General features: G+C 51.2%; 155 protein-coding genes, 1 tRNA gene, 3 pseudogenes and 1 riboswitch. Of the genes and pseudogenes, 86 read left to right on the top strand and 73 right to left on the bottom strand.

Annotated elements, in window-relative coordinates:
* Together ACJHX3_RS13145 and ubiG are read right to left on the bottom strand one after the other, a co-directional pair.
* Positions 1-156 (bottom strand): helix-turn-helix domain-containing protein (locus ACJHX3_RS13145; RefSeq protein ID WP_001521991.1); only part of this gene is annotated, 156 nt, incomplete at its 3' end.
* Between the two features lie 74 nt (positions 157-230).
* The gene (gene ubiG / locus ACJHX3_RS13140; RefSeq protein ID WP_000990765.1) at positions 231-953 is read right to left on the bottom strand and encodes a bifunctional 2-polyprenyl-6-hydroxyphenol methylase/3-demethylubiquinol 3-O-methyltransferase UbiG; all 723 of its coding nucleotides are present in this window, start codon (positions 951-953) and stop codon (positions 231-233) included.
* Positions 954-1,099: 146 nt separating this feature from the next.
* On the opposite strand from ubiG, the gene gyrA reads away from it, so the two are divergent.
* From gyrA to rcsC, 7 genes are all read left to right on the top strand, one after another.
* Positions 1,100-3,727: a DNA topoisomerase (ATP-hydrolyzing) subunit A gene (gyrA, locus tag ACJHX3_RS13135; RefSeq protein ID WP_001281242.1), complete on the top strand. Its 2,628-nt coding sequence runs from the start codon at positions 1,100-1,102 to the stop codon at positions 3,725-3,727.
* Positions 3,728-3,875: 148 nt separating this feature from the next.
* The gene (locus ACJHX3_RS13130) at positions 3,876-5,564 is read left to right on the top strand and encodes a DUF2138 domain-containing protein (RefSeq protein WP_042097474.1); all 1,689 of its coding nucleotides are present in this window, start codon (positions 3,876-3,878) and stop codon (positions 5,562-5,564) included.
* Complete coding sequence (locus ACJHX3_RS13125; RefSeq protein ID WP_001322734.1) at positions 5,561-6,184, top strand: DUF1175 domain-containing protein; 624 nt, start codon at positions 5,561-5,563, stop codon at positions 6,182-6,184. Before ACJHX3_RS13130 ends, ACJHX3_RS13125 begins: the two co-directional genes overlap by 4 nt.
* Positions 6,185-6,207: 23 nt before the next feature.
* Positions 6,208-10,722: an alpha-2-macroglobulin family protein gene (locus ACJHX3_RS13120; RefSeq protein WP_171766472.1), complete on the top strand. Its 4,515-nt coding sequence runs from the start codon at positions 6,208-6,210 to the stop codon at positions 10,720-10,722.
* Complete coding sequence (locus ACJHX3_RS13115) at positions 10,723-12,372, top strand: YfaQ family protein (RefSeq protein ID WP_094308655.1); 1,650 nt, start codon at positions 10,723-10,725, stop codon at positions 12,370-12,372.
* 4 nt (positions 12,373-12,376) lie between these two features.
* The gene (locus ACJHX3_RS13110) at positions 12,377-13,153 is read left to right on the top strand and encodes a YfaP family protein (protein ID WP_087890680.1); all 777 of its coding nucleotides are present in this window, start codon (positions 12,377-12,379) and stop codon (positions 13,151-13,153) included.
* Positions 13,154-13,427: 274 nt separating this feature from the next.
* A complete protein-coding gene (gene rcsC / locus ACJHX3_RS13105; RefSeq protein ID WP_000876013.1) occupies positions 13,428-16,277 on the top strand; it encodes a two-component system sensor histidine kinase RcsC in 2,850 nt (949 codons plus the stop codon).
* 85 nt (positions 16,278-16,362) lie between these two features.
* On the opposite strand, the gene rcsB is transcribed toward rcsC, so the two are convergent.
* Positions 16,363-17,013 carry a response regulator transcription factor RcsB gene (rcsB, locus tag ACJHX3_RS13100; RefSeq protein ID WP_001061917.1) on the bottom strand — a complete coding sequence of 217 codons (651 nt, stop codon included), beginning with the start codon at positions 17,011-17,013 and terminating at the stop codon, positions 16,363-16,365.
* A 16-nt stretch (positions 17,014-17,029) separates the two neighbouring features.
* Entirely contained in the window at positions 17,030-19,702 is a 2,673-nt protein-coding gene (gene rcsD, locus ACJHX3_RS13095; protein ID WP_087890681.1) for a phosphotransferase RcsD, read from the bottom strand.
* Between the two features lie 738 nt (positions 19,703-20,440).
* Here rcsD and ompC point away from each other — a divergent pair.
* The 6 genes from ompC (at position 20,441) to mqo (ending at position 28,085) form a co-directional block, all read left to right on the top strand.
* Positions 20,441-21,547, top strand: coding sequence for a porin OmpC (gene ompC / locus ACJHX3_RS13090; protein WP_000865595.1), 1,107 nt, complete (start codon positions 20,441-20,443; stop codon positions 21,545-21,547).
* A 111-nt stretch (positions 21,548-21,658) separates the two neighbouring features.
* On the top strand, positions 21,659-22,714 hold the full coding sequence (gene apbE, locus ACJHX3_RS13085) for an FAD:protein FMN transferase ApbE (RefSeq protein WP_042097460.1): 1,056 nt from the start codon (positions 21,659-21,661) through the stop codon (positions 22,712-22,714).
* A 73-nt stretch (positions 22,715-22,787) separates the two neighbouring features.
* Positions 22,788-23,852, top strand: coding sequence for a bifunctional DNA-binding transcriptional regulator/O6-methylguanine-DNA methyltransferase Ada (ada, locus tag ACJHX3_RS13080; RefSeq protein ID WP_094308657.1), 1,065 nt, complete (start codon positions 22,788-22,790; stop codon positions 23,850-23,852).
* On the top strand, positions 23,852-24,502 hold the full coding sequence (gene alkB, locus ACJHX3_RS13075) for a DNA oxidative demethylase AlkB (RefSeq protein ID WP_094322022.1): 651 nt from the start codon (positions 23,852-23,854) through the stop codon (positions 24,500-24,502). Before ada ends, alkB begins: the two co-directional genes overlap by 1 nt.
* Positions 24,503-24,577: 75 nt before the next feature.
* A complete protein-coding gene (yojI, locus tag ACJHX3_RS13070) occupies positions 24,578-26,221 on the top strand; it encodes a microcin J25 efflux ABC transporter YojI (RefSeq protein WP_094322023.1) in 1,644 nt (547 codons plus the stop codon).
* 217 nt (positions 26,222-26,438) lie between these two features.
* The gene (gene mqo / locus ACJHX3_RS13065) at positions 26,439-28,085 is read left to right on the top strand and encodes a malate dehydrogenase (quinone) (RefSeq protein ID WP_000758076.1); all 1,647 of its coding nucleotides are present in this window, start codon (positions 26,439-26,441) and stop codon (positions 28,083-28,085) included.
* A gap of 149 nt (positions 28,086-28,234) precedes the next feature.
* On the opposite strand, the gene eco is transcribed toward mqo, so the two are convergent.
* Positions 28,235-28,723, bottom strand: coding sequence for a serine protease inhibitor ecotin (gene eco / locus ACJHX3_RS13060; protein ID WP_000849212.1), 489 nt, complete (start codon positions 28,721-28,723; stop codon positions 28,235-28,237).
* Between the two features lie 132 nt (positions 28,724-28,855).
* A complete protein-coding gene (gene yojO / locus ACJHX3_RS13055; protein ID WP_001296837.1) occupies positions 28,856-29,020 on the bottom strand; it encodes a protein YojO in 165 nt (54 codons plus the stop codon).
* A 108-nt stretch (positions 29,021-29,128) separates the two neighbouring features.
* Here yojO and napF point away from each other — a divergent pair, with 108 nt between their 5' ends.
* From napF to ccmH, 15 genes are read left to right on the top strand one after another with little or no spacing between them, the layout of a single operon-like run.
* A complete protein-coding gene (napF, locus tag ACJHX3_RS13050; RefSeq protein ID WP_000686723.1) occupies positions 29,129-29,623 on the top strand; it encodes a ferredoxin-type protein NapF in 495 nt (164 codons plus the stop codon).
* A complete protein-coding gene (gene napD, locus ACJHX3_RS13045) occupies positions 29,613-29,876 on the top strand; it encodes a chaperone NapD (RefSeq protein WP_000557378.1) in 264 nt (87 codons plus the stop codon). Before napF ends, napD begins: the two co-directional genes overlap by 11 nt.
* Positions 29,873-32,359: a periplasmic nitrate reductase subunit alpha gene (napA, locus tag ACJHX3_RS13040; RefSeq protein ID WP_000778064.1), complete on the top strand. Its 2,487-nt coding sequence runs from the start codon at positions 29,873-29,875 to the stop codon at positions 32,357-32,359. Before napD ends, napA begins: the two co-directional genes overlap by 4 nt.
* 6 nt (positions 32,360-32,365) lie before the next feature.
* Positions 32,366-33,061 carry a ferredoxin-type protein NapG gene (gene napG / locus ACJHX3_RS13035; protein WP_000091291.1) on the top strand — a complete coding sequence of 232 codons (696 nt, stop codon included), beginning with the start codon at positions 32,366-32,368 and terminating at the stop codon, positions 33,059-33,061.
* Positions 33,048-33,911: a quinol dehydrogenase ferredoxin subunit NapH gene (gene napH, locus ACJHX3_RS13030; RefSeq protein ID WP_024044130.1), complete on the top strand. Its 864-nt coding sequence runs from the start codon at positions 33,048-33,050 to the stop codon at positions 33,909-33,911. Before napG ends, napH begins: the two co-directional genes overlap by 14 nt.
* Positions 33,908-34,357 carry a nitrate reductase cytochrome c-type subunit gene (gene napB / locus ACJHX3_RS13025; protein WP_000835177.1) on the top strand — a complete coding sequence of 150 codons (450 nt, stop codon included), beginning with the start codon at positions 33,908-33,910 and terminating at the stop codon, positions 34,355-34,357. Before napH ends, napB begins: the two co-directional genes overlap by 4 nt.
* Positions 34,358-34,366: 9 nt before the next feature.
* Positions 34,367-34,969 (top strand): cytochrome c-type protein NapC, encoded by a 603-nt coding sequence (napC, locus tag ACJHX3_RS13020; protein ID WP_000528376.1) that lies wholly within the window; start codon positions 34,367-34,369, stop codon positions 34,967-34,969.
* 12 nt (positions 34,970-34,981) lie between these two features.
* Positions 34,982-35,605 carry a cytochrome c biogenesis heme-transporting ATPase CcmA gene (gene ccmA, locus ACJHX3_RS13015; RefSeq protein WP_000525568.1) on the top strand — a complete coding sequence of 208 codons (624 nt, stop codon included), beginning with the start codon at positions 34,982-34,984 and terminating at the stop codon, positions 35,603-35,605.
* Positions 35,602-36,264: a heme exporter protein CcmB gene (gene ccmB, locus ACJHX3_RS13010; RefSeq protein ID WP_000971741.1), complete on the top strand. Its 663-nt coding sequence runs from the start codon at positions 35,602-35,604 to the stop codon at positions 36,262-36,264. The genes ccmA and ccmB overlap by 4 nt, the downstream gene beginning before the upstream one ends.
* A 41-nt stretch (positions 36,265-36,305) precedes the next feature.
* Complete coding sequence (ccmC, locus tag ACJHX3_RS13005) at positions 36,306-37,043, top strand: heme exporter protein CcmC (RefSeq protein ID WP_094322024.1); 738 nt, start codon at positions 36,306-36,308, stop codon at positions 37,041-37,043.
* Positions 37,040-37,249: a heme exporter protein CcmD gene (gene ccmD / locus ACJHX3_RS13000; protein ID WP_000186540.1), complete on the top strand. Its 210-nt coding sequence runs from the start codon at positions 37,040-37,042 to the stop codon at positions 37,247-37,249. Before ccmC ends, ccmD begins: the two co-directional genes overlap by 4 nt.
* Positions 37,246-37,725 (top strand): cytochrome c maturation protein CcmE, encoded by a 480-nt coding sequence (ccmE, locus tag ACJHX3_RS12995; protein WP_001026418.1) that lies wholly within the window; start codon positions 37,246-37,248, stop codon positions 37,723-37,725. Before ccmD ends, ccmE begins: the two co-directional genes overlap by 4 nt.
* The gene (gene ccmF / locus ACJHX3_RS12990) at positions 37,722-39,665 is read left to right on the top strand and encodes a cytochrome c-type biogenesis heme lyase CcmF (RefSeq protein WP_410236150.1); all 1,944 of its coding nucleotides are present in this window, start codon (positions 37,722-37,724) and stop codon (positions 39,663-39,665) included. The genes ccmE and ccmF overlap by 4 nt, the downstream gene beginning before the upstream one ends.
* Positions 39,662-40,219 carry a thiol:disulfide interchange protein DsbE gene (gene dsbE / locus ACJHX3_RS12985; protein ID WP_000824447.1) on the top strand — a complete coding sequence of 186 codons (558 nt, stop codon included), beginning with the start codon at positions 39,662-39,664 and terminating at the stop codon, positions 40,217-40,219. Before ccmF ends, dsbE begins: the two co-directional genes overlap by 4 nt.
* Entirely contained in the window at positions 40,216-41,268 is a 1,053-nt protein-coding gene (gene ccmH, locus ACJHX3_RS12980; protein ID WP_001211558.1) for a cytochrome c-type biogenesis thiol:disulfide oxidoreductase CcmH, read from the top strand. Before dsbE ends, ccmH begins: the two co-directional genes overlap by 4 nt.
* A 34-nt stretch (positions 41,269-41,302) precedes the next feature.
* Here the strand turns inward: ccmH and narP are convergent, their stop codons facing one another.
* Positions 41,303-41,950, bottom strand: a complete 648-nt coding sequence (narP, locus tag ACJHX3_RS12975) for a nitrate/nitrite response regulator protein NarP (protein WP_001113637.1) — start codon at positions 41,948-41,950, stop codon at positions 41,303-41,305.
* A 319-nt stretch (positions 41,951-42,269) separates the two neighbouring features.
* On the opposite strand from narP, the gene yejO reads away from it, so the two are divergent.
* Positions 42,270-44,861 carry an autotransporter YejO gene (yejO, locus tag ACJHX3_RS12970; protein ID WP_123058347.1) on the top strand — a complete coding sequence of 864 codons (2,592 nt, stop codon included), beginning with the start codon at positions 42,270-42,272 and terminating at the stop codon, positions 44,859-44,861.
* A gap of 1,387 nt (positions 44,862-46,248) precedes the next feature.
* Here the strand turns inward: yejO and ACJHX3_RS12965 are convergent.
* From ACJHX3_RS12965 to ACJHX3_RS12905, 13 genes and pseudogenes are all read right to left on the bottom strand, one after another.
* Entirely contained in the window at positions 46,249-46,527 is a 279-nt protein-coding gene (locus ACJHX3_RS12965) for a PerC family transcriptional regulator (RefSeq protein ID WP_024164758.1), read from the bottom strand.
* A 2-nt stretch (positions 46,528-46,529) separates the two neighbouring features.
* The gene (locus tag ACJHX3_RS12960) at positions 46,530-47,066 is read right to left on the bottom strand and encodes a ProQ/FINO family protein (protein ID WP_000209995.1); all 537 of its coding nucleotides are present in this window, start codon (positions 47,064-47,066) and stop codon (positions 46,530-46,532) included.
* Positions 47,067-47,101: 35 nt separating this feature from the next.
* On the bottom strand, positions 47,102-47,527 hold the full coding sequence (locus ACJHX3_RS12955) for a single-stranded DNA-binding protein (protein WP_000126711.1): 426 nt from the start codon (positions 47,525-47,527) through the stop codon (positions 47,102-47,104).
* A 236-nt stretch (positions 47,528-47,763) separates the two neighbouring features.
* The gene (locus ACJHX3_RS12950) at positions 47,764-49,899 is read right to left on the bottom strand and encodes a DUF927 domain-containing protein (RefSeq protein WP_000817020.1); all 2,136 of its coding nucleotides are present in this window, start codon (positions 49,897-49,899) and stop codon (positions 47,764-47,766) included.
* Positions 49,896-50,183: a DUF4222 domain-containing protein gene (locus tag ACJHX3_RS12945; protein WP_000644969.1), complete on the bottom strand. Its 288-nt coding sequence runs from the start codon at positions 50,181-50,183 to the stop codon at positions 49,896-49,898. Before ACJHX3_RS12945 ends, ACJHX3_RS12950 begins: the two co-directional genes overlap by 4 nt.
* 39 nt (positions 50,184-50,222) lie before the next feature.
* On the bottom strand, positions 50,223-50,408 hold the full coding sequence (locus ACJHX3_RS12940) for a hypothetical protein (RefSeq protein ID WP_000919328.1): 186 nt from the start codon (positions 50,406-50,408) through the stop codon (positions 50,223-50,225).
* Complete coding sequence (locus tag ACJHX3_RS12935) at positions 50,401-50,589, bottom strand: host cell division inhibitor Icd-like protein (protein ID WP_001384686.1); 189 nt, start codon at positions 50,587-50,589, stop codon at positions 50,401-50,403. The genes ACJHX3_RS12940 and ACJHX3_RS12935 overlap by 8 nt, the downstream gene beginning before the upstream one ends.
* Before the next feature lie 50 nt (positions 50,590-50,639).
* Positions 50,640-50,861 (bottom strand): annotated as a pseudogene (locus tag ACJHX3_RS12930) (hypothetical protein); the annotation flags it as partial.
* A 373-nt stretch (positions 50,862-51,234) separates the two neighbouring features.
* Entirely contained in the window at positions 51,235-51,426 is a 192-nt protein-coding gene (locus ACJHX3_RS12925) for a helix-turn-helix transcriptional regulator (RefSeq protein WP_001201666.1), read from the bottom strand.
* A gap of 338 nt (positions 51,427-51,764) precedes the next feature.
* On the bottom strand, positions 51,765-53,009 hold the full coding sequence (locus ACJHX3_RS12920) for an integrase domain-containing protein (RefSeq protein ID WP_000101297.1): 1,245 nt from the start codon (positions 53,007-53,009) through the stop codon (positions 51,765-51,767).
* Positions 53,010-53,215: 206 nt separating this feature from the next.
* A tRNA-Pro gene (locus ACJHX3_RS12915) sits at positions 53,216-53,292 on the bottom strand.
* Positions 53,293-53,366: 74 nt separating this feature from the next.
* Positions 53,367-55,127, bottom strand: a complete 1,761-nt coding sequence (gene yejM / locus ACJHX3_RS12910; RefSeq protein WP_000256203.1) for an LPS biosynthesis-modulating metalloenzyme YejM — start codon at positions 55,125-55,127, stop codon at positions 53,367-53,369.
* A gap of 19 nt (positions 55,128-55,146) precedes the next feature.
* Positions 55,147-55,374 (bottom strand): YejL family protein, encoded by a 228-nt coding sequence (locus ACJHX3_RS12905; RefSeq protein ID WP_001135667.1) that lies wholly within the window; start codon positions 55,372-55,374, stop codon positions 55,147-55,149.
* 181 nt (positions 55,375-55,555) lie between these two features.
* Between ACJHX3_RS12905 and yejK the strand changes: the two genes are divergently transcribed.
* Positions 55,556-56,563, top strand: a complete 1,008-nt coding sequence (gene yejK / locus ACJHX3_RS12900; RefSeq protein WP_000050790.1) for a nucleoid-associated protein YejK — start codon at positions 55,556-55,558, stop codon at positions 56,561-56,563.
* A gap of 138 nt (positions 56,564-56,701) precedes the next feature.
* On the opposite strand, the gene rplY is transcribed toward yejK, so the two are convergent.
* A complete protein-coding gene (rplY, locus tag ACJHX3_RS12895) occupies positions 56,702-56,986 on the bottom strand; it encodes a 50S ribosomal protein L25 (RefSeq protein ID WP_000494186.1) in 285 nt (94 codons plus the stop codon).
* A gap of 124 nt (positions 56,987-57,110) precedes the next feature.
* Positions 57,111-58,871, bottom strand: coding sequence for a DEAD/DEAH box helicase (locus ACJHX3_RS12890; RefSeq protein WP_000578056.1), 1,761 nt, complete (start codon positions 58,869-58,871; stop codon positions 57,111-57,113).
* A 149-nt stretch (positions 58,872-59,020) separates the two neighbouring features.
* Between ACJHX3_RS12890 and rsuA the strand changes: the two genes are divergently transcribed.
* From rsuA to ACJHX3_RS12875, 3 genes are all read left to right on the top strand, one after another.
* Positions 59,021-59,716, top strand: a complete 696-nt coding sequence (gene rsuA / locus ACJHX3_RS12885; RefSeq protein WP_001234850.1) for a 16S rRNA pseudouridine(516) synthase RsuA — start codon at positions 59,021-59,023, stop codon at positions 59,714-59,716.
* A 27-nt stretch (positions 59,717-59,743) separates the two neighbouring features.
* Complete coding sequence (gene bcr / locus ACJHX3_RS12880) at positions 59,744-60,934, top strand: multidrug efflux MFS transporter Bcr (protein ID WP_000213369.1); 1,191 nt, start codon at positions 59,744-59,746, stop codon at positions 60,932-60,934.
* A gap of 332 nt (positions 60,935-61,266) precedes the next feature.
* Positions 61,267-61,611 (top strand): YejG family protein, encoded by a 345-nt coding sequence (locus tag ACJHX3_RS12875; RefSeq protein WP_000202798.1) that lies wholly within the window; start codon positions 61,267-61,269, stop codon positions 61,609-61,611.
* A 3-nt stretch (positions 61,612-61,614) separates the two neighbouring features.
* Here ACJHX3_RS12875 and yejF read toward each other — a convergent pair whose 3' ends face one another.
* The 10 genes from yejF to yeiP all read right to left on the bottom strand — a co-directional run bounded on the left by yejF (position 61,615) and on the right by yeiP (position 74,054).
* Complete coding sequence (yejF, locus tag ACJHX3_RS12870) at positions 61,615-63,204, bottom strand: microcin C ABC transporter ATP-binding protein YejF (RefSeq protein WP_024216342.1); 1,590 nt, start codon at positions 63,202-63,204, stop codon at positions 61,615-61,617.
* A 1-nt stretch (position 63,205) separates the two neighbouring features.
* Entirely contained in the window at positions 63,206-64,231 is a 1,026-nt protein-coding gene (locus ACJHX3_RS12865) for an ABC transporter permease (protein WP_000088916.1), read from the bottom strand.
* A complete protein-coding gene (locus ACJHX3_RS12860) occupies positions 64,231-65,325 on the bottom strand; it encodes a microcin C ABC transporter permease YejB (RefSeq protein ID WP_000501604.1) in 1,095 nt (364 codons plus the stop codon). The genes ACJHX3_RS12865 and ACJHX3_RS12860 overlap by 1 nt, the downstream gene beginning before the upstream one ends.
* Positions 65,326-67,140 (bottom strand): extracellular solute-binding protein, encoded by a 1,815-nt coding sequence (locus tag ACJHX3_RS12855; RefSeq protein ID WP_001316494.1) that lies wholly within the window; start codon positions 67,138-67,140, stop codon positions 65,326-65,328. It lies immediately after the preceding gene.
* Between the two features lie 81 nt (positions 67,141-67,221).
* Positions 67,222-68,778 (bottom strand): cyclic di-GMP phosphodiesterase, encoded by a 1,557-nt coding sequence (locus tag ACJHX3_RS12850; protein ID WP_000470594.1) that lies wholly within the window; start codon positions 68,776-68,778, stop codon positions 67,222-67,224.
* Between the two features lie 180 nt (positions 68,779-68,958).
* A complete protein-coding gene (gene mepS, locus ACJHX3_RS12845; RefSeq protein WP_065898477.1) occupies positions 68,959-69,525 on the bottom strand; it encodes a bifunctional murein DD-endopeptidase/murein LD-carboxypeptidase in 567 nt (188 codons plus the stop codon).
* Positions 69,526-69,936: 411 nt separating this feature from the next.
* The gene (lpxT, locus tag ACJHX3_RS12840) at positions 69,937-70,650 is read right to left on the bottom strand and encodes a Kdo(2)-lipid A phosphotransferase (RefSeq protein ID WP_001468970.1); all 714 of its coding nucleotides are present in this window, start codon (positions 70,648-70,650) and stop codon (positions 69,937-69,939) included.
* A gap of 38 nt (positions 70,651-70,688) precedes the next feature.
* A complete protein-coding gene (yeiR, locus tag ACJHX3_RS12835) occupies positions 70,689-71,675 on the bottom strand; it encodes a zinc-binding GTPase YeiR (RefSeq protein ID WP_000198813.1) in 987 nt (328 codons plus the stop codon).
* 117 nt (positions 71,676-71,792) lie between these two features.
* Positions 71,793-73,259, bottom strand: coding sequence for a mannitol dehydrogenase family protein (locus ACJHX3_RS12830; RefSeq protein ID WP_001091924.1), 1,467 nt, complete (start codon positions 73,257-73,259; stop codon positions 71,793-71,795).
* Positions 73,260-73,481: 222 nt separating this feature from the next.
* Complete coding sequence (gene yeiP / locus ACJHX3_RS12825) at positions 73,482-74,054, bottom strand: elongation factor P-like protein YeiP (protein WP_001136827.1); 573 nt, start codon at positions 74,052-74,054, stop codon at positions 73,482-73,484.
* A gap of 154 nt (positions 74,055-74,208) precedes the next feature.
* On the opposite strand from yeiP, the gene ACJHX3_RS12820 reads away from it, so the two are divergent.
* Complete coding sequence (locus ACJHX3_RS12820; protein WP_000389030.1) at positions 74,209-74,463, top strand: YkgJ family cysteine cluster protein; 255 nt, start codon at positions 74,209-74,211, stop codon at positions 74,461-74,463.
* Here ACJHX3_RS12820 and setB read toward each other — a convergent pair.
* On the bottom strand, positions 74,460-75,641 hold the full coding sequence (setB, locus tag ACJHX3_RS12815; protein WP_000551950.1) for a sugar efflux transporter SetB: 1,182 nt from the start codon (positions 75,639-75,641) through the stop codon (positions 74,460-74,462). The genes ACJHX3_RS12820 and setB overlap by 4 nt on opposite strands.
* A 367-nt stretch (positions 75,642-76,008) precedes the next feature.
* Here setB and fruB point away from each other — a divergent pair, with 367 nt between their 5' ends.
* The 6 genes and pseudogenes from fruB (at position 76,009) to ACJHX3_RS12785 (ending at position 83,420) form a co-directional block, all read left to right on the top strand.
* Entirely contained in the window at positions 76,009-77,139 is a 1,131-nt protein-coding gene (fruB, locus tag ACJHX3_RS12810) for a fused PTS fructose transporter subunit IIA/HPr protein (protein ID WP_000487245.1), read from the top strand.
* Positions 77,139-78,077: a 1-phosphofructokinase gene (fruK, locus tag ACJHX3_RS12805; RefSeq protein WP_000091263.1), complete on the top strand. Its 939-nt coding sequence runs from the start codon at positions 77,139-77,141 to the stop codon at positions 78,075-78,077. The genes fruB and fruK overlap by 1 nt, the downstream gene beginning before the upstream one ends.
* Before the next feature lie 16 nt (positions 78,078-78,093).
* Entirely contained in the window at positions 78,094-79,785 is a 1,692-nt protein-coding gene (gene fruA, locus ACJHX3_RS12800; protein ID WP_000854446.1) for a PTS fructose transporter subunit IIBC, read from the top strand.
* A gap of 423 nt (positions 79,786-80,208) precedes the next feature.
* Positions 80,209-81,150, top strand: a complete 942-nt coding sequence (locus tag ACJHX3_RS12795; protein WP_042064090.1) for a pseudouridine kinase — start codon at positions 80,209-80,211, stop codon at positions 81,148-81,150.
* On the top strand, positions 81,138-82,076 hold the full coding sequence (gene psuG / locus ACJHX3_RS12790) for a pseudouridine-5'-phosphate glycosidase (RefSeq protein ID WP_024216347.1): 939 nt from the start codon (positions 81,138-81,140) through the stop codon (positions 82,074-82,076). Before ACJHX3_RS12795 ends, psuG begins: the two co-directional genes overlap by 13 nt.
* Positions 82,077-82,169: 93 nt before the next feature.
* Positions 82,170-83,420: pseudogene (locus ACJHX3_RS12785) on the top strand (NupC/NupG family nucleoside CNT transporter).
* A 67-nt stretch (positions 83,421-83,487) separates the two neighbouring features.
* Here the strand turns inward: ACJHX3_RS12785 and ACJHX3_RS12780 are convergent.
* Positions 83,488-84,186, bottom strand: a complete 699-nt coding sequence (locus ACJHX3_RS12780; RefSeq protein ID WP_000658598.1) for a transcriptional regulator YeiL — start codon at positions 84,184-84,186, stop codon at positions 83,488-83,490.
* 129 nt (positions 84,187-84,315) lie between these two features.
* On the opposite strand from ACJHX3_RS12780, the gene rihB reads away from it, so the two are divergent.
* Together rihB and ACJHX3_RS12770 are read left to right on the top strand one after the other, a co-directional pair.
* Positions 84,316-85,257, top strand: coding sequence for a ribosylpyrimidine nucleosidase (rihB, locus tag ACJHX3_RS12775; RefSeq protein ID WP_087890695.1), 942 nt, complete (start codon positions 84,316-84,318; stop codon positions 85,255-85,257).
* A gap of 99 nt (positions 85,258-85,356) precedes the next feature.
* Positions 85,357-86,607, top strand: a complete 1,251-nt coding sequence (locus ACJHX3_RS12770) for a NupC/NupG family nucleoside CNT transporter (protein WP_087890696.1) — start codon at positions 85,357-85,359, stop codon at positions 86,605-86,607.
* 55 nt (positions 86,608-86,662) lie between these two features.
* Here ACJHX3_RS12770 and ACJHX3_RS12765 read toward each other — a convergent pair whose 3' ends face one another.
* From ACJHX3_RS12765 to ACJHX3_RS12755, 3 genes are all read right to left on the bottom strand, one after another.
* The gene (locus tag ACJHX3_RS12765) at positions 86,663-87,751 is read right to left on the bottom strand and encodes a sugar kinase (RefSeq protein ID WP_072648116.1); all 1,089 of its coding nucleotides are present in this window, start codon (positions 87,749-87,751) and stop codon (positions 86,663-86,665) included.
* A 2-nt stretch (positions 87,752-87,753) separates the two neighbouring features.
* Entirely contained in the window at positions 87,754-88,611 is an 858-nt protein-coding gene (nfo, locus tag ACJHX3_RS12760) for a deoxyribonuclease IV (RefSeq protein ID WP_087890697.1), read from the bottom strand.
* A 73-nt stretch (positions 88,612-88,684) separates the two neighbouring features.
* Positions 88,685-89,734 carry a YeiH family protein gene (locus tag ACJHX3_RS12755; RefSeq protein WP_000182053.1) on the bottom strand — a complete coding sequence of 350 codons (1,050 nt, stop codon included), beginning with the start codon at positions 89,732-89,734 and terminating at the stop codon, positions 88,685-88,687.
* A 98-nt stretch (positions 89,735-89,832) separates the two neighbouring features.
* On the opposite strand from ACJHX3_RS12755, the gene yieE reads away from it, so the two are divergent.
* From yieE to cirA, 3 genes are all read left to right on the top strand, one after another.
* Positions 89,833-90,714 carry a DNA-binding transcriptional regulator YeiE gene (yieE, locus tag ACJHX3_RS12750; RefSeq protein ID WP_000548295.1) on the top strand — a complete coding sequence of 294 codons (882 nt, stop codon included), beginning with the start codon at positions 89,833-89,835 and terminating at the stop codon, positions 90,712-90,714.
* A 204-nt stretch (positions 90,715-90,918) separates the two neighbouring features.
* Positions 90,919-92,388, top strand: a complete 1,470-nt coding sequence (gene lysP, locus ACJHX3_RS12745; RefSeq protein ID WP_000253273.1) for a lysine-specific permease — start codon at positions 90,919-90,921, stop codon at positions 92,386-92,388.
* Between the two features lie 292 nt (positions 92,389-92,680).
* A complete protein-coding gene (gene cirA / locus ACJHX3_RS12740) occupies positions 92,681-94,660 on the top strand; it encodes a catecholate siderophore receptor CirA (RefSeq protein ID WP_094322026.1) in 1,980 nt (659 codons plus the stop codon).
* Between the two features lie 31 nt (positions 94,661-94,691).
* On the opposite strand, the gene yeiG is transcribed toward cirA, so the two are convergent.
* Positions 94,692-95,528 (bottom strand): S-formylglutathione hydrolase, encoded by an 837-nt coding sequence (gene yeiG, locus ACJHX3_RS12735; RefSeq protein ID WP_000425470.1) that lies wholly within the window; start codon positions 95,526-95,528, stop codon positions 94,692-94,694.
* Between the two features lie 257 nt (positions 95,529-95,785).
* Between yeiG and folE the strand changes: the two genes are divergently transcribed.
* The 6 genes from folE (at position 95,786) to mglC (ending at position 102,695) form a co-directional block, all read left to right on the top strand.
* The gene (gene folE, locus ACJHX3_RS12730) at positions 95,786-96,454 is read left to right on the top strand and encodes a GTP cyclohydrolase I FolE (RefSeq protein ID WP_001139615.1); all 669 of its coding nucleotides are present in this window, start codon (positions 95,786-95,788) and stop codon (positions 96,452-96,454) included.
* Between the two features lie 16 nt (positions 96,455-96,470).
* Positions 96,471-97,628 carry a DUF418 domain-containing protein YeiB gene (yeiB, locus tag ACJHX3_RS12725; RefSeq protein WP_094322027.1) on the top strand — a complete coding sequence of 386 codons (1,158 nt, stop codon included), beginning with the start codon at positions 96,471-96,473 and terminating at the stop codon, positions 97,626-97,628.
* Between the two features lie 141 nt (positions 97,629-97,769).
* Positions 97,770-98,810, top strand: a complete 1,041-nt coding sequence (gene galS, locus ACJHX3_RS12720) for an HTH-type transcriptional regulator GalS (RefSeq protein WP_000628658.1) — start codon at positions 97,770-97,772, stop codon at positions 98,808-98,810.
* A 279-nt stretch (positions 98,811-99,089) separates the two neighbouring features.
* Positions 99,090-100,088, top strand: a complete 999-nt coding sequence (gene mglB, locus ACJHX3_RS12715; protein ID WP_001036964.1) for a galactose/glucose ABC transporter substrate-binding protein MglB — start codon at positions 99,090-99,092, stop codon at positions 100,086-100,088.
* Positions 100,089-100,148: 60 nt separating this feature from the next.
* Complete coding sequence (gene mglA / locus ACJHX3_RS12710; RefSeq protein WP_094322028.1) at positions 100,149-101,669, top strand: galactose/methyl galactoside ABC transporter ATP-binding protein MglA; 1,521 nt, start codon at positions 100,149-100,151, stop codon at positions 101,667-101,669.
* Positions 101,670-101,684: 15 nt separating this feature from the next.
* Positions 101,685-102,695: a galactose/methyl galactoside ABC transporter permease MglC gene (gene mglC / locus ACJHX3_RS12705; RefSeq protein WP_001275118.1), complete on the top strand. Its 1,011-nt coding sequence runs from the start codon at positions 101,685-101,687 to the stop codon at positions 102,693-102,695.
* A gap of 70 nt (positions 102,696-102,765) precedes the next feature.
* Here the strand turns inward: mglC and preA are convergent, their stop codons facing one another.
* The 7 genes from preA to ACJHX3_RS12670 all read right to left on the bottom strand — a co-directional run bounded on the left by preA (position 102,766) and on the right by ACJHX3_RS12670 (position 108,767).
* A complete protein-coding gene (gene preA, locus ACJHX3_RS12700; RefSeq protein WP_000956077.1) occupies positions 102,766-104,001 on the bottom strand; it encodes an NAD-dependent dihydropyrimidine dehydrogenase subunit PreA in 1,236 nt (411 codons plus the stop codon).
* A complete protein-coding gene (gene preT, locus ACJHX3_RS12695) occupies positions 103,995-105,233 on the bottom strand; it encodes an NAD-dependent dihydropyrimidine dehydrogenase subunit PreT (protein WP_001136380.1) in 1,239 nt (412 codons plus the stop codon). Before preT ends, preA begins: the two co-directional genes overlap by 7 nt.
* Before the next feature lie 318 nt (positions 105,234-105,551).
* Positions 105,552-105,791 (bottom strand): DUF2542 family protein, encoded by a 240-nt coding sequence (locus tag ACJHX3_RS12690; RefSeq protein ID WP_000383096.1) that lies wholly within the window; start codon positions 105,789-105,791, stop codon positions 105,552-105,554.
* 2 nt (positions 105,792-105,793) lie between these two features.
* Positions 105,794-106,513: an outer membrane permeability protein SanA gene (sanA, locus tag ACJHX3_RS12685; RefSeq protein WP_000920064.1), complete on the bottom strand. Its 720-nt coding sequence runs from the start codon at positions 106,511-106,513 to the stop codon at positions 105,794-105,796.
* A 149-nt stretch (positions 106,514-106,662) separates the two neighbouring features.
* Positions 106,663-107,547 (bottom strand): cytidine deaminase, encoded by an 885-nt coding sequence (gene cdd / locus ACJHX3_RS12680; protein ID WP_000553556.1) that lies wholly within the window; start codon positions 107,545-107,547, stop codon positions 106,663-106,665.
* Between the two features lie 129 nt (positions 107,548-107,676).
* Positions 107,677-108,372: a CidB/LrgB family autolysis modulator gene (locus tag ACJHX3_RS12675; RefSeq protein WP_000968208.1), complete on the bottom strand. Its 696-nt coding sequence runs from the start codon at positions 108,370-108,372 to the stop codon at positions 107,677-107,679.
* A complete protein-coding gene (locus tag ACJHX3_RS12670; RefSeq protein WP_001295452.1) occupies positions 108,369-108,767 on the bottom strand; it encodes a CidA/LrgA family protein in 399 nt (132 codons plus the stop codon). The genes ACJHX3_RS12675 and ACJHX3_RS12670 overlap by 4 nt, the downstream gene beginning before the upstream one ends.
* Positions 108,768-109,005: 238 nt before the next feature.
* Here ACJHX3_RS12670 and dusC point away from each other — a divergent pair, with 238 nt between their 5' ends.
* Positions 109,006-109,953 carry a tRNA dihydrouridine(16) synthase DusC gene (gene dusC, locus ACJHX3_RS12665; RefSeq protein WP_021576266.1) on the top strand — a complete coding sequence of 316 codons (948 nt, stop codon included), beginning with the start codon at positions 109,006-109,008 and terminating at the stop codon, positions 109,951-109,953.
* A 372-nt stretch (positions 109,954-110,325) separates the two neighbouring features.
* Here the strand turns inward: dusC and yohP are convergent, their stop codons facing one another.
* Positions 110,326-110,409: a small membrane protein YohP gene (gene yohP / locus ACJHX3_RS12660; RefSeq protein WP_000691708.1), complete on the bottom strand. Its 84-nt coding sequence runs from the start codon at positions 110,407-110,409 to the stop codon at positions 110,326-110,328.
* Positions 110,410-110,632: 223 nt separating this feature from the next.
* On the opposite strand from yohP, the gene mdtQ reads away from it, so the two are divergent.
* Entirely contained in the window at positions 110,633-112,069 is a 1,437-nt protein-coding gene (gene mdtQ, locus ACJHX3_RS12655) for a multidrug resistance outer membrane protein MdtQ (RefSeq protein ID WP_024216629.1), read from the top strand.
* A gap of 52 nt (positions 112,070-112,121) precedes the next feature.
* The gene (locus ACJHX3_RS12650) at positions 112,122-112,883 is read left to right on the top strand and encodes an SDR family oxidoreductase (protein WP_024044617.1); all 762 of its coding nucleotides are present in this window, start codon (positions 112,122-112,124) and stop codon (positions 112,881-112,883) included.
* A gap of 118 nt (positions 112,884-113,001) precedes the next feature.
* Here ACJHX3_RS12650 and ACJHX3_RS12645 read toward each other — a convergent pair whose 3' ends face one another.
* Positions 113,002-113,580: a DedA family protein gene (locus ACJHX3_RS12645; RefSeq protein ID WP_024044618.1), complete on the bottom strand. Its 579-nt coding sequence runs from the start codon at positions 113,578-113,580 to the stop codon at positions 113,002-113,004.
* A 169-nt stretch (positions 113,581-113,749) separates the two neighbouring features.
* Here ACJHX3_RS12645 and ACJHX3_RS12640 point away from each other — a divergent pair, with 169 nt between their 5' ends.
* On the top strand, positions 113,750-114,337 hold the full coding sequence (locus ACJHX3_RS12640; RefSeq protein WP_001295454.1) for a Yip1 family protein: 588 nt from the start codon (positions 113,750-113,752) through the stop codon (positions 114,335-114,337).
* 173 nt (positions 114,338-114,510) lie between these two features.
* The gene (gene pbpG / locus ACJHX3_RS12635) at positions 114,511-115,443 is read left to right on the top strand and encodes a D-alanyl-D-alanine endopeptidase (protein WP_024044619.1); all 933 of its coding nucleotides are present in this window, start codon (positions 114,511-114,513) and stop codon (positions 115,441-115,443) included.
* Between the two features lie 38 nt (positions 115,444-115,481).
* On the opposite strand, the gene dld is transcribed toward pbpG, so the two are convergent.
* On the bottom strand, positions 115,482-117,197 hold the full coding sequence (gene dld / locus ACJHX3_RS12630; protein ID WP_000097369.1) for a D-lactate dehydrogenase: 1,716 nt from the start codon (positions 117,195-117,197) through the stop codon (positions 115,482-115,484).
* Positions 117,198-117,392: 195 nt separating this feature from the next.
* Here dld and bglX point away from each other — a divergent pair, with 195 nt between their 5' ends.
* The 5 genes and pseudogenes from bglX to yehW all read left to right on the top strand — a co-directional run bounded on the left by bglX (position 117,393) and on the right by yehW (position 123,574).
* Positions 117,393-119,690, top strand: coding sequence for a beta-glucosidase BglX (gene bglX, locus ACJHX3_RS12625; protein ID WP_000871488.1), 2,298 nt, complete (start codon positions 117,393-117,395; stop codon positions 119,688-119,690).
* Positions 119,691-119,838: 148 nt separating this feature from the next.
* Positions 119,839-120,755: pseudogene (osmF, locus tag ACJHX3_RS12620) on the top strand (glycine betaine ABC transporter substrate-binding protein OsmF).
* 6 nt (positions 120,756-120,761) lie between these two features.
* Entirely contained in the window at positions 120,762-121,919 is a 1,158-nt protein-coding gene (yehY, locus tag ACJHX3_RS12615) for a glycine betaine ABC transporter permease YehY (protein WP_024044621.1), read from the top strand.
* Entirely contained in the window at positions 121,912-122,838 is a 927-nt protein-coding gene (gene yehX / locus ACJHX3_RS12610; RefSeq protein WP_024044622.1) for a glycine betaine ABC transporter ATP binding protein YehX, read from the top strand. The genes yehY and yehX overlap by 8 nt, the downstream gene beginning before the upstream one ends.
* A gap of 4 nt (positions 122,839-122,842) precedes the next feature.
* Entirely contained in the window at positions 122,843-123,574 is a 732-nt protein-coding gene (yehW, locus tag ACJHX3_RS12605) for a glycine betaine ABC transporter permease YehW (protein ID WP_000783134.1), read from the top strand.
* Here the strand turns inward: yehW and ACJHX3_RS12600 are convergent.
* Together ACJHX3_RS12600 and mlrA are read right to left on the bottom strand one after the other, a co-directional pair.
* Positions 123,555-123,662 (bottom strand): protein YohO, encoded by a 108-nt coding sequence (locus ACJHX3_RS12600; protein WP_001216963.1) that lies wholly within the window; start codon positions 123,660-123,662, stop codon positions 123,555-123,557. The genes yehW and ACJHX3_RS12600 overlap by 20 nt on opposite strands.
* A gap of 59 nt (positions 123,663-123,721) precedes the next feature.
* The gene (mlrA, locus tag ACJHX3_RS12595) at positions 123,722-124,453 is read right to left on the bottom strand and encodes an HTH-type transcriptional regulator MlrA (protein WP_001240398.1); all 732 of its coding nucleotides are present in this window, start codon (positions 124,451-124,453) and stop codon (positions 123,722-123,724) included.
* Positions 124,454-124,674: 221 nt separating this feature from the next.
* Between mlrA and btsS the strand changes: the two genes are divergently transcribed.
* Genes btsS through ACJHX3_RS12580 form a run of 3 tightly spaced genes read left to right on the top strand, consistent with a single transcriptional unit; the run spans position 124,675 to position 127,593 of the window.
* Positions 124,675-126,360 carry a two-component regulatory system sensor histidine kinase BtsS gene (gene btsS, locus ACJHX3_RS12590; RefSeq protein WP_001295431.1) on the top strand — a complete coding sequence of 562 codons (1,686 nt, stop codon included), beginning with the start codon at positions 124,675-124,677 and terminating at the stop codon, positions 126,358-126,360.
* Complete coding sequence (gene btsR, locus ACJHX3_RS12585; protein ID WP_000598641.1) at positions 126,357-127,076, top strand: two-component system response regulator BtsR; 720 nt, start codon at positions 126,357-126,359, stop codon at positions 127,074-127,076. Before btsS ends, btsR begins: the two co-directional genes overlap by 4 nt.
* Before the next feature lie 46 nt (positions 127,077-127,122).
* The gene (locus ACJHX3_RS12580) at positions 127,123-127,593 is read left to right on the top strand and encodes a DUF1456 family protein (RefSeq protein WP_001295430.1); all 471 of its coding nucleotides are present in this window, start codon (positions 127,123-127,125) and stop codon (positions 127,591-127,593) included.
* Positions 127,594-127,633: 40 nt separating this feature from the next.
* Here the strand turns inward: ACJHX3_RS12580 and ACJHX3_RS12575 are convergent, their stop codons facing one another.
* From ACJHX3_RS12575 to metG, 9 genes are all read right to left on the bottom strand, one after another.
* A complete protein-coding gene (locus ACJHX3_RS12575; RefSeq protein ID WP_001295429.1) occupies positions 127,634-128,095 on the bottom strand; it encodes a YehR family lipoprotein in 462 nt (153 codons plus the stop codon).
* Positions 128,096-128,219: 124 nt separating this feature from the next.
* On the bottom strand, positions 128,220-130,220 hold the full coding sequence (locus tag ACJHX3_RS12570; protein WP_024044045.1) for an SWIM zinc finger family protein: 2,001 nt from the start codon (positions 130,218-130,220) through the stop codon (positions 128,220-128,222).
* Positions 130,217-131,353 (bottom strand): VWA domain-containing protein, encoded by a 1,137-nt coding sequence (locus ACJHX3_RS12565; protein WP_024044044.1) that lies wholly within the window; start codon positions 131,351-131,353, stop codon positions 130,217-130,219. Before ACJHX3_RS12565 ends, ACJHX3_RS12570 begins: the two co-directional genes overlap by 4 nt.
* Positions 131,346-133,625: a DUF5682 family protein gene (locus tag ACJHX3_RS12560; protein ID WP_094308669.1), complete on the bottom strand. Its 2,280-nt coding sequence runs from the start codon at positions 133,623-133,625 to the stop codon at positions 131,346-131,348. The genes ACJHX3_RS12565 and ACJHX3_RS12560 overlap by 8 nt, the downstream gene beginning before the upstream one ends.
* 10 nt (positions 133,626-133,635) lie before the next feature.
* Entirely contained in the window at positions 133,636-134,724 is a 1,089-nt protein-coding gene (locus ACJHX3_RS12555) for an ATP-binding protein (RefSeq protein WP_024044468.1), read from the bottom strand.
* Between the two features lie 578 nt (positions 134,725-135,302).
* Entirely contained in the window at positions 135,303-135,620 is a 318-nt protein-coding gene (gene yehK / locus ACJHX3_RS12550; RefSeq protein WP_024044469.1) for a protein YehK, read from the bottom strand.
* A gap of 60 nt (positions 135,621-135,680) precedes the next feature.
* Positions 135,681-139,313, bottom strand: a complete 3,633-nt coding sequence (gene yehI, locus ACJHX3_RS12545; RefSeq protein WP_094322029.1) for a DUF4132 domain-containing protein YehI — start codon at positions 139,311-139,313, stop codon at positions 135,681-135,683.
* A gap of 9 nt (positions 139,314-139,322) precedes the next feature.
* On the bottom strand, positions 139,323-143,072 hold the full coding sequence (locus ACJHX3_RS12540; RefSeq protein WP_094322030.1) for a DUF4132 domain-containing protein: 3,750 nt from the start codon (positions 143,070-143,072) through the stop codon (positions 139,323-139,325).
* A 140-nt stretch (positions 143,073-143,212) separates the two neighbouring features.
* Positions 143,213-145,246, bottom strand: a complete 2,034-nt coding sequence (metG, locus tag ACJHX3_RS12535) for a methionine--tRNA ligase (protein WP_001306372.1) — start codon at positions 145,244-145,246, stop codon at positions 143,213-143,215.
* A gap of 131 nt (positions 145,247-145,377) precedes the next feature.
* Between metG and apbC the strand changes: the two genes are divergently transcribed.
* The 6 genes from apbC (at position 145,378) to ACJHX3_RS12505 (ending at position 152,170) form a co-directional block, all read left to right on the top strand.
* Positions 145,378-146,487 (top strand): iron-sulfur cluster carrier protein ApbC, encoded by a 1,110-nt coding sequence (apbC, locus tag ACJHX3_RS12530; protein WP_001005448.1) that lies wholly within the window; start codon positions 145,378-145,380, stop codon positions 146,485-146,487.
* A 262-nt stretch (positions 146,488-146,749) separates the two neighbouring features.
* The gene (locus ACJHX3_RS12525; protein ID WP_001046488.1) at positions 146,750-147,031 is read left to right on the top strand and encodes a YehE family protein; all 282 of its coding nucleotides are present in this window, start codon (positions 146,750-146,752) and stop codon (positions 147,029-147,031) included.
* Positions 147,032-147,326: 295 nt separating this feature from the next.
* Positions 147,327-147,869 carry a fimbrial protein gene (locus tag ACJHX3_RS12520; protein ID WP_000830475.1) on the top strand — a complete coding sequence of 181 codons (543 nt, stop codon included), beginning with the start codon at positions 147,327-147,329 and terminating at the stop codon, positions 147,867-147,869.
* An 80-nt stretch (positions 147,870-147,949) separates the two neighbouring features.
* A complete protein-coding gene (locus ACJHX3_RS12515) occupies positions 147,950-148,624 on the top strand; it encodes a fimbria/pilus periplasmic chaperone (RefSeq protein WP_024043920.1) in 675 nt (224 codons plus the stop codon).
* Positions 148,625-148,639: 15 nt separating this feature from the next.
* The gene (locus tag ACJHX3_RS12510) at positions 148,640-151,120 is read left to right on the top strand and encodes a fimbrial biogenesis outer membrane usher protein (protein WP_024043921.1); all 2,481 of its coding nucleotides are present in this window, start codon (positions 148,640-148,642) and stop codon (positions 151,118-151,120) included.
* Positions 151,121-151,135: 15 nt separating this feature from the next.
* On the top strand, positions 151,136-152,170 hold the full coding sequence (locus ACJHX3_RS12505) for a putative fimbrial-like adhesin protein (protein ID WP_094308673.1): 1,035 nt from the start codon (positions 151,136-151,138) through the stop codon (positions 152,168-152,170).
* Between the two features lie 81 nt (positions 152,171-152,251).
* On the opposite strand, the gene rcnB is transcribed toward ACJHX3_RS12505, so the two are convergent.
* Together rcnB and rcnA are read right to left on the bottom strand one after the other, a co-directional pair.
* On the bottom strand, positions 152,252-152,590 hold the full coding sequence (rcnB, locus tag ACJHX3_RS12500) for a Ni(II)/Co(II) efflux transporter accessory subunit RcnB (protein ID WP_000153067.1): 339 nt from the start codon (positions 152,588-152,590) through the stop codon (positions 152,252-152,254).
* Between the two features lie 218 nt (positions 152,591-152,808).
* The gene (gene rcnA / locus ACJHX3_RS12495) at positions 152,809-153,633 is read right to left on the bottom strand and encodes a nickel/cobalt efflux protein RcnA (RefSeq protein WP_000134572.1); all 825 of its coding nucleotides are present in this window, start codon (positions 153,631-153,633) and stop codon (positions 152,809-152,811) included.
* Between the two features lie 120 nt (positions 153,634-153,753).
* Between rcnA and rcnR the strand changes: the two genes are divergently transcribed.
* The 5 genes from rcnR to ACJHX3_RS12470 all read left to right on the top strand — a co-directional run bounded on the left by rcnR (position 153,754) and on the right by ACJHX3_RS12470 (position 157,515).
* Positions 153,754-154,026 (top strand): Ni(II)/Co(II)-binding transcriptional repressor RcnR, encoded by a 273-nt coding sequence (rcnR, locus tag ACJHX3_RS12490; RefSeq protein ID WP_000019944.1) that lies wholly within the window; start codon positions 153,754-153,756, stop codon positions 154,024-154,026.
* A 91-nt stretch (positions 154,027-154,117) separates the two neighbouring features.
* A riboswitch (TPP riboswitch) is annotated at positions 154,118-154,214 on the top strand.
* Between the two features lie 34 nt (positions 154,215-154,248).
* Complete coding sequence (thiM, locus tag ACJHX3_RS12485) at positions 154,249-155,037, top strand: hydroxyethylthiazole kinase (protein ID WP_024216632.1); 789 nt, start codon at positions 154,249-154,251, stop codon at positions 155,035-155,037.
* The gene (gene thiD / locus ACJHX3_RS12480; protein ID WP_000822277.1) at positions 155,034-155,834 is read left to right on the top strand and encodes a bifunctional hydroxymethylpyrimidine kinase/phosphomethylpyrimidine kinase; all 801 of its coding nucleotides are present in this window, start codon (positions 155,034-155,036) and stop codon (positions 155,832-155,834) included. The genes thiM and thiD overlap by 4 nt, the downstream gene beginning before the upstream one ends.
* Positions 155,835-155,898: 64 nt before the next feature.
* Positions 155,899-156,717: a glycoside hydrolase family 25 protein gene (locus ACJHX3_RS12475; protein WP_001604655.1), complete on the top strand. Its 819-nt coding sequence runs from the start codon at positions 155,899-155,901 to the stop codon at positions 156,715-156,717.
* A 51-nt stretch (positions 156,718-156,768) separates the two neighbouring features.
* Positions 156,769-157,515 (top strand): GntR family transcriptional regulator, encoded by a 747-nt coding sequence (locus ACJHX3_RS12470; protein ID WP_000434052.1) that lies wholly within the window; start codon positions 156,769-156,771, stop codon positions 157,513-157,515.
* Here the strand turns inward: ACJHX3_RS12470 and ACJHX3_RS12465 are convergent.
* Genes ACJHX3_RS12465 through ACJHX3_RS12455 form a run of 3 tightly spaced genes read right to left on the bottom strand, consistent with a single transcriptional unit; the run spans position 157,489 to position 160,729 of the window.
* Complete coding sequence (locus tag ACJHX3_RS12465; protein ID WP_094322002.1) at positions 157,489-158,454, bottom strand: carbohydrate kinase family protein; 966 nt, start codon at positions 158,452-158,454, stop codon at positions 157,489-157,491. The two genes, ACJHX3_RS12470 and ACJHX3_RS12465, sit on opposite strands and share 27 nt — an antisense overlap.
* Positions 158,451-159,455 (bottom strand): ADP-ribosylglycohydrolase family protein, encoded by a 1,005-nt coding sequence (locus tag ACJHX3_RS12460; protein WP_000846210.1) that lies wholly within the window; start codon positions 159,453-159,455, stop codon positions 158,451-158,453. The genes ACJHX3_RS12465 and ACJHX3_RS12460 overlap by 4 nt, the downstream gene beginning before the upstream one ends.
* Entirely contained in the window at positions 159,452-160,729 is a 1,278-nt protein-coding gene (locus tag ACJHX3_RS12455) for a nucleoside permease (protein WP_000858471.1), read from the bottom strand. Before ACJHX3_RS12455 ends, ACJHX3_RS12460 begins: the two co-directional genes overlap by 4 nt.
* A 256-nt stretch (positions 160,730-160,985) precedes the next feature.
* Here ACJHX3_RS12455 and fbaB point away from each other — a divergent pair, with 256 nt between their 5' ends.
* From fbaB to ACJHX3_RS12415, 8 genes are all read left to right on the top strand, one after another.
* The gene (fbaB, locus tag ACJHX3_RS12450) at positions 160,986-162,038 is read left to right on the top strand and encodes a class I fructose-bisphosphate aldolase (protein WP_000129551.1); all 1,053 of its coding nucleotides are present in this window, start codon (positions 160,986-160,988) and stop codon (positions 162,036-162,038) included.
* Between the two features lie 230 nt (positions 162,039-162,268).
* Entirely contained in the window at positions 162,269-163,123 is an 855-nt protein-coding gene (gene gatY, locus ACJHX3_RS12445) for a tagatose-bisphosphate aldolase subunit GatY (protein WP_001308759.1), read from the top strand.
* A gap of 28 nt (positions 163,124-163,151) precedes the next feature.
* On the top strand, positions 163,152-164,414 hold the full coding sequence (gatZ, locus tag ACJHX3_RS12440) for a tagatose-bisphosphate aldolase subunit GatZ (protein ID WP_094308676.1): 1,263 nt from the start codon (positions 163,152-163,154) through the stop codon (positions 164,412-164,414).
* A gap of 9 nt (positions 164,415-164,423) precedes the next feature.
* Positions 164,424-164,876, top strand: a complete 453-nt coding sequence (gatA, locus tag ACJHX3_RS12435) for a PTS galactitol transporter subunit IIA (protein ID WP_094308677.1) — start codon at positions 164,424-164,426, stop codon at positions 164,874-164,876.
* Positions 164,877-164,906: 30 nt separating this feature from the next.
* The gene (gene gatB / locus ACJHX3_RS12430; RefSeq protein WP_000823282.1) at positions 164,907-165,191 is read left to right on the top strand and encodes a PTS galactitol transporter subunit IIB; all 285 of its coding nucleotides are present in this window, start codon (positions 164,907-164,909) and stop codon (positions 165,189-165,191) included.
* Between the two features lie 3 nt (positions 165,192-165,194).
* Positions 165,195-166,550 (top strand): PTS galactitol transporter subunit IIC, encoded by a 1,356-nt coding sequence (locus ACJHX3_RS12425; RefSeq protein WP_094308678.1) that lies wholly within the window; start codon positions 165,195-165,197, stop codon positions 166,548-166,550.
* A 47-nt stretch (positions 166,551-166,597) separates the two neighbouring features.
* On the top strand, positions 166,598-167,638 hold the full coding sequence (gene gatD, locus ACJHX3_RS12420) for a galactitol-1-phosphate 5-dehydrogenase (protein WP_094322003.1): 1,041 nt from the start codon (positions 166,598-166,600) through the stop codon (positions 167,636-167,638).
* Between the two features lie 105 nt (positions 167,639-167,743).
* Positions 167,744-168,517, top strand: coding sequence for a DeoR/GlpR family DNA-binding transcription regulator (locus ACJHX3_RS12415; RefSeq protein WP_001295426.1), 774 nt, complete (start codon positions 167,744-167,746; stop codon positions 168,515-168,517).
* Positions 168,518-168,598: 81 nt separating this feature from the next.
* Here the strand turns inward: ACJHX3_RS12415 and yegS are convergent, their stop codons facing one another.
* The gene (gene yegS / locus ACJHX3_RS12410; protein ID WP_000807371.1) at positions 168,599-169,498 is read right to left on the bottom strand and encodes a lipid kinase YegS; all 900 of its coding nucleotides are present in this window, start codon (positions 169,496-169,498) and stop codon (positions 168,599-168,601) included.
* Positions 169,499-169,912: 414 nt separating this feature from the next.
* Here yegS and yegR point away from each other — a divergent pair, with 414 nt between their 5' ends.
* A complete protein-coding gene (gene yegR / locus ACJHX3_RS12405; RefSeq protein ID WP_001308758.1) occupies positions 169,913-170,230 on the top strand; it encodes a protein YegR in 318 nt (105 codons plus the stop codon).
* 341 nt (positions 170,231-170,571) lie between these two features.
* Here the strand turns inward: yegR and yegQ are convergent, their stop codons facing one another.
* From yegQ to mdtA, 8 genes are all read right to left on the bottom strand, one after another.
* Complete coding sequence (gene yegQ, locus ACJHX3_RS12400; protein ID WP_001520824.1) at positions 170,572-171,933, bottom strand: tRNA 5-hydroxyuridine modification protein YegQ; 1,362 nt, start codon at positions 171,931-171,933, stop codon at positions 170,572-170,574.
* 147 nt (positions 171,934-172,080) lie between these two features.
* Positions 172,081-172,413 (bottom strand): YegP family protein, encoded by a 333-nt coding sequence (locus ACJHX3_RS12395; RefSeq protein ID WP_000929408.1) that lies wholly within the window; start codon positions 172,411-172,413, stop codon positions 172,081-172,083.
* A 179-nt stretch (positions 172,414-172,592) separates the two neighbouring features.
* Positions 172,593-173,315 carry a two-component system response regulator BaeR gene (gene baeR / locus ACJHX3_RS12390; RefSeq protein ID WP_000137880.1) on the bottom strand — a complete coding sequence of 241 codons (723 nt, stop codon included), beginning with the start codon at positions 173,313-173,315 and terminating at the stop codon, positions 172,593-172,595.
* On the bottom strand, positions 173,312-174,715 hold the full coding sequence (gene baeS / locus ACJHX3_RS12385; protein WP_042064043.1) for a two-component system sensor histidine kinase BaeS: 1,404 nt from the start codon (positions 174,713-174,715) through the stop codon (positions 173,312-173,314). The genes baeR and baeS overlap by 4 nt, the downstream gene beginning before the upstream one ends.
* Positions 174,712-176,127, bottom strand: a complete 1,416-nt coding sequence (locus ACJHX3_RS12380; protein WP_094308680.1) for an MFS transporter — start codon at positions 176,125-176,127, stop codon at positions 174,712-174,714. The genes baeS and ACJHX3_RS12380 overlap by 4 nt, the downstream gene beginning before the upstream one ends.
* Positions 176,128-179,205: a multidrug efflux RND transporter permease subunit MdtC gene (mdtC, locus tag ACJHX3_RS12375; RefSeq protein WP_042064045.1), complete on the bottom strand. Its 3,078-nt coding sequence runs from the start codon at positions 179,203-179,205 to the stop codon at positions 176,128-176,130. It lies immediately after the preceding gene.
* Positions 179,206-182,328 carry a multidrug efflux RND transporter permease subunit MdtB gene (mdtB, locus tag ACJHX3_RS12370; protein WP_061092864.1) on the bottom strand — a complete coding sequence of 1,041 codons (3,123 nt, stop codon included), beginning with the start codon at positions 182,326-182,328 and terminating at the stop codon, positions 179,206-179,208. It abuts the gene before it with no gap.
* Positions 182,328-183,575, bottom strand: coding sequence for a multidrug efflux RND transporter subunit MdtA (gene mdtA / locus ACJHX3_RS12365; RefSeq protein WP_000679017.1), 1,248 nt, complete (start codon positions 183,573-183,575; stop codon positions 182,328-182,330). Before mdtA ends, mdtB begins: the two co-directional genes overlap by 1 nt.
* 278 nt (positions 183,576-183,853) lie before the next feature.
* Here mdtA and ACJHX3_RS12360 point away from each other — a divergent pair, with 278 nt between their 5' ends.
* Both ACJHX3_RS12360 and ACJHX3_RS12355 read left to right on the top strand, forming a co-directional pair.
* A complete protein-coding gene (locus ACJHX3_RS12360; RefSeq protein ID WP_001386901.1) occupies positions 183,854-183,910 on the top strand; it encodes a type I toxin-antitoxin system Ibs family toxin in 57 nt (18 codons plus the stop codon).
* A gap of 271 nt (positions 183,911-184,181) precedes the next feature.
* Positions 184,182-184,238 (top strand): type I toxin-antitoxin system Ibs family toxin, encoded by a 57-nt coding sequence (locus tag ACJHX3_RS12355; protein ID WP_012767741.1) that lies wholly within the window; start codon positions 184,182-184,184, stop codon positions 184,236-184,238.
* The last annotated feature ends 252 nt before the right edge of the window (positions 184,239-184,490 follow it).

The raw sequence follows: 184,490 nt of genomic DNA, 5'->3' as shown, positions 1-184,490 counted from the left end.
ATCCAGTGCCCGAGGACCGTGAAGAAGAAAAAGATTAATCCAGTGTGAGAGGCTGGTGTGAGAAAGTTGAAAGAGTTTTGCCGTAGAAATGATGCCTGCATGACCGGCCAGGTAATGATTTACAGCGGCAAGTTTTACTTCAAATGAATGTTTCATAAACTGCACCTTCAGATGTCAGATTATGTCCAACATTTGGGGTGCAGTTCAAGCACCTTATCCGGCTAACAATTTTATTTATTCTGCGTGTGCAGCATATAGTTCACATCCACGCCGGGGCCGAGTTTAAAAGTATTAGTGATCGGGTTGTAATGCAGCCCAGTGATATGCCGCTCTTTAAGGCTTGTCTGATCTACCCAGCCAAGCAGCTCTGCCGGTTTAATAAACTTCTTCACATCATGCGTGCCTTTGGGCACCATGCGCAAAATATATTCCGCGCCAACCACCGCCATCAGCCATGACTTGCCGTTGCGGTTAAGCGTCGAGAAAAAGACATCGCCGCCCGGTTTCACCAGTTGCGCACAGGCTCTGACCACTGACTGCGGATCGGGGACGTGCTCCAGCATCTCCATGCAGGTCACCACATCATACTGCCCGGCATGTTTTGCCGCGTGCTCTTCCACGGTTTCCTGCACGTAATCCACCTGAATGCCGCTTTCCAGTGCGTGCAGCTTTGCCACCTGCAATGGCTCAAAGCCCATATCCAGACCGGTCACCGTCGCGCCTTCGCGCGCCATACTCTCGGCCAGAATGCCGCCGCCGCAACCGACATCGAGCACCTTTTTGCCAAATAAACCGCCAGCACGCTCGGCAATATAGCCCAGACGCAGCGGGTTAATGCGGTGCAGCGGTTTGAACTCACCTTCAAGATCCCACCAGCGGGAGGCGACGGCTTCAAATTTAGCGATCTCTTCGTGGTCTACGTTATGGTTTACCGGCGATTTTTCGGCATTCATTGGCACTTCTACTCCGTAATTGGCAAGACAAACGAGTATATCAGGCATTGGAGGTGAATAAAGCGTATAGGTTTACCTCAATCTGCGCGGCTGTGTTATAATTTGCGACCTTTGAATCCGGGATACAGTAGAGGGATAGCGGTTAGATGAGCGACCTTGCGAGAGAAATTACACCGGTCAACATTGAGGAAGAGCTGAAGAGCTCCTATCTGGATTATGCGATGTCGGTCATTGTTGGCCGTGCGCTGCCAGATGTCCGAGATGGCCTGAAGCCGGTACACCGTCGCGTACTTTACGCCATGAACGTACTAGGCAATGACTGGAACAAAGCCTATAAAAAATCTGCCCGTGTCGTTGGTGACGTAATCGGTAAATACCATCCCCATGGTGACTCGGCGGTTTATGACACGATCGTCCGTATGGCGCAGCCATTCTCGCTGCGTTACATGCTGGTAGACGGTCAGGGTAACTTCGGTTCCATCGACGGCGACTCTGCGGCGGCAATGCGTTATACGGAAATCCGTCTGGCGAAAATTGCCCATGAACTGATGGCCGATCTCGAAAAAGAGACGGTCGATTTCGTTGATAACTATGACGGCACGGAAAAAATTCCCGACGTCATGCCAACCAAAATTCCTAACCTGCTGGTGAACGGTTCTTCCGGTATCGCCGTAGGTATGGCAACCAACATCCCGCCGCACAACCTGACGGAAGTCATCAACGGTTGTCTGGCGTATATCGATGATGAAGACATCAGCATTGAAGGGCTGATGGAACACATCCCGGGGCCGGACTTCCCGACGGCGGCAATCATTAATGGTCGTCGCGGTATTGAAGAAGCTTACCGTACCGGTCGCGGCAAGGTATATATCCGCGCCCGTGCTGAAGTGGAAGTTGACGCCAAAACCGGACGTGAAACCATTATCGTCCATGAAATTCCGTATCAGGTGAACAAAGCGCGCCTGATCGAGAAGATTGCGGAACTGGTAAAAGAAAAACGCGTGGAAGGCATCAGCGCGCTGCGTGACGAGTCTGACAAAGACGGTATGCGCATCGTGATTGAAGTGAAACGCGATGCGGTTGGTGAAGTTGTGCTTAACAACCTCTACTCCCAGACCCAGTTGCAGGTTTCTTTCGGTATCAACATGGTGGCATTGCACCATGGTCAGCCGAAGATCATGAACCTGAAAGACATCATCGCGGCGTTTGTTCGTCACCGCCGTGAAGTGGTGACCCGTCGTACTATTTTCGAACTGCGTAAAGCTCGCGATCGTGCTCATATCCTTGAAGCATTAGCCGTGGCGCTGGCGAACATCGACCCGATCATCGAACTGATCCGTCATGCGCCGACGCCTGCAGAAGCGAAAACTGCGCTGGTTGCTAATCCGTGGCAGCTGGGCAACGTTGCCGCCATGCTCGAACGTGCGGGCGATGATGCTGCGCGTCCGGAATGGCTGGAGCCAGAGTTCGGCGTGCGTGATGGTCTGTACTACCTGACCGAACAGCAAGCTCAGGCGATTCTGGATCTGCGTTTGCAGAAACTGACCGGCCTTGAGCACGAAAAACTGCTCGACGAATACAAAGAGCTACTGGATCAGATCGCAGAACTGCTGCGTATTCTTGGCAGTGCCGATCGTCTGATGGAAGTGATCCGCGAAGAGCTGGAGCTGGTTCGTGAACAGTTCGGCGACAAACGTCGTACTGAAATCACTGCCAACAGCGCCGACATCAACCTGGAAGATCTGATCACCCAGGAAGATGTGGTCGTGACGCTCTCTCACCAGGGCTACGTTAAATATCAGCCGCTTTCTGAATACGAAGCGCAGCGTCGTGGCGGGAAAGGTAAATCTGCCGCACGTATTAAAGAAGAAGACTTTATTGACCGACTGCTGGTGGCGAACACCCACGACCATATTCTGTGCTTCTCCAGCCGTGGTCGCGTCTATTCGATGAAAGTCTATCAGTTGCCGGAAGCCACTCGTGGCGCGCGTGGCCGTCCGATCGTCAACCTGCTGCCGCTGGAGCAGGACGAACGTATCACTGCGATCCTGCCGGTGACCGAGTTTGAAGAAGGCGTGAAAGTCTTCATGGCGACCGCTAACGGTACTGTGAAGAAAACCGTCCTCACCGAATTCAACCGTCTGCGTACCGCCGGTAAAGTGGCGATCAAACTGGTTGACGGCGATGAGCTGATCGGCGTTGACCTGACCAGCGGCGAAGATGAAGTAATGCTGTTCTCCGCCGAAGGTAAAGTGGTGCGCTTTAAAGAGTCTTCTGTCCGTGCGATGGGCTGCAACACCACCGGTGTTCGCGGTATTCGTTTAGGCGAAGGCGATAAAGTCGTCTCTCTGATCGTGCCTCGTGGCGATGGCGCAATCCTTACCGCAACGCAAAACGGTTACGGTAAACGTACCGCGGTGGCGGAATACCCAACCAAGTCGCGTGCGACGAAAGGGGTTATCTCCATTAAGGTTACTGAACGTAACGGTTTAGTGGTTGGCGCGGTACAGGTAGATGATTGCGATCAGATCATGATGATCACCGATGCCGGTACGCTGGTACGTACTCGCGTTTCGGAAATCAGCATCGTAGGCCGTAACACCCAGGGCGTGATCCTCATCCGTACTGCGGAAGATGAAAACGTAGTGGGTCTGCAACGTGTTGCTGAACCGGTTGACGAGGAAGATCTGGATACCATCGACGGCAGTGCCGCGGAAGGGGACGATGAAATCGCTCCGGAAGTGGACGTTGACGACGAGCCAGAAGAAGAATAATTTTACTTCTTCATGCCAAAAGGGAGCTATCTCCCTTGTTTGAATTGAAAAGTCCAGGCTGCAAAGTCTGGGCTTTTGTCGTATTAGGGCGCGGTAAAGTTTTGCTGTGCTCGTAAAAAATGGCTGGCTTTACACAAGGAATGTGGCAATGAGTGGTGAAAAAAAGGCGAAAGGCTGGCGGTTCTATGGTCTTGTAGGTTTAGGCGCAATAGCACTGCTTTCCGCTGGCGTCTGGGCGTTGCAATATGCTGGCAGTGGGCCAGAAAAAACGTTGTCGCCGCTGGTGGTGCACAACAATCTGCAAATCGATCTCAATGAGCCGGACCTCTTTCTCGACAGCGACTCTCTGAGCCAGCTTCCCAAAGACCTCCTTACCATTCCGTTTCTCCACGATGTTCTGAGTGAAGATTTCGTTTTCTATTATCAGAATCATGCCGATCGTCTGGGCATTGAAGGCAGCATTCGCCGCATTGTCTATGAACACGATCTCACGCTGAAAGATAAGCTCTTTTCGTCACTCTTAGATCAGCCCGCGCAGGCGGCGCTATGGCACGATAAACAAGGCCATCTTTCACATTACATGGTGCTGATCCAGCGCAGTGGTTTAAGCAAACTGTTGGAGCCATTGTTGTTTGCCGCTACCAGCGACAGCCAGTTAAGCAAAACGGAAATCAGTAGCATCAAGATAAATAGTGAAACTATTCCTGTTTATCAGTTGCGCTATAACGGCAATAACGCCCTGATGTTCGCGACATATCAGGACAAGATGCTGGTGTTTTCCAGCACGGATATGCTGTTTAAAGATGATCAGCAGGATACCGAAGCCACGGCGATCGCAAGTGATTTGTTGAGCGGCAAAAAACGCTGGCAAGCCAGCTTTGGCCTGGAAGAGCGTACTGCCGAAAAAACGCCAGTACGCCAGCGCATCGTGGCCAGCGCCAGGTTGCTGGGTTTTGGCTACCAGCGGTTAATGCCTTCTTTTGCTGGCGTACGCTTCGAAATGGGTAACGACGGCTGGCACAGTTTTGTGGCGTTAAATGATGAATCCGCAAGCGTAGATGCCAGTTTCGATTTTACGCCGGTATGGAACAGTATGCCTGCCGGGGCCAGCTTCTGTGTGGCGGTGCCGTATTCGCATGGTATTGCCGAAGAGATGCTTTCGCACATCAGCCAGGAAAACGACAAGCTGAACGGGGCGTTAGATGGTGCCGCCGGGCTGTGCTGGTATGAAGACTCAAAATTACAAACCCCGCTATTTGTTGGTCAATTTGATGGCTCAGCCGAACAGGCACAACTGCCTGGGAAACTGTTTACGCAAAATATTGGTGCGCACGAAAGCAAAGCGCCAGAAGGTGTTTTGCCGGTAAGCCAGACTCAGCAGGGCGAAGCGCAAATCTGGCGTCGCGAAGTGAGTTCCCGATACGGCCAGTATCCGAAAACACAGGCGGCGCCACCAGATCAATTAATGTCGGATTATTTTTTCCGCGTGTCGCTGGCGATGCAAAACAAAACGCTGCTTTTCTCCCTCGATGACACGCTGGTTAATAACGCGCTGCAAACACTGAATAAAACCCGCCCGGCAATGGTGGATGTAATACCCACTGATGGCATCGTTCCACTCTATATCAATCCACAAGGCGTGGCGAAACTGCTGCGTAACGAAACGCTGACCAGTCTGCCGAAGAATCTCGAACCGGTTTTTTATAACGCTGCACAAACTTTATTAATGCCGAAGCTGGACGCTTTATCTCAACAACCTCGTTATGTCATGAAGCTGGCCCAGATGGAACCCGATGCCGCCTGGCAGTGGCTACCCATAACCTGGCAGCCGCTATGAGGCACGGGCTGCTGGCGCTGATTTGCTGGCTGTGTTGTGTTGTTGCCCATAGCGAAATGCTGAATGTCGAACAATCCGGGCTGTTTCGCGCGTGGTTTGTACGCATTGCACAGGAACAGCTCCGCCAGGGGCCAAGTCCGCGCTGGTATCAGCAGGATTGTGCGGGCCTGGTGCGATTTTCGGCGAACGAGGCGCTGAAAATTCACGACAGCAAATGGCTAAAAAGTAACGGCATAGCAAGTCAGTATTTGCCGCCTGAAATGACGCTAACACCTGAACAGCGTCAACTGGCGCAAAACTGGAATCAGGGGAACGGAAAAACCGGCCCCTATGTGACCGCGATTAATTTGATTCAATATAACAGCCAGTTCATTGGCCAGGACATAAACCAGGCGCTGCCTGGCGATATGATTTTTTTCGATCAGGGCGATGCCCAGCACTTAATGGTCTGGATGGGGCGTTACGTCATCTACCACACCGGAAGCGCCACGAAAACTGACAACGGAATGCGCGCAGTCAGTCTGCAACAACTTATGACATGGAAGGACACCCGATGGATACCCAACGATTCCAATCCCAATTTCATTGGCATTTATCGTTTAAATTTTCTGGCGCGATAGCAGCGTGCTTGTCCCTGTCTCTTGTGGGAACAAGGCTTGCCAATGCTGATGATTCGCTTCCTTCCAGCAACTATGCGCCGCCCGCCGGGGGAACATTCTTTTTGCTCGCTGACAGCAGTTTTAGCAGCAGTGAAGAGGCGAAAGTGCGACTGGAAGCGCCGGGGCGTGATTATCGACGCTATCAGATGGAAGAGTACGGCGGCGTGGACGTTCGCCTGTATCGTATTCCTGACCCGATGGCATTTTTGCGCCAGCAGAAAAACCTGCATCGCATTGTGGTGCAACCGCAATATTTGGGCGACGGGCTGAACAATACGCTGACCTGGCTGTGGGATAACTGGTACGGCAAATCTCGCCGCGTGATGCAGCGTACTTTTTCTTCTCAGTCTCGGCAGAATGTGACTCAGGCGTTACCCGAATTACAGCTCGGCAATGCCATTATTAAACCTTCCCGTTATGTACAGAACAGCCAGTTTTCACCGCTGAAAAAATATCCACTGGTGGAACAGTTCCGTTACCCACTATGGCAGGCTAAACCGGTCGAGCCGCAGCAAGGGGTAAAACTGGAAGGCGCATCCAGCAATTTCATCTCGCCGCAGCCGGGTAACATCTATATTCCTCTCGGCAAACAAGAGCCGGGACTGTACCTCGTCGAGGCGATGGTCGGTGGATATCGGGCGACGACGGTGGTATTTGTCTCTGATACCGTGGCGCTTAGCAAAGTGTCGGGTAACGAGCTCCTGGTGTGGACCGCGGGTAAAAAACAGGGTGAAGCGAAGCCGGGATCAGAGATCTTGTGGACTGACGGTCTTGGCGTGATGACCCGCGGTGTGACCGATGACAGCGGTACCTTGCAGTTACAACATATATCGCCGGAACGTTCATACATTCTGGGTAAAGATGCTGAAGGCGGCGTTTTTGTCTCCGAGAATTTTTTCTACGAAAGCGAAATTTACAACACCCGCTTGTATATCTTCACCGACCGCCCTCTGTATCGCGCAGGCGATCGTGTTGATGTCAAAGTGATGGGCCGCGAGTTCCACGACCCGTTGCATTCATCCCCCATCGTTAGCGCCCCGGCGAAGCTTTCAGTGCTGGACGCCAACGGCAGTCTGTTGCAAACCATCAATGTCACGCTGGATGCGCGTAATGGCGGGCAGGGGAGTTTCCGCCTGCCAGAAAATGCCGTCGCCGGAGGTTATGAGTTACGCCTGGCTTACCGCAAACAGGTCTATAGCAGCAGTTTTCGCGTAGCCAACTACATCAAACCACATTTTGAGATTGGCTTAGCCCTCGACAAAAAAGATTTCAAAACTGGCGAAGCGGTCAGCGGCAAACTGCAACTACTCTATCCGGATGGCGAACCGGTAAAAGATGCCAGCGTGCAGTTGAGTTTGCGCGCTCAGCAATTATCAATGGTTGGTAACGATTTGCGTTATGCCGGACGTTTCCCGGTGTCGCTGGAAGGTAGCGACGCTGTTTCTGACGATAAAGGCAATGTAGCGTTAAACCTTCCCGCCGCCGATAAACCGAGCCGCTATTTGTTAACCGTCTCCGTCAGTGACGGCGCAGCGTATCGCGTCACCACCACCAAAGAGATCCTCATTGAACGCGGCCTGGCGCATTACTCTTTAAGTACCGCCGCACAATACAGTAATAGTGGCGAGTCGGTTGTGTTCCGTTATGCCGCGCTGGAATCTTCAAAACAGGTTCCTGTTACGTATGAATGGTTGCGTCTCGAAGACCGCACGAGCCATAGCGGAGAGCTACCGTCAGGCGGCAAATCCTTTACCGTCAATTTCGATAAACCGGGTAACTACAATCTGACGTTACGCGATAAAGACGGCTTAATTCTCGCCGGGTTAAGCCATGCAGTCAGCGGTAAGGGCAGCACGTCGCATACTGGTACGGTAGATATCGTGGCAGATAAAACGTTGTACCAGCCTGGCGAAACCGCGAAGATGCTGATTACCTTCCCGGAGCCAATTGATGAAGCATTATTGACGCTGGAACGCGATCGCGTTGAACAGCAGTCGCTGCTATCGCATCAGGCAAACTGGCTGACGTTACAACGTTTAAACGATACCCAGTATGAAGCCCGCGTACCGGTGAGCAATTCCTTTGCGCCTAACATCACTTTTTCGGTGCTGTATACCCGTAACGGTCAGTACAGTTTTCAGAACGCCGGGATCAAAGTTGCCGTTCCCCAGCTGGATATCCGGGTGAAAACGGACAAAACCCATTACCAGCCTGGTGAACTGGTCAATGTCGAATTAACCTCGTCGCTAAAAGGTAAACCTGTTTCTGCGCAGCTAACGGTTGGTGTGGTCGATGAAATGATCTACGCGCTGCAACCGGAAATCGCGCCGAATATCGGCAAATTTTTCTATCCGCTGGGGCGTAACAATGTGCGTACCAGCTCCAGTCTGTCGTTTATCAGCTACGACCAGTCGCTCTCCAGCGAGCCGGTTGCGCCTGGCGCGACTAACCGCAGCGAGCGGCGAGTAAAAATGCTTGAACGTCCACGGCGTGAAGAGGTGGATACCGCGGCATGGATGCCGTCACTCACAACCGATAAACAAGGCAAAGCGTATTTCACGTTCCTGATGCCTGATTCGTTAACCCGCTGGCGCATTACCGCGCGTGGGATGAGCGGCGACGGGTTGGTCGGGCAGGGGAGTGCTTATCTGCGTTCGGAAAAAAATCTCTACATGAAGTGGAGTATGCCAACGGTGTATCGCATGGGCGACAAACCGGCAGCAGGACTGTTTATCTTCAGTCAGCAGGATAACGAACCGGTGGCGCTGGTGACTAAATTTGCAGGCGCTGAGATGCGCCAGACGCTGACGCTGCACAAAGGGGCGAATTATATTTCGCTGACGCAGAACATTCAGCAATCTGGCTTGTTAAGCGCAGAACTGCAACAAAATGGGCAAGTGCAGGACAGCATTAGCACAAAACTGTCTTTTGTGGATAACAGCTGGCCCGTTGAACAGCAGAAAAATGTCATGCTCGGCGGTGGCGATAACGCGCTGATGTTGCCCGAGCAGGCGAGCAATATCCGGCTACAAAGTAGTGAAACGCCGCAGGAGATTTTCCGTAACAATCTTGATGCGTTAGTCGATGAACCGTGGGGTGGCGTGATCAACACCGGTAGCCGTCTGATCCCGCTCAGTCTCGCCTGGCGTTCGCTTGCCGATCATCAAAGTGCCGCCGCTAACGACATTCGTCAGATGATTCAGGATAACCGTCTGCGGCTGATGCAACTGGCGGGGCCCGGAGCGCGCTTTACCTGGTGGGGTGAAGATGGCAATGGTGACGCCTTCCTTACGGCATGGGCATGGTACGCCGACTGGCAGGCCAGCCAGGCGCTCGGCGTAACGCAGCAACCGGAATACTGGCAACATATGCTCGACAGTTATGCCGAGCAGGCGGACAACATGCCGTTATTGCATCGGGCGCTGGTGCTGGCGTGGGCACAGGAGATGAATCTGCCGTGCAAAACGTTGTTGAAAGGGTTGGATGAAGCTATCGCCCGGCGCGGAACTAAAACTGAAGATTTCTCTGAGGAAGACACCCGCGATATCAATGACAGCCTGATCCTCGATACACCGGAATCTCCACTAGCAGATGCGGTGGCAAACGTCTTAACCATGACGTTGCTGAAAAAAGCGCAGTTGAAGTCCACTGTGATGCCACAGATTCAGCAATACGCGTGGGATAAAGCGGCAAACAGCAATCAGCCGCTGGCGCACACAGTTGCGCTGCTCAATAGCGGGGGCGACGCTACCCAGGCGGCTGCTATTTTAAGTGGTTTGACCGCTGAGCAATCCACTATTGAACGCGCGCTGGCCATGAACTGGCTGGCGAAATATATGGCGACAATGCCTCCAGTTGTTTTGCCTGCGCCTGCGGGCGCATGGGCCAAACATAAGTTAACTGGAGGGGGCGAATACTGGCGTTGGGTTGGTCAGGGCGTGCCGGACATTCTCTCTTTTGGTGACGAATTATCGCCGCAAAATGTGCAGGTCCGCTGGCGTGAACCGGCAAAAACGGCTCAACAAAGTAACATTCCGGTGACCGTTGAACGCCAGTTGTATCGGCTTATCCCCGGTGAAGAAGAGATGAGCTTTACTCTGCAGCCGGTGACCAGCAATGAGATTGACAGCGATGCGCTGTATCTCGATGAAATTACGCTTACCAGCGAGCAGGATGCAGTTCTGCGCTATGGTCAGGTGGAAGTACCGCTCCCGCCGGGAGCCGACGTTGAGCGCACAACATGGGGCATTTCAGTCAATAAACCCAACGCCGCGAAACAGCAGGGGCAGTTGCTGGAAAAAGCGCGAAATGAAATGGGCGAACTGGCCTATATGGTGCCGGTGAAAGAACTGACGGGAACGGTCACTTTCCGCCATTTGCTGCGCTTCTCGCAAAAAGGGCAATTCGTTCTGCCTCCTGCTCGTTATGTGCGTTCCTATGCACCTGCACAGCAAAGTGTTGCGGCAGGGAGCGAATGGACCGGGATGCAGGTGAAATAAGTGAACTGGCGCAGAATCGTCTGGCTATTAGCGTTGGTTACTCTGCCAACGCTTGCGGAGGAGACGCCGTTACAACTGGCGCTGCGGGGCGCGCAGCATGACCAACTGTATCAGTTATCGTCGTCAGGCGTGACCAAAGTCTCGGCATTACCTGACACGCTCACCACGCCGTTAGGGAGTTTGTGGAAACTGTATGTTTACGCCTGGCTGGAGGATACCCATCAACCGGAGCAGCCCTACCAGTGTCGCGGAAACTCCCCGGAAGAGGTTTATTGTTGTCAGGCTGGGGAGAGTATAACGCGCGATACCGCGCTGGTACGTTCCTGTGGGCTCTATTTTGCGCCGCAGCGGTTGCATATTGGCGCAGATGTGTGGGGGCAATACTGGCAACAGCGTCAGGCACCTGCGTGGTTAGCGTCTCTTACTACGCTGAAGCCAGAAACCTCGGTAACGGTTAAATCGCTGCTTGATTCATTAGCGACGTTACCTGCGCAAAACAAAGCTCAGGAAGTCTTACTGGATGTGGTGCTGGACGAGGCGAAAATCGGTGTCGCATCCATGCTCGGTAGTCGGGTACGGGTGAAAACCTGGAGCTGGTTTGCTGATGATAAGCAGGAAATCCGTCAGGGTGGTTTTGCTGGCTGGTTAACCGATGGTACACCGCTGTGGGTTACTGGCAGCGGCACCAGCAAAACGGTACTGATCCGTTATGCGACGGTGCTTAATCGGGTTTTGCCAGTGCCGACGCAAGTTGCCAGCGGGCAATGTGTCCTGGTGGAGCTGTTTGCCCGCTATCCGCTGAAGAAAATCACGGCGGAAAAGAGTACGACGGCAGTAAAACCCGGCGTACTTAATGGGCACTATCGTGTGACGTTTGCCAATGGTAACCACATTACATTTGTCAGCCACGGTGAGACGACCTTACTGAGCGAAAAGGGCAAACTGAAATTGCAGTCGCATCTCGATCGTGAAGAGTATGTTGCCAGAGTTCTGGATCGCGAGGCGAAAAGTACGCCACCTGAGGCAGCGAAAGCCATGACCGTGGCGATACGCACTTTTTTACAGCAAAACGCCAATCGGGAAGGCGATTGCCTGACCATCCCTGACAGCAGCGCCACGCAGCGTGTTTCTGCTTCGCCAGCGACCACGGGGGCGCGAACGATGACCGCCTGGACGCAGGATCTTATCTATGCGGGCGATTCGGTTCATTATCACGGCAGTCGCGCTACCGAAGGGACGCTTTCCTGGCGGCAAGCCACGGCCCAGGCGGGGCAGGGAGAGCGTTACGACCAGATACTCGCGTTTGCTTATCCCGACAACAGCCTTAGCCGCTGGGGAGCGCCACGCTCAACCTGCCAGTTATTACCCAAAGCGAAAGCCTGGCTGGCGAAAAAAATGCCGCAGTGGCGGCGTATGTTACAAGGCGAGACAGGGTACAACGAACCAGACGTGTTTGCGGTCTGTCGTTTAGTCTCAGGTTTCCCCTATACCGATCGGCAGCAGAAACGGCTGTTTATTCGTAACTTCTTTACGCTTCAGGATCGGCTGGATTTAACCCATGAGTATCTGCACCTGGCCTTTGATGGTTATCCCACCGGGCTTGATGAGAACTATATCGAAATGCTGACCCGACAATTATTAATGGACTAATGCTATGCGAAAGATTTTTCTTCCGTTGTTACTGGTGGCGCTTTCGCATGTTGCCCATGGCGAAGGTGTGCAGGAAGTCGAGATTGATGCACCGCTATCTGGCTGGCATCCGGCAGAGGGTGAAGATGCCAGTTTTTCACAATCGATCAATTACCCGGCGTCGTCCGTCAACATGGCAGATGATCAAAATATCTCAGCGCAGATCCGCGGCAAAATAAAGAATTATGCTGCGGCGGGTAAAGTTCAGCAGGGCCGGCTGGTGGTCAACGGTGCCAGTATGCCGCAGAGAATTGAATCCGATGGTTCATTTGCACGCCCTTATATTTTCACTGAAGGCAGCAACAGCGTGCAGGTCATCAGCCCAGATGGGCAAAGCCGACAAAAAATGCAGTTTTACTCAACGCCGGGCGCTGGAGTGATCCGCGCGCGTTTACGGCTGGTTCTCTCCTGGGATACGGACAATACCGACCTCGATCTTCACGTTGTCACACCTGATGGCGAACACGCCTGGTACGGTAACACCGTGCTGAAAAACAGTGGTGCACTGGATATGGATGTCACGACGGGGTACGGACCCGAGATTTTCGCCATGCCAGCGCCAGTTCACGGACGCTATCAGGTGTATATCAACTACTATGGCGGACGCAGCGAAACGGAATTGACGACCGCCCAACTGACGCTGATCACCGATGAAGGATCGGTCAATGAGAAACAGGAAACATTTATTGTACCGATGCGTAATGCTGGCGAGTTGACGCTGGTGAAAAGTTTTGACTGGTGATCCATCCTTTCACACAACCTGGCTCTCTCTTTTTTCAGATAAGACTGCTGGGCGATCTGCCGACGCCAGGATATAACCATTAACAAGCGTCGGCAGATTGGTCATTTCTTGTTGTTCGTACGGAAAACTGTCCATTTACTCCGGCTTTCCTGATTAAGGCAATGGTTTCTAAGCGATACGCATTATTGCAATGGTGACAGAACATTGCGGTAACACGCTTTTACCGCTACCTTAACCACACTCCATCGGTCACCTGAGGCGGAGCTTCGCCCCTTTGAAATACCTTGCTTCTTTTCGTACAACCCTGAAAGCCTCGCGCTACATGTTCAGAGCATTGGCGTTAGTGCTCTGGCTGTTGATTGCTTTTTCATCCGTTTTTTACATCGTGAATGCGTTACATCAGCGAGAATCGGAAATTCGTCAGGAATTTAATCTGAGTTCCGATCAGGCTCAGCGCTTTATTCAACGTACCTCTGATGTGATGAAAGAGCTGAAGTACATCGCTGAAAATCGCTTATCGGCAGAAAACGGTGTGCTTTCCCCGCGTGGACGAGAAACGCAGGCGGATGTGCCTGCGTTTGAACCGCTGTTTGCCGACTCCGATTGTTCCGCAATGAGTAACACCTGGCGAGGCTCTCTGGAGTCATTGGCGTGGTTTATGCGCTACTGGCGCGATAATTTCTCTGCGGCTTACGATCTCAACCGGGTATTTTTAATCGGCAGCGATAACCTTTGCATGGCCAATTTCGGTCTGCGTGATATGCCAGTGGAACGCGATACCGCGTTGAAAGCTTTGCATGAACGCATCAATAAATATCGAAATGCACCACAAGATGATAGCGGCAGTAACCTCTACTGGATCAGCGAAGGTCCGCGCCCTGGCGTCGGGTATTTTTACGCGTTGACGCCAGTTTATCTGGCGAACCGGTTGCAGGCGCTTTTGGGTGTCGAGCAGACCATCCGGATGGAGAACTTTTTCTTACCAGGTACGTTGCCGATGGGGGTTACCATTCTTGATGAAAATGGTCATACCCTCATTTCGCTTACCGGACCAGAAAGTAAAATTAAGGGCGATCCTCGCTGGATGCAGGAACGCTCCTGGTTTGGCTATACGGAAGGGTTCCGGGAGCTGGTGCTGAAGAAAAATCTGCCACCCTCATCGCTAAGCATCGTTTATTCGGTGCCGGTTGATAAGGTGCTGGAACGCATTCGCATGTTGATCCTTAACGCAATTTTGCTGAATGTGCTTGCCGGAGCTGCATTGTTTACTCTCGCGCGGATGTACGAGCGACGTATTTTCATTCCGGCGGAAAGCGACGCCCTGCGACTGGAAGAACATGAGCAGTTTAATCGCAAGATTGTCGCCTCCGCGCCAGTGGGTATCTGCATTTTGCGTACCGCTGATGGCGTCAATATTTTAAGTAACGAACTGGCGCATACCTATCTCAATATGCTTACGCATGAGGATCGCCAACGGCTGACACAAATTATCTGTGGGCAGCAGGTCAATTTTGTTGATGTCCTGACCAGCAACAATACCAATCTGCAAATCAGCTTCGTCCATTCGCGCTATCGTAATGAAAACGTGGCCATTTGTGTGCTGGTGGATGTTTCTTCGCGCGTGAAGATGGAAGAGTCGTTGCAGGAGATGGCACAAGCAGCGGAACAGGCGAGCCAGTCAAAATCGATGTTCCTTGCCACCGTCAGTCATGAGCTGCGAACGCCGCTGTATGGCATTATCGGTAACCTGGATCTGTTGCAAACCAAAGAGTTACCGAAAGGCGTCGATCGTCTGGTGACGGCAATGAACAACTCTTCCAGCCTGTTATTGAAAATTATCAGCGATATTCTCGATTTCTCGAAAATTGAATCAGAACAGTTGAAGATCGAACCGCGTGAGTTTTCACCGCGTGAAGTGATGAACCACATCACCGCCAACTATTTACCGCTGGTGGTACGCAAGCAGTTAGGCTTGTACTGCTTTATTGAACCGGATGTGCCAGTGGCCTTAAATGGCGACCCGATGCGTTTACAGCAGGTCATCTCCAACCTGTTGAGTAACGCCATAAAATTCACCGATACCGGCTGTATAGTTTTGCATGTTCGCGCTGATGGCGATTATCTCTCTATCCGTGTTCGCGATACCGGCGTGGGGATTCCGGCGAAAGAAGTCGTGCGCTTGTTTGATCCCTTCTTCCAGGTCGGAACGGGCGTACAGCGAAACTTCCAGGGGACCGGTCTGGGTCTGGCGATTTGTGAAAAACTGATCAGCATGATGGACGGCGATATCTCGGTAGATTCAGAACCGGGAATGGGCAGCCAGTTTACCGTGCGTATTCCGTTGTACGGCGCTCAGTACCCGCAGAAAAAAGGCGTGGAAGGGTTGAGTGGTAAACGCTGCTGGCTGGCGGTCCGCAATGCGTCGCTCTGTCAGTTCCTGGAAACCAGTTTGCAGCGCAGCGGCATCGTCGTTACAACATACGAAGGGCAGGAACCGACTCCCGAAGATGTGTTAATCACTGACGAGGTAGTGAGCAAAAAATGGCAGGGTAGAGCGGTAGTGACCTTCTGTCGTCGCCATATTGGTATTCCGCTGGAGAAAGCGCCAGGGGAGTGGGTACACAGTGTGGCTGCCCCGCATGAGCTACCGGCATTGTTGGCGCGTATTTATTTGATCGAGATGGAGAGCGATGATCCTGCTAACGCTCTGCCGTCGACGGACAAAGCGGTCAGCGATAACGACGATATGATGATTCTGGTTGTGGATGATCATCCGATTAACCGGCGTCTTCTGGCAGATCAGTTGGGATCGTTGGGCTATCAATGTAAAACCGCGAATGATGGCGTCGATGCGCTTAATGTACTTAGCAAGAATCATATTGATATCGTGCTTAGCGACGTCAACATGCCAAATATGGATGGTTACCGCTTGACGCAACGCATTCGTCAGTTGGGACTGACGTTGCCGGTAATCGGAGTAACTGCTAATGCGTTGGCTGAAGAGAAGCAGCGGTGTCTGGAGTCTGGTATGGACAGCTGCCTGTCGAAGCCGGTAACGCTGGATGTGATAAAACAGACGCTAACGGTATATGCCGAGAGGGTCAGGAAATCGCGGGATTCGTAGGACGGATAAGGCGTTTACGCCGCATCTGGCATTCAGTGCAAATGCCAGATGCGACGCTGACGCGTCTTATCTGGCCTACAGATGATTAGTCTTTATCTGCCGGACTTAAGGTCACAGAAGAGAGATAATTCAGCAGAGCAATATCGTTCTCGACACCCAGCTTCATCATCGCAGATTTCTTCTGGCTACTGATGGTTTTGATACTGCGGTTCAGCTTTTTAGCGATCTCGGTCACCAGGAAGCCTTCAGCAAACAGGCGCAGAACTTCACTCTCTTTTGGCGAGAGACGCTTGTCACCGTAACCACCAGCACTGATTTTTTCCAACAGGCGAGAAACGCTTTCCGGGGTAAATTTCTTCCCTTTCTGCAGCGCGGCGAGAGCTTTCGGCAGATCGGTCGGTGCACCTTGTTTCAGCACGATCCCTTCGATATCCAGATCCAATACCGCACTAAGAATCGCCGGGTTGTTGTTCATAGTCAGAACAATGATCGACAGGCTTGGGAAATGGCGCTTGATGTACTTGATTAAGGTAATGCCATCGCCGTACTTATCGCCAGGCATGGAGAGATCGGTAATCAACACATGCGCATCCAGTTTCGGCAGGTTGTTGATCAGTGCTGTAGAGTCTTCAAATTCGCCGACAACATTCACCCACTCAATTTGCTCAAGTGATTTGCGAATACCGAACAAGACTATCGGATGGTCATCGGCAATAATTACGTTCATATTGTTCATGTAATAGGCTACCTTGCTACAGCAAGCTCTTGACATAACTGTCAATGTCGCTGATGTATTTTTCTATTCCTGGAACATCCTTCTCACGAATCAGATGTTCCAGCGTTTCACATAACTGCTTGCCGGGTACCAGATTTAGCATGGCAAATACGCCTTTAAGACGATGAGCCGTTTGGGCTAACGCAGCAAAGTCACTGGTTGCTGCTTCAGTATACAGCCTCTTAACATCATCCGGTACTGTGTCTACAAAGAGCGCATAATAGCCGCTGGCATGGAGTTGCGCATTTTCATCTCCGCCCAGAGGCGATTCTGTCACCTCTTCCTGCGCCAGTTGCACTTCAATTAATTGTAAGACCGCTTCCTGCATAGCGTTGCTCATATTGAAGTTGACGCACAATTGACCAGGCCCAATTTCCCGTACGCCAGACTCATCATCGCTTAAAAGCAAGCCAGAGGCAGTAAGATTAGACGGATTATCCGTTAAAAAGATATCATAATCTTGACTAATTAATCTTTCATCGGGTGTGATACAGGTTGCACCCCAATTTTCTAACTGGCGAGTGACAATATTCCGAATTTCTGCCGAAGTAACATCCACCATTACGCAGACATCATCCAGTAATCGCTCTTCTTCCTCTTCAACTTCCGGGTCAGCTGCGAGCATTTTGATATGCACAGAGTAGCGTGTACCAAGCCCATCCCGCGTTTTGATGTTTAAATGACCGCCCAGTTTACGCGCCAGTTGATCGCTCAGCCAGAATGCCAGCGGGTCCGCCTTGCCATAGCGATCGTTTTGGGTCTGGTTGATAAACGGGAAGTGCAAATTATCCATTTCATGAATGCTTACGCCTTCTCCAGTGTCCAGAATGCGGAACGTCAGGCGGTCTTCGGAGGACTCATCCTGATCAACCTCAAGGGTGATTTTTCCCAATTGCGTTGAGGTCACGGCATATTGTATCAGTAACAGCAAAATACGTCGTAAGGCATCGCGATCGCCGCGGCGCATATCGTGTGCTTTCAGATGATTGTTAATCAGCAGTTGCAGACCTTTACGCTTGATGGCAGGCAACACTGAAGGCACAACTTCATCAATCAAATCCTGCACGTAGAACAGCACCGTCTCACTTTTCCAGCTATCGTCCGCAAGCATGTTCGCTAACTGTATTTCATCGACCAGCCGCACCAGCACATCAGCCTGATTCGCCAGTTGTTTGCTTTCCGGGGCGTTGAGTTTAGCCGCGCTTTCCGCCAGGGACTGTGCGGGTTCTTTCAGCGCATCGCCAATGTTTTTCATAAAGGTCATCCGCCCCTGCTGGTTTTTCTCATACAGACGCTGCGCCTGCTTGAGTTTCTTGTTTACCAGCACTTCGCGATCCTGATCGCGAATAATGAAAATTTGTGTGCGCGGCGCGACCTGGCTGCGGAACATGCGGATCTCATACAGCTCGTTATTAATCGTCGCCTGAATAATCCCCTGATGCTGTTCCGCCATGGTGGTGATGTTTTGCAGATTCAAATGCGGCAGCAAATGATCGGCAATTTTGTTACTTATGACAGTGCGGTTCGATTCCTGATCGTGAACCAGCAGGCCGAGCGGCAGCAGTGAGACTATCTCTTCATTGATTGCCCGTAAAATGCGCAATTCGTTATTGACCGCCGTGTTGGGTAGACTTTCTGTACTGCGACTGGAGAAATGGCGAAATGTGGTATAGCCAAATAACGCCAGCGCCAGCAAACCGATGTTCAGCAGCAGTGGCAGCAGAATGTTTTGCAACGTATCCAGCAATAAGGTGCCATAAGGAACCTGCCAGACCAGTCGCATATCGGTAGAGTTGAGTGCCGAGGAGATTTCAATCTTCGTACTGTTAAAGTGGATACTGACGCTATCCGTCCCTTCTTTCTCATTCTCATTGTTTCCCGTTGCCGTCGCGTCTGGCTCAAGGCGGAAACTGTCCAGCGGCATACCCGGCGGGATCAAATCATTAATCGGCAGATCAAAAGCCACGACCGTTGCCAGATGTCCTGGCTGGTTGAACGTGGTACGCAAGGTAAAGTAATGACCGTTCTGCCAGGCCAGGCGGCGCATGTTAGAAAAACTTTCGCGTTCATCGAGGGCGTTGGCCTGTTGCAACATCTCTGCACGACGTGAATCAACAATGTCGCTGACGGTCGATTCTTTAAATCCGGAGGTGAGATCTTTGAGGGGCAGGGTTGAGATCAGCACCAGACTGTTATCCTGACCATTCAGGTAATACATCGACCACGGTACATTTTCTGCGCCCCACAATGTGTCCAGATAGGTGGACATCCGTTGAGTCATCTCAAGCGTTGAGTTGTCGTGAGAGCCAAAGATTAACGCTTCCGTTTTGCGGCGTGGTTTTTCCAGATAGTAGACATCCTGTTTCAGGCGCGTCTCTTGTAAACCTTCTCCGGAGGAGGGGGAGGTCGTCGCGGCAATGTTGTCGTAGATCTGCCAGGTCACGTAACGCCAGGTATCGACGCGCTTTTGGATTGCGTGGGTAATGTCGACAATCTGGTAACTTTTATCTTTCAGCCAGGCGTTAACGGCGCTTTGTACCATTACCCCCATCGTCACCAGTAACACAATGATCAACAGTAAAAAGAAGCGGGTAATGCTCCCCGGTAGGAGTGAAAAGCGGGTCGTGGCCGTTGTCTCTTTCTGACGCATTCGTGTTTATGACCTGTTAAAACTTCGCGAAGTGATAGGGCAGTATAAAGGGTACAGTGTGAAATTCCAGACTCTTACCTGATTGATGATTCTCTATTCTCCCGTGATATTTATCATCCTGCATTGGGTGAAATAGATGTACAAGCGCCATTTTGCTGTACAAATAACCTACAAAAAGCCCAACGAAATTAATTGCAAATAAACGAAGATTGCTGGAAATTATGCCGATGTTAATTATTTGTGAAATAGTTAACAAGCGTTATAGTTTTTCTGTGGTAGCACAGAATAATGAAAAGTGTGTAAAGAAGGGTAAAAAAAACCGGATGCGAGGCATCCGGTTGAAATAGGGGTAAACAGACATTCAGAAATGAATGACGGTAATAAATAAAGTTAATGATGATAGCGGGAGTTATTCTAGTTGCGAGTGAAGGTTTTGTTTTGACATTCAGTGCTGTCAAATACTTAAGAATAAGTTATTGATTTTAACCTTGAATTATTATTGCTTGATGTTAGGTGCTTATTTCGCCATTCCGCAATAATCTTAAAAAGTTCCCTTCTATTTACATTTTGAAACATCTATAGCGATAAATGAAACATCTTAAAAGTTTTAGTATCATATTCGTGTTGGATTATTCTGCATTTTTGGGGAGAATGGACTTGCCGACTGATTAATGAGGGTTAATCAGTATGCAGTGGCATAAAAAAGCAAATAAAGGCATATAACAGAGGGTTAATAACATGAAAGTTAAAGTACTGTCCCTCCTGGTCCCAGCTCTGCTGGTAGCAGGCGCAGCAAACGCTGCTGAAGTTTACAACAAAGACGGCAACAAATTAGATCTGTACGGTAAAGTAGACGGCCTGCACTATTTCTCTGACAACAAGTCAGAAGACGGCGACCAGACCTATGTACGTCTTGGTTTCAAAGGCGAAACTCAGGTTACTGACCAGCTGACCGGTTACGGCCAGTGGGAATATCAGATCCAGGGCAATACCTCTGAAGACAACAAAGAAAACTCCTGGACCCGTGTGGCATTCGCAGGTCTGAAATTCCAGGATGTTGGTTCTTTCGACTACGGTCGTAACTACGGCGTTGTTTACGACGTAACTTCCTGGACCGACGTACTGCCAGAATTCGGTGGCGACACTTACGGTTCTGACAACTTCATGCAGCAGCGTGGTAACGGCTTCGCGACCTACCGTAACACTGACTTCTTCGGTCTGGTTGACGGCCTGAACTTTGCTGTTCAGTACCAGGGCAAAAACGGTAGCGTAAGCGGCGAGGGCATGACCAACAACGGTCGTGATGCTCTGCGTCAGAACGGCGACGGCGTTGGCGGTTCTATCACTTATGATTACGAAGGCTTCGGTATCGGTGCTGCAGTTTCCAGCTCCAAACGTACTGATGCTCAGAACACCGCTGCTTACATCGGTAACGGCGACCGTGCTGAAACCTACACTGGTGGTCTGAAATACGACGCTAACAACATCTACCTGGCTGCTCAGTACACCCAGACCTACAACGCAACTCGCGTAGGTTCCTTGGGTTGGGCAAACAAAGCACAGAACTTCGAAGCTGTTGCTCAGTACCAGTTCGACTTCGGTCTGCGTCCGTCTGTAGCCTACCTGCAGTCTAAAGGTAAAAACCTGGGTGTCATCAATGGTCGTAACTACGACGACGAAGATATCCTGAAATATGTTGATGTTGGTGCGACCTACTACTTCAACAAAAACATGTCCACCTACGTTGACTACAAAATCAACCTGCTGGACGACAACCGCTTCACCCGTGACGCTGGCATCAACACTGATGACATCGTAGCTCTGGGTCTGGTTTACCAGTTCTAATTTCGATTTATATCGAACAAAGGGCCTGCGGGCCCTTTTTTCATTGTTTTCAGCGTACAAACGCGTTTTTTTGGTGTACTCTTGCGACCGTTCGCATGAGGATAATCACGTATGGAAATAAGCTTTACCCGCGTGGCACTGCTGGCTGCCGCGCTCTTCTTTGTTGGTTGCGATCAAAAACCACAACCCGCCAAAACCCACGCTACCGAAGTTACCGTTCTTGAAGGCAAAACCATGGGAACCTTCTGGCGTGCCAGCATCCCTGGCATTGACGCCAAACGCAGTGCTGAACTTAAAGAGAAGATTCAGACCCAGCTGGACGCTGACGATCAGCTGCTTTCGACCTATAAAAAAGACTCTGCGCTGATGCGCTTTAACGACTCGCAAAGTCTGACACCGTGGCCGGTAAGTGAAGCGATGGCCGATATCGTCACCACCTCGCTACGTATTGGCGCAAAGACCGATGGCGCGATGGATATTACTGTTGGGCCGCTGGTGAATCTGTGGGGCTTTGGCCCGGAACAACAACCAGTACAAATTCCGAGCCAGGAACAAATTGATGCAATGAAAGCCAAAACCGGCTTACAGCACCTGACTGTCATCAATCAGTATCATCAGCAGTACCTGCAAAAAGATCTTCCGGATTTATATGTCGATCTCTCTACCGTCGGTGAAGGTTATGCGGCGGATCACCTGGCACGCTTGATGGAGCAGGAAGGGATTTCCCGCTATCTGGTGTCGGTGGGCGGCGCGCTGAACAGCCGTGGTATGAACGGTGCAGGCCAGCCGTGGCGGGTAGCGATTCAAAAACCAACCGATAAAGAAAACGCGGTTCAGGCCGTGGTGGATATCAACGGTCATGGGATTAGCACCTCTGGCAGCTACCGTAACTATTACGAACTGGACGGTAAACGTCTTTCTCATGTTATCGATCCGCAAACCGGGCGTCCCATCGAACACAATCTGGTATCCGTGACGGTGATTGCCCCGACGGCGCTGGAAGCCGATGCCTGGGATACTGGCTTGATGGTACTGGGGCCGGAGAAAGCCAAAGAGGTTGTTCGCCGGGAAGGGCTGGCGGTTTATATGATCACCAAAGAGGGCGATAATTTTAAAACCTGGATGTCGCCGCAGTTTAAAAGCTTCCTTATCAGCGAAAAAAATTAAAGCGCAAGATTGTTGGTTTTTGCGTGATGGTGACCGGGCAGACTAAAGGCTATCCTTAACCAGGGAGCTGATTATGAAAAACGCCACATGCTTAACTGACGATCAACGCTGGCAATCTGTCTTAGCCCGTGACCCGAATGCCGACGGCGAATTCGTTTTCGCCGTGCGCACCACAGGCATCTTTTGCCGTCCGTCTTGCCGCGCCAGACATGCCTTGCGGGAAAATGTCTCCTTCTACGCAAATGCCAGCGAGGCACTCACCGCCGGATTTCGCCCCTGCAAACGCTGCCAACCCGATAAAGCCAATGCCCAGCAACATCGGTTGGATAAAATCACCCACGCGTGTCGACTGCTGGAACAGGAAACGCCTGTAACGCTGGAAGCCTTAGCCGACCAGGTGGCGATGAGTCCATTTCATTTGCATCGGTTGTTTAAAGCGACTACCGGAATGACGCCTAAAGCCTGGCAACAGGCCTGGCGCGCTCGCCGTTTGCGCGAATCGCTGGCGAAAGGGGAGAGCGTGACGACGTCTATTCTTAACGCCGGATTCCCCGACAGCAGCAGTTACTACCGCAAAGCCGATGAAACGCTGGGCATGACGGCTAAACAATTCCGTCATGGTGGCGAAAATCTGGCGGTGCGTTACGCGCTGGCTGATTGTGAGCTGGGCCGTTGCCTGGTGGCAGAAAGCGAGCGGGGGATTTGCGCGATATTGTTGGGCGATGATGATGCGACACTAATCAGCGAGTTGCAGCAGATGTTTCCCGCTGCCGACAACGCGCCTGCCGATCTGACGTTTCAGCAACATGTGCGTGAAGTGATCGCCAGCCTCAATCAACGCGATATGCCGCTGACGTTACCGCTGGACATTCGCGGTACTGCTTTTCAGCAACAAGTCTGGCAGGCACTGCGCACGATACCTTGTGGTGAAACCGTCAGTTATCAGCAACTGGCGAACGCCATCGGCAAACCGAAAGCGGTACGGGCCGTTGCCAGCGCCTGTGCCGCCAACAAGCTCGCTATCGTTATACCTTGTCATCGGGTGGTCCGTGGTGATGGCTCACTTTCCGGTTACCGCTGGGGCGTGTTGCGTAAAGCACAACTGCTGCGCCGCGAAGCTGAGAATGAGGAGAGGTAATGTTGGATCTGTTTGCCGATGCTGAACCGTGGCAAGAACTACTGGCGGCTGGAGCGGTGATTTTGCACCGTTTTGCTTTTAACGCTGCGGAGCAACTGATCCGCGATATTAATGACGTTGCCAGCCAGTCGCCGTTTCGCCAGATGGTCACTCCAGGCGGATATACCATGTCGGTGGCGATGACCAACTGTGGGCATCTGGGCTGGACGACCCATCGGCAAGGTTATCTCTATTCGCCCATTGATCCGCAAACAAATAAACCGTGGCCCGCCATGCCACAAAGCTTTCATGATTTATGTCAACGTGCGGCTACGGCGGCGGGCTATCCAGATTTCCAGCCAGATGCTTGTCTTATCAACCGCTACGCTCCTGGCGCGAAACTGTCGCTGCATCAGGATAAAGACGAACCGGATCTGCGCGCGCCAATTGTTTCTGTTTCTCTGGGCTTACCCGCGATTTTTCAATTTGGCGGCCTGAAACGAAATGATCCGCTAAAAAGATTGTTGTTGGAACATGGCGATGTGGTGGTATGGGGCGGTGAATCGCGGCTGTTTTATCATGGGATTCAACCGTTGAAAGCGGGGTTTCATCCACTCACCGCCGACTGCCGCTACAACCTGACATTCCGTCAGGCAGGTAAAAAAGAATAAAAATAAGAATTATTATTGCTGTGTGCGCGAAGATGTTTAAACTGCGGGCTGTAATTCATTGTCCGGGTTTTCTGCATGGAACTTCTTGTACTTGTCTGGCGGCAGTATCGCTGGCCATTTATCAGTGTGATGGCGCTAAGCCTCGCCAGTGCGGCATTAGGCATTGGCTTAATTGCTTTTATCAATCAGCGCCTTATCGAAACGGCGGATACCAGTCTGCTGGTGTTGCCGGAGTTTCTGGGATTATTGCTGCTGTTGATGGCAGTCACTCTCGGATCGCAACTGGCGCTCACCACTTTGGGGCATCACTTCGTTTACCGACTGCGTAGTGAATTTATCAAGCGGATTCTGGATACCCACGTCGAGCGCATTGAACAACTCGGTAGCGCCTCGTTGCTGGCGGGGTTAACCAGCGATGTGCGCAATATCACCATTGCTTTTGTGCGTCTGCCGGAGCTGGTGCAGGGGATCATTCTCACTATCGGTTCCGCGGCGTATCTGTGGATGCTGTCGGGCAAAATGTTGCTGGTAACGGCTATCTGGATGGCGATCACCATCTGGGGCGGTTTTGTGCTGGTGGCGCGGGTGTACAAACATATGGCGACCCTGCGTGAAACCGAAGACAAGCTGTACACGGATTTTCAAACCGTACTCGAAGGGCGCAAAGAGCTGACTCTGAACCGGGAACGCGCCGAGTATGTGTTTAACAACCTCTACATTCCTGATGCGCAAGAGTATCGCCATCATATTATCCGCGCAGATACCTTCCATCTTAGTGCCGTGAACTGGTCAAACATCATGATGCTGGGCGCAATCGGTCTGGTGTTCTGGATGGCGAACAGTCTCGGTTGGGCTGATACCAACGTTGCCGCGACCTATTCGTTGACGCTGTTATTCCTGCGTACGCCGCTGCTTTCGGCGGTTGGCGCATTACCGACGCTGCTGACGGCGCAGGTGGCGTTTAACAAGCTGAACAAATTCGCACTCGCGCCTTTCAAAGCAGAGTTTCCGCGCCCACAGGCGTTTCCCAACTGGCAAACGCTGGAGCTTCGTAACGTGACGTTTGCTTATCAGGATAACGAGTTTTCCGTTGGGCCGATTAATCTCACCATCAAACGTGGCGAGCTGCTGTTTCTGATTGGTGGCAACGGTAGTGGAAAATCGACGCTGGCGATGTTGCTGACGGGCTTGTATCAGCCACAAAGCGGCGAAATCTTGCTGGATGGCAACCCTGTCAGCGGCGAACAACCGGAAGATTATCGCAAACTGTTTTCGGCAGTGTTTACCGATGTCTGGCTGTTTGATCAACTGCTGGGGCCGGAGGGGCAACCCGCTAACCCGCAACTGGTTGAGAAGTGGCTGGCGCAGCTGAAAATGGCTCATAAGCTTGAGTTAAGCAACGGGCGTATTGTTAACCTGAAGTTATCAAAAGGGCAGAAAAAACGCGTGGCGCTGTTGCTGGCGCTGGCAGAAGAACGCGATATTATCCTGCTGGATGAATGGGCGGCGGATCAGGATCCACACTTCCGTCGTGAGTTTTATCAGGTGTTGCTGCCGCTGATGCAGGAGATGGGTAAAACTATTTTCGCCATCAGTCATGATGATCATTACTTTATCCACGCCGACCGCCTGCTGGAAATGCGCAACGGGGAACTTAGCGAGCTGACAGGCGAAGAGCGCGATGCTGCTTCGCGTGATGCCGTTGCCCGGACGGCATAATATTACGACGCTGACCTGGCGGACTGCTGCCGCCAGGTCAATATGCTAAAAATCCCTTCATTTCTAATAACCCTATAATTAATCAACGAAATTATAATGTTTCTAAAATTAGAATATAATTTATAAACATTATTTAAATGTTGTTACTTAAGTGTTACCGTTGATGCCGCGCAAATCTCAACTGCAATAAAGCGACTAAAAGTAAGGCATTAACAAGATGAAAAAAGTGACTGCCATGCTCTTCTCGATGGCCGTGGGGCTTAATGCCGTTTCGATGGCGGCAAAAGCGAAAGCGTCCGAGGAGCAGGAAACTGATGTACTGTTGATTGGCGGCGGCATTATGAGCGCCACGTTGGGGACCTATTTACGCGAGCTGGAGCCTGAATGGTCGATGACCATGGTGGAGCGCCTGGAGGGTGTCGCGCAGGAGAGTTCGAACGGCTGGAACAACGCCGGAACCGGGCATTCTGCACTGATGGAACTCAATTACACTCCGCAAAACGCCGATGGCAGCATCAGTATTGAAAAAGCAGTCGCCATTAACGAAGCATTCCAGATTTCCCGCCAGTTTTGGGCACACCAGGTCGAACGTGGTGTGCTGCGAACCCCACGTTCATTTATTAATACCGTTCCACATATGAGCTTTGTCTGGGGCGAGGATAACGTCAATTTCCTGCGCGCCCGTTACGCCGCGTTGCAACAAAGCTCGCTGTTTCGCGGTATGCGTTACTCTGAAGATCACGCGCAGATCAAAGAGTGGGCACCGTTAGTGATGGAAGGGCGCGATCCGCAACAGAAAGTTGCAGCCACGCGTACGGAAATTGGTACTGATGTGAACTATGGCGAGATCACCCGCCAGTTAATTGCTTCCTTGCAGAAGAAATCTAATTTTTCGCTGCAACTCAGCAGCGAAGTCCGCGCCCTAAAGCGTAATGACGATAACACCTGGACCGTCACTGTTGCCGATCTGAAAAACGGCACTGCACAGAACATCCGCGCCAAATTTGTCTTTATCGGCGCGGGCGGTGCGGCGCTGAAGTTGTTACAGGAATCGGGTATTCCGGAAGCGAAAGACTACGCCGGTTTCCCGGTGGGCGGACAGTTCCTTGTTTCGGAAAACCCGGACGTGGTTAATCACCATCTGGCGAAGGTTTACGGTAAAGCATCCGTTGGCGCACCACCGATGTCGGTTCCGCATATCGATACCCGTGTTCTGGACGGTAAACGCGTCGTGCTGTTTGGGCCATTTGCCACCTTCTCAACCAAATTCCTCAAAAACGGTTCATTGTGGGATCTGATGAGTTCCACCACCACCTCTAACGTGATGCCGATGATGCACGTCGGGCTGGATAATTTCGATCTGGTGAAATATCTGGTGAGTCAGGTGATGTTGAGTGAAGAGGATCGTTTTGAAGCGTTGAAAGAGTACTATCCGCAGGCGAAAAAAGAGGACTGGCGTTTGTGGCAAGCGGGACAGCGCGTACAGATTATCAAGCGTGATGCCGAGAAAGGTGGCGTACTGCGTCTGGGTACCGAAGTGGTCAGCGACCAGCAAGGGACTATTGCCGCGCTGCTGGGGGCATCGCCAGGTGCGTCAACCGCCGCGCCGATTATGTTGAATCTGCTGGAAAAAGTATTTGGCGATCGCGTTTCCAGCCCGCAATGGCAGGCAACGTTGAAGGCGATCGTTCCGTCTTATGGACGCAAGCTGAACGGTGATGTAGCGGCAACGGAGCGCGAGTTGCAGTACACCAGCGAAGTGCTGGGGCTGAAATACGACAAACCGCAAGCAGCAGATAGTACGCCGAAACCGCAGTTGAAACCGCAACCCGTTCAAAAAGAAGTGGCGGATATTGCGTTGTAATGATGTGCCACATCCGGCATGGTATGCCGGATGTGGCGTATGCTGATAAGACGCGCCAGCGTCGCATCAGGCAACCGGCTTGGGCGTTAGATGTCGGATGCGGCGTGACCGCCTTATCCGACCTACGGGGTGGAGCACTTCACGGCAGTTTAGCGGACTACCGCGTTGTCAATTTTCTCTTCCGCCTTCCAGATGCGGTACTTCACATCCACATTGTCTGGCGTATACACCACGATCGGCAGCTTGCTGTTATAACGCAGCATTCCGGCATCGCCCAGATACGCGGTGACAAATTTCTTCTCTTTCTTGCCATCCGGGCAGGCCATCATCGTCGAAACCGGGGAACTGACTTTATCAAAGACATAATAATCATAGCCCCAGCCTTCCAGCGTTTTGCTTTCCAGCTTCCCGCCGAGACGATGCAAATTGCAATCGACTTCCAGCGTCTGACCGATTAACAGTTCTACTTTCAGGGTAGATTCATCTTCTTGCGGGGTTAACTGAATCACCTGACGCTTCATGCCTTTTTCAGCTTGCGGATAAGGCGCGATTTTTTCCAGTGGCTGGACGCTCTCTGCCGCCCAGGCGGAGGTGGTGGCGAAAGCGGCAAACAATACTGCAGGTAGAATGGTCTTCATTTTTGCTTTCCTTCTTCATTTATAGGTTTTCACCGATGATGTCGCTGAAGGTTAACATATTCATCAGATTTATTAATTTGCTTTATGAATAACTTAAAGAACATTCAGATAATTTTACCTGCTCTTTTAGTGTTAAATTCTGATGAGAGAGCAAACCAACAGAAATATTTCTGGTGAATTAATCGCTATATAAATATGTTTATAACCATTTGAAATGTGAGCAAAAGCCCGTTTTTGCCACGCTTCCCGCCACTCTTTTGATCCTGCTACAGGTTTTACCCCGATCGGGGTATGCATCTTTGACACATCCTTTAATATCTTAGCGGCTATAAAAATGGCTTATTAATTATGCGGTTTATTTGGTCGCTCTCAATTTTCAGAGCGCGTTAATGATGGAAGGTCAATGTGAAGATTGATGCATCCCGTCGGGGCATACTCACTGGTCGCTGGCGCAAAGCCAGTAACGGTATCCGTCCGCCCTGGTCCGGTGATGAATCTCATTTTCTGACCCATTGCACCCGCTGCGACGCCTGTATTAATGCTTGTGAAAACAACATTCTGCAACGCGGCGCGGGCGGCTATCCGAGCGTTAACTTCAAAAATAACGAGTGCAGCTTCTGTTACGCCTGCGCGCAGGCTTGCCCCGAATCGCTATTTTCTCCGCGCCACACCAGGGCCTGGGATTTGCAGTTCACCATTGGGGACGCGTGCCTGGCGTATCAGTCAGTTGAATGCCGCCGCTGTCAGGATAGCTGTGAGCCAATGGCAATTATCTTTCGCCCGACGCTCTCCGGGATCTACCAGCCGCAACTTAATAGCCAACTTTGCAACGGATGTGGAGCATGTGCAGCCAGCTGTCCGGTATCAGCCATAACTGCGGAGTATCTCCATGCACACTAACTGGCAAGTTTGCAGCCTGGTCGTGCAGGCCAAAAGCGAACGAATTTCAGACATCAGCACCCAACTGAACGCCTTTCCCGGCTGTGAAGTTGCTGTCAGCGACGCGCCGAGCGGTCAGTTGATTGTGGTGGTGGAAGCAGAAGACAGCGAAACGCTGATCCAAACCATTGAGTCAGTACGCAACGTAGAGGGCGTGCTGGCGGTGTCGCTGGTTTATCACCAGCAGGAAGAGCAAGGTGAGGAAACACCATGAAACTCAGTCGTCGTAGCTTTATGAAAGCTAACGCCGTTGCGGCCGCTGCGGCGGCTGCCGGTCTCAGCGTGCCGGGCGTTGCCCGCGCCGTTGTTGGTCAGCAGGAAGCCATTAAATGGGATAAAGCGCCGTGCCGTTTCTGCGGTACTGGTTGCGGCGTTCTGGTCGGAACGCAGCAGGGGCGTGTGGTGGCCTGTCAGGGCGACCCGGACGCACCGGTTAACCGTGGTCTGAACTGCATTAAGGGCTATTTCCTGCCCAAAATCATGTACGGTAAAGACCGTTTGACGCAGCCGCTTCTGCGTATGAAAAACGGTAAATATGACAAAGAAGGCGAATTTACCCCAATCACCTGGGATCAGGCCTTCGATGTGATGGAAGAGAAATTCAAAACCGCCCTGAAAGAAAAAGGGCCGGAGTCGATCGGTATGTTCGGTTCTGGTCAGTGGACTATCTGGGAAGGTTATGCCGCGTCCAAGCTGTTTAAAGCGGGCTTCCGTTCGAACAACATCGACCCGAACGCGCGTCACTGTATGGCGTCGGCAGTAGTTGGCTTTATGCGTACCTTTGGTATGGATGAGCCGATGGGCTGCTATGACGACATCGAGCAGGCTGACGCGTTTGTGCTGTGGGGCGCTAACATGGCGGAGATGCACCCGATCCTCTGGTCACGCATCACTAACCGTCGTCTCTCTAACCAGAACGTCACCGTGGCGGTGCTTTCTACCTACCAGCATCGTAGCTTCGAGCTGGCGGATAACGGCATCATCTTTACGCCGCAATCTGACCTGGTGATCCTGAACTACATCGCCAACTATATCATTCAAAACAATGCGATAAATCAGGACTTCTTCAGCAAGCACGTTAACCTGCGCAAAGGGGCGACGGACATCGGCTACGGTTTACGTCCGACCCATCCGCTGGAAAAAGCAGCGAAGAATCCGGGTTCTGACGCCTCCGAACCGATGAGCTTTGAAGATTACAAAGCCTTCGTTGCCGAGTATACGCTGGAAAAAACCGCCGAAATGACTGGCGTACCAAAAGATCAGCTGGAACAACTGGCGCAGCTGTATGCCGATCCGAACAAGAAAGTCATCTCCTACTGGACGATGGGCTTCAACCAGCATACTCGTGGCGTGTGGGCCAACAACCTGGTCTACAACCTGCACCTGCTGACCGGCAAAATTTCCCAGCCGGGTTGCGGTCCGTTCTCCCTGACCGGGCAGCCTTCCGCGTGTGGTACTGCGCGTGAAGTGGGCACCTTTGCTCACCGTCTGCCTGCGGACATGGTGGTGACTAACGAGAAACACCGTGATATCTGCGAGAAGAAGTGGAATATCCCGAGCGGCACCATTCCGGCGAAAATCGGTCTGCACGCGGTGGCACAAGACCGTGCGCTGAAAGACGGCAAGCTGAATGTTTACTGGACCATGTGTACCAACAACATGCAGGCCGGGCCGAACATTAATGAAGAGCGTATGCCGGGCTGGCGCGATCCGCGCAACTTCATCATCGTCTCCGATCCGTATCCGACAGTCAGTGCGCTGGCCGCCGACTTGATCCTGCCGACCGCAATGTGGGTAGAGAAAGAGGGCGCTTACGGTAATGCCGAACGCCGTACTCAGTTCTGGCGTCAGCAGGTACAGGCACCGGGCGAAGCGAAATCGGATCTCTGGCAGTTAGTCCAGTTCTCCCGCCGCTTCAAAACAGAAGAAGTATGGCCGGAAGAGCTGCTGGCGAAGAAACCGGAACTGCGTGGCAAAACGCTGTACGAGGTTCTGTATGCCACCCCGGAAGTGAGCAAATTCCCGCTATCCGAACTGGCGGAAGATCAGCTGAACGATGAATCCCGCGAGCTGGGCTTCTATCTGCAAAAAGGGCTGTTCGAAGAGTACGCATGGTTTGGTCGCGGTCACGGTCACGATCTGGCACCGTTCGATGACTACCACAAAGCGCGCGGTCTGCGCTGGCCGGTAGTGAACGGTAAAGAAACGCAGTGGCGTTACAGCGAAGGTAACGACCCGTACGTGAAAGCGGGCGAAGGCTACAAGTTCTACGGTAAACCGGATGGCAAAGCGGTGATCTTCGCGCTGCCGTTCGAACCGGCGGCGGAGGCACCGGATGAAGAGTACGACCTGTGGCTCTCTACCGGACGCGTTCTGGAGCACTGGCATACCGGCAGTATGACTCGCCGTGTACCGGAACTGCACCGCGCCTTCCCGGAAGCGGTCCTGTTTATTCACCCGCTGGATGCGAAAGCGCGCGATCTGCGCCGTGGCGACAAAGTGAAAGTGGTTTCTCGCCGTGGCGAAGTCATCTCGATTGTTGAAACGCGCGGTCGTAACCGTCCGCCGCAGGGCCTGGTGTACATGCCGTTCTTCGACGCCGCACAGCTGGTTAACAAACTGACGCTGGATGCGACCGATCCGCTCTCGAAAGAGACGGACTTCAAGAAGTGCGCGGTCAAACTGGAGAAGGTGTAAGCCATTATGTCCCGGTCAGCGAAACCTCAAAATGGTCGCCGCCGCTTTCTGCGCGATGTCGTTCGCACAGCTGGCGGGCTGGCTGCCGTGGGTGTGGCGCTGGGGTTACAACAGCAAACCGCACGCGCATCTGGCGTGCGGTTGCGCCCGCCCGGAGCCATAAACGAGAACGCCTTTGCCAGTGCCTGTGTGCGTTGCGGTCAGTGTGTTCAGGCTTGCCCTTACGACACCTTAAAACTGGCGACGCTGGCCTCTGGCCTGTCGGCGGGCACGCCATATTTTGTCGCACGGGATATTCCTTGCGAAATGTGTGAGGACATTCCGTGCGCCAAAGTGTGCCCGAGCGGTGCGCTGGATCGTGAGATTGAATCGATCGACGACGCGCGGATGGGGCTGGCGGTGCTGGTGGACCAGGAAAACTGTCTCAACTTTCAGGGGCTGCGCTGCGATGTTTGTTATCGCGAATGCCCGAAAATTGATGAGGCCATCACCCTGGAGCTGGAGCGCAACACGCGTACCGGTAAGCACGCCCGCTTTCTGCCGACGGTTCACAGCGACGCCTGTACCGGCTGCGGTAAGTGCGAAAAAGTGTGCGTGCTGGAACAACCGGCAATCAAGGTGTTACCGCTGTCACTGGCGAAAGGGGAGTTAGGTCACCATTACCGCTTCGGCTGGCTGGAGGGGAACAATGGCAAATCGTAAACGTGACGCCGGGCGCGAGGCGCTGGAGAAAAAAGGCTGGTGGTGCAGTCACCGTTGGCTGGTATTGCGTCGCCTTTGTCAGTTCTTCGTGCTGGGGATGTTTTTGAGCGGCCCGTGGTTTGGTGTGTGGATCTTGCACGGCAACTACAGCAGTAGCCTGTTATTCGACACCGTTCCACTGACCGATCCGCTGATGACGCTGCAAAGTCTTGCCAGCGGTCATCTGCCTGCCACGGTGGCGTTGACCGGTGCGGTGATTATCACCGTGCTCTACGCGCTGGCAGGAAAGCGATTATTTTGCAGCTGGGTCTGCCCGCTGAATCCGATTACCGACTTAGCGAACTGGTTACGCAGACGATTTGACCTCAATCAGTCTGCGACGATCCCTCGCCACATTCGCTACGTGCTGTTGGTGGTCATTCTGCTGGGATCGGCCTTAACCGGCACGCTCATCTGGGAATGGATCAACCCCGTTTCCCTGATGGGGCGCAGTCTGGTAATGGGATTCGGCAGCGGCGCGCTGCTTATTCTCGCGCTGTTTTTATTTGATCTACTGGTCGTTGAACACGGCTGGTGCGGGCACATTTGTCCGGTTGGCGCGCTGTATGGCGTGCTGGGTAGCAAAGGTGTCATTACCGTTGCGGCCACCGATCGGCAGAAATGTAACCGCTGTATGGATTGTTTTCATGTTTGCCCGGAACCGCATGTGCTACGTGCCCCGGTGCTGGATGAACAAAGCCCGGTGCAGGTCACCAGCCGCGATTGCATGACGTGCGGTCGCTGCGTGGATGTCTGTTCTGAGGATGTATTTACAATAACTACACGATGGAGTTCGGGAGCGAAATCATGAAAAGCCATGACCTGAAGAAAGCGCTGTGTCAATGGACGGCGATGCTGGCCCTGGTGGTGAGCGGCGCGGTTTGGGCGGCTAATGGCGTCGATTTTAGCCAGTCGCCGGAAGTATCCGGGACGCAGGAAGGGGCCATTCGGATGCCAAAAGAGCAGGAACGGATGCCGCTGAACTATGTGAATCAGCCGCCAATGATCCCGCATAGCGTTGAAGGTTATCAGGTAACGACCAATACCAACCGCTGCTTGCAGTGCCACGGTGTCGAAAGCTATCGCACCACTGGCGCACCGCGCATCAGTCCTACTCACTTTATGGACAGCGACGGCAAAGTGGGCGCGGAAGTGGCTCCGCGTCGTTATTTCTGTCTGCAATGTCACGTACCGCAGGCTGATACCGCGCCAATCGTGGGGAATACCTTTACCCCGTCAAAAGGTTACGGGAAATAAGAGGTTATTATGGGAAATTCTGACCGTAAGCCTGGTCTGATTAAGCGCCTGTGGAAATGGTGGCGTACCCCCAGCCGTCTGGCGCTGGGGACGCTGCTGTTGATCGGCTTTGTTGGCGGCATCGTCTTCTGGGGCGGCTTTAACACCGGGATGGAAAAAGCCAATACCGAAGAGTTCTGCATTAGCTGCCACGAAATGCGTAACACGGTGTATCAGGAATACATGGATTCCGTGCACTACAACAACCGTAGCGGCGTTCGTGCGACCTGTCCGGATTGTCACGTTCCGCACGAGTTTGTGCCGAAGATGATACGCAAGCTCAAAGCAAGTAAAGAGCTGTATGGTAAAATTTTTGGCGTTATTGACACGCCGCAGAAATTTGAAGCTCATCGCCTGACGATGGCACAGAATGAGTGGCGGCGCATGAAGGACAATAACTCGCAGGAGTGCCGTAACTGTCACAACTTCGAGTATATGGATACAACCGCCCAGAAATCGGTTGCCGCGAAGATGCATGACCAGGCGGTGAAAGATGGGCAAACCTGTATTGATTGCCATAAAGGGATAGCGCACAAGCTGCCCGATATGCGCGAAGTCGAGCCAGGTTTTTAACAGGGTTATTGCGTGGGTATGCTTGAAGCCAGAGAGTTACTTTGCGAGCGGGATGAACGAACCTTATTTAGTGGCTTGTCATTTACGCTGAACGCAGGAGAGTGGGTACAAATCACCGGTAGCAACGGCGCGGGGAAGACAACGCTTCTCCGTTTGCTGACGGGGTTGTCTCGCCCTGATGCGGGTGACGTTCTCTGGCAAGGGCAGCCCTTGCATCAGGTTCGCGACAGCTACCATCAAAACCTGTTATGGATAGGCCATCAGCCGGGGATCAAAACCCGGCTGACGGCGTTAGAAAATCTGCACTTTTATCATCGCGATGGCGATACCGCACAATGTCTGGAAGCTCTGGCGCAGGCCGGGCTTGCCGGATTCGAAGATATTCCGGTAAATCAACTTTCTGCCGGGCAACAACGCCGCGTCGCTTTAGCGCGTCTGTGGCTGACCCGTGCCACGTTATGGATCCTCGACGAGCCTTTTACCGCGATTGACGTTAACGGCGTCGATCGTCTGACCCAGCGTATGGCGCAGCATACGGAGCAGGGGGGGATTGTGATTCTGACTACCCACCAGCCGCTCAACGTTGCTGAAAGTAAAATTCGCCGCATTTCACTGACGCAAACGAGGGCCGCATGATGTTCTGGCGCATTTTCCGTCTTGAGCTGCGCGTAGCGTTTCGCCACAGCGCCGAAATCGCCAACCCGCTGTGGTTCTTCCTGATTGTCATTACCCTTTTTCCGCTCAGTATCGGTCCGGAGCCGCAACTGCTGGCGCGTATTGCACCGGGCGTTATCTGGGTTGCCGCACTGCTTTCATCCTTGCTGGCACTGGAGCGTCTGTTCCGTGACGATTTGCAGGACGGCAGTCTTGAACAATTGATGTTGTTGCCGTTACCCTTGCCCGCCGTTGTGCTGGCGAAGGTGATGGCGCACTGGATGGTAACCGGTCTGCCGTTACTTATCCTTTCGCCCCTGGTAGCAATGCTACTGGGAATGGATGTTTATGGCTGGCAAGTGATGGCGCTGACGCTACTGCTGGGAACCCCTACGCTTGGCTTTCTCGGAGCACCGGGCGTGGCGCTGACAGTGGGACTTAAGCGCGGTGGTGTGCTGCTCAGCATTCTCGTATTACCGCTGACTATCCCATTACTCATCTTTGCCACCGCCGCGATGGACGCGGCTTCTATGCATTTGCCCGTTGATGGGTATCTGGCAATTTTAGGCGCGTTGCTGGCAGGCACCGCGACATTAAGTCCTTTTGCGACGGCGGCAGCGTTACGAATCAGCATTCAATAACGCTGGATTACTGATTTTTGTTCGAGTCTGGTATCGAAACTATGTGGAAAACACTGCATCAACTGGCGATCCCACCACGGCTGTATCAAATCTGTGGCTGGTTTATACCGTGGCTGGCAATTGCCAGTGTGGTCGTGCTTACCGTCGGCTGGATCTGGGGATTCGGCTTTGCTCCGGCTGATTATCAACAGGGAAATAGCTACCGCATTATCTACCTGCATGTGCCTGCGGCGATCTGGTCGATGGGCATTTATGCATCAATGGCGGTGGCGGCGTTTATTGGCCTTGTCTGGCAGATGAAAATGGCCAACCTGGCGGTGGCGGCGATGGCCCCCATTGGTGCCGTGTTTACCTTTATTGCCCTGGTTACCGGCTCTGCATGGGGAAAACCGATGTGGGGCACCTGGTGGGTATGGGACGCACGCCTGACTTCTGAACTGGTGCTGCTGTTTCTGTATGTTGGTGTAATTGCCCTGTGGCACGCCTTCGACGACCGGCGTCTGGCGGGCCGTGCGGCAGGTATTCTGGTGCTGATTGGCGTGGTGAATCTGCCGATTATTCATTACTCCGTGGAGTGGTGGAACACCCTGCATCAGGGATCAACGCGGATGCAGCAAAGTATCGATCCGGCGATGCGTTCGCCGCTGCGCTGGTCGATTTTTGGCTTCCTGCTGCTGTCTACCACGCTGACGCTGATGCGGATGCGTAATTTGATTTTGCTGATGGAAAAACGCCGTCCGTGGGTGAGTGAACTGATACTGAAAAGAGGCCGTAAATGACCCCTGCATTTGCTTCCTGGAATGAATTTTTCGCAATGGGCGGTTACGCCTTTTTTGTCTGGCTGGCGGTGGTGATGACCGTTATTCCGCTGGTGGTTTTGGTCGTGCACTCGGTGATGCAGCATCGCGCAATTCTGCGTGGCGTGGCGCAACAGCGGGCGCGTGAGGCGCGTTTACGTGCTGCGCAACAGCAGGAGGCTGCATGAATATTCGCCGTAAAAACCGCTTGTGGATTGCCTGTGCCGTGTTGGCAGGGCTGGCGCTGACTATCGGTCTGGTGCTATATGCGCTGCGCTCGAATATCGATCTCTTTTATACGCCGGGGGAAATTCTCTACGGCAAGCGTGAAACTCAGCAAATGCCGGAAGTCGGTCAGCGTCTGCGCGTTGGCGGGATGGTGATGCCGGGTAGTGTGCAGCGCGATCCCAATTCGCTAAAAGTAACTTTCACCATTTACGACGCTGAAGGTTCAGTAGATGTCTCTTACGAAGGCATTTTGCCGGATCTGTTCCGTGAAGGGCAGGGCGTTGTGGTGCAGGGCGAACTGGAAAAAGGCAATCATATCCTCGCGAAAGAAGTGCTGGCGAAACATGATGAAAACTACACGCCGCCAGAAGTTGAGAAAGCGATGGAAGCCAATCACCGTCGCCCGGCGAGTGTTTATAAGGACCCAGCATCATGATGCCGGAAATTGGTAACGGACTGCTGTGTCTGGCGCTAGGAGTTGCGCTGCTGCTGTCCGTGTATCCGCTATGGGGCGTGGCGCGCGGAGATGCGCGCATGATGGCGTCTTCCCGCTTGTTTGCCTGGCTGCTGTTTATGTCTGTAGCTGGCGCATTTCTGGTGCTGGTCAATGCTTTCGTGGTCAACGACTTTACCGTCACCTATGTTGCCAGCAACTCCAATACCCAGCTTCCGGTGTGGTATCGCGTGGCGGCTACCTGGGGCGCGCATGAAGGTTCGCTTCTGCTGTGGGTGCTGCTGATGAGCGGCTGGACCTTTGCGGTGGCGATTTTTAGTCAGCGTATTCCGCTGGATATTGTGGCCCGCGTACTGGCGATAATGGGGATGGTCAGCGTCGGCTTTTTGCTGTTCATTCTCTTTACCTCTAACCCGTTCTCACGCACGTTGCCGAACTTCCCGATTGAAGGTCGCGATCTTAACCCGCTGTTACAGGATACGGGGCTGATCTTCCATCCGCCTCTGCTTTATATGGGGTACGTCGGTTTCTCGGTGGCGTTTGCTTTCGCCATTGCTTCTTTGTTGAGTGGGCGTCTGGACAGCACCTATACGCGTTTTACCCGCCCGTGGACGCTGGCGGCGTGGATCTTCCTGACGCTCGGCATTGTGCTCGGTTCCGCATGGGCCTATTACGAACTCGGCTGGGGCGGCTGGTGGTTCTGGGATCCGGTAGAAAACGCCTCGTTTATGCCGTGGCTGGTGGGGACTGCGCTGATGCACTCACTGGCGGTCACTGAACAACGCGCCAGCTTCAAAGCGTGGACATTACTGCTGGCAATCAGTGCCTTCTCGTTGTGTCTGCTGGGGACTTTCCTGGTGCGTTCCGGCGTGCTGGTATCGGTACACGCGTTTGCGTCTGATCCGGCGCGCGGTATGTTTATCCTCGCCTTTATGGTGCTGGTGATTGGCGGTTCGCTGCTGCTGTTTGCCGCGCGTGGACACAAAGTTCGCTCACGCGTAAACAATGCGCTGTGGTCGCGGGAATCTCTGCTGTTAGCGAACAACGTTTTGCTGGTCGCCGCGATGCTGGTGGTGTTGCTGGGGACGCTGCTGCCGCTGGTGCACAAGCAACTGGGACTGGGCAGTATTTCGATTGGCGAACCGTTCTTCAACACCATGTTTACCTGGCTGATGGTGCCGTTTGCGCTACTGCTGGGTGTCGGTCCTCTGGTGCGCTGGGGGCGCGATCGCCCACGTAAAATCCGCAATTTATTGATTATCGCCTTCATCTCTACGCTGGTGCTGTCTCTGCTGTTGCCGTGGCTGTTCGAAAGCAAAGTTGTTGCGATGACGGTGCTCGGCCTGGCAATGGCCTGCTGGATTGCGGTGCTGGCAATTGCGGAAGCTGCGCTGCGTATTTCACGCGGCACGAAAACCAACTTCAGTTATTGGGGGATGGTGGCGGCTCACCTGGGGCTGGCAGTGACAATTGTTGGCATTGCCTTTAGCCAGAACTATAGCGTTGAGCGTGATGTGCGCATGAAGTCCGGCGATAGCGTCGATATTCATGAATATCGCTTCACCTTCCGTGATGTCAAAGAGGTGACTGGCCCGAACTGGCGCGGCGGTGTGGCGACTATCGGCGTAACGCGAGATGGCAAGCCGGAAACGGTGCTGTATGCGGAAAAACGTTATTACAACACTGCTGGGTCGATGATGACCGAAGCGGCGATTGACGGTGGCATCATGCGTGACCTGTACGCCGCGCTCGGTGAAGAGCTGGAAAACGGCGCGTGGGCTGTGCGTCTTTACTACAAACCGTTTGTTCGCTGGATTTGGGCGGGCGGGCTGATGATGGCGTTGGGCGGACTGCTGTGTCTGTTTGATCCTCGCTATCGTAAGCGCGTGAACCCGCAGAAAACTGCGCCGGAGGCTGTATGAAGCGCAAAGTATTGTTAATTCCGTTGATTATCTTCCTGGCGATTGCCGCGGCGCTGCTGTGGCAGCTGGCGCGTAATGCCGAAGGGGATGATCCGACCAATCTGGAATCGGCGCTCATTGGCAAGCCAGTGCCGAAGTTTCGCCTCGAATCACTGGACAATCCGGGGCAGTTTTATCAGGCGGATGTGCTGACTCAGGGCAAACCAGTGCTGCTTAACGTCTGGGCGACCTGGTGTCCGACCTGCCGTGCGGAACATCAATATCTGAATCAGCTTTCTGCGCAGGGCATCCGCGTGGTCGGCATGAACTATAAAGACGATCGCCAGAAGGCAATCAGCTGGCTGAAAGAGCTGGGCAATCCTTACGTACTAAGCCTGTTTGATGGCGACGGCATGTTAGGACTGGATCTCGGTGTCTATGGCGCGCCAGAAACGTTCCTCATCGACGGCAACGGCATCATTCGCTATCGCCATGCGGGCGATCTCAATCCTCGCGTCTGGGAAGAAGAGATCAAGCCGCTGTGGGAGAAATACAGTAAGGAGGCCGCACAATGAGGTTTTTATTGGGCGTGCTGATGCTGATGATCTCCGGCTCAGCGCTGGCGACCATCGACGTGTTGCAGTTTAAGGATGAAGCGCAGGAGCAGCAGTTCCGGCAACTCACTGAAGAACTACGCTGCCCGAAATGCCAGAACAACAGCATTGCCGATTCCAACTCGATGATTGCCACCGACCTGCGCCAGAAAGTGTATGAACTGATGCAGGAAGGTAAAAGTAAGAAAGAGATTGTCGATTATATGGTGGCGCGTTACGGCAACTTCGTCACTTACGATCCGCCGTTAACGCCGCTGACCGTGCTGCTGTGGGTGCTTCCGGTAGTGGCTATTGGCATTGGAGGTTGGGTCATTTACGCCCGTTCGCGGCGTCGGGTACGCGTGGTGCCGGACGCGTTTCCTGAACAAAGCGTGCCGGAAGGTAAGCGTGCCGGATATATTGTTTATCTGCCGGGTATTGTGGTGGCGTTAATTGTGGCTGGCGTCAGCTACTACCAGACGGGCAATTATCAGCAGGTGAAAATCTGGCAGCAGGCCACGGCACAGGCTCCGGCGTTACTGGACAGGGCGCTGGATCCGAAAGCCGATCCGCTCAACGAAGAAGAGATGTCGCGCCTTGCGCTGGGGATGCGTACTCAACTGCAAAAAAATCCGGGAGATATAGAAGGCTGGATTATGTTGGGCCGCGTTGGCATGGCGCTGGGTAACGCCAGTATCGCCACCGATGCATACGCTACTGCGTATCGCCTCGATCCGAAAAACAGCGATGCTGCACTGGGATACGCTGAAGCGTTGACACGTTCATCTGATCCCAACGACAACCGCCTCGGCGGTGAACTGCTACGTCAGCTGGTGAGAACGGATCATAGTAATATCCGTGTGTTAAGCATGTATGCGTTTAATGCCTTTGAGCAGCAGCGATTTGGCGAAGCCGTTGCCGCGTGGGAGATGATGTTGAAACTCTTACCTGCCAACGATACTCGCCGTGCGGTGATTGAACGTAGTATCGCGCAGGCGATGCAACATTTGTCGCCGCAGGAGAGTAAATAATAAGAGGCCCGATGGTGATGCCATCGGGCTATTTTTATTGTGCCCCGCGTTGTTGCAGGAACAGAATGGTGGCCGCCACGCGTGAGCGGACATTGAGTTTACGCAGCAGATTGCGAATGTGTACTTTTACTGTCTGCTCGGAAATATTCAACACCGAGGCAATCTGTTTATTTGACAGCCCCTGTGCCAGCTCGTGCAGAACATCCAGCTCGCGCTCCGTCAGCACGCTGAAGGGATCTTCTTCTGCTCCAAACATTTCACGTTCACGTAAGTACTGATTGACGCGTTCGCTAAAGACTTTGCTGCCTTTCGCTCCGGCACGAATCGCTTCCAGCAACACTTCCGGGTCGCTGTCTTTCAACAGATAACCGTCTGCGCCTGCGTCTATCAGCGCAAAGACATCGCTGGAGGCATCTGATACGGTCAGGATAATAATTTGCGCGGTAACGCCATCCCTGCGCAAGGCATTGAGGGTATCCAGGCCACTCATACCTTTCATATTGAGATCCAGCAAGATCACGTCGATATCCAGTCTATTCGCCAGATCGATCGCGCTCGCGCCGTCGCCCGCTTCGGCGACCACTTCAAAGCCAGGATCAAGCTCCAGTAACTGACGAACACCGCGTCGCATAAGTGGATGATCATCCACAATCATCACCTGAAAAGGCGTTGCTTCAGGCATAGTAGTCTCCTGAGGTTTTATTAGAATCATTATGTTTGAGCGTAGCGTTGGTAACGCTACCAGGCGCGTGAATGTTACCCCATTTTATGTATGGACATGTAGCGAAAACTACAACCTTGTCGTTCGCTTTGGCATCATTTTCATTATAAAGACGGAATTTTGCATCAGCTTCTCATCAAGAAAAACAACTAAAAAATCAATCACAATACTTGTGCATTTCTTTAAACAGTTTTTAAAAACTGACTCCGGGTATGGAGCTATGGGTATTTTCTCTACCCAATGCTTTTAACAGCAATTAATTTCATAGGATGAAAGCTCAATGCATCAATCTGGTTCTGTTTCTCTTTGTCGTTCCGCAATATCTGTTCTGGTGGCTACAGCGTTATATTCACCCATAGCATTGGCATCAACAGTTGAGTATGGTGAGACAGTTGATGGTGTTGTCCTGGAAAAAGATATCCAGCTGGTTTATGGGACCGCCAATAATACGAAAATCAATCCTGGCGGAGAACAGCATATTAAAGAATTTGGTATAAGTAGTAATACTGAAATTAACGGCGGGTATCAGTACATTGAAATGAATGGCACCGCAGAATACTCAGTATTAAATGATGGTTATCAAATTGTTCAAATGGGTGGCGCAGCAAACCAGACTACCCTCAATAATGGTGTGCTACAGGTTTATGGCGCAGCGAATGATACCACCATTAAAGGCGGGCGCTTAATTATTGAAAAAGATGGGATTACCGTCTTTGCCGCTATCGAAAAGGGAGGATTACTGGAGGTTAAAGAGGGGGGATTAGCATTTGCGGTAGATCAGAAAGCAGGCGGTGCGATTAAAACAACCACGCGGGCCATGGAGGTATTCGGAACAAACCGTCTCGGTCAGTTCGATATCAAGGATGGTATTGCTAATAATATGCTGTTGGAAAACGGCGGAAGTTTGCGAGTTGAAGAAAATGACTTCGCTTATAATACCACTGTGGATAGTGGCGGCTTACTGGAGGTTATGGATGGCGGGACTGCAACTGGCGTTGATAAAAAAGCAGGCGGAAAATTAATTGTCTCAACGAATGCACTGGAAGTGAGTGGTACAAACAGTAAAGGCCAATTTAGTATAAAAGATGGTGTGTCAAAAAATTATGAACTGGATGATGGTTCCGGGCTCATTGTTATGGAGGACACGCAGGCCATTGACACTATCCTTGATGAGCATGCCACTATGCAATCGCTGGGAAAGGATACTGGTACGAGAGTGCAGGCAAATGCGGTATATGATCTCGGTCGATCAGATCAGAATGGAAGTATAACGTATTCCTCTAAAGCCATCTCTGAAAATATGGTTATCAACAATGGCCGCGCTAATGTCTGGGCTGGCACGATGGTTAACGTTTCAGTCAGAGGGAATGATGGCATTCTTGAGGTCATGAAGCCGCAAATAAATTATGCACCCGCTATGTTGGTGGGTAGTGTCGTGGTTTCTGAGGGCGCTTCTTTAAGAACGCATGGTGCCGTGGATACCAGCAAAGCGGATGTTTCGCTCGAAAATAGCGCATGGACCATCATTGCCGATAACACTACGACGAACCAAAACACTCGCCTCAACTTAGCCAACCTTGCGATGTCCGGCGCAAATGTGATTATGATGGCTGAACCAGTGACTCGATCATCTGTGACGGCAAGTGCGGAAAATTTCACTATGTTGACTACCAATACCCTGTCGGGAAACGGAAATTTTTATATGCGTACCGATATGGCTAATCATCAGAGCGATCAGCTCAACGTCACCGGTCAGGCAACAGGTGATTTCAAAATATTTGTGACGGACACGGGGGCCAGCCCGGCAGCAGGTGATAGCCTTACACTGGTAACAACGGGCGGCGGTGATGCTGCATTTACGTTGGGCAATGCCGGAGGCGTTGTTGATATCGGTACGTATGAATATACCTTGCTGGATAATGGCAACCATAGCTGGAGTCTGGCAGAGAATCGCGCGCAAATTACCCCTTCAACCACTGATGTGCTGAATATGGCGGCAGCACAACCGCTGGTATTTGATGCAGAACTGGACACCGTGCGTGAGCGTCTTGGTAGCGTAAAAGGCGTTAGTTACGATACGGCGATGTGGAGTTCGGCAATTAACACCCGCAACAACGTGACCACTGATGCGGGAGCTGGCTTTGAGCAAACATTGACGGGCCTGACGCTCGGTATCGATAGCCGTTTCTCCCGTGAAGAAAGCAGTACAATTCGCGGCTTGTTCTTTGGTTACTCTCATTCTGATATTGGTTTTGATCGCGGCGGCAAAGGCAATGTCGATAGCTATACCCTGGGGGCTTATGCCGGTTGGGAGCATCAGAACGGTGCCTATGTTGATGGGGTGGTGAAAGTTGACCGTTTTGCCAACACCATCCATGGCAAGATGAGTAATGGGGCAACAGCGTTTGGCGATTACAATAGTAACGGCGCGGGTGCTCATGTCGAGAGCGGGTTCCGTTGGGTTGACGGATTGTGGAGTGTTAGACCTTATCTGGCCTTTACCGGCTTTACCACAGATGGTCAGGACTACACGTTATCAAACGGCATGCGTGCGGATGTGGGAAATACCCGCATATTACGCGCTGAAGCGGGAACGGCGGTAAGCTATCACATGGACCTGCAAAACGGTACGACGCTGGAACCCTGGCTGAAAGCCGCCGTACGTCAGGAATACGCCGATTCTAACCAGGTGAAAGTTAATGACGATGGCAAATTTAATAATGATGTGGCTGGAACCCGTGGCGTTTATCAGGCTGGGATAAGGTCATCGTTTACCCCGACGTTAAGCGGTCATTTGTCTGTCAGCTATGGCAATGGCGCAGGGGTAGAATCACCGTGGAATACTCAGGCGGGTGTGGTCTGGTCGTTCTGATAACAGACAATAAACAGGCCGTGATGTGTCGCGGTCTGTTTATCGAATTAAATGCAGATATAAAAAAACCAACCTTTACGGTTGGTTTTTTTCACGAGAGTAGTTTAATTGAGCCTGTAACTGCATGATTTTAAAGATGTAGATTAATTGAGTTTTGAAATTGTATATCCAAACGTATAACTAAAATAATTTGCTGCAAAAATGTACAGCTTTAACCGTTATCATTTTCCTGCTATCCGCTATGAAGCTGGCTGGTGGATAAGCACGGATAACCTGACATCTACAGCCGCCTTAAAAAGCTGAACCCGACAAGCATATCGGCATCATGCCCACCAGCGTGACGCATTTTTTTAATTGCGCGGGCGTAAAAATTTGACGGGGCGGACAGTTCCATAAGTAATGGATTGCAGGAATTTCGCCCCCCCTCCTGAATGCAATTTTTCGTATATATATACAAAACCACCCGTCCCACCTGTCCCGCCTGTCCCACTAGCACCTAACAAATTGATTTTGTTAAAAATAAATTAGGTAAAGTGGGACGAGTCCAGGCTGTTTTGGGACAAGTTGGGGGGGAGGTGGGACAAGTCGAGCGAGTGAATCAAGCCGTGTTAGCGCGGTAAACCGACAGTGCCGCCGCAATTTTGCGTTGTCGGGAGGCCACCGTAACAGCCACCATACGCGCACAATCTTCGGTGGTAACGCAATCCAGACGTGCGCAACATCCCCAGATAGGAAATCATTAGCTAGCACAGCTAATTGCGCCAGAATCGATTACAGCGCGTTTCTGTGGCATTCAAGAACGGCTATCACTAGCGTATTGATATGTAATCCGCATATGAGTTTAAGCAACAAAATGATCCCCTTTCGAAAAAGGCACTAACCGTTTTTTCCGAAATGATCCGTTGGTGATTTTGTAACTTATTGTTTTGTAGATGTAATTTTAAATTTGGTAGGGTTATAAATAGGGGGGATTTTTGTCAAGAATTGCAAATAATGCTCATTTGTTGTTCTTTATTTGTTTGTTTTCTGTTCGTTAATGGGGGATCATTTTGCACTTTTTGGGGGATCATTTCGGATGGGGTGGGGCTGGCAACACGCCAGCACCCTCGATGCGTTTGTGTTTAGCAGTACTCCCAGTCTGTGGCTAGTAGGCTCTCAGGAGATAGCGTAACGCTATCCTCTGTGACGGGATTCAACGCAATCAAATCGTTTCCGCGCCGTTCGAGAAAGACGATGTACGGAAGATGCCAGGCACTGCGGCGAGCTGGCACGCGTCGGCCTGGCTGCAACTTGTCGAGAATATCCACCAGCGAAACGTTCATGTGATTCAAAAAACTCCTGAAACGCTCTACAACTCAATAACACAAAAAATAATGCAGAACTGCCACTATAAAACCTTGTCTGTCTGGTAGTTCCGCCAGACAGATTTTGCGATTTCTATCCCCATATCCGCCTGTGTGCGGTGTGCTGCCTCTCTCAAGCCCCCGAAATTATCCAGCATGACGGGCGAACGTGCTGCCTTGTGGATACATTCCGCGCGACGCTTTACTGCCTGTTCGCGCTCCTTATCGGTATTCACCTGTTGCATGACCTCAGCCCATCGGGCCGCCGCTCTCCGGTACAGGCCTTTAGCCTCCAGATCTTCCGCTTTGCTGTCGTGAATCATACTCATACGCCAGCTTGCTCCTTGTTCGACTTACGTTTGCGCTTCTCTTTCAGTGCCATCAGTCGTGCTTCCGCGTCCTGCTGTTCCTGTTGTGTCACCTCGCCGCATGGCTGGCTATTCAGATCGTAACGCACGCCACCAGCCATTAAGGCACGGTAATAACGCGGAGAATGAGCATAAGATGCTAGCGCCGCACGTAATGCCCCTGACCCAAAAGCCAGCGCCCTGACGGCAATATCCTGTATCAGGTCTTCAAATATCCCTACCTTAAGCGGCTTCGGTGATTCCAGGCTGAATAATTCAGGCCATAGTTCAATAAGACGGTTAACGCGCCTGCGGTTTTTGCCTTGGCGTTTGGTCATATGCCGCCACGGTGTCGCCCCTGTGGGCTTCTGTTTGCGGCTCTGCTGTGCGTTCTGATTGCCGGGTATCACTTTATGCGCTGATGTGGTTTTATCCTGCTGCTGTGTCGTCTGTGTCTTTTTCTGTGGTATGCCGTAAATGCCTTTCGGTTTTCTGCTAATAGTCAGTGTAGTCATTATTTGTTAACCTCTGTTAGTGAATCCACTGGCAGTTAAAATGGTATTTCGTCCTCATACGGGTCATCCTGCTGGCCCGTCTGCTGCTTTGTCCTGTTCAGTGCGTCAGTAGCCTGCCCTTGCTGTCCTTTCCTGCCTCCTGGTCGCACGGTTCGCGCACTGATTACGCTGTCTGCGATGACCTGCCAGCCCTGCCGCATTTCCCCGTTCTGGTCTGTCCACTGGCTTATCTGCATGTTACCCACCACGCTCACCAGTTCGCCTTTCTGGTGTTTTGCCAGTGCATCGGCCTGTCTGCCAAACGCCAGGACGGATAACCACATCGTCGCTGTTCCGTCATATGCCTGACTGCACGGAAGGGGAACAGCCATACTCACCAGCGCCATTGGTGTTCCCTTGCTGGTGGTTTTTAACTGCGGGTCAGCCACCAGCCGCCCGTAAGCTGATATTTGTGCCGTCATATTGTCTGCTCTCCGGTTTTAAATGTTGGTTGGATTTTTAATGTCCACCAGCCAGGCAAAAAATAACGCCTGCTGACTTGTCCCAAAATGCTCCTAACTTGTCCCAAAATCACCTTAACTTGTCCCGCTCTTGTCCCACTTTTTCTGATATTACCCAATATAATTCAGTATGTTATGTGTGTTTCTCACAGGTTGGGACAGGTGGGACAAGAGTCTTTAAACCTACACGCGAGAGATTAACCACCTTCATCATCATGATCCTGTGCAAGTAAAAGGCCGTACACCCTTAGTCGTGCCCCCTTCATGTGCTTAAGACGTGGTGTTCTGATTTGCCATCCTTCCCCGCTGGCTGGCTTTTTCAGCATTCCGGCTTCGTGAAGGGCTCTTGCTACGGCATCCTTGTTAAATCCCTTCGCCACATGCGATTTAAATGGCTCCGGCAGGACGTAAAACAAAACAGGCTCACCGTAACGCCCCTCGCTTTCCCTGTAGCCGTACAGTTCTGAAATCGGCAGGCTTGCAGGGTCATAATTGACAGGCGCAAACCTGCTCATGCCGTAGGCAGTAAGAAATGCCTCTGCCTGTTCAATAATCTGCCTGTGTTCCTTGTTACCCGTGCCGAACTCCTTCACCCAGGCATTAAAGTTATGCTGAATGGCATCACAGCACGTCTGAACATTCCAGCCCGTAACATGACCGGACAGCACAAGCGCGGCCTCCAGTATGGCGAATCGTTCCCCTACGCGATGAACCTGTTCGCCGTAGCTCTCCGGTATTAGGTTGCGCCACCGTTCACGGCACGCCCTTACCGTGTCCTTAGCCTCCTGCTGGTGGGCTGCCAGCCATTTAATCCATTCACGACCCGCCGCCCCGTGGTTTTCTGTCCAGGCGGCTTTTAACGCGTCTGCGTGCGCCTTTCCTGTGCTGTATTCGTGAAACTGCGTAGACTTCTCCATCGGCACGTTAAGCAACCTGACAAGCTGCCCCGCCTTGACTTTTATCCCCTCACTTTTGAGGAATGTTTCAACGTCCATTTCTCCGGTACTGATCGCCACCGTTCGCCAGTGTTTTATCTCCCTGTTGCCGCCGTCCTTCGCCCCCTGTAATTTCCCCGAACCGTTAAACAGCGTATAAGCCGATGTGGACACCTCCCGCGCGTTTCCGGCCTGGCCTATTTCATCCAGGGGTAACAGCCCGTCGTTGTGTGCCTCTGCCTCGTTGGCGATACCTAACGCCGTTCCGTACCAAGTCAGCCGTTGCGCGTCCGGCTCTCCCCATAAACTTGATGCGATGTTCTGTGTGGTGGTTTTCCCTGCCGATGATTGTTCGAAAAGATGTACCCCGAAGCCGTCAGCGCCCACCAGCCCGATTAATGGTGCTGATAACGATACCGCCACACCCAGCATCATGGACGGATTACCACCAGCCAGTCGCGCCACTGTATCGCGCCAGCCCTCTGTCGTTCCTGCTACGGAATAACCATTAACGGCAGCCGTTTTTCCGGTAAACAGGATCGGTTTTTCAGACTCACCAATGACTGAACCGTCCGGCATGATGTACGCGCCAAAATGCCACCCCGTTGTTGTGCTTAACTGCCATTCCTCATGGTTTCCGCTTAACTGCATCCAGTCAGCCAGGATAGCCCTGTATTTGCCGTTGGTTGTCACATTGAGTCCGTGATCTTTCAGCAGCCGCCAGCCGTCACGGTCGCCAATGCCACCGCACGGGATCGCCATTGTGATGACTTCATGATTTGCTAATTTTTTCCAGCGCATCACGCGGTAATGCTCTTTACCGATCGTTCCCGTTCCCAGTAGTTCAAGCGGGGAACATAACCACGCCTCAGGCCGGATAATTTCGCCTGACTGTTTGTCAACTTTGGGCGTTACCCAGAAAACACCATCGGCGCGACTTTCAACGCGGGGTTTTAATTCATCATCGCCCTGGCTTTCTGTGATTTTTTTCTTTAAGGGCAACACCAGACTTTCCCCGCGCTCGTATTCGTCTTTGAGGCGAGGCAACTGGTCGGATAAATCCGCCGGGCTGGTGTCAGTTATCCCCGCATATTCGTATACGGTCTTCACGCCAGCCACAGCCAGCAATGTGACGATCTGTGTAAGGCTACGTTCAGTGATGTGCCCTGCGCGGTAAACACGCACACACTGACGGCTATCATCAATAATCTGATAACCGGTAATATCTTTCAGGTGTTCATCTGACAGAACGACAGGCGGCACATTGTCGGCGGCAATATGCTTACCTGCCCATTCCTGCCACTCTTTCGCATGGCTCCACGCATCACTACCCGCAAAAATGATAACCTCCGTCATTTTGTCGGCTGGCTGGTGCTTTAAGTTCGGTGCGCGTTTCATTTCTTGCCCCCAGTAACCAGCATTTCGCGGATTTTGCGGATATATCTTGCTGCACGGTTCTGATTTACGGTTTCACGATGATCCACCAGCGTAAAATCACGCTGGAACTGATAAACAGGCATCACGCAGTCATATTCGTATCCTTCACGGCGGTAGATCATGCGTCGTTCACTCACGCCCTTAATCATTACCGTGCTGCCGTATTTATCGCGGTAAATATCGCCGTGCATGAATTCAGGACGAGTTTTACCGCTGGCAGTAAAGCCAGAATTTTTTGCTTTCATTTATCGAATTACGTTTTTGTTAAAGCTGTATTAATGAGATTAATGAACTGTCGCCACTTCAATTACGGCACGGATCATCACCTGCGTGAACCCACAGCCGATTAACTCTTCTTTCAATATTGCGATAGCTGCATTAACGCTGGTGGCGTTCACGTTTTGCTGATTATCAATAACGTGGCCTTGATGATTTACAGCGCGTGCGGTTATCTGAAATCGCTTAAGCATGCCTCACCCCCTGACGAATACGGGCAGCGAATACAGCAACACAGCCGGACGGGCAACAGTTACGCGCTTCTCGTTCGGTTGATGCCTCGACGTGAACAACACGGGAATCAGTCGGATTAAAGATGACAAAGCGCCAGATAAATGTGTTTTGAGAATGTTCGAGGGTAGGGGTAGTAGCCATTTGGCAGCCTCCTGTAACGTTGGGATATACCCACCGCCGGAGGTGGTAAGCTCGCTGGCGGTGGACTGTACAGGGTTACCACAACTGGTGTTACAGGAAACCAGCCTGACCGAAGTCAGCCCCATACAGCCCACCATTGATAAGGCGTGCGCGTGCGCCGATACAAAAAAAGACGCCTGGCGCGTCTGTATCGCCTGTAACTCCAGCGGGGTGGTAATCCCGACACCCGTTTTATGAGGTGCGCAGGGAGTATATCCCGTTTTCTTGCTCATGTGGTCGGATGTGTTGATGGTATGTCCACCATACAAATTACATTGCCCACCAGCCGTAAATATGGCATTGTTGGCGATGTATTCAAGTTTAATACATGTCCTCTGGCGGCCCTCTGCGGTCGCCTTTGTTTTATTTGTAACAAGCATATTTCTTTTGTCGTTTAAGCTATGCGATTGTACGTTTCCGTTTAAAACGGAAGTGCGATTAGTTCAATTGATTCTTTCGTAAGGTTTGAACTGAATAATAACATCAGCCATATTTTTTATGGTTGAACGAAAACCTGCCCCTGTTTGGGCATTTTTGCCAGTATTCATAATGTTCTCTCTTAATTGTCTTGTTGCTTGATAGTAATCAGGCGAGCGTTAATCACACTTACGCTTCACGAGTTTCCCTCTCACGTTCTTTCAACCAGGCGAGTACCTCATCTTCATACCAGCCAATGCGACGCAGCCCGATACGGAATCCTTTGGGGAACCCGCCTTTGTTAACCATCTCCGTTAGGGTCGAATCAGATTTAATGCGTAGCAAGGCCTTTACCTCTGGTCTTAAAAGAATAGCCCTCATCTTATTTCTCCTCTAGACAGCAAAATATCACTTTTTGAATGGAAATGACGGTAACATGTGAAAGTATAGAAAAAAGAATACAAAATCATAAAAAAATAAGTCAAGAGCCATTTAGCAAAAACTATTTATTTTTCTTCTGACTTTAAATAATGGGTATTCTAACTTTAAATAATGAGTCTTCTGAGTTTAAATAATGGGCGTTAGAGAGCTAAATGTATTTTTCTAACATAAAACTAAGCGGTTTAAATTGGCTCCAAATTGGCTCCAAATTGGCTCCAAATTGGCTCCAAATTGGCTCCTGGTTGGTGTCAATTAGGAACCAATAATTTTTAAATATTTTATTTTATTCCGCGTAATCCCCTGTGCCCGCTGGCGATGGTTATTCCGGTTGCAGCAGATTCCACAAAATCACCCCACCAGCACATTAACACTTTACGTTTTTCTAGGTAGTTGCTTCGGTTGTATGCCCGTCTAACTTCGTTCGTGTCCACGTGTGCGAGTGCGGCCTCGATTACGTCCGGCTCGAATCCTTCTTCGTTCGCCGCTGTGCTGAATATGGCGCGTAGTCCATGAGATACCAGCACACCAGCGTAACCCATTCGCCGTAATGCTGCGTTTGCTGTCTGGCTGCTCATTGGTTTCACTGGATTTTTAAGACTTGGGAAAACATGCTCCCTTCGTGCGCTAATCGGCTTCATGGCTTCAAGCACTGCCATCGCCTGAGCGCAAAGGGGGATCACATGATCACGGCGCATCTTCATGCGTCCGGCTGGTATCGTCCAGGTTGCCGCCTCAAGGTTGATTTCTTCCCACCGTGCGGCGGAGGCTTCGGCTGGGCGGGTTGCAGTTAACAACTGCCACTCAATCAACAATTTGGTCTGTCGTTCTATGCTGGCAATCGTTAAATCGTTCATAAGTTGCGGTAGCTGTTCTGGTCGAATAGTTGGCATGTGCTTTTTGGTCGGGGTGGGGAATGCCTTTCGAACATTGGCGGCGGTATTGATGTCAATTATCCCGCTGTTGGCGGCGTAGTCCATAACCTCGTTTATTCGCTGCAAAACGCGCTTTAGCGTTTCCAGATTGCCACGTGCCTTGATGGGCGTGAGTATCTCAACAAAGCGGCGAGCGGTGAGAGTATCTATCGGTGTGTTTCCGATATACGGGAATACATATTTCTCTAGCGAGCGCCAGATGTCCTTGATCGTATTGTGGGCGAGATTCTGGTTTTTTTTCATTTCGTACCACGATGCGGCCACATTTTCGAACGTGTTGCCCTGTCGTCGAGCCTCTGCTTCGCGTTTTTGCCGTTCGTATTCCTGCGGGTCGGTTCCTGCCGCAATTAACGTCCTGTACTCGCTACGGCGCTTTCTGGCATCAGCTAGGGAGACTTCATCAAGCGATCCCAAACTAATGATTGTTCGTTTTTTATTCGATGGGCGATAGTAATTGAATCGCCATAGTTTCGAACCAGACGGCTTAACAACGAGAAAAAGCCCGCCGCCATCCTGTAAGGTGTATTCTTTTTCCGCTGGTTTAGCTGCTTTGAGCTGTGTGGTGGTGAGTGGGGTTGCCTTTCTTGCCATACGTTTTTGAATCCACGGGAAAAAACAGGTTCTAGTTATACGGATTTAGCTATGCGCCAGCCCGTATAACTAAACATATAACTAAAAAAAACGTCTGAAAACTACTGTTACCGTCGAATAACGATGATTAAAAACAATAAAAAAACCCGCCATTCAATGAATTAGCGGGCTTTTTTCATAAAAACGATGATTAACTATGGTAGATTTGGTCGGCACGAGAGGATTTGAACCTCCGACCCCCGACACCCCATGACGGTGCGCTACCAGGCTGCGCTACGTGCCGACTCGTGGCTGTTAATACTACCGTTTTCCACACCGATTGCAAGTAAGATATTTTGCTAACTGATTTATAATTAATCAGTTAGCGATAAAACGCTTCTCGTCTGTCAGTACTTGCAATAACAAACTTAACTGTGGTTTTTCATCTTTCACTCTTTCACCACGTAAGTTGTAAGTACGGTATTTACCGTTATTGTTCAGCACCAGCGTCTTTTTCGGGGTGGTAATTGCCAGCGTATCGTTATCCGCGGCGGTAACCCAGTAATGACGGCGTTGAGGGTTGAACAAATCCTGACCTTGCGAATATTCGCTGGCAGGTGTGCTGACATGTAGCAGGCGTTGCATCAGCGTCGTCATCAGATCGGTATGATCAGTCAGAGCATTAATACGCTGCGCCGGCGTACCTGGCCAGTGAATCACTAATGGTACCTGCAGATGACCGTGGGACCAGTCAAAGGTTTCTTCCTCTTCGCTCAGTGGAATACCCCGACCGGCAGTGATAATCACCACCGTATTGTCCAGTTTGCCAGAATCACGTAGTGCATTGAGCACGCGGTTGATCTGGTCATCGACATTGCCTGCCGCCCGGCTATATTTCCGTGCAAATGCCTGCTGATTGCTGTCGTCAATGTTAGTGCCATTGAAAGAAACCCACGAGAACCAGCGGTTATCTTCTTGTGCGTAGCGGCCCAGCCAGTTGATCCACTGCGTGGCGGTCTGCTCGTCGGATTGGGTGCGTACGCTCGGCATCGAGAAATCTGACAACAATGCCTGGCGATACAGCGGGCTGGTAAAGCCATCTGATGAGAATAACCCCAGCTGATAGCCTTGCTGATTAAGCGCAGTAATTAATGCCGCAGGCGTACGGGTCGACAGAATACCGTCCATATAGCTCGGCGAGATGCCATAGAACAGGCCAAAGATGCCGTTGTCTGTAGTGTTGCCGGAGCTCATATGGCGCGTGAACGAAATATTTTGCTCAGCAAAACCTGCCAGCGCAGGCATCTGCTTCTCGAAGCGTGAGTAGTTCAGGCCATCGACAGTAATCAACAGCACATTCTGCCCGGTGCCCATATCGCGATAGCGCAGTTCGCTTAACGGATACTGAACGGAAACGGCGTCTGGATTACCTTGCTCAATGAGACGGCGTTGATACTCCTGCGCATCAAGCAGACCATGCTTCTCAAGAAAACGTCGCGCCGTCATCGGGTACGAAAGCGGTAGGTTAGCGCGCTGCATGGTGATCGGGCGATAGAAGTTGGCATCGGCCCAGATATAAACCACATGCGAGGCGATAAAGGCGATAAATAAGAATGCGGCCAGCGGGCGCGCGAAGCGTCGACGACGCGTCAGGCTTCGCAGCTTTTGCCAGCTCCACGTCGCAAACACCAGTTCAAGCAATAAAATAACCGGCACGCTGATGAACATCAGCTGCCAGTCGCGCGCCATCTCATTTTCGTCTGGGTTGATAACCAGTTGCCAGACGATGGGATTAAGATGGAGATGGAAACGAGTAAAGACTTCGCTATCGATCAGTAATAGCGTCATTCCCGCCGTTGCCAGAATGACGGACAAAAACCTCATCAGCCTCTGGGAGCCGACGATAAAGGTCAGCGGGAAGAGGATCAGCAAGTAGGTGGCGAACACTAGGAAGCTGAAATGGCCGATAATGCTTACGTAGGAATAAATGCGACCAGCAAGCGTTGTCGGCCAGTCGGCGATAAACAGGTAACGGCTGCCAATGACGAGCGAAAGCAGAATATTGAACAGTGCAAACCAGTGCCCCCAACTGACCATCTGGGAGACTTTTTCACGGTAGCGCTGACGATGAGTTACCATAACCTGTTATCTGTTTCCCTTAGTGCGCTTTGTCTTCGTTGATAGAGGACTGTAAGGCGCGGGCAAAAGAGTTGGCAATTGCCTGGCGTTGGGCCGGGGCAATGCTGGTGTTGATAAGGTTAGTGACCATGTTGCCTAACACCATCAGGGAAAGGTCGGTCGGAGCCTTATGTTTTTCCAGTACGTTGAGTAGCTCTGCGAGCAATTGTTCAACCTGTTCATCACTGTAGCGGGAAATTTGTGGCATAAATCGAAATCAGTTAGTTGATGAAAGGGCAACATATTACCGTAGCAACGGTTTTTTTTCTGCTTTTTTATGCGTTAAATCATTCTCGTTACGCTGCCTTCTGTAAAATGACCGCCATCTTTTATTGCGTCGCTTAACCGGCGGTGGTTGAATACCGCCCGGTCTTAAAGGAGAGTTTATCATGAGTCTGGATATCAACCAGATTGCTCTGCACCAGCTTATCAAGCGTGATGAGCAGAACCTTGAGCTGGTGTTGCGCGATTCATTGCTGGAACCGACAGAAACCGTCGTTGAGATGGTGGCAGAACTGCATCGGGTCTATAGCGCCAAAAATAAAGCTTACGGCTTGTTTAGCGAAGAGAGTGAACTGGCGCAGACGCTGCGCTTACAGCGTCAGGGCGAAGAGGACTTTCTGGCATTTAGCCGCGCGGCAACCGGTCGCCTGCGTGACGAATTAGCGAAATATCCTTTTGCTGACGGTGGATTCGTGCTGTTTTGCCACTATCGCTATCTGGCGGTGGAGTATCTGCTGGTGGCAGTTCTGAGTAACCTGAGCAGTATGCGTGTTAACGAAAATCTCGACATCAACCCAACCCATTATCTTGATATCAATCATGCGGATATTGTTGCGCGTATCGATTTAACCGAGTGGGAAACCAATCCAGAGTCGACCCGCTATCTCACTTTCCTGAAAGGGCGAGTAGGGCGCAAAGTGGCGGATTTCTTTATGGATTTCCTCGGTGCCAGCGAAGGGTTAAACGCGAAAGCGCAAAACCGTGGGCTGTTGCAAGCGGTCGATGATTTCACTGCCGAAGCACAACTGGATAAAGCAGAGCGACAGAACGTGCGCCAGCAGGTTTATAGCTACTGTAATGAGCAGCTACAGGCAGGTGAAGAGATTGAACTGGAATCGCTGTCGAAAGAGCTGGCAGGCGTCAGCGAAGTGAGCTTCACGGAGTTTGCGGCTGAAAAAGGCTACGAACTGGAAGAGAGCTTCCCGGCAGACCGTAGCACACTGCGTCAGTTGACGAAGTTTGCCGGTAGCGGCGGTGGCTTGACTATTAACTTTGATTCGATGCTGTTAGGTGAACGCATCTTCTGGGATCCAGCAACCGATACCCTGACCATTAAAGGCACGCCGCCGAATTTGCGCGATCAATTGCAGCGCCGGACGTCTGGCGGCAATTAATCGGTTTTGTGTTCTGAATGCCAGATGCGGCGTGAACGCCTTATCTGGCCTGCAAAAAATAGCAATACCGTAATCAGGCATAATTTGCAGAGACAAAAAACCCCGCCGGAGCGGGGTTTTTTACAACTTATTCAGCAATTAAGCGCGAACGAAGTCGATGTGCAGCAGCTTCGGTTTGTACGGGTGACGCTGTACGTCCTGAGCTTTAACTTTGATTTCTTTACCGTCAACAACGATGGTCAGAACTTCGCTGTAGAATTCAGCTTTAACTTGCATGTTCATGACTTTGTCGTGATCCAGTTCGACAGCCAGCGGCGCTTCTTTGCCACCGTAGATGATTGCCGGGAACTTGTTAGCGGCACGCAGGCGGCGGCTCGCACCCTTACCCTGCTCTTTACGTACTTCTGCGTTGATAGTAAACATTTCTTTCTCTCTTAAATTAATCCTGCTACAGGCGACCCAGCAACAGGTAAGTGATCTGCTTTGCGTATGCAAAAGCGGGCGAGATTCTATACTCAATCGCCTTATACATCAATCAAAACTACCATTAACCGCGTAATTCGTGCGCCCGACGAAAACGACCTTCGTAATCGAACACTTTTTCACGCACTTGCCAGTACTGACCTTTCATGCGGGCGACGACAAAATCCGGGTGTCGCAGTAAGGCTTGCTGGGCGAGGATATCGGCGGCGGTGATCCAGCGCAGAGGGATGCCCGGTGTGCGCGTATGCGGACGGATAAAAAGTTGTTCGAAGGCGGTACGCTGGGCGGGCGTTTGTAGACGGAAACGCTCACTCACATCCGCGCCGTCTTCATCGTAATAGGTGATTTTCAACCATTCGCCTTTCTCGTCGTGCCCATGCTGCAAAGACATGCCGCTACAGCGTAATACCAGCGCGTCTTTCAGTCGTAGCGCCGCTTTTAACATATCATCCGGATCAACCAGTACGGTGTCACATTCGCGGCAGCGGCGGGCGGCAATATCGTTTTCCGCGTTACATTGCGGGCAATTTTTAAAACGGAAACGGAAATCACACTGTTCTCGATGACCGTCGTCATCTTCAAACCATCCCTGACAGCGGCGACCAAAGTGTTCAATCAATGTCCCGTCGGCGGTCGTTTTCCCCCAAAAGGTGTTGGCAAAACCGCAGGCAGGGCAGAAAACCTGTACCGGAACGTTGTCACTTTTGCCTTTCGGTGTACCAACTTCCGGCGCGTAGAGATCGTGAGGGTTACCCGCATAATCAAGAATTAAGCAATCAGTCTTGCCTGGAGCGAGACGCAGACCGCGCCCGACAATTTGTTGGTAAAGACTCACCGATTCGGTAGGGCGCAGAATAGCAATAAGATCGACGTGCGGGGCGTCAAATCCAGTGGTCAGTACCGCGACGTTGACCAGATAGCGAAAACGCTGGGCTTTAAAATCTTCAATTAACACATCGCGCTCAGCGCCGGGTGTGTCGCCAGTAATTAGTGCTGCATCTTCGGCAGGCAGCAGTCCCACTATCTCCTTGGCGTGTTCAACGGTGGCGGCGAAAATCATCACTCCTTTGCGCGTTGCGGCAAACTCCATGATCTGGCTGATGATGTGCGGGGTAATGCGTTGCTGTTTTTTCAGCTCGCGGTTGAGATCGGCTTCGCTGAAAAGCCCGTTACTCTGTGCCTGCAAGCGGCTGAAATCGTATTGCACTACCGGCATATCCAGCCGTTCTGGCGGCGTCAGATAGCCGTGTTTAATCATATAACGCAGCGGCAGCTCATAAATGCAGTCACGGAAAAGGGCTTTCTCATCCCCGCGTACCATGCCGTGATAATGGAACTGATAAATCCAGCCTTTGCCCAGTCGAAAAGGCGTGGCAGTCAGCCCCAGCAGGCGTAAGTGGGGATTCACTTTTGTCAGGTGAGTGAGGATTTGCTGATACTGGCTCTCTTCATCGTCACCAATACGATGACATTCATCGACAATCAACAGCGAAAATTCACCCTGAAAGGCATCAAGATTACGGGCGACCGACTGCACGCTGCCAAATACCACTTTACCGTGGCTCTCTTTGCGCTTTAGCCCGGCGGCAAAAATATCGGCTTCCAGCCCCAGCGCCTGATATTTTGCATGGTTTTGCGCCACCAGTTCTTTAACGTGTGCCAGCACCAGCACGCGACCACGCGCCAGCCGCGCCAGTTCCGCTATCACCAGGCTTTTACCTGCACCGGTGGGCAGCACGATAACGGCAGGGGTTTTATGACGACGAAAATGGTTGAGCGTGGCATCCACGGCTTCTTGCTGATATGGGCGGAGTGTAAAAATCATGGTCTCGCGTAGGTAGATTATTCTGCTAATAGTATGCCACGGATCTTTTTCCCTTGAGGGAAGTTATTAGACCGCTATACTGGGCAGACAACAGTTCAGATTTTCGGGTCATTACCCGACCTCCGTTTTTTACAGGCAAAATCACACACATGCGACTTGATAAATTTATCGCACAGCAACTCGGCGTTAGCCGTGCTATTGCCGGGCGTGAAATCCGCGGCAATCGTGTCACCGTCGATGGCGAAATCGTCCGTAATGCAGCGTTCAAACTGCTCCCTGAACATGATGTCGCTTACGATGGCAACCCGCTGGCGCAGCAACACGGTCCACGTTACTTCATGCTCAATAAGCCTCAGGGCTATGTTTGCTCCACGGACGACCCGGATCACCCAACGGTGCTCTATTTTCTGGATGAACCGGTAGCGTGGAAACTGCACGCCGCAGGGCGTCTGGATATCGATACCACCGGTCTGGTACTAATGACAGATGATGGTCAGTGGTCGCACCGCATTACTTCCCCGCGCCATCATTGCGAGAAGACCTATCTGGTGACGCTGGAATCACCCGTAGCTGACGATACGGCAGAGCAATTTGCTAAAGGCGTGCAGCTGCATAACGAAAAAGATCTCACTAAGCCGGCGGTGCTGGAAGTGATTACCCCAACGCAGGTTCGTCTGACCATCAGCGAAGGGCGTTATCATCAGGTGAAACGTATGTTCGCCGCCGTGGGTAACCATGTGGTTGAGCTGCATCGTGAACGTATTGGCGGCATTACGCTGGATGCTGATTTAGCCCCCGGTGAATATCGTCCGTTAACTGAAGAAGAAATTGCCAGCGTCGTCTAACTTTTCAATGACTTTCAGGAGCCCGTTGTGACCACCCGACAGCATTCGTCGTTTGCTATTGTTTTTATCCTTGGCCTGCTGGCCATGTTGATGCCGCTGTCGATTGATATGTATCTGCCCGCGCTACCGGTAATTTCAGCGCAGTTTGGCGTACCGGCAGGCAGTACGCAGATGACCCTCAGTACTTATATTCTGGGCTTTGCGTTGGGGCAGTTAATCTACGGGCCGATGGCAGACAGTTTCGGGCGTAAGCCGGTGGTGCTCGGCGGTACGCTGGTGTTTGCCGCCGCCGCGGTGGCGTGTGCGTTGGCAAACACCATCGATCAGCTGATTGTGATGCGTTTCTTCCACGGGCTGGCTGCGGCTGCGGCCAGCGTGGTTATCAACGCTTTGATGCGTGATATCTACCCGAAAGAAGAGTTCTCGCGGATGATGTCGTTTGTCATGCTGGTGACGACCATTGCACCGCTGATGGCACCGATAGTTGGCGGCTGGGTGCTGGTGTGGCTGAGCTGGCATTATATCTTCTGGATCCTCGCTGTGGCGGCGATTCTGGCTTCGGCAATGATCTTCTTTCTGATCAAAGAAACCTTACCACCGGAGCGTCGCCAGCCTTTTCACATTCGTACCACTATTGGTAACTTTGCGGCGCTGTTCCGTCATAAGCGTGTCCTGAGTTATATGCTGGCCAGCGGTTTCAGCTTTGCCGGGATGTTCTCGTTCCTGAGCGCCGGACCGTTTGTCTATATTGAAATTAACCACGTCGCTCCGGAAAACTTTGGTTATTACTTTGCGCTAAACATTGTTTTCCTGTTCGTGATGACCATCTTTAACAGCCGCTTTGTTCGTCGTATTGGCGCGTTAAATATGTTTCGGGCAGGATTATGGATCCAGTTTATGGTGGCGGCATGGATGGTCATTAGTGCGCTGCTGGGCCTGGGGTTCTGGTCGCTGGTGGTTGGTGTTGCGGCATTTGTCGGATGCGTGTCGATGGTGTCATCCAATGCGATGGCGGTCATTCTGGATGAGTTTCCCCATATGGCGGGAACGGCATCTTCGCTGGCAGGAACCTTCCGTTTCGGCATAGGGGCAATTGTTGGCGCATTGCTTTCTCTTGCGACCTTTAACTCTGCATGGCCGATGATTTGGTCAATTGCATTCTGCGCAACCAGCTCCATTCTCTTCTGTCTGTACGCCAGTCGGCCGAAAAAACGGTGATCTATTGCACAACGAGGAAGCTAAAAGGCTTCCTTTGTTGATGCATGTCAACCACAAATCCATCATTTCCCCGATATATGTTTATTTTATGTAAAATCAATTTATGTAAAAAGTCACATCATTGTAGTTAAAAAGGTTGAGTTAGATCGCAGAAACGGGTACATATAGCCCCGCAAACGTGACCACGCCCGCAGATATTATTTAAATCAGAGCCATAGAGGCCACGCAGGCGAGGCATCAATCTTTACGATCTGTATAAAGACGGATTGTTGATGATGTGTTAAAATTGATGTAAATAAATTGTGAAGTAAATGTGCTTCCGGGGAAAATAAGTGACTTCATTACAACTCTCAATCGTCCATCGACTGCCGCAGAACTATCGCTGGTCTGCTGGTTTCGCAGGTTCGAAGGTTGAACCGATTCCGCAAAATGGACCGTGCGGTGACAACAGCCTGGTGGCGCTTAAATTGCTTAGCCCGGATGGTGATAATGCATGGTCGGTGATGTACAAACTAAGCCAGGCGTTAAGCGACATCGAAGTTCCATGCTCGGTACTGGAGTGTGAAGGTGAGCCGTGCCTGTTTGTAAATCGCCAGGACGAGTTTGCTGCAACATGCCGATTGAAAAATTTTGGTGTGGCAATTGCCGAACCCTTTTCAAACTACAATCCTTTTTAAGCGTCAGCTCAACGCCAGTAGCTGACGCGTATACTCCTGCTGCGGTGCGGCAAACACGCGCGCGCACGGTCCTTGTTCCACTACTTCCCCTTGTCGCAGTACGATAACCTGATGACATAACGCGCGGACAACGTGCAAATCGTGACTGATAAACAAATAGGCCAATTGATGCTTTTGTTGCAATGATTTCAATAGCGTCAATATTTGCGCCTGTACCGTTTTGTCGAGTGATGATGTCGGTTCATCAAGAATGATCAACGAGGGCTTAAGAATTAACGCCCTGGCAATCGCAATACGTTGCCGCTGACCACCAGAGAACTCCGCCGGATAACGGTGGCGTGTTTCAGGATCTAATCCCACTTCATGCATCACGGCTATCACTTGTTGTTCGCGTTGTGCGGCAGAAAGCGTCGGCTGGTGAACCCGTAAGCCTTCCTCAATAATCTGCAAAACGTTGAGTCGTGGGTTGAGCGAGGAGTTTGGATCCTGAAATACCACCTGAATGCGATGACGAATAGGTAACAGCTGGCGGCGATTTAAATCTTGTAGTGGCTGACCGTCAAAGACGATGCTGCCCTGAGAGGTAATCAGTCGCAGCAGCGCCAGTCCCGTCGTGCTTTTCCCGGAACCGGACTCGCCCACTAAACCCAGTGTTTCACCCGCTCGTAGCGTAAAACTGATGTTTTTCACCACCACATTATGATCCACAATGCGCTTCAAAATCCCTTTGCGAATGGGGAAGGCAACCTGAAGCTGTTCAACATCCAGCAACGTTGAGGCAGGTTCTGGCAACGGCACTGGATCGCCTGACGGTTCACTGTTGAGTAGCTTTTGTGTGTAAGGATGAGTGGGTGAGGCAAATAGCGTAGCGGCGTTATTTTGCTCGACACAGCGACCGTTTTGCATTACCGCCACGCGGTGGGCCAGTTTTCTGACAATGCTGAGGTTATGAGTAATAAACAGCATGCCCATATTCAGCTCTCCTTGCAGTTCGCGCAACAGCTGTAAAATCTGCGCCTGGACAGAGACGTCCAGTGCGGTGGTCGGTTCATCGGCAATTAATAATTCCGGTCGCGTTAACAGCGCCATCGCAATCATCACCCGCTGGCGTTCGCCGCCGGAGAGCTGATGCGGATAATCTGTCAGCCGTTTTGCCGCCTGGCGGATACCGACGCGATCAAGGCAGTTAAGAATTTCGCCACGAGCCGCTTCCCGACGCATCCCGCGGTGGAGTGAAAGCACTTCATAAAGCTGTTTTTCCAGGGTATGCAATGGATTTAACGACACCATCGGCTCCTGAAAAATCATGGCGATCTTATTACCGCGTACACCGCGCAACGTTTGATCGCTGGCATGAAGCAGCGATTCGCCATGAAAACGAATATCGCCGGAGAGATATTCAACCGGCGGGGAAGGGAGCAGGCGTAAAATTGACAGCGCGGTAACGCTCTTACCTGAACCAGACTCACCCACCAGCGCCAGCGTTTCGCCAGCCTCAACCTGTAGTGAAACATCATTGACTACTGTGCGTACGGTTTGCTGATGGCGAAAACCCACCGACAAATTTTCAATCGCTAACAGAGTTTGCGTCATGCTACACCGCCTTATTAGGATCAAATGCGTCGCGGACGGCTTCACCAATAAAGATCAGCAAAGACAACAATATCGCCACCGACAAGAAGGCGGTGATCCCAAGCCACGGGGCCTGAAGGTTATTTTTCCCTTGTAACAGCAGTTCACCGAGTGACGGTGAACCGAGCGGCAGACCGAAGCCGAGGAAATCGAGCGAGGTCAGGGTGGTGATCGAACTACATAAAATAAACGGTAAAAAAGTGAGGGTAGCGACCATGGCATTTGGCAACATATGACGCAGGATGATACTGCGATCGCTGACGCCAAGCGCCTGCGCCGCGCGGATGTAGTCGAAATTACGGGTACGTAAAAACTCCGCCCGCACCACGCCGACCAGACTCATCCAACCAAACAAGACGGTAATTGCCAACAGCCACCAGAAGTTAGGCTGTACGACGCTGGAAAGTAAAATAATCAAAAACAGCGTCGGCATCCCCGACCATACTTCAATAAAACGTTGCCCCCAGAGATCGACTTTACCGCCGTAATAGCCTTGTAGCGCCCCCGCCAGCACGCCCATCACGCTGGAGCAGAGGGTCAGCATCAGGCCAAACAGAACTGAGATCCGCGTGCCATAGAGAATACGTGCCAGCACATCGCCGCCGTTGGCATCCGTTCCCAGCCAGTTTTGCCGGGAGGGTGGAGAAGGGAAGGGCTTATCGGTAGCAAAGTTGATACTGGTAGCACCAAAGCGAATCGGTGCCCACAGTACCCAGCCGTTATTTTCCAGCCGTTGTTTCAGCCACGGGTCCTGATAATCAGCCTGACTTGCCAGCGGGCCGCCAAAATCGCTTTCGCTGTAGTTTTTCAACAACGGGAAATACCAACTGCCGTCATAACGTACCAGCAACGGTTTATCGTTAGCGATAAGTTCAGAGCACAAACTCAAACCAAACAAGACGAGGAAAATCCATAACGACCAGTAGCCGCGACGGTTATGACGAAAACGCGCCCAACGGGCCTGATTGACGGGGCTGAGTCGCGACATTAACGTCCCTCAAAATCTATACGCGGATCGACCAGCGTATAGCTGATATCACTGACAATATTCAGCAGCAGGCCAATCAGGGTGAAAATATACAAAGTACCAAACATTACAGGATAATCGCGCGAGACGGTCGCTTCGTAGCCCAGTAAGCCAAGACCATTGAGCGAAAACATTACTTCAATCAGCAGCGAGCCGGTAAAAAACATGCTGATAAACGTCGCCGGAAAACCGGCAATCACCAGCAGCATGGCGTTGCGGAACACATGTTTCCAGAGAATATTTTTCTCACTTACCCCTTTCGCACGCGCAGTCACCACGTATTGCTTACGCACTTCATCAAGGAATGAGTTTTTTGTCAGCATGGTCAGCGCCGCAAAGCCGCCAATCACTGTCGCCAGCACCGGCAGCGTGATATGCCACAGATAATCGGTGATTTTCTGATACCACGGCAGCGAATCAAAGTTAGCGGAAACCAGGCCGCGCAGAGGGAATAGGTCGAAATAGCTGCCGCCCGCGAAGAAGACAATCAGCAGGATGGCAAACAAAAAGGCCGGAATGGCGTAGCCGATGATGATAAATGCACTACTCCAGACGTCAAAGCGGCTACCATTATAAACAGCTTTGCGAATGCCTAACGGAATCGACACCAGATAGATAATCAGCGTGCTCCATAATCCGAGGGTGATGGAAACCGGCAGACTATCTTTAATCAGCGTCAGTACCGAGGCGCTGCGAAAAAGGCTGTCGCCAAAATCAAAGCGGATGTAGTCCCAGAGCATTTTGAAGTAACGTTCGTGGATCGGCTTATCGAAACCGTAGCGATGAGTGATCTCGGCGATCACTTCTGGATCTAGTCCGCGTCCGCCACGGTAATTACTGTCGCTGATATTGCCGACGCCCGTTTGCGCATGGCTGGCGCGAACACCTTCACCGCCTGCGCCGGGTAATACTCCGGCATTACCAAACTCAATGGCGGCGATAGCCTGGTCGACCGGACCGCCAGGCGCAATTTGCACGATGAAAAAGTTGATAGTGATAATCGCCCATAACGTTGGGATCACCAGCAACAGACGGCGAATCAGATAAGCGCCCATCTACTCTCCCTGTTGTCTGGCTGACGGCAGTTTGGCCGCTTTATTAACGTCATACCACCAGGTATCGATACCCAGGCTGTAAACAGGGCGCACTGCGGGTTGAGAGAATTTATCCCACCAGGCGAGACGGTCTTCCGCCATATACCACATTGGCAGCATGTAATAATTCCACGTTAATACGCGATCCAGTGCTCGCCCCAACGGCAGTAATTTTTCTTTATTTCCCTGCGCGGCAATAATTTGGTTGATCAGCGAGTCGATAACCGGGCTTTGCACGCCGGGGGCATTATAAGTGGAATTGATATATTCCGATGACCAGGAAATCTGTAAATCGGAACTGGGCCACGGCATCGCCCGCCATACGCGCGGCATCATGTCATAGTCGCGACTGCGCATGCGGTTGGTGATTTGCGAGTTATCCACTTTGCGAATGTCCATGTTGATACCCAGCCGTTGCAGGCTGTGCTGGAACGGCAATACCCACTGACTATTGCTGCTCGAAGGTAGCAATAACTCAAAGCTGAGCGGCTGACCCGTTGTGGCATTTACGCGTTGCTGACCCTTCAGCACCCAGCCCGCTTCGTTGAGAAGTTTGTCGGCTTTTAACAGGTTGTCACGATCGTAGCCATCGCCTTTGGATACCGGCGGCTGGTAGATTTGCGTGAAGACTTCTGGCGGTAGATCTTTTTTCATTGGTGCCAGAAGCACCAGCTCCGCGGCGTCGGGGTAATTTCTGGCCGCGTATTCGGTATTCTGAAAATAACTGTTCGTGCGACTCCAGGCATTGTAAAACAACGCTTTGTTCATCCATTCAAAGTCAAAGGCGAGAGTGATCGCTTCCCGCACCCGGCGATCGCTGAATACCGGACGTTGGATATTAAACGCCAGCCAGCGCGTATCCTGGGCTGATTCGTTCTTTTGCTCATCTTTGATGATGTATTTCTTATCGAAATTTTTACCGGTATAGCGCGTGGCCCAGTTTTTGGCGTCGTTTTCCATACGCAAATCAAAGGCACCGGCTTTAAACGCTTCAAAGGCGACATTATCATCGAGGTAATAATCGTAGCGAATGGTGTCGAAATTCCAGCGTCCACGGTTTACCGGTAAGTTTGCTGCCCAGTAATCTTTCACGCGGGAATAGACAATATTTTGCCCCATTTTCCAGGACGTAATTCGGTACGGACCACTGGCAAGCGGAGGCGTGGCGAGCGGGTCGCTAAGTTTGTGATTCTTCCAGTACTTTTCTGGAAACACCGGCAGCGAAAACAGACTCAGCATATCTTCTTTGCCGGGTTTAGCTAACTCAATGCGCACGGTTAACGGCGCAATGGCTTTGACGGTGGTGCCTTTGTAGACCAGACGAAATTGCGGCACGCCTTCGGTCATAAATTTTTGAAAAGTAAACTCTACATCGCGGGCAGTAATGGGCGAACCATCATGAAAACGGGCGAGCGGATTAATAGCGACCTCCACCCAGGAATAATCGTCAGCATAGCGTGCACTTTCAGCAATCAGCGGGTAATAACTGCCTGGTTCGTCATCGGAAGTCGTAAATAGCGTGTCGTACAGCTGCTCGGTGCGTGCGCCCGGGTTGCCGCGCAGTGCATAGCGGTTGAAATTATCGAAGGTGCCGAGGGCTGACAACGTTATCTGCCCCCCTTTTGGCGCGGCGGGGTTCACATAATCAAAATGGTTGAAATTAAAGGCGTACCGGGGTTCGCCCAGCACGGCAAAGGCATAGCTTTCCTTGATAGCCTGCGCCTGCGCACCAAAGGTGAACAGAGCGATAAACAGCAGCAGTATGCGCACAATCATCTGCAACGGATTTCCTTTTACTCATCATTAGCCGCAATCCGGCATGCTTTCACTATGAATAATAAGGGACGTAAGCACACCTTACCACTGCGGCGTATACGGTTTCTTCAGCCAGCGAACAAAATCGTCCAGCGGTAACGGGCGACTAATCCAGTAGCCTTGCATGAAATTAACGCCGCGTTCGCTTAGCCATCGTGCCTGTTCCGGCGTTTCGACCCCTTCAGCAACCGTCAGCATATTGAGACGTTTCGCCAGCGTCAGCACCGCGTCAAGTACGGGTGAAGTGATCGTTTCCGTACCGATGGCGTTGATAAATCCACGGTCAATTTTCAGATAATCGAGCGTAAAACGCTCAAGATAGATAAGCGCGCTGTGCCCGGTGCCGAAGTCATCAATAGCAATTTCTACGCCGACCGAGTGCAGCCAGGCGAAGAGTTGTGTGGCTTCTTGCTCTTTCAGCATATCGCGCTCGGTAATTTCCAGCACAATCTGGAAATGGTGAGCGGGCAGGGAAGTGAGCAGTTTCTGGATATCAGCTTTAAAGCTTTCGCTGTGCAGATGGTCCGGCGCAATGTTAATGCCAAATTTGACGCCTACCGGCAGTACTTTTTCTAATTCTGCGGCATCGCGGGCAATTAACTCAAACAGGTGCTGAGTCAGCGGCACAATCATCTTTTGCGATTCGGCAAAGTTAATGAAGGCATCCGGGGGAATTTCTCCCGCTACAGGATGCCGCCAGCGTAGCAGTACTTCCAGGCCCGTTACCCGCAAAGCTTGTGTATCCACCACCGGTTGATACGCCACGTAAAATTGTTCGCGCTTGATGGCGGTCATGATTTCTCTGCCGGGGCGCATACGTACGCTCATCAGGTAATAGCAGAGCAGGCCAACGACAGTTCCACTCATGCCGCCCAGTAAAAATGCGTACCACACATCGTTCCATGTCCAGTCATCCGCATAAAGCCGAACGGTCAGAGGAATGCCCGCAATTTTAGTTTCACGGACCGGCATGTCGGTTAATTCATTAACATTCATCAAACGTGACGAAAAGGTAGATAGCGCAGTATTACCAATAATGAGGGCGACACCATCGTAATCTTCCTGCCGTGAGCTATAGAAGAGTGAAGGCGTCAGATTGAGATTCAGCGCGGCAAACACGCCACTATTTTTCAGCAAAGGGTTGCGATACCAGATGACGATTGCGGGTTTGTTCGGCACCATCGGCGTGCCGGGTAAGATCGCCATATCGACGTTTTTATTAATGTCGAGCGCCGGAATCAATTCATTGAGTGGAATGTCCATCTCACCGGTCGCAGATGAACAGAATGTTTTTTTATCTTTCACCAGCACAAACGTACGGACATTCATGCTAAACGCCGCGCGGGCAGTCAGTTCGGGGTTAGCCTGCTGGCAGGTATCTAAGGTCAGCGGCTGGAGCCGGTCAGTAGTGGATTTCAGGTCGGCAAAATAGGTATCGAGATACTTTTGTACGTCGGTAATCAGTGTGTCGTATTTGACTTCGTGCTTATGCCAGGCCACTAAAAACTGAAGGCAGCTCACCAGTATCGCAATCATCACGCCTGCAACAATGCAGGTAAGCAGGAGCTTACGTCCAGAATTGGGAGCGCGTATGAACATGATTCCGTTAATTTCCTGAAATTACGACAACATTTAAAAGATAACAATGACCGGACTATAGCCTGGATCAAGACGCGGAAACATCATTTTCTCTGATGAATGAAAACAAAAAAGCACTGCCTAAGCAGTGCTTTCAGTTAACTCGTCAGGATAGCCAAGGGATTGCATCCAAACGGTTTATTAGCTGCGGCTGAGAACCCGGCGTGCTTCGTTGTAACGCTTCTTCCAGTACGGTTCATTCATGCTGGAAATAATAACACCACTGCTGGTGGAAGCATGGACAAACTGATTGTTGCCGATATAAATACCGACATGGCGTCCCGTTGAACCGGCACGGAACAGAACTAAATCACCCGTACGCAAATTACTGCGGGAAACAGATTTACCCATTTCCTGCTGTTCGTAAGTCGAACGCGGAAGTTCTAAGCCAAATTGCTCACGGAATGTACGCTGTACGAAACCAGAACAATCGATACCTTTTTTAGTGCTGCCGCCCAGACGATAGCGTACGCCTTTCCAGTCAGCATACTGATCCATAATTCGCGATTTTACGTCGACATTACGAACCAGGTTTTCAAATTCATCCTGAGAAGCTTGCAGTGATGATGTTTCACTACCCACTGCACGTGTCTCAGGATGCATATTCTTTGCGGTGTTATTTGCACTACATGCAGAAAGCAGAACCGCTACTGTAATCGCGGGAATCCCGCGCAAGATATATCTCAAAATCGGTTGAGATTTGACCATGTTGTTTGTTTTCCCTTGAAGTCCTTAACGACAAATATCGTTATAAAAAAATGCCAAGCGACACGAGACTAATTACCTGGGCATGTTGAAACAATTCCTTAAGGCCAAATCTGTGGACTAACGCACAAAATTATATGCTGTGAGGATAATCTACCGCCGAGGCAAAACGAGTTCGAGATTACCCGATTGGTGCGGTCTTGGCGAGCGGTTTTACATGATTTTTTATAAGAAAAAGTGATACAGAAAGTTAATAAACGGGATTGGTCAATTAAAGTACGATTGAGTGAAACGCATGCAATCCATTCATTTACTTAGAGAATGATTTTTGCGCGCGATGGATGAAAGCACGGTGCGCATCATCAGGATTATCCTCACTATAAAAATAACCCTGATGATGTTAATTACTGTGAGTTATTTGTTTTGGAAATGTTTGTTTTTTCCCGGTAGTGATTTGTCAAAAAAGGTGATTAATCGATCACTTAATGGCGTCAGCAACACCCAGGGCAAACCGATCAATATCACGGTCATCGAACCGACAATGATGTCAGTAAACCAGTGTGCGCCAATCATTACTCTGGGAAACGCAAAAACCACAAAAATAATAAGGGCGATAAGGCCTGCAACTTTGCCGAAATAACGCCACATGAATGCCGAAAAAATAAGCAGCATCATACCATGATCGCCGGGAAAGCTATCTCGTGAGGCATCTTTAGTGGGAACAGAGAGCAGTTCGCTGACGCGGTTAATATCGGTAAAAGTCAATGTTGGGCTGGCCCGTTTTACAGGAATTAATGCCTGACCCAGCTGGTTTAATGCCACTGCAGTTAATAGCATGACCAGACCAATAATCACGATACGTCGTCTGCCTGGGGCGTTTTCTTTCAGCCAGAAACTCAGCATCAACATTCCCATCGCCAGCAGTGAACAACCGTCGAAAGCGCGATTGTTGGTCAATGCAACCAGCCACAAAAAGGCCTTACTTTCGACCAGTTTCTGATTAAAAAAATAAAAAATATCCGCATCAATCGGCAACCAGAATCCATGATTAACGGGTATATACCAGGAAAGAAACAGCGCGAGGCCGACAATATTCAACAACACTATTTGCGGCAAATTTTTAATCATATTTTCTCTAATTATCTTACTGAAAAACGCAGGCAACCTTACGCGGTAGTCGCTAAACGAAGCTTCAACAGCGCGCTCTGCAAGGCATTCCAGTCAGCTTCGCTGCTGGAAATCAGCTCAATACGACTGTCCGGTGGCGCAACGTTTTGCGTTTCAATGTGCAGGTCATCGCCCTGACGGTTGATTCGCACCAGCCCTTCGGGAATACGCATCACGCCTTTGACGCGTTCCACCGGTGCAAGTCGCGCCCATTCCAGAATGCCAATGGTGTCGAATACCGTATCAGCGTCGAATATCCAGCCACAGGCCTGATGCCCTTGTCCGCTGTTCAGACTGCGACGCCAGCGTTGATGCTCTGGCAGGCTTAACGCTGCTAACCCTTTTTTCACGACATGCTGATGAGAATGCGCGGCGCTGGCGGGCAACTCGGCTAAATTGCGACGCGGCAAATCCAGAAGATGACCGTCAATTTTCCCATGCTCGCTGTGAATCAATTGCCGATCGCCACCATTTTGCTGCCACCAGCGCTGTAGCGCTTGCTCACTTTCGGGCGTCGCACGGTCGGATTTATTGGCGACAATAATGTCTGCGGCAGCCAGCTGGTCACGAAAGTTTTCATTGCTGGCGCTTTTTTCGTCCAGCAGCAGGCGTGGATCGAGAATGCACAACGTGGCGCGCAGATCTATCCACGGTTCATAGACGGGCGCGGTTAAGAGATCGAGGATCTGTTTCGGATGACCCAGCCCGGTCGGCTCTATCAACAAGCGGTCTGGTTTTCCCTGACGCAGTAAGGTATTCAATCCTACCTGCATGGGTAAACCATTAACGCAGCACATGCAGCCGCCGGGGATCTCTTTCAGCAGTGCGCCGCTATCGGCGAGCAAAGCACCATCAATTCCGACTTCCCCAAATTCATTAACCAGTACCGCCCATTTTTCGTTGGGATCTTTATGGGCTAACAGATGAAGAATCGACGTAGTTTTCCCGCTGCCGAGAAAACCGGTGATGAGGTTGGTCCTGGTCACAACGGCTCCGCAATACTCTGATAAGTTAACTGAGCGTTAATCCTGGCTAAAAATGGCAGAAAAGAGAAGGGGAGAGCGGACGAAGGCGAGCTTCATCCGCTTTAACCGCAGAAATCGTTAAATTTTGAGGGTGTTTAATAGCGCCTGATGCGCGCCGAATTGTGAGATTTGTTGCCAGGCTTGTTCGATGGCCTGCACAAAATGCGGGTTATCTGGCAGATCATCACCGAAAACTTCACGCAGGGAAAGCAGGGCGGTGACGCGTTGCTCACTGCTGCTGCCCGCAACAAGATCGCGAATTTTATCGCTAAGCGGATCGCGAACATCAATGGCATTTCCGGCATCATCAACGCCGCTGACGTAACGCATCCAGCCTGCAACGCCTAATGCCAGCAACGACCAGTCCGTTTCGCGCGCCAGATGTATGCGAATACCTGCCAGCATACGTTGCGGTAATTTCTGGCTCCCATCCATCGCGATTTGCCAGGTCTTATGTTTCAGCGCCGGGTTAGCAAAACGTGCAATTAACTTATCCGCATATTGTGTTAAATCGACATCTTTAATTCGCAGTGTCGGCGCTTGCTCATCCAGCATTAATGTTCTGGCGGCATGGCGAAATGTACGATCCTGCATGCAATCGCTGATATGGGCGAATCCTGAGAGGTAACCCAGATAAGCGAGAAAAGAGTGGCTGCCATTAAGCATACGTAGTTTCATCTCTTCCCATGGCAGGACATCATGCACCATTTGTACACCTGCGACTTCCCAGGCAGGACGCCCAGCGACGAAGTTATCTTCCACCACCCACTGGATAAACGGTTCGCAGCTAATCGCGCAGGGATCATTCACCCCCAGATGCTGACTGATTTCCGCCAGTGATTCGTCGGTTGCAGCCGGAACAATACGGTCGACCATGGTTCCCGGAAAACTGACGTGTTCTTTTATCCACCCGGCGAGTTCTGGCGAACGTTTTTCTGCCATTCCCAGCACCGCGTTTTTCACCACATGGCCATTGTCGGGAATATTGTCGCAGGAGAGCACGGTAAACGGTGCAAGGCCGCTTTCACGGCGTCGTTTCAGTGCTTCGACGAGAATACCCGGCGCGGAGTGAGGTTCTTCAGGGTTTTGTAGATCGTGAATAATCCGCGGATTGCTGGTGTCGAGTGCACCGGTGGCTGGGTCAATACAATAGCCTTTTTCGGTAATCGTCAGGGAAACAATTGCCACCTGTGGCTCGCAAAATTTCTCAATAATTGCCGCTAAGGAATCCAGTTTTGCATTCAGGCATTCGTGAACGGCACCGACAATTATCGCCTGATTGCCGTCCGCACCTTTCTCCAGCACGGTATATAAATGGTTCTGTGCGCGGAGCTGGCTCATCAGTTGATCACCGCTGAACAAGCTGATTTCACAGATCCCCCAGTCGCCGCCCTGGGCATTCAGCACACGATCGGTCAGTAACGCCTGATGTGCGCGGTGAAAGGCGCCAAAGCCAAAATGAACGATACGTGATTGCAACTGCTGGCGATCGTAGCGTGGAGCGTGTACATGATGCGGGAGCGTAACGGAGGCGATTGTATTCATAGGAGTCACGTCTTGGTAACGATTAATTAACAATGACAGTGTAAAGTTATATGACAGCAATTGAAATTGGTCTGGATTGTTAATGCGATGAAGTGTGAGGGCGATCAATCAACGAGTGAAAATTGAGGGCGTAAGGTGTTCAGGAAGCGCAAAATAGAAGATTGGTATAATAAATTAAAAAAGGGACAGCCTGAGCTATCCCTTTTCTGCATGCGGCTGAAGTTAGTCAGCACGCCCCATATAACGGCGTTCTTCGATATGGATACGAATTTTTTCGCCCGGGCTTAAGTATTCTGGTACCTGAATCACCAGACCAGTGCTCAATGTCGCCGGTTTGTTACGGGCGCTGGCAGATGCCCCTTTGATGCCTGGTGCGGTTTCAACGATTTCCAGATCAACGGTCTGCGGCAGCTCAAGCGCCAGCAGTTGACCGTCCCAGGTCAGCACCTGCATGTCCGGCATGCCGCCCTCTGGCATAAACAGCAACTCTTCTTCAATCTGATCTTTGGTGAAGGTATACGGGGTATAGTCTTCTTTATCCATAAAGACATATTCGTTGCCATCGACATAGGAGAAGTCAACGTAACGGCGGGTCAGCGTCACGGTGTCAACGATATCATCTCCTTTGAAACGCTCTTCTACTTTCAGCCCGGTACGGACATCAGAAAAACGCATTTTGTACAGCGTAGCGGCACCGCGGGCAGTGGGCGACTGAATATCAATGTCCTTAACCAGCAGCAGTTTGCCGTTGTAATTCAGTACCATACCTTTTTTAATTTCGTTCGCTCTTGGCATCGAAAAATTCCTGTAGTCGAAAATGTCAAAAATATCGCGACAAAGTACTCGCGACGGGCCTTTCGGGCAAGTGGTATTCGCACTTTTGCTGGTGCAAAAAAGGTGGTACTGTGCGCGCTCATCAATCCGGTGGTTAACCTTAAGAGAACAACGTATGGAATGCCGTCCGGGTTGCGGGGCGTGTTGCACCGCCCCTTCAATTTCCAGCCCTATTCCCGGTATGCCAGATGGCAAGCCCGCCAATACGCCCTGCATTCAGCTTGATGAACAGCAACGCTGTAAAATTTTCACCTCGCCACTGCGACCGAAAGTCTGTGCAGGCTTACAAGCCAGCGCTGAAATGTGCGGTAACTCGCGTCAGCAGGCAATGACCTGGCTTATCGATCTGGAAATGCTGACCGCGCCTTAAACATCTTTAATCCGCAGTAAGCAAAACAGAGTGGCGATAATCATCACCATCGCAAACCAGAACACAGCGTGATAATTCCAGATCTCGGCGACGATGCCCGCCACTGATCCTGCGATGATCCAGCCCACGCGCGAAGTGTTGGTATAGAGCGTGGTGGCTGAACCTGCCTGACCGGGCATCAAATCCTGAAAATAGAGCATCCCGATGCCGCCCAGAATGCCAATAAAAATAGCATTTAGCAGCTGCAAGCCCAACAGAATGGCAGGTGAATGCGCCATCAGCATTCCTGCGTAAAAACAGACGCCACCCACGGCAGCAACGCGCATTAAGAAGCGCTTACCCAGACGTTTGGCGAAATATCCGGCAATCAACATGGTCGGGATTTCCAGCCCGGCGGCGGTCCCCATCATCACACCGGCCAGTTTCTCGGGAAGATGCAGTTCGTTGATAATAAATAGCGGCATGTTGATGATGTACAGGCTGTTCGAGCCCCACATCAATGTACAAATGACAAACAGCAGCAGCGTATCGCGACGGTTACGGCGCGGCGCTTCAACCGTGCCGGTCGCCAGTGGAAGTTCTTTTTGCATCGACGGTAAAAACAGCCACACCATCACGCCGCAAACAATAAACGCTACCGCTGCGCTCAGATACATTACCGTAAAGCTGAAACCCATCGCTAAGGCATAAGCCAGCGGCGGGCCAATGACCCATGCCAGTGAAACCTGAGCGCGTAAAAAAGAGCTGAACATCACCGCTTCACGTCCGGTTTTGTCAGCATGTTCACGGGCGAGGGCAAACATTTGCGGGTTAGCAGTCGAGCCAAAGCTGCTAAGAAAGACGCCAACGAATAGCAAAACAAAGTAGTTGCGATTCCAGGCAAAAAGAGTGCAGGCCAGCACGCCTAACACGCAGCAAAAGACAATCAGCGATTTGCGATCGCCGCGCTTATCAGAGCGCCCGGCGAGAAACTGACTTACCAGAATCCCAATGACAGCGCTGCCGGTAAAGAAGAATCCCACCATCGCCGGGCGGGCATGTACTTCATCAGTAAGAAAAATACTGAGTGTCGGGGTTTGTAGAGCGCCCGCAATACCGGTGAGAAAGGCAACGATTAAAAACGCCATCGAGGTCAGGTCAAACGATTTCGCGCTGGAGACTGCGGGGGAGTTATGCATGCTGGTCGATCACTGGAAGAGGAAGACGCGGAGTTTACGCTGCTTGTCAGAAAATAAACAGACAGCGAAATCAAAAGCGCCACGAATAATCAAAATGCCATTTCACTGTTGCTGATTGGCTGCTGACGCTGCTGAAATGAAATTGCTGATAACGGATTTTCCCATCAGCAATTAGGAAAAATGACAAAAAATTGTGCAGCACATCAAACTTTTGCTCATAACTTTACGGCTTTCCTTGCGTGCTGAAACAGAAGTATTATGCTTTCTTGAAACGTTTCAGCGCGATCTTGTCTTTAACCCTAAGCCAGGTTGGCGCTTTTTTTCTCATAGAAGCTGAATCGTTTCAATTCAGCAAGAGAGGAGAACTATGTTCCAGTTATCCGTACAGGACATCCATCCGGGCGAAAAGGCCGGAGACAAAGAAGAGGCGATTCGCCAGGTCGCTGCGGCGCTGGTGCAGGCCGGTAATGTAGCTGAAGGCTACGTCAATGGCATGTTGGCGCGCGAACAGCAAACCTCTACGTTCCTCGGCAATGGTATTGCTATTCCACACGGCACTACCGACACCCGCGATCAGGTGCTGAAAACCGGCGTTCAGGTATTTCAGTTCCCGGAAGGCGTCACCTGGGGTGACGGCCAGGTAGCGTACGTGGCGATCGGTATTGCTGCCAGCTCGGATGAACATTTGGGCCTGCTACGCCAGCTGACCCACGTACTGAGCGATGATTCCGTTGCTGAACAACTGAAGTCAGCAACAACAGCAGAAGAACTTCGCGCATTGCTGATGGGCGAAAAGCAGAGTGAGCAGCTGAAGCTCGACAACGAAATGCTGACGCTGGATATCGTCGCCAGCGATCTGCTGACTCTTCAGGCGCTGAACGCTGCACGTCTGAAAGAAGCGGGGGCAGTTGACGCCACTTTCGTCACCAAAGCCATCAATGAACAACCGCTGAACCTCGGACAGGGCATCTGGCTGAGCGATAGCGCCGAAGGCAATCTGCGTAGCGCGATTGCGGTAAGCCGTGCGGCAAATGCTTTTGATGTGGACGGCGAAACGGCAGCCATGCTGGTGAGTGTGGCGATGAATGACGATCAGCCCATTGCGGTTCTTAAGCGTCTCGCTGATTTGTTACTCGACAATAAAGCTGACCGCTTGCTGAAAGCGGATGCGGCAACGTTGCTGGCGCTGCTGACCAGCGATGATGCGCTGACCGACGACGTGTTAAGCGCGGAGTTTGTGGTGCGCAATGAACACGGCCTGCATGCTCGTCCAGGTACCATGCTGGTCAATACCATTAAACAATTTAACAGTGATATTACCGTGACAAACCTTGATGGCACCGGCAAACCGGCAAACGGACGTAGTCTGATGAAAGTTGTGGCACTTGGCGTTAAGAAAGGTCATCGCCTACGCTTTACCGCCCAGGGTGCAGATGCTGAACAGGCGCTGAAAGCCATTGGCGACGCTATCGCTGCTGGTCTTGGGGAGGGCGCATAATGAGCAGACGTGTTGCTACTATCACCCTTAATCCGGCTTATGACCTTGTTGGTTTCTGCCCGGAAATTGAACGCGGCGAAGTGAACCTGGTGAAAACCACCGGTCTGCATGCGGCGGGTAAAGGCATCAACGTGGCCAAAGTATTAAAAGACCTGGGAATTGATGTCACCGTTGGCGGCTTCCTCGGTAAAGACAATCAGGATGGTTTTCAGCAACTGTTCAGCGAGCTGGGCATTGCCAACCGTTTCCAGGTTGTACAGGGGCGCACCCGAATTAACGTTAAGCTGACGGAAAAAGACGGCGAAGTGACCGACTTCAACTTCTCGGGTTTTGAAGTCACTCCCGCCGACTGGGAACGCTTTGTGACTGATTCTCTGAGCTGGCTCGGTCAGTTCGATATGGTCTGTGTCAGCGGAAGCTTACCGTCAGGCGTCAGCCCGGAAGCGTTCACCGACTGGATGACTCGCCTGCGTAGTCAGTGTCCTTGCATTATCTTTGATAGTAGCCGTGAAGCGTTAGTAGCAGGTTTGAAAGCGGCACCGTGGCTGGTGAAACCTAACCGCCGCGAGCTGGAAATCTGGGCGGGCCGTAAACTGCCTGAAATGAAAGATGTGATTGAAGCTGCGCATGCGCTGCGTGAACAGGGTATTGCGCATGTCGTTATTTCACTGGGTGCCGAAGGCGCGCTTTGGGTTAATGCCTCCGGCGAATGGATCGCCAAACCACCGTCAGTCGATGTCGTAAGCACCGTTGGCGCAGGGGATTCTATGGTTGGTGGCCTGATTTATGGCTTGCTGATGCGTGAATCCAGTGAACACACACTGCGTCTGGCGACAGCTGTTGCAGCCCTGGCGGTAAGTCAAAGCAATGTGGGTATTACCGATCGTCCGCAGTTGGCCGCAATGATGGCGCGCGTCGACTTACAACCTTTTAACTGACAGCAGGAGAGGCATAATGAAAACGCTGCTGATTATTGACGCTAATCTCGGTCAGGCACGCGCCTATATGGCGAAGACCCTGCTGGGCGCGGCGGCGCGAAAAGCAAAACTGGAAATCATCGACAATCCGAACGACGCTGAAATGGCGATTGTTCTCGGTGATTCCATCCCGAACGACAGCGCGCTGAACGGTAAAAATGTCTGGCTGGGCGATATTTCCCGGGCAGTTGCGCACCCTGAGCTGTTCCTGAGTGAAGCCAAAGGCCATGCGAAACCTTACACTGCGCCGGTCGCTGCGACAGCACCGGTTGCCGCCAGCGGTCCGAAACGCGTAGTTGCGGTGACTGCTTGCCCGACTGGCGTAGCACACACCTTTATGGCGGCTGAAGCCATTGAAACCGAAGCGAAAAAACGTGGCTGGTGGGTGAAAGTTGAAACCCGTGGTTCGGTTGGCGCGGGTAATGCAATCACCCCTGAAGAAGTAGCCGCAGCGGATCTGGTGATTGTGGCGGCAGATATTGAAGTGGATCTGGCGAAATTTGCTGGTAAACCGATGTATCGCACCTCTACCGGTCTGGCGCTGAAGAAAACCGCGCAGGAACTGGATAAAGCGGTTGCTGAAGCAACGCCGTATGAACCGGCGGGCAAAGCTCAAACGGCGACCACTGAAGGTAAGAAAGAGAGTGCAGGCGCTTATCGTCACTTGCTGACGGGCGTCTCTTACATGCTGCCGATGGTCGTTGCAGGTGGTCTGTGTATCGCGCTTTCTTTTGCTTTTGGTATCGAAGCGTTTAAAGAGCCGGGTACGTTGGCAGCGGCGCTGATGCAGATTGGTGGTGGTTCAGCCTTTGCGCTGATGGTGCCGGTACTGGCAGGTTATATTGCCTTCTCCATTGCCGATCGTCCGGGTCTCACGCCGGGTCTGATTGGCGGTATGCTGGCGGTCAGCACTGGTTCTGGCTTCATTGGCGGTATTATTGCGGGCTTCCTGGCTGGTTACATTGCGAAGTTAATCAGTACGCAATTGAAACTGCCACAGAGTATGGAGGCGCTGAAACCGATTCTGATCATTCCGCTAATTTCCAGTCTGGTGGTCGGTCTGGCGATGATCTACCTGATCGGTAAACCGGTTGCTGGCATTCTCGAAGGGTTGACTCACTGGCTGCAGACCATGGGGACTGCGAATGCGGTTCTGCTGGGGGCGATCCTCGGTGGCATGATGTGTACTGACATGGGCGGTCCGGTAAACAAAGCAGCGTACGCATTCGGTGTGGGTCTGCTGAGTACTCAAACCTATGGCCCGATGGCGGCGATTATGGCGGCAGGTATGGTGCCACCGCTGGCAATGGGCCTGGCAACAATGGTGGCGCGTCGCAAATTCGACAAAGCGCAGCAGGAAGGTGGCAAAGCCGCTCTGGTATTGGGACTGTGCTTCATTTCGGAAGGTGCAATTCCGTTTGCTGCTCGTGATCCGATGCGTGTGCTGCCGTGCTGTATCGTGGGTGGGGCGCTGACTGGCGCAATCTCAATGGCGATTGGTGCGAAACTGATGGCACCGCACGGTGGTCTGTTTGTTCTGCTGATCCCTGGCGCTATTACGCCGGTACTGGGTTACCTGGTAGCCATTATTGCCGGTACGCTGGTGGCGGGTCTGGCCTATGCCTTCCTGAAACGTCCGGAAGTGGACGCAGTAGCGAAAGCAGCGTAATAAAAGGTGTGTTACAGGGCAGAAATTTCCTGCCCTGTAACATTTGATGCGCGCAAAGAGAATGACCGGTTTGTGAATGTAATTTTATGAATTTAAATGGTTTTATCTTTTAGTAGAAACCTGAAACCTTCATCAAACACTAAGGTTATTTCCTCAAGGGCAGATTAATTTCTGCCCTTTTTTATTGTTCCTGTTCTGTGCATCCCGTCACAAATTCCCCGTTTTTATAATTCAGGCATTTAATCGCGTTTTGTGAGCCTGCTCAAATCTGCCCATTTTGCCTCTCTGGCGGTAATTTACTTTACGTAAAACATGCATACTATGAGCACATGTTTAAATATGAACACATGTTTAAACCGTCTTTGCAGTATCAATATTCTTGTGGATTGACAGGGTTGGTAATTTTTTACCAGAGGACGTGCTATGCGCGAAAAGGATTATGTCGTAATTATAGGTTCGGCGAATATTGATGTCGCCGGATATTCACATGAATCATTAAATTATGCGGATTCAAATCCAGGTAAAATAAAATTTACGCCTGGTGGAGTCGGGCGCAATATTGCACAAAACCTGGCGTTGCTGGGGAATAAATCCTGGCTACTGAGCGCAGTAGGCAGTGATTTTTATGGTCAATCGTTGCTAACGCAAACCAATCAATCTGGTGTTTATGTCGATAAATGCCTGATTGTGCCGGGAGAAAACACGTCGAGCTATTTATCATTACTCGATAATACCGGTGAAATGCTGGTTGCTATAAATGACATGAATATTAGCAACGCTATTACAGCTGAATATCTCGCACAGCACCGTGAATTTATTCAAAGGGCAAAGGTCATTGTCGCGGACTGTAATATCAGTGAAGAGGCACTGGCATGGATTCTGGATAATGCCGCCAATGTACCTGTATTTGTCGATCCGGTTTCGGCATGGAAATGTGTAAAAGTGCGCGACCGTCTAAATCAGATCCACACCCTGAAGCCAAACCGCCTTGAAGCGGAAACCTTGAGTGGGATTGCTTTGTCAGGGCGTGAAGATGTGGCAAAAGTTGCTGCCTGGTTCCATCAACATGGCCTGAACCGACTGGTATTGAGCATGGGCGGCGACGGCGTTTATTACAGTGATATCAGCGGTGAAAGTGGTTGGTCTGCGCCGATCAAAACCAATGTCATTAATGTTACCGGAGCGGGCGATGCCATGATGGCTGGACTTGCTTCGTGTTGGGTAGACGGAATGCCGTTTGCCGAATCTGTTCGTTTCGCACAGGGATGTTCGTCAATGGCGCTCTCCTGTGAATACACCAATAACCCCGATTTATCGATTGCCAACGTTATATCGTTAGTGGAGAACGCAGAATGTCTGAATTAAAAATTTCCCCTGAATTATTACAAATTTCCCCGGAAGTGCAGGACGCTTTAAAAAACAAAAAACCGGTTGTGGCGCTGGAATCGACCATTATTTCTCACGGGATGCCGTTCCCACAAAATGCCCAGACCGCAATTGAAGTTGAAGAAACTATTCGTAAACAGGGCGCTGTACCTGCCACTATCGCCATTATTGGCGGCGTGATGAAAGTGGGTTTAAGCAAAGAAGAAATTGAATTGCTGGGTCGTGAAGGGCATAACGTGACCAAAGTTAGTCGTCGCGATTTACCTTTTGTTGTTGCCGCAGGGAAAAATGGCGCAACCACCGTTGCTTCAACGATGATTATTGCGGCGCTTGCCGGAATTAAAGTATTTGCCACCGGGGGAATTGGTGGTGTGCATCGCGGGGCGGAACATACCTTCGATATTTCTGCCGATTTGCAAGAACTGGCGCACACCAATGTCACCGTCGTTTGTGCCGGGGCGAAATCTATTCTCGATTTAGGCTTAACTACCGAATATTTAGAAACTTTCGGTGTACCGCTAATTGGCTATCAGACCAAAGCGCTGCCTGCGTTTTTCTGCCGCACCAGCCCGTTTGAAGTCAGTATTCGCCTTGATAGTGCCACGGAAATCGCTCGTGCAATGGCAGTGAAATGGCAAAGCGGTCTGAACGGTGGCCTGGTGGTGGCAAATCCGATCCCGGAACAGTTTGCGATGCCGGAGGAATCTATCAATGCAGCCATAGATCAAGCCGTCGCCGAAGCCGAAGAGCAGGGCGTTATTGGTAAAGAAAGCACACCGTTCCTGCTGGCTCGTGTTGCTGAACTGACTGGCGGTGACAGCCTGAAATCCAACATCCAACTGGTGTTCAACAACGCCATTCTGGCGAGCGAAATTGCCAAAGAATACCAGCGTCTCGCGGGTTAATTTCTGACGGGCAGAAAGCCGTCGCCCGTACTGATCATACATACCAAAACCTGGCGCTGACGCCGGGTTTACTGGCATGAAGGGAAAATTATTATGGATATAATGAGAAGTGTTGTGGGGATGGTGGTGTTACTGGCAATAGCATTTCTGTTGTCAGTGAATAAAAAGAGCATCAGTTTGCGCACGGTTGGAGCCGCGCTGCTGCTACAAATCGCCATTGGCGGCATCATGCTCTATTTTCCACCAGGAAAATGGGCGGTAGAGCAGGCGGCATTAGGCGTACATAAAGTGATGTCTTACAGTGACGCCGGAAGTGCCTTTATTTTTGGTTCGTTGGTTGGGCCGAAAATGGATGTCCTGTTTGATGGCGCGGGCTTTATCTTCGCCTTTCGCGTACTCCCGGCGATTATCTTCGTCACTGCGCTCATCAGTCTGCTGTACTACATTGGCGTGATGGGGCTGCTAATCCGCATTCTTGGCAGTATTTTTCAGAAAGCTCTCAACATCAGCAAAATCGAATCTTTTGTTGCAGTCACAACTATTTTCCTCGGGCAAAATGAGATCCCGGCGATCGTTAAACCGTTTATCGATCGCATGAATCGCAACGAGCTGTTTACCGCAATTTGTAGCGGGATGGCGTCCATTGCGGGTTCGATGATGATTGGTTATGCCGGAATGGGCGTACCAATTGACTACCTGTTAGCGGCATCGCTGATGGCGATCCCTGGTGGTATTTTGTTTGCACGTATTCTTAGTCCGGCAACCGAGCCTTCGCAGGTCACATTTGAAAATCTGTCGTTCAGCGAAACGCCGCCAAAAAGCTTTATCGAAGCAGCGGCGAGCGGTGCGATGACCGGGTTGAAAATCGCCGCTGGTGTGGCGACGGTGGTAATGGCGTTTGTCGCAATTATTGCGCTGATCAACGGTATTATCGGCGGAATTGGCGGCTGATTTGGTTTTGCCAATGCTTCTCTGGAAAGTATTTTTGGCTATGTGCTGGCACCGCTGGCGTGGATCATGGGTGTGGACTGGAGTGATGCCAACCTGGCGGGTAGCCTGATTGGGCAGAAACTGGCGATTAACGAATTCGTCGCTTACCTGAGCTTCTCCCCATACCTGCAAACGGGCGGCACGCTGGAAGTGAAAACCATTGCGATTATCTCCTTTGCGCTTTGTGGTTTTGCTAACTTTGGTTCTATCGGTGTTGTCGTTGGCGCATTTTCGGCTATTTCGCCAAAACGCGCACCGGAAATCGCCCAGCTTGGTTTACGGGCGCTGGCAGCAGCAACGCTTTCCAACCTGATGAGCGCGACCATTGCCGGGTTCTTTATTGGTTTAGCTTGAGTTTCATTGCCGGATGTACGCGCTTATTTAGCGTCACATCCGGCAATCGCTCTATTGCAAATAATTTTTACTGCATCATCCCTGAGAATTTATTTTCCGGGTCCATCTCCAGTGCCAGTCCTGACAACTGCTTTCTGTTTTTAATTAGATACCCTTTCTTGCTTTTAATTAATAAACCGTCGTGAATGAATTGCGCGAGAACATATAAAAGATGTCGATAAGAAACGCCTAAATACTCTGCCGCTTGCGTATGCTTTTCGTGATAAAGATCACCTTCCTGCGAGAGTAATATAAAAGCTGCCAGGCGATTCACTAACGGAAATGATTGATTCTGAGTTAAAGAAACAATATTACGATAATTTTTATGACTTAAGGTGACGCAGAGTTTTCGTAAAAATAGCGTGTCGTTTAATAACAGCGGGCGGTAATGTTTCATAGGGAGCGCAAGGCACCAACACTCTTCAATAGCCTGCACCGCACGCGGTTCATGGTCTTTATCGATTAACTCAATCTCACCAATAAAACAGGGGGCGGCAAAGAAATCGATCAGCGACACGCGACCATTAGCAAGCGTGGCGTAAAGCCTGGCGCGGCCTCGCGTCAGATAAAACAGCCATGACGGCTGTTGCCCTTCCTGCACAATGTAGTCACGCGCTAAAAAATGAAACAGCCGCGTATCGGCTGAAACATCCGTTGAAAAGCAATCCTTAAACGCGGATTCACTCATCAATTGCTGCTTAAGATCATTATTGTGGATTTCTTTCACGATGTTTATCCGCTATGAGATTTCTCATATTTAGCATACGTACGCTGTTGTTAAGATTCAATCATCGGCCCGGTCGAATTTTCTTTGCTGTAGAAAAAATAACGCAACTGGAAACAGAGGAAATAAACAATGGAAAAGAGAAAAATTATTCTGGATTGTGATCCGGGTCATGATGATGCTATTGCCATAATGATGGCCGCGAAACATCCGGCGATTGATTTATTAGGTATCACCATTGTAGCGGGTAATCAGACGCTTGATAAAACATTAATTAATGGCCTGAATGTTTGCCAGAAACTGGAGATTAATGTTCCGGTTTATGCGGGGATGCCACAGCCCATTATGCGGCAACAAATTGTTGCCGATAATATTCACGGTGAAACCGGACTGGATGGCCCGGTATTCGAGCCGCTGACCCGCCAGGCAGAAAGCACTCATGCGGTGAAATATATCATCGATACCCTGATGGCAAGCGATGGCGATATCACTCTGGTGCCGGTTGGTCCGCTTTCAAATATCGCGGTGGCAATGCGTATGCAACCCGCGATCCTGCCCAAAATCCGTGAAATTGTGCTGATGGGCGGCGCTTACGGTACAGGCAACTTCACCCCATCTGCCGAGTTCAACATCTTTGCCGACCCGGAAGCCGCACGCGTGGTGTTCACCTCCGGCGTTCCGTTGGTGATGATGGGCCTCGATCTCACCAACCAGACTGTTTGCACCCCGGACGTGATTGCTCGGATGGAAAGGGTAGGCGGCCCCGCCGGAGAGCTGTTCAGCGACATCATGAATTTCACTCTAAAAACGCAGTTCGAAAACTACGGCCTGGCTGGCGGCCCGGTGCATGACGCCACCTGCATCGGTTATCTGATTAACCCTGATGGCATTAAAACCCAGGAGATGTACGTCGAAGTGGACGTCAACAGTGGCCCTTGCTATGGGCGTACTGTCTGCGACGAGCTGGGCGTTCTTGGCAAGCCCGCTAATACCAAAGTCGGCATCACTATTGATACCGACTGGTTCTGGGGATTAGTCGAAGAGTGCGTGCGCGGCTACATCAAAACCCATTAAGTGTTGATAACAAGCCGGGTCAGTATCGCAAGATGCAGGCCCGGCTATTTCTGATGGGCAGAAAGCCGTCGCCCAAAATGACATGAAGAGATAATAACTATGGATGTCATGAGAAGTGTTCTGGGAATGGTGGTATTGCTGGCAATTGCGTTTTTACTGTCAGTCAACAAGAAGAAGATCAGCCTGCGTACTGTTGGCGCGGCGTTAGTGTTACAGGTCGTGATTGGCGGCATTATGCTTTGGTTACCACCAGGGCGTTGGGTCGCTGAAAAAGTCGCTTTTGGCGTGCATAAAGTGATGGCGTACAGCGACGCGGGTAGCGCATTTATCTTCGGTTCGCTGGTCGGGCCGAAAATGGACACGCTGTTTGATGGCGCAGGATTTATCTTTGGTTTCAGAGTATTACCGGCAATTATCTTCGTTACAGCACTGGTGAGTATTCTCTACTACATCGGTGTGATGGGGATCTTAATTCGCATTCTCGGCGGTATCTTCCAGAAAGCGTTAAATATCAGCAAGATCGAGTCATTCGTCGCGGTCACTACCATTTTCCTCGGGCAAAACGAAATTTCGGCAATCGTCAAACCCTTTATCGATCGGCTGAATCGCAATGAGTTATTTACAGCGATTTGTAGCGGGATGGCCTCGATTGCTGGTTCGACAATGATTGGTTACGCCGCACTGGGCGTGCCTGTGGAATATCTGCTAGCGGCATCGTTAATGGCGATCCCCGGCGGGATCTTGTTTGCCCGCCTGTTAAGCCCGGCTACCGAATCTTCGCAGGTTTCCTTTAATAACCTCTCTTTCACTGAAACACCGCCAAAAAGCATTATTGAAGCCGCCGCTACAGGGGCAATGACCGGACTGAAAATCGCCGCAGGTGTGGCGACAGTGGTGATGGCATTTGTTGCAATAATTGCGTTGATTAACGGTATTATCGGCGGCGTTGGCGGCTGGTTTGGTTTTGAACATGCCTCGCTGGAGTCCATTTTAGGTTACCTGCTGGCCCCGCTGGCGTGGGTGATGGGGGTTGACTGGAGTGACGCGAATCTTGCCGGGAGTTTGATTGGACAGAAACTGGCGATTAATGAATTTGTCGCTTACCTCAATTTCTCACCTTATCTGCAAACAGCTGGCACTCTGGATGCTAAAACCGTGGCGATTATTTCCTTCGCGTTGTGCGGTTTCGCTAACTTTGGTTCTATCGGGGTGGTGGTTGGCGCATTTTCTGCGGTTGCGCCACACCGTGCACCGGAAATCGCCCAGCTTGGTTTACGCGCGCTGGCGGCGGCGACACTTTCTAACCTGATGAGTGCCACCATTGCAGGATTCTTTATTGGCTTAGCGTAGTGCGCGAGTTATGAGCCGGATAAGATGTAGTCAAGCGTCGAATCCGGCAACATTGTTACACCATCGGCACTAATGAAAGTGCGTTATCGGCAGACAGGGTAGGGTTGTTTAAGCTGCCGCTGGCGCGTGAAATTGCCGCGCAGGCCATCGCAAAACGGGCGCTGTCACGGAAATTGTTTCCTTCCAGAAAGCTATATACCAGGCCCGCCATAAAACCATCGTCAGCACCAAAACTGTCTACTGTCGTATGCGCTGGTGCGGTCAGCAAAAATTGTTCTCCATCCTTTTCGCTGCAATAAACTGACTCATCGGGCAAATAAACAAACAGTTGCTGAACGCCTTGCTGATGCAACGCATTCACTGCGGTATTACGGTCAGCATCGCTGGTGATCGCCTGTCCCCATAAAATTTCCAGCTCCGGTAAAGTGGGTTTCAGGGTGTGAATATGCGCCAGCCAGTGTTTGATTTTGCCCGCTTTGAATTCTGAAACGGTATCGACAAACACCGGGATTTCATCAGCGAGGGTAAAGACCCACTCCAGCGCCTCGGCTGTCAGGTTGCAATCAGCCAGTACCACGCCCGCATGACGAAGTAAATCGCGCGACCCGTTCAGTAGTTGCGGTGTCAACTGATCCAGCAGATGGGTATCGTTAATCGCCAGCACGGTTTGATCGTCTCGATTGGCAATTGCCAGATACGTCGATGTGCTTTGGCCATGTAAACGAACGCAGCCGGAGACATTCACGCCGGCGCGGCGCGTTTCTTCCAGGAGCATTTCGCCATAAAAGTCATCGCCAATCACTGAAAGCAAATGGACGTCGCGGCCTAACAGCGCCAGATTGTGGGCGATATTGCGTCCCACGCCGCCCGCCGAGCAATGAATTGTACCGGGATGAGAAGCCGCTTGTGGGTAACGGATATCCGCCATCCCGCGAATATCCATATTGATTGTCCCCACTACTACGCAGTATTCCTGCTCGGTGAGAATGTAACCTTTGCCTTTAATCCGACCTTTGCGCATTAAATCCATAATATGCGCTGCAACGCGCGAACGGCTGATTTGTAGCATATCCGCAATTTCGTTCTGTTGAATCAGCGGGTTACGCCTTAATATTGCAAGGATCTCCTTCTCCCGGTTATTCATCTTCAGGCTACCGCTTTTTCAGTTTGTTGCGCTTTCAGCCAGGCGATCTCTTCTGCCCAGATATCCGGGTTGATGGTTTCAAGGATCAGCGGAATGCCGTCGAAACGGTCGTCCTGCATGATCCAGCGGAACGCATCATGACCGATATTGCCTTCACCGAGGCTATGATGGCGGTCAACGCGGCTGCCAAAGGTGCTTTTCGCATCGTTAAGGTGCATCCCGCGCAGATACTTAAAGCCGACAATACGGGCAAAATCCGCGAACGTTTTCTCGCATTCGGCTGGAGTACGCAAATCATACCCGGCAGCAAAAGCATGGCAGGTATCAATGCAGACGCCGACGCGGGATTTATCTTCCACGCCGTTGATAATCGCCGCGAGATGTTCGAATTTAAACCCTAAGTTACTGCCCTGACCGGCGGTGTTTTCAATCACCGCTGTCACACCTTGAGTTTTATCCAGCGCAATGTTGATGGATTCGGCAATACGCGCAAGGCAATCCTCTTCTGAAATCTGCATCAGATGGCTGCCAGGGTGGAAGTTGAGCAAAGAAAGCCCCAGCTGTTCGCAACGCTGCATTTCATCTATAAACGCATCGCGCGATTTTTCCAGAGCTTCAGCGACCGGATGTCCGAGGTTAATCAGATAACTGTCGTGGGGAAGAATTTGCGCCGATGTGTAGTGATATTTTTCACAGGCGGCTTTGAATTCATCGATGGTTTGTGTCGTGAGCGGTGCGGCACGCCACTGACGTTGGTTTTTGGTGAACAAGGCAAACGCGGTTGCGTCGATTTCGGCGGCGCGAATTGCGGCATTTGCCAGACCGCCAGCAGCACTAACGTGCGCTCCAATGTATTTCATGCGAGGACTCCTGTTAAACCCGCTGGAGGAAAACGGTAATGATAGCGGGTTAACAGGAGCAAGATGTAGTGGTTTATGCGATGACGCTTTGAATCACATAGTTAATCGCACCACCACCAACAATCAGCCAGGCAAACAGTACCAGTGCCATCAGCAGAGGTTTCGCCCCGGCTTTTTTCAGCGCGCTGACGTGAGTGGTCAGACCCAGCGCCGCCATCGCCATTGCCAGCAGGAAGGTATCCAGCGTTACCAGCATGTTCACCACGCTCTGCGGTAACAGGTGGAACGAGTTAAAGATGGCAACTACGATGAACAAGATGGCAAACCACGGAATAGTGATTTTGCTTTTCTCGCCGCTGTTCGCCCCAGACAGCTGTTTAACACGCGCCGCCAGCAGGATGAGGAACGGAGCCAGCATCATCACGCGCAGCATTTTGGAAATAACTGCTGCGTTTTCTGCATCCGGGCTGATGGCATGACCTGCCGCCACCACCTGCGCCACTTCGTGCACAGTAGAACCAATGTAGATACCGAAAGTTTCTGGACTAAACCATTGAGACATCAGCGGATATATCGCCGGGTAGAGGAAAATCGCCACGGTCCCGAAGATAACAACGGTTGCAACAGCCACGGTTACTTTACTGGCTTCCGCTTTCACTACCGGCTCAGTCGCCAGTACCGCGGCAGCACCACAGATACTGCTACCGGCACCGATCAACCAGCTGGTGTGCTTATCCAGACCAAACACTTTCTGCCCCAGGAAGCAAGCCAGCAGGAAGGTACTGGACAGCGTCAGCACGTCAATGATGATCCCACTGATACCGACATCGGCAATTTGCGAGAACGTCAGACGGAAGCCATAAAGAATGATACCCAGACGTAATAAATATTGCTTGGCAAACAGCACACCACCGTCACAGCTTTTCCAGATGTGCGGATAGATGGTGTTGCCTAAAACCATCCCCAACAAGATTGCGAGGGTGAGGGCACTAAACCCGGCACCCGCAACCGCGGGAATGGAACCACCCCACAGGGCGACCCCGGTGATAACTGCACTCAGGGCTAACCCCGGAATAAAATGCCACAGTGTACGATGTTGTTTCTGTAAGGTGATATTCGTCATAACCCTCTCCTTTAAACGGGCATAAGGTTACGACTAACTGGTTTAAAAATAAAATTGATTATATATTTATAATTAATCTTTATAAGTGGTAAGCGACTATGCACATCACCCTCCGGCAGTTGGAAGTTTTTGCAGAAGTATTGAAAAGTGGATCAACCACCCAGGCGTCGGTGATGCTGGCGTTGTCGCAATCAGCAGTGAGCGCAGCCTTGACCGACCTGGAAGGGCAGCTTGGCGTGCAACTGTTTGATCGCGTGGGGAAAAGACTGGTTGTTAATGAACACGGGCGGCTGCTCTATCCGCGCGCGTTGGCACTGCTTGAACAGGCGGTTGAAATCGAACAACTGTTTCGCGAAGACAACGGCGCGATTCGTATCTATGCCAGTAGTACTATCGGTAACTACATTCTGCCTGCAGTCATTGCCCGTTATCGCCATGATTATCCGCAGTTGCCGATTGAACTTAGCGTTGGGAACAGCCAGGACGTGATGCAAGCGGTGCTGGATTTCCGCGTTGATATTGGCTTTATTGAAGGACCGTGCCACAGCACTGAAATCATTTCTGAACCGTGGCTGGAAGACGAGCTGGTGGTTTTCGCCGCGCCGACTTCGCCATTGGCTCGTGGTCCGGTCACCTTAGAACAGCTGGCCGCTGCGCCGTGGATCCTGCGTGAACGCGGCTCCGGCACGCGGGAGATTGTCGATTATCTGTTGCTGTCACATTTACCGAAGTTTGAGATGGCGATGGAATTAGGTAACTCCGAGGCAATCAAACATGCGGTGCGTCATGGGTTGGGAATTAGTTGCCTGTCGCGACGGGTGATTGAAGATCAATTGCAGGCAGGCACATTAAGTGAAGTTGCGGTCCCTCTGCCGCGCCTGATGCGTACGTTGTGGCGTATACATCATCGGCAAAAACACCTTTCCAACGCGCTACGGCGCTTTCTGAACTATTGCGATCCCGCGAATGTACCGCGTTAAGTTGCTGTACAAGAACATGCTGGTGCTGTGTCGATTTCGTGACGCAGCGCCCTCAGCATGCATTCGCCAGAAAAGAGATTGGCTGCTTTACTTATAATCCCTGGGCGATCATGAAGGTGTCTTATAACCGTGTATTTCTGCCGGAAGGATTGCCAATCGTCTGCTACAATCGCGCCTCATTTTTAAGATGGATAGCATTTTTGTATGGTTTCCGAAACTAAAACCACAGAAGCGCCGGGCTTACGCCGTGAATTAAAGGCGCGTCACCTGACGATGATTGCCATTGGCGGTTCCATCGGTACAGGTCTTTTTGTTGCCTCTGGCGCAACGATTTCTCAGGCAGGTCCGGGCGGGGCATTGCTCTCGTATATGTTGATTGGCCTGATGGTTTACTTCCTGATGACCAGTCTCGGTGAACTGGCTGCATATATGCCGGTTTCCGGTTCGTTTGCCACTTACGGTCAGAACTATGTTGAAGAAGGCTTTGGCTTCGCGCTGGGCTGGAACTACTGGTACAACTGGGCGGTGACTATCGCCGTTGACCTGGTTGCAGCTCAGCTGGTCATGAGCTGGTGGTTCCCGGATACACCGGGCTGGATCTGGAGTGCGCTGTTCCTCGGCGTTATCTTCCTGCTGAACTACATCTCAGTTCGTGGCTTTGGTGAAGCGGAATACTGGTTCTCACTGATCAAAGTCACGACAGTTATTGTCTTTATCATCGTTGGCGTGCTGATGATTATCGGTATCTTCAAAGGCGCGCAGCCTGCGGGCTGGAGCAACTGGACAATCGGCGAAGCGCCGTTTGCTGGTGGTTTTGCGGCGATGATCGGCGTAGCTATGATTGTCGGCTTCTCTTTCCAGGGAACCGAGCTGATCGGTATTGCTGCAGGCGAGTCCGAAGATCCGGCGAAAAACATTCCACGCGCGGTACGTCAGGTGTTCTGGCGAATCCTGTTGTTCTATGTGTTCGCGATCCTGATTATCAGCCTGATTATTCCGTACACCGATCCGAGCCTGCTGCGTAACGATGTTAAAGACATCAGCGTCAGTCCGTTCACCCTGGTGTTCCAGCACGCGGGTCTGCTCTCTGCGGCGGCGGTGATGAACGCAGTTATTCTGACGGCGGTGCTGTCAGCGGGTAACTCCGGTATGTATGCGTCTACTCGTATGCTGTACACCCTGGCGTGTGACGGTAAAGCGCCGCGCATTTTCGCTAAACTGTCGCGTGGTGGCGTGCCGCGTAATGCGCTGTATGCGACGACGGTGATTGCCGGTCTGTGCTTCCTGACCTCCATGTTTGGCAACCAGACGGTATACCTGTGGCTGCTGAACACCTCCGGGATGACGGGCTTTATCGCCTGGCTGGGGATTGCCATTAGCCACTATCGTTTCCGTCGCGGGTACGTATTGCAGGGACACGACATTAACGATCTGCCGTACCGTTCAGGTTTCTTCCCACTGGGGCCGATCTTCGCATTCATTCTGTGTCTGATTATCACTTTGGGCCAGAACTACGAAGCGTTCCTGAAAGATACCATTGACTGGGGCGGCGTAGCGGCAACGTATATTGGTATCCCGCTGTTCCTGATTATTTGGTTCGGCTACAAGCTGATTAAAGGAACACACTTCGTACGTTACAGCGAAATGAAGTTCCCGCAGAACGATAAGAAATAAGTTTCCTCCCTTCCTTGCTAAGCCCTCTCAACCGAGAGGGCTTTTTCAATTCCATTTCCCTGACAAATCATGCGGATATAAAATTTATAATTTGGATTGATAATTGTTATCGTTTGCATTATCGTTACGCCGCAATCAAAAAAGGCTGACAAATCAGAGGCTCTTCCGGCTTTCTGGGATGATCACCTGCATACAAATAAGTCCACCGCGATGCTGCCGTACGCAAGGGGACATGAAGAAGATGTGAGCGATAACCCATTTTATTTTCGTAGTTACCTCATGGAGATATGGAATGTTTAGGTTGAACCCTTTCGTACGGGTCGGGCTGTGTTTGTCCGCTATTTCTTGTGCATGGCCTGTGTTAGCGGTCGATAATGATGGCGAAACGATGGTTGTCACTGCATCTTCCGTTGAACAAAACCTTAAAGATGCACCTGCCAGTATCAGCGTCATTACCCAGGAAGACCTGCAGCGAAAACCGGTACAGAATCTGAAGGATGTCCTCAAAGAAGTGCCTGGCGTACAACTGACGAACGAAGGGGATAACCGTAAGGGCGTTAGTATTCGTGGTCTGGACAGCAGCTACACCCTGATTCTCGTCGACGGTAAACGCGTTAACTCCCGCAATGCCGTCTTCCGCCACAATGATTTCGATCTGAACTGGATCCCGGTCGATTCCATCGAACGTATTGAAGTGGTCCGTGGCCCGATGTCGTCGCTGTACGGTTCCGATGCGCTCGGCGGTGTAGTGAATATCATCACCAAAAAAATCGGTCAGAAATGGTCGGGTACCGTTACCGTCGATACCACCATTCAGGAACATCGCGATCGCGGTGATACCTATAACGGTCAGTTCTTTACCAGCGGACCATTAATTGATGGTGTGCTGGGAATGAAAGCTTACGGCAGCCTGGCAAAACGTGAAAAGGATGACCCGCAAAACTCAACGACCACCGATACCGGAGAAACGCCGCGTATTGAAGGATTCTCCAGCCGCGACGGCAATGTGGAATTTGCCTGGACACCGAATCAAAATCACGATTTTACTGCCGGATACGGTTTCGACCGTCAGGATCGTGATTCCGACTCGCTGGACAAAAACCGCCTGGAACGCCAGAACTACTCCGTCAGCCATAATGGGCGTTGGGATTACGGCACCAGCGAACTGAAATACTACGGTGAGAAAGTCGAGAACAAAAACCCTGGCAACAGCAGCCCGATAACTTCCGAAAGCAATACGGTCGACGGCAAATACACGTTGCCGCTGACGGCGATTAATCAGTTTCTCACGGTTGGCGGTGAATGGCGTCACGACAAACTTAGCGATGCGGTGAACCTGACCGGGGGAACCAGCTCCAAAACATCTGCCAGCCAGTACGCGCTATTTGTTGAAGATGAATGGCGGATCTTCGAGCCGCTGGCGCTGACGACCGGCGTGCGTATGGACGATCACGAAACCTACGGTGAACACTGGAGTCCGCGTGCCTACCTGGTTTATAACGCCACCGACACCGTAACGGTGAAAGGGGGCTGGGCGACGGCATTTAAAGCACCTTCTCTGTTGCAACTTAGCCCTGACTGGACGAGCAATTCCTGCCGTGGCGCATGTAAGATTGTGGGTAGCCCGGATCTGAAACCAGAAACCAGCGAAAGTTGGGAACTGGGGCTTTACTACATGGGCGAAGAAGGCTGGCTGGAAGGGGTGGAATCCAGCGTGACCGTTTTCCGTAACGATGTGAAAGATCGTATCAGCATCAGCCGTACGTCTGACGTCAACGCTGCACCGGGCTACCAAAACTTTGTTGGTTTTACAGCGAACGGTGTGCCGGTATTTAGCTACTACAACGTTAACAAAGCACGTATTCAGGGCGTGGAAACCGAACTGAAAATTCCGTTCAACGATGAATGGAAACTGTCGATCAACTACACCTACAACGATGGTCGTGATGTCAGCAACGGCGAAAACAAACCGCTATCCGATCTGCCGTTCCATACTGCTAACGGTACGCTGGACTGGAAACCGCTGGCACTGGAAGACTGGTCATTCTATGTTTCTGGTCACTATACCGGGCAGAAACGAGCCGACAGCGCGACGGCTAAAACACCGGGCGGTTATACCATCTGGAATACCGGCGCGGCCTGGCAGGTGACTAAAGACGTCAAACTGCGCGCAGGCGTGCTGAACCTTGGCGACAAGGATCTCAGTCGTGACGACTACAGCTATAACGAAGACGGACGTCGTTACTTTATGGCAGTGGATTATCGCTTCTGATGAGAAGATGCCCGGCGAACCGGGCGGACTTTCACTTCAGTAAATACTGCGCATGGAAGCGCAGGTGATCCTCTATAAAAGAGGCGATGAAGTAGTAACTGTGATCATATCCCGGCTGAATACGCAGCGTCATCGGCCACGCTTTCTGGCGCGCGGCTTCCGCCAGCACTGCGGGTTGCAGCTGGTCGGCAAGAAACTGATCATTATCACCCTGATCGATAAGCGTCGGGATCGCATCATGCGCGTTACTGGCATACATCAGCGCACAACTGTCCCATTCCAGCCATGCATTTTTGTCCTCACCTAAATAGGTGCTAAACGCTTTAATGCCCCAGGGTACGCTGCATGGATTCACAATCGGCGCAAAGGCGGAAACGCTGGTGTATTTGCCCGGGTTTTTCAGCGCCATAATCAATGCACCGTGACCACCCATTGAATGACCGCTAATAGCGCAGCGGTCGCTGACATTAAATTGCGACTGAATCAGCGCCGGTAATTCATCGCGCAGATAATCATACATCCGGTAATGCGTCGCCCAAGGCGGTTGCGTGGCATTAAGATAAAAGCCTGCGCCCTGGCCTAAATCGTAGCCATCGTCGTTGGCAACCTGTTCGCCGCGCGGGCTGGTGTCTGGCATCACCAGTACAATCCCCAGTTCCGCCGCCACGCGCTGGGCACCCGCCTTGGTGGTGAAGTTCTCTTCATTGCAGGTTAATCCGGAAAGCCAGTACAGCACTGGAGGCGGGGTGTGATCACGAGGTGGTGGGAGGAAGATACTGAACGTCATCGGGCAGTTTAAGGTACTGGAGTCGTGTCGCCAGCGTTGCTGCCAGCCTTCAAAACAGCGGTGCTCTTCGAGCATTTCCATGCGTGGCTCCTTGTTGTGTTGTTTGCAATTTCTTCATCATATCGTTTATTCAATGTGCTGTGAGTAACTTTCACTTCCGTATTTGCATAACGATGTTTTAACATCTGCTGATGAAAGGCAGCGGCAATTACAATAATTATCGCTGTGAATACTGGATTATGTGCGCCGCCTCACGCACAATAATCAGGCTGTAAATCAGCTTAATAACTTTGCCCCCACGCAGGGCGGAGGCGTCACACCTGCAGGAGAAATCATAAATGCCATCACTCAGTAAAGAAGCGGCCCTGGTTCATGAAGCGTTAGTTGCGCGAGGACTGGAAACACCGCTGCGCCCGCCCGTGCATGAAATGGATAACGAAACGCGCAAAAGCCTTATTGCTGGTCATATGACCGAAATCATGCAGCTGCTGAATCTCGACCTGGCTGATGACAGTTTGATGGAAACGCCGCATCGCATCGCTAAAATGTATGTCGATGAAATTTTCTCCGGTCTGGATTACGTCAATTTCCCGAAAATCACCCTCATTGAAAACAAAATGAAGGTCGATGAAATGGTCACCGTGCGCGATATCACCCTGACCAGCACCTGTGAACACCATTTTGTTACCATCGATGGCAAAGCGACGGTGGCTTATATCCCGAAAGATTCGGTGATCGGTCTGTCAAAAATTAACCGTATTGTGCAGTTCTTTGCCCAGCGTCCGCAGGTGCAGGAACGTCTGACCCAGCAAATTCTCATTGCGCTACAAACGCTGCTGGGCACCAATAACGTGGCTGTCTCTATCGACGCGGTGCATTACTGCGTGAAAGCGCGTGGCATCCGCGACGCAACCAGTGCCACAACAACGACCTCTCTTGGTGGATTGTTCAAATCCAGTCAGAATACGCGCCACGAATTTCTGCGCGCTGTGCGTCATCACAACTGATTAAAAGGCAGGAACCATGGAGCGCAACGTCACGCTCGATTTTGTTCGCGGCGTCGCCATTCTGGGGATCCTGCTATTAAACATCAGCGCCTTTGGGCTACCAAAGGCGGCTTATCTCAATCCCGCCTGGTACGGCGCTATTACGCCGCAGGATGCATGGACCTGGGCATTTCTCGATCTCATCGGCCAGGTGAAATTCCTCACGCTTTTTGCGCTGCTGTTTGGTGCTGGCCTGCAAATGTTGCTGCCCCGTGGCAGACGCTGGATCCAGTCGCGGTTAACGCTGTTAGTCTTGCTGGGCTTTATTCACGGTTTATTGTTCTGGGACGGCGATATTCTGCTGGCTTACGGGCTGGTGGGCTTAATCTGCTGGCGGCTGGTGCGCGATGCGCCATCGGTAAAAAGCCTGTTTAATACAGGCGTCATGCTTTATCTGGTGGGGCTTGGCGTTTTGCTGTTATTGGGGCTGGTTTCCGACAGCCAGACCAGCCGCGCCTGGACGCCGGATGCATCGGCTATTTTGTATGAAAAATACTGGAAGCTTCACGGCGGCGTTGAAGCGATCAATAATCGTGCCGATGGTGTTGGGAACAGTTTACTGGCACTGGGCGCACAGTATGGCTGGCAACTGGCAGGGATGATGCTCATTGGTGCGGCGCTGATGCGCAGCGGCTGGCTGAAAGGGCAGTTCAGCTTACGTCACTATCGTCGTACTGGTTTTGTGCTGGTGGCGATTGGGGTGACCATTAACCTTCCTGCCATCGCCCTGCAATGGCAGCTGGACTGGGCGTATCGCTGGTGTGCCTTCTTACTTCAAATGCCGCGGGAACTGAGTGCGCCGTTTCAGGCGATTGGCTATGCGTCGCTGTTTTATGGCTTCTGGCCGCAATTAAGCCGCTTTAAGCTGGTGCTTGCGATCGCCTGCGTCGGACGGATGGCGCTGACCAACTATCTATTGCAAACGCTGATTTGTACCACGCTTTTTTACCACCTCGGTTTGTTTATGCATTTTGACCGTCTGGAGCTGCTGGCGTTTGTTATTCCGGTATGGCTGGCGAATATCCTCTTCTCTGTTATCTGGCTGCGTTACTTCCGCCAGGGGCCGGTGGAATGGCTCTGGCGTCAGTTAACTTTGCGTGCTGCCGGACCGGCAATATCTAAAACATCAAGATAACGATCTGGATCACATTCGTTAACAAAACGGCTGTAACCGTTTCCATTGCTGTGACTCGATTCACGAAGTCCTGTATTCAGTGCTGACAAAATAGCCGCCAGCAAGCAGTCATTTACTGCAATCTCATAACAGGTAGTGAATATGATCACCATTCGTGATGTAGCGCGTCAGGCTGGCGTCTCTGTGGCAACGGTTTCCCGGGTGCTCAATAACAGCACGCTGGTCAGTGCCGACACGCGTGAAGCAGTAATGAAAGCCGTGAGTGAGCTGGATTATCGGCCAAACGCCAATGCCCAGGCGCTGGCAACTCAGGTTAGCGATACCATTGGCGTGGTGGTGATGGACGTTTCTGATGCGTTTTTCGGCGCGCTGGTAAAAGCGGTGGATCTGGTCGCCCAGCAGCATCAGAAATACGTGCTAATAGGCAATAGCTATCATGAAGCGGAAAAAGAGCGTCACGCCATTGAGGTGTTAATTCGCCAGCGTTGTAATGCGTTGATTGTTCACTCAAAAGCATTGAGTGACGATGAACTGGCACAATTTATGGATAACATTCCCGGTATGGTGTTAATCAACCGCGTTGTGCCGGGGTACGCCCATCGTTGCGTTTGCCTGGATAATCTCAGCGGTGCCCGAATGGCGACGCGCATGTTGCTGAATAACGGTCATCAACGTATTGGTTATCTTTCTTCCAGCCACGGCATTGAAGATGACGCAATGCGTAAAGCAGGCTGGATGAGCGCGTTGAAAGAGCAGGATATTATTCCGCCGGAAAGCTGGATTGGCACTGGCACGCCGGACATGCCGGGCGGTGAGGCGGCGATGGTTGAACTGCTGGGGCGCAATCTACAACTTACCGCTGTATTTGCTTATAACGACAATATGGCTGCTGGCGCACTGACAGCATTAAAAGATAATGGCATTGCGATTCCGTTACATCTCTCAATCATCGGTTTCGATGATATTCCCATCGCCCGTTACACCGACCCGCAATTAACGACCGTGCGTTATCCCATTGCTTCAATGGCTAAATTAGCCACCGAACTGGCCTTGCAGGGGGCAGCAGGCAATATTGATCCTCGTGCCAGCCACTGTTTTATGCCGACGTTAGTGCGTCGCCATTCTGTCGCAACGCGCCAGAATGCGGCGGCGATCACTAACTCAACAAATCTGGCGATGTAACCGCTTTCAATCTGTGAGTGATTTCACAGTATCTTAACAATGTGATGGCTATGATTGCACCGTTTTAACGTTGTAACCCGTATGTAACAGTGAATAATCACTTTCACCGAGGTAATAGCGTCATAACAACAATTAAAGCCGTTTTCTGGAGCGTTACCGGGCATGGAAGAACGAATTTTAAAAAGTGAGCTTCGGCGTTCAGTAACACTTCATTAACTCTACTGCCCCGCCGAGCATTTATCTCAAGCACTACCCTGCATAAGAAAAACCGGAGATACCATGAATAAGAAGGTGTTAACCCTATCTGCTGTGATGGCCAGCATGTTATTCGGTGCCGCTGCACACGCTGCTGATACTCGCATTGGTGTAACAATCTATAAGTACGACGATAACTTTATGTCTGTGGTGCGCAAGGCTATTGAGCAAGATGCGAAAGCCGCGCCAGATGTTCAGCTGCTGATGAATGATTCTCAGAATGACCAGTCCAAGCAGAACGATCAGATCGACGTATTGCTGGCGAAAGGGGTGAAGGCACTGGCAATCAACCTGGTTGACCCGGCAGCTGCGGGTACGGTGATTGAGAAAGCGCGTGGGCAAAACGTGCCGGTGGTTTTCTTCAACAAAGAACCGTCTCGTAAGGCGCTGGATAGCTACGACAAAGCCTACTACGTTGGCACTGACTCCAAAGAGTCCGGCATTATTCAGGGCGATTTGATTGCTAAACACTGGGCGGCGAATCAGGGTTGGGATCTGAACAAAGACGGTCAGATTCAATTCGTACTGCTGAAAGGTGAGCCGGGGCATCCGGATGCAGAAGCACGTACCACTTACGTGATTAAAGAATTGAACGACAAAGGCATTAAAACTGAACAGTTACAGTTAGATACCGCTATGTGGGATACCGCTCAGGCGAAAGATAAGATGGACGCCTGGCTGTCTGGCCCGAACGCCAACAAAATCGAAGTGGTTATCGCCAACAACGATGCGATGGCAATGGGCGCGGTAGAAGCACTGAAAGCACACAACAAGTCCAGCATTCCGGTGTTTGGCGTCGATGCGCTGCCAGAAGCGCTGGCGCTGGTGAAATCCGGTGCACTGGCGGGCACCGTACTGAACGATGCTAACAACCAGGCGAAAGCGACCTTTGATCTGGCGAAAAACCTGGCCGATGGTAAAGGTGCGGCTGATGGCACCAACTGGAAAATCGACAACAAAGTGGTCCGCGTACCTTATGTTGGCGTAGATAAAGACAACCTGGCTGAATTCAGCAAGAAATAAGACTGATTGGGCGCAGTCGTTTACTGCGCCCTTATTGTATGGCCAACAAGGTAAAATTATATGGTCAGCTCAACGACTCCGTCTTCCGGGGAATACTTGTTGGAAATGAGCGGTATCAACAAGTCTTTTCCTGGTGTTAAGGCACTTGATAACGTTAATTTAAAAGTCCGGCCACATTCTATCCATGCATTAATGGGGGAAAACGGCGCAGGAAAATCAACATTATTAAAATGCCTGTTTGGTATTTATCAAAAAGACTCCGGCACCATTTTATTCCAGGGTAAAGAGATCGATTTCCATTCTGCAAAAGAAGCGCTGGAAAATGGTATTTCGATGGTACACCAGGAGTTAAACCTGGTATTACAACGTTCGGTGATGGATAACATGTGGCTGGGGCGATATCCCACCAAAGGCATGTTTGTCGATCAGGACAAAATGTACCGCGAAACCAAAGCGATTTTTGATGAACTGGATATTGATATCGATCCGCGTGCGCGCGTCGGCACATTATCCGTTTCGCAAATGCAGATGATCGAAATCGCCAAAGCGTTTTCCTATAACGCGAAAATTGTGATTATGGATGAACCGACTTCTTCGTTAACCGAAAAAGAAGTTAATCATCTGTTCACTATTATCCGTAAATTAAAAGAGCGCGGCTGCGGTATTGTTTATATCTCGCATAAAATGGAAGAAATCTTCCAGTTATGTGATGAAGTCACCGTATTGCGCGACGGTCAGTGGATCGCCACCGAGCCGCTGGCAGGGCTGACGATGGACAAGATCATCGCCATGATGGTTGGGCGTTCTCTTAACCAACGTTTCCCTGACAAAGAAAACAAGCCGGGCGAAGTGATTCTGGAAGTGCGTAACCTGACGTCACTGCGCCAGCCGTCGATTCGCGATGTCTCGTTTGATCTGCATAAAGGGGAGATCCTCGGTATTGCCGGTCTGGTGGGGGCGAAACGTACCGATATTGTTGAGACGTTATTTGGTATTCGCGAGAAATCGGCTGGCACCATTACGTTGCACGGCAAAAAGATCAATAACCATAATGCCAACGAAGCCATAAACCACGGATTTGCACTGGTAACTGAAGAGCGCCGCTCAACGGGAATTTATGCCTATCTGGATATCGGTTTTAACTCGTTAATTTCCAATATTCGCAACTACAAAAATAAAGTTGGTTTACTGGATAACTCGCGGATGAAAAGCGATACCCAGTGGGTGATTGATTCGATGCGGGTAAAAACACCGGGGCATCGGACGCAAATTGGTTCGCTCTCCGGCGGTAATCAGCAAAAGGTGATTATTGGTCGCTGGCTACTAACGCAACCAGAAATATTAATGCTCGATGAACCGACGCGCGGTATTGATGTCGGAGCGAAGTTTGAGATCTATCAGTTAATTGCCGAACTGGCGAAGAAAGGCAAAGGGATTATTATTATCTCCTCTGAAATGCCTGAGTTGTTAGGGATAACAGACCGTATTCTGATCATGAGCAATGGTCTCGTTTCCGGAATTGTCGATACAAAAACAACAACGCAAAACGAAATTCTGCGTCTTGCGTCTTTGCACCTTTAAGATTAGGGGCTTCCCATGAGTGCGTTAAATAAGAAAAGTTTTCTTACTTACCTGAAAGAGGGCGGTATTTACGTCGTTCTTTTAGTTTTGCTGGCAATTATTATTTTCCAGGACCCAACATTTTTAAGTCTGTTGAACTTAAGTAATATTCTCACCCAGTCATCGGTGCGTATTATTATCGCGCTCGGTGTGGCAGGGTTGATTGTCACCCAGGGGACCGACCTTTCTGCAGGTCGCCAGGTGGGGCTGGCGGCAGTAGTAGCGGCGACGTTATTGCAGTCCATGGATAACGCCAACAAAGTGTTCCCGGAAATGGCGACGATGCCGATTGCGCTGGTTATTCTGATTGTCTGTGCCATTGGTGCGGTGATCGGTTTGATCAACGGTCTGATTATCGCCTATCTCAACGTGACGCCGTTCATTACCACGCTCGGCACGATGATCATCGTCTATGGCATCAACTCGCTCTATTACGACTTTGTCGGGGCGTCGCCGATTTCTGGTTTCGACAGTGGCTTCTCTACCTTTGCTCAGGGCTTTGTCGCGCTGGGGAGTTTCCGTCTCTCTTACATCACCTTCTACGCGTTGATTGCGGTGGCGTTCGTCTGGGTGTTGTGGAACAAAACCCGCTTCGGTAAGAACATTTTTGCCATTGGCGGTAACCCGGAAGCGGCAAAAGTATCTGGTGTCAACGTCGGCCTGAACCTGCTGATGATCTACGCGTTGTCTGGCGTGTTCTATGCCTTTGGCGGGATGTTAGAAGCCGGACGTATCGGCTCTGCCACCAACAACCTCGGCTTTATGTATGAGCTGGATGCTATCGCGGCGTGCGTGGTAGGCGGTGTATCGTTCAGCGGCGGTGTGGGGACGGTGATTGGCGTGGTGACCGGGGTAATTATCTTTACGGTCATTAACTATGGCCTGACGTACATCGGCGTAAACCCATACTGGCAGTACATCATCAAAGGGGCGATTATTATCTTCGCCGTGGCACTGGATTCACTGAAATACGCGCGTAAGAAATGATGTGAATGTGGGTATTGCCGGATGCGCCGCATCCGGCAATCGGTGCCAAATGCCGGATGCGTCTCTGGTTTTACAACGTTACCGGGTGTTCTTTCTCTCCCTTCTTAAACTTCACTTCTCCGAGATCAATACAACCCACCGGGCAGACGTGACCGCAAAGCAGACAACCGACGCATTTCTCGGTATTACAATGCGGTGTACGGGTTTTCTCGCTCCATTCCATCGCCTGGTGACCGCCGTCGTAACAGGAAATATAACAGCGTCCACAGCCAACACATTTATCAAGATTGATATGGGGATAGACAATATAACTGCGGTCTAAATCTTCCGCTGGGACAATATTGTGATTCGCCAGACCCACCATCTCCTGCAACGAATCAAATCCCTGATCGGCGAGATAATGCGACAACCCGCTCGCCATATCTTCCACTATCCGATAGCCGTACTGCATAATGCCGGTGGTCACCTGTAACGTTGCTGCGCCGAGCAATAAAAACTCCGCCGCATCCTCCCAGGTTTCAATGCCGCCGATACCGCTGATCGGGAAATTGCGCAGTTCTGGATGGGTGCGCATTTGCTGAATAAAGCGCAGGGCGATCGGTTTCACTGCTTTACCGGAATAACCGGAAATACTCGATTTACCGTTAACGATCGGCATACCAATTTTCTGATTAAGATCGATATTGGTGATTGATTTAACGGTGTTAATCGCCGCAATGCCATCTGCGCCGCCACGCTTCGCTGCCAGCGCCACTTCGCACATATCACCGATGTTCGGCGTCATCTTCGCCAGCATTGGCAGCGTGGAACCACGTTTCACTGCACGACAATATTTTTCTACCAGCTCCGGGCTTTGCCCGACATCGCTACCCATCGCATGAGAAGTCATTTGCGGACAGGAGAAGTTACACTCGATCATATCCGCGCCAGCTTCTTGCACCAGGCGCGCCAGCTCCTCCCATTGCTGCTCATTTTCCCCCATGATCGAAGCGATCAATACTTTGTCCGGGTAATCTTCCTTCAGCCGACGCAGGGCGGCCAGATTCTCTTCCAACGGATGTTCAGCAATCTGCTCCATATTTTTGAAGCCGATAAAACCGGTATCTTCTTTCACCAGATGATCAAAACGCGGCGAGACTTCGTTGGCGATAAAAAAACCGATCGTTTTAAACACCACGCCACCCCAGCCTGTGTCGTAGGCTTTGGCACACATCTCATAGCAGTTGCCTACCGGCGAAGAAGAGAGGCAGAACGGGTTGGGAAACTTCACGCCGCAAAAAGTAATCGAAAGATCTTTCGTTAACATGAGCAAGCTCCCTCTAAATAGTGATGAATCGCCCCGGCGGCTTCTTTCCCGGTTTTCACTGCATAGACCACGGTTTTGTCACCCTCAACAATATCGCCAGCAGCAAAGACTTGCGGATCGCGGGTCTGATAATTTTGTGTTTTGATGGTGTTACGCTGCGGCTCTAACTCCGCAAAGGCATCCAGTCTGGCATGCTGACCGACGGCGAGAATAATTTTATCTGCCGCCATCGTCAGTTCGCCCGGTAACCGTACATGCTTAAACGTGACTTTATTGCCTTCCACGGCTACTGGCGTGAATCCATCGATGATCGAAACGCCCAGCTCCCGAGCGCTGGCAAACTCTTTTTCGCTTGCCGGAAACTCATCTAACTCTTCACGCGCTACGCAAGTTACTGCCTGACAGCCGAGAACTTTCAGCGTGCTGGCTACGTCCATCGCGACATCACCGCCGCCGATAATTAATGCGCTTTGTGGAATGCTGATATCGCCTTGCGCCTGTCGTGCACGTTGCAAGAAGTCGACGGCAATCTCAACGTCGCTATGCTCAAACAGTGGTAGCCCCGAACCGCTTGATAACCCCACGGTGACCAGTACCGCGCGGTTTTCCGCTTTCAGTTGCTCCAGGGTGAGTGTGTTACCGATTTCGTTATTGCACTTAATGGTCACGCCCATTTTTTCAATACGGGCGATTTCTGCATCCAGTACTGATTGCGGTAACCGGAATTGCGGAATGCCGTTACGCAACCAGCCACCGGGTTGTGCTTCTTTCTCATAGATCGTGACGTCATAACCCTGGTTTGTCAGTGTCACACTGGCCTGCAATCCGGCAGGACCCGCGCCAATAATGGCGACTTTGCCGAGCGTTTTAGTACCGGGCTGATAAATTTCCATCCCAGTTTGTTGTTCAAAATCAGTAACAAAACGCTGTAAGCGACCGATATCAATGGGAGTATCAACACCGGCACGGGTACAACCGCTTTGGCATAATTTCTCCGTCGGGCACACTCTGGCACAAACGGCACCGAGGGCATTATTTTCACGAATTGTCTCGGCAGCGCCTTTAAAATTACGAAAGTAGATTGAGCGAATAAATTTCCCCGGATCGGTCTGTGCCGGGCAAGCCTGACTACAGGGAGCGTCGTGACATAATAAACAGCGAGAGGCTTCTTTAATCGCCAGTAACGGTGTAAAAGCCGGAGTGAGTTCATCCAGATAATTTTGTTGCGGCATGTGATCTTCCTTAATGCTATGAGTAATTAAGGCGAACGCTAAATATACTCGTCATACTTCAAGTTGCATGTGCTGCGTCTGCGTTCGCTCACCCCAGTCACTTACTTATGTAAGCTCCTGGGGACTCACTCACTTGTCGCCTTCCTGCAACTCGAATTATTTAGAGTATAAATATTGCGTGCTGATATTAAGGCTATGCGCGTGGGGAAATTTAAACTGTGAAAGGATTCACAAATAGCTGCGGTTCAGAATGTTATATCCGCAGCTTATTGAGTGAAGTAATAATTATTCTCAATAATTAACAGAAAAGAGAAAATATTAACGATAGAAAATAAGATAAACAATCATGCCGATAGATAAAATTCCGAAGCCGATATATGCCACCATATAAGCGAAGAAGAGTCCGGGATTTTTTGCTCGCCAGACATACACCGGTTCCGGTGCATTTTTAACCCGTTTATCAATTGCGCCTGCGCGCCAGCCTTTCCATGCTTCGCGGAAACAAAATATCGGGATAAGGAAAAAAACGGCAACGACAAAAAACTGCTGTACATCCATAACTACTTTCCTTGTTTCTTTTGTAATTCAAGTAACTGTTCGGGTGTGACGGCGGGATACCCCTGCGCATCTTCCGGCACCTGGTGCATAGCCGGAATAGGGACCAGCGGCCCTAAAAAACGCGGTTCACGTTTAAAAATATAAAGGTCAGCCAGCGCTCCGAAACGGGCGGCAAATTCGCGAATACGTACTGACAGCATATCTTTCGGTGACGGTACGGCATAACACTGAGCCTGAATCCCCATATGCAGCGCAATAAATAATGCCCGCTCACAGTGGAAACGTTGGGTGATAATAATGAAATCATTAGTATCGAAAACTTTGCGTGTACGCACGATGGAATCCAGCGTACGAAAGCCTGCGTAATCGAGAACAATATCTGATGGGTCGACACCAGCAGCGATTAAATCTTTGCGCATGGTCATCGGCTCATTATAACTTTGCAATGCGTTATCGCCGCTCAGTAATAGATAATTTACCTTACCGCTGTTATAGGCATTAATCGCTCCTTGAATGCGGTAGCGATAATACTGATTAATTACGCCAGTACGATAATATTTTGCTGTGCCGAGCACCACACCGACCTGGCGGTAGGGGAGATCTTGCAATTCGTCGTAGATATAAGGCGCGGTTTTCCAGCTCATCCAGCGATCGAGGCCGAGCACAGTCAACAGCAGCAAGCCGATCAGGACTAACAGGCTGAGGAACACGCGCTTTAACATGCAGGAGACTCGATCTAAGGAAAATTTCCATCAGGCTACTTTACCCGCTGGTTTTGCGCAAGAAACGGCAAACTGTTTGCCGGGATTTTCGACACCAGGAAAGGGCTGGCAAGCCGGACAAGGCGTTCACGCCGCATCCGGCACCAGGCTTAAGCGAGAAGCACGCGGTCGATATTGTAACAGCCGAGAGCTTTCAGCGTTGCGGAGGTGGCATCCCACTGAATCAACGGCGCATCGGCTTTTTCTGCCAGAACCGCGCGCTGGATATCCGGGTAATCATAACCCTTGAGATTCAACAGAATTAACGCCCCCTGCAACGGTGGCAGAGTCGGGTTGAATGCGGCGTTTTCAGCGTAGCTGCCGCTGAAAATACGACCGTCTTTACATTCCAGCGCGACACCGCTTGGCGACTTACTGTAAGGCATGTGCGAACGGTTTGCCGCTGCAATCGCCGCCTGAGAAAGCGCATCACCAGTCAGCGCATAGCCGTGATCCTGCTCGTCCATCAGCAGCGTTTTAATCTCCAGATCTTTCGGCCCAAAGGCATCCGGCAGATAGTCACGCAGCGCGTGTGCCTCGCGGCCCGGCAGATGAATACGCAGATCCAGACCGCTGTTTAGTTCATTCATAAACTGACGGCAGTGACCACAAGGCGTGTAGTTAACGGTGATGGCTGCAAGCGCTTTTTCACCACTCAACCAGGCGTGGCTGATCGCGCTTTGTTCGGCATGAACGGTTTGCTGCATTGTCGCACCAATAAATTCCATATTGGCACCAAAATACCAGGTTCCGCTCACACCGCGCGCAATTGCGCCAACATTAAAATTCGACAATGGCGTACGCGCACAGGCCGCCGCCAGCGGAAGTAGTGCGAATGCCAGCGCGTCTTCGTCCAGCCCCGTTGCGCTCTTTAGCGATGAGACTTGCTCCCCGGTCAACAAAGCGGGGAAGTACTTGTCTGCCAGAATAGGTTCCAGTGCAGATTGCAAGTTATCCGCAAGTTGGGCAAAAGCGGTTTGAAAACGTGGATGCATGGCGTTGCCTCATAATCATGTAATGGGATAACAGTTTACGAACCCGTTATGGCTTTATATGTGATCTGAATCTCATTAATTATGCAACGCGTGAAACTTACATCAAAAATGCGCGACGCATCGCAAATTTTAGCCCATTACTGCCAGAATAATCGGGAAAAGGAACGGTGCGATCAGCGAAGTAATTATCCCGCATAACACCAGCGCTAGCGAACTAAATGCACCTTCCTGATAATCCAGCTCGGCGCAGCGCGCCGTACCGAGGGCGTGCGAGGCAGTCCCCATTGCCAGACCGCGCGCAGCTTTGGTACGGATACGCATCGCATTAAGCAATGTATGGCCAAACACAGCGCCGAGGATGCCGACGAAAATCACGCAAACTGCGCTGATTGCCGGAATACCGCCAATACTGCCGCCAACCGCCATTGCAATAGGCGTGGTGACTGATTTCGGCAGGATTGACGCGGCGATTTCCGGAGAAGCGCCCATCAACAATGCCACGGAAGTCCCCGTCACCATCGCAACCACGCTGCCGATAAAACAGATGGTGATGATCGATTTCCAGCGCGCGCGGATCTGGTGTAGCTGCTCATATAAAGGATAGGCCAGCGCAACGACCGCCGGTTGCAGCAGATCGTTTAGCACTTCGCTACCTTTAAAGTAGCTGTCGTAAGAGATGCCGGTCAGCATTAAAAAAGGAATGATCACCACCATTGCTACCAGCAACGGGTTAAGTAGCGGAAACTTATACCGTGCCGCCAGTTTGCGGGCGGCAAAAAAGACAATCAACGTCAGCGGTAATGACCACCAGATATTCGCCATCATTCTTCTGATCCTTTCTGACCTACGACTTTACGTTCACCGTGCACCAGTTGCGAACTCCAGCTCACCACCAGAAAAACCACCAGCGTACTGACTGCACAGGAAACCACTACCGGGCCAAACTGTGCGCGGAGCAAATCAAAATATTGCATGACGCCTACGCCAATCGGCACAAACAATAGCGCCATATAGCGAATCAGTACGTAGCACCCCGGATTGACCCATTTTGCCGGAAGAATTTGCAAGGCCAGCAGGACAAACAGGATCAGCATCCCGATGATGCTGCCCGGAATGGTTACCGGTAGCAGTGAAGCAATGAAAATGCCTGCATACAGGCAGGCATAAATCAGGACAAAAGCACGTAAATATTGCCAGATAATGTTCAGTGTCTTACTCATAATCAACACCCCAGATGAGATGGATTCATCATACAATTAATTCGTAAAACGTGCTACCGATCACATTAAGAAATCAGCGCTTATTTTTTCGCTCCCGGGCATTACGCAATGAGCAGCGAACTCAGGCATACATCAAGAATAGAGAGGGATTGCAGTTTGCAGCAATCCCTCTTTGCAGACCTTTAATCCGTTGACTATAGGCGCTAACATAGCGCCTCATTTTTTTGCGGGTGATGATATGCGTGTGTTACTGGCACCGATGGAGGGAGTGCTTGACTCTCTGGTGCGTGAATTGCTGACCGAAGTTAACGACTACGATCTGTGCATCACCGAGTTTGTCCGCGTGGTGGATCAACTGCTGCCAATAAAAGTCTTTCATCGCATTTGCCCTGAGCTACAAAATGCCAGCCGGACACCTTCCGGTACGCTGGTGCGCGTGCAGTTGTTAGGCCAGTTCCCACAATGGCTGGCAGAGAACGCCGCCCGTGCAGTTGAGTTAGGTTCCTGGGGCGTGGATCTCAATTGCGGCTGCCCGTCGAAAACGGTTAACGGTAGCGGCGGTGGGGCGACGTTACTCAAAGATCCTGAACTCATCTACCAGGGTGCAAAAGCGATGCGCGAAGCTGTACCGGCGCATTTGCCCGTCAGCGTAAAAGTGCGTCTGGGCTGGGACAGCGGTGAGAAGAAATTTGAAATCGCCGATGCGGTGCAACAGGCTGGTGCTACAGAGCTGGTGGTGCATGGGCGGACGAAAGAGCAGGGTTACCGCGCGGAGCATATTGACTGGCAGGCGATTGGCGAGATTCGCCAGCGGCTGAATATTCCGGTGATTGCCAACGGTGAAATCTGGGACTGGCAGAGTGCGCAACAATGCATGACGATCAGCGGATGCGACGCAGTGATGATTGGTCGCGGGGCGCTCAATATTCCCAACCTGAGCCGGGTGGTAAAATATAACGAACCGCGAATGCCGTGGCCGGAGGTGGTTGCTTTGCTGCAAAAATATACTCGTCTGGAAAAGCAGGGCGATACCGGGTTATATCACGTAGCGCGGATTAAACAGTGGTTGAGTTATTTGCGTAAAGAATACGATGAAGCAACGGAATTATTTCAGCATGTTCGGGTGTTGAATAATTCCCATGATATTGCAAGGGCTATTCAGGCAATTGATATCGAGAAACTCTAAGAAACCATAGTGATGTTTTTTGACAATGTGTTAGCTCTTTATCAATAGGCCGCACGGTTGTTTGGTGGCGTCAAAATCGCCGAGGCGTTCCCTGAAGGCCGGGGCAGCCCACATGGATGTGGGCTGAGGGCGCGTTTTACAGGGATGTTACCTCGCGCCCGACCCGGTAGCCGTAAGGGATAAGCCGAGGGCACCGCGCAGCGGCGATTTTGTTCGCCAGAGCCCGGGGGTGCAGGGGGCGGCGGCGATTGGTCGCCCCCTGCGCGCTCCTTGCACCAGTGATTATATGAAGCAATGCACATGACAGGAGCGCAACAGGATGAGAGACTGAAATATTCTCGTTATTTTCGGATCTGATGACATTAATTAATTTTAAAATATCATCTTAAATACGCCAGTCACCACCAGTAGCCCAATCAGGAAAATAATCAATACAGCCCAGAGTATAATTTTCATTGGCGTTCCTTTATTTGTGAGTGCTGAATAAGTATAGGAAAAAACGAAGCCCTTTGCCGTTATCCATAAACGATTAAGATAAATCGGAAGATATCATTCACTTAGTGTATATTTTTCTGGATATGTCATATTATTGCCACTGATGTTTTGCCACGCGAAACTAAAAAATATATCGCAACACACGGTAATCTCCGCGCACCTTTTCTTACCTGATTATTCCCCCATGAATCGTGATTCCTTTTATCCCGCCATCGCCTGTTTTCCGCTGTTACTGATGCTGGCCGGGTGTGCGCCTATGCATGAAACCCGCCAGGCGTTAAGCCAGCAAACGCCTGCTGCACAAGTTGACACCGCATTACCCACGGCGCTGAAAAATGGTTGGCCAGACAGCCAATGGTGGCTGGAGTATCACGATAATCAGCTCACTTCCTTAATTAACAATGCACTACAGAACGCACCGGATATGCAGGTGGCTGAACAGCGCATTCAGCTAGCTGAAGCCCAGGCGAAGGCAGTTGCTACTCAGGATGGTCCGCAGATCGACTTTTCTGCGGATATGGAGCGGCAAAAAATGTCTGCAGAAGGGTTAATGGGGCCGTTTGCTCTGAACGATCCTGCCGCAGGTACGACCGGTCCGTGGTACACCAACGGTACTTTTGGCTTAACGGCGGGCTGGCATCTCGATATCTGGGGAAAGAATCGGGCGGAGGTAACTGCTCGCCTGGGTACGGTTAAAGCACGAGCGGCGGAACGCGAGCAAACCCGCCAATTGCTGGCTGGCAGCGTAGCCCGCCTGTACTGGGAGTGGCAAACCCAGGCGGCGTTAAACACTGTCTTACAGCAAATCGAAAAAGAGCAGAACACCATTATCGCGACCGATCGCCAGCTATATCAGAACGGGATTACTTCTTCAGTTGAAGGTGTGGAAACCGATATTAATGCCAGCAAAACCCGGCAGCAGCTCAACGATGTCGCGGGGAAAATGAAAATTATTGAGGCACGGTTAAGCGCACTTACAAATCACCAGACAAAGGCATTGAAGCTTAAACCGGTCGCGTTGCCGAAAGTGGCAAGCCAGCTTCCTGATGAACTGGGGTACTCCTTACTGGCGCGGCGGGCAGATTTGCAGGCGGCGCACTGGTACGTTGAGTCATCGTTAAGCACTATTGATGCGGCAAAAGCGGCATTTTATCCTGACATCAACCTGATGGCCTTCCTGCAACAGGATGCGTTGCACTTAAGCGATCTGTTCCGTCATTCCGCGCAGCAAATGGGCGTTACGGCAGGCCTGACGCTACCCATTTTCGATAGTGGTCGTCTTAACGCCAACCTCGATATCGCAAAAGCCGAAAGCAACTTGTCTATCGCCAGCTACAACAAAGCGGTGGTTGAAGCGGTGAATGACGTGGCGCGGGCAGCCAGTCAGATTCAGACACTGGCGGAGAAAAACCAGCATCAGGCGCAAATTGAGCGCGATGCCTTGCGTGTAGTAGGTCTTGCGCAGGCGCGCTTTAACGCGGGCATCATTGCCGGTTCCCGCGTCAGCGAAGCCAGAATCCCGGCGCTTCGCGAGCGGGCCAATGGCCTGTTATTGCAAGGGCAGTGGCTGGATGCCTCCATTCAACTCACTGGTGCGTTGGGCGGGGGTTACAAACGCTGATGATATACGCCTTCTATACTTAACGTTTATTCAGCGTTAAGTGGAGAACTCGATGGCACAGGTCGCGATTATTACCGCCTCCGATTCGGGGATCGGCAAAGAGTGCGCGTTATTACTGGCGCAGCAGGGGTTTGATATTGGCATTACCTGGCACTCTGATGAAGAAGGGGCAAAAGATACCGCGCGTGAGGTGGTTAGCCACGGCGTACGTGCGGAGATCGTGCAACTGGATCTCGGTAAACTGCCAGAAGGTGCGCAGGCGCTGGAGAAACTCATTCATCGACTGGGGCGCATCGATGTGCTGGTGAATAATGCGGGCGCAATGACCAAAGCGCCGTTTCTTGATATGGCTTTTGATGAGTGGCGCAAGATTTTTACCGTTGATGTCGACGGTGCATTCTTATGCTCGCAAATTGCTGCCCGCCAGATGGTGAAACAAGGGCAGGGTGGTCGCATCATCAACATTACGTCGGTGCATGAACATACGCCGTTGCCGGATGCCAGCGCCTACACAGCCGCTAAACATGCGCTCGGCGGGTTAACCAAAGCGATGGCGCTGGAGCTGGTCAGGCATAAGATTTTGGTGAATGCGGTTGCACCTGGGGCGATCGCCACGCCAATGAACGGCATGGATGATGGCGACGTGAAGCCCGGCGCGGAGCCTTCGATTCCCTTGCGGCGTTTTGGCGCAACGCATGAGATTGCCAGCCTGGTGGTGTGGCTTTGTTCGGAGGGCGCAAATTACACCACTGGGCAGTCGTTGATAGTGGATGGCGGCTTTATGCTGGCGAATCCGCAGTCCAACCCAGAATAGCGCAGTGAGGTGCGTGGTTATTTCATTGGGTTAGGCCAGATAAGACACGCCAGCGTCGCATCAGGCATGGAACATCCGGTGCCGGATGTGGCGTGAATGCTTATCTGTGGCAACTGCTTTACGCCTGATTATCCGGCTTTTTCTTCCCGCGTCGTTTCAGCCACCAGCGCACGCCTACCACCAGAACCACGACCAGAATCAACCAGACCCAGTGCTTCAAATGCTGGTCGAGATTATGCAACCACGGCGCAATCACCTGACCACCAGCGTAACCGATAGTGGTAAAAATCAACGCCCAGGCAAATGCGCCGAGGATATTCAGTGGCAGAAAGATTTTCGGCGGCAGCTGGCTGGCACCAATCAGCGTCGGGCCAATCACCCGAAAGCCATACATAAAACGCGTACCAATGACAAACAGATACGGATGGCGTTGGATAAGTTTCTGCGCCCGCTCAATTTTATCCTGATGTTTCGAGAAACGGCGTAATAGCTTGCCGCCAAAGCTCCGCCCGCACAGATAAAGCACCTGGTCGCCAATCATGCCGCCAAGCGCCACAGAAAGTACCACCAGCGGGAACTTTAATAGCCCCTGATGTGCCGCAACGCCTCCCAGCAAAGTCACGGTTTCACCTTCCGCCAGGCTACCGATCACCAGCGCGGCATAACCATATTGTGAGATGAGTGTATTGAGATCCATAGGTCAGTCTGTCTCCCTTTGCTTGCCTGTAAGCATACACCCTGTGAATGGTTCACGCTGAAAAAGGACATACATCAGACGGTGCAAATTACATAAGCGAACGAAAAATAACCACAAGCTGACTTATACTTGAACTGTCAGGTTCATGAACTCACAACAAGGGGGCGGTATGAGCCATGTCTGGGGACTGTTTTCCCATCCCGATCGAGAAATGCAGGTGATTAATCGCGAAAACGAAACGATTTCTCATCACTACACCCACCACGTTTTGCTGATGGCGGCGATTCCGGTGATTTGCGCCTTCATTGGCACTACACAGATTGGCTGGAATTTTGGTGATGGCACTATCCTGAAGTTATCCTGGTTTACCGGACTGGCGCTGGCTGTCTTGTTTTATGGCGTTATGCTGGCTGGGGTCGCGGTGATGGGGCGGGTCATCTGGTGGATGGCGCGCAATTATCCGCAGCGTCCGTCACTTGCGCACTGCATGGTCTTTGCGGGCTACGTTGCAACTCCGCTGTTTTTAAGCGGTCTGGTGGCGCTTTATCCGCTGGTCTGGTTGTGTGCGCTGGTCGGCACGGTGGCGCTGTTTTACACCGGCTACCTGCTTTATCTCGGTATTCCGAGCTTCCTGAATATCAACAAAGAGGAAGGCCTTAGCTTCTCCAGTTCGACGCTGGCGATTGGCGTGCTGGTACTGGAAGTGCTGCTCGCCCTTACCGTTATACTATGGGGTTACGGTTATCGTTTGTTCTAGAAAGTTCTTTTGTGTTGCATTGCTGGCGTAAATGTCAGCAATGCAGCATTTCCTCACGATTCTTCTTTGACGATCGCACTTTTTGCTCGTTATGATGGCGTCGCTAGCCTCAGTAAATCCTTACTCCGGCGGTGCGCAACCCGTGCGCGTGAACCACTATCTGAATGCTCATCATGCCGAAATTTCGAGTTTCTTTATTTAGCCTGGCCCTGATGCTGGCTGTGCCTTTTGCACCGCAGGCCGTTGCGAAAACGGCAGCCGCTACCACCGCTTCACAGCCGGAAATTGCCTCCGGTAGCGCGATGATTGTTGATCTGAATACCAACAAAGTGATCTATTCGAACCACCCGGATCTGGTGCGTCCGATTGCGTCTATCAGCAAATTAATGACCGCGATGGTTGTGCTGGATGCACGACTGCCGCTGGATGAAAAACTAAAAGTGGATATCAGCCAGACGCCGGAGATGAAAGGGGTCTATTCGCGCGTACGACTGAACAGCGAAATCAGCCGTAAAGATATGCTGTTGCTGGCGCTGATGTCTTCAGAAAACCGCGCGGCGGCAAGCCTTGCGCACCATTATCCCGGTGGTTACAAAGCCTTTATTAAGGCAATGAATGCGAAAGCGAAATCGCTCGGAATGAACAACACGCGCTTTGTTGAACCGACCGGATTGTCGGTGCATAACGTTTCAACCGCCCGTGACTTAACCAAACTGCTCATTGCCAGCAAACAATATCCGTTGATCGGTCAGTTAAGTACTACCAAGGAAGATATGGCAACCTTCTCTAACCCGACGTATACGCTGCCGTTCCGCAATACTAACCATCTGGTGTATCGCGATAACTGGAATATTCAGTTAACCAAAACGGGCTTTACCAATGCGGCGGGCCATTGTCTGGTGATGCGTACGGTTATCAATAATAAACCGGTGGCGCTGGTAGTGATGGACGCGTTTGGCAAATATACCCATTTTGCCGATGCCAGCCGCCTGCGTACCTGGATTGAGACCGGTAAAGTGATGCCTGTTCCGGCAGCAGCGTTGAGCTATAAAAAACAAAAAGCCGCCCAGATGGCGGCGGCGGGGCAGACGGCGCAGAACGATTAAGTGAAGTACGGATGGCGATACTCTGCCATCCGTAATTTTTACTCCACTTCCTGCCAGTTTTTCCGCTTACTGGTTTTACCGATCCCCGGATTCATACTGTTGGTCGGATCGTTCTCGCGATAAAACTTCTGCAACGTCTCCGGTGCTTTATACAAATGACCGACGTTATGTTCGGCAGGGTATTGCGCGCCGCGCTGCTGTAGCAGCTCCAGCATCTGTTCTTTCAACGCATGCACATCCACGCCTTTTTTAACGATGTAATCCTGATGGAAGACATAGCACATAAAATGGCCGTAATAGAGCTTGTGCACCAGCTGGCTGTCGATCTCCGGCGGTAAATGCTCATACCACTCGGTGTCGTTACGCCGCAGAGCGATATCCAGCGCCAAAATGTCTTCGACTTCATCGGAATGCACCGCCTGATAACGAATTGCTGCGCCCGCAGCGGCGAAACGGTGTAAAAACGCTTTGCTACCTTCCTCCGGCGTACAGACAAAGAAATCGCCTTCGGCCTGTTTGAAATAATCCACCAGCCACGATTTGGCTTCACCGACGCCATCGCCCGCCATTTTTAACAGCAGATGATGTTCATATTTATCGCGCCAGTTTTTCATGCGCGGCGGTAAATGGCTGGGGAACAGGTGACCGAATTTTTGCATCGCACGGTCGGTAAAATGCGGACGGAAGAATTTCACTTTCTCCAGCATCGCATCGGTGCGCCCCTTGAGATTAAAGAAGAACGGCATCTTGTCGGTGCCTAACTTATCAATCATCAGGAAGGTGTCTTTGCCGTATTTTTCCGCAATATCGTAGATATCCCGGTGCATATATTCCCCGGCAACCGGTAGATTTTCGAAATTAGCCAGAATATGACGGCGGATTTCGGTCAGTACTTCCGGCTGGTTGGTGCCGATATAAAACACCTGCTGATTTTTTTCCGCTTCGAAGGTATCAAGACGTACCGCAAAGACGGCCAGCTTCCCGGCGCAACCAGAAGATTCAAATAACCGATCCGGATCGGCGTTATAACGTGCGGGCGTGTCGGCTTCAATATCACGAACGCGGTGGACATAGTCATAATCGTGGGCGTGACGACCATCGTGGCGCACATCGTCATCTTTGATGCGATCGTCATCCAGCTTGCTAAGGATCTGCTCCGGCGTTTCGCCCAGATCAATCCCCAGATGGTTCACCAGCGTCAGTTTGCCGTCTTCATTTATACGCGCAAATAACGACATTTCGGTATACGCCGGGCCACGTTGCACCAGCGAGCCGCCGGAGTTGTTACAAATACCGCCGATGACCGATGCGCCTATACACGATGATCCAATCACCGAGTGCGGTTCGCGTCCCAGCGGTTTGAGGGCTTTTTCCAGCGAATAAAGCGTGGTGCCCGGATAGGCCAGCACTTGTTCGCCCTTGCCGAGAACGTGCAACTTATCGAGACGCAGGGTGCTGATGATCACGATATCGCGATCATAGTCGTTACCGTTTGGCGTCGAGCCTTCGGTCAGACCTGTATTGGCAGCCTGCATCAGAATAATTTTGTCAGCGGTGACGCAGGCTTTCAGCACCCGCCACAATTCCAGTAGTGAGCCAGGGAAAACGACAGCCAGCGCGTCGCCCTGACCAGAACGGAAGCCCTTGCGATAGCGGGCCGTTTTTGCGGGATCGGTGAGCAGGTGTGAATGACCGACCAGACGGGCAAGTTCATTCAAAAAGGCTTTATTATCAGTTGTTGTCATGGAAGACATTTTCCACTCCTTGTGGTGGCGAAAAAATATCACAAACTAGAATAGCGCCTTGTATGACAATTCAGCGAGTGAATATTTTGAAAATTCAGACAATAAACTGAGCATTCTTTTTCTCTCTCCACCATGCTTATGGCAAACTACGGTTTTTGCACCATTTTCGCTGCCACGTCGGGCAACAAAGGAAGAAAAATCCATATGAAATGGCTATGTTCAGTAGGAATCGCGGTGAGTCTGGCCCTGCAGCCAGCACTGGCGGATGATTTATTCGGTAACCATCCATTAACGCCTGAAGCGCGGGATGCGTTCGTCACCGAACTGCTTAAGAAAATGACAGTTGATGAGAAAATTGGTCAGCTGCGCTTAATCAGCGTCGGCCCGGATAACCCGAAAGAGGCGATCCGCGAGATGATCAAAGACGGTCAGGTTGGGGCGATTTTCAACACCGTAACCCGTCAGGATATCCGCGCCATGCAGGATCAGGTGATGGAATTAAGCCGCCTGAAAATTCCTCTTTTCTTTGCTTACGACGTGCTGCACGGTCAGCGCACGGTGTTCCCGATTAGCCTCGGTCTGGCCTCGTCTTTTAACCTCGATGCGGTGAAAACGGTCGGACGTGTCTCTGCTTATGAAGCAGCAGATGATGGCCTGAATATGACCTGGGCACCAATGGTCGATGTTTCGCGCGATCCGCGCTGGGGACGTGCTTCCGAAGGTTTTGGCGAAGATACGTATCTCACCTCAATAATGGGTAAAACCATGGTGGAAGCGATGCAGGGTAAAAGCCCGGCAGATCGCTACTCGGTGATGACCAGCGTCAAACACTTTGCCGCTTACGGCGCGGTAGAAGGCGGTAAAGAGTACAACACCGTCGATATGAGTCCGCAGCGCCTGTTTAATGATTATATGCCGCCGTACAAAGCGGGGCTGGACGCAGGCAGCGGCGCGGTGATGGTGGCGCTGAACTCGCTGAACGGCACGCCAGCCACCTCCGACTCCTGGCTGCTGAAAGATGTTCTGCGCGACCAGTGGGGCTTTAAAGGCATCACCGTTTCCGATCACGGTGCAATCAAAGAGCTGATTAAACATGGCACGGCGGCAGACCCGGAAGATGCGGTGCGAGTGGCACTGAAATCCGGCATCAACATGAGTATGAGCGACGAGTATTACTCGAAGTATCTGCCTGGGTTGATCAAATCCGGCAAAGTGACGATGGAAGAGCTGGATGACGCTGCCCGTCATGTACTGAACGTTAAATATGATATGGGGTTGTTTAACGACCCGTACAGCCATCTCGGTCCGAAAGAGTCTGACCCGGTGGATACCAATGCCGAAAGCCGCCTGCACCGCAAAGAAGCGCGTGAAGTGGCACGCGAAAGCCTGGTGTTGCTGAAAAACCGTCTCGAAACGTTACCGCTGAAAAAATCAGCCACCATTGCGGTGGTTGGGCCACTGGCGGACAGCAAACGTGACGTGATGGGCAGCTGGTCCGCAGCCGGTGTTGCCGATCAATCCGTGACCGTACTGACCGGGATTAAAAATGCCGTCGGTGAAAACGGTAAAGTGCTGTACGCCAAAGGGGCGAACGTTACCAGTGACAAAGGCATTATCGATTTCCTGAATCAGTATGAAGAGGCGGTCAAAGTCGACCCGCGCTCGCCGCAAGAGATGATTGATGAAGCGGTGCAAACCGCGAAGCAATCTGATGTGGTGGTGGCTGTAGTCGGTGAAGCACAGGGGATGGCGCACGAGGCTTCCAGCCGTACCGATATCACTATTCCGCAAAGCCAACGTGACTTGATTGCGGCGCTGAAAGCCACCGGTAAACCGCTGGTGCTGGTGCTGATGAATGGGCGTCCGCTGGCGCTGGTGAAAGAAGATCAGCAGGCTGATGCGATTCTGGAAACCTGGTTTGCGGGGACTGAAGGCGGTAATGCAATTGCCGATGTGTTGTTTGGCGATTATAACCCGTCCGGCAAGCTGCCGATGTCCTTCCCGCGTTCTGTCGGGCAGATCCCGGTGTACTACAGCCATCTGAACACCGGGCGTCCGTATAATGCCGACAAGCCGAACAAATACACGTCGCGTTATTTTGATGAAGCTAACGGGGCGCTTTATCCGTTCGGCTATGGTCTGAGCTACACCACTTTCACCGTCTCTGATGTGAAACTTTCCGCGCCGACCATGAAGCGTGACGGCAAAGTGACCGCCAGTGTGCAGGTGACGAACACCGGTAAGCGCGAAGGGGCGACGGTAGTGCAGATGTACTTGCAGGATGTGACGGCTTCCATGAGTCGTCCGGTGAAGCAGCTGAAAGGCTTTGAGAAAATCACCCTGAAACCGGGCGAAACTCAGACCGTCAGCTTCCCGATTGATATCGAGGCGCTGAAGTTCTGGAATCAACAGATGAAATATGACGCCGAGCCTGGCAAGTTCAATGTCTTTATCGGCACTGATTCCGCACGCGTTAAGAAAGGCGAGTTTGAGTTGCTGTAATGCTTTAGTAAGGGCGCGACGTCTGCGCCCTTTAAGTATTTATCTGATTCTGCAACTGAATCCGCCCAGACAGGCTAACCCTGTCATTATCAACTATGCTTTTCTCTTAATTCGCTGAAAACAACAGTAAAAGAATGAGGAAAGCATCATGCCACTCTCAAAGCTCTGGGCAGGTTCATTGGTTTTGTTGGCAGCCGTGAGCCTGCCGCTACAGGCGGCTTCCCCCGTTAAGGTTGGTTCAAAAATCGATACCGAAGGCGCGCTGCTCGGCAACATTATTTTGCAAGTGCTGGAAAGCCACGGCGTACCAACGGTCAATAAAGTGCAACTTGGAACGACTCCTGTGGTGCGCGGGGCGATCACTTCCGGTGAACTGGATATCTATCCGGAATATACCGGCAATGGGGCGTTCTTCTTTAAAGATGAAAACGATGCTGCGTGGAAAAATGCCAGGCAAGGCTACGAGAAAGTCAAAAAGCTCGATGCAGAGCAAAACAAGTTAATCTGGCTGACGCCTGCGCCTGCAAATAACACCTGGACCATCGCCGTGCGGCAGGATGTGGCAGAGAAAAACAAACTCACTTCGCTTGCCGACCTGAGTCGTTATCTGAAAGAGGGCGGCACCTTCAAACTGGCGGCCTCGGCAGAATTTATTGAACGCGCCGATGCGTTACCCGCGTTTGAAAAAGCCTATGGCTTTAAGCTCGATCAGGATCAGTTGCTGTCACTGGCTGGTGGCGATACGGCAGTGACGATCAAAGCCGCTGCCCAGCAAACCTCTGGCGTTAATGCCGCAATGGCTTACGGTACCGACGGTCCGGTCGCGGCGCTGGGGCTGCAAACCTTAAGCGATCCGCAAGGCGTGCACCTATCTACGCGCCTGCACCAGTGGTGCGTGAATCGGTGTTGAAGGAGTATCCGCAAATGGCACAGTGGCTACAGCCAGTCTTCGCCAGCCTCGATGAAAAAACATTGCAGTAACTGAATGCCAGCATTGCTGTGGAAGGACTGGATGCCAAAAAAGTGGCTGCCGACTACCTGAAACAAAAAGGGTGGACGAAGTAATTTCCCGTGACTTATTTCCGTATTAATCCTGTTCTGGCGCTGCTGCTGTTGCTGACGGCAATCGCAGCGGCGCTGCCGTTTATCAGTTACGCGCCTAATCGTTTAGTTTCGGGTGAGGGGCGTCATCTCTGGCAGCTGTGGCCGCAAACGATCTGGATGCTGGTGGGCGTTGGTTGCGCCTGGATGACAGCCTGTTTTATTCCCGCTAAAAAAGGCAGCATTTTTGCACTCATTCTGGCGCAATTCGTCTTCGTATTGCTGGTGTGGGGCGCGGGAAAGGCGGCGACACAACTGGCGCAAAATGGCAGTGCGCTGGCGCGTACCAGCCTCGGCAGTGGTTTCTGGCTGGCTGCGGCGCTGGCATTGCTGGCCTGTAGCGATGCCATCCGCCGAATCTCCACGCATCCGCTGTGGCGCTGGTTGTTGCATATGCAGATTGCCATCATTCCGCTGTGGTTGCTGTACTCCGGCACGCTGAACGATCTCTCGCTAATGAAAGAATACGCCAACCGTCAGGATGTGTTTGACGACGCGCTGGCACAACATCTGACGTTGCTGTTTGGTGCGGTGCTGCCTACGTTAGTGATTGGTGTGCCGTTGGGCATCTGGTGCTACTTTTCCACCGCGCGGCAGGGGGCGATTTTTTCGCTACTCAATGTCATTCAGACCGTGCCTTCGGTGGCGCTCTTTGGCTTGTTGATTGCGCCGCTTGCCGCGCTGGTTACGGCCTTTCCGTGGCTGGGTAAGCTCGGCATAGCAGGAACCGGAATGACACCCGCACTGATTGCGCTGGTGCTCTATGCCTTGCTGCCGCTGGTGCGCGGCGTGGTAGTCGGCTTGAACCAGATCCCGCGCGATGTGCTGGAGAGCGCCAGAGCGATGGGCATGAGCGGGGCGCAGCGTTTCCTGCATGTTCAGTTACCGCTGGCGTTACCAGTATTTCTGCGCAGCCTGCGGGTGGTGATGGTGCAAACCGTCGGCATGGCGGTGATTGCGGCGTTAATCGGCGCAGGCGGTTTTGGTGCGCTGGTTTTCCAGGGGCTTCTAAGCAGTGCCATTGATTTAGTGTTGCTGGGGGTGATCCCGGTAATTGTTCTGGCGGTGCTGATCGACGCGCTGTTCGATTTGCTTATCGCACTGCTGAAGGTGAAACGTAATGATTGAATTTAGCCATGTCAGCAAACTGTTCGGCATACAAAAAGCCGTTAACGATCTCAATCTCAATTTTCAGGAGGGGAGTTTTTCGGTGCTGATTGGTACATCAGGCTCCGGCAAATCCACCACCCTGAAAATGATTAACCGCCTGGTGGAGCATGACAGCGGCGTGATCCGCTTTGCCGGAGAAGAAATTCGCTCGCTGCCAGTGCTGGAGTTGCGCCGCCGGATGGGCTACGCCATTCAATCTATTGGCCTGTTCCCCCACTGGAGCGTGGCGCAAAACATCGCTACCGTGCCGCAATTACAAAAATGGTCGCGGGCGCGGATTGACGATCGTATCGACGAATTAATGGCGCTACTGGGGCTGGAGCCAAATTTGCGTGAGCGTTATCCGCATCAGCTTTCTGGCGGTCAGCAGCAACGTGTGGGAGTGGCGCGCGCACTGGCTGCCGATCCGCAAGTCTTACTGATGGATGAACCTTTTGGCGCGCTGGACCCGGTAACGCGCGGCGCGTTGCAACAAGAGATGACGCGCATTCACCGTTTGCTGGGGCGTACCATTGTGCTGGTCACTCATGATATTGATGAGGCGCTACGGCTGGCAGAACATCTGGTATTGATGGGTCACGGTGAAGTGGTGCAGCAGGGCAATCCGCTGACGATGCTGACTCGTCCGGCGAATGATTTTGTCCGCCAGTTTTTTGGGCATAGTGAACTGGGTGTCCGCCTGCTTTCGTTACGTAGCGTGGCGGATTACGTGCGTCGCGAAGAACGGGCAGAAGGTGAGGCGCTGGCAGAAGAGATGACGCTACGCGATGCGCTCTCCCTGTTTGTCGCGCGGGGATGTGAAGTGCTGCCGGTGGTGAACACGCAGGGCGAGCCTTGCGGCACGCTGCATTTTCAGGATCTGCTGGTGGAGGCGTAAGCGTATGAAGATGTTGCGCGATCCGCTGTTCTGGCTCATTGCTTTGTTTGTGGCACTGATTTTCTGGCTGCCTTACAGCCAGCCGCTGTTTGCTGCCTTGTTCCCACAACTGCCACGACCCGTTTATCAGCAAGAAAGTTTTGCTGCTCTGGCACTGGCTCATTTCTGGCTGGTGGGAATTTCGAGTTTGTTTGCGGTGATCATTGGCACTGGTGCAGGAATTATTGTTACTCGCCCGTGGGGCGCGGAATTTCGCCCACTGGTGGAAACTATTGCCGCCGTTGGGCAGACTTTTCCGCCCGTTGCGGTGCTGGCGATTGCCGTTCCGGTGATTGGGTTTGGTCTGCAACCCGCGATTATCGCCTTGATCCTTTACGGTGTGCTGCCCGTCCTGCAGGCGACACTTGCCGGGCTGGGAGCGATTGATGCCAGCGTGACAGAAGTTGCGAAAGGTATGGGAATGAGCCGTGGTCAGCGACTGCGTAAGGTCGAGCTACCGCTGGCGGCTCCGGTGATTCTGGCGGGCGTGCGAACTTCGGTGATTATCAACATTGGTACGGCGACGATCGCCTCAACGGTAGGGGCCAGCACGCTGGGTACGCCGATCATCATCGGGCTTAGCGGATTTAATACCGCGTATGTGATCCAGGGGGCGTTACTGGTGGCACTGGCGGCGATCATTGCAGACCGCCTGTTTGAAAGGCTGGTGCAGGCGCTTAGCCAGCACGCAAAATAAAGGTATAACCTGCGAGCATGACGCCACCAATTCCGCCTAACGCCATAAACAGGAACAGGGCGATGACCCCAATTTTAGCTATGCGCATAATGCACTCCTTATGTTAACGAAAGGATTGTACAGTAAAGCGCATTTGTTAACGAATCATTAAATGCCGAGTGGGAAAATATCATGGCCTTGTTCCTGCCAACTGGTGAGTTGCTGCTGTTGGGCGGAGGTTCGATTTTCACCGCACCACACCAGCAATGTACGGCCTTCGAACAGTTCAGGGCGTAGTTGATTGAGCGAGTGGGCGAGGACATCAATGCGCCATCCTTGTTGACTGGCAATCCAGCCCTCCAGCCACAGACGGGTGGTATCATGAATATTCCAGCCAACCACCAACGCATCTTTACCCTGTTTTTTACGTGCCGAAGCCAGGCAAATGGCGATGTAGTTGATCAGTACGCCGTCGAGGATCGCCAGCAGCGCCTGGAGAGTCGGTTGTTGGCACTGAAGTCGTCGGCGCAGAGGAATAAACAGATGTGTGGTGAGCGTCTGGGCGGGGTAATCCTGACCGCGCTCTTTGATCCACGTTCGCAGGCTATGCAGATTGCCGCTTTGCAGGTAAGTCAGTAATGTTTCTTGCTGATCGCGCCAGCCGTTCTGCACATCAACATTTTCATTACTGAGCAGCATTTTAACTTTGCTGACCTGCACGCCGTTGTCGATCCAGCGTTTGATCTCGCGGATCCGGTCAATATCGGCATCATTGAACAGCCGATGACCGCCGTCTGTCCGTTGCGGTTTCAGCAATCCGTAACGCCTCTGCCACGCGCGTAACGTGACAGGGTTAATATCACAAAGCAACGCCACTTCACCAATTGTGTAAAGCGCCATCGTCTCACCCTTGCTCGCGAGGTCCCGGTTTAACTTTAGACGCAGTTTTGCGAACCAGGTAGTTTTGCCCGTTTTTTGTGCATCTATAGGGTGATTTTATTTTTGCCAGGCGATTTTGAGTGATCGTACTCACGAATTCTCATTTTTCTGCAAGAGTTCAAAGAAAGTTAAACGCAGGCAATGTATGTTACGCGTTTTAAAGGGAAGTGTGGTTTGCGGGTATGTACGATTTTAATCTGGTGTTGCTGCTGCTTCAGCAGATGTGCGTTTTTTTAGTCATTGCGTGGTTAATGAGTAAAACGCCATTATTCATACCGTTAATGCAGGTCACGGTTCGTCTGCCGCATAAATTTCTCTGCTACATCGTCTTTTCCATCTTCTGCATCATGGGCACCTGGTTTGGGCTGCATATTGACGATTCTATTGCCAATACCCGTGCGATAGGCGCGGTAATGGGCGGCTTACTCGGCGGTCCGGTCGTCGGTGGGCTGGTTGGTCTGACCGGCGGGTTACATCGATATTCGATGGGGGGCATGACCGCGCTAAGTTGCATGATCTCGACCATCGTTGAAGGGTTGCTCGGCGGCCTGGTACACAGCATCCTGATCCGTCGCGGGCGCACTGATAAAGTCTTTAACCCCATTACCGCCGGTGCCGTCACGTTCGTCGCTGAAATGGTGCAAATGTTGATCATCCTGGCGATCGCCCGACCTTATGAAGATGCGGTGCGTTTGGTGAGTAATATTGCTGCGCCAATGATGGTCACCAATACCGTCGGCGCGGCGCTGTTTATGCGTATATTGCTCGATAAACGCGCGATGTTTGAAAAATACACTTCGGCTTTTTCTGCCACTGCGCTAAAAGTGGCTGCCTCGACGGAAGGCATTTTGCGCCAGGGGTTTAACGAAGTGAACAGCATGAAAGTGGCACAGGTGCTGTATCAGGAGCTGGATATTGGTGCAGTCGCGATTACCGATCGAGAGAAATTGCTGGCCTTTACCGGAATTGGTGACGATCACCATTTACCCGGCAAACCGATTTCTTCGACTTACACCTTAAAAGCGATTGAAACCGGTGAAGTGGTCTACGCTGATGGCAACGAAGTACCTTATCGTTGCTCTTTGCATCCGCAATGCAAACTGGGGTCGACGCTGGTAATTCCGTTGCGTGGTGAAAATCAGCGGGTGATGGGTACCATCAAATTGTATGAAGCCAAAAACCGTTTATTCAGTTCAATCAATCGCACGCTGGGTGAGGGGATTGCGCAACTGCTTTCGGCGCAGATCCTCGCCGGGCAATATGAGCGGCAAAAAGCGATGCTCACCCAGTCAGAGATCAAACTGCTTCACGCCCAGGTGAACCCCCATTTTTTGTTTAATGCGCTTAACACCATTAAAGCGGTGATCCGCCGCGACAGCGAACAGGCCAGCCAGCTGGTGCAGTATCTTTCCACTTTTTTCCGCAAAAACTTAAAGCGGCCTTCGGAGTTTGTTACTCTCGCCGACGAAATTGAACATGTGAACGCTTATCTGCAAATTGAAAAGGCGCGCTTCCAGTCGCGGTTGCAGGTCAACATTGCTATTCCGCAAGAATTATCCCAGCAGCAATTGCCCGCGTTTACCCTGCAACCGATAGTGGAAAACGCTATTAAACATGGGACATCACAACTGCTCGATACAGGGCGAGTGGCAATCAGCGCCCGACGTGAGGGGCAACATTTGATGCTGGAGATCGAAGACAATGCCGGTTTGTATCAACCGGTAACCAATGCCAGTGGGCTGGGGATGAATCTGGTGGATAAGCGTTTACGTGAACGGTTTGGCGATGACTATGGGATAAGCGTCGCCTGTGAGCCTGATAGTTACACCCGAATAACGTTACGACTACCATGGAGGGACGAGGCATGATTAAAGTCTTAATTGTCGATGATGAACCGTTAGCACGGGAGAACCTGCGCGTATTTTTGCAGGAGCAGAGCGATATTGAAATTGTTGGAGAGTGTTCAAACGCCGTGGAAGGGATCGGCGCGGTGCATAAACTGCGCCCGGATGTGCTGTTTCTCGATATCCAGATGCCGCGCATCAGTGGTCTGGAAATGGTGGGGATGCTCGACCCGGAACATCGTCCGTATATTGTTTTTCTCACCGCGTTTGACGAATACGCTATTAAAGCCTTTGAAGAACATGCCTTTGATTATCTGCTGAAGCCAATTGATGAAGCGCGACTGGAGAAAACGCTGGCGCGATTGCGTCAGGAGCGCAGCAAGCAGGATGTTTCGCTGTTACCGGAAAATCAACAGGCGCTGAAATTTATCCCTTGTACGGGGCATAGTCGGATTTATTTGCTGCAAATGAAAGATGTGGCATTTGTCAGCAGTCGGATGAGCGGTGTCTACGTTACGAGTCACGAAGGGAAAGAGGGCTTTACCGAACTGACATTACGTACCCTGGAGAGTCGTACACCACTACTACGCTGCCATCGTCAGTATCTGGTTAACCTCGCGCATTTACAGGAGATTCGTCTGGAAGATAACGGCCAGGCCGAGTTGATTTTGCGTAATGGCTTAACCGTGCCGGTCAGCCGTCGTTATCTGAAAAGCTTAAAAGAGGCGATTGGCCTGTAAAAGACTGCTAAAATGGCTTTTTGCCTCATCAACACCTGAAGGCCTCATGCTAAGTAACGATATTCTGCGCAGCGTGCGCTACATTTTGAAAGCCAATAATAATGACCTGGTGCGTATTCTGGCGCTGGGTAATGTCGAAGCCACCGCGGAACAGATCGCCGTCTGGCTACGTAAAGAAGACGAAGAGGGTTTTCAGCGTTGTCCGGACATTGTTTTGTCTTCCTTCCTCAATGGCCTGATTTATGAAAAACGCGGCAAGGATGAGTCTGCTCCGGCACTGGAGCCGGAACGTCGCATTAATAACAACATCGTGCTGAAAAAATTACGCATCGCGTTTTCGCTGAAAACCGATGACATTCTGGCGATCCTCACCGAACAGCAGTTCCGCGTTTCGATGCCGGAAATTACGGCGATGATGCGTGCACCGGATCATAAAAACTTCCGCGAATGCGGCGATCAATTTTTACGTTATTTTCTGCGTGGACTGGCAGCGCGCCAGCATGTGAAGAAAAGCTAAGACGGGTATGGCGGCCATGCGAAACATGGCCGCCGACAGATTATTTCACTTCTTTAAAACCAGCGGCTTTCATCACCAGTTCCATTTGCGCCATAGTGATACCTTTTTTGGCATCTTCAGCAGAAACGTTGATTCCTGAAATACCCTGCAGGGCTTTAAAATCCACTTTTTCCATATCGATAGTCACGTTTTCCTGCGCGTAGGTATCGGTATAGGTTAATTTTTCTTCAACACCCGCGATATTTTTGTATTTGGCGCTTAACGGCTCAAGTGTCTTGGCAGCGTCTTCTTTGGTGGTTGCACCAATGGAGGCAAATTGAATTTTGGTTTCAGAAGATTGCTTAAGCACCTTGTCACCTTTGTAGACATAGGTAATGGCAATTTCAGTACCGTTCAGATTGGCGCTGAATTTTTTCGATTCTTCTTTGTCACCGCAGCCAGCAAGAGAGAAAACCAGAACAGATGCAACAACGAGGGAAAACAGCTTATTGAAAGCCTTCATGTAAAACTCCATTTTATTTAATCAAGAAACTGGTGACTCTCACCAGGGGCTATATAGGATATGCCTAATACCGTGGCGTGAGCAGTCCGGAACTGGAGTAGAACTCTTAGTAAAAAGCACTATTTCATCCTTGTTGCTGAAGCATGTGGAATAATTGTTCGCAAAGCAAAACACCGTTATTCATTGCTTCTACCCGTGCCTCGCTTTCTGTATTACAAAATTGTGCCAACACATGTGCCAGCCGATAAAAACCGACCGCGGTGAGGTCATTCGCCAGCAACTCTGCCTGACCAATAGCACTCTGTTCCTGATAGCGCCAGCCGTTATGGAGCAGTTGAATAAGTAACGCCTGGCAGCGCATCAGCAACTGATGAGCGGTAGACGGCACAGGCAGAACGCTGGCAGAAGGTAGCGGTGCCACAGGCGCAGTTTCTGCGTCCAGCGCCCAGGCGCGGGTTTTGGTCATCATTACCCGTGGTTCCAGTGTCAATTGCCCCTCAACAAAACTGACAAAGCCAGAAACCAGACTCACGGGGTCGTCTGTGTGTTGCAAAAGTGCCGCCATGCGTTCAACGGCAAAAGGCGCGCTGGCTGAGGCTGGCAGTGATAAAGTCAGCAGATTATCTTCACCTTCGCCGCTGATTACCTGCGCATCCAGCGTCTGGCGGCTGCTATCCCAACCGAGTGAAATACACTCAGCGACTGGCAGAATAAATAAGTTATCCACCTGATTAAGAGGCCGTATGCAGGCGGGGGGACGCTGGCGTAAATATTCCCGCAAAGCCACAATGCCCGACTGGCGCAATGGCGCGCTCAACATTTGCCAGGCGTCTGGCGACAGCGGCACAACGCTGCTTAAGCGGTTGCGGGTAGCTAACAACAGCTCGCCATCGGCACTGCGTTTTGCTGCTTGTGAAACAATTTGCCCACCTGCCAGTGCGCCAGCCAGAAAACTAAACAGCCGACGCGTCGCTGCCGGTGAGTTTTCCTGTTCGCTTCTCGGCCAACTACGCGAAAGATGCAAAATACTGCCAGTGTCGGGATCGGTAAACCAGATGCGTAAACCATAATGCTCAATATCCTGCCAGCAACGCATACCTAAAGACACCAGCCGCAGATGATCAAGCTTTGCTTCTCCGGCAATGCCAGCGCCAACGACCGTGCGCCACGGCATCGGAGGAACTTCACCAACACTGTCGCGCCGCGCCATCTCTTGTGCGCAATTTAATCGACTGTTTAATGCCGCAAGCTGACGTAAGCATTCTCCGGCATGATAGTGGCTGGCGCGGGCGTGGAAGGCATCAACGCTGGCGCGCAGTTGCCGTAGCGATTCACTCACCCATCGCCAGTTGCAGCGTTCCGCCGCTTGCTGCGCGCGGCTGAAAGCAGCCTCGTAATGAATAAGCGGCTGGCTGATGCCGCCAAGCCATAACGCCTGGCTTAATTGCTGAACATATTGACGACACGCGTCGCCCTCATCGTTGGCAAACGGATCGTCAGATGATGTGACGTGTTCGCTGCGCATCTGCCAGATTAAATGAGTAAATTCCGCTTGCTGCGCTTTGGCCTGGACAAAGGCCTGTACTGCCAGTACGACATGTTCGCAAAGTGTTCCTTCAATACAATCACAACGGGCGAAACGAATGCTGCTGCGGGAATAAAAACGTACATCGCTCATCGGTAAGCGGGCAGAGGGAATTTCGCCCGGCGTACAGAACAACTCAATGGTGATGCCTTTAGCGACCAGTGCCTGTGCGCGTTTGCGGGTGGCATCGGGCAGGGTAGCCAGTTCTTCCAGCCAGATTGCCGGATCCCACTCTTCTTCTTTTTCCGTAGGCTGGGTGGTGGCGCAAAGTCGCTGATAACTTAAAACCAGCATCACGCGATGGCGGCACATGCCGCTGGCCCCGCAGCTGCACTGAGCCTCTTTCAGTGCCTGACCGTTCGCCAGCTGGGTGCGGACACCGTCACTGAAGGTGGCGATTAAAGCGCCGTTCTCATGGCTGATTTCCGGGACGTTGCCATTTTCCAGTTCTTTAAGGCTGCGCTTAACAAAACCGGCATTGCTTAACGCCGTCAAAGCTTGTGGTGCCAGTTCTAATAATTCCGGCCGTAGTGAATTCATGACTGAAGATTCTCCGCAAGCCAGGTCGCCAGTTCGCCCGGCGTCATGGCGGCTATTTGTGCACCGACATTAACCAGTGCCTGGGCCATATCGCGGTCATAGCAAGGTGTTGCGGTGCTATCGAACGCCGCCAGTCCCAGCACTTTGACGCCGCTCTGGACACACTTTTTCACCTGATGCGTCAGCAATGATGATGAACCCCCTTCGTAAAAATCGCTCACGAGGATAATGACGCTTTTCGCTGGTTGTTCAATAAGTTGCCGACCATATTCCACGGCACTGGCGATATTGGTCCCGCCGCCCAGTTGTACTTTCATTAATAACTCTACCGGATCGGCAACGTCTGCCGTGAGATCAACGACGCTGGTGTCAAACGCCACCAGATGGGTACGAATGCCGGGTAACTGCCATAAACAGGCCGCCATCACCGCTGAGTGGATCACCGAGTCAACCATCGATCCGCTTTGATCAACCAGTAAGACCAGTTGCCATTGTTCACTGTGGCGCTTAATGCGGCTGTTAAAGCGGGGGGATTCGATATACAACTTGCCGTGTTGCGGATGCCAGTGTTGCAGGTTGGCACGCAGAGTACTTTTGAAATCAAAGTTTCGCGCCAGTGGAATAAATGAGCGGCGACGGCGATCGCGGACACCAGAAAAAGCCTGACGAACTTCCTTTGCCAGTCGCGCCATAATCTCTTCAACAACCTGGCGCACTATCCGGCGGGTGGCAGCCAGCACTTCGGGATTCATCAGATGTTTGGTGTGCAAAACGGCGCGTAGCAGGCTTTCAGAAGGCTGCATACGTTCCAGTACGTCGAGATTCGTCACCACATCTTCAATGCCGTAGCGCAGTACGGCATCGCTTTCCAGCCGCTCGATCACCTGTTGCGGAAACAGCGTGTGAATACTGTTGATCCACTCAGGGGTGGTGAGATTTGAGTCACCTAATCCACCGGAGCGTTCACCACGCTGGAGCCGTTCAGGATCGCGCCCATACAACCACTCCAGCGCGTGGTCTATCTGCCGGGCGTTGTCATCCAGCCCACAAAGCGTCGTTTCTGCCGCTTCGCCAAGAATTAATCGCCAGCGTTGTAGCTCACGGGTGGTCAGAAGATCGTTCAGTTCAGACATGGAAAACTCCCCAGTGTTGCAGCGATGCCAGTGCCTGCTGTTCGAGTTGTTGATGATGTGCAATGGCTTGCGGTGGACAATGCAACGGCATTTGCAGCGCTGAAACGGGAATCTGTGCGAGCTGGTAATGCTCAAGCACCTGATGCGCCAGCGTCCCACGTTCTCGTGGTGGTAGCCAGGCCATCGCCGCGCGTAAATCGGGCAGGGCGTTAATAAAATCGTCGTCACTCAGTTGATTTAAATGACTACTGAAACCGGCGATAAATGCCGGCTGACAGGCCAGTTGATGGCGGGCCAGCGCCAGCAAACCGTGCAGCGCCTCGCCGGATTGTGCCGGGGATAATTGCGCCAGCATCGTCAGCGCCGCTTCGGCACTGGCGTTGGGATGTTCCAGACGCATTAGTGCGCCAAGAGCCGCGCCGCGATCCAGCGCTGGGGCATGAATCGCCTGACTGCGGCGCTCCAGTAAGGCTACCGCCGCAGAAAGCGAAACGCCGGGTAAATTAACGCCGCTATGTAGATCGCGCAGGATATGGCAAAGCGCTTGCCAGCTATGCAGGTGAGCGTGAAACTCCTTTTCATCCGGTCTGCCGTTGGATTCACATAGCCACAGCGTGCGATCGATAGCCGCGCATAATGTCGTTTGTAATATCTGCGCGCCTTGCATACCGCTAATTTCATCCAACCGCCATAAGGCATATAGCACTTCCAGCGCCTGGCCCATTTCGGCAAACTGATTTTCCTGGGCGATTAATAATGTGAGTTGCTCCAGTAATTGTTGACTGAAGGACGCCAGACCCGCTAACGCCGCCTGGCTAAGACATGTGGTGATACTGCCGATTCCACCCGCGTCCAGCATATCGGCTTCTAATTTATTGCGTGCGGTTTCCTGGAGTGTGGCACCAAAGCAGGCGGCCTCAATTAATGCCGCATGTTGGCTAAGCGGGCGGGTTAATTTCCAGCGTTCTTCACCGTTGCCTGCAAGTGTCAGTGTACTTCCCTGCTGGCGCACAACCCCTGGGATCTCCAGTATTACCAGCCGATGTAACACCTGACTTTGCGCCAGTCCATCGGGGGTAAAGCGATTTAAAGTAAGCTCCGCCGGAAAAGAGATTCCTGTACGTTCCAGTTCGTAGGTGACATCTTTTGGCAGAGGCGGCTGTGGCGTAGAGGGGGCAAGTTTACCGAATCCGTCACCCGCTAATGTGTCTATCAACGTTAGCAGAATCGGATCGGTATCGGGATGAATAACGCCGCGATAGCTCCACGGCAACGGCGCATTCAGGGCTTCTTTAATCAGCGAGCCTGCTATGGCATCCAGCCAGTCAGTGCGTAACGGTAGTGTATGACCACGCAACTGTGCCAGTGCCATCGCATGCAGATGAGCGGCAGCCATATCCGCTGTTGAAGCAGGCAAGTGGTGCTGGCGCAAACGGGTAAGAACCGTTTTCAGCAGTTGTTCACCTGCCTGCTGCAAGCCCCACCGCCAGCACCAGTTTTGCCAGACCGGGGCAGGCATTCCTGAAAGGTATCCTGCCAGCACATCAAGGCGCTTTTCACTGTATGGCGTGAGATAGCAACCTGTAACGGCATCATCCAGTGAGAGCAATTCTGGCGTGTTAATTTCTTGCGGGCATTCGCGCCACATTTTTGCCAGTGCCGGAGCGTGCCAGCCTCCGCAGACGACTAATACGTCGCCATTATTTTGCTGCATCGCCCATGCAATCCAGCGGGCCATAAAGGCTTCGCGCTGACGATTGAGTGCATCGCCGGAGGCGTCGCCCCGCAGTTGCGCAAAATAGTGCGCCAGTGCAGAGGGTAATATAGTTTGCTGGCTTTCATCTTCGAATAAGTGATCCCACAGGGTATCGCTGTTATCCATGCGGGTGGCACGCAGCAGCAAGATCTGGCTTTCCTCTTGCGTATCAGGCGAATCGTCCTCTTCTTCACTCTGCGCCCAGCAAGGCAAATCGATGAAGTAAGTTTGTGCCTGAATACGACGAGCGGCTTGTAGCGCCTGCCACTCCGGCGAAAATTCAGCAAATGGCGTCCAGGCACCACGCCCGGGGGCCGCACCGTCCTGATACTGGCAATAACTGTAAATAGCTACCGGAAGCTGGTGAGCTAACAACAGTTCGTCTACCCGGTCATTAAAATCAGCCGGGCCTTCAATCAACACGTATCGTGGCCGCTGGCTTTCGATTAATGATTTCACCAGCCGGGCGCAGGCCGGGCTATGATGCCGGATGCCGACAATTAACGGCTCGCTCATGCATCTTTCCTCACGGCAGGCGGTGGCGAGCTTGATAATAAGCCTGCCAGTGAGCTTCTTTATGTGTGGCGACGCGCTGTTCGAAGTAACGGCGCAGACGCGCGCGATCTTCTTCGTTATCTTTGACGATGGTTCCGGCAATACAGTCCACCAGGTCGGCAGGCTCCCCCGCGCGATTCGCTAAAAACCAGGCGCGGACACCCACAGCGTGGGCCACGTTCACGGCTTCAGCGGTGGACATAATTGCCGTCAGGGTATCCATTGACGTTTTCTTTTCGCCGTTGGCACGCAGATCGCGGAAGGTGCGGACCAGTAACTCCAGTACCGCGTCAGGCACTTTATGCGGAATACCGCTATGGGCCAGCAAACACGCCGAAGCACTGGCGACCAGTTCGAGCTCCTGGGCGAAATCCATAATCGGAAAGACAGTTTCAAAATCGAAGCGACGCTTTAGCGCGGCACTCATTTCATTGACGCCGCGATCGCGGGTATTGGCAGTGGCAATAATATTAAAGCCTTCCCGCGCATAGAGCTGACTGGCTTCACCAGTGAGTTCCGGCACCGTCATTACCCTGTCAGAAAGCATACCTAACAGACAGTCTTGTACTTCCAGCGGTGTACGCGTTATCTCTTCAAAACGGACAATTTTGCCGTCGCGCATTCCCTGGTAAAGCGGGGCAGGGACCAGCGCTTCCGTTGACGGACCATGGTTGATAAGCAGGGCGTAGTTCCAGCCGTACTTGATTTGATCTTCGGTGGTAGATGCGCCGCCCTGGATGGTTAACCCGGCATCGCCGCTAATAGCGGTTGCCAGTAATTCAGACAGGAGAGATTTTGCGGTGCCAGGTTCCCCCACCAACATCAAACCGCGCCCGGTAGCGAGAGTGACTAACATGCGTTCGACAGCGGAGGGGCTAATCACGACTTTACGGCTAATATTTTGTGCTTCGTCGCCAAGGATAAAAGCGCGGGCCGCAGGCAAACTTAACTGCCAACCTGGCGGGCAAGGTGCGTTATCATTTTGTTTTAATTTTGCCAGTTCATCGGCGTATAACACAGCGGCAGGCGGACGCTGCAGATGATTATTCTGCGGTGACATATATTCATCCCTGAAATGTATTAATGAAATAAACGATATTTTACGCGCAATAAATGTTTGGCGCATTAGTTGTTTGAGCGAAAAATATCTGGAAAGCAGATCACAGTAAATAAAAAAACCTGCTGGTGAGGCAGGTTCTTTTATTTACTATTTTCAGGCCCAACACCGCAGCCTGTGCAACATCGTGTTCCAACGAACGAATTATAACCATCGGTGGACCCCGTTGCAATTAAGATAATGAGATTTATAATCCAGACGGTTGGGACGTTGCGCCGGATCGGACCAATTTTAAGTCCTGGCTACCGGACGGGTGGTGCTGCAGGTGGTGCCCTGATCCGGAGTGCAACATCGTGGTCCAACATACGTAAACCAGTATCGACAGGCAGTGTAAGGGTAAGGTGCTGGTGTTGCGCTCCTTAATAAGGAGAGCGGATGGACACGCTGACACAAAAGTTAACCGTGCTCATTGCTGTACTGGAGCTATTAGTGGCTCTGTTACGGTTGATTGATTTGTTGAAGTAATGGGCAAATTGAAACGCATCTAAGGGGGAATACCGTTTCCCCCTTTAATAAAGCTATTATTCTATTTCTTGGTTGAATATATTCTGTAGTTCACGATTAAAAATGGCTATTACCGTTTCTGGTGATTCGCCCCGTAATTTTCGCTCATCAATAAACTCATCTCTTATATAAATCAACGCATCATTTATTTGCGGGTCGACATCCTCTCGATCACGTTGATGAAATGTTGGATGTAGCCGGAATCGCTCCAGCCGGTAGACGGAACCTGTAAATAATTCAGAGCGTTTATGGATCTCAAGTCTGAAGGAAAACGGCTCTTCAGGTACAGGGACCTCATAATCGTAAATAGTGACCAGCTCTTTTTGCACGATCATCGCTTTTCCCGGTGGCAGGTCGTGTTAATAACGGGCAGTCGCATCACTGCCCGCTGTGTTTTAATGGAAAATGACGTCGGGTGCGCTTAACGCTTCACTCAAATCAAACACATCAAGTTCGGCAAAAGTGACAGATTTATTGTCACGGTATACATGAAGAGAACGGAAGCTCATTAGCGCTTTGCTATCAACATTGTAGTGCTTAAAACCGGATGAAAACTTAAGGACCAGCCGGTACTCGCCCAGGTCATAGACAAATGCGTTCTCATAGCCTGACTCCCAGCCTTTGTATCGCATTCCCATAAGTTGCCCAACGGTAGCAGATTTACCTTCCCAGCGACTCAAACTATTACTGGCTGACTCGTCAGGCGTGAGCAGCACTGTGCGCCGTGCCAACTGGCGAAAAGGCGGCATAATTTCGTAATCGGCAAAAAGCTGTGCAAATTCACTGCGCATTTCTGCTGCCATTTCTAACGGGTGGGCAATGCCAATCAGAGCATCGGCAGGCAGGTCAATTGGCTCATCTTGCTCATTGCAGAACTCCCCCTCAGCGGCCACACGAAAGGCGTTGAGTAAACGACGCGGTTCATTTGCCGGATAAACACCCCATATCAATCGCTGAGTAACCAGGCGGGTAAAGGGATGATTAACAAACAGAGAATGAAAATCTGCCAGCGACCAGTGTCGGGTGGTGCGCAGGGCAGTTTCAAGACGCGGGAGCAGGTTTTTGCTCACCTGAGTGGCATCTTTTTTTAGCCCTTTTAGTCGGGCCAGTGCCTCGGGGGCTTTCAGTTGATCGTCATCGGCGCGCAACCGGGGAACGCTTTTCTGGCGAACGTTTTGCTGATCAAAGATAACCGGGTTGAGGTTTTCATCGAAGCGAACGGTAAATTGCCGTGGACCAAAATCAAAAATCAACGCCTGCGGATCATCAAGACCCAGTGTTGGGACTAATCTGTCCGCCAACTCTTCCTGGCTTAGCCCGCGATTTTCTGCGACCACCTGAAGAAATTCCGCCGCGTTATCACGTAAGGGGCGGGATTTCGCCCGTTGCGATATATGATGCAGCCGTATCAGTGCCATATCATTATTCATCTGAGTAAGGATGTTCAGGCCGCTGACGGCACGGGCAGATTTGCCTTCCTGTGGCCAGGCAAGGATCTGTGTCGTCAGATACCGTGCCGTGCTTTCGTCGCCAAAGAGACTTAACGCCAGAAATGCCCAGTTGTCTTTTGCGGGAGCACCAGCTTGTTGCCACGCGGTGAAAAGATCCCAGGCAAAGGCTGCCAGCGTTTGCGGCTGGCAAAACGTTTTCAGCTGTTCCAGTCCGCTATAAAAACGTCCGCCCTGGGTAAAGCGCAGCATTTCGCCGATAATTTCCAGAGCGTCATCAGTAACTGGTTGATTATTCGTGATAAGGCGCGGCCTGGACCACATTGCCGGCTGCCAGAAATCAGGGGCTTTTGGAATGCGTGTCGGGTAAATCTCTATTGGACTCTGTTTAAGTAATTGCTCCAGGGCAGGCCATACATCTGTACGCTGCCAGCGGTTTGCCACGGTTTGCAGTAACTCGCCATGTCCCTGTTCGTAAAGTAAACGCAGGGCAAGTAATGCAGCTTCGCTATTATCGCTGGATTTGGTGAAGACAAGAGGGATAAGTGCAGTAGCTGTATGTTCCGGCCATTGTAAAATCCACTGGCGGGCCAGATCACGCTGCGCCGCGAAACGTCGCCAGACGAGGGCAACGGGCAGGGCCAGTTCGGTTGCGCCGAAATTTAAAATTAACGGAAATGTTTCTTTTGGACGATGTGAAAAAGCCAACAGCAGACCTGGTAGAGCATCCAATCCGAAGATACTGAGAAAATAGTCCTCACCCGCAGACAGATGCTTTTTCTCATTGATACGTAGCCAGAAAGTCAAAGCCATCTCACGCGGCAACTGCGCCAATAAATACAGGTTCCAGATACTCTTTTCCCGACGATAGCGTGAGTAGCTGTCATTTTCCCATATGTTAATTAACACTTCTACGTGACCGTTGCGAAGCGCCTGTTCTGCTAATTGAGCTTCCGGGGAGCTCCAGCCATTCATGATCTCTTCAACCCGCCCTGGGTAGTAATGCCACTGAACAATGAGTGAATTGCGTGCAGCATCCAGTTTTCCGGGGAGTATATAATTCAAAAACAGCCATACATCATCTCCAAAACCCAGCTCCTGTAATACAACTCGTCCACTTTTTTGTTCCATGCGTTCCGCAAGAGATTCCGTGCTGAAATAACGGGCAGACTCAGTGGCGCCAAGCCTCTCTCGTTCGCCTGGTTGCCAGTAAACTTGCGGCGTTAATTCGAACGGTGCCAAATCAAGACGTGGAACTGTCATTTTTTTCTTACTACGCCACGGTGGTGAAACGAGGATTTCAGGCATTTGGCTGTTATCGGTGCTATCAATAACCGTTTTAGGCGGTGCCGATAAATAACTATTCAGCACTGACCGGGCTTGAGTACTTAACCACGGCATCACCTCTTCTGCCAGTTGTGGCTGCGATGCCATCAGCGTTTGTAACAGCGTACGCCAGTATTCATCACGTGCTTTTTGCTGTGCAGGCAGCTTTTTGTCTTCGATGATTGGATAACCAGGACGCGTAGGTGGTTCTTTTAGCGCCAGCAGTTTTGCCAGTGCGGCAAGCGTCGCATGGGGGAAATTTTTACTGTATTTAGCTACACGTTGCAGGCTGGGTTTGTTTTTATCAGCAACTAACAGCAGGGTGCGGATGACCTGCGGATGGTTAATTTGTACCAGCAGACTGCCGCAATCTTCTTTATGGGCATACATTGCCAGGCGTGGAACGGCTGCCAGTCCTTGTTCGCGCAAAAGGGCAGCGCAGGCCGCGTAGCCGAAGTGGTTTTCATGCGACATGTAGCTGGCTTCCCGATCGCTAAATATATCCTGGCTCCAGTAGCGTTCGAGTTTTTTCACCGCTCTGGGGTCATTAGCAACAACTTTTAACCACTCCTTAGAATGAAAATGAGTCCGCGGGCATTCAAGGCCTACCAACTCATTGGCGATTTCTGGTTTTTCCGGGAGGATCAGCGCAATAAAAGGGCGGCGAACTTTGGTTATTCCTGGCAGTGCGGCAATGAGTTTGTCGGCGCAACGCTGCCAGCTGCTTTCCTCTGCCAGAGAGAGATGCTTACGCAGTCGGAGATCGAATTCGTTATAGGTTTCTGAGCGATAACCATAGCCATAATCCTCGTTCTGATACTGCAATGTCACTAGCAGAGGATCACTCTCATAACATCGTGTAATAAACTGGCGTGCAATCACCACCTCAGTCGCATATTCCAGTCCCTCTTGTTGGACGATTTCGTCGAGCAACTGTTGGCTGTCATTTTGCGCGATACAGACTAGCGCCGCCATTGTCCGTGCCGGAATTGAGGGTTTGTGTTCGCCAATCAAGTTGATGGCTTCCGTGATGGCGGACTGCCACTCCAGTGAAAAATTTTCATAACGCCAGATAATGTTTTTTTTCTTCTCAGCTTTTTGTAGCAATTCATCACCCAGTGTCTGGATGAGGCTTTCAGTGATAACAGGCACCGGTTCGCCCGGCCAACTGCGATGGCTGAGCGGCGTTTTGCCTTTTTTATATTTCAGTTCCACTTGGGCGTTATCCGCCAGCCACGGTAATTCCTTGTCCATGCTCTTTCCTTATTCAAACAGGGCTTCAATATCGTTAATTAGCTCGCTGGCGGTGATGGCATCGAGTACGGAGAACTGCGCTTCCTGTGTTGAATTACTCCCCCAGCCATAGCTTTCCGCTTTGCCTTCCCATAGCCACAGCTTGCTTAAGAGTTGCTCGGCACTGAGTTCGGCTGGCGACATGCCGACCGCAAAACCTTCATCGATTTCCATGATTAACGACCAGCGGCCCAGAGGTTTGATCATCCAGCCGATCCAGCCACCGTCCTGCGGTTCACCACGCATCCAGCCTTTATTCGCCAGCCCCATTACCCGACCACTCGGGCATTTTCTGCCAGCCCAGCGGATCAATTCGCTGGCATTGCGCTCGGTTTCTGTCAGGGCGTAACTGTTACGGTCGAGCTGGCGGAACGGCGGTAGCCGTTCGTAATCGGCAAAAAGCTGACCAAAGGCGGCAGCATCCGTGGGTGATATTTCCAGAACGTGAGGAATGCCAACAGAGATATCGCCTTCCGGCAGGGTGAAAAGATCATCGTCTGCGGTGCTGTAGCTGTTATCTTCCGCCACGCGAAAGCAAGCCAGTAGCTCGTTTTCGGCACTATAAACGCCCCAAATCAGACGGCGGGTTAAGTGACGAACCAGCGGATGCTCAACCAGGAAGAGCTGAAAGTTTTCCGGCGACCAGCGGCGGCGCAGGCACATGGCGGATTCCAGCCTTGCTACCTGCTGGGCGGCGACGGTACGCGCATCTTTTTTCAGCAATTTGTAGCGGTTAACAGCATCGTTCGCCTGTGATTCATCATCGCTTTTATTGGGTTTTGGTAAGTCTTTCAGGCGGCTGCCGGAAACATCGCGCACAAACGGTTTTAAGGTTTCATCAAAGCTGACAGTGAACTGGCGTGGGCCAAAATCCAGCAGTAGCGAACCGTTATCATCCAGACCGAGATCGGGCGCTAACCGATCTTCAAGCTCCGCTACAGTGAGTTCGCGACTTTCGGCAATGTCGGCAATTTTTTCTTTTGCCCGCTCCTGTAAGGCTTTGAATTTCAGTTTCTGGGCGATGCCGTTAAGCTGCATAAGGGCGATATCGCTGCCGATAGCAGCGAGAATATCCAGCCCGACGGTGGCGCGTTTATGCTGGGATTCACCAGGCCAGGCGCGGATTAATGGCGTCAGTTTGCGGGCGGTGTCATCGTTGCCGAGAACACCTAACGCAGTGAATGCCCAGCTTTCTTTCGACGGTGCGCCAGCGGTCTGCCAGGCGGTAAACAGATCCCAGGTAAATTCAGCCAGTGAGTCGGCGGTACAGGCGGCTTTCACCTGCAATAATCCCGGATACAGTGCCTCTTCCTGAGGGAAGCGGAGCATTTCACCGAGGCGTAGGAGGGTGCTATCTGGCAGTGATTGGGCATTTGCTTTTAATACCGGGCGGGTCCAGATCGATGGCTGATAAAAGGCCGGAAGAGTGGGGATTTTTGTCAGATGATTATCTAAGGGATCGAGCGCAAGCATAGCGTTCACCGCATCTGTTACTTCCGGCTGGTTATAACGCCGGGCGATTTCTTGCAGTAATGGCTGATGATCGTTTTCGATAAGCATACGCAAGGCAGCGCGGGCGTTATCCTGTGCTTCACCGGCTTTGCCGAGCGCCGAAGGTAGCAGGCCGGTAATGGCGTGTTCCGGGTATTTCAGCAGCCAGGTGCGGGCGTCTTGTCGTAGGGTTTTGAGTTTGTTGAAGGCGCGGGCGATCAGTGGCGCTAATTCGATAGCCGCAAAATATTGTGCTACAGGCAGAGCTTCTTGTGGATAGCGTGAAAAGGAGTGAATAAAACCCTGTAACCCAGCGAGTTGCAGGTGCGTCATGACAAACTCGACACCGACGTGTGGCTCTTTACTGAGGACATTCCACGCCTGCGCTGTTTTTTCGATAGGCAGGGCGGCTAACATGTAAAGCTGCCATTCCCGTTGATAGGAGTGCCAGAAGGTTTTAAATTCGCTGATTAGCGCAGAATAATCTCCCCTCTGCCAGAGTTCTACAACAGCATCAGACGCTTTCATATACTGGCCATTATTCCAGCGATTGAAACCCAGACGTGTCAGGTAGTTCTGAATATCCTCTTTTTGGCCGATGTCTATTTGATGTGCGTGCCAGCGATGCCTTGCATGAATCTCTTTTTCTGCCGTCTCGGTCAATGTGCAGCATGACTCCAGCGGTAATGGCGTTAAATACAATACCGGCATTACAGATTTTTTCTTTTTCGAAAGCCAGGGCGGTGAGACTAATACGGCAGGCAGCATATCGGCACTGGCATGGTTTGAGGGCTGTGTCAGTTGTTGCTGGCATGATTTCAGTACGGCAACTGCGGGTGTTGAGAGCCAGGGAGTGACCTGTTCTGCTAGTGCCGGTTGCGAGATAAGCATCGTCATTAGCATAATGCGCCAACTATTCTCTTCTTTTTGCGCAAGAAGTTCCGCCTGTGCCGCCAGTGCCGTGTGTGGGAACGCAGTGCAAGCCTTAGTCATTCGTTCATGGCAGCGTTTAGTTTTGCCAGACACACGTATAAGTAGCATTAATGCTTGTGGGTGATTGATCTCTGCGAGAATACTTCCGCAAAGATCAGCATAAGCATAGGGGGCGAAGCGAGCGATTCCGGCAATCCCTTGCTCCTGCAAAACGGTGACATTCCAGATGCAACCATGGTAATAGTCATTAAAAAGGTCGTACGCGCAATAAGATTCCAGTGCTTTGAGCAACGAAGATTCTTGTACAACAAGTTTCAGCCATTCAACAGTTTGGATATTTTTCTGCTCCAGTAACCGTCGTGCGATTTCTTCTGCAATCTCCGGGCGTTCCGGTAGCATTAGCGCTACCATCGGTTGTTGAACGGGAGGAATATCAGGTAAAGCTGTAATGAATTTATCTACACAGCGTTGCCACAAAGTTTCTTCTGCAAGAGCCAAATGCTTACGCAGTCGAACGTCAAAGGGGGTAACACAATGTGCATGGTTTAATAATGGCTGAAAAGTAATGTGTATGCTTGTTCTGTGATAAGTGCAATCGAACGAGATATATTGCATGGCAATAAACATATCCACGGCAAATTCTAGTCCGTAGACATAGACAATTTCATCCATGAGTTCAGGGCATTCGCCCCAGAATTTACGTGAAACCAGAACAACCTGTACAGCCAACGCAGCAGGAGAAAGTGGACCATTAGCGAGAGCTTCATTGATATTCTGCTGCCAGTTAGCAGAACATGCACTGAAATCGTATGTTGTTAATTTTCCTGATAAATTATGAATATCCTGACCTAAATTCATAAGGAGGCTGTCTTGTGGTTCGCTTACAGCATCCCCAGGAAAACGTCGGGAAGGTAAGGCCTCCTGAGACTTTTTCTCCGATAGGTGGTTAGGGGAATCATCTGTCAGCCACGGGCATGGTGTCTCAGCAGGTTCAACAACCATACTTTGGTCAAATACGACTGTGGTTTCTGCCTCGTCAGCTGTATCTACTTCGATCGTTTCTATTTTGATTGCGGGTTGGGATGGTGAAGATAATTCTTCCACATACCCCTTCTTCACCTTCTCCGCAATCAGCTTCAGTTCCGCTTTTGCCGCTGCCGCAGCATCCGCAAAGCTTTTTACCTGGTTTTGCCCTTTGGTGCCAACTTTTCCCCAACAGATATGCAACTCGTTTCCCTGTTGCTCCACCGCCCAGAATTTATGTGATTTTTCGTCCTGAAAGATAAAGTGCCTCATTCTGCATCCCTGTAATTTTATCCAGTTGAATGCTGATGCTACCAGTATTTATGCGGGTTAGAGAGAGACAAAATCGCAAGAAAACAACTTTAGGAATTTATAAAGAAAAGGCGCTGTCGATGCAGCGCCTTGAAGGGGGATTATTTCACCTGATGACCCGGTTTAGCGCCAGCATCCGGGCTTAGCAGGAAAATATCTTTCCCGCCAGGACCGGCAGCCATCACCATGCCTTCGGAGATACCGAAGCGCATTTTACGTGGTGCCAGGTTAGCCACCATAATGGTATGACGACCAATCAGTGCCTGCGGATCCGGGTAAGCAGAACGAATGCCGGAGAAGACATTGCGTTTTTCACCGCCGAGATCCAGCGTCAGGCGCAGCAGTTTGTCAGAACCTTCAACAAACTCTGCGTTTTCGATCAACGCCACGCGCAGGTCAACTTTGGCGAAGTCGTCAAAGGTGATGGTTTCCTGAATCGGATCATCTGCCAGTGGGCCAGTTACTGGCGTGGCAGCTGCTTTCACTTCTTCTTTAGACGCTTCCACCAGTGCTTCAACCTGCTTCATGTCAATACGGTTATACAGCGCCTTGAACGGATTCACTTTGTGGCCCAGCAGCGGTTGCTGGATACCATGCCAGGTCAGTTCTGTATTGAGGAATGCTTCTGCACGCTCGGTCAGTTTCGGCAGTACCGGCTTCAGGTAAGTCATCAGCACGCGGAACAGGTTTATGCCCATCGAGCAAATTGCCTGCAGGTCGGCATCGCGTCCTTCCTGTTTCGCCACCACCCACGGAGCCTGTTCATCGACATAACGGTTAGCCAGATCTGCCAGCGCCATGATTTCGCGGATCGCTTTACCAAATTCGCGGCTTTCCCACGCTTCACCAATCACTTCAGCGGCATCCGTGAAGGTTTTGTACAACTGCGGGTCAGCCAGTTCGCTTGCCAGCACGCCGTCAAAACGCTTGTTGATAAAACCAGCATTACGGGATGCCAGGTTAACCACTTTATTCACGATATCGGCATTCACACGCTGAACGAAATCTTCCAGGTTGAGATCGATATCATCAATGCGCGAAGAGAGTTTCGCAGTGTAGTAGTAACGCAGGCTGTCAGCATCAAAATGATTCAGCCAGGTGCTGGCTTTAATAAAGGTGCCGCGAGACTTGGACATCTTCGCGCCGTTCACCGTCACATAGCCATGAACAAACAGGTTAGTCGGCTTGCGGAAGTTGCTGCCTTCCAGCATGGCAGGCCAGAACAGGCTGTGGAAGTAAACGATATCTTTACCGATGAAGTGGTACAGCTCGGCGGTGGAATCTTTCTTCCAGTATTCATCGAAGCTGGTGGTGTCGCCGCGTTTGTCGCACAGATTCTTGAAGGAACCCATGTAGCCAATCGGCGCATCCAGCCAGACGTAGAAATATTTGCCCGGTGCGTTCGGAATTTCAAAACCGAAGTACGGCGCATCGCGGGAGATATCCCACTGTTGCAGGCCAGATTCAAACCACTCCTGCATTTTGTTTGCCACTTGCTCCTGCAACGCGCCGCTGCGGGTCCATGCCTGCAGCATTTCGCTGAAAGAGGGCAGATCAAAGAAGAAGTGTTCAGAATCACGCATTACCGGGGTAGCACCAGAAACCACCGATTTCGGCTCGATCAGTTCAGTCGGGCTGTAGGTCGCGCCGCAGACTTCGCAGTTATCGCCGTATTGATCCGGGGATTTACATTTCGGGCAGGTGCCTTTTACAAAACGGTCCGGCAGGAACATGCCTTTTTCCGGATCGTACAGCTGAGAGATGGTGCGGTTTTTAATAAAACCGTTTTCTTTCAGGCGAGAGTAGATAAGTTCTGACAACTGGCGATTCTCTTCGCTGTGCGTCGAGTGATAGTTGTCATAGCTGATGTTAAAGCCTGCGAAATCAGTCTGATGTTCCTGACTCATTTCGCCAATCATCTGCTCCGGGGTGATACCAAGCTGCTGAGCTTTAAGCATGATCGGCGTGCCGTGGGCATCGTCGGCGCAGATGAAGTTGACCTCGTGGCCGCGCATTCGCTGGTAACGGACCCAGACATCAGCCTGGATGTGCTCCAGCATATGGCCGAGGTGGATTGAGCCGTTAGCGTACGGCAGTGCGCACGTCACCAGAATTTTCTTCGCGACTTGAGTCATAGTAGGCATTACTTCTTAATAGTGAAAAGGGCTTAGATAGTACCAAATGGGAAAATGTTAAGTAAGTACTTCTCTATATTCTTCAGGTAAACTATCAACTGATGGTTTATCTATACAAAAAAGGAGTCGGGATGAACGAACAATCCCAGGCCAAATCACCAGAAGCCTTGCGCGCAATGGTCGCCGGGACACTGGCCAATTTTCAGCACCCAACCCTGAAGCATAACCTCACAACGCTGAAAGCGTTGCACCATGTCGCCTGGATGGACGACACGCTGCATGTGGAACTGGTTATGCCATTCGTCTGGCATAGCGCGTTCGAAGAGTTAAAAGAGCAATGTAGCGCCGAACTGCTGCGCATCACCGGAGCGAAAGCTATCGACTGGAAACTGTCGCATAACATAGCCACTCTGAAACGCGTGAAGAATCAGCCGGGAATTAACGGCGTGAAGAACATTATCGCGGTCAGTTCCGGTAAAGGTGGCGTGGGTAAATCCTCCACGGCGGTAAACCTGGCGTTGGCACTGGCGGCGGAAGGGGCGAAAGTCGGCATTCTGGACGCCGATATCTACGGCCCATCAATCCCTACCATGCTGGGCGCAGAAAATCAGCGTCCAACTTCGCCGGACGGTACCCATATGGCACCGATTATGTCTCATGGCCTGGCAACTAATTCAATTGGTTATCTGGTGACAGACGACAATGCGATGGTGTGGCGTGGCCCAATGGCGAGCAAGGCGTTAATGCAAATGTTGCAGGAAACCTTGTGGCCGGATCTCGACTATCTGGTGCTTGATATGCCGCCAGGCACCGGTGACATTCAATTGACACTGGCACAAAACATACCAGTAACTGGCGCGGTAGTGGTCACCACTCCGCAGGACATTGCGTTGATCGATGCGAAAAAAGGCATTGTGATGTTCGAGAAAGTCGAGGTTCCGGTGCTCGGTATTGTCGAGAACATGAGTGTGCATATTTGCAGTAACTGTGGTCACCATGAACCGATTTTCGGTACCGGTGGTGCAGAGAAACTGGCCGAGAAATACCACACGCAGTTGCTGGGGCAGATGCCGTTACACATCTCCTTACGTGAAGATCTCGATAAAGGCACGCCAACGGTTATCAGCCGTCCGGAGAGCGAATTTACCGCTATCTACCGCCAGCTGGCTGACCGCGTTGCAGCCCAGCTTTATTGGCAGGGAGAAGTCATTCCTGGCGAGATTTCCTTCCGTGCGGTCTGACGCGTATTAACCTTTTTGGTTGTTTTTCATACACCGCAGAGATGTTACATTGATGCGGTGTATTTGTTTTTGCCGCATTAATGAACACTTATTTAATGCTGCGAATATTCTGCGGACCTTCGTCCGAAACTCTATAAAGTCGATTGATCGTACAGGCAATGCTTCATTATCATCCTTCGTGGCTGTGTAGTGGATGTACAGCTATAGTTTGTTATGCACTCATTCTATCTAGGCATAACCTTTACTACAGGGATAACGTTCAATGAATAAGTACTGGCTGTCAGGAATTATTTTTCTTGCCTATGGAATGGCTTCTCCCGCGTTCTCTTCACAGACTGCCACATTAACGATTAATGGCAGGATCAGTCCCCCAACATGCAGTATGGCTATGGTTAATGGTCAACCTCAACAGCATTGTGGTCAGTTAACGTATGATGTTGATACCCGTCATCAGGTTTCTTCGCCAGTCAAAGGTGTAACGACAGAAGTGGTTGTTGCAGGTAGCGATAGCAAACGTCGAATCGTGTTAAATCGCTACGATTAATTTGCCACCCTGGTTTTTTAATCGGATTTAGAAAGCTGAAATCATTCGTGTGAATGATTTCAGCTTTTTTATTGATATCAATAATGCCATTTACAAAAATCTGCATTAATTAATAGATGTGATAAATATTTAATATGCTTAAGTATTTGTTGTATTTATATTGCAATAGTTAATTTGTTTTAAATCAATAAAACAATATGTTTACATTGCGGTAACTTTTTTGATGTGAGAAATTTGTTTCCAAGAGATACAGACTCTTAACAACCAAAAAATAAATTTTATTAAGGAACATATTATGAAACGTTCAATTATTGCTGCCGCTGTCTTTTCTTCTTTTTTTATGAGCGCTGGGGTATTTGCCGCAGACGTTGATACCGGAACATTAACCATTAAAGGGAATATTGCAGAATCTCCGTGTAAATTCGAAGCGGGTGGCGATTCAGTAAGTATTAATATGCCAACTGTACCAACCACTGTCTTTGAAGGTAAAGCTAAATACTCGACCTATGATGATGCAGTCGGTGTAACCAGCAGCATGTTAAAAATTAGCTGTCCGAAAGAAGTTGCTGGTGTAAAACTCTCGTTGATTACCAACGATAAAATAACCGGAAACGATAAGGCGATAGCCAGTAGCAACGATACCGTGGGGTACTATCTCTATTTAGGTGATAACAGCGATGTCCTGGATGTTTCTACACCTTTTAACATTGAGAGTTATAAAACAGCGGAAGGTCAATATGCTATTCCGTTTAAAGCAAAATACCTGAAGCTGACAGATAATTCAGTGCAATCAGGTGATGTGTTATCTTCTCTGGTTATGCGTGTGGCGCAGGATTAATAAATAAAATTTCAAGTTTCTCCAGGTAATAAACATGGCCGCTATCCCCATGGCGGCCTTTTAATTTAAGAGGCATTAAGATGAAAGGATTATTAGCTTTACTCATTTCTTCTATGGTCCTTCCTGCACATGCCGGTATTGTTATCTACGGGACGCGTATTATTTACCCGGCAGAAAATAAAGAAGTGATGGTGCAGTTGATGAATCAGGGAAACCGTTCTTCGCTGCTGCAGGCGTGGATTGATGATGGCGATACGTCGTTACCACCAGAAAAAATTCAGGTTCCTTTCATGTTAACGCCACCAGTGGCAAAAATAGGGGCAAATTCCGGGCAGCAAGTAAAAATCAAAATTATGCCGAATAAACTGCCCACTAATAAAGAGAGCATTTTTTATCTGAATGTTCTGGATATTCCACCAAATAGTCCAGAGCAAGAGGGCAAGAATGCACTGAAATTTGCAATGCAAAACAGAATCAAATTGTTTTACCGGCCTGCGGGTATTGCGCCAGTAAATAAAGCGACATTTAAAAAGTTACTGGTAAATCGCAGTGGCAATGGATTGGTGATAAAAAATGACTCAGCAAATTGGGTGACGATTTCGGATGTCAAAGCTAATAATGTCAAAGTCAATTATGAAACTATTATGATTGCCCCCTTAGAAAGTCAGAGTATTAATGTCAAAAGTAATAATTCGAATAACTGGCATCTGACCATTATCGATGACCATGGCAACTATATTAGTGACAAAATTTAATTGCAGGAGCTGCCTATGTTGAGAATGACCCCACTTGCATCAGCAATCGTAGCGTTATTGCTCGGCATTGAAGCTTATGCAGCTGAAGAAACCTTTGATACCCATTTTATGATAGGTGGAATGAAAGACCAGCAGGTTGCAAATATTCGTCTTGATGATAATCAACCCTTGCCGGGGCAGTATGACATCGATATTTATGTCAATAAGCAATGGCGCGGGAAATATGAGATTATTGTTAAAGACAACCCGCAAGAAACATGTATATCAAGGGAAATTATCAAGCGGTTAGGCATTAATACCGATAACTTTGCCAGCGGTAAGCAATGTTTAACATTTGAGCAACTTGTTCAGGGTGGGAGCTATACCTGGGATATCGGAGTTTTTCGTCTCGATTTCAGTGTCCCGCAGGCGTGGGTGGAAGAACTGGAAAGTGGCTATGTTCCACCGGAAAACTGGGAGCGGGGTATTAATGCGTTTTATACCTCTTATTATGTGAGTCAGTATTACAGCGACTATAAAGCGTCGGGTAATAGCAAGAGTACATATGTACGTTTTAACAGCGGGTTAAACTTACTGGGGTGGCAACTGCATTCTGATGCCAGTTTCAGTAAAACAAATAGCAATCCAGGGGTGTGGAAAAGCAATACCCTGTATCTGGAACGTGGATTTGCCCAACTTCTCGGCACGCTTCGCGTGGGTGATATGTACACATCAAGCGATATTTTTGATTCTGTTCGCTTCAGCGGTGTGCGGTTGTTTCGTGATATGCAGATGTTGCCTAACTCGAAACAAAATTTTACTCCACGGGTGCAGGGGATTGCTCAGAGTAACGCGCTGGTAACTATTGAACAGAACGGTTTTGTGGTTTATCAGAAAGAGGTTCCTCCTGGCCCGTTTGCGATTACAGATTTGCAGTTGGCCGGTGGTGGAGCAGATCTTGATGTCAGCGTGAAAGAGGCGGACGGTTCGGTAACCACCTATCTGGTGCCTTATGCAGCAGTGCCGAATATGCTGCAACCCGGCGTGTCGAAATATGATTTTGCGGCGGGTCGTAGCCATATTGAAGGGGCAAGCAAACAAAGTGATTTTGTCCAGGCGGGTTATCAGTATGGTTTTAATAATTTATTGACGCTGTATGGTGGCTCGATGGTCGCGAATAATTATTACGCGTTCACTTTGGGGACTGGCTGGAATACACGCATTGGTGCCATTTCCGTCGATGCCACGAAGTCGCATAGTAAACAAGACAACGGCGATGTATTTGACGGGCAAAGTTATCAAATTGCCTACAACAAATTTGTGAGCCAAACGTCGACGCGTTTTGGTCTGGCAGCCTGGCGTTATTCGTCGCGTGATTACCGGACATTTAACGATCACGTTTGGGCAAACAATAAAGATAATTATCGCCGTGATGAAAACGATATCTATGACATTGCCGATTATTACCAGAACGATTTTGGCCGTAAAAATAGCTTTTCTGCCAATATGAGCCAGTCATTGCCAGAAGGCTGGGGTTCTGTGTCCTTAAGTACGTTATGGCGAGATTACTGGGGGCGTAGCGGCAGCAGTAAGGATTATCAGTTGAGTTATTCCAACAACCTGCGACGGATAAGCTATACCCTCGCGGCAAGCCAGGCTTATGACGAGAATTATCATGAAGAGAAACGTTTTAATATTTTTATATCGATTCCCTTTGATTGGGGTGATGACGTTACGACGCCTCGTCGGCAAATATATATGTCTAACTCAACGACGTTTGATGATCAGGGTTTTGCCTCAAATAATACGGGATTATCGGGAACCGTTGGAAACCGGGATCAATTTAACTATGGGGTCAACCTGAGTCATCAGCATCAGGGAAATGAAACGACAGCTGGAGCGAATTTAACCTGGAACGCGCCGGTGGCAACGGTGAATGGCAGTTATAGTCAGTCGAGTACTTATCGACAGGCTGGAGCCAGTGTTTCAGGGGGCATTGTCGCCTGGTCGGGTGGCGTTAATCTGGCGAACCGTCTTTCCGAAACGTTTGCTGTGATGAATGCGCCAGGAATTAAAGATGCTTATGTCAATGGGCAAAAATATCGCACAACAAACCGTAATGGAGTGGTGGTATACGATGGAATGACACCTTATCGGGAAAATCACCTGATGCTGGATGTGTCGCAAAGCGATAGCGAAGCAGAATTACGTGGCAACCGGAAAATTGCCGCCCCTTTTCGCGGCGCGGTTGTACTGGTTAATTTTGATACCGATCAGCGCAAGCCCTGGTTTATAAAAGCGTTAAGAACGGATGGGCAACCATTAACGTTTGGTTATGAAGTCAATGATATCCATGGTCATAATATTGGCGTTGTCGGCCAGGGAAGCCAGTTATTTATTCGCACCAATGAAGTACCGCCATCGGTTAATGTAGCAATTGATAAGCAACAAGGACTTTCATGCACAATCACCTTCGGTAAAGAGATTGATGAAAGTAGAAATTATATTTGCCAGTAATAGTCAGGTGGTTCTATGAAAATTCGCATAATGCTATTTATATTAATGATGATGGTTATGCCTGTGAGCTATGCGGCATGTTATAGTGAGTTATCTGTTCAGCACAATTTGGTTGTTCAGGGGGATTTTGCACTTAGTCAAACACAAATAGCGACATATGAGCATAATTTTAATGATTCGTCATGCGTGAGTACAAATACTATCACCCCTATGAGCCCATCGGATATTATTGTTGGACTTTATAACGATACCATTAAATTAAATTTACATTTTGAATGGACCAATAAAAACAACATCACGTTGTCAAATAATCAGACCAGTTTCACCAGTGGTTATTCGGTAACGGTGACACCTGCGGCCAGTAATGCAAAAGTGAATGTTTCTGCGGGGGGCGGCGGTTCAGTGATGATTAATGGTGTTGCGACATTATCCAGTGCTTCATCATCGACACGCAGGAGTGCTGCAATACAATTTTTACTGTGTTTATTCGGTGGCAAGTCATGGGATGCATGTGTAAATAGCTACAGAAATGCATTGGCACAAAATGCAGGTGTCTATTCCTTTAATCTGACATTGTCATACAACCCGATAACCACAACCTGCAAACCGGACGATTTATTAATTACTTTAGAGAGTATTCCCGTTTCACAATTACCAGCCACAGGTAACAAAGCAACAATAAATAGTAACAAAGGGGATATTGTTCTGCGTTGTAAAAACTTATTAGGTCAACAAAATCAAACATCACGGAAAGTGCAGGTGTATTTATCAAGTTCTGACTTGTTAAACAACAGCAACACGATACTTAAAGGTGCAAAAGATAATGGCGTAGGATTTGTTCTTGAAAGTAATGGTTCGTCAGTCACACTTTTAAATATCACTGACAGCAGTAAAGGATACACAAATTTAAAAGAAATTGCGGCGAAGTCAAAACTTACAGATACAACGGTTTCAATTCCGATAACAGCCAGTTACTACGTCTACGATACAAACAAAGTAAAATCTGGCGCACTACAGGCAACCGCATTAATCAACGTGAAATACGACTAATAACAAGCAAGACGAGCAAGTGGCTAATAATAAAAAATAACAAGGTGTCTGCATTTCCCCCTCATGATGAGGGGGCTTTTTTTAGCGATGATAAAAAATCTCACCGTCGTAGGCTTTAATGATTTTACCGTCGGTGTCGCTGATCAACACGTACGCGCCACCCATATAGGTCCAGTGCGTCCCGGCATCAGGCGCGGGCAGGTTACGTAACTGCCACTGCTTAATGTTGTACTCATCGGTGCGGTACATCTCTGGGACGGTATCGCCTGGTTTGAAATGCTTAAAGTCAGCAATGAAACTGCTTAACTCATACTTAGAAATTCCCGAGGTATTGGTCGAACCCGCGGTGGCTGGTGCGGCCCAGGCGGCACTGGTAACCAGCAAAAGCGCACCCAGCAACATCTTATTTTTAATGGTCATAAACTCTCCACTTTGGGGATCTGTAATATCAGTCGCATATCTTTCCTGCCATACAATATAACTGACAAGCGATATTTTGTTAGTGATCCCATGATTTCGTAAAAAGTGTAAATGAAAGGATGCCCTAAAAGCATCCTTAGCGAGCAGAGAGTCAGCGGAAATAGCTGATTTAAGAATCATCCTGGGCTGAAGATAACATGCAAGCCTAAAGGATTGAGTTATCGCATTATGCCCATGAAGCCATGTACGCCCATATACACACCAACTAAGCCAATCAACAGACTGGAAAAATAGGGAGCGCGTTTAGCGAGAGTGTTAAATCCGCTCCAGCGTTTTGCGACCTGCTGAACGCTGATTGCTGCGCCAACGCCTACGGTGACCAGCGTTAACGCCAGGCCAATGCTGAAACTGACGACCAGTGTTGCGCCCAGTGTCAGGGCTTTCAACTGAATGCAAATCAACAGCACGGTAATTGCTGCCGGGCAGGGGATAAGACCACCTGTTAAGCCAAATAGCAAAATTTGCCAGTTGGTGACCTCTCTACCATCAAAGCGTCGTTTAATGTCATTGGCATGGGCTCGTGCATGGGCATCCTGATACTCGCCATGTTCGTGATGGTGATGATGTCCATGGTCGTGGTGATCTTCGTGATCGTGGTGATGATGCTCATGATCATGCTCGTGCATATTCTCCAGCCAGTTGCGTTCGCCGCGCCAGGTACGCCAGAACATCCAGAACGCGGTGCCAATAATGATCACTGCGGAAATCAACTGGAGCCACGGTTCTGCTGATTGAGCAGTAAAGCGTTTGCTGATCACCATCCCGCCAAAGGCAATCAACCAGACCACTGCGGTATGCGAAATGGTTGCTGCCAGTCCGAGCATCACCGCCTGTTTAATGGTGCCTTTGATGGCGATGATAAACGCCGCCATCATCGTTTTTGAATGCCCTGGTTCCAGGCCATGAAGCGCACCAAGTAAGATGGCGCTGGGGATGAAGAACCAGGCGTTTCCTTGCTGAAGAAGAGTTGTAAATTCGGTCATGATAATAATTCTTAGTATTAATTCGGCAATCTGATTCTACTCCCCCCCAGTACCTGATACTACCCCCCAGTAGATTAATAGTGCTATGATTTTTCATATTCTTGTTAACCAGGTGTTGCCATGTCTCATACAATCCGTGATAAACAGAAACTGAAAGCGCGTGCCAGTAAGATTCAGGGCCAGGTCGTGGCGCTCAAGAAAATGCTCGACGAGCCGCACGAATGCGCTGCAGTTTTACAACAGATTGCTGCTATCCGTGGCGCGGTAAACGGTCTGATGCGGGAAGTGATTAAAGGTCATCTGACGGAACACATCGTTCACCAGGGGGATGAGCTAAAACGTGAAGAAGATCTGGATGTCGTTCTGAAGGTGCTGGATTCTTATATCAAATAATTTATTAACGCGATTGTAAAACTGCGGTTTTTACTCGTTTACAACGCGTGCGCTGGACATTACCATCCTCCTCTGCGATTTATCATCGCAACCAAACGACTCGGGGTGCCCTTCTGCGTGAAGGCTGAGAAATACCCGTATCACCTGATCTGGATAATGCCAGCGTAGGGAAGTCACGGACCACCAGGTCATTGCTTCTTCACGTTATGGCAGGAGCAAACTATGCAAGTCGACCTGCTGAGTTCCGCGCAATCTGCGCACGCGTTACACCTTTTTCACCAACATTCCCCTCTTGTGCACTGCATGACCAACGATGTGGTGCAAACCTTTACTGCCAATACCTTGCTGGCGCTCGGTGCATCGCCAGCGATGGTTATCGAAACCGAAGAGGCCAGTCAGTTTGCGGCTATCGCCAGTGCGTTGCTGATTAACGTTGGCACGCTGACGCAGCCACGCGCACAGGCGATGCGTGCCGCCGTTGAACAGGCAAAACGCTCTCAAACACCCTGGACGCTTGATCCAGTAGCGGTTGGTGCACTCGACTATCGCCGCCGTTTTTGTCTGGAACTTCTGTCTCATAAGCCAACCGCCATACGTGGTAATGCTTCGGAAATCATGGCATTAGCTGGCATTGCTAATGGCGGACGGGGAGTGGATACCACTGACGCCGCAGCTAATGCGATACCCGCTGCACAAACACTGGCACGGGAAACTGGCGCAATCGTCGTGGTCACAGGCGAGGTGGATTATGTTACCGATGGTCGTCGCACCGTTGTCATTCACGGTGGCGATCCGCTAATGACCAAAGTGGTAGGAACTGGCTGTGCATTATCGGCGGTTGTCGCTGCCTGTTGTACGCTACCAGGCGATACGCTGGAAAATATCGCATCTGCCTGTCACTGGATGAAACAAGCCGGAGAACGCGCAGTCGCCAGTAGCGAGGGGCCAGGCAGTTTTGTTCCACATTTCCTTGATGCGCTCTGGCAATTGACGCAGGAGGTGCAGGCATGAAACGAATTAACGCTCTGACGATTGCCGGTACTGATCCGAGTGGTGGTGCGGGGATTCAGGCCGATCTTAAAACCTTCTCGGCACTTGGCGCTTATGGTTGCTCAGTGATTACTGCACTGGTGGCGCAAAATACCCGTGGCGTACAGTCGGTGTATCGCATTGAGCCTGATTTTGTCGCCGCCCAGCTCGATTCGGTGTTCAGCGATGTGCGAATCGACACCACTAAAATCGGTATGTTGGCGGAAACCGATATTGTTGAAGCGGTGGCAGAACGGTTGCAACGTTATCAGATCCAAAACGTGGTACTCGACACCGTTATGCTGGCAAAAAGCGGCGACCCACTGCTTTCACCTTCGGCAGTTGCCACGCTACGCAGTCGATTATTGCCACAGGTTTCATTAATAACGCCAAACTTGCCCGAAGCAGCCGCCTTGCTCGACGCGCCACACGCGCGCACCGAACAGGAAATGCTGGAACAAGGGCGATCGCTGTTGGCGATGGGCTGTGGAGCAGTGCTAATGAAAGGTGGTCATCTGGATGATGAGCAAAGCCCGGACTGGCTGTTTACCCGCGAGGGTGAACAACGGTTTACCGCACCGCGCATTATGACCCAAAACACCCACGGCACTGGTTGTACACTCTCTGCGGCGTTGGCTGCACTACGCCCGCGCCATACAAACTGGGCTGACACCGTACAGGAGGCAAAAAGCTGGCTTTCATCGGCGTTAGCCCAGGCCGACACGCTGGAAGTTGGTCACGGTATTGGTCCGGTTCACCACTTCCACGCGTGGTGGTGAGCACCTTACTATAGCTGCTTTGGTTATTGTCAGTCTTTGGCGCTGACATTCAGGGATGAAACCAATGCAGCTTAGAATCACCAGTCGAAAAAAATTCACCGCTTTATTATGCGCTCTTGGGCTAATTTCCATCGTTGCAATTTATCCGCGTCAGACGGTGAATTTTTTCTATTCGACAGCAATTCAGATTAAAGACTACATCCACTTCTACGGTTATCGCCCGGTTAAATCTTTCGCTATTCGCATTCCTGCCAGTTACACCATTCACGGAATAGATGTTTCGCGCTGGCAGGAACGGATCGACTGGCAGCGGGTGGCAAAAATGCGCGATAACGGTATTCGCTTACAATTTGCCTTTATTAAGGCGACGGAAGGCGAAAAGCTGGTGGACCCCTATTTTGCGCGTAACTGGCAACTAAGCCGCGAAAATGGCCTGCTGCGCGGGGCGTATCATTATTTCTCCCCGTCGGTATCCGCTTCAGTTCAGGCGCGATTATTTCTGCAAACGGTGGATTTCTCACAAGGCGATTTACCTGCCGTGCTGGACGTAGAAGAACGGGGAAAATTATCGGCAAAAGAATTACGCAAGCGGGTAAGTCAGTGGCTAAAAATGGTCGAAAAACGCACGGAAAAAAAGCCGATTATTTACTCAGGAGCCGTTTTTTATCACACGAATCTGGCGGGCTATTTTAATGAATATCCGTGGTGGGTGGCTCACTATTATCAACGTCGTCCGGACAATGACGGCATGGCATGGCGCTTCTGGCAGCATTCCGACCGTGGACAGGTAGATGGCATTAATGGTTCGGTGGATTTTAATGTGTTTAATGGCTCGGTGGAGGAGTTGCAGGTATTCGTTGATGGGATTAAAGAAACGCCTTAAATAAGAAGCAGTGATATACTCCCACCAGACTCCCTGGCAGGAAAAAGACAAATGGAACAAGCGCATACCCAGCTGATTTCCCAACTGAACGAACGTATTTTAGCGGCGGATAACACGCCGCTTTATATTAAGTTTGCCGAAACGGTAAAAAATGCCGTGCGCAGCGGGGTGCTGGAGCATGGCAATATTTTGCCCGGTGAGCGTGATTTAAGTCAGTTAACCGGCGTTTCGCGCATTACGGTGCGCAAGGCGATGCAGGCGCTGGAAGAAGAGGGCGTGGTGACGCGTTCGCGTGGTTACGGTACGCAGATCAACAACATCTTCGAATACTCGTTGAAAGAAGCGCGAGGTTTTTCTCAGCAGGTGGTATTGCGCGGGAAAAAGCCCGATACACTATGGGTTAACAAGCGTGTCGTGAAATGTCCCGAAGAAGTCGCGCAGCAGCTAGCGGTCGAAGCAGGAAGTAATGTCTTTTTGCTTAAGCGTATTCGCTATGTCGATGAAGAAGCGGTATCAATTGAGGAATCGTGGGTTCCTGCGCATTTAATTCATGATGTTGATGCCATCGGAATTTCTCTTTATGACTACTTCCGCAGCCAGCACATTTACCCACAACGTACGCGTTCCCGCGTTAGCGCCCGGATGCCGGATGCCGAGTTTCAGTCACATATTCAGTTAGATAGCAAAATACCGGTGCTGGTGATCAAGCAAGTGGCGCTTGACCAACAGCAACGGCCTATTGAGTACAGCATCAGCCACTGTCGCAGCGATCTATACGTTTTTGTGTGCGAGGAGTAGTTCCTCGCGCGTTGGCGCACAATCACCGCCCCGATGCCCGACAACCCACGACGCTACTGCATTGCCCAGTAATACGGCATCCGCCAGTGGCAGACCAGAGGCTAGCCCGGCAAGTACGCCACCTGCATGACTGTCGCCCGCCCCAATGGTGTCTACAACTTGCGTTCGAAATGCCGGAATGCAGCCAGAAGCGTCGTTGCTGAAATACCATGCGCCCTCTTTATCGAGACGAATGATCAACGGCGCGGCAAATTTCTCCTGCCATTGCTTGCCAAGTGTTGTTATCTCTGCGGATAAAGCAAAACGTTCGGCGGCAATCTCAGCCTCTTGACGATTGAGTGATACTAAAGGTCGACAGGCCATGATCCGCGCCAGTAATGCGTCCGGGATATCGCCGATACGTGGGCCAAAATCGATAAACGGCGTCACGTCTTGCAGCTCTTCCAGCCATTCCACTAACAATTCGCCGCAGGGCGAGCCCAGTTGATAACCGGAAAAATAGAGCAGGCTGCCAGGCGCAACGGTTAATCGTGCCAACCATTGGCGATTCCATTGATTTTCCACGCCGCTGAATGACATAAAAGTGCGTTCGCCATCCGGCTCAACCAGCGCCAGACACCAGCCGTTATCACCTTCGGCGTTATCGATCAGGCTGATTAAGCCCTCTTTTGCCATCCGGTTGCGAATAATCTCCGCCCAACCCCCCTGACCGAGCGGCAAGGCATTACCCGCTTCGATGCCGAGACGCTTTAATGCCACGGCAATATTCAGTGCACAGCCGCCAACGTTAACGCTCTGCTGTTTCAGTTCGATATCGCACCCACGCCAGGGGAGGGCATAAGCGTCGGCGATCACGTCAATGACCGCCGCGCCGACGACCATCACCGACTGACGCGTGGTTAATTCAGGCAGCAGCGTGTGTAATCGAGCGCCGCTCATACCGCCTCCCGTTGTTGACGATATTTCGCCAGCGCTGTGGCATAGCGGTTGAAATCAAGCTGATTTACCGCATCCAGCTCCACCTTTAACGCAGGATCGATAGCGTTAATGCCATGCAACGCGCCGCAGATTGCCGTCGCCATAGCACCGATGGTGTCTGTATCGCCGCCAAGGTTAGCGCACAGGACGGCGCAACGGTTCGGGTCGGTTTGTGCCAGTTCAACCAGCGCAATGGCGCACGGAACGGACTCAATAGTGCTGGTACCTGCGCCAACGACCTGGTAAAGCTGTTCGCTGGCGGATTCAGTGCCGTCGGCATTGCGCACAATTTTCAGCGCAATCTCCAGCCGCGCCGCCAGTGAGGCGCTGAACGTGGTCGTGCGTTTTTGCTGTGCATGTTGCGCAATTGAAGGCAGTGAATCAACAATCGCTGACCAGCTTTCTCCGTCAATGGCACGAGAAATCGCCCATGCGATGACTACCGCACCTGCAACTGCCAGATCGGATTTATGGGTCGGGCTCGACGCCAGCGCCACATCATCAATAAAGGAATCAACATCACGCGCCGGAAGCAAACAACCTAATGGCGAGACGCGCATCGCTGCGCCGTTGGTCACGCCGTTGTTTTCCAGTTCAGCAACGGGTTTACCGTCGCGAATGGCGTTGAGAGCAATCTTCGAGGTCGGACCTAGTACGTTTTTGTTAAAGGCATCGAAACGCAGCGCCCAGTCGAGAATATTACGCCCAATCAGATCCGGATCGATCTTGCCTTCACGTTCCAGTAACGCATCCGCCAGACACAGCGCCATCGAGGTATCGTCGGTGAATTCGGCGCGGTTAAAATAACAGGCTGCGTTATTCTCCTTTGGTCCAGGCAGAAAACGATCAATCCAGCCAAAGTGTGCTTTAACGCGGCTGCGTGGCCAAAGCTCGGAGGGCATCCCCATCGCATCCCCTAACGCCTGCCCATAAAGAGCACCGAGAATACGTTCTGTTTTCATTTAACTTCCCCTTGTGTCAACGCAATATCGCGATCATCGACCTTGATAGCCGTAATTTCGTTGTCGGATTCGCGGAAAAAAATCATGAACAGCACGGCGATAATGGCAATCATCACCGCGCCAAAAGTCCACATCCCGGACCAGTTGAAAGTCAGTCCGTTTACCGGTTCCTGATAAGCGAACATCTTTTCCATCATCACACCGCCAAGACGATAGCCGAGCAAACTGCCGAAGCCCTGGCAGCAGAGCGTGATCAGCCCCTGCGCAGCGGTACGCATATGCACGGGGGCTTTTTTATCGACATAGATGTAAGCGGTAACGTAGTAAAAATCGTAACTTACTCCATGCAGCAAAATGCCGAGGAACAGTAACGCGTAGGTGAAATATTCATCCGCACTACCGTAAATAAAGAAGCCATAGCGGATCGCAGCGGTGACCAGACCAAGCAACAATACCTTTTTGATACCAAAGCGTTTAGTGAAAAACGGCAATGCCAGCATAAAGAAGATTTCAGAGAACTGGCCGAGCGTCATCCAGCCGGTGGCGTTTTTCATGCCGACTTCTGTCAGATAACCGTTGGCAAAGATGTAATAGAACGCCAGTGGCATCGCAAACAGGAATGAACAGAAGAAAAAGACGAGGAAGTTTTTATCGCGCAGCAGGATCAGCGCATCCAGGCCGAGCATGACTTTAATGTCCATTTTGCCGGTGCTTTTTGGCGGCGTGTCGGGCAGGAAAAACGCAAACACACCGAGCAGAGCAGAACTTCCGGCGGTAATCAGCAGCGGGATGTTAGTCGGAGAGATATCGGCATAACCCAGCATTTGCGGCAAAAATCCACATGCCAGACCGGAGGCAATCCAGCCGATAGTGCCCATCACACGAATGCGTGGGAAATCACGCTCCACATCCGGCACGTTGGCAAAAGCGATACTGTTAGTCAGCGCAATGGTCGGCATATAGGTTAGCGAGTAGGCCAGCAGTAACGGGAAGAACCCGGCAAAAGTGGTCTGTTGCGCAGCGAAATACATCAGCGCCGCACCAGCGAACATCAATACCGCCAGCACTTTCTGCGCCGAGAAAAAGCGGTCAGTGATGGAGCCAACCAGAATTGGCGACAGGATCGCCGCAATGGCGGTACAGGCATACGACCAGCCAATTTCTCCGGCACTAAAACCGCTTTTACTTAACCACAACCACAATGGCACAAACCACGCGCCCCAGATAAACCATTCAACAAACATCATGAACGACAGCTTTGCTGTTGTTTTCATCTTTTAATTCCTTCATGACAGGTAATGTAAGGTACGCGATGACAATACCATTTAATAATACCTTTTAAATACCTTTGCGGTGAAAACTTGACCGCGGTAACATTTTTTCTGATGAATCGAGCCAACAGAAAACGCTGAAAAAACATCCAAAAGATGGAAAAACTCGCCTGTAACGACCAGGATTATGATTGCCCGCAAAAGGCGGGCCAGGACAATCCATAGCCGATATCCAATCGGAATTTACGGGAGCATAGTAATGACAGATATTGCGCAGTTGCTTGGCAAAGACGCCGACAACCTTTTACAGCACCGTTGTATGACTATTCCTTCTGACCAGCTTTATCTCCCCGGACATGACTACGTAGACCGCGTGATGATTGACAATAATCGCCCGCCAGCGGTGTTACGTAATATGCAGACGTTGTACAACACCGGGCGTCTGGCTGGCACAGGATATCTTTCTATTCTGCCGGTTGACCAGGGCGTTGAGCACTCTGCCGGAGCTTCATTTGCTGCTAACCCGCTCTACTTTGACCCGAAAAACATTGTTGAACTGGCGATCGAAGCGGGCTGTAACTGTGTGGCGTCAACTTACGGCGTGCTGGCATCGGTATCGCGGCGTTACGCGCATCGCATTCCATTCCTCGTCAAACTTAATCACAACGAGACGCTAAGTTACCCGAATACCTACGATCAAACGCTGTATGCCAGCGTGGAGCAGGCGTTCAACATGGGCGCGGTGGCGGTTGGGGCGACTATCTATTTTGGCTCGGAAGAGTCACGTCGCCAGATTGAAGAAATTTCTGCGGCTTTTGAACGTGCGCACGAGCTGGGCATGGTGACAGTGCTGTGGGCCTATTTGCGTAACTCCGCCTTTAAGAAAGATGGCGTTGATTACCATGTTTCCGCCGACCTGACCGGTCAGGCAAACCATCTGGCGGCGACCATAGGTGCAGATATCGTTAAACAAAAAATGGCGGAAAATAACGGCGGCTATAAAGCGATTAATTACGGTTATACCGACGATCGTGTTTATAGCAAATTGACCAGCGAAAACCCGATTGATCTGGTGCGTTATCAGTTAGCTAACTGCTATATGGGCCGGGCAGGGTTGATAAACTCCGGCGGTGCTGCAGGCGGTGAAACTGACCTCAGCGATGCAGTGCGTACTGCGGTCATCAACAAACGCGCTGGCGGAATGGGGCTGATTCTTGGACGTAAGGCGTTCAAGAAATCGATGGCTGACGGCGTGAAACTGATTAACGCCGTGCAGGACGTTTATCTCGATAGCAAAATTACTATCGCCTGATACGCCTTATACGAACAGCACTACCACGTATGACGGAAAAGGCGTTTACGTCGCATCCGGCATAAAAACACGCGCACTTTGCTACGGCTTCCCTATCGGGAGGCCGTTTTTTTTGCCTTTCACTCCTCGAATAATTTTCATATTGTCGTTTTTGTGATCGTTATCTCGACATTTAAAGACAAATCATTTCATTATATTTTGAAATCGAAAGCAAACGACAGGATATGAAAATGTACGTGGTATCGACAAAGCAGATGCTGAACAACGCGCAGCGCGGCGGTTATGCGGTTCCGGCATTCAATATTCACAATCTCGAAACGATGCAAGTGGTGGTAGAAACCGCTGCCAACCTGCATGCGCCGGTCATCATCGCCGGAACGCCTGGCACATTTACTCATGCTGGTACAGAAAATCTGTTGGCGCTGGTCAGCGCGATGGCGAAGCAATATCACCATCCACTGGCAATTCATCTCGACCATCACACGAAATTTGACGATATCGCTCAGAAGGTTCGTTCTGGCGTGCGCTCAGTCATGATTGACGCCTCGCATTTGCCTTTTGCGCAAAATATTTCACGGGTCAAAGAGGTGGTGGATTTTTGCCATCGCTTTGATGTCAGCGTCGAAGCGGAGCTGGGGCAACTTGGCGGCCAGGAAGATGATGTGCAAGTCAATGAAGCCGATGCTTTTTATACCAACCCCGCTCAGGCGCGTGAATTTGCCGAGGCAACCGGAATTGATTCCCTGGCGGTCGCCATCGGCACGGCTCATGGTATGTATGCCAGCGCACCGGTGCTTGATTTTTCTCGACTGGAGAACATTCGCCAGTGGGTGAACTTACCGCTGGTGCTGCATGGCGCGTCAGGATTATCGACTAAGGATATTCAGCAAACCATCAAACTGGGGATATGCAAAATCAACGTTGCAACGGAGCTGAAAAATGCCTTCTCGCAGGCGTTAAAAAATTACCTGACCGAGCACCCCGAAGCGACCGATCCCCGGGATTATTTGCAGTCGGCTAAATCCGCAATGCGCGATGTGGTGAGCAAAGTGATTGCCGATTGTGGCTGCGAGGGCAGGGCATAACGCACCTGCCATTTAACAAGGAAAAAATATGAAAACGTTAATTGCCCGGCATAAAGCTGGTGAACATATCGGCATATGTTCAGTCTGTTCTGCCCATCCGTTGGTTATCGAAGCGGCGCTGGCATTTGATCGCAACAGCACGCGCAAAGTGCTGATTGAAGCAACGTCAAACCAGGTCAATCAATTTGGCGGTTATACCGGCATGACACCGGCGGACTTTCGCGAATTTGTTTTTGCGATTGCCGATAAAGTGGGATTTGCGCGCGAGCGCATTATTCTCGGCGGCGACCATCTGGGGCCAAACTGCTGGCAGCAAGAAAATGCGAATGCGGCGATGGAAAAATCCGTCGAGCTGGTAAAGGCATATGTTCGTGCTGGCTTCAGTAAAATTCATCTTGATGCGTCAATGTCCTGCGCGGGGGATCCCATACCGTTAGCACCAGAAACGGTTGCGGAACGAGCTGCTGTGCTTTGCTTTGCTGCGGAAAGTGTGGCGACAGATTGCCAGCGTGAGCAACTGAGCTATGTCATTGGCACCGAAGTTCCGGTTCCGGGCGGTGAGGCCAGCGCCATTCAGTCAGTACACATCACCCATGTTGAAGATGCCGCCAATACTTTACGTACGCATCAAAAGGCCTTTATTGCCCGTGGGCTGACAGAGGCGTTAACACGCGTGATTGCCATCGTGGTGCAGCCGGGCGTGGAATTTGATCACAGCAATATTATCCATTATCAGCCGCAGGAAGCGCAGGCGCTGGCGCAATGGATAGAAAACACCCGAATGGTTTATGAAGCACATTCTACCGATTACCAGACTCAGACGGCCTATCGGGAATTAGTTCGCGATCATTTTGCAATTTTGAAAGTCGGTCCCGCATTAACCTTTGCTTTACGTGAGGCGATATTTGCGCTGGCGCAAATTGAGCAGGAACTTATCGCCCCCGAAAATCGCAGCGGTTGCCTGGCGGTAATTGAAGAAGTGATGCTCGACGAACCGCAATACTGGAAGAAATATTATCGCCCGGGTTTTAACGATTCATTACTGGATATTCGTTACAGCCTGTCGGATCGTATTCGTTATTACTGGCCGCATAGTCGGATTAAAAATAGCGTCGAAACGATGATGGTGAATCTGGAAGGCATGGAAATCCCTCTGGGCATGATTAGTCAGTATCTTCCTAAACAATTTGAACGCATTCAGTCCGGGGAATTATCAGCAATACCGCATCAGTTGATTATGGATAAAATTTATGATGTTTTGCGCGCCTATCGCTACGGCTGTGCGGAATAAGGACGGTATATGACTAACCTGTTTGTTCGTAGCGGAATTTCTTTTGTCGATCGTAGCGAAGTTTTAACCCATATCGGTAATGAGATGCTCGCGAAAGGTGTGGTTCATGATACCTGGCCACAGGCATTAATTGCCAGAGAAGCAGAATTCCCTACCGGGATAATGCTTGAGCAGCACGCCATTGCAATACCGCATTGTGAGGCGATTCATGCTAAGTCGTCAGCCATTTATCTGTTAAGGCCAACAAATAAAGTTCATTTTCAGCAAGCGGATGATGATAACGACGTGGCGGTATCGTTGGTTATTGCGTTAATTGTGGAAAATCCGCAGCAGCAATTGAAACTTTTACGCTGTTTATTTGGCAAGTTACAACAGCCCGAGATCGTCGAGACACTAATCACTCTTCATGAAACCCAGTTAAAGGAATACTTCACAAAGTATGTTTTAGATTCAGACGAATAAATCCCTCTGTAACAATAAAAAGGACTATTTATGAAACGCAAGATTATTGTCGCTTGCGGAGGCGCGGTTGCGACCTCTACGATGGCGGCGGAAGAAATTAAAGAGTTGTGTCAGAGTCATAATATTCCTGTTGAATTAATCCAGTGTCGGGTTAATGAAATAGAGACCTATATGGATGGTGTGCATTTGATATGTACTACCGCCAAAGTTGACCGTAGTTTTGGCGATATTCCGTTAGTTCACGGCATGCCTTTTGTTTCTGGTGTCGGTATCGAAGCATTACAAAATAAAATTCTGACTATCTTACAGGGGTGACCTATGTTTTCAGAAGTCATGCGTTATATTCTCGACCTCGGCCCTACGGTGATGCTGCCGATTGTCATCATTATTTTTTCTAAAATATTAGGCATGAAGGCAGGCGATTGCTTTAAAGCAGGTCTGCATATCGGGATTGGCTTTGTTGGCATTGGCCTTGTGATTGGCTTAATGCTGGATTCCATTGGTCCGGCGGCGAAAGCGATGGCGGAAAATTTCGACCTGAATCTGCATGTGGTCGATGTCGGCTGGCCGGGCTCTTCACCAATGACCTGGGCGTCGCAAATTGCGCTGGTGGCGATTCCGATTGCGATTCTGGTTAACGTGGCGATGTTACTGACCCGTATGACGCGGGTGGTAAATGTTGATATCTGGAATATCTGGCATATGACCTTCACCGGCGCGTTGCTGCATCTGGCAACCGGTTCATGGATGATAGGGATGGCGGGTGTGGTAATTCACGCGGCGTTTGTTTATAAGCTCGGCGACTGGTTTGCCCGCGATACCCGAAATTTCTTTGAGCTGGAAGGCATTGCTATTCCGCACGGTACGTCGGCGTATCTGGGGCCAATTGCGGTGCTGGTCGATGCTATCATCGAGAAAATCCCAGGCGTTAACCGAATTAAATTTAGTGCCGATGATATTCAGCGCAAGTTTGGCCCATTTGGCGAACCTGTCACCGTGGGTTTTGTGATGGGGCTGATTATCGGCATCCTCGCGGGTTACGATGTCAAAGGTGTATTGCAGCTGGCGGTAAAGACGGCGGCAGTTATGCTGCTGATGCCGCGGGTGATTAAACCCATCATGGATGGTTTAACGCCCATCGCTAAGCAGGCCCGTAGTCGTTTACAGGCGAAGTTCGGCGGTCAGGAGTTCCTGATTGGCCTTGATCCGGCGTTGCTGCTGGGGCATACGGCGGTGGTATCGGCAAGCCTGATTTTTATCCCTCTCACCATTTTAATTGCTGTTTGTGTTCCGGGTAATCAGGTGCTGCCGTTTGGCGATCTTGCAACTATCGGCTTCTTCGTGGCGATGGCGGTCGCGGTGCATCGTGGAAATCTGTTCCGCACCTTAATCTCGGGTGTCATCATTATGAGCATCACCCTGTGGATCGCGACGCAAACTATTGTTTTGCACACCCAACTGGCGGCTAATGCTGGGGCGTTAAAAGCCGGGGGTATGGTGGCTTCAATGGATCAGGGCGGTTCTCCCATTACCTGGTTACTGATTCAGGTTTTCTCCCCGCAAAATATTCCCGGTTTCATTATTATCGGTGCCATTTATCTTACCGGTATTTTCATGACCTGGCGTAGAGCGCGCGGCTTTATTAAACAAGAGAAAGCCGTTCTCGCAGAATAATTTTTACCTGAGGGGGAGGTTATCCCCCTTAATAATCAGGAGTTTTTATGAAATCAGTGGTGAATGATACTGATGGTATCGTGCGCGTTGCAGAAAGCGTCATTCCTGAAATTAAACATCAGGATGAGGTGCGGGTAAAAATTGCCAGCTCGGGATTATGTGGTTCCGATTTACCCAGGATATTTAAAAATGGTGCACATTATTATCCAATAACGTTAGGCCATGAATTTAGCGGCTATATTGATGCGGTGGGATCCGGTGTTGATGATTTACACCCTGGCGATGCGGTTGCCTGTGTGCCGTTATTACCCTGTTTTACTTGTCTAGAGTGTCTAAAAGGGTTTTATTCCCAGTGCGAAAAATATGATTTTATTGGCTCGCGGCGTGATGGTGGATTTGCTGAATATATTGTCGTTAAGCGAAAAAATGTCTTTGCTCTACCCACGGATATGTCTATTGAGGATGGGGCTTTTATTGAGCCGATTACCGTTGGCCTGCATGCTTTTCATTTAGCGCAAGGTTGTGAGAATAAAAACGTTATTATTATTGGTGCCGGAACCATTGGCCTGCTGGCAATTCAGTGCGCTGTCGCGCTGGGAGCAAAGAGTGTGACGGCTATCGACATTAGCTCAGAAAAACTGGCACTGGCAAAATCTTTCGGTGCGATGCAAACATTTAACAGCCTTGAAATGAGCGCGCCGCAAATGCAGGGCGTTTTACGCGAGCTGCGCTTTAATCAGCTTATCCTCGAGACGGCTGGTGTCCCGCAAACCGTCGAACTGGCGGTAGAGATTGCCGGGCCTCATGCCCAGCTGGCGCTGGTGGGCACGTTGCATCAGGATCTGCATTTAACATCGACAACGTTTGGCAAAATATTACGTAAAGAGCTGACGGTTATCGGCAGCTGGATGAACTACTCCAGCCCTTGGCCGGGGCAGGAGTGGGAAACGGCGAGCCGGTTGCTGACAGAACGTAAGTTAAGCCTGGAGCCATTAATCGCTCACCGTGGAAGCTTTGAAAGCTTCACCCAGGCGGTGCGTGACATCGCTCGTAATGCTATGCCGGGCAAAGTGTTGCTCATTCCCTGAAACCGCGGGCCAGCGTGATGCTGGCCCGGTATTGTGCAAAACAGATCATTCACCAATGGTCCCCCTTCGTTTACACTAGCCACAATTGAATATGGGTAAATGACGATGAATTCATTCGAGCGAAGGAATAAGATCATCCAATTAGTGAATGAACAGGGAACCGTGCTTGTTCAGGATCTGGCGGGAGTATTTGCTGCCTCGGAAGCGACAATCCGTGCCGATTTGCGCTTTCTCGAACAAAAAGGCGTGGTTACGCGCTTTCATGGCGGTGCGGCGAAAATAATGTCCGGTAATAGTGAAACCGAGACCCAGGAAGTCGGGTTTAAAGAGCGATTTCAGCTCGCCAGCGCGCCAAAAAACAGAATAGCGCAGGCGGCAGTCAAAATGATCCACGAAGGGATGACCGTTATTCTCGACAGCGGAAGTACGACAATGCTTATCGCCGAAGGATTAATGACCGCCAAAAATATCACGGTGATTACCAACAGTCTCCCGGCAGCATTTGCCCTTTCCGAAAATAAAGACATTACTCTGGTCGTCTGTGGTGGGACCGTCCGCCATAAAACACGCTCGATGCATGGTTCCATTGCCGAGCGTTCATTGCAGGATATTAATGCCGATTTAATGTTTGTCGGTGCTGATGGTATTGATGCGGTTAATGGTATTACGACCTTTAATGAAGGTTATTCGATTAGCGGGGCGATGGTTACAGCCGCAAATAAAGTGATTGCCGTTCTCGATTCATCGAAATTTAATCGTCGCGGTTTTAATCAGGTACTGCCAATCGAAAAAATTGACATTATTATTACCGATGATGCCGTGTCAGAGGTGGATAAACTGGCATTGCAGAAGACACGGGTGAAATTAATTACGGTGTAGTATTGCTCTGTATGCCGGATAAAGTTTTTACACCGCATCCGGCATTACGGATTCTCCCTGGTTCAAGAGAGAATAGTGTGATTAACGCAACAATGGGCAATCTGGTGGTAATCGACAACGCAACGCCGCCGGAAGTATTTCAATATGAAAGTTTTGTCCGCTCAACGGTTCGCCATCAAGATTAAAAGTGATTTCGTGTGGGGCTTGTATATCAAACCACGACGAAGCGCCTTCGATAATATTCGGGTTATCTTCGTCAGATTTTAATGTTGATACGAGAGCCGGAAGAATTTCATCGCCGGTAAAAATGCGCAGTTGCAGCAAGCCATCGTTAATTAACGCGTTCGGGCACAATTGCTGACCGCCACCGGCCTGACGCCCGTTACCAATACCAATGACCAGGGCGTCACCTTGCCAGTGAAAGTTTTCACCGCGGATCTCACAACGGTCCGGTTGCAGAGTATCCATGCGCATTAAGCCATGAATGATGTAAGAGACGCCACCCAGCGCGGCTTTTAATTTTTCCGGCGTTTCTGTGGTAATACGCGTCCCAAATCCGCCTGTCGCCATATTAATAAAACAGGTTTGTTTGTTGACCTGCGCCATATCTATCGCAATGGCGTCACCGGCAATTGCCAGTTTCAGCGCCTTATCCAGTGCCTCAGGAATCCTTACACTGGTGGCAAAATCATTGGCGGTTCCTAATGGCAAAATTCCTAGCGCGGGTATGTCATCCCCCTCACACTGAATCAACGCCGTAGAAACTTCATTAATGGTGCCATCGCCACCACCGGCAATCACCGTTGCGACGCCCAACTTCCGGGCCTCCTCTACATATCGTGCGGCATCGCCTTTCTCCCAGGTGACCCGCACATGGATCGTCATTCCTTCCTCACGCAACAGCATAATTGCTTCGCGCAATGGTAAATTGTCAGTACTTTTGCCATTAAGAATCAGTAAGCTGGCGGGAAATTCTGCCATGATCGTATGTGCCTTTATGATTGGTCTGTAGATAGTGTAGAGCAGAAAAGAAAAGGTGGAGTCAGAACAGGATGAAAGTCGGAGGATAAAAAATCAGTTCAAGTATGGAGGATTCAGTGGTTACCACCAGGAGCTTGCAATGGGGACAGTGAATGTTAACGGTAGCCACCGGTAAATTTCAAAAAAGAGCATATACCTAATATTCAACTAAACAGTGGCATCTTCAATATACTATTAAAAATATATTAACCCCCCCATGGGGTTACCCGGAAGGGCCTCCGTGTATGTAATTCCTACTTATGTAGGAAATGTTGTACAGAACATTTATTATAATCCTATTCAATTATAATAATCATGCCATTATTATATTTAAACACCAGAGCGTGTCGTTGGTATTTAATGGGGGAAGGTGAGATGAAAAAGATAGCTGCTATATCATTAATTAGTATTTTTCTTATGTCTGGTTGTGCTGTGCATAATGATGAAACAAGTATCGGTAAATTTGGTCTTGCATATAAAAGTAATATTCAGCGTAAACTCGATAACCAATACTACACCGAAGCCGAAGCTTCTTTAGCCAGGGGCAGAATTTCTGGTGCAGAAAATATAGTAAAAAATGATGCAGCTCATTTCTGTGTTACTCAGGGCAAAAAAATGCAGATAGTTGACCTGAAGACAGAAGGTGCAGGATTACATGGCGTCGCTCGTCTGACATTCAAATGTGGAGAGTGAGAATATTTTTTGGTAAGCGTCAAACATGCGCGTTCTGATTGTGCGTAGCCGGAACCTGTACGAGCACGATGCCGTTAAGTGAAAGGCATCGTGCTATGAAGGGGGATTCTATCGATGTGGTCAATGGAAGACGGTCACCTGGGATCAATCCGTCTCTATGGTTTATGCACAAAAAATAAGCCCGTGTAAGGGAGATTACACAGGCTAAGGAGGTGGTTCCTGGTACAGCTAGCATTTTATGGGTTATGTTTTTCAGCGAAACAGATGATAACCTTAATAAATGCAGCTGTATGTGATCGGTTTCTAAGAATTTTCCATCCGGGAAAAATAATCGAAATTAATCACTTACCGTGGGGGTTACGCGTGGTTTCCCCGGAGAAATTACGCATCAGCAGCGCGTAATTTAGCTCAAGATCCTGCGGCACCGGGATCCACACAGTATAACCATCGCCCGGTGCGACCGGCATTGCTTCGCCTTTGGCGTTTTCCATGTGCTCAAGGGTAAAGTTAATGTTCCCTTGCGGCGTCATCAGCTCAAGGCTGTCGCCAACGGAGAATTTATTTTTCACCGCTACCGCCGCGAGGTCGCCCTTGCGCTCACTGGTAAACTCACCAACAAACTGCTGGCGGTCAGAAACTGAATAACCGTATTCGTAGTTCTGATAATCGTCGTGAGTATGACGACGCAGGAAACCTTCGGTATAGCCACGATGCGCCAGACCTTCCAGGGTTTCCAGCAGGCTGGTATCGAATGGTTTTCCCGCAGCTGCGTCATCGATAGCTTTACGGTAAACCTGCGCGGTGCGTGCGCAATAGTAGAAAGATTTGGTACGGCCTTCGATTTTCAGCGAATGCACGCCCATTTTGGTCAGGCGTTCAACATGGGCGATGGCGCGCAGATCTTTCGAGTTCATGATGTAAGTGCCGTGCTCATCTTCAAACGCGGTCATATACTCGCCCGGACGCTGGGCTTCTTCGATCATAAACACTTTGTCGGTTGGTGCGCCGATCCCCAGCGTCGGTTCAACGTTTTGCACCGGAATCGGTTCGTACTTGTGTACGATGTTGCCGACGTCATCTTCTTTCCCTTCCTGGACGTTATACTCCCAGCGGCAGGCGTTGGTGCAGGTGCCCTGGTTCGGGTCGCGCTTGTTGATATAGCCAGAGAGCAGGCAGCGACCGGAGTAGGCCATGCACAGCGCGCCGTGAACGAAGATTTCGATCTCCATATCTGGCACCTGATTGCGGATCTCTTCAATCTCTTCCAGTGACAGTTCGCGAGAGAGGATCACGCGGGTCAGACCCATTTGCTGCCAGAATTTCACCGTCGCCCAGTTCACGGCGTTAGCCTGTACTGAGAGATGGATCGGCATTTCAGGGAAGTGCTCGCGCACCAGCATAATCAGCCCTGGATCAGACATAATCAGCGCATCCGGCCCCATTTCCACCACCGGTTTCAGGTCACGGATAAAGGTTTTCAGCTTGGCGTTGTGCGGTGCAATGTTGACCACGACATAAAACTTTTTCCCCAGCGCGTGGGCTTCATTGATGCCGAGCTGAAGATTTTCGTGGTTGAATTCGTTGTTGCGCACACGCAGGGAGTAACGCGGCTGGCCCGCATAAACAGCATCTGCGCCATAAGCGAAAGCGTAACGCATATTTTTCAGCGTTCCCGCCGGGGAAAGGAGTTCCGGTTTAAACATAATTCTCTCGTTCTGATGACAGGTCAGATCCGCTTCACCTGATGAAGCGGTTAGGGGAGTGCCCCCACTTTAAGGGCGGGCATTGTAGCGCTGTAGGGGGGAGCTGGTAAAGCGCCAGACGCCAACAACACGCGCCCGGCATCGTAATTACGTATTGTCTTTCACCGTCTGGCTTGTGCCATTGGCTTTAACGGAGGCAATTCCGGTTTCACGAGATTGCGCGGTGGCGTACATCTGGCTGGAGCCGATAATTTGATGATTGGCGGCTTTCAGATTGAAATAGAATTTGCCGTTGCTTGCCGTTTTTTTCTCATAGCGTTCTTCTTGCGGGCTGTTGCTACGCACCGACGCGATACCCTTTTCCGCAGAGGCTTTTGAGGTATATAGCTCGCTGGTGAGGATAGTCTCACCATTGCCCGCTTTTAGCACAAACCGGAACTGATTATCACTGCTCTTACTGAGTTCAAACCAACCAGCCATAATGACTCCTTGATTGAAGTTGCGTATCGAAAACAGCATCTAAAAGGACTGTTTACCGATTAAAGTATGAGCGATTTTCAGGCGGTTGCCAGGGCGAAGAGATAATGTCAGATAGCCGACAATGCATGGGATAATGTTGCCGGATGCGGCGTGAATGCCTTCTCCGGCAGGTAAAAATGTTAAACGATGCGGCAGGCGTCGGCTTCCCAGCGGTAACCGACGCCGTAAACGGCACGGATAAAGGACTGTTCGGCGTCGAGAGATTCCAGCTTGCGACGCAGGTTTTTAATGTGGCTGTCGATAGTGCGGTCGGTTACTACGCGGTAGTCGTCATAAAGATGATTGAGCAATTGTTCGCGGGAGAACACTTTTCCTGGTTCATGAGAGAGCGTTTTCAGCAGACGAAATTCCGCAGGCGTCAGGTCAAGCATTTTACTGCGCCATGAAGCCTGAAAACGACCTTCGTCGATAATCAACGGGCTTTCAGCATCCTGTTGCTGCAACTCACGCTGCGGTTTGCAACGGCGCAAAATGGTTTTGACGCGCGCTACCACTTCCCGTGGGCTGTACGGCTTACAGATATAATCATCTGCGCCAATCTCCAGTCCGAGCAGGCGGTCGATCTCTTCTATTTTTGCCGTCACCATCACGATAGGAATGTCAGAAAAACGACGAATTTCCCGGCACAGCGTCAAGCCATCGGTGCCAGGGAGCATCAGATCCAACAGGATCAGATCCGGTGGTGTCTGGCGCACATACGGCAGTACCTGATCGCCGTGGCTGATAAGCGTCGGCGCATAGCTCGCAGCACGCAGATAATCAATGAGCAACTGTCCCAGCTTCGGTTCATCTTCCACGATCAAAATACGCGGTGTGTTTTCGTCGATTGGTAACTCGGTCATACTTCTCTCTGTAAATCCCGTTCCAGCGGTAACTCTACTGTAATGCTTACCCCGCCAAAAGGCGAATGGGCAGCAATAATGCGGCCATTATGTGCTTCAACAATGTTCAGGCAAATCGCCAGCCCCAGCCCGGAACCGCCGCTGGCTCGGTTGCGGGAACCTTCGGTGCGATAAAAACGTTCAAACAATTTTTGTAGCTGATCGTCACTGACGCCCGGCGCGCTGTCGGCAAAGGTCAGTCGCACCGTTTTGTCGTGCTGCTCGGCAGAGATTTTCAGGCTACCGCCGCTGTCAGTGTAGCGCAGGCTGTTTTCCAGTAAGTTATTGAATAACTGCATTAAACGGTCGCGATCGCCAAATACGGTAATACTGTCTGGCAGGGAAAATTGCAGTTTCAGGCCACGGCTGGCGAATCGTTCGTGAAATGCGCCGCCCGCCACTTCCAGCAGTGGGATCAAATCTACCGGTGCTTTTTGATAGGCGAGAGCGCCTTCATCAGACATCGACAACTGATGGAGATCGTCAACCAGTTTGGTCAGTGTACCGACCTCTGCCTGTAAAGACGCCACCGTCTCCGGCGTGAATTTACGCACGCCATCCTGAATGGCTTCCAGTTCACCGCGCAGCACCGCTAATGGCGTACGCAGTTCGTGAGAAATATCGGCCATAAAATCGCGCCGCATTTGCTGGTTTTTCTCCAGCGTGCTGGCAAGCTGGTTGAAGTCTTGCGCCAGTTTGCCCAGTTCATCTTCACTGGTGGGTGTCACGCGGGTAGTGAAATCGCCCGCCGCCAGTTTGTGCGTGCCGTCCACCAGCCGTTTGACCGGGGCCAACAGACCACGCGCCAGCAGAAAGGTGGCGAGTGCCGCGAGTAACGTAGCCAGGGCGACAATCAGCCAGCTGGTTTGCCGCTGTTGTTTATCGAAATTGATATCAGTATTGCGGGTCAGTCGCTCAACAGGGGAGGCAATCACCGCACCCACTTCCGCACCGTTGACCAGAATGGGTCGTCGTGTACCGTCAGGTGGAATCGGCGCTCGCGGACCAACCAGCACTTTGTTGTTTTGATCGACCACCCAGAACTGGGTACGCCAGCCGTGCGGCGGCATACCCGGGCCGGGTTTATCTTCCGAATTATCGTGTTCAAATGAACGCAGGATCTGAAAGACAAAGCGATCATTGTTGCGCAGGAAGCGCCAGTTGCCATGCTGCGCATACTGCTCGCCAAGCGCATCACTTAACAGTTGTAATCGCTGTTCATTACCATGCTTGATGTAATCAATAAAGCCACGCTCAAAACTGATACGCACCGCCCAGTGCATACTGATCAGCAAGACAATACAGGTGGCGAAAATCGCCAGAAACAGTTTGCCGGTAATACCGGGTCGCCAGAACTTCATTGCGCGCTCCTTTTTCGCCGCGAAATAGCTACATTTTGATGCGTATCGTTCGGCACTCTGGCAAAGATGAACGCCGGAAGGGCGATGATAAACGCCATGCTAAGCCAGGTGTACATAAAGACGGTTTGTGTGGTGCCGCTGTCGACGCTGACATGCTGTGAACCAAAAAGTCCCAGCAACAGCCCGGCGATAGTGACGCCGATACTCATCGACAATTGCATAATCATCGACAGCAGGCTGTTGCCGCTGCTCGCCAGATTGTCCGGGAGATCTTTCAGCGTCAGGGTGTTCATGGAGGAGAAACGGGTCGAGTTGACCATCCCTTGTAAAAACAGGACGAACGGCAAAACGTAGTACCAGCCCAACAGAGCGGTAGTCATAAACAATAGGGTGACCAGCGACAGACCCAGCGTGGTCGCTACCAGTACCCGACGATAACCAAAGCGATTCACTACCTGTACCACAATTCGCTTCATCCCCATGCTGCCGAGCACCATCGGGATCATCATCAGTCCGGCATGAAACGGTGAGAAGCCAAGGCCAATTTGCAGGAAAACCGGCGTCATAAAGGGCAACATGCCGCTACCGATACGTCCGGCAAAACTCCCCGCCAGGCCCAGCGAAAAGGTACGAGTACGGAACAGTTTCAGACTGAAAAGAGCGCGGTTGTTATTTCTGGCGTGCAGCAGATAAAGCACCAGTGCCACCACACCAACTGTGACCAGGCCAGCAATCGCCAGCGGCGATAAACCTGTACCTTTACTGCCGTCCAGCGCCAGGGTTAATACCGCCATGCCAACCGCCAGCAATAAAAAGCCGGAAAGATCAAAGCGCCGCGTCTGCATGGTGTAGTTCGGCATCAACATTAGTGTTGCGATCGCACCGATAATCCCCACCGGAATGTTGATCAAAAAGATCCAGTGCCACGATGCGTACTCCACCAGCAGACCGCCGAGCGCCGGACCCAGCAGCGGACCGACCTGACCGGGCAGTGTGACAAAGGTCATCGCCGCCATATATTGCTCGCGCGGTACGATTTTCATCACCGTCAACCTGCCGACCGGCACCATCATCGCACCGCCAACGCCCTGTAACGCGCGTGCCAGCAACAGTTCGTTTAGCGTGCCGGAAAGCGCACAAAACAGTGAACCGAGAGTAAACAGTACGATGGCGGTAAAGAAAATATTGCGCACGCCGACTTTGTCCGCCAGCCAGCCGCTGGCGGGCAGCATCACCGCCACAGTCAGCACATAAGAGACAATGACCATGTGCATATGCAACGGACTTTCCCCGAGGCTTTGCGCCATTGAGGGAAGGGCGGTGTTAACGATGGTGGTGTCCAGCGACTGCATAAAGAAGCCGAAAGCCACAATCCACAATTGCCAGCGGGTGCTGTCGGGAAGATCTGTCATTTACTCGGTTACCGTTTGTTTAGGTTTACGCGAAAAACGCAGCCGCAGACGGTCGAAAAAGAGATACACCACCGGCGTGGTATACAGCGTCAGAAGCTGGCTCATTACCAGACCGCCGACAATGGTGATCCCCAGGGGTTGCCGCAGCTCCGAGCCGTCACCGCCCGACAATACCAGCGGCAGCGCACCAAACAGCGCCGCCAGGGTAGTCATCATAATCGGGCGAAAACGCAGCAGACAGGCCTGGAAAATAGCTTCCTGCGGCGTCAGGTTACCGTGCCGTTGGGCTTCAAGCGCAAAATCGACCATCATAATGGCGTTTTTCTTCACGATGCCGATTAATAGCATGATCCCTATCAGGGCGATTAGGCTGAACGGGGCATTGAACAGCTCCAGCGCCAGCAGCGCTCCAACGCCCGCCGAGGGCAGGGTGGAGAGAATCGTCAGCGGATGTACGTAACTCTCGTAAAGGATACCCAGCACGATATACACCGTGGCGATGGCGGCGATAATCAGGATCACCTGCGAGTTCATCGTCTCCTGGAACACCTGCGCTGTTCCGGCAAAACTGCCGCGCACCGTCGAAGGCACGCCAAGTTGCGTCATTGCGCGATCGATCGCCGCACTGGCGTCCGAGAGCGATTTTCCGGTCGGCAGGTTGAACGAGATGGTCGAGGCTGCCGATAATCCTTGATGATTCACCGACAGCGGAGCATTCGCCGGTTGCCATTTAGCGAAATACGACAGCGGGATCGCTTTTCCTCCGTTATTGATAACGAACATTTTTTCCAGCGCACTGATGTCCTGGGTATAGCGCGGATCCACTTCCATCACCACTTTATACTGGTTCATCGGCTGGTAAATGGTCGAGATTTGTCGCTGACCGAAGGCGTTATTTAACAGGCTGTTGGCGGCCTGCACGTCGATTCCCAGCCGTGCCATAGTGTCGCGGTCGTAAACCAGATTCATCTCCGCGCCGTTATCCTGCTGGTCGGAGTTCACGTCCGCCAGTTCCGGCAATGTCGCCAGTTTTTTGCGGATTTTCGGCTCCCATTCGCGCAGTGCCGCCAGGTCGTCGGACAGCAACGTGTACTGATAGCTGGCGTTCGACTGGCGTCCGCCAACGCGAATATCCTGTACCGCCATCAGGAACAGATTCGCCCCCGGTTCTTTCGCCAGCTTCACCCGCAGACGGTCGATAATTTGCTGCGCCGTTTCGCTGCGTTCGCCGCGTGGCTTGAGGGTGATAAACATCATCCCGCTGTTCACCCGCGAACCGCCGGTAAATCCGGTGACATTATCCACTGCCGGATCGTCACGGATAATTTTCATGAAATCCTGCAACTTACCGCGCATCGCCTGAAACGAAATACTCTGATCCGCCTGTATCCCGCCCATCAACACGCCGGTGTCCTGCTCCGGGAAGAAGGTTTTCGGGATCGAGATATATAGCCAGATATTCAGCGCAATGGTGCCAAGCAGCACCACGCCCACCAGACGGGTATGATTGAGCACCCATTTCAGTGACTTGCCGTAGCTTTGTTGCAGGGCTACCAACATGCGACCAAAACCACGCAGACGCTTTTGCTCGCGCGGCTTGCTGGCTTTCAGCATCCAGCCACACATCATTGGCGTTAGCGTCAGGGAAACCAGCAACGAAATCCCAATGGCGACAGAAAGCGTCACGGCAAATTCGCGTAACAGGCGGCCCGGCAATCCGCCCATCAACAGTAGCGGCAGGAACACCGCCACCAGTGACAGACTCATCGATAGCACCGTAAATCCGACTTCACGGGTACCTTGCAGCGCGGCCTGTAGCGGTTTCATCCCCGCTTCCAGATGACGTGCAATGTTTTCCAGCACCACGATGGCGTCATCCACCACGAAACCAGTAGCGATGGTGAGCGCCATTAACGAAAGATTATTGAGACTGAAACCGCACAGGTACATCGCCGCAAACGTACCAATCAGCGAAACCGGCACTGCAACGGCGGGAATAATAGTGGCGCGACCCGAGCGCAGGAATAAAAAGACCACCAGAATCACCAGCGCCACCGAGATAATCAGCGTTTGCTCGACTTCCTCCAGCGAGGCGCGAATGGTGGGGGAGCGATCCTGGGCAATTTGCAGATCAATCGCCGCCGGAATGGTCTCCTGCAACTCCGGTAATTTTGCCCGGATGCTGTCAACCGTCTGGATAATATTGGCTTCCGGCAGCTTGCGGATCATCAGCAAAATAGCCGGCTTGGCGTTGGTCATCCCGGCGTTGCGCACATCCTGCACTGAGTCGGTCACCGTCGCTACATCGCCCAGACGAACCGCGCCGCCGTTGTTGTAATGAATAATCAGCGGCTGATATTCAGCAGCGGTTTTCAGTTCATCGTTAGTCTGGATCTGCCAGCGGTGAGTGCTATCTTCCAGCGCCCCCTGCGGTTTACGCACGTTGGCATTGCTGATGGCGCTGCGCACATCGTCCAGCGACACGCCCTGATTAAACAGCGCCTGCGGATTCAGCCCGACGCGTACGGCGGGCAGCGAGCTGCCGCCAACATCGACATCACCGACACCGTCGATTTGCGAAATCGTCGGAGCCAACTGCGTCGAGGCGAAATCGTACAGTTCACCCTGCGAATAAGTATCGGATGTCAGCGTGAGGATCATAATTGGCGCATCCGACGGGTTCGCTTTGCGGTAGGTCGGACGGCTGGGCATCCCGCTGGGTAGCAGACTTTGCGCGGCGTTGATCGCCGCCTGCACATCGCGCGCTGCGCCGTTAATATCCCGATCAAAATCAAACTGCAAAATAATGCGCGTGCTGCCGAGCGAACTACTGGAGGTCATTTCACTAACCCCGGCAATGCGCCCAAGTGAGCGCTCCAGCGGTGTGGCAACGGAAGACGCCATTGTCTCCGGCGATGCACCGGGCAGCGAGGCGCTGACCATAATCACCGGAAAATCGACCTGCGGCAGTGGGGCGACCGGCAGCATACGGAAGCCCAGTATGCCGCACAGGGTAATGGCGACCGACAGTAAAATCGTCGCCACCGGGCGGTAAATGAAGAGGGCAAAAAACTTCACTTACGCCTCCTCTTCATGACGAGCAAAGCGGCTTTTGGTCCACAATGCCAGGCGGTCGAACAGCAAATAAATCACCGGCGTGGTAAACAGCGTCAGCACCTGGCTGACTATCAGACCGCCGACCATGCCGATACCTAACGGACGACGTAGTTCCGCGCCGACCCCGGTACTCAACATCAGCGGCAGCGCGCCAAGCAGAGCCGCCAGAGTGGTCATCAGGATCGGACGAAAACGCAACAGACAAGCCTGGTAAATAGCTTCGCGCGGCGACATGCCTTGCTCGCGCTCAGCAGCCAGCGCGAAGTCGATCATCATGATGGCGTTTTTCTTCACAATACCGATCAGCAAAATAATGCCGATGATGGCGATCACATCCAGCTCACTTCCGGCAATCATTAGCGCCAGCAGTGCGCCAACACCTGCCGTTGGCAACGTCGAGAGAATGGTGATCGGGTGAATAAAACTTTCATACAGAATACCGAGCACGATATACATCGCCACCACCGCCGCGACAATCAGCCAGACAGTGCTGCCCAATGCCGACTGGAAGGCGAGGGTGCTACCCTGGAACTGCGTGGTGATATCCACCGGCAGATTCAGCGTTTTTTCGGTGTCCATAATCGCCTGCACCGCATCGCCCAGCGAATAGTTATCCGGCACGTTAAAGGAGATAGTCGTTACCGGGAACTGATTCAGATGGTTGATGGAGAGCGGCGCAAAACGCTGCTCAATTTTGGCAATTGAGCTTAGCGGCACCACGCCACCGTCGCTGCTGGTCAGGCGGATAGTATCCAGCGCCGCGAGGCCTGGGGTATTTTCAGTGTTGTGTTCCAGCACCACGCGATACTGGTTAGCCTGAGTATAAATAGTGGAAATCAGTCGCTGACCAAACGCGTTGTACAGGGCGTTATCGACGTCCGCCATGCTGATCCCCAGACGGCTGGCGCTGTCGCGATCAACATTGACATACGCCACCAGCCCTTTGTCCTGCCAGTCACTGGAGACATCAGAAAGCTGTGGCAACTGCTGGAGTTTTTCCACGAGTTGCGGCACCCAGGTGCTGAGCGCATCCAGCGATGTGGCCTGCAAGGTAAACTGGTACTGGGTGCGGCTGACCTGAGTATCGATAGTCAGATCCTGCGTTGGTTGCAGGAAGAGATCGACGCCCGGCACTTTATCGACCGCCGTTTGCAGACGGGCGATGACTTTTTGCACCCGGTCATCACGTTCATCCAACGGTTTGAGGTTGATTTGTAAACGCGCACTGTTCAGCGACGGGTTAGTGCCATCAACGCCAACAAACGAGGTCATACTTTGCACTGCCGGATCCTGCAAAATCACATCCGCGACCTGGCGTTGCCGCTGGGCCATATTGGTAAAGGAGCTGGATTGCGGTGCCTGCAAAGTGCCCTGAATAATGCCGTTGTCCTGTACCGGGAAGAAACCTTTCGGAATGAACACCCACAACAGCACGCTAAGCAGCAGCGTGCTGAGCGCCACGCTTAAGGTCAGCCACGGATGATTCAGCACTTTCGCCAGTCCACGACCATAGGCGGCGATTATCCTGTCGAACATTTTCTCCGAGGCTCGGGAGAAGCGATTCTGTTTACGCAGCGACTCCTGGCTGAGCATCCGCGCGCACATCATCGGCGTCAGAGTCAGCGACACCACGGCGGAGATCAAAATTGCTACCGCCAGGGTAATGGCAAACTCGCGGAACAGTCGCCCGACGATATCGCCCATAAACAGTAGCGGGATCAGCACTGCAATCAGCGAGAAGGTCAGCGAGATAATGGTAAAACCGATTTCACCCGCGCCCTTGAGCGCCGCCGCCAGCGGTTTTTCGCCTTTTTCGATATAGCGCGAAATGTTCTCGATCACCACGATGGCGTCATCGACCACGAATCCGGTGGCGATAGTTAATGCCATCAGCGTCAGGTTATTGATCGAAAAATCGAGAAACACCATGACTGCGAAGGTGCCGATTAACGACAGCGGCACTGCGACGCCAGGAATAATGGTCGCCGGAATATTGCGCAAAAACAGGTAGATAATCATGACTACCAGCGCGATAGCCATCATTAATTCAAACTGAGTATCATCGACGGATGCGCGAATATTGGTGGTACGGTCAGAAAGTACTGTCACCTTCACCGATTTCGGCAAACTCTCGGTGAGTTGTGGCAGCATCTGCCGGATGCTGTCGGCGGTGGAGATAATGTTAGCACCGGGCTGGCGCTGAACATTCATCACAATGGCCTGTTCTTTGTTCGCCCACGCGCCGAGCCAGCTGTTTTCTGCTCCTTGCTCTACGGTTGCGACATCGCCCAGACGAATCGGCGCGCCGTTCTGGTAGGCGATGATTAGCTGGCGATACTCTTCGGCGGATTGCATCTGGTCGTTCGCGGAAAGCGTGACCGCGCGGGAAGGGCCGTCGAGGCTACCTTTCGCTGAGTTAACGTTCGCGCCGGTAATGGCGGTGCGCACGGTTTCGCTGGTCAGGCCGAGGGCGGCAATCGCCTGAGCGTTAAGTTTGACACGAACAGCCGGACGCTGACCGCCGGAAAGCGTCACCAGGCCGACGCCGGAAATCTGCGAGATTTTCTGCGCGACGCGGGTTTCCACCATATCTTCCACCTGGGTCATCGGCATGGCGGTTGAGGTGACGGCGAGCGTCATGATCGGCGGATCTGCCGGATTCACTTTGCTGTAAACCGGCGGGTTAGGCAGATCGCTCGGCAACAAGTTGGTCGCAGCGTTAATCGCGGCCTGCACTTCCTGCTCGGCGACATCGAGCGGTAATGTTAGCTGGAACTGTAAAGTGATAACTGACGCACCGCCGGAACTTTGCGACGACATCTGTTTCAGGCCAGACATCTGCCCGAACTGGCGTTCGAGCGGCGCGGTAACGGCAGAGGTCATGACATCCGGGCTCGCACCTGGATAAAGCGTGACCACCTGAATGGTCGGATAGTCCACTTCCGGCAGCGCCGAAACGGGCAGGGCTCGATAACCGATAATCCCGGCGAGTAAGATCGCCACCATCAGCAGCGTGGTGGCGACAGGACGCATAATAAACAGGCGCGACGGGCCGCCTGTGCTGCTCGGGGGTAACACCTGCATCAGGAGCGTGCTCCTTTTTTCGCGTATTCGCGGCTGGTGGCTTTCTCTTCCGAAGTGGTGGCGCTCTGGGCTTCCACCACTTCCACTTTCGCCCCTTCGGTCAGGCGATCAATGCCATCCGTCACCACGCGATCGCCCGCAGAAATACCTGCGCGGATCACCACTTTCTGACTGTCCTGAATGCCCGGCGTCACCAGATGTTTGCTGACCTTGTTTTCGCTATTCAGCACCCAGACAAAATGGCCTTCATTGCCCATTTGCAGGGCGGCGGTGGGGATCACCACGGCGTTTTGTTCGGTGTCGACTAACATACGCGCGTTAACAAACTGATTGGGAAACAGCGCATCATCCTGATTATTAAAGCGTGCTTTCACTTTAATCGTACCGGTAGTGGCATCGATTTGGTTATCGAGACTTAACAGCGTGCCTTCACTTAATTTCTTCGAGTTGGTGCGATCCCAGGCTTCAACAACCAGCGGTTTTCCGGTTTTTTGCGCCTGTACTACGGTAGCGATATCGCTTTCCGGCAGGGTAAAGAGCAAATCGATAGGATGCGTCTGGGTGATCACCACAATCCCGGTGGTATCACCACTGGAGATTTGGTTACCAACATCAACCTGCTTGAGACCAACGCGACCATCAACTGGTGCGGTGATACGGCTCCAGTCGAGTTGCAATTGCGCGCTGGCGACGCTTGCTTCATCAGCCTTAATGGTACCTTCGGTTTCACTGACCAGCGCTTGTTGGGCATCCAGTTCCTGACGAGATACGAGATTGGTTTTTACCAGTTGTTGATAACGCGCCAGGTCACGGCGGGCGTTGGCAAGCGTGGCTTTATCTTTTGCCAGTTGGCCCTGGGCTTGTGCTAATGCAACTTTGAACTGGCTGGGGTCAATTTCTGCCAGTAAATCGCCAGCTTTGACCTGCTGGCCTTCCTGGAAATGCAACGCCATCAGTTGACCGTCCACGCGGCTGCGCACCGTAACAGTATTAGCGGCGGTAATGGTGCCAAGCCCGGTGAGATAACGTGGCACAGCTTGTTCTACGGCGGTCGCTGCCTGAACCGGGGCTAATGGACCGGCACGCATACCACGGCGACCACCCGCTGGCGATTGCTGCGCTTGTTTCGTCGCCCCTGAGGCTGCACTCCGGGAGTCATTGCGGCCTTGCCAGAACCAGAATGCGGCGATGGCGGCGATAACCACCACGATTACGATTACCCAACGGGATTTATAACTGCCTTTCATCGTTAAGAGTTTCTCTTCCTGAAACGTTTCGCGGAATGATACTAGTGTAGCCAGCCAATAAGGGAGAAAAATGGAGGAATTATGAAACACTGTCGGGAATCGTCTGAATGGCAGGCACTTTTGCGAGCACGCATCCAGTAATAACACAGGAAACTATTTTATCTACGCGTTAGCGATAGACTGCATTCAGGGCGAAAGGAGGTAAGCCGATGATTTCAGCGGGACGCTGAAACGGGAAAGCCCCTCCCGAGGAAGGGGCCTTAAATAAGGAAAGGGTCATGATGAAGCTACTCATCATCGTGGTGCTCTTAGTGATTAGCTACCCAGCATACTAAGACTACCAGGGCGGGGGAAACCCCGCTCTACCCTCACTCCTGAAAGTATGCCTTCACGGTCCGATTGTCAATCCGCAGGCTTTGCAGTCTGCGATCCTGCCAGCAAATATTCTTTGCGAGACGTCACGCAATAATCACATGTGAAACTATTTTATCCGCAAGTCAGCGATAGACTGCATTCAGGGCGAAAGGAGGTAAGCCGATGATTTCAGCGGGACGCTGAAACGGGAAAGCCCCTCCCGAGGAAGGGGCCTTAAATAAGGAAAGGGTCATGATGAAGTGGATCATCATCGTGGTGCTCTTAGTCATAAGCTTCCCGGCTTACTAAGACTACCAGGGCGGGGGAAACCCCGCTCTACCCTCACTCCTGAAAGTATGCCTTCACAATCAGATTGTCAATCCGCAGGCTTTGTAGTCTGCGATCCTGCCAGCAAATATTCTTTGCGAGTCGTTACGCAATAATCACAGGGGAAACTATTTTGTTCACGCGTTAGCGATAGACTGTATTCAGGGCAAAAGGAGGTAGGCCGACGATTTCAGCGGGACGCTGAAACGGGAAAGCCCCTCCCGAGGAAGGGGC

Origin of the sequence: Escherichia sp. WS1265 (genome assembly GCF_046487585.1) — a bacterium.
GTDB lineage: Bacteria > Pseudomonadota > Gammaproteobacteria > Enterobacterales > Enterobacteriaceae > Escherichia > Escherichia coli.
The sequence above is the reverse complement of the archived record's forward strand: the minus strand, read 5'-3'. Positions and strand labels throughout refer to the sequence as shown.

Bases quoted from the DNA above. Each gene is read 5' to 3' on its own strand.
- ubiG (WP_000990765.1), bottom strand. From the start codon at position 953: ATGAATGCCGAAAAATCGCCGGTAAACCATAACGTAGACCACGAAGAG.
- gyrA (WP_001281242.1), top strand. From the start codon at position 1,100: ATGAGCGACCTTGCGAGAGAAATTACACCGGTCAACATTGAGGAAGAG.
- ACJHX3_RS13130 (WP_042097474.1), top strand. From the start codon at position 3,876: ATGAGTGGTGAAAAAAAGGCGAAAGGCTGGCGGTTCTATGGTCTTGTA.
- ACJHX3_RS13125 (WP_001322734.1), top strand. From the start codon at position 5,561: ATGAGGCACGGGCTGCTGGCGCTGATTTGCTGGCTGTGTTGTGTTGTT.
- ACJHX3_RS13110 (WP_087890680.1), top strand. From the start codon at position 12,377: ATGCGAAAGATTTTTCTTCCGTTGTTACTGGTGGCGCTTTCGCATGTT.
- rcsB (WP_001061917.1), bottom strand. From the start codon at position 17,013: ATGAACAATATGAACGTAATTATTGCCGATGACCATCCGATAGTCTTG.
- rcsD (WP_087890681.1), bottom strand. From the start codon at position 19,702: ATGCGTCAGAAAGAGACAACGGCCACGACCCGCTTTTCACTCCTACCG.
- ompC (WP_000865595.1), top strand. From the start codon at position 20,441: ATGAAAGTTAAAGTACTGTCCCTCCTGGTCCCAGCTCTGCTGGTAGCA.
- apbE (WP_042097460.1), top strand. From the start codon at position 21,659: ATGGAAATAAGCTTTACCCGCGTGGCACTGCTGGCTGCCGCGCTCTTC.
- ada (WP_094308657.1), top strand. From the start codon at position 22,788: ATGAAAAACGCCACATGCTTAACTGACGATCAACGCTGGCAATCTGTC.
- alkB (WP_094322022.1), top strand. From the start codon at position 23,852: ATGTTGGATCTGTTTGCCGATGCTGAACCGTGGCAAGAACTACTGGCG.
- yojI (WP_094322023.1), top strand. From the start codon at position 24,578: ATGGAACTTCTTGTACTTGTCTGGCGGCAGTATCGCTGGCCATTTATC.
- mqo (WP_000758076.1), top strand. From the start codon at position 26,439: ATGAAAAAAGTGACTGCCATGCTCTTCTCGATGGCCGTGGGGCTTAAT.
- eco (WP_000849212.1), bottom strand. From the start codon at position 28,723: ATGAAGACCATTCTACCTGCAGTATTGTTTGCCGCTTTCGCCACCACC.
- yojO (WP_001296837.1), bottom strand. From the start codon at position 29,020: ATGCATACCCCGATCGGGGTAAAACCTGTAGCAGGATCAAAAGAGTGG.
- napD (WP_000557378.1), top strand. From the start codon at position 29,613: ATGCACACTAACTGGCAAGTTTGCAGCCTGGTCGTGCAGGCCAAAAGC.
- napA (WP_000778064.1), top strand. From the start codon at position 29,873: ATGAAACTCAGTCGTCGTAGCTTTATGAAAGCTAACGCCGTTGCGGCC.
- napG (WP_000091291.1), top strand. From the start codon at position 32,366: ATGTCCCGGTCAGCGAAACCTCAAAATGGTCGCCGCCGCTTTCTGCGC.
- napH (WP_024044130.1), top strand. From the start codon at position 33,048: ATGGCAAATCGTAAACGTGACGCCGGGCGCGAGGCGCTGGAGAAAAAA.
- napB (WP_000835177.1), top strand. From the start codon at position 33,908: ATGAAAAGCCATGACCTGAAGAAAGCGCTGTGTCAATGGACGGCGATG.
- napC (WP_000528376.1), top strand. From the start codon at position 34,367: ATGGGAAATTCTGACCGTAAGCCTGGTCTGATTAAGCGCCTGTGGAAA.
- ccmB (WP_000971741.1), top strand. From the start codon at position 35,602: ATGATGTTCTGGCGCATTTTCCGTCTTGAGCTGCGCGTAGCGTTTCGC.
- ccmC (WP_094322024.1), top strand. From the start codon at position 36,306: ATGTGGAAAACACTGCATCAACTGGCGATCCCACCACGGCTGTATCAA.
- ccmD (WP_000186540.1), top strand. From the start codon at position 37,040: ATGACCCCTGCATTTGCTTCCTGGAATGAATTTTTCGCAATGGGCGGT.
- ccmE (WP_001026418.1), top strand. From the start codon at position 37,246: ATGAATATTCGCCGTAAAAACCGCTTGTGGATTGCCTGTGCCGTGTTG.
- ccmF (WP_410236150.1), top strand. From the start codon at position 37,722: ATGATGCCGGAAATTGGTAACGGACTGCTGTGTCTGGCGCTAGGAGTT.
- dsbE (WP_000824447.1), top strand. From the start codon at position 39,662: ATGAAGCGCAAAGTATTGTTAATTCCGTTGATTATCTTCCTGGCGATT.
- ccmH (WP_001211558.1), top strand. From the start codon at position 40,216: ATGAGGTTTTTATTGGGCGTGCTGATGCTGATGATCTCCGGCTCAGCG.
- narP (WP_001113637.1), bottom strand. From the start codon at position 41,950: ATGCCTGAAGCAACGCCTTTTCAGGTGATGATTGTGGATGATCATCCA.
- yejO (WP_123058347.1), top strand. From the start codon at position 42,270: ATGCATCAATCTGGTTCTGTTTCTCTTTGTCGTTCCGCAATATCTGTT.
- ACJHX3_RS12965 (WP_024164758.1), bottom strand. From the start codon at position 46,527: ATGATTCACGACAGCAAAGCGGAAGATCTGGAGGCTAAAGGCCTGTAC.
- ACJHX3_RS12960 (WP_000209995.1), bottom strand. From the start codon at position 47,066: ATGACTACACTGACTATTAGCAGAAAACCGAAAGGCATTTACGGCATA.
- ACJHX3_RS12955 (WP_000126711.1), bottom strand. From the start codon at position 47,527: ATGACGGCACAAATATCAGCTTACGGGCGGCTGGTGGCTGACCCGCAG.
- ACJHX3_RS12950 (WP_000817020.1), bottom strand. From the start codon at position 49,899: ATGAAACGCGCACCGAACTTAAAGCACCAGCCAGCCGACAAAATGACG.
- ACJHX3_RS12945 (WP_000644969.1), bottom strand. From the start codon at position 50,183: ATGAAAGCAAAAAATTCTGGCTTTACTGCCAGCGGTAAAACTCGTCCT.
- ACJHX3_RS12940 (WP_000919328.1), bottom strand. From the start codon at position 50,408: ATGCTTAAGCGATTTCAGATAACCGCACGCGCTGTAAATCATCAAGGC.
- ACJHX3_RS12935 (WP_001384686.1), bottom strand. From the start codon at position 50,589: ATGGCTACTACCCCTACCCTCGAACATTCTCAAAACACATTTATCTGG.
- ACJHX3_RS12925 (WP_001201666.1), bottom strand. From the start codon at position 51,426: ATGAGGGCTATTCTTTTAAGACCAGAGGTAAAGGCCTTGCTACGCATT.
- ACJHX3_RS12920 (WP_000101297.1), bottom strand. From the start codon at position 53,009: ATGGCAAGAAAGGCAACCCCACTCACCACCACACAGCTCAAAGCAGCT.
- yejM (WP_000256203.1), bottom strand. From the start codon at position 55,127: ATGGTAACTCATCGTCAGCGCTACCGTGAAAAAGTCTCCCAGATGGTC.
- ACJHX3_RS12905 (WP_001135667.1), bottom strand. From the start codon at position 55,374: ATGCCACAAATTTCCCGCTACAGTGATGAACAGGTTGAACAATTGCTC.
- yejK (WP_000050790.1), top strand. From the start codon at position 55,556: ATGAGTCTGGATATCAACCAGATTGCTCTGCACCAGCTTATCAAGCGT.
- rplY (WP_000494186.1), bottom strand. From the start codon at position 56,986: ATGTTTACTATCAACGCAGAAGTACGTAAAGAGCAGGGTAAGGGTGCG.
- ACJHX3_RS12890 (WP_000578056.1), bottom strand. From the start codon at position 58,871: ATGATTTTTACACTCCGCCCATATCAGCAAGAAGCCGTGGATGCCACG.
- rsuA (WP_001234850.1), top strand. From the start codon at position 59,021: ATGCGACTTGATAAATTTATCGCACAGCAACTCGGCGTTAGCCGTGCT.
- yejF (WP_024216342.1), bottom strand. From the start codon at position 63,204: ATGACGCAAACTCTGTTAGCGATTGAAAATTTGTCGGTGGGTTTTCGC.
- ACJHX3_RS12865 (WP_000088916.1), bottom strand. From the start codon at position 64,231: ATGTCGCGACTCAGCCCCGTCAATCAGGCCCGTTGGGCGCGTTTTCGT.
- ACJHX3_RS12860 (WP_000501604.1), bottom strand. From the start codon at position 65,325: ATGGGCGCTTATCTGATTCGCCGTCTGTTGCTGGTGATCCCAACGTTA.
- ACJHX3_RS12855 (WP_001316494.1), bottom strand. From the start codon at position 67,140: ATGATTGTGCGCATACTGCTGCTGTTTATCGCTCTGTTCACCTTTGGT.
- ACJHX3_RS12850 (WP_000470594.1), bottom strand. From the start codon at position 68,778: ATGTTCATACGCGCTCCCAATTCTGGACGTAAGCTCCTGCTTACCTGC.
- mepS (WP_065898477.1), bottom strand. From the start codon at position 69,525: ATGGTCAAATCTCAACCGATTTTGAGATATATCTTGCGCGGGATTCCC.
- lpxT (WP_001468970.1), bottom strand. From the start codon at position 70,650: ATGATTAAAAATTTGCCGCAAATAGTGTTGTTGAATATTGTCGGCCTC.
- ACJHX3_RS12830 (WP_001091924.1), bottom strand. From the start codon at position 73,259: ATGAATACAATCGCCTCCGTTACGCTCCCGCATCATGTACACGCTCCA.
- yeiP (WP_001136827.1), bottom strand. From the start codon at position 74,054: ATGCCAAGAGCGAACGAAATTAAAAAAGGTATGGTACTGAATTACAAC.
- ACJHX3_RS12820 (WP_000389030.1), top strand. From the start codon at position 74,209: ATGGAATGCCGTCCGGGTTGCGGGGCGTGTTGCACCGCCCCTTCAATT.
- setB (WP_000551950.1), bottom strand. From the start codon at position 75,641: ATGCATAACTCCCCCGCAGTCTCCAGCGCGAAATCGTTTGACCTGACC.
- fruB (WP_000487245.1), top strand. From the start codon at position 76,009: ATGTTCCAGTTATCCGTACAGGACATCCATCCGGGCGAAAAGGCCGGA.
- fruK (WP_000091263.1), top strand. From the start codon at position 77,139: ATGAGCAGACGTGTTGCTACTATCACCCTTAATCCGGCTTATGACCTT.
- fruA (WP_000854446.1), top strand. From the start codon at position 78,094: ATGAAAACGCTGCTGATTATTGACGCTAATCTCGGTCAGGCACGCGCC.
- ACJHX3_RS12795 (WP_042064090.1), top strand. From the start codon at position 80,209: ATGCGCGAAAAGGATTATGTCGTAATTATAGGTTCGGCGAATATTGAT.
- psuG (WP_024216347.1), top strand. From the start codon at position 81,138: ATGTCTGAATTAAAAATTTCCCCTGAATTATTACAAATTTCCCCGGAA.
- rihB (WP_087890695.1), top strand. From the start codon at position 84,316: ATGGAAAAGAGAAAAATTATTCTGGATTGTGATCCGGGTCATGATGAT.
- ACJHX3_RS12770 (WP_087890696.1), top strand. From the start codon at position 85,357: ATGGATGTCATGAGAAGTGTTCTGGGAATGGTGGTATTGCTGGCAATT.
- ACJHX3_RS12765 (WP_072648116.1), bottom strand. From the start codon at position 87,751: ATGAATAACCGGGAGAAGGAGATCCTTGCAATATTAAGGCGTAACCCG.
- nfo (WP_087890697.1), bottom strand. From the start codon at position 88,611: ATGAAATACATTGGAGCGCACGTTAGTGCTGCTGGCGGTCTGGCAAAT.
- ACJHX3_RS12755 (WP_000182053.1), bottom strand. From the start codon at position 89,734: ATGACGAATATCACCTTACAGAAACAACATCGTACACTGTGGCATTTT.
- yieE (WP_000548295.1), top strand. From the start codon at position 89,833: ATGCACATCACCCTCCGGCAGTTGGAAGTTTTTGCAGAAGTATTGAAA.
- lysP (WP_000253273.1), top strand. From the start codon at position 90,919: ATGGTTTCCGAAACTAAAACCACAGAAGCGCCGGGCTTACGCCGTGAA.
- cirA (WP_094322026.1), top strand. From the start codon at position 92,681: ATGTTTAGGTTGAACCCTTTCGTACGGGTCGGGCTGTGTTTGTCCGCT.
- yeiG (WP_000425470.1), bottom strand. From the start codon at position 95,528: ATGGAAATGCTCGAAGAGCACCGCTGTTTTGAAGGCTGGCAGCAACGC.
- folE (WP_001139615.1), top strand. From the start codon at position 95,786: ATGCCATCACTCAGTAAAGAAGCGGCCCTGGTTCATGAAGCGTTAGTT.
- yeiB (WP_094322027.1), top strand. From the start codon at position 96,471: ATGGAGCGCAACGTCACGCTCGATTTTGTTCGCGGCGTCGCCATTCTG.
- galS (WP_000628658.1), top strand. From the start codon at position 97,770: ATGATCACCATTCGTGATGTAGCGCGTCAGGCTGGCGTCTCTGTGGCA.
- mglB (WP_001036964.1), top strand. From the start codon at position 99,090: ATGAATAAGAAGGTGTTAACCCTATCTGCTGTGATGGCCAGCATGTTA.
- mglA (WP_094322028.1), top strand. From the start codon at position 100,149: ATGGTCAGCTCAACGACTCCGTCTTCCGGGGAATACTTGTTGGAAATG.
- mglC (WP_001275118.1), top strand. From the start codon at position 101,685: ATGAGTGCGTTAAATAAGAAAAGTTTTCTTACTTACCTGAAAGAGGGC.
- preA (WP_000956077.1), bottom strand. From the start codon at position 104,001: ATGTTAACGAAAGATCTTTCGATTACTTTTTGCGGCGTGAAGTTTCCC.
- preT (WP_001136380.1), bottom strand. From the start codon at position 105,233: ATGCCGCAACAAAATTATCTGGATGAACTCACTCCGGCTTTTACACCG.
- ACJHX3_RS12690 (WP_000383096.1), bottom strand. From the start codon at position 105,791: ATGGATGTACAGCAGTTTTTTGTCGTTGCCGTTTTTTTCCTTATCCCG.
- sanA (WP_000920064.1), bottom strand. From the start codon at position 106,513: ATGTTAAAGCGCGTGTTCCTCAGCCTGTTAGTCCTGATCGGCTTGCTG.
- cdd (WP_000553556.1), bottom strand. From the start codon at position 107,547: ATGCATCCACGTTTTCAAACCGCTTTTGCCCAACTTGCGGATAACTTG.
- ACJHX3_RS12675 (WP_000968208.1), bottom strand. From the start codon at position 108,372: ATGATGGCGAATATCTGGTGGTCATTACCGCTGACGTTGATTGTCTTT.
- ACJHX3_RS12670 (WP_001295452.1), bottom strand. From the start codon at position 108,767: ATGAGTAAGACACTGAACATTATCTGGCAATATTTACGTGCTTTTGTC.
- dusC (WP_021576266.1), top strand. From the start codon at position 109,006: ATGCGTGTGTTACTGGCACCGATGGAGGGAGTGCTTGACTCTCTGGTG.
- yohP (WP_000691708.1), bottom strand. From the start codon at position 110,409: ATGAAAATTATACTCTGGGCTGTATTGATTATTTTCCTGATTGGGCTA.
- mdtQ (WP_024216629.1), top strand. From the start codon at position 110,633: ATGAATCGTGATTCCTTTTATCCCGCCATCGCCTGTTTTCCGCTGTTA.
- ACJHX3_RS12650 (WP_024044617.1), top strand. From the start codon at position 112,122: ATGGCACAGGTCGCGATTATTACCGCCTCCGATTCGGGGATCGGCAAA.
- ACJHX3_RS12645 (WP_024044618.1), bottom strand. From the start codon at position 113,580: ATGGATCTCAATACACTCATCTCACAATATGGTTATGCCGCGCTGGTG.
- ACJHX3_RS12640 (WP_001295454.1), top strand. From the start codon at position 113,750: ATGAGCCATGTCTGGGGACTGTTTTCCCATCCCGATCGAGAAATGCAG.
- pbpG (WP_024044619.1), top strand. From the start codon at position 114,511: ATGCCGAAATTTCGAGTTTCTTTATTTAGCCTGGCCCTGATGCTGGCT.
- dld (WP_000097369.1), bottom strand. From the start codon at position 117,197: ATGTCTTCCATGACAACAACTGATAATAAAGCCTTTTTGAATGAACTT.
- bglX (WP_000871488.1), top strand. From the start codon at position 117,393: ATGAAATGGCTATGTTCAGTAGGAATCGCGGTGAGTCTGGCCCTGCAG.
- yehX (WP_024044622.1), top strand. From the start codon at position 121,912: ATGATTGAATTTAGCCATGTCAGCAAACTGTTCGGCATACAAAAAGCC.
- yehW (WP_000783134.1), top strand. From the start codon at position 122,843: ATGAAGATGTTGCGCGATCCGCTGTTCTGGCTCATTGCTTTGTTTGTG.
- ACJHX3_RS12600 (WP_001216963.1), bottom strand. From the start codon at position 123,662: ATGCGCATAGCTAAAATTGGGGTCATCGCCCTGTTCCTGTTTATGGCG.
- mlrA (WP_001240398.1), bottom strand. From the start codon at position 124,453: ATGGCGCTTTACACAATTGGTGAAGTGGCGTTGCTTTGTGATATTAAC.
- btsS (WP_001295431.1), top strand. From the start codon at position 124,675: ATGTACGATTTTAATCTGGTGTTGCTGCTGCTTCAGCAGATGTGCGTT.
- btsR (WP_000598641.1), top strand. From the start codon at position 126,357: ATGATTAAAGTCTTAATTGTCGATGATGAACCGTTAGCACGGGAGAAC.
- ACJHX3_RS12580 (WP_001295430.1), top strand. From the start codon at position 127,123: ATGCTAAGTAACGATATTCTGCGCAGCGTGCGCTACATTTTGAAAGCC.
- ACJHX3_RS12575 (WP_001295429.1), bottom strand. From the start codon at position 128,095: ATGAAGGCTTTCAATAAGCTGTTTTCCCTCGTTGTTGCATCTGTTCTG.
- ACJHX3_RS12570 (WP_024044045.1), bottom strand. From the start codon at position 130,220: ATGAATTCACTACGGCCGGAATTATTAGAACTGGCACCACAAGCTTTG.
- ACJHX3_RS12565 (WP_024044044.1), bottom strand. From the start codon at position 131,353: ATGTCTGAACTGAACGATCTTCTGACCACCCGTGAGCTACAACGCTGG.
- ACJHX3_RS12560 (WP_094308669.1), bottom strand. From the start codon at position 133,625: ATGAGCGAGCCGTTAATTGTCGGCATCCGGCATCATAGCCCGGCCTGC.
- ACJHX3_RS12555 (WP_024044468.1), bottom strand. From the start codon at position 134,724: ATGTCACCGCAGAATAATCATCTGCAGCGTCCGCCTGCCGCTGTGTTA.
- yehK (WP_024044469.1), bottom strand. From the start codon at position 135,620: ATGATCGTGCAAAAAGAGCTGGTCACTATTTACGATTATGAGGTCCCT.
- yehI (WP_094322029.1), bottom strand. From the start codon at position 139,313: ATGGACAAGGAATTACCGTGGCTGGCGGATAACGCCCAAGTGGAACTG.
- ACJHX3_RS12540 (WP_094322030.1), bottom strand. From the start codon at position 143,072: ATGAGGCACTTTATCTTTCAGGACGAAAAATCACATAAATTCTGGGCG.
- metG (WP_001306372.1), bottom strand. From the start codon at position 145,246: ATGACTCAAGTCGCGAAGAAAATTCTGGTGACGTGCGCACTGCCGTAC.
- apbC (WP_001005448.1), top strand. From the start codon at position 145,378: ATGAACGAACAATCCCAGGCCAAATCACCAGAAGCCTTGCGCGCAATG.
- ACJHX3_RS12525 (WP_001046488.1), top strand. From the start codon at position 146,750: ATGAATAAGTACTGGCTGTCAGGAATTATTTTTCTTGCCTATGGAATG.
- ACJHX3_RS12520 (WP_000830475.1), top strand. From the start codon at position 147,327: ATGAAACGTTCAATTATTGCTGCCGCTGTCTTTTCTTCTTTTTTTATG.
- ACJHX3_RS12515 (WP_024043920.1), top strand. From the start codon at position 147,950: ATGAAAGGATTATTAGCTTTACTCATTTCTTCTATGGTCCTTCCTGCA.
- ACJHX3_RS12510 (WP_024043921.1), top strand. From the start codon at position 148,640: ATGTTGAGAATGACCCCACTTGCATCAGCAATCGTAGCGTTATTGCTC.
- ACJHX3_RS12505 (WP_094308673.1), top strand. From the start codon at position 151,136: ATGAAAATTCGCATAATGCTATTTATATTAATGATGATGGTTATGCCT.
- rcnB (WP_000153067.1), bottom strand. From the start codon at position 152,590: ATGACCATTAAAAATAAGATGTTGCTGGGTGCGCTTTTGCTGGTTACC.
- rcnA (WP_000134572.1), bottom strand. From the start codon at position 153,633: ATGACCGAATTTACAACTCTTCTTCAGCAAGGAAACGCCTGGTTCTTC.
- rcnR (WP_000019944.1), top strand. From the start codon at position 153,754: ATGTCTCATACAATCCGTGATAAACAGAAACTGAAAGCGCGTGCCAGT.
- thiM (WP_024216632.1), top strand. From the start codon at position 154,249: ATGCAAGTCGACCTGCTGAGTTCCGCGCAATCTGCGCACGCGTTACAC.
- thiD (WP_000822277.1), top strand. From the start codon at position 155,034: ATGAAACGAATTAACGCTCTGACGATTGCCGGTACTGATCCGAGTGGT.
- ACJHX3_RS12475 (WP_001604655.1), top strand. From the start codon at position 155,899: ATGCAGCTTAGAATCACCAGTCGAAAAAAATTCACCGCTTTATTATGC.
- ACJHX3_RS12470 (WP_000434052.1), top strand. From the start codon at position 156,769: ATGGAACAAGCGCATACCCAGCTGATTTCCCAACTGAACGAACGTATT.
- ACJHX3_RS12465 (WP_094322002.1), bottom strand. From the start codon at position 158,454: ATGAGCGGCGCTCGATTACACACGCTGCTGCCTGAATTAACCACGCGT.
- ACJHX3_RS12460 (WP_000846210.1), bottom strand. From the start codon at position 159,455: ATGAAAACAGAACGTATTCTCGGTGCTCTTTATGGGCAGGCGTTAGGG.
- ACJHX3_RS12455 (WP_000858471.1), bottom strand. From the start codon at position 160,729: ATGAAAACAACAGCAAAGCTGTCGTTCATGATGTTTGTTGAATGGTTT.
- fbaB (WP_000129551.1), top strand. From the start codon at position 160,986: ATGACAGATATTGCGCAGTTGCTTGGCAAAGACGCCGACAACCTTTTA.
- gatY (WP_001308759.1), top strand. From the start codon at position 162,269: ATGTACGTGGTATCGACAAAGCAGATGCTGAACAACGCGCAGCGCGGC.
- gatZ (WP_094308676.1), top strand. From the start codon at position 163,152: ATGAAAACGTTAATTGCCCGGCATAAAGCTGGTGAACATATCGGCATA.
- gatA (WP_094308677.1), top strand. From the start codon at position 164,424: ATGACTAACCTGTTTGTTCGTAGCGGAATTTCTTTTGTCGATCGTAGC.
- gatB (WP_000823282.1), top strand. From the start codon at position 164,907: ATGAAACGCAAGATTATTGTCGCTTGCGGAGGCGCGGTTGCGACCTCT.
- ACJHX3_RS12425 (WP_094308678.1), top strand. From the start codon at position 165,195: ATGTTTTCAGAAGTCATGCGTTATATTCTCGACCTCGGCCCTACGGTG.
- gatD (WP_094322003.1), top strand. From the start codon at position 166,598: ATGAAATCAGTGGTGAATGATACTGATGGTATCGTGCGCGTTGCAGAA.
- ACJHX3_RS12415 (WP_001295426.1), top strand. From the start codon at position 167,744: ATGAATTCATTCGAGCGAAGGAATAAGATCATCCAATTAGTGAATGAA.
- yegS (WP_000807371.1), bottom strand. From the start codon at position 169,498: ATGGCAGAATTTCCCGCCAGCTTACTGATTCTTAATGGCAAAAGTACT.
- yegR (WP_001308758.1), top strand. From the start codon at position 169,913: ATGAAAAAGATAGCTGCTATATCATTAATTAGTATTTTTCTTATGTCT.
- yegQ (WP_001520824.1), bottom strand. From the start codon at position 171,933: ATGTTTAAACCGGAACTCCTTTCCCCGGCGGGAACGCTGAAAAATATG.
- ACJHX3_RS12395 (WP_000929408.1), bottom strand. From the start codon at position 172,413: ATGGCTGGTTGGTTTGAACTCAGTAAGAGCAGTGATAATCAGTTCCGG.
- baeR (WP_000137880.1), bottom strand. From the start codon at position 173,315: ATGACCGAGTTACCAATCGACGAAAACACACCGCGTATTTTGATCGTG.
- baeS (WP_042064043.1), bottom strand. From the start codon at position 174,715: ATGAAGTTCTGGCGACCCGGTATTACCGGCAAACTGTTTCTGGCGATT.
- ACJHX3_RS12380 (WP_094308680.1), bottom strand. From the start codon at position 176,127: ATGACAGATCTTCCCGACAGCACCCGCTGGCAATTGTGGATTGTGGCT.
- mdtB (WP_061092864.1), bottom strand. From the start codon at position 182,328: ATGCAGGTGTTACCCCCGAGCAGCACAGGCGGCCCGTCGCGCCTGTTT.
- mdtA (WP_000679017.1), bottom strand. From the start codon at position 183,575: ATGAAAGGCAGTTATAAATCCCGTTGGGTAATCGTAATCGTGGTGGTT.